Genomic DNA, 221,338 nt, shown 5'->3' with positions numbered 1-221,338 from the left:
CGCTGTCTCCTGCTGACTGATTGTCTGTCTTAGGTGCTGGAACTTCCTTAACCTCTAGCTTTGCAATATTGGCATAACGGCGAATACCGCTGTAAGACTTGTAGCTCAGCCATTGATAGCCATCTTGAGTGAGCACTTGGTCATAGTAAACACGGTCACCAGCATTGGCGTAAAAGGCGAGGGGTGCACTGGCAGACGGACTATTCTTGACTTCTGTACGCTCTGGATAGGTATAATAGCCTGAACTTGGGATATCTTTGCCACCGGTTCCGGACTGAGTTTTAGGGACTGAGGGTGCTGGAACTTCCTTAACCTCTAGCTTTGCAATATTGGCATAACGGCGAATGCCGCTGTAAGATTTGTAGCTCAGCCATTGATAGCCATCTTGAGTGAGCACTTGGTCATAGTAAACACGGTCACCAGCATTGGCGTAAAAGGCGAGGGGCGCACTGGCAGAGGGACTATTCTTGACTTCTGTACGCTCTGGATAGGTATAATAGCCTGAACTTGGGATATCTTTGCCAACCGCTTGAACCGTTGTCGCCACAGACGCTCTCGTCACAGCTGGCTTTGCTTGAGTCGGTGCTGAACTTTCGTTCTGCTGTGAGGTGACACTAACCGTTTGAACTGCTGATTGTGCCTCAACCTGAGCGGGCATAACATCCGTCTGGGTGGCAGTGTCCACCCTAGCTGGCGTTGCTGCTGCAGTACTTGTCACAGCGTCTGTGGGAGCAGACGTTTCTGCCGTGGCCTGAGCTGAATCCTGACTAGCTTGTTGAGACACAGATGCCTTGTCTGAAAGGACTGCAGTGTTACTGTCTTCTGTCTGAGAAGCTAAGCTATTCCCATCTTGAACGGGCTGGTCGGCAACGGTGGTTTGAACCGTTTGGTCTTGAGGCTGACTCGCTGGCACTGCTTGTTCATCAGCCAGTACTTGACCGCCGAAGAATAAACTAGCACCGATTAGGACTGAGGCCGCACCAAAGGAATATTTACGAATGGAAAAACGTTGTCTTTCATTCCAAATAGGAGCTCTTTTCATGAATTAATCTCCTTTCTTACTAAAATATTTGTTTTGTTATAAGTTAATCTCTAGGATTATTATAACAATAAAAGAAAGCGTTTTCAACATATAATTGTAATTTTTGTCATATTTTTGAAAAATTATCCCATAAAAAAAGAAGGCCGTTAAGCCTTCGATTACCAATTTTTACTTATTCCCCCAAAAATTCAGCCATATTCATATCATCTGGTACCAATTCTAGGTAGTGCTGGACGATTTGACGGGCCTGATCGCGGTAGCCAAATTCCCTCAAAATGTAGGCATAGTCCTGCAGAAACTCCGGATTGTCCTTGAGGTCATCAGCAATAGCTTGAAAATGCTCCAGCGCTTCTTCTTCCTGATCGAGGGCCTGATATGCCTTGGCTAAGTTCCACTTGGTCAGAACGCTGTCAATATCTTCCTGCTCAAGGGCAAGGACTCCCTGATAGCGCTCCTCTTCCAGATAAAGGTTAGACAGTCGCATCAGAACATCCTCTAGATCTTCTGCCAAATCCTTAGCAGATAAGAGATAAGTTTCTGCTGCCTTGCTGTCATGATTTTCATAGGACAGTTGGGAGGCTAGAAGCAAGAGCTGACTGTCAAACTCATTTTTGGACAGGCCTTGCTGGACTAATTTAAGAGCTTCTTCTATCTTATGCTCTTCATGCAGAGAGAGGGCGTAGACGTATTCATAACCTTCAAAATCAGGGTTCATAGTGTCCAGCTGTTTGAAGTAAAGGTTGGCTTTCTGATATTCCTCTTGATCATAGAGAATAGTTGCCAATTCAAAAACAGTTGCATCCTCATATTCGATTTGAACTGCTTTTTCCAAAAATTCCACAGCTGCTTCAAATTTTCCTAAGCTGGCATAGGCACGGCCGATACGCTGGTAGGTCGATACACCTGTTGTTCCCAGAATCTCACGATTATCTAGTTGGGCGTATTCTTTAATCGCTTGGTCAAAATTCCCCAGCTGATAATCCAGCTCAGCCAAGCCAAAGATAATCAAAGGTTCCTCGCTGATTTGTGAAGCCTCCAGCATCTTTTCACGCGCCACATCGGTCAATCCTTCTATATCATAGAGATCTGCCATGACCATGAGAGCAGACAGGTAATTAGGATCCTCTGGATCTATAGTATCCAGATAGCCGAAGGCCTCTTCAATTTCGCCATCTTCTGCTGCAATTTGGGCTAAATTGATGGCTACTTCGGGATAGGCAGCCAACTCTTGCAGATAGATTTCCTTAGCCTGCGGTAAAAAACCGATACTTTCGAGATATTGAGCCAAGGATAAAAGCGTCTCGGCATCGTCTTGGACCAAGGCTCTCTGGAAATATTTGTTAGCGTGCTCCAAATCTCCCTGATCCAGAGAAGCAATCATTTTTTCACTATTTAACACGGTCGTCTTGCTCACTTTCTTCATTGTAAAGGCCGCTGAAGTCGCGATACCAGTCAAAGATTTCCTTGACAACAACTTTCAGGGCCGAGTAGACTGGGATTCCTAAAAGTACCCCCCAGATACCAAAGACAGAACCAGAGGCCAAAAGGATGAAAAGAATCATAATCGGGTGAATGCTGAGTTTTGTTCCCAAGACCAGAGGTGAAACGAAACGTCCCTCAATGGTTTGCTCAATGGCAAAGGCAATCAGGACCTTAATCAGCATCCAAGGCCCTTCAACAAGCCCTAAAATCATAGCAGGAATCAAGGCTAAGAAGGAACCTAAGTAGGGAATCATATTGAGAAAGCCTGCTGAAATGCCCAGCGCTACAGCGTAACGCAGACCGATGATTGAAAAGAGAATGGAGAACATAATCCCGACAATAATAGCTACGGTTACTTGGCCTTGCACATAGCCCTGCCATTGAGAGTTGACATCACTGAGAATCCGGGAAATGGGTTTGCGCCAGTTGACTGGGATGGTTTTAAGAATATTTTCCTTGAGCTTGTCACTATCGCGCAGCAGGTAGAAAACAATAAAGGGCATCATTACGATAGCAATAGCTACCCTAGTTACAGCCGAGGCAAAGTCGCCAGCCCAGCTGACAATATTTTTAGAGAAGTTTTCAGCATAGTCAACGGCCTTGCTGCTATAATTGTTCACCCAATCTTCCAGTTGAGGGCGGATCATTTCAAAACGGCGATCGGCTAGGATTTGGTTGATCTGATGTTCAACAGACTTGATGTAATGAGGCAAATTATTGATGAAAGACAGGATTTGATCCTGCAACATAGGAAAGAGACTGGAACCGCCCCAAACCAAGAGACCGACAATCAGCACATAAACCAGACTAATGGCCCATGTTCGCCTGACATGCAGATGGCGTTCGACAAATCGAACCGGAGGTTTAAGCAGATAATAAATCAAAACCGAAATAACAATCGGTAACATCACTACGGTAACAAAGCTAGCCAGAGCTGTAAAAATAAAACTGACTTGGGTCAAGAGATAAAGAGCCAGAAAAGTCAGGATGATTACAACCAGACTGCTGACGAAGCGATTATCAAGGACCCATTTATAAAACCAACTCTCGTAAAATTTTTCGTTTTTCTTATCCATGTTATTCCTTAGTTATCATAAAATTGAACGGTTTTTTCAACCAAGTTTCCCAATTGGTCGTAGGTAAACTTAGCTGAGAAAAAAGGGGTATCCTGCAAAATCCACTTAAAAATTTCATAGTCCCCTTCCCAAGTTGGCTTGGACAGAACTTGGTCATAGGGAACCCATTCCAGTGTGCCTTCGCGTGACTCTTCATCAGAAATCAAATCGCCTTCAAAATCCGTTACCTTAAAAACATAGGTGTACCAGTCATGTCCCGGTGTGAATTCAGGAAAGGTAATCAGGCCTTTAAAATCCATTTTCTTAACGGTCAGATGGGTTTCTTCGAAAATTTCCCTTTGGGCACATTCCTCAGGTGTCTCACCTGCTTCAAGCTTACCTCCGACAGAAATCCACTTGCCTTCATGAACATCATTAGGCTTTTTATTGCGGAGCATAAGAAGCAGCTCTTTCCCATTATCAATATAGCAGATGGTGGCTAGTTTGGTCATAGGGTCTTCTTTCATTACTTATAATCAGTATATTTATTTTAACAAAAAAATGCTATAATTTCTTCATAGAAAAGGCTTTACGGCTTACGATTCGGCTGGTAACGGATAAAATGTCCAGCCTTTAGACAGAGAGGTTAATATGGAAGAAATCTATTTTGGCACCTATACTAAGCGTCAGTCTCAGGGAATTTATAAGGCTGACTTTGACAATGAGACTGGGCAACTGTCCAATCTCCAGTTAGTAGCCAGCCAGCAAAATCCAACCTATCTGGCTTTCAGTGCTGATGACTGTCTCTATAGTATCGCTAGTGATAAGAATCAAGGAGGGGTCGCAAGTTACTCTCCTGATTTCCAGCCTCTTAATCAGGTGGTTGAAGACGGAGCAGCTCCTTGTTATCTAGGTTTAGATGGCAAGCGAGATTTGGTTTTCTCAGCTAATTACCACACAGGGCAGGCTCTGATTTACAAGCGTCAGGATGATGGCCATTTAAAATTGGTCAATCGGATTGTCCATCAGGGTACTGGTCCTCATGCCCATCAAGATCATGCTAGAATTCATTTTGCTGATATCAGCCCCGATCGCTACTTATTGACCTGTGATTTGGGAACTGATGATTTAACCAGCTACGCCTTGAGTGAGTCTGGCAGGGTACAGCCTATTGATAATTACCACTTCCCCGCTGGCAGTGGCCCCCGTCACCTAGCCTTCCACCCTATTTTTAAACACGCCTTTGTGGTCTGTGAACTCGATTCAACGGTTCATAATTTGATTTATCAGGGGTGTGGAAATTTCGAGACTTATCAATCCATCACCACCCTGCCAGATGACTACTCTGGTTTCAATGCTCCTGCTGCTGTTGAAGTAACCAGCGATGGTTGGTTCCTCTACGTATCCAACCGCGGCCACAATTCCATCGCCTGCTACCAATTTATTCTGGACGGTTATATTCACTTGATTGATATTGTACCCAGTCATGGGAAAACACCACGAGATATCTGTCTGACTGCTGACGAAAAGTATCTTTTAGTTGCCCATCAAGATTCGGACAATATCACTGTCTTCCAACGCCATCCAGAAACTGGGAAACTGACAGAGGTCAACCATGATTTCTATGTTCCTGAAGCCGTTTGTCTGGTTAATCGGCCTAGGTCCTAAAACGATTGTGGGCTGATAAGGTACATCAATGTGATTATAAAGCTAGATCATTTACAGGAGATATTCTCATGTTCAAACCTGTCTTAGGGCTCAAGGCATCTGCTGACCCTCAGCAATTAGCCAGCCGTCTCCGTTATAAGCCGGAGGTTTTTGAATTTTACACCAGCCAGGAGGATTTTTCTAAGGAAGGACTCAAGCGGTTAGAAGAGGCTATTTTGCAGGTTCAGAATCAGACGACTAGGCGGATTGTGCTGCATCAGCCCATGAAGTATCAGGGGGAATTTCTAGAAATGATTATCCCGCAGATTCTCTTGCCTGAGACCTACTACTTTCTAGAAAAGTCAACTAATGATTTACTGGAGCTGGCCTTCGACCATGATTGTCAAGTTTTGATCCATGGTTCTTATGAGCTTAAAAATCCTCAAGTACTAGATTATTATGGCAGTCTTGAAAATGCCAAACAAACATCATTTGAGCGCTTGGACCAGTTTAGTCAGCTGGGTGGGCAACACATTCTCTTTGAAAATGGTATTTCACCGATTTTTTTCTTTGGAGACCCTAGCTATGACCAAGAGATTTTAGCAAGAGGGTATCGCTTAGCTTTCGATACTTCTCATGCCTTGATTAAGGCCAGAGGAGATAACCAAGCTTTATTAGACTCTCTGGAAAGGTTAAAAGCCAATAGTCATCACTACCACTTAGTAGACACCATGGGGAAGAGCCATGATAGTCTTCCTTTAGGACAAGGCATTACCGATTGGTCAGGCGTTTTAGAGCGACTTAATCCACAAGCCAGTGCTATCTATGAAATTGTCGTCAAGAATATCAATGATCCGCAAGAACAATTAGCCAGCCATGCGTTTTTAAGCAATCTAGTTTGATATTTAAAAGGGTTATGCTTTAATAAAAGAATAATCTCGGTCTTACCATAAAATAAAGGAGAGAAACAATGAATCCAAGCGAACTATTTAACCAAGTTAAGGAACTGATTGAGAAGAAGGATTTCTCAGCTGCTCAAGCTTTTATAGAACAGCACAAAGATGATTTGGGTGACTATTTTAATCAAGCCAAGGATCTCTTGGCAGGCGTCAAGGATGCTGATGGCGTCCTAGACAAGGTTAAGGGCCTTTTTGGTAAATAATAATTGAGAAAATGTTAGCTCTCAGCAAAAAACACAACTAACTCTTCCATCACTAAGGTGTCAAAAGATTTCGGTTGTGTTTTTTATTTATGAGACTTTAGTAAAAATTAACATCTTTAACCAGCAGGCTTTATGGTCTTATAACTTTAGTTCAAACCAGTTGTCAAACGGGGGTTTTGAAACTCAGCTCTCATATCTTTTCCCAAACGTAACCGCTTATTACTCTGTCTGGTGAGATATTTTACTGAGATTAAAGGGCAATACTTTTGGAAAACAAAAAAGTTGACGTTCACACTCAACTTTTCTTATTTATATAGCGTTCGATGGGATAGTCTTTCTTATCCAGCTGACCAGACTTCCCTACCAAGAGATTGACTAACTCTTTGGCAATCAGAGGGCCTGTGGTTAAGCCTGATGATCCTAAGCCTGAGGCTGCAAAGACCCCCGTCAGTTCAGGAACTTGCCCATAAAAAGGAGCAAAGTCACTGGTATAGGCTCGGGTTCCCACCCGTTCTTGATGCCGTGTAGCACGAGAAAGAATAGGCAGATAGGTCTCAGCCTGACTTTCTAACTCCTGTAAAATCTGAGCATCTGGTGTCAAATCATAGCCCTGCTCATTTTCGTGACTAGCGCCTACCGACACTTGTCCTGCCTTAAAAGGAATAATATCCAGTTCTCCTTCTGGCATGACAACAGGCCAGTTATCAGTTAGTAAATCATCAAAGAAATAGTCTCGCAACTGACCTTTCTGAGGACGGACAGCCACTTCATAACCGAGCGGTTCAAGAATTTCTGGCAACCAGGCCCCTGTTGCTAACAGAACCTGATCAAAGGACTGGCCAGCGAGCTGATAGGTTCCGTCTGCCAAGACTTTCAAACTGACCTTTCCCTGAATGACCTGACAGCTACTGGCTGCCAAAAGAGTCTCAGTTAGACTGGCTCCTTCAACTCGAGCGCCGCCAGAGGCGTAGAGCAGCTGGTCAAAGCCTTGCAAATTTGGAAACCTCTTATTCACTTCTTTCTGATTTATAATTTCAAGTTGACCAATCAGAGGGGATTCCTCTCGCCGACTGCTGGCCAACGCTTTTAGCTCTGCCAACTTAGTCTCATCATGCTTGAGCAAGTAGACACCTGTCTGCTTATAGAAGCTAGTATCCCAACCATCATTCTGCAAGTCAGTTATCAGGTCCTTATAGCAATCAGCTCCCAGACGAGCCATTTTATACCAAGCTTTATTGCGCCGCTTGGAAAACCAGGGACTGATAATACCAGCTGCTGCTTTGGTTGCCTGACCTTGTCCATGATCAAAGACCGTCAGCTGACAGTCTCTTTCTTTTGAGAGATAATAGGCAGCCGTTGCTCCAACGATACCTGCCCCGACTACTGCAACTTTCATAGTTCTCCTATCCTAAGGCCACATCCATGACCATCATTATCACAAAACCAAGCATCAAACCTAAAGTCGCAATATCAGTATTACCATTAGTCTGAGATTCTGGGATCAATTCTTCAACCACAACGAAGATCATGGCACCAGCTGCAAAGGAAAGAGCATAAGGGAGGATGGGCATCATCAGCATGACTAGACCCGCTCCTAAAACTGCTCCGATGGGCTCAACGATTGCTGACATAGACCCTAGATAGAAAGCTCGCAGGCGTGACTTACCATCGGCCCGAATTGGAATAGATAGAGCTGCTCCTTCAGGAACATTCTGAAGGCCAATCCCAATAGCCAATCCAATAGCACCTAAGAGAGCCGCTTGGCTAGGATGACCACCAGCTAATGCCCCAAAAGTGACACCGACAGCCAACCCTTCTGGAAAGTTATGGATGGTAATAGCCAAGAAAAGCAGGGCTGTCTTGGACAATTTCTTTGGAGGCTGAAGGCCTTCGGCTTGACTGACATCGGCCTTATCCAAGTGCAGGTGGGGAACTAGGGCATCAATCAAGCGAAGGGCCAGTCCCCCCACCAAAAAGCCAACTGCTGCTGGGACCCAAGACCAACCACCATAGTCAGCTTTGGAATAGCTAATGGAAGGCTCTAAGAGGGACCAGAACGAAGCGGCAATCATAACGCCCGCCGCAAAGCCCATCATGGTGTCTAAAAGCCGTCGACTGATGGCTTTAAAAAAGAAAACGATAGCTGCTCCAACAATAGTACAGCCCCAAGTAAAGAGGCCTGCTAGGAGGGCTAATAAAACGACATTTTGTGATAAAATCCAGTCCATACCTACCTCCTAAAGATGACTAAAAGGATTGGTGGAAGACTGACTTGGTAGAATATCTAGATCCCAGCCTGCCGCTTCTTTCCAAGCTGTCAGCTTCACCAGTAATTTTTCAATAAAGAGTACTTCAATGTGGTGACCAGGATCTATAGCCAGAAGGCCATCCGTCAGCATATCTTGGGCGGTGTGGTAATAAATGTCGCCCGTTATAAATACCTGAGCCCCTTTAGCTAGGGCATCCTGGTAAAAATTCTGACCGCTGCCACCGCAGATGGCGATCCGACTGACGGTTGGATTAGCACCATTATAACAAACCAATCGGACACTGTCCAAATCAAAGGCAGCTTTAACTTTTAGGGCTAAGTCTTCTAAGCTTTGTGGGTGAATATTTCCTACACGGCCAATACCATAACCATCAGCTGTAGGGGTCAAGTACTCTCTTTCTTGGATATCCAAGAGGTCACAAAACCAGTCATTGAGACCATCAGGAACGATATCAATATTGGTATGGCTGACGTAGACAGCGATATCGTGCTTGACTAGATCTAAAAGGATGTCATTACGTGGACTGCTAGTCAGATCCTTGAGAGGACGAAAGACGGGGGCGTGCTTGGTAATAATCAAGTCAATCTCTTTTTCGATAGCTTCTGCAACTGTATTTTCTCGAACATCCAAAGTCACCATAACCCGCTTGATGTCCCTATTTAGATCCCCTACTTGGAGTCCGGAAATATCCCCTTCCATTGAAAGCTCTTGCGGGCAATAGCCTTCATATTTTTCAATAAATTCTTTAGCCTTCATTTAATCGCCTCCTTAATAGCTTCTATTCTTTGTTTGATAGCCAGCCGGTCTCCTTGATTCACTTCTGGAATCTTGGTCAGGGCCAATTCCAGTTTTTCTAACTCTCTGCGCCATTTGGCTAGAAATCCTGCTGATTTTTCTTCTAGGTGTCTTGGACCAAAGCGCTGCTCGAATGGGCTTAGCCCTTCCCGTCCAGGCTGGGCCACAATGATTTCATAGAATTTTCTCTTTTCTGTCATGATCTTCTCGGCAATAATTTGAAAATCATGGTCTGACAGCCAAGCTCGGACATCATCCTCGCGATTATTAGGCTGGAGAACCAGACGATCTAAATCTGTTAACTTTTCCTGACCAGCTGTCAAAATATCCGCAATCAGTCGTCCCCCCATGCCACAGATAGCAATAGTCGTCACGCCATCAGCAGAATCAAAGGCATCTAGGCCGTCAGCTAGACGGACCTCTATTTGCTGGTTTAAGCCAGCTGCCGCTACATTAGCCAGAGCCGACCTGCAAGGCCCCTGTGCAACCTCGCCGGCAATGGCCGAGTTGATCAGCCCTTCCTGTAAAAGATAGATAGGGAGATAGGCGTGATCGCTACCCACATCCAACAATTTAGCCCCTCCGGGAATAAAATCTGCCACATCCAGCAGACGCTGTGAAATATTTGTTTCCATAATCATTATTATAGCAGAAAAACGCCTTCTTGCCTCCTTATCTTCGGTCAGAACGGCAAAAGGCCAAGACCATTTGTGTCTCAGCCTCTTTAACGATCATTATCGCCTTATTCCGTCAATCCTGCTCATTCCAAAGATTCATGGCATTGAGGAAATCATCCGATACCTGAACCTTAGTAGGATTTGCTTGATCCCGCTCTTGACGGCGCTCCTCAATTTGCCGAACCGTCGTAATTCCATCACGGGTCCAGCGTCGCAGAATAGCTGTCAGGTATTTCCAATTGCGTTTGCTATTGAAAATGCTCTCTTTGAGGGCCTCACGGATTAAGTCCGGACTGAGACCGTCTTCTCGGATATATTTTTGCAGGTCCTCCAATTCAAAGGGCGTCAGCATCCAGCCTGACTTTTCAAAATCATTGATAAGGGCCTGCAAGTCATTGGCATTATCAAGAGGATCTAGTTGGGCTGGACTGCCTTGAGCTGAACTGCCAAGCAAGTCATCCAAGCGCTTGAGAACTGGACTGGCATCAAAGATAATATCAGTCTCACCATCCAATTCAATAGTCTTCATGACCAAGAGTTCTTGATTGGTCAGATTGGAGATGGCTTGATTAATTTCTGCCACCGTTTTGCCCAAGGCATCTGCGACTCGGCTGGAAGGCATTTCGTCCACCTTGGTCGTATTTTGCAGATAGAAGAACTGCCAGACCAAATAATCATCGGCGCTTGAAAAAATGTCTTTAAAATGAAAGAGTAGGCTGCTGGGCAGAACCAGATTGCCGTTTTGATAATTCTCTAAAAATGTCATAGTTCCTCTTTATAAATAACCGTAGAGGCTGCCTGTTTTTTCCAAATCCTCCAATCGGTAAGGCGTTTCTTGGTAGACAGCATAATTGAGCCAGTTGGTGAAGAAGGTTGAAGCTGCTAAACTCCAGCGGAGGGGCGGTTGCTGGCTTGGTTGGCCTTGGGGAAAATAATTGACCGGCAGACTAGACCCTTTATGGGCCCTCATATCTCTCTGATACTCTCGCTTAAGAGTATCGCGGTCATACTCCAGATGCCCAAAGCTATAAACCTCCCGCAAATCGCGGCTGGCTAAAATGGACAGGCCAACTTCCTCCCCTTTGGCTAGAATTTGCAGATTGGTCTTGGCACGTACATCTGCTTCCGTCACTTGGGTATGCCTAGAATGGGGAGATAGGAAACTATCATCAAAACCCCGCATAAGGGGAGAAAAATGCTCAACCACATCCTGAGAGTAGATACCAGATAGCTTATGATCCATCAAAGCCTTATCAACCCCATACCTATAATAAAGGCCGGCTTGAGCTCCCCAACAGAGGTGCAAGGTCGAGTAGACATGGCGCCTAGCCCAGTCAAAAATTTGGCAGAGCTCCTGCCAATAGTCTACTGCCTCAAAAGGCAGGGTTTCAACCGGTGCCCCTGTGATAATCAGGCCATCAAAATAGTCAGCCTTAATATCCGCAAAGGTTTTGTAGAAGGTCTCCAGATGTTCAGGCTTGGTATTTTTAGGTTGGTGACTGGTCATATAAAGGAAGTCCAGCTTGACTTGCAGGGGCGTATTGGACAGATAGCGTAAGAGCTGAGTTTCCGTCGCTTCCTTGGTTGGCATGAGATTGAGAATCAAAACCTTGATAGGCCGGATATCCTGTCCTCTCGCCCGGGCATCATCCATAACGAAGATATTCTCATTTTTTAAAATATCAACGGCTGGCAATTTCTTATTGAGCGTAATTGGCATGAAAATATCCCCATTCTATAATAGACTACTTCTATTATAAAACATGGGGATAGGCTTTTCAAATAGAACCTTGTTAGGTTAGGCTATAAGTCCTGTCTATAACTCTCAGCCGGGGAAGTTCATCAAAATTTTAGTATCGTAACCCTCGATAGCCTGACGGCCATTAAGGCCATCCAGCTCAATCAGGAAGGCACAGCCAGCAACAATCCCCCCAAGACGTTCTACCATCTCAATGGTGGCCTTAACTGTTCCGCCTGTCGCCAGCAAGTCATCCACGATTAGGACCCGTTGACCTGGTTTAATAGAATCAGCATGCATGGTCAAGGTATCCATCCCATATTCTTTTTGATAGTCAGCAGAGATAACCTCGCGGGGCAATTTACCAGGCTTACGCACTGGTGCAAAGCCGATTCCCAATTCATAGGCAACTGGACAACCAACGATGAAACCGCGCGCTTCAGGTCCAACAATCATATCAATCTTTTTGTCTGTAGCGTACTGGACAATCTCACGAACAGCATAGCTGTAGGCATTGCCATCAGCCATTAAAGGAGAAATATCACGGAAGGTAATGCCTTTTTGAGGGTAATCTTTAATTGATGCAATATACTTTGTTAAATCCATAACGCTCTTTCTATCGGCTCTCAGCCAAAAATGTTTTACATTTCATTATAGCATAAATTGGCATAAAAGATTTAAAAATTATTTTGAAGCATAGGGTTCAACCCTCATCAAGAAGACCTCAGCCTGAAATAAGGACGAAAAATTTGGTAGCCAAATTGACTACCAAATTTCTCATTGTTCAACATAGGCAAAGGCTCTAACAGGGGAACCGGTGGCTTTTTCCCAATGGGGATAACTAATAGCAATAAAGCTGCCAGTTGCTGGAACTTGATCCAAATTAGCCATGACTTCCAGCTGGTAAATGCCTTGTTCCAGAAGATAATATTCATTAAGGAGAGCTCCATTTTTAGCAGCCGTCTGACCACTATCGGTATCTAAGGTTTCATGTCCGAGAGCCTTAACCTTTCTCTCTTTGATGAGGAACTCCAGAGCTTCCCGACTCCAGCCCGGCGTTTCTTGCACACCTTGAGTGTTGAGATTCCTGATAGCGTCTTGGTTGGGCCATCTTTTAGACCAGTCACTCCGAAAAGCGACAAAGGCAGCTGCTTCTATCCTGCCATGTTTCTTTTCAAAATCTAAAATATCCTCTACCCGCACTTCATAATTGGGATTTTCAGCAACCTCTTTGGATAAGTCCAAAACATAAAGAGGCAAGAAAAGGTCTTCTAGGGGGAGTTCATCTAGCCATTTACCGCCTTCCACAAAATGAACAGGGGCATCAATATGTGTGCCGTATTGACCGACCACTTTGAATTGTTGGACATGAAAACCATCTTCAAGGGTAAAAATGTCCTTTTTTTCAAGAGCTGGTAAGGCAGGAAAATGGGGACTGGTCTCTGAAATTTGATGGGTTAAATCAACTAATTTTGCCTGTTTAAAGATGGCAAAGGCTTCTTTCAGACTTACCATAAAAAACCTCCCAAATTATATCTGTTTTAAAGCTTGATCCAAATCACTAATCAAATCATTGACATTTTCCAAACCGATAGAAATACGGATTTGGTTAGGTTCAATACCGCAGGCAAGGAGATCCTCCGGACTCATCTGACCGTGAGTTGTGGTGGCCGGATGCACCACAAGAGACTTAGCATCAGCGACATTGGCAAGATCTGAAAAAATGGCTAAGCTGTCAATCACCTTACGAGCAGCTTCTGCTCCTCCTGCGACATTGAAGGTAAAGATAGAGCTGGCACCCTTAGGCAGATATTTTTGTGCCAATTCGTAGTAAGGACTTGATGGCAGACTGGCATAGTTGACCTTAGTCACTTTAGGATGATTTTCCAGATATTCTGCGATTTTCTTGGCATTTTCAACATGGCGTTCAACCCGCAGAGACAAAGTCTCCAGTCCTTGTGTCAGAAGAAAGGCATTGAAGGGCGAGAGGCAGGCACCGGTATCGCGCAGCAATTGTGTGCGAACCGCTGTAATAAAGGCTGCTGCCCCGATATCACGGGTATAGCTGAGATTATGGTAAGACGGGTCTTCATCGACAAACTGCGGGAATTTCCCGGATTTTTCCCAGTCAAATTGGCCCGAGTCCACAATTACACCACCGATAGAGGTACCGTGACCGCCGATAAATTTAGTGGCCGAATGCACGGCAATATCAACACCGTATGAGAAAACATTGATGAGATAAGGGGTGGCAAAGGTATTGTCAACAACCAAAGGAATACTATGACGATGGGCAATCTCTGCGAGTTTTTCAAGATCAGCAACATTCCCCAAGGGATTTCCCAGCGTCTCAGCTAAAATAAACTTGGTGTTGTCCTTAACAGCGGCTTCGATAGCGGCAAAATCAGCCACGTCCACAAAACTGGTTGTAATCCCATAGCGCGGCAGGGTTTCTTTGAGTAAGTTAAAGGTACCGCCGTATACTGTCGTTGCTGATACAATGTGGTCCCCAGCATGCGCTAAAGCAAGAGCCGTATAAGTAATGGCTGCCATGCCAGAAGCCGTCGCCAAAGCACCGACACCGCCTTCTAACGCTGCCATCCGCTCTTCAAAAACGGCAGTCGTTGGATTGGTAATCCGCGTATAGATATTTCCTTCTGTCCGCAGAGCAAAAGAATCCTCAGCATCCTGCGAATCATTAAAAACATAGGATGTGGTTTGGTAAATCGGCAGGGCACGTGATTTAGTCGTTGGATCGACTGTTTGACCGGCGTGCAGCTGTAGGGTTTCAAATGAATAGTCTGTTGTCATAATCATTCCTCCATAGATATCATTAGGCTTATTTTACACCTAAAACTTTTTCTTGACTAATAGTTATCTAAATAAAAAAGATATAGCCGAAAGCTATATCTCATGCGTTTATGGTAAAAATATCAGACTGATTCGTCTAAAATCTATCCACATTTAGACTTGGCTCACTGAGGTTATAAATGCTTGCTGCTTTCCTTGATAAACAAGGAGGACATGAGGTGCCCATATTCTTTGAGAAAATATCGTACCCAGTCAGGATCTATTTTTGAGCAATCTCACAGAACCCAACTGATTCCTTATTGATGAAAAACTCATCGTTTCCAAGGTTGGCTGCTAAAATTTGCTCAAGCAGTACTGTATCGGTAGCTGTCTTTCTTCCCAGCTGATGATCAATAAGCCAGCCGTTTCATCCAAAAATCATTATCATCATTTGCCCAAGCCGGCATCACATCATTAACACATTTATCAGTGAGGCCAATTTCACCGCTAATCCTGTCCAGAAAACCAATCATATTCGACCGCTGCTTGCTCCTTGCAAAACGCTCTATTCTAGGAATATCCTCAAGGATCAGCACTTTTTGAAAGGCTCTCAGGTAATCTCCGACAAAATATTGGTAGTCAGACTGGTTCGCCTGCCAGCAAGCCTCTAAAAGTTTCTGGTCAATCTGTTTTGGCTTTTTTCATTGTTTAGAAAATCCTGATACAAGGCCTGTCTTTGAGAAGTCTGAATCTCATAGAAGGGAAATGAGGGCGCAGGTAGACCTCCATGCTGCCTGCCTTATCTCGATAGGCTGCTCTTTCAAATAAGGCGGTTAGCGAAGGGTTATTTTTAGCTTCCTTTTTCAATCGGCGCCACACTGGCCAAAACTTTTTTGAGACCGACTTCTGGGAAATTGATTTTGAGTTCCTGTGTCTTGCCGGATCCGGAGACTTCTAGTACTGTACCATCCCCCCACTTACGGTGGTGAGCGATGTCACCGATTTGCCAATCGACAGCCGGCTTATCAGAACCTGCTGACTGAGCTTGAGCCCCTGCGGGGCGGGCGGGTGCAAAGGATTTAGGAGCTGCTTGGGATTTTCTGGCTTGCAGAGCCTGAGCTAAACTCATACCTTGACCAAACTTCGTTTCGCTGCTGTCACTATAACTAGCCACAAAGGACGTATTGACAGGCCGAGCCAGACCCTGGTAATTCAGCAGATCATCGGAAATTTCCTTGATAAAACGTGTTGGCCGATTGTAGCTGGATTTCCCAAAGAGGGTGCGACTATTGGCATTGGTTAGGTAGAGGACTTCTTCCGCTCGGGTAATCCCAACATAGGCCAGACGGCGTTCCTCTTCTAACTCATCTTGATCTTCGGCTGCCCGACTCAAAGGAAAAACATTTTCTTCCATACCGATGAGAAAGACGACAGGAAACTCTAATCCCTTGGCCGCATGCAGGGTCATGAGGGTCACCTCAGCTGATTCGGCATCACCATCATCAGTATCTGCAATCAGAGCCAAGTCGTTAAGGAAACGGCTGAGCCTATCCAGACCAGTTTCATCTTCAGGAGCATCTTCCTTATTGTCATCAAAGTTTTTAGTAACGGTCAAGAATTCTTCAATATTTTCAATCCGAGCCTGACTTTCTAAGGTGTTTTGCAGCTGCAAGGCTTCCAAATAACCAGTATTGTCTAGTACTTCTTCTACTAACTCGGTAAGGCTGTATTTATCTAAGTCTGATCGCAGCGTCAATAGCGTGTTAGCTAAATCCCAAACGGCCTGTGCTGCCTTCCCCTTTATAGGCGAGAGCATGATTTGCTCAGAGGCTTCCAGTAGACTGAGATTCTGCCCAAGAGCAAAGGTCCGTATTTTCTCCAATGTGCCAGGTCCCACACCTCGCTTGGGCTCGTTAACAATTCGCTCATAGCTGATATTGTCATGGGTATTGGCAATAACATTGAGATAAGAAATGACATCACGGATTTCCTTGCGGCTGTAGAACTTGGTACCGCCAACCATAGTGTAGGGAATGTTGGATTTGAGCAGGGCTTCTTCAATAGTCCGTGACTGAGCATTGGTACGGTAGAGGACAGCGAAGTCCTTGAAATCACGTCCATTGTCGCGCACTTCTCGGTCAATCGTTGAAGCGACAAAAACGGCCTCATCCCTTTCATCATTGGCACGGTAATACGTGATTTCTTCACCGTCCGCATTCTGTGTCCAAAGTTTTTTAGGACGCCGATTACGATTATGATTGATCACATCATTGGCGGCTTGAAGGATTTTCTTGGTGGAGCGATAATTTTCTTCCAAGAGAACAACTGCGGCCTCAGGATAATCCTTTTCAAAATCTAGGATATTCTGCATATCAGCACCGCGCCAGCCGTAGATGGATTGGTCAGCATCCCCGACTACGCAGATATTTTTAAAGCGAGATGCCAAGAGCTTAACCAGCTGATACTGGGCATGATTGGTATCTTGATACTCATCGACATGGATATACTGATAGCGCTGCTGATAATAAGCCAAAACATTGGGGTGACTGTCGAAGAGGCGAAGCGTCAGCATGATCAAATCATCAAAGTCCATGGCTTCGCTGCGGCGCAATTCTTCCTGATAAGCTTTGTAGCACTTGGCAACAATCTGCGTGTACATATCACCAGCTTGACTCTCATAAGCAATTTCATCAATCAAGTCATTCTTAGCATTAGAAATCGTTCCCAAAATAGCTCGCTCATTCCATTTTTTCGAATCTAGATTGAGACTTTTGATGATTCGCTTCATAAGGGTACGCTGTTCGCCAGGGTCAACGATGGTGAAATTACGGTCATAGCCAATATGATCAGCGTCCCGCCGTAAAATCCGTACGCACATGGAGTGGAAGGTCGCAATCAAGGTCTCTTCGGTAGCTGGATTGAGCAGCATGGCCCGCTCCCGCATTTCTCTAGCTGCCTTATTGGTAAAAGTGATAGCCAGAATATTCCACGGATTAACCATCTTTTCGTCAATTAAATAAGCAATTCGGTGAGTCAAAACTCTGGTCTTACCAGAGCCTGCTCCAGCCATAATCAAAAGCGGTCCTTGCGTTGTTTTGACCGCTTCTGCTTGTTTGTCATTCATTCCATTCAGTAAAGGATTCATGCTTTTCTCCCTTTCAATTTCGCCCTAAAATTATAACACAAATATGAAAAAGATACTAAGCCGTTAAGTACTTCGCAGAAAATGCTTAAGTTCTATGCAGCTGTAAAATCTGAAAATTAGCCTGAGAATTTAGTCTTCGCAAAAAATTAGAAATCTGAACGCAGGTGATGTAGTCCCTAGGAAAGGCACCCTATTTTTAAAGAAATACAAATAGAAAGAACCTAACCAAACGGCTAGGCACTTCCTCGGAGATTATGAAAAAGAAAAGTTTATTTAGGATGGTTATAGTATAGCTGGTTTTGCTTAAATCAGACTAAAGAAATCAGATATTTCCTGCTTTTTTCAAAAAATTTCGGTAGCGATAGCGCCAACGGCAATAATCTAAAGTGATAATCAGCTTGTTTCGCCATCTGAAATCATGTCGCAGAAAGCGAACGCTCTCCCTAAAATGTTTCAAACCGGCTGTCTGCCAATTCTCTCTGGTTAAAAATTGGCCTCTAGTTCGCCAGTACTGCTCCTCGTAACGATAGTAAAGCTTACGAACCCGAGCCAAGTGTATGAGGGGTTGGTAATTATTGGACTCTTTGTAAACGTCCGTCGGGACATTTATCAAAGCCCCGAAAAGCAGGTTTTTCCAATCATCAGGATGCTCATGGAAATGCATCCGCATAGGCTTTTGCAGGTCGCGGGGCAGCTGATAGTGCCAGCGCTTACCATTTAAAAATTCCACTTGGACATAGAAAATTTTCTTACGCTTGGCCATAACCTCTCCCCCTTACAGTTAGAGTTATTATAGCATAAGCTCCCAAATAAGCGTTCCTAGTTAGCTCAAGAATTTTCATCTCTTGATTCTCTGACATCACGCACACTTTCCCGCTTCTTCAAGCTAAAGGGAACCAAAACCTTAGCCTGATTTTTTGCCTTTTTTTGAACCAGAGCCAAAATTCGTTCAAAGGTAACCCTTCCCAAACTTGAAATATCAATATCAAAAGACGTCAAATAAGGATGGATAATGTGGGCATAAGGAGAATTGTTAAAAGAAACTAGAGACAAATCATCCGGTACCTGTAAACCATGACAATTGAAGAATTCCATAACCTTGAGAGCGGTCATATCATCAATAACCACTAGAGCCGTGATATGCTTAGCCTGAACATAGTCATAAAACTTTTGAAGATTCGGCAGATCCGATTGATCAAATAGCACAGAAGAGTGGCTAATCAAATCTTTTCGACTCATGCCGATCTCATAGCCAATATAACGCTCAAGAAAAACTTCACTGGTCTGATCATCGGTCACAAAGAGAATATTACGGTGACCAAGCTCAGCCAGATAATCGACAGCTGTACGAGCCATGAGCTTATTGTCATTATCAACATAGGTTGTTTCATTCTCATAGTCAACTGGTGTTCCCAGAATGACAAAGGGAATTTGATTATTCCTAAGAAATTTTTGTACTGGGTCATCAGCCATAGAATAGAGGACGACAAAACCATCCACTCGCTTTTCAGCATACATCCGCTTGATTTGCTCTTCCAACTCAGTTATTGATGAACCTACAACAACAGAAATGGTATAGTGGTGCTTTTTAGCTTCATGATTGATAACAGTCAAAATCTCCATATTGAAGGGTTGGCTATGCCGATCCTGCTTGATCATTGGTGGGAAAACAACACCAATAGCATGGCTATCAGTACTGGCCAACATTTTAGCAGCAATGTTTGGGACATACCCCAGTTCCTTCATAGTCTTTCTGACCTTATCTTTTGTTTTCTGCGAAATGGCAGAGCTATTCTTTAGGGTTCGACTGACAGTCGAGGGACTGACACCTGCTCGTTCTGCCACATCCTTTATAGTCACCAAAATAATCCTCTCCCTTCTAAAAAGTAGCTAAATTCTTTTCGCGTAAAAGTAAACCATTTAATTCCAAGCAACGAGAACTCCTTAGTCTCACAGTTAATTGGGCTAGCACTATTTCTGATATTTTTCAATTTATGACTTTAAAACTCAATTCAATAGATAAAGGGTATCTTTCCCAAAGATAAACAGTCGCAAAAGTCTCGATACATACTAGGCTGTCAGAGATTTTCACCACACTAGGAGATTTTCGGTTTTCTTGAGTCATTAATATGAGAATATTATCAAAGTTATGATTGAGTAACGGATTCATAATCAGTCGAATGATTAAAATATGAGTTTATTCCCATCATTTTGCCTGCATAAGGAGTCTAGGACAAAAGTCCAGACTCCTAGCATTATTCTAGATTTACCAGATTGACGCAGTGGTTGGTTTTCCTGTTGTCATAAGACCGAAACAGACAGACCTAAACGAATGTGATGACCATCGTTCATCTTATTTCCGACCTCAAAAGGTCAGAGGAACCTTTTGAGCTGTGTGGGGGGATTAAAAAGTCTGGGGAGAGACTCTTCTCTTTCAAGCCATCACCTTAAAATTAAGGAGTGGTGAGAACCAAAATTTTCAATTTTTAGGTTGATCTCACTCCCTACTGATTTTTGTCTCACTCTCTGTTTGTAAGTCTTTCACTCCTCAATTTTACAACAATATGGCTAAAATGCAATAATTTATGCAAGCGTTTGCGTGCTATTTAGTCATTTTGCTATTTTAACTAAAACTGTTGTTATTTCAGTACTTCTAAGACTAAGAAAGTTCTTCAAATATATTTTTATAGGATATGTTTATAAAAATACTTGACTTTTTTTGCAAACGATTTCATAATAACATTGTAAATTTAATTTTTATGTTTTAGGAGGAATAAACATGAAAAAATGGAAAAAGGTGATTGCAGGCGGTGTCGCCTTGTTATCCGTCGTAACCCTAGCAGCTTGCTCTGGCAACAAGTCTTCTGGTACGACCCTCAAGCTCTGGGTTCCAACTGGTGCTAAGAAGTCTTATTCTGACACCATCAAAGCTTTTGAAAAAGAAAACAAGGGTATCAAGATTGAAGTCAAAGAATCTAACGATTCGAAGGCTCAAGAAGTGGTTTCTAAAGACTCTGCCGCTGCTGCTGATGTCTTCTCAATGCCTCATGACCAATTAGGGCAGCTGGTTGAAGCAAAAATCATCCAACCAATTCCTGACAAATATGTGAAAGAAGTTAAAGCAAACAATGTTGAAAATGCTGTAGCTGGTGCTCAATATAAGGGCAAGACCTATGCCTTCCCATTCGGTGTTGAATCACAAGTTCTTCTTTACAATAAAGATAAATTGTCTGCCGAAGATGTTAAATCTTACGAAACCATGACTTCTAAAGCAAAATTTGGTGCTAGTCTCAATGAGGTTAATGCGTATGCTATTGCACCATTGATGTTGTCTGTTGGTAATAACCTCTTCGGAGCAAATGGTGAAGATGTTAAAGGAACAAACTGGGCTAACGAAAAAGGGGTCGCTGTTATGCAATGGCTAGCTAATCAAAAGGATAATTCTGGCTTTGTCAACGTCCCTGATAACGAAGCTGTTTCTAAATTCGGTAACGCTTCTGTAGATGCTATCGAAACTGGACCTTGGAACTACCCAGATGCTCTGAAAGCCCTTGGTAAAGGTAAGATGGGAGTAGCTGTTTACCCAACTGTTCAAATTGGTGAACAAGAAGTCCAACAAAAGGCCTTTATGGGTGTTAAACTCTATGCTGTTAACCAAGCTCCTGCTAAGGGCAATAGCAAACGTATCGCTGCTGCTTACAAATTGGCTGCTTTCTTGACTGAAAAAGATAGTCAAGCCAACCAATTCAAGACTCGCAGCATTGTTCCTTCTAACAAGGATGTTCAAGCTTCAGATGCCGTAACTTCTGACCCATTAGCTAAGGTTGTTGCGACTATGACAAGCTCAAGTGACTACACTGTTGTAATGCCTAAGATTAGCCAAATGTCAACCTTCTGGAATTTATCAGCTCCATTGCTTAGTGGACCTTATTCTGGTAAAATTTCTCAAGCTGACTACATGACTAAACTTCAACAATTCGATAAAGACTTGGCTTCAACGAAATAAGACTCATACCTTCCTGAATAGAATAGACCGAGAGGTTGAGAGCTTTATCTCAGCCTCCTTGTCTTATCTCGAGAAAATAATTTTTGCTCCTTACAGTTTAACTCATGAGTTAAATAAAGTATATTTTGATTTACTTTTTGGAGGCTACACATGAACAACTCTAACTACTACGAAAAGGTAGCTGTGCGAGAGGCGCTCAAAAATGGAGGCCTAGACATTAAGTTGTCTCCCCTGATTATGGGGGCAGCCAATCTCGCAAACAAGCAAATTATTAAGGGACTGTTTTTCCTTCTATCAGAAATCATCTTTCTGATCAGCTTTGTTCTGCAGGTTATCCCCGCTTTCAAAGGCCTGATTACCTTAGGAACCCATACTCAAGGAACCGTAACAGAAACTGTTGATGGTATTGAAATTACCAAGACTGTCGACGGTGATAACTCTATGCTGCTCCTCATCTTTGGGATTGCAGCCCTAGTCTTCTGCTGTGTTTTTGCTTACATTTATTGGTGTAATCTAAAAAGTGCTCGCAATCTTTATGTGATTAAATCTGAAGGGCTCAACGTGCCAAGCTTTAGAGAAGATTTTGCCAGTCTGGCAGATGGCCGTTTCCACATGTCCATGATGTCCATTCCTCTTCTGGGAGTCCTGCTCTTTACCATTGTCCCTCTGGTTTACATGGTTTGCTTAGCCTTCACCAATTTTGACCATAATCACTTGCCACCAGGCAGTCTCTTCCATTGGGTTGGGTTCTCCAACTTCGGTAATGTCCTAACTGGTCGAATGGCTGGTTCCTTCTTTCCAATCCTGACTTGGACTTTAATTTGGGCTGTCTTTGCTACCATCACCAATTTTTTCTTTGGGATTATCTTGGCACTGATTATCAATACTAAAGGTCTGAAATTTAAGAAGCTCTGGCGGACGATTTTCGTTATCACCATTGCCGTTCCAATTTTTATTTCCCTTTTGATTATGAAAAACCTTCTGGCACCTGGCGGACCTTTGAATGAGCTCCTGATGAATTTCGGTTTTACTAGCCATCCTCTGCCATTCTTGACTAATCCAACTTGGGCTAAGGTCTCGATTATTATTGTCAATATGTGGGTCGGTATCCCTTATACCATGTTGGTATCAACGTCCATTATTATGAACCTGCCTCAAGAACAATTGGAAGCTGCTGAAATTGATGGAGCAAGCAAGTTCCAAATTTTCAAACGGATTACCTTTCCACAAATTTTGATTATCATGACCCCTACTCTAATCCAACAGTTCATCGGTAATATCAATAACTTCAACGTTATTTATCTTTTAACCGGTGGTGGTCCAAATAATCCTAACTTCTATCAGGCGGGTTCAACAGATCTCTTGGTAACCTGGCTTTACAAGCTGACTGTTTCAGCTAAGGACTACAATCTTGCTTCTGTTATTGGTATTTTGATTTTCATCCTGTCTGCTGCTTTTAGCTTGCTGGCCTACACAAGAACAAGTTCTTATAAGGAAGGGGCTGTCAAATAATGAAAACAAAAAAGCGCATTAATTTAAGTCTAACCTATCTTCTGCTGGTTATCTTGTCCATCATCTGGCTCTTCCCTATTTTCTGGGTCGTTTTGACTTCTTTTCGTGGTGAGGGAACAGCTTTTGTCAGCTATATCATTCCCAAAACCTTTACACTGGACAACTATATCAAGCTCTTTAACAACGATTCCTTTCCTTTTGCGAGATGGTTTATGAACACTCTGATCGTTGCCATCTGCTCTTGTGTTATCTCAACGTTCATTACGGTGGCTATCGCCTACTCGCTCAGTCGGATTAAATTCAAATTCCGCAATAGTTTTTTGAAACTGGCTCTGGTCCTCAATATGTTTCCTGGCTTCATGTCCATGATTGCCATCTACTACATCTTGAAGGCCCTTGACTTGACCCAGACCCTAACAGCTCTTGTATTAGTTTATTCTGCTGGAGCTGCCCTTGGTTTCTACATTGCCAAAGGATTCTTTGATACCATTCCTTATTCCTTGGATGAATCAGCTATGATTGATGGCGCAACCCGCAAGGATATCTTCTTCAAGATTACCCTGCCTTTATCTAAACCTATCATTGTCTATACAGCCTTGACTACTTTCATCGCCCCTTGGATGGACTTTATCTTCGCTAAGGTTATCTTGGGAGATGCGACAGAAAAATATACAGTAGCCATCGGACTTTTTGCCATGTTGGAACAAGATACTATCAATGAATGGTTCAAAGCCTTTGCTGCTGGTTCTGTAATTATCGCTATCCCCATTACCCTCCTCTTTCTGTACATGCAAAAATACTATGTTGAAGGTATTACCAGCGGTTCTGTGAAATAAAAGTAAGATGTAAGAGCGTCAACTAAATCTTAGACAGTTAAAAAAATGACACCCAATCTTTAATCTAAAGGTGTTCGTATCTGAGTTAGCTCAAGCTAAAGCAGCTGCCAATCTTTTTGTCAGAAACTTGTCACTCGAACTCAATGGCGCTCTTTACACAACCGTCTTTGCTGTATTGATGTTTGAGTGATTCACCTTTCACTCAATCACTTAACATTTTACTGGTCATCACTATAATCAATGAACTGGGTTCATCTTAGATAAAAGGAAAATATTATGACAACATTAAAACTTGATAAAATTTATAAAAAATATCCCAACAGCGACTACTACTCTGTTGAAGATTTCAACCTTGATATCAAAGATCAGGAATTTATCGTTTTTGTAGGCCCTTCTGGTTGCGGTAAATCAACTACCCTGCGAATGATTGCTGGCTTAGAAGAAATCAGCAAGGGAGAACTCTATATTGATAATGTTTTAGTTAATGATAAATCTCCCAAAGACCGTGATATTGCTATGGTATTCCAAAACTACGCTCTCTATCCCCACATGACTGTCTATGAAAATATGGCCTTTGGACTGGAGCTGCGGAAGTATAAGAAGGATGAGATTCGTAAACGAGTTGAGGAAACAGCCGATATTCTCGGTCTGAAAGAATTACTCAATCGTAAACCAGCTGACCTGTCTGGTGGTCAACGGCAACGGGTGGCCATGGGACGAGCAATTGTGCGTGATGCTAAGGTTTTCTTGATGGATGAACCTCTGTCAAATTTGGATGCTAAATTGCGGGTATCTATGCGTGCCGAAATTGCAAAACTTCACCGTCGGATTGGAGCAACGACCATCTATGTGACCCACGACCAAACCGAAGCTATGACTTTGGCTGACCGGATTGTCATCATGTCAGCTAGTAAGAACGAAGCTGGTACAGGTACGGTTGGTAAGGTGGAGCAAATCGGAACACCGCAGGAACTCTACAACAAACCAGCCAATAAATTTGTTGCAGGTTTCATTGGCAGTCCAGCTATGAATTTCTTCGATGTCACTGTCAATCATGACACTATCTCCGATGGCAAAGGTTTTGAGATCTCCCTGAGCGAAGGCCAAAAGAAACTTTTAGAAAGCAAGGGCTATATGGGCAAGGAAGTTACCTTTGGTATTCGTCCGGAGGATATCTCTGCAGCTGAGATTGCTCAAACAACCTTCCCATCTGCTGTTGTTAATGCTAGCGTCGAAATCTCCGAATTATTGGGTAGCGACTCCGTGCTCTACTGTAAGGTCGGTAATCAAGAATTTGCCTCTCGGGTCAATGCCCGCGATTACTTAGCCCCAGGTGAACACATCAATGTGGCCTTCAATGTCGCTAAAGGACATTTCTTTGATAAGGCAACGACTAAACGCATTGACGCTTAACGGCTTATCATTACAAACTCCAAGGGTTCCTAGCTCTTGGAGTTTTTCTATATCTTATAACAATACGAATAAACTTAGGGCCCTTTGTGGCAATTCTCTCTAAGATTATTCGTCTTTAATGGGTAATTTCTTAAATTCGTCTTGACAGCATTCGGATATTTAGCTAAACTAGTAGCATATTTATCAAATAACCGATTGAAATCATCAGGAGAGAAAAGGTTAGACCTTTCGCCGAAGGAGTAATGCTCTCAGGTTTCTAGTCATAGAATGGGACTGATGATGGACGGACTTCTGGAGAGATTTTCTACTGAAGGGACAGGTAGCCCAATAGCTAGAAAACGCCGAAGGGGCAAGGTAAATTCGCTTTACTCAAACTCTCAGGCAAAAGGACAGAAATTCAGCCCAAAAGATCAAGGCTTTTTTGGGTGTGCTGTTAGTACCTCCAAGTCCAGAATCAGATTAGTCTGGGCTTTTTTGCTTGGACTAATCCTGTGTAGGTGCTTGATAATCTTAGAACTTTGGAGGAATAGTCATGCTGGACTTTTTTACGAAAATTGATGATATTGTTTGGGGGCCGCCCCTGCTGGTACTCTTAGTTGGAACGGGGATTTATTTAACCATTCGCTTGGGATTCTTGCAAGTGCTACGCTTACCTAAGGCTTTCAAACTCATCTTTGCAGAAGACCAAGGTGAAGGAGATATCTCCAGTTTCGCAGCTTTAGCAACTGCCTTAGCCGCTACCATTGGAACCGGAAATATTGTCGGGGTTGCTACGGCTATTGGAACTGGCGGACCGGGAGCCCTCTTCTGGATGTGGATGGCAGCCTTCTTTGGGATGGCTACGAAGTATGCCGAAGGGCTGCTGGCTATCAAGTATCGGACCCAGGATGATAACGGCCAAGTGTCCGGCGGACCTATGTATTATATTACCAATGGGATTACCGGCCGCTTAAAAGTCATTGCTAAACCGCTTGCTTACTTCTTTGCTTTAGCAGGAATTTTGGTTGCTTTACTTGGTATCGGGACTTTTTCTCAGGTTAATTCTATCACGGGCTCCCTGCAAAATACTTTTGCTTGGTCACCCAAAGTGGTTAGCATTGTCATTGCAATCTTGGTTGCGATCATCGTCTTTGGCGGTATTCAATCCATCTCCAAGGTCTCAGAAAAAGTGGTCCCTTTTATGGCTGCTCTCTATATTCTGGCAACTGTAACCATCATCGCCATCAACTTCCACAACCTAATCCCAACTCTTGTCGCTGTCTTTAAATCAGCTTTCACACCGACAGCAGCTGTTGGCGGATTCACTGGGGCAACAGTTATGCAGGCCATTCGTCTAGGGGTTGCTCGTGGGGTCTTCTCTAATGAATCTGGTCTGGGATCTGCTCCCATCGCTGCAGCTGCTGCCAAAACTGAAGAACCTGTTGAGCAGGGGCTGATTTCCATGACAGGAACTTTTATCGACACGATCATCATCTGTACCCTAACCGGACTTTCCATCTTGATTACTGGTCAATGGTCTGTCAAGGGCTTAGAAGGGGCTGCTGTTACTCAATCGGCCTTTGCTTCTGTCTTTGGCCATATCGGTAGTTTGGTCCTGACCTTGTCTTTGGCCCTTTTCGCTTTTACAACTATCTTGGGATGGTCTTACTATGGGGAACGCTGTGTCGAATTTGTCTTTGGGACTAAGGGCATCACCATTTACCGCTGTATCTTTGTCCTCATGGTAGCACTTGGCGGCTATCTGCAGTTGCAGGTCATTTGGAAAATTGCAGATATTGTTAATGGCCTCATGGCTCTGCCAAATTTGATTGCCCTCTTAGTCCTGTCACCCATTATCATCAAGGAAACTCAGTCATACTTCAAGCGCAAGGCTGGCAAATCATTTGATAATTAAAAGTAGAATTTGAAATTCCAGTCACATTTTTATATAATACGAAGGTATATATTTTAGAATGTGTCAGGCGGGGCTAGACAACTAGCCCCTTTTTCCTGCCATATAAAAGAAAAAGATAGGAAATACTATGCTAGATTTTTTCAATAAGATTGACACCTTCATCTGGGGCCCGCCCCTTCTTATCCTTTTAGTTGGGACTGGGATCTATCTCAGTATTCGTTTGGGATTGCTGCAGATTGTTAAACTTCCCAAGGCTCTTCGCTTGATTTTCGCTGATAGCGAAGGTCATGGAGACGTCTCCAGCTTCGCTGCCCTCTGTACGGCTCTGGCCGCTACGGTCGGAACAGGAAACATTGTTGGAGTGGCCACGGCTATCAAGGCAGGTGGCCCCGGAGCTCTCTTTTGGATGTGGATGGCAGCCTTCTTCGGGATGGCAACCAAGTATTCCGAAGGACTCTTGGCTATTAGATTCCGCGAAAAAGATGAAAATGGTGAAATCGCTGGCGGGCCTATGTACTACATCGTCAATGGTCTGGGTAGAAATTGGAAATGGCTGGCAATTCTCTTTGCTATCTTTGGAACCATGACGGCCCTCTTAGGATCGGGTACCTTCACCCAAGTTAACTCTATCACCGATTCCATCAAAAACAGTATCGGCTGGGACCCCCGTTATGTCAGTGTCGTCCTAGCTATTCTCGTTGCTATTATTATCTTCGGTGGTATTCAATCCATCTCACGTGTCTCCACCTTGGTAGTCCCATTTATGGCTGTTATCTATGTTCTAGCCGGCCTCACTATTCTGGCAGTTAACTATGACAAACTTCTGCCCAGTATCGGACTAGTCTTCTCTTCTGCCTTTACTGGCCACGCTGCTGCTGGCGGTTTTATAGGAGCAACGGTCATGGTCGCCCTGCAAAAAGGGGTTGCTCGTGGGGTCTTCTCCAATGAGTCTGGGCTTGGTTCTGCTCCTATCGCCGCTGCTGCTGCCAAAACTGAAGAACCCGTTGAGCAGGGGCTGATTTCTATGACAGGAACCTTTATTGATACTATCATCATCTGTACTCTGACGGGGATGGCTATCATTGTTACAGGCGGCTGGTCCTCAAACTTAGACGGAGCCATCCTGACCCAATCAGCCTTTGCGTCTGTCTTTGGCAATTGGGGAATTTTAGCTTTGACTGTCAGTCTTGTCCTCTTCGCCTTTACAACTATCTTAGGTTGGTCTTACTATGGAGAACGCTGTTTTGAATTTCTCTTTGGAGCTAAGTCCATTCCAGTTTATCGGGCATTTTTCGTGGCTATGGTAGCTATCGGGGGCTTTATCAAGCTGGAAACCATCTGGGCCATCGCTGATATTGTCAATGGCCTGATGGCCTTCCCCAATCTGGTAGCCCTGCTGGGACTTTCTCCAATCATCCTTGCGGAAACCAAAAAATATTTTGCTAAATCTGAGCTAGATTTGAGCAAATAATAAAAAGATATCCCTTAGGCAAATCTAGGGGATTTTTTGACAGTAACTTGATTGGCTTGATGCCAGCAATTCTGCTATAATAAAGCCATTATAATTATTTAGGAGGACCTATGGTGACTGCGGAAGAATCGATTAAATTTGCTAGACGGGGGCCCATTGTCTCTATTTTTGCCTACTTGGTCCTCGCTCTAGGCAAACTCCTCTCTGGCTACATACTCCATTCCTCATCGCTGACAGCCGATGGGTTTAATAATCTATCGGATATCATGAGTAATCTTATCCTTTTAGTTGGCCTCTATTTGGCTAGTCGACCGGCCGATGAGGACCACCGCTTTGGCCACTGGAAGATTGAGGATCTTGCCAGTCTCTTGACCTCTTTTATCATGTTTCTGGTTGGTTTTCAGGTCCTCATGGAAACCATTAAAAAGCTCCTCAGTAATAGTCAAACGGCCATTGACCCTCTGGGTGCCTCGGTCGGTCTGATTTCAGCTCTGGTCATGTACGGTGTCTACTTCTACAACCGCCATCTCTCTAAGAAGGTTAAGTCATCAGCGCTTCTGGCGGCCTCCAAGGATAACCTGTCAGATGCGGTGACTTCGCTGGGAACTTCGGTTGCCATCGTTGCTAGTTCTATGAACCTAGCCATCATTGACCGGATTGCTGCCATCATTATCTGTTACTTCATTCTCAAGACGGCTTACGACATTTTTATTCAGGCCACCTTTAGCTTATCAGACGGATTTGACGATAAACAACTGGCTGAATATGAAAAGGCTATCCTACAAATTCCCAAGATTACAGCCGTCAAATCCCAACGGGGCCGAACCTATGGTTCTAATATCTTCCTCGATCTCGTCCTAGAAATGAATCCTGACCTCTCTGTCTATGAAAGCCATGCCATTACCGAACAAGTAGAGCAGCTGCTCCACGATGACTTTCAAGTCTACGATGTGGACATCCACGTCGAGCCGGCTCCCATTCCTGAGGATGAAATTTCCGATAATGTTTACAATAAGCTCTACAAATTTGAAAAGCTAGTTTTAGCCAAGATCCCTGACTATGAGACTTATATTGCCGAGGATTTTATGCTGGTCAATGAGCATGGTCAGGTCTTGACTCAGCATCGTTTTCTTGAGCTGGCCCCCTACTACTCCAGCAATTTTCAGTACTTCAAAATGACCTCTATCAGTCAGAAGACCAAGCTGATTACCTATCGTCTGGAAAATCAGCAGCATGTCAGCATCTGGCGACGCCATGAAACTTGGAAACTAGTATTTCACCAAATCACCCCAGAACAGAGAGCATAAGAGGATAGGACAAAAGTTCTTCCTCCTATCAGCTTTGGATAGAGCAGTTTGGCACAGTGGTGAGAGGCTGAGACAAAAGTTCTCAGCCTTGTTTTATTTAGTCAATTATATTTGCTAGGTGCAGTGGTTGGGATAAAGGCTTGTTGGCTCTGCCAAGAAGTCTTTCCCCTGCACAGTTCATTAGGTACTTTAGCACCAATGAACCACTGCTGGTTGGTTATCATCTTGTAGTGCAATCCCATTTTCAGGCACCTTCTTAAGCAGTCTGGAGATAAACTGCCAAGGCCTGCCGCCTAAGAATAGGAAAGCGGCAAAGGCCTGAACCTTAAAATGTGAGAGAGTGGCTAGAAATCGTCATAAAATGGTGATTTCTAGCCACTCTCTTTCTGTTAGGCTCTGTCTATTGGTACGAAAGAAACATGAAATAAAAGTCAGCTGTCCTGTCATAAAACGAACAACGATAGAATTTTAATCATCTGAAATTCATCATTGTTCGTTTTATATTTTATGTTTTGTGAAATCGGAGTTGATGATAAAGAATTTCTAAAATGAAAATCTTTTTTATACGTAATCTCCGGAGATTACAATATTTTGTGGGCGAAGGCTAAGCCATCATGGCTGTCTGTCCCACTCTCTAATTTGTATTCTTAACTTGCTTGGTTGCCACATCTTCACCAAACCAGTTCTTGGAAATCTTCTGGAATTGGCCGTCTTGGTAAAGTTCTTTGAAGGCTCGGTTGATTTTTTTCACCAAGGTCTTATCAGACTTGCGGGCGCCGACAGCAAAGCTCTCAGCTTCATAGCCAGCTGGTATAATATTGTAGCTGTCCAGCTCTCCTTCTTGTTCGAGGTAATAATTGGCATAAACACGGTCGATCAAGAGGCCGTCAATTCGGCCCGCCTTCAGGTCAATCAGAGCCTGAGTAAAGGTCGAATATTGGATTGCCTTCTTATCCTTGACCTTATTCTTGAGCAGGTTAGGCTGACTTTCAAAGGCATCATAGCCTGAGGAGCCAGCTTGGGCTCCTAATCTCTTTCCAGACATCATATCGATGCTGGAAATATTGGAGGACTTCTTGGTCACGACCACCTGCTGGTTAACCATGTAAGGATCGGTGAAGGTAAGTTCTTTCTTGCGCTCATCGGTCACAGAATAACCGTTCCAAATCAGATCGATGGTCCCATTCTTGAGCTCGGTTTCTTTCATGTCCCAGTCGATAGCCTGCCACTCTACCTTGATACCATACTTTTTAAACACAGCATTGGCTAAGTCCACATCGAAACCGGTGTACTTACCATTTTTTTCTTCAAAGCCCATGGGTACAAAGGTAGCATCAAAACCAATTTTAATCGTTTTTTCCTTACTGTAGGTTGACCACTGATCCGTCTCGGTCGCGAAGTTAGACCGAGAGCTGCAGGCTACTAAGACCAAGGCTGCCAGAAGGAGCATCAATCCCATGGAGAGACTTCTTATTAGTTTTTTCATCGTCTATCCTTTATCTATTTAGGGTTAATCGTCAAAATATCGTCCGCAACATTTTTGGCAAAATCCATATCATGCGTAATAACAATCTGGGTAATGCCCATTTCACGGTTTTGCAAAATCAACTTTTCAACCTCCTGGCGCAAAGCGGGATCTAAGGCCGAAGTTGGCTCATCATAGCCAATGATTTTGGGATCAATCATCATAGCACGCGCAAAAGCGACCCGCTGTTTCTGACCGCCGGAAAGAGAAAAAGGATAGGCCTGTCCGTGCTCTTCGAGGCCTAATTTGGCTAGTAGTTCCTTGGCTTTTCTCAGAGCCTCTTCCTTAGTGATCCCCATCGTTTTGGTCGGAGAGAGCATCAGATTTTCCAGCACTGTCAAATGAGGGAAAAGCTGAAAATCTTGGAACACAAAACCCAAAATATTTTCGGATTCTAAGTGATTCAAAGGGACTTCTGCCCCCTGATAAATGACTTGACCAGAATCGATTGTTTCTAGCCCAGCCAGCATCCTCAAGAGGGTCGTTTTCCCGCCACCGGAAGGGCCTACAATGGCTAAAATCTTTCCTTCTTCTACATTAAGATTAAACGCTTTAAAAATCTGTTTGTGGCCGAACTGTTTGGAGATATTTTTTAATTCTAATAACATAGACCCCTCCTACTTATAAAAATTAAATTTCTTTTCAATACGTTTAGAGGCTAGGGTCACTACACCAACTAAGAGCAGGTAGATGGCACCCGCAACAAACATAGGAGCCAAGCTGGCGTCACGGTTGGAAGCTGTTCGGCTCTCCAAGAGAAGATCGCCGACTCCCAGTACATAGACTAGTGAGGAATCCTTAACCAAATTGATGACCTCATTAAAGACACTCGGCAGAACAATTTTAACCACCTGCGGCAAGATAATATAGCGGATGGTTTGTAACTGGGTGAATTTCAAGACCTTAGCTGCCTCATACTGTCCCTTAGGGATAGCAGCAATACCGCCGCGGAAAATTTCCGCAAAGTAGGCTGCATAGTTGAGAGTAAAAGCCAAAACAGCAGCTGGCAACCGATCAAAGACAATCCCAACGCTTGGCAGAACATAGTAAAAGAAGATGAGCTGCAAGAGGAGCGGAGTCCCGCGCATCACCCAAACATAGAGCGTTAAAAGCCAGTTTAAGGGCTTGAACTTAATCTGCATCAAAAAGGCAAGGACTATCCCTAAAGGAATGGATAAGACGATAACGATACAGAAAACCTGTAAGGTTACGAGAGCTCCATTCAAGAGTGCAGGAAGAATTTCTAATACATACGACATAGCTGGCTCCTAACGTGAAGATATGCCTTATTATACCAAATTCTCAGACAGTTTGAAAGCTCAATTTATTTTTATTCATATAAAAATGAAAAAAATACATTTGTATTCTTCTCTTTGAAATTTTCAAAATTACTTATCGGTAAAAACAGATCCACAACTATTTTCAGCCTTTCCTAGCAAGGGTTAGTATGCTATAATGCTGGTAATTTTCAAAAAGGAGGCGCCCTTTATGATTAAAAAGATTGGGATTGTCAGTCTGTCCAGCGGTATCCTTGGGGAGGAATTTATTAAGTTTGAAGCGGACTTAGGGGTCAAACGCTTGGAGCAGCTGGGGCTGGAAGTTGTTTTTTTAGACCATGCTCTCAAAGGTATTGACTATCTGCGGGAGAATCCTCAAGCCAGAGCACAAGATCTACTCACTGCTTTTAAAGACCCTACCATTGATATGATATTATGCGCTATTGGCGGCGATGATACCCACCGCCTCCTGCCTTACTTATTTGACCATAACGAACTGCAACAAGCGCTCCAGCAAAAAATCTTTTTAGGGTTTTCCGATACTACTATGAATCACTTGATGTTGCATAAGTTAGGACTTAAAACCTTCTACGGTCAAGCCTTTTTGCCAGATATCTGTGAATTAGACCAAGGGATGCTGCCCTACTCCTTTCATTACTTTAAAGAACTGCTAGAAACAGGTCGCATCTCAGAAATCAGGCCCAGTGCTATCTGGTATGAGGAGCGGACAGATTTTAGTCCCAAGGTCTTAGGAACCAGTCGGATTATGCATAAAAATGAAGACTTTGAGTTATTGAAGGGAAGTCCTCAATTTGAAGGAGCCATCCTAGGCGGGTGTTTGGAATCTCTCTATCAAATTTTTGATTCATCACGCTATGAAGACAGCAGTGCCCTCTGTCAGCGTTATCAGCTCTTTCCCAGTTTGAGTGATTGGCAGGGAAAAATTCTCCTGTTGGAAACCAGTGAAGAGAAACCAGAACCTGCCCTTTATCGTACCATGCTGGAAACATTAAAAACTACTGGTATTTTTGAGGTCCTGAATGGTGTCATTGTTGGTAAGCCTATGGATGAAACCTATTATGATGACTATAAACGAATCTTGCTGGAAGTGATTGATACAGATATCTCCATTCTTTATAATGTCAACGTTGGGCACGCTACCCCTAGAGCTATCATTCCTTTGGGTGTCCCAGCCAAAGTAGATGCGGCCGCATCTGTCATTAGATTTCAATCATAGTAGAAGACGAGGCGACATAAATTCGCCCTCGTCTTTTCAGTTAAAAAGCCCAAGGTCTTTGCCTTGAACTTTATAGGGATTTATATTTTTTTAACAAACTCTGACTTGAGTTTCATGGCACCAAAGCCATCAATCTTACAGTCGATATTGTGATTCCCTTCGACCAGTCGGATATTTTTTATACGAGTCCCTTGCTTGAGATCCTTTGAAGCTCCCTTGACCTTGAGATTTTTAACGATCGTAACGCTGTCACCATCAGACAGACGCGTACCGTTACTGTCAAGAACGACTAAGCCTTCTTCTTCGGCAGCTTCGTTTGGATCCCACTCATAAGCACATTCTGGACAGACCAAAAGGATACCATCCTCGTAAACATACTCCGAGTTACATTTGGGGCAATTTGGTAAAGACATAGATTTTTCCTTTTCTAAAAATACTTACTAAGCTATTTTACCCTAATTCTGATAGCTGGGCAAGCTAGTTTTGAGGTAAGGGAAACTGCCAGAAATCCTCAGGTAAGGAGCTTCTACTATTCTTTAGAAGAGTTCTTTTTATTTAACGTATACTGTCTGTTTTGTGCAGAGTTCATAGTTACTTGATAATAGTCTTTACTGCATAGCTATTTATATAGGTTATCGTAAACTCTAGTCCAAGACCATCAGGCCGGAGAAAGTTATTTTCGTGTGGGTATTCCAATTTCGTAATGACAGAGTGATAACTCTCTTCTCCTTAACCGTTTTTACTATCCCAACTTCAAGGTTATCAGACTTAGTTTTCTCAAAAAATCCCTAGCTTCCTCTTGGGGCAAAAATCCTTATTTCCCAGTTACTTAATGATTTGCAAGTGTGGTAGCAGTTTTTATCTTTCTTATCAACGCTCAGATCCAAATTGTCTGGATTAGGGCAATAACTCAAACTTAGACTATTGTGGGAAAGTGATCCTCTCTTTTTCCGTATTGACTGGCAATCTTATCATATCCGTTCCTTTTATTGAAGTCCTCTGTCCATAAGAACTACTCATTTTCAAACTCTGAAATTCCTGATAAGTCTAAGTACAGGTCCTTGCTCCTTTAGCAAGGCCATGCTTAAATTTTGCAGTCAGACCAAAATTATCTATTCACTATAAAAACAACTAACACGATTAAAAATGTGACCCCGATAACTCCACCAAAGGCTAGTATGAGCCCTTTTTTAAAGCTTTTGGCGTCTTTCTTTTCAGGCACTGGCTTTGGATCTCGGCCTGAAAAGATAGGAGAATTATTTTCCTTGCCTGTCGAAAAAGCTGATTCAAATTCATTATCTTCTTCCATACTCGCTTCCCCTCTCTTTAGTGGATATCTATTGCTGACCTTTGTTATCAGACTGCGACAAGATTTTTCTATCTTTACTTAAGGACTTTCTCTTTACTCCTGAGATAATGTTGCCCATTTTCGTACTTGCTAAAATCACAGATCCTGCTCGTAATAGCCATCGCTATCATTCCAGAGGTAGTCAACCATTAAGCTGGTGCTCTAGTTTAAAGTTGCCCAATTTTTAATAAGTGCCGTGTGAGGATCTTTCCCATTTCCAGCTGTAAATTTTTTGCAAAGTAGAGAACCCCTTCAATAGAAGAACCCCTATATACAAAATCACCAAGAAATCAGAAGGCAAATCCAGCAGCAACTCATATCTAGCTCAGGGTCACGCCTAGTTTGTCACGGATTTTTCAGACGAACTTAAATAATTTGTTTCACTAGTGTTGAAAATCCTATCAGCATCCTGAGCTTTGGCCACTACCCTATGTCCTTTTCAATCAGTCAGAAATCACATTTGATTATAGCATTTTTTAAACTGAGCTAAATTACAATTCTATTAAGTCCTAAACTAATCCAGCTTCCCCATCAAATAGGTGGTTTGTACCGTTCTCTCGGTCAATAGATAGCCAGCAAATACTGCTTGGCAACCAACGCAAACTGCGGAATGACTACTAGTAGCCAACTCTCATTGTCAGAAATGATGGAGCTTCTTCGAGTATAACAGTCCCACAAAATTAAAACTAAAGGTAACAAAAAAGAGAACAGATGTTACTCTATCCTCTAATCTCATCAAGGTTTAATTATTACTATTCTACAAATTCTTACCGCTTACAAGATAAATGACTACAAAGAGAATTTTTCAAAGTGACCTAAGATTTTGTTTTGGGAGTAAAGCAGTCTACTAAACTATTTATTTTACTCTAACATCTAAACTTCGCTATTATTACAATCTTTATTCACTCCTATTCTTCCATTTGCATTAATAGTACTATTCTACTGTAGGATCGGGGAGCAAATAGTCTATAAGAATTATTATCTATATTTGTAAAAATTGTTTCCTATTATTATCTGAGTCTTCCTTATTGAACATCTTCAAAAATTGATTATAGTCTTTTATTCTATCAGCAGGAATTTCATATTTTGATTCATTATTGTTATTATTTTCCGAATCAATCTTGTTTAACCCCCACGATTTAAGCAAATCCAGCAAGTTATCCGAAATCCTTATATCTCTTTCTCTAATATCATCTAGTCCCCATTTAGATTTTTCTTGAGATAACTCTTGAACAATTGCAATTTTTGATTTATTATAACTATCTTGCTTTTTTTGGAAATAACCATTACCCGCAATAATATTCAGTCTCTTCTCAAAAGGAAGTTTATTGCCAATATGTTCGGTAAGAAGTTTTACTTCTTGTTCTGTACTATCTGGAAAGTAACTACTTTGCCATTTTTGAGGCAAGATATGCTCAATTTCCCACTTAGGAGGAAGTAAACCTTCTTGTTTTTGATAGGCAAGAACTTTCAAAATCATTCGAACTGTGTTTCTATGAGAATATTTTATCTTTTCTTTTAATTCCTCTTCATCAACAGGTTTAAAATCAAATTTGGGATTTTCAGAGCGGTAAACTTCTGCATTTAAATTCAATATGCTGCGCTTTACAGCATTAATAGTTGGAGTTACTATATACCGAGCAGATAGAACTGCGAACAAACGTCTGAGGAAAGTTAGAAAGTTACTTTCAAATTCCACAGAATCCTTATATCTTAAATAGTAAATAACAACAGGATATTTCCAGAATTCATTCGGGTATGAGGACAAGGCGTCTAAGACTTTTAGAATCTCGTTATTTTCTGACCAAGCTTCATCATCAATTATTGTATTATTGTTAACAACAATCCATAAATTTAACAATGCACTTAACTCAGTTAACAAGTTCTTAGCATAGAGTCTTTTATACTGATTTTGAGAATAATATTTCCTTATACCAGGCGTTGTTGTATTTTTATCATTCTCTTTTGCTCTTAAATAGAACATATAATAATAGAATAGCTTTTGTATACTTTCATTTGCGTTTATTGCATTTTCATCAAGCTGTTTCCAATGTTCAATGAAAGATTGTTTGTCCGTTTCATCTAGGTGATTATATATCTTAGCTTTAAAAATATCAGCGTCAGATAATGCTAATCCCCGGTCATTCAGAGTTGAAAATATGGTTAGGGCAGTATCTTGTGTATCAGCAGTAATAGGAAGTAAAATTGCCCTATTTAATATATTCCGAATTAACCAATAAAACAACTCTGGCTCTTTGCTAGCATACTCTTCAATTAATTTTGTCAATAAACTGTAGTTAAGAGAATAATTATCTTTTGCTCCTTTTTTCACTGTACCAGTAACTAAAATATTAGAAAAGATTTCATTACCTTCTTCTCCCATCACCCTAGAAATAATTAATATCTTCTCAAAATCAACTTCTGCGGTTAGCTCATCTTGCTGCCACAAGGCTGATTCAATTTGTGTGATGAAATTTTTTGACTGTGGTGTTTCACTCATTGAAACCAACTTAGAGTATATAGCTCTTAATAGTAAGAATAGTGAAGTAATGCGTTGCTGACCATCAATAATTTCCTGCTCATTATCATCATTTTCATACGAAACAATCGTCCCCAAAAAGTAAGTACTTTCTTCACTACTATTATTGCCTGCAGTAGTCTCTGTATATTCCACAAGGTCATCAAATAAAGTCTGAATTTGATCAGCTGTCCAAGCATATGGCCTCTGATACTCAGGAATAACAAATATTTTATTTTTTCCTGTTTCTAAAAGTTGTTTAACTGTCTGCTTATTGACTTCAATTGTTGTTGACATTACATTACTCCTACTGCTAAGTTTGTGCTACACTTGACTAATTGTAATAAATAAATATTGATATTAATAGTTACTATATACCTCCTCTTTAATTATACACTAATTTCAGAAAATTTAATAATACGTTTAAAAATTACTTTTCAGAGCTATAAAAAAAGCAAGCTATCAATTTAGCTTGCTTTTAACATGACTGCTGTCTATTTCTAGATTGAAGTGACTGCATTTTCAATCTCTTTAATGAGATCCTGGTCTTTAAGGTCTGTGACTTGGGCGATAACCTCTGGTAGCGACTTGCTAGCCAAGAGGTCTTGCAATTCAACAGATTGCGGGTCTTCAGGATCATTGTATTTGAAGACAAAGGCGACGGTTTTTAAAAGATTGTCATAGGAAAGTCCGCGCTCTTTTAATTCACGAATCGGGCGGATAAAGCGCTCATCAAAGCCCAATTTGCGGATTGGCGTGCGGGCAACACGGGTCACATCGTCGACAATATAAGGATTTTCAAAGCGAGAGATGATGACCTTATGATAATCAACCAAGGCTGCTTCATCAAAGCCCCATTTAGCTATCAAGAGACTGCGGATCTCTGCTAGAACTGCTTCGACATTAGCTTTAACCGTTTCGTTTTTAAGTGCTTCAAGGATCGTTTGGGCGCCATAGAAGGCACCTGTATAGGCAGATGTCGCATGACCAGAGTTGACTGAGAAGAGCTTGCGCTCAATGAAAGGCGTCAATTCTTCTTCATAATGAACACCGTCCAGTTTCAATGCCTTATTTTTCATGCGGCCAGTTTCAACAACCCACTCTTTGAAGGGTTCAACCACCACAAAAAGAGGATCTTCATGGCTTTGCGCCGGAACAATGCGATCGACAGCCGCATTAGGGAAGCCGACATATTCCTTAGCATAGGCCAGACCAGCTTCAGATAAGTGCTTCTGCACTTCGGACCAGAGGAATTCTGACCCGCCAATCATATTTTCGCAGGCTAAAACATCAATGGCCTGCTGACTGCCAGCGGCTTGGCGGGCTTCGATCCCCTTTGCTACCAATTCAGCGATAAGCGGTAGGATATTAGGACCAATGGCCGTAGTGATAATATCTGCTTGTGTGATAGCTGCCACGACAGCCTCTGGATCTTGAGCATTATTGATACCGCTAACACCTGACACAGCGATATGACGCTGACCGTCCTCAGCAATTTCAATCTCATAACTGTGGCGCTCATTAAGCGCATTGATAATGGCTTCGTTAACATCAACAAAGGTAATATCAAAATGATTTTCAAATAAAATCTCACCAATAAAGCCTCGGCCGATATTTCCGGCACCAAAGTGTACTGCTTTTTTCATCATAAACCTCTTTTCCTTCTATCTAGGCAACACTGTTTAATAAGCGAATAACTTCATCCTCAGACTGAGCATCGGCTAATTTAACGACATTGTCAACATCCGCACAGAAGATGGAAATCTTTTGAATCATCTCCAAGTGTTCATCACCGATACCAGCGATTCCAAAGAGGACTGTTGCGATTTGTGGTTCCTCCTCTGTTCCAAAATTAACCCCCTTGGGTACTTGAACGACTGTGATGCCAGACTTGAGCACTTCCTTTTTGGCCTCGTCTGTTCCGTGCGGAATGGCAATGAAATTCCCCATATAGACCGATAGCTCTTGGTCACGCTGCACCATAGCCTCGATATATTCAGGATTAACATAGCCGCTGTCTGCCAAAAGTTGACCGCAGTAACGGATAGCTTCTTCCTTAGTGGCAAATTGCTGATTAAGTTTAATCAGTGTTTTTTCAAATTCCATAGTTAAGTCTCCAAATCTTTGATTGTTTCTGTAAAAATCTTATTTAATAATTGGTAGATAATCTCCTGATTACCAGTTTTATAAATTTCAGTATAGAGATGGTTTTCAATAATGGACTGGCCGATAGCCGACATCAGTTTTTTGACTTCATCTTGACTATTGTCCTTCGTCAGCATAACCAAAATCCGACTGACTTCTTCCTTCTCATGGTTCATTGACAAAGCTTCAACGCCCTGCTTTAATTGATAAACCATGAACTGACTTTTTTCTACTGCGTGAGACTGCGTATGCAACAAGGCCAAGCCGGTTTCAGGAATGGCAAAGGGACTTAGGGAAAAACGCTTAAGCAGTTTTTCTGTCAAATAGTCCCGATCTGAAATGAAAGGCAAATCTTGGACAATTTCAGCTACTGTCTCTTCGAAAGAAGACGCATTGTCTAATGTTCTTAACTGAAAACGATCCAAGAGCTCCCGATTTGCCTCTAAATAAAGCTGTAAATCGGTTTTGCCAACCAGCTCAATATTGCGTTCTCTTTGCTGATTGCGGTCTAATTGAACCGCCTGCAAACGATCTTGCAGGCGCAAAATCTCTGCCGTATTCGGATAGGTCGAAATAACATCAACCCCTTCGTACTCATTGGGACTAGTCGCTAGAACATAATCATAAGTTTCCAAATAGGAGGCATCAAATTCCTCAAGGCGCTTGACTTGAACCGACTGAACAAAAGGCGCAATCGACTTTATCCTAGTAATCAGAAGTTCGATAGCCAAGGGACGCTGGTTGGTCAGCAGCAAAATCTGAATCGGATAGATATCCGGACTCCGCCTAATGCTGGAAGCAAAGTGGAGTGTTATCAATTCATACTCAGCTTCATTTTGCAGATAGGCAGGAAAGAGATCTTTGACCACCAGCCGAATGATCCGATGGAGAAACTCATTTTGATAAGCCACCAGATGTGCTGTTGATGAGACCGACTGATCAGGAAAGAGCTGAGGGATAGCCAAACTCAAGCGTAAGTGATGAAAGAGAAAATGAAAGAGGGTCTTATCCTTAACAAAGTTAATCTTGGTAAAAGAGGAGACCTTATCAATCAAATTAGTCACATTATAAAAATACTGACTATCAAACGTTTCTACATAGAGAGGATTTTCTTGACGTTTGATATAAAGTTCATCGAATCGATCTGCCCAATAAACGATATCATTAATAGCATAAGCTTGGGCTGTCAATTTCGAATATGTGGCAAAAAGTTTCTGGGCTAGTTCCAAAGACTGCTTGCTGACATGCGTTACAGCCTTAGGTTGTCCAAAATACTTGGAAAGGGCCAGAAGGATAGTGAAAAATTGCAATAACTTAGGATCCATTTCTGGCATAAAGGCTTGGGCTTCACGGAAAGCCTGTTTAGCCTTTTTGAGCGGTTCCTCTAGATTATTAGCCCACTGACCAAATTGACCTGCTTTGAAATCGGCTGATCTGATCAGATGAGTCAGGAGCACAGCCAATAAATAGCGGTGCTGCTCTGCCGTCAGCCTCAAAAAGTAGCCCTGCTTTCGTTCCATCTGAACATCGAATTCAGCGAGACGATTTTCAACATCAGTGATATCTTGAATAACAGTGACATTGCTAACCATAAGTTCTTCTTGAAAATAGGCGTTGGTCAAAGGTTTATCGGCCCTCAATAGAGCTAAACAAATCAGATTAAGGCGTTCGCTGCGGCTATAATCTTCTTGACTGTAGAGAGAGCTTAATTTGGAAAGGTCTCCTGATAGGGCAAACTTTTTTTGCTCTTTTTTCAACTGAATTCCTACTGCTTTCAGGCTATCAGTCAAGTCTGAAATAGTCCGATAGGCTGTCCTTTGAGACACATTCAAAACCTTTTGAATATCACCTATGGAAAGCTTTCCTGCATCGAGGAAAGCCTTAACTAGTTTTTCTTCACGTTTTGTCAATATCATAAGCCCATTGTACTACTTTTAATCAGCCTTTAAAAATCTTGACTTATTTATGCATCCGAGCAACCATCTTATCATATTCCGGTGTCGTTACTAGACTGTCTACAACCAAGTATTGCGCATGCGGAGCATGAGTCTGAGCAGCCGATTGATTAGCAATTGTCGTCACTACCAAAATATTCTTGGCGTTAAAGTTGCTAAGATTTTCATTGCTTGCCTTAGAAACCGGGATACCAATACCATGATTTTTAAAGATGAGTTCCAGAGTAGCTTGTCCCATAGTGGCTGAGCCTTCTGCCTTACCATGGGCAAAAACAACCTCATCAATGTAGTTCAAATCTAAATCATCGGCAATCTGTCCTTCTGCTTCTGTTTGAGGAGCTGCTGCCGTTTGATTAGCTGTAGCTTCGCCAGCTAGAAGGCCAACAATCTCATCATATTTAGGTGTTGCTAAGAAATTATCAACGGTAACATGAACACTGCTAGGAGTTCGTTCAGCCGCCCGATCTGCTAACTCTTCCTGAGTAACGATCAAGGTATGATCTTTATCGGTCAGGTTAGAGATGGCCATGTTAGTTACCGGAATATCCAAACCGGATTTCTTAACCTTATCACGCAGGATTGAGGCCCCCATAGCTGAGCTTCCCATACCAGCATCACAGGCAAAGATAATTTGTTGGATATTGTCTGCTGTAATATCGCCTGAGTTAGCCATTGGCTGAGCAGTTGCCCCTTTAGATTCTGCCTTAGCCGCTTGGGTAGCCGCTTGAGCCGCTTCTAGGGAATCATCATCAGACTTATCGGATTTCAAGATAACGGAAGCTACCAAGAAAGATACTATAGCTGCCGCAAAGACACCGGCTAAAACGACCAAGTGAGGTCCCCAGCCTTTAGGCGCCATCCCCATAATAGCGATAATAGAACCCGGCGAAGCAGGCGCTGTCAATCCAGCTCCCAGTGTTTGGAAGGTGAAAGTTCCGGCCAAACCACCGGCAATAACAGCTAAGAACATAGCTGGTTTCATCATAACGTAAGGGAAGTAAATTTCATGGATACCACCAAAGAAGTGGATAATCATAGCTCCCCAAGAAGAGGATTTCGCTGAACCTTTACCAAAGACAGCATAGGCAATCAGCACACCGAGACCTGGTCCAGGATTTGCCTCCAGCAAGAAGAGAACCGACTTACCAACCTTAGCTACCTGTTCTGTACCAAGTGGAGTGAAGATACCGTGGTTAAGAGCATTGTTGAGGAAAAGAATCTTAGCTGGTTCAATAATCAAGTTCGCAATTGGCAGGAGATGAACCTTGACAATAGCTTCTACACCGATACCAACCCATTCGGTCAATTGCGCTACGATTGGGCCAATGATGAAGAAAGATAAAACCATGAAGGCAAAACCAATTAAACCGAGTGAGAAGTTATTCACCAGCATTTCAAAACCAGTTTTGATTTTTGGCTGAACCTTTTCGTCAAATTTCTTCAATACCCAGGCGGACAAAGGCCCCATAATCATAGCACCGATGAACATCGTAACGGTTGAACCGGCAATGGCACCGAAAGAAGCAATAGCCCCGATAACGCCACCGCGTTGTTTATGAACATTATAACCACCCGTATAACCAATCAGAAGTGGCAGGACGTATTTTAGCATAGGACCGACAACATTGGCATCTAGGTCCTTATTAGGGAGGTAACCCGTTGCAATGAAGAGCGAAGCTGCTACCCCCCAGGCAATGAAGGCACCAATATTTGGCATAACCATATTTGAAAGTGCAGTCCCCAGTTTCTGGATTCTGACTTTCAATGAATTCCCGTTAGACATGAAGATATCCTCCTTTAAAATGGAATTATTGAAAACTAGAAACTAAATTAAAATCTCCAGTGAGATGAGTGTTTTCTCTCCTGCAGCTTATTCGTTTCCTTTCAATCTTCTACGATTTTATTATAAGACTTTTCTTTTTGCCAAAACACTCAAACTTTGGCAAAAAATCTTTGCCACAAAGACAAATCTTTGACAAAGCTGCTCGGCTTATTGGAGACATCAACTCAAGCCATTCAAAAAGCCTAAGAAAAACTTCTTAAGCTTGATTTTTAAAATAAGTATAGACGAGTCAACCGTTGAAGCTGTCACATGAGCTTTTTCCTTTAAGCATCAGTAACAAAAGCTTTATGCTCTCTTCTCTGTTCAATATAATCAGAAAGCCTAGGCAGTCGCTGGAAATCATCACTTAGGCCTGTTTCTAGCCACCCAGTCCTTTTCTTATCGCCTTCTCTTGCTATTCTACGGTAACAGCTTTGGCCAAGTTACGCGGTTTATCAACATCCAATCCGCGCTGCAAGGAAGCAAAGTAAGCAATCAGTTGAGTTGGGATAACCATAGAGATTGGAGCTAAATAAGGGTGGACCTTATTGACAATAATATCATCAGCATCTGTTGCCAGATCTTCTTCGACAACAGTCAATACACTGGCACCACGGGCTGCCACTTCTTGGATATTACCACGAGTGTGGGCAGCTACTTTAGGACTGGAAGAGATAAGAGCTAGAACTGGTACTCCTTCTTCAATCAAAGAAATTGTCCCGTGTTTAAGCTCACCAGCCGCAAAACCTTCACATTGGATATAAGAGATTTCTTTGAGCTTGAGGGAAGCTTCCATAGCCACGAAATAATCAGTACCGCGACCGATGTAAAAAGCGTTGCGGCTGGTTGGCAAGAGCTTTTCAACCTTCTTAGCGATGACATCTTTTTCAGATAAGGTTGATTCGATGGATTGAGCTACGATGGATAATTCATGAACTAAATCAAAGTCAAGAGCTTCTTGCTTACCATTGGCTTCACCGACAGCCTTAGCCAAGAAGGCAAGAGCTGCAATTTGAGCCGTATAGGCCTTAGTAGAAGCAACAGCAATTTCTGGACCAGCATGAAGGAGCATCGTATAAGTTGCTTCACGCGATAAGGTAGAACCTGGAACATTCGTTACAGTCAAACTTGGAATTCCCATGGCATTGGCCTTAACCAAGACCTGACGGCTGTCAGCCGTTTCACCAGATTGGCTGAGAAGAACGAACATAGGTTTCTTGCTCAAAAGGGGCATATTATAGCCCCATTCAGAAGCAACGCCAAGCTCAACTGGCGTATCCGTCAACTGTTCAAACATTGATTTGGCAGCAAAACCAGCGTTATAAGAGGTTCCGGCTGCCAAGATATAAATACGATCAGCCTCTTGAACAGATTTAACAATGGCAGGATCAACCGTCATTTTACCTTGACTATCTGCATAAGTATTGATAAGCTTGCGCATAACGGTTGGCTGTTCATCAATTTCTTTCAGCATATAGAAAGGATAGGTTCCCTTACCAATATCAGATAAGTCTAACTCTGCTGTGTAGCTAGAACGTTCTTGCACATTGCCATCATAGTCCTGCACTTGAACACTGTCAGCTTTAACAACAACCAGCTCTTTATCATGAATTTCCATGAACTGGTTAGTTTCGCGAATCATAGCCATGGCATCGGAACAAACCATATTGTAGCCATCACCCAAGCCGATCAAAAGCGGTGATTTATTCTTGGCAACATAGATCGTTTCGCTATCATTAGCATCCATGAAGGCGAAGGCATAAGATCCTTCAATAATAGAAAGAGCTTTCTTGAAGGCAGATAAAACATCGAGGCCATCTTCTTCGACAAATTTACCAATCAGATGCACCGCAATTTCTGTATCTGTCTGCCCCTTGAAATCATGGTCAGCAAGATAGGTATTTTTAATATCAAGATAGTTTTCAATCACACCGTTATGCACCAAGGTGAAACGTCCTGTTTGTGATTGATGAGGGTGAGCATTGACCTCGCTTGCCGGTCCATGGGTTGCCCAGCGCGTATGACCAACGCCAGCAGTTCCTTTTATATTGCCAACTTTAGCTGCCAATTCAGCAATCCGCCCGACAGCCTTAATCAGATGACTTGATTGACCATCCGTCACATAAATACCGGCTGAATCATAGCCACGGTATTCCAATTTTTCCAAACCTTGAATTAAAATATCAGTTGCCTCTGGATTTCCGACAACACCGACAATTCCACACATACTTTTTAATCGGTAGCTAAGCTACCTCTCCTTTTTCTATTTCGCTTTAAATTGGTCTAGTCTATTCTTGAAACCAATCACGATAAATACAGTATATTTAAATGTTTTCACTTTGTCAAGAGAAAAATTGGTATAGTTCAATTAGCCCTAAACATCTCAACTTACTGCCTAAGAAGCCACAGTCCCTAGCTCAGTTTTTTGCTAATCGGGATTCAGTTTCTCTTCCCAAGCAAGATAATATTTGAGAATGGCATTTCCTTGCTAGCTAGAGGAGATTGCACGAAACGATCTATCTGCGACAAAAAAGAGTAGCAAAGCTACTCCACAGTTACAAAACCGAATTTACTCAGAGGCCAAAGCCTGAAGGAAACGACTCCCTTGATTTGCTTTTTGGAAATGAATCCGAACTTACGGCTATCATTTTTATTTTGACGCTCGTCATTTAGAATCAAGTAGGAATTTTTTGGAACCTTAGTGACCTTATCACTCTTACCAATCGTCTGAGCTGTAAAATCTTCCGTAAAGTATTGACCTGGTTGAGCCTTCTTGAGAAAGGCGTCCTTTTCTTTTTTTAGGTAGGTTTCATTTTTTACCTTATTATCAACATAGAGAACATCATCCATGGAAGTCACTGTTTGATTAGATTTGGCAACAATCCGGCCAATATATTCCTTACTGTCAACCTTATAGACGACAAAATCCTTATATGTAGGGATGCGCTTGTGAACGACTGTCACTAAATCGCCCTTTTTAAGATAATGATTTTCTGTATCGGATGTTATCCTAACTGTTGAAAACAAAAAGATACGCAGTAAGATAAATGCTAATATGAGGACTAAAAAAATAATAATGTTTCTTATAAGATCACGTCTAACCATAGAAACTCCTTCCAGTGACCTACATTATAACATTTCTTTATTGATTAGAAAAGGCCAGCGACTTAACAAATCCCTATCAGAAAACAACAGAAACATGACAGGATCACCTTGACTTAGAGGACTAAATTAGGTATTTGTAACGGTATTTTTTCCTAGCTGCTAGCATCACCGTGGAGAAATTGCATAGTATTCTCGATCTCGAATTTATCAACAGGGGTAACATGCCAAGGCTGATGAGATATACACTCATACAAGATATCTTAGACTCACTGCCATCTCACAAAAGTAATGTAGCCCCATAGATCTAGGATCTGACTGACGTTGCTGTTATTTATGAAGAAATTTCAATGTTAGGAATTACCTTTTTTCATGTGGCTCATAATATATTCTAAATTTGAAATCTCGTTTATTTTCCGCAGAAACTCTTCCTTACTGTCCAAACTTCCAGAGACAAGCAGTCAAAAAAGCCACCACATTTCTGTGATAGCTTTCATAGAGCTTTTCAATAGCTTATTTCACAGTGCGAACACGCATAGTGTTGGTACCACCTGAACCAACAGGAACACCAGCAACGATAACGATGTCATCACCTGATTCAACCAAGCCAGATTTCACTGCTTCACGTTCAGCAACTTCAAACATGTCATCAGTAGATGCAGGTTTATCAGTTACGACTGGGATGACACCCCAGTTAAGCATAAGTGATTTTTGAGTAATCTCATCAAAAGTAACAGCCAAAATATCAGCTTCCGGACGATACTTAGAAATCAGACGAGCAGTATTTCCAGACTCTGTAATGGTTACGACCAATTTGATGTTCATAGAGTTAGTAGCATCTTTAACAGCTGATGCCACCACTTCTGTCTTGGTTGAACGTTCAAATTTAGAAGAATCCAACCGGCCGTATTCACTGAGAAGCGTTTGAGCGTTCTTATCAACGGTAGCCATAGTACGAACTGATTCGCGTGGGTACTTACCATTTGCAGACTCACCAGACAACATTGTACCATCAGTACCGTCGATAACGGCATTGAAGACGTCAGATACTTCTGAACGTGTTGCACGTGGCTTATCAGTCATTGTTTCAAGCATGTTGGTGGCTGTGATAGCAATTTTACCAGCAGCGTTAACTTTAGTAATGATCATCTTTTGGTAAACTGGAACCATTTCAAATGGGACTTCAATACCCATATCACCACGCGCAATCATGATACCGTCCGCAGCATCAATGATTTCATCGATATTATCAATTCCTTGTTGATTTTCGATTTTAGCTAACAATTTCACATGTCCATTACCTGTTTCTTCACAGATAGCTCGAACTTCGTTAACGTCTTTAGCCGTACGGACAAATGAAATAGCGATGAAGTTAAGACCTTGTTCCAAACCAAAGCGAATATCAGCATTATCACGTTCTGCTAAAGCTGGGAAAGGAATCTTGGTATAAGGGATATTCACACCCTTTTGTTTAGCAATGATACCATCATTTTCAACTTCAACTTCAAACTCACGAGTCGCAGCATCTTTACCAACAACACGAAGACCAAGTTTACCGTCGTCAACAAGGATTTGCTTACCAATTTCAACATCATCAAAGATATCAAGTGCGCCGGCAACATTCAAGGCAATCACATCTTTTGTAGATTGAATCCCTTGTTTCGTTGCGACACGAAGCTTGTCACCAGTTTTATAAGAGTATTCTTTAGCGTCATCTGCAAACAATTCTGTACGGATTTCAGGCCCTTTTGTATCCAACAAGAAACCAACTTTTTGACCAGCGATTTCTTCTGCCTTACGGACAACTTCCATACGTTCCCCTTGTTCTGCGTGGTCACCATGTGAGAAGTTGAAGCGGAAAACATTAGCACCTTCTTCGATTAAACCAGCGATGTTTTTTGCTGATGCTTCATGATCAAGGCTTTCACTCCAATAACCATCATCACCAAATTTTTTACCACCACGGATCTCTACCGCAGGACCAAGTGTTGCAACGATTTTTACGCGTTTATTCATGATAAATATGAACTCCCTCTATTTTACATCCCTTTTGGGATAGGATTAACTAGATTTAATAATTGTTGGGCTGATTAGTAGGTCGTCAAGTCACGGGCTAAATCAGCGAAATCAAGACGAGCTTTGTGTGGGTTGTTGACGATAATTTTACCATCTTCAGTCAAGCTAAATAAAGCCCCTTCTTCTGCTGTTCCAAGGATTGGACTTTCTACCAATTCCTCATTGTGGATACCAACGGCAAGTCCGCCGCGACCCTCTTTAAGCAATTCAACAGCGTGAGCGCCCATCCAAGAAGCAAGGATACGGTCACGGGCTGTTGGAGCACCACCGCGAACGACATGCCCAAGACTCGTTGCACGAAGATCACTAGTATCCCCTGCTTCTTTCATCTTAGCAGCAAATTCTTGAGCACTCATAACGCCTTCGGCCAGAACAATAATGTGGCGTTGTTTACCATTTTCGTAGCCAGATTTAACCTTGGCAACAACATCCTTGATATCGTAGTCTTCTTCTGGAACAATAATTTGATCAGCACCTGCTGCAATACCAGACCAAAGGGCAATATCACCAGCATTACGCCCCATTACTTCTACGACAAATGTTCGCCCATGACTATAGGCAGTATCGCGAAGCTTATCTAAAGCTTCTGTCGCTGTTGTGACCGCTGTGTCAAAACCAATTGTGTAATCAGTACCGACAATATCATTATCGATAGTACCTGGAAGACCGACTGCTGGGAAGCCGTGTTCTGTTAAACGCATGGCACCATGATAAGAACCATCACCACCAACAACAACAACACCTTCAATGCCGTGTTTCTTAAGTTGTTCAATACCTTTCAGTTGCCCTTCAAGAGTGGCAAATTCTGGATAGCGGGCTGACTGAAGGAAGGTACCACCACGGTTGATGATATTTGAGACAGCTTGACTATCAAATTGGAAGATGTCTCCTTCAACCATACCAGCATAACCACGGTTAATTCCGAAAACTTCCATATCTTCGGCAATTGCTTTACGAACGACAGCACGAATGGCAGCGTTCATTCCAGGGGCGTCACCACCACTGGTTAAAACAGCAATACGTTTCATTATACCTGTTACTCCTTTATTATTTTTAACCCTTTAATTATAGCACATTCGTTTTTAAAATGCTCTTTTTTCGGAATTTTTTTAATGATAAATCGTTTTCATGACAAAGTTTGTCAGCTCTTTTTGAAGTTTTTCTGACTTGGCTACAAAGAGCTGCTGACTCTGCATGGTTTGGTTCGTATCCTGATAGTGGAGGACGACTGGAATAGAACCTGGGTAGGCTTGTAAAATCTGGGCTATCTCTTGATCATGGGCATGGTCAGCCAGCTGAATCCAAAACTTCTCTTGGCTCACCGGTTCCAAAGACTGGAGAACCAACTGTAAATGGCCGTCCCTCTCTTGGACTCGTCCAGTTATATAATAGATTTCTCCTTCTTTAAGATAAGCCTTCCATTGTCTATAAGCCTCGGGGAAAACAGTCACGTCCAATTTTTGCTTGGTGTCTGTTAGACTGACAAAGGCCATCTGCTCTCCTTTGGATTTCGTGCGAATCACGCGCACCGATTCAATTTGTCCTAAAACCTTGGTTTGACTATTCGCAATCAATTCTTCAAATGGACTGTAACTTCCCTTCAAATCTTTTGCTAAGGAGACTAGCGGATGGGGACTAATACCAACGCCTAAAAGAGCGACTTCTAAATTGTACTTTTGACTGGCTGTATAATCTTCGGCCTGAACCCAATTGTAAGAAGATTCCGCAAAGAGACTGCCCAGCTCATGAACAAAGGTGAAGAGAGACTCTAAATTTTCTTCGATTTTACGGCGATTAGGTTCGAATTGGTCAAAGAGACCAATCTGAATTAAAGGGAGGATGTAGTCTACCTTCTGATAGTTTTCTGACAGACGAGTCAAAAAATCTTCGATTGACTTAAAAGGACGCTGCTCAATAATCCAATAGGCTAGTTCTCTAGGAAATCCCTTGAGATTCTTTAAACCCATGTAAATGATGCCATCCGAAATCTTATCTCTATAGGGAACCGTATTAATGGATAGGGTACCAACTGTAAAATCAGTTTGCAGAGCATCCGTGATGTAGTCAGCGCTGGAATAGTTGAGCATGACATCATAAAAAATAGAAGGATAATGAGCCTTAAAATAAGCTAATTGGAAGGCTAGAGCCGAATAGGCGAAAGCATGGCTGCGATTAAAACCATAGCCTGCGAACTTGGCCATCCGCTCAAAAAGCTCCTTAGCAGTGGACGGATTGCGCCCCAAATCCTTAGCTCCTTGCAGAAAGTCTGCTTCCATCTTCTGCATTTCTGCTTGGTTTTTCTTGGACATAGCTCGCCGTAAAAGATCAGCCTTTCCCAATGTGAAACCAGCGAACACTTGAGCAATCTGCATGACCTGCTCCTGATAAAGCATAATGCCGTAAGTCCCTTCTAAAATAGGAGCGACCAAGGGATCGATCAGGTCAACTGCTTCTTTACCATATTTACGATTGATAAAGTTCTCAGTATAATCACTAGCTCCAGGTCGATTAAGACTTGTCGTAGCAACGATTTCTTCAAACTTGGCTGGCTTGATTCGTTTCAAGAGATTGATGGCCCCAGCTTGTTCAAACTGAAAGATTCCCTTGGTCTTGCCAGCAGCAAAGAGGGCTAGGGTATCAGGATCTTCCAAATCAATGCTCTTGATATCCAGCTGAACACCTTGTTCTTCTGCTAATTTTTCGGCCATTCGTTGAACGAAGGTTAGATTACGCAGGCCTAGGAAGTCCATTTTCAAAAGGCCGTTAGCTTCAACTGCTCCTGCATCATACTGGGTAATCATCATATCTTCGCCAGCCTTGAGCGGAATATGGTCAGTCAAGTCATCATCACTCATGACAATACCAGCTGCATGAATGGAGGTCTGACGGGGCAGCCCCTCAATCCTCTTTGCAATGGTGAAAGCTTTTTGATATTCCAGCTTGCTGTTAATAATCTGCCGAAAAGACATATTCTTTTCGTAAGCAGAACTCAGATCATCGCGAAAACTAATTTTGCGGGTGATGTTAGTCAGTTCATATTCAGCTGCTCCAAAGCGCTTGAAAACATCTCGAATAGCCTGCTTAGCACCAAAGGTTGAAAAGGTTACAATCTGAGCTGAATGACGACTACCGTAGCGATCTCTGACATAGCGGAGAAACTCAGTCCGATAAACATCAGGAAGGTCGATATCAATATCTGGCATGGAATAACGTTCTTCATTCAAAAAGCGTTCAAAGAGCAGATTGTTTTTAATAGGATCAATGCCTGTAATGTCAAGAGCAAAGGCTACCAAGCTTCCTGCAGCTGAGCCCCGGCCCATACCCATATAATAGTGACGAGAACGACCAAACCGCAAAAGGTCCCAAACAATCAGAAAGTAGTCATCAAAACCCATCTTATGGATAATCCCTAATTCCTTATCCAGACGCTCTTGGTAAGCGGTATTAAAGAGCCCTTTTTCTTTGAGTCCTGCTTCTGCTCGCTCTCGCAACTCGACTACAGCCTCTTTATCGCGATTAAAGCGAGGTAATTTTAGTTCATGGTCAAACTGATAAGAAACCGAATTTAAAACTCGCTCCAAATTTTCCAAAGACTCTGGAAAACGTTCTTGAAAAAGCTGCTCCATCTCAATCCGGGGATAAAGCTGCTGATGAGCCTTGGGCGGATGAACATCTTTCAAAGGGAGATTGTCCGAAATGGCATGAAGGACCTGCAAACTTTCTCGCTCTTCTTCAGAAAAATAACGAACCGTCTGTAAGGGTAAAATAGGTTTGGAGTAAACCTGCTGAGGACTATCCAAAGAAACTCCAATATAGTAATCAAACGGCAGTTGCAGGTTCTCAAGACCAGCAAAATAAGGGACTAGGATAGCCAACCCCTGCTGATAATTTGATAAATCTTCTAAGATTAGCCCATCACTCATTTTTAGCGTAGAAAGTTTGAGAAGATTTTTATAACCTTGGGTATTGAGAGCGAGCAGGAGCACACTGAAGATTTCATCATCCTGATGGAAGGTTAGCTCGATGCCCAGAACAGGCTGCAAACCCTCTTTTTTTGCCTCTACAGCAAAGTGATAGGCTGCATAGAGATTGTCCTTATCCGCAATACCAACATGACTATAACCCAAGTCTTTAGCCTTTTGCACATAAGACTTAAGATCGATCAGACTATCCATAAAACTATATACTGTCTTAGTATCTAAGGGGGCAAACATTGGTAGTCCTTTCTTTCGTTTTAACTTGCTACTATTATACTATGAAACGCATCATTTATCCTACTTAAAGCCTTAAAAACAGCCAATTATAGGCTATTAAAGGATCTTTCAGCTTGAATTTTTAATAAAAATACTGTATCATTTATCTATGACAATTATTAAATTTAGAAGGGAGATACTATGGCTTGGACCTTTGATGAAAAATCACCAATCTATTTGCAAATTGCAAAAAATATTAAAATCAAAATCGTTAGCCAGGAAATGAAGCAGGGTGAACAATTGCCGACCGTTCGCGATTACGCCCAAGAAGCTGGAGTCAATCCCAATACCATGCAACGAGCTTTTACCGAGTTAGAACGGGAAGGAATGGTCTTCTCACGGCGAACTGCGGGACGCTTTGTAACTGAAGATGCTAGTTTAATTGAAGAAAAGCGCGCAGAATTAGCTCAAGATGAAATTGCTAATTTCATGTTAAATATGGAAAATATCGGTTTTTCTGACCGAGAAATTTTAGCAGAAATTGACAATTATCTTAAACAGAATTCAGTAAATTAGAAAGAGAGCGTAAGCATGGAGAAATTATTACAAATCCATCATGTTTCAAAATCTTATGGCAAGCAAGCAGCCCTAGATGATGTGAGTTTAACAGTTTCTAGCGGAAAAATTGTTGGTCTGCTCGGTCCTAATGGATCCGGTAAAACAACCTTAATTAAACTTATCAATGGTCTTTTAAAGCAGTCCAGTGGTGAAATAGTTGTCGATGGTTTCCATCCATCTGTCAACAGTAAAAAAATCGTTTCCTATCTTCCAGACACCAGCTATCTCAATGAAACTATGACCGTAAATCAAGCTGTGAACCTTTTTCAAGACTTCTACCAAGACTTTGATGTTAATAAAGCTCAAGCTCTGCTCAAAGATTTAAGCATTGATACTAAAGAAAGGATCAAAAACTTATCTAAAGGAACTAAAGAAAAGGTTCAACTCATCTTAGTCATGAGTCGTCAAGCTAAACTTTATGTGTTAGATGAACCAATCGGCGGAGTTGATCCCGCAGCGCGCGACTATATTCTGCGTACTATTATCAACAATTATTCAGAGGAGGCATCAGTAATCATTTCCACCCACTTGATTACCGATGTTGAACAAATACTGGATGATGTGATCTTCCTAAAAGAGGGTAAGGTTATTCTTGAAGGTAATAGTGATGATATTCGCTTTGAACACGGAAAATCTATCGATGCTCTCTTTAGAGAAATGTTTCAGAATTAGGAGGTCCCCATGTTTGGTAAATTAGTTAAATATGAATTTAAGGCTATCGGTCACTGGTATCTAGCCCTAAATGGCTTAATTTTGCTTGCCAGTTTGGTTTTGAGCTTCTATGCTTCCTATATTAGCCATCACTATGATCTTTTTGAAAGCGGCGGTTTTCTGGCTCTAATCTTTATCTTGGTCATCTTAGCCTTTGCCTGCTTGATTGTCGGTCAATTAATTGCAACCTTGATTTTAATCATTAGACGCTTCTACAGTAATCTCTTTGGCCGAGAAGGTTATCTCACTTTGACCTTACCCGTTAAGGAAAGTCAACTGATTTCTTCAAAACTCTTGGTTGCCATAACTCTAACCATTGGGAATTGTATAGTGATTGTTCTTTCCCTAGGACTAATCTACAGTTTTGTTAATCATCAGGATACTTCAGCTTTTTATAGATTTTTTAAATCGGCCTCTCCAAATGCCACCGTTGCAACTATCAGAAGTGGCGTTCTACTCTCCTTAGTCAGCGCTATCATCAGCTGGATCTCTAATATCCTCTTGATATATGCGTCTATCACTGTTGGCCAGCTCTTCCGCAACCATCGAGTTTTGATGGCCTTTGTCTGCTACTTTGTCATTGAGGGTATCTTGACGTTTATCAGTAGTTTTCTTCAACTCGCAACTGGTAGTAAAGATATTCTTACAGATTACAATACGCGGCTGATTGTTGGTAGTATCATTGATGCTGCTCTCGCTCTTGTTTGGTATCTAACCAGCCATTATATTATTAAAAATAAAGTTGATATCCAATAACTCCCATATAACTCCCATAAAAAAGACCTCGCAGAGGTCTTTTTTATAACTTATTTAGCCGTACCTAGGCCGGTTTGTTCCTTATCAGTCAATTTACCATTAGTGAAGTTCAGAATCATCTGACCATCTTTTTGCCCTTTGGCGAGCTTGAGGTTACTAGACCAGACTGCCTGTAATTCAGTCTTATCTGAGGATGCTGCCTCTGATAGACTGTCGGGAGCCCCATATTTCGCTACCATATCCGAGTAGGCATAACCAGTCTTCAGATTTTGATAATCCTTAACTGAAAAATTAGCAGAGCGATGATAAGAATAGCCTTTAATCGAACGAACCAGCGTACTATCGTTAAAGAGCTTGACTTCAACAGTAATACTACCAATATTCCAAGTATAAACTTCTAAAGTGATATTCCCCGATGAAGGCTTTTCTTGCTTATGAGCTTTAGGCTCACCGAAATATTGTTTCAACTGAGCTAAATTCGTACCCCCAGAAAAATCATTATCAGCCTTACCCAAACTTACCTTATCAAAGTTTTTTCGAACATTATCATGGTTATCAGAGCTCTGTAGCGTGGAAGATGATAGAGATAAAGAAGATGATGACGTTGAGTTATCATCATTGCTTGACTTATGGCAAGCCACTAAAACTGTAATCGCCAGGAGACTCATGAGACCTGTAATGACTTTTTTCATCATAAAAAACCCTTCCTTTTATCCGAAAATTAGAAATTTTCTATGGAGCCGGTGGGAGTCGAACCCACGTCCAAACACCTGCTAACTTATTCGTCTACAACCATAGGTTATGTATTAATTTAACAAGACCTCGACACATAACTCAAGCCCAAGTCTTGCGAGTCAGTAAATCTCTTTTAGGCTGACCTGACTGCAACCTAATGTAGCTTGCTGATTTTAAGACTAATAAACAAACACAAGCAATCTGTTATTAGTCACACAGGCTGGTGTTTAGGCAGCTACTGCGTAAGAATTTGTATTTTTTGCAGTTATATTTAACTGGCATTTTAACATCTGCCGATGGGTTGCAAAACAAGCCTCATAATGCCTGTCGAATCCGTAACGACCCCTAAACATTACTTGAGCCATTATAACAAATCCAGTTAGAAATAGCAAAAATAAGTGAATTAGGGTATAATCAAACCATGTATGAATTTTTCAAGAAAGCCATTCAATGGTTAGGCTGGCTAGTCTTAATTGTCAGTGCTATTCTAGTTATTTGGCTCTTTAAAGATGGAACACTGAGTGATTTTGAGCGCTTTAAAACCTGGGTTGCTCAATACAAGATACTCTCCCCTCTGATTTTTACGCTTATTCAAATTATTCAAGTGGTTTTACCCATCATTCCCGGTGGAGTCACGACTATTGTTGGTTTTGCTGTCTTTGGTTTCTGGCAAGGTCTGCTTTATAATTCTATCGGTATTATCATTGGCAGTATCATTCTTTTTATTTTGGTTCAAAATTTTGGCCGTAAATTTATTCTTCTTTTCGTTAAAGAGGAGACCTTTAAGAAGTATGAGGCCAAGCTGGAAAGCCCCGGTTATGAACGTTTCTTTATCTTCTGTATGGTCTCTCCTGTCTCTCCAGCTGATCTCATGGTCATGGTCACTGGTCTGACCAATATGTCCTTGAAAAAATTCACCATGATTATGATTTGGACCAAACCCATTTCTGTTGTCGGTTATAATCTGATTTGGGAACTTGGTGGTAAATGGGCCTATTACCTTTTCGGCTTTACTAAGAAATAGTCATAGAAACTGAGCAAAAATAAAATTGACCAAATAAATAAGGCTGAGAACTTTTGTCTCAGCCTCTTTCTTTCCACTCTGAGGGAATCGAACCCCCATCTCAAGAACCGGAATCTTACGTGATATCCATTACACTAAGAGTGGCAACAGATAGTATTATACCATGTTCAAAAAGATTTTGCTATAGGAAATAATAAGATTTTAGATAGGTGTTATTCTCAAAGTAAGTGGCAAAATTTAAGTCGAAGTTAGCCAGCCACAAAAATCATCTGAAGAGATCTGTAACCGAGTAGTTTCTTGGGATAGTGGTTGATCTAATTTTTAATGAACGCGACCAGCTCGTTGGTCGCATTTTGCGTCCCCTTATGATTCTCAGTAATTTTCTCATACTAATATTTTTCACTACTTGTGGAACAAGAATGACTCTAGGAACTTGATAAGTTTACCAGACTCAAACTCTTTGAAATACCAAAAAGAGCCTACTGTTTCTGCTGTACAAATCGCTGTCTGCTCAAAACAAGATTTTTCTAATATATTGCTTGTGACCACAAAAAAACAGCCTGTAGGCTGCTTTATCTTACAATTCAATATCTCCAAAGAGATCTGCCATTGAGAAACCTGTTTGGGTTTCTGGCAATTCGTAATCGCGTCTTTCACGTTTTTGACGACGTGGACGTGATTGACGTTTTTCTCCTTGGCCTTCTGCATCAGCAGGACGTTCTTGAAGAGCTTTGATTGACAATGATACACGCTCTGCATCAGCATCAACTGACAAAACTTTTACTTGAACTTCTTGACCTACTGAAAGGACATCTTTTGGATTTTCAACACGTTTGTGAGAAATTTGTGAAATGTGAACAAGTCCATCAATACCAGGGAGAACTTCAACAAAAGCACCAAAATCAGTCAAACGCTTAACCTTGCCATCGATAACATCGCCAGCAGCTAATTTTTGTTCAACACCATCCCATGGTCCAGGGGTTGTAGCCTTCAATGAGAGTGAGATACGCCCTGCCTCTTCATCAATAGCAAGAACTTTAACATCAATTTCGTCGCCAACAGAAACAACTGACTTAGGTGATACATTACGTTCATGAGACAGCTCAGTCACGTGAACAAGTCCATCAACACCGCCAAGGTCAACAAAAGCTCCGAAGCTAGTTAAACGAGCCACTTTACCTTGAACAACTGAACCAACTTCAAGTTTAGAGAAGATTTCTTGACGAGCTGCTGCATTCTTTTCTTCCACAACTTCACGCCGCGAAAGAATAAAACGATTTTCAGCTGGATCAACTTCTTTGATTTTAGCTTCGATATCTTGACCAACAAATTGTTCTGTATTACGAACAAAACGCGTATCAAGCATAGAAGCAGGGATAAATCCACGAAGTCCTTCAAATTCTACTGACAGTCCACCTTTAACGGCACGAGTTCCTTTAACCGTTACAACTTCACCTTCACGACCGACAAGTTTATCCCAAGCTTTACGTGCTTCTAAGCGTTTTTTAGAGACAAGATAAGTAACAGTATCTGTGTCTTTACCAACAACTTGACGAAGAACAAGAACTTCAATCTTATCACCAGATTTAACAAAGTCATTAATGTCAGCTTCACGATCGTTAGTCAATTCACGAAGAGTCAAGACACCTTCAATACCAGTACCTTCTATAATTACGTTTGCTTGATCATTATCAACTGTCAAAACTTCAGCAGTGACAACGTCACCAGGGTTAACTTCGCTAACACTGTTTAGCAAATCTTCAAATTCATTCATTCTAAAAAAACCTCCAGCAAGAACTGAACTGGCCAGCTCTCGACAACACTATATTTTCTTAAGGCAACCCGCAAGGATAACTTAACGGTTTAAGGACTAGCCTCATAACCTCAGACTGGGGTAGCTGGATTCGAACCAACGCATGAGGGAGTCAAAGTCCCTTGCCTTACCGCTTGGCTATACCCCAAAAGCAAATAACTTAATACTCAGGACAAATTAGAGAACCAAGTTGAACACGACCTAAAACCCTAGTGAAAAAGATAAACTTCCTAGCGTTATATCTAACGCTTCGTCAGCTTCCTATTTCGTACGGATTTTTAAACGGTCTTTGTATCCTGAGTATGGAAGGGGAGGGATTCGAACCCCCGAACCCGAAGGAGCGGATTTACAGTCCGCCGCGTTTAGCCTCTTCGCTACCCTTCCATGCAACTAGGGTTCATTCTAACATAAAGGAACCCTTAATGTCAACAGTTTTTAGTGATTTAGGTTGTAACTTTCAATGATTGATTCTATTGCCTGATCTAAGGTTTTGTAGGAATCTTTGAGTCCTTCTTTTTCAACAGTCGTAAACTGACCATCTACTTCTACGATTTGACCGACGGTACGTTTCCCAATGGTCAGTTCGTAGCCGGCCAACCGCTTGCCTGAAACAAGGACTTGAGCATCCGCTAACTGGATTTCAATTTTTTTATCTTTTTTTGCCATGGTTTAACTTCCTTATTTTGATTAAATTTCCTTTTAATTTTACAAAAAATCATGATGGCATGCAAGGTGAAATGCTATTTATTTTTAACTAGTAGTTTTTCATTTCGATTTAACCAAAAAAACTCCCTGAAACTAAACTTTCAGGAAGTTGATTAGGTATATAAACGTTTAATCGACCTTATAAATCCAGCCTTCTGGACCTTCGACATCACCAAATTGAATACCAGTCAAGAGATCGTAAAGCTTACGGGTGATAGGTCCTACTTCTGTTTCACTGTAAAAGACATGGAAATTATCACCGTGTTGAACACCACCAATTGGGGAGATAACTGCTGCAGTACCGCAAGCACCGGCTTCTTTGAAGCGATCCAAATCATCAATAAAGACATCACCTTGAACAGGCTTGAGACCAAGATTATGTTCTGCCAAATAAAGCAAGGAGTATTTAGTGATAGACGGCAGGATCGATGGGCTGAGCGGCGTTATAAACTCATCATCCTTACTGATACCGAAGAAGTTTGCTGAACCCACTTCTTCAATCTTCGTGTGGGTAGCAGGGTCCAGATAGATGACATCCGAGAAGCCTGTATTGTGGGCAATGTCACCCGGCATAAGACTGGCCGCATAGTTACCACCAACCTTAGCAGCACCTGTACCATGAGGAGCAGCTCGGTCATAGTCGTCTTGAATCAAGAAGTTAGTTGGCTGTAAGCCACCCTTGAAGTAGTTACCAACTGGCATAGCGAATACTGTGAAAATATATTCATCAGCTGGATGCACTCCGATAACATCACCGACTCCAATCAAGAGAGGACGCAGATAAAGGGTTGCTCCTGTACCATAAGGCGGCACATAGTCTTCATTAGCCTTAACGACCTGCTTACAAGCATCAATGAACTTATCAGTCGGTACTTGTGGCATCAAGAGGCGGTCAGCTGTTCGTTGCAGGCGAGCCGCATTTTGGTCAGGACGAAAAAGTTGAACTGAACCATCTTTGGTGCGATAGGCTTTCAATCCTTCAAAAGCTTGTTGGCCATAGTGCAGAGCTGGAGAGCTTTCAGAAATATGCAAAGTCGCGTCTTCTGTCAATTTGCCTTCGTCCCATTTACCATCCTTATAATAAGAAAGGTAGCGATAAGGGAGTTTGTGATACTCAAACCCCAAGTTTTCCCAATCTAAATCAACTGTCATAAATCAATCCCTCTTTCTAACAGGTAATATGATTTTATTGTAGTCCTTTTTAGTTGCTTTTTCAAGGTTTTTGTGGAAAAATTCAGAAAATTTGGTTAATAGGAAGAGTTGCTCATTTTCAAACAGTTCATTTTTTTATTATTGGCTACTGACAAACTTTTCCAAGGATAATCAAAGTTTGACACATTACAATGCTTATCTTTTCTCAATCAATTCCTGATGATTTTTTAAACCATCAATCAGTAATATAAGGCTCTTTTACCGTTACATCTGTGTGATTAAATTTCAAAATTAAGGGCCCATAAATTTTTACCATCATAATAGCAAAAATAGCAAAAGTATCGATAAGCAGATAAGTGTAAAAACTATAGAATTTTCATGTTACTTTTCTTATTTAACGTGAACTGTTCTTGATAATATTCTTTTAATTATCCTCTAAAACAAAAGAAATCAGACGATGGAATCGTCTAATTTCTTAAAATGGAGCTATTTCACTTCTGCTTTATAGACTTCTTCATCTGAGATGGTATCTGAAATGAAACTACCGTTGCTGGTACGCTCAGATAGACCTAGGTCAACCAAGTTGACTTGTTCAATCTTACCAGTCTTAGACATGACTTCCAAAATCTGTTGGTCATTAGATTCTTGGACTTCTGTACTGAAGAGGTCAAGGTCTTGGGTATTGGCATCTGACAGGACCGGTCCTGCTAGGAAGATGCGATGCGGTTTTGACTTGAGTTCTCTGAGAACTTGCAGGCCACGCCCTGCCCGCTTGGCTAATGGAATATCATCCATTGCCATCCGCTTGAGACTGCCGCGTTGAGTCAGAATAAAGAAGGATTTAGTGTTGGCAATAAAAGCTGACTTAACGGTATCACCATCTTTAAGGTTGATAGCTTTGACTCCTGCTGCTTTAGCACCAACAACAGGCACCTCTTCAATAGAAAAGTGTAGGGCATAGCCTTTTTCAGTAATTATCATGACCTGATCCAACTTGATTGGAGCAATAGTAACAATCTGATCTTCTTCACCTTTAAGTTTGGCATACTTAACCGATTTAGTTTTATAACTCCGCCATGGCTGAAATTCAGTCCGATCCACTCGCTTAATTTGCCCTTGCTTAGTCACTGCAAAGTAAGTTTCAGGGATAAAGTCATCAATGATTTCGGCATAGAGTACCTCTTCATCGGTCGCAAAATTTGTTACCGTTTGTGAAAGATGCTCACCAATATCTTTCCAACGAATATCAGTCAGTTCATGAATCGGTCGGTAGATGACATTGCCGAGATTGGTAAAAATCAGCAGGTGCTGGGTTGTCTTAGCCGGTGCAATGATGACAACTTGATCGTCATCCCGCTTGCCTAGTTCTTCAGGTGTAGACGCATTGTAGGAACGCGGGCTGGTTCGTTTGACATAGCCGCTGCGAGTTAAGCTGACATAGGTGTCTTCTTCGACAATCAGGCTGGCTGTATCAATTTCAATCGCTTGTGCTTGAGCCTGCAGTTCTGAACGACGAGGGTTACCAAATTTCTTTTTAACCTCACGGAGTTCACGTTTCATGAGATTATACATGGTGCGTTCATCGCCGATGATGGCTTTGAGGGTAGCAATTTGCTCCCGCAGAGCTGCATCCTCCTCTTCCAAAGTGACGATGTCAGTATTGGTCAGACGGTAGAGCTGCAAGGTCACAATAGCTTCGGCTTGCTCCTCGGTAAAGTCATAAGAGACCTTAAGGTTTTCCTTAGCATCCGCCTTGTTTTCCGAAGCCCGAATTAAGGCAATCACTTCATCCAAAATAGAGAGTACCCTAATCAGTCCTTCTACAATATGGAGACGCTTTTCGGCCTTCTTCTTATCGAATTTAGAGCGGGCCACGATAATATCCCGCCGGTGGGCAATATAACTAGTCAGGATTGGAATAATCCCAACTTGCCTTGGCGTGAAATTATCGATGGCCACCATGTTAAAGTTATAATTGATTTGTAAGTCGGTGTATTTAAGCAGGTAGTTAAGAATCGCTTGACTGTCCGCATCCTTCTTAAGTTCAATGGCAATGCGCAAACCATCACGATCAGATTCGTCCCGTACCTCAGCGATGCCAGGTACTTTATTGTTGATACGAACCTCATCAATTTTCTTGACCAGCAGGGCCTTGTTGACATCATAAGGAATCTCGGTAACAATAATTTGTTCCTTACCACCTTTGAGAGGCTCAATCTCTGTACGCGAACGCACAACCACACGCCCTTTACCAGTTTCATAAGCTTTACGGATTTCGTCAGCTCCTTGGATAATGGCGCCTGTCGGTAGGTCTGGTCCAGGCATGAATTCCATGAGCTTATCAACCGTAGCCTTAGGATGGTCAATCATATAGATAACTGCATCAATGACCTCAGCTAGATTGTGGGGTGGAATATCGGTCGCATAACCAGCCGAAATACCAGTTGCTCCATTAACCAAAAGGTTGGGAAAGGCAGCAGGCAGGACTGTCGGTTCTTTTTCCGTATCATCAAAGTTCCAGGCCCAAGGCACTGTATCTTTGTCAATATCGTGAAGGAGATATCCTGCAATTTCCGACAGGCGAGCCTCTGTATACCGCATAGCAGCCGGTGGATCACCGTCCATAGAACCGTTATTCCCGTGCATTTCTACGAGGATCTCACGATTCTTCCAGTCCTGCGACATCCGCACCATGGCATCATAAATCGATGAATCCCCATGCGGGTGAAAATTCCCCATGATATTACCGACTGACTTGGCAGACTTACGATAACCCTTATCATGAGTATTCCCGTCCTTATTCATGGAATAAAGGATACGACGCTGTACTGGCTTCAAACCATCACGGATATCAGGTAAAGCCCGCTCTTGAATGATATATTTGGAGTAGCGGCCAAAGCGCTCTCCCATAATGTCCTCAAGGGACATGTTTTGAATGTTAGACATAATTAAGATACAAAGCCCGTAAAAAAGACAAAGTCAAAACAGGAAATCGGCAGAAAATCAAGATTTTCTAGACGATTTATCTTTTTGACACAGTCTTTAGGGCGTGTTCAGTTGATGCTAGCTGAACATTCCTTTCTTATTTATTGTACGTAGAAAATTTCTTTTTGACACTTTTCTTAAGTGGCGATGCTAGCGACCGCTGATGCTTTCATAGCTAAATTTGAAACTTCGACTCGAAATTTCCGATTTCTGATAACTATCATCTCTTCTTACAGCTCCTCGGTTCTATAAAGGCGATAACCTTCATAATCGTAACTGTGATCGACACCTTTCATATAGAGCTCACGGTTATCGATGTCATCCGTGAGTGCTTTTCTGAGGATATACTTGATTTCAATATCACGCACTGGACTACGTTCCATAGCCAGAAGATAATCTTCTTTATCGACCTGTGACCAGTCGATGACTTGACTAATCTCATTTTTTAGTAAATGGTCTAACCAGAGACGCATGCTGCGCCCATTGCCTTCGCGAAAAGGATGGGCAATGTTCAGTTCAACATATTTTTCAATAATGTGATCAAAAGTATCTTGAGGCATACTGTTAATGGTTTTAAGCGAAGCTTTCAAGTAGACTAAGGGAGCAAAGCGAAATCCACCCTTTGCTAAATCAACTAAGCGCAACTTTCCAGCAAAATCATAAATATCTTCGAACAAAAATCCATGAATAAATGCTAAAGTTTCGTAAGTACCTGCAGGTTTATCAGACAATAAATTTTCTTCAAATAGACGTTTAGCTTTTTCTTTACTGATTTTTTCTTCAGCTTTTGAGAGCTCAAGCGAATCTGTCAAACCTAACTTATTTTCTAAAACCATATTTCCTCACCTACTAACCTAATCACTCCACACATTTTCGTTTATATTTAATATGGCTAGCGACATTTCCTTCAACATCCTTCTCATCCCATAGTTGCAATTCCCATGGATAGTAGAAATTTCTCTTATTTTTGAAATAGATGTCAATACCAACATAACCGTCCTTATCCCGCAGGTACCAGTTTTTCAGCCCACATTTTTTCTGCCATATATCCAAACGTTCCATAACCTGAGAGGTCTCTTCGGACGTTAAAATCATCCGAGCACTAAAGATATTATTTAAAATAGCATTAACTAGACAGACCTCTTTGCGCTCTCTAAATCGTTCGATTTTATCTAAAAGTGACTTAGAAGTTTTTACGCGGCAAACGTAGCAAATGCATCGATATCAGCTCGCATAAGATAATCATTAATGGCGTCACGGAGATTGGTAGGCATCACAGCATTAAGACGCTCTTCTTTAGCAACACTGTCCAGTCTACGACTTTTCCCAAAGACCTACAGCAAAGGCGAGCATAATCATTCCTAAGATAAATTTGTCTGTAAACATAAAGTAAAGAGCTGCAAGAACAGACATAGCACAAGCCACTATCTTAATCCAACCTTTGTTAAACCCGTTTTTCCTCGTGCTTTCATTCGTCTTTAGCGGATCAATTATAACGCTTATCCGTCAAAAACGATATTATATTGACAGATGATAAGCTAGTGAGGAGATGACAGGCCACAGCCTGTTACGTTGTGAAAGTAGATGCTTTATTATCTTTTCAAATAAGCAATCAAAACACCGTACTTTCTTCCAAGGTAAACTTGACGTTATCCTCAATCCATTGGCGGCGTGGGGCAGGCTTGTCGCCCATGAGGACGGAGACGCGGCGCTCGGCACGGGCTAGATCTTCGATAGTTACACGAATCAAGGTGCGATTGTCAGGATCCATGGTTGTTTCCCAGAGTTGGTCAGCATTCATCTCACCCAGCCCCTTATAGCGCTGAAGAACTGAACCTTTACCAAATTTCTGGCGGAGCTCTTCTAGCTCACCATCAGTCCAAGCGTATGCTACCTGCTCCTTCTTACCCTTGCCCTTAGACATTTTATAGAGAGGCGGCAGAGCAATATAGACATGACCTGCTTCAACTAGTGGGCGCATGTACCTATAGAAGAAGGTTAGCAAAAGCGTTTGAATATGGGCACCATCGGTATCTGCATCGGTCATGATAATAATCTTGTCATAATTGATGTCATTAAGATTGAAATCCGGTCCAACACCAGCACCAATCGTGTAAATCATGGTATTGATTTCTTCGTTCTTAAGGATATCGGGCATTTTGGCTTTTTCTGTATTAAGCACCTTCCCCCTCAGCGGTAGAATGGCTTGGAACTTGCGGTCGCGCCCTTGCTTAGCAGATCCGCCGGCTGAGTCCCCCTCCACCAGATACAATTCATTTTTCTTAGAATTTCTAGATTGAGCAGGGGTCAGTTTTCCTGAGAGAAGCCCCTTATCTTTTTTATTTTTCTTGCCATTGCGGCTTTCATCACGAGCTTTGCGGGCTGCTTCTCGGGCATCACGCGCTTTGATAGCCTTACGAACCAAACTGGAGGCCAGCTCACCATTTTCCATTAGGAAAAAGGTCAATTGATCTGAAACCAAGCTATCAACAACGGGACGGGCCAGAGGGCTGCCCAGCTTATCCTTGGTTTGCCCTTCAAACTGCAAATGTTCCTCAGGAACAAGGATAGATAAGACGGCAGAGAGGCCTTCACGGTAATCTGAACCTTCCAGATTTTTATCCTTATCCTTGAGCAGACCAGTCTTTCTGGCATAATCATTCATGGCCTTTGTGATGGCCGTTTTTAATCCTGTCTCATGAGTTCCTCCGTCTTTAGTACGGACATTATTAACAAAAGATAAGATATTATCTGAAAAGCCATCGTTATACTGCATGGCGACCTGAACTTGGAAGCCTTGGTCTTCTCCTTCAAAATAGATAACAGGGGTCAGGGTTTCCTTATCTTCATTAAGATAGGAAACAAAATCCTGTACGCCATTTTCGTAATGAAATTCAGCTGCTTCATCTGTGCGTTCGTCCTTGAGGACCAAGGTCACTTCCTTGAGCAGGAAGGCGGATTCCTTGAGCCGCTCAGAAATGGTATTAAATTTGAAATCAGTTGTTGAGAAGATTGTATCATCAGGTTTAAAGGTAACCTTGGTACCCGACTTGGACTTGGGTGCCGTTCCGATTTTTTCTAAGGTAGTGACGGGTTTGCCACCATTTTCAAATCGTTGCTTATAAATGGCTCCGTCACGGGTAATCTCAACTTCCAGCCAGCTAGACAGGGCATTAACGACAGAAGATCCGACCCCATGCAGGCCACCAGAAGTCTTGTAGCCGCCTTGGCCGAACTTACCTCCGGCATGAAGCACGGTAAAAATGACTTCAACTGTGGGCTTGCCTGTAGCGTGCATGCCAGTCGGCATTCCCCGACCACTGTCGGTTATGCTGACCGAACCGTCTTGATGAAGGACCACTTCAATGCGATCCCCAAAGCCAGACAGAGCCTCATCGACAGCATTGTCGACAATCTCCCAAACTAGGTGGTGGAGGCCCGTTCCATCGGTCGATCCGATATACATCCCGGGACGTTTGCGGACCGCATCCAACCCTTCTAGCACCTGAATAGCATCATCATTATAATTAGTAATTGAAATTTCTTTTTTAGCCAACATTGACCTCCCAATTATTCATCCCTCTTATATTACAAGTTTTTGAAGGAATTTGCAAAAAAATTTAGCCTCAAGGCTTTAATTTATGCTTTTCAGCAGGCTTTCTTCCAAGAAAGCTGTAATCAGGTCTTGATTTTTGATATAATGACAGCATGGAAACTATTTTTTTTATCGTCATTGCTTATCTAATGGGCTCCATTCCGGCTGGACTCTGGATTGGTAAAATTTTCTACCACAAGAATATTCGCGAATATGGCAGTGGAAATACTGGGACGACCAATACCTTCCGCGTGCTAGGAAAAACAGCTGGCACAGTTACCTTTCTGATTGATATGCTCAAGGGTACCCTGGCTGTCCTTCTGCCTATCTGGTGTGGGGCAACTACTATTTCTCCCCTTATCATCGGTTTCTTCGCCGTTCTAGGACATACTTTCCCTATCTTTGCCGGCTTCAAGGGAGGTAAAGCTGTCGCTACCAGCGCTGGGGTCCTCTTGGGCTTCACCCCCCTTTATTGCCTCTTTTTGCTGGCCATTTTCTTCACAATCCTCTTCTTAACCAGTATGATTTCTTTTTCAAGTATCGCTGTTTCTTTACTCGGACTGGTGACTCTCTTCACTTTTCCTGCTATCCATTTTATCCTACCGAGCTACGACTGGCTCTTTACTCTGGTCGTCTCTTGTCTAGCCTTGATTATTATTACGCGGCACAAGGATAATATGGTGCGCATTAGAAATAAGGAAGAAAGTTTAGTTCCCTTCGGGTTGAATTTGACCCACCAACACCCTAAAAAATAAGCCTAGTATTAGCCAGCCAATTTATTGCAAAAAGGGCATCCAGCAAGGATGTCCTTTTTATTTATTCTACTTATTTACGTCTACGAACTCGCAAGTGATCTGCAACGGCACCAGCTGCAATGATAGTCACACCAACCACGCTGACCAAAATTTCGTTAAAGCGATTATTCGTAGCAACATCAGTTCTTGTTCCACTAGGACGCGAACTGGCCTCTAGGTTGGAATCGGCTGGACCAGTTCCTGATTGCCCGCCAGAACTTGAACCTGAACCAGCAGCATTGCCAGTAGCTGGAGAGCTAACATCTGGCAGATCAACCTTACCAGAAGCTGGTTTATTATCCTCTATAGCAGCATCATCTGATTGAGACTTTGAATCATCCTTAGCCTTTTTTAAGTCATCAAGAGTCTTACTGATCTCCAGCTGTTTATCCATTTCTTTGATAGTATCGGAAATAGAATCAGCTTTGGACTGAGCAAGGTCTTTATCGGTCTTATTTTTATCAGGCAACCCTGTTGAACCTGCTATTCCGTCCTTTTTTGGAATGGAAAGTTGATTGCTTGGATCAGGTTTCCTGTGTGAGCCACGACTTGGTGCAGGCTGAGGCTTTTTTCGAACACGATCGGAGCGTCTAATATGCCGCTTAATCCAATCCTTGTCATAGTAATGAGTTGCAGAAATGGAAATTACTCGATCATTGGGAGTAACTTCCTTATACTGTGACAAATCTACATCTGATTTGAGATAATCTGCAAAGACTTGATCCATAGATGGTCCTTCTTCGCGAGGGCCGCCCAGCATGCTATAATTATCTCCACCAGCAGCTAAGAAATCATTGGTAGCTAAATAGTAGTTTTTTGTCAAGTCCAACGCCAGATAGTTATCGCTCTCTGGATCCCAGATTTGGATGCCTAGGATACGTTGATCAGCTGCTAAATTGGTATCATAATAAACACGAACACCCGCTACTTGTAAGAATCCGCCACTGGGTTCTAATAGAGGATTATCAGCTTCATCTAAGATTGGCTGCCCTGAAGGATTCAGCTGAGTGATTGAGCCGAGTGAAGTCTTGAACATATCAAGGATATCCTGACCAGTTACCTCAATTTGAGCCACACTGTTACCAAAAGGCAGAACCGCTGTGATATCTCCTTTGGTAATTGGCTGGCCTTGCTTAATGGTCTCCCGCAGTCCCCCGCCGTTGGTGACTGCTAAATTAGACTTGTGCTTAAAACCTGTTTGACCGTAAGCCAAAAGCGAGTCAGCAACCGCATCGCCAAGATTAGTTTGTCGCACTCGAACATTCATACGATCGCCATTTAATTCAACAGGGCTGTTTTCTCTAACAACCTTTGAACTTTCTGCCTGATATTTAGCCTGAATTTTTTCAAGCAAACCAGCAACAGTTGGATCAGGTGTAACAGTCATCGCTTGCTCAGATGTGATAACACCTGCAGATAGAACACGCTCAGAATTTAACGTGATATGTCCAATATTATTGAGATAGCTGCCAGTTTGATTATAGGTAACATTCCCATCATTTAGTTGCAAAACTGTGTGAGAATGCCCATCAATCAAGATGACATTTTTACCCTTTAACAATTTATTGCTGGCTAAGGTGTGAGCTAAGCTATCGCCCCGCCATTCTTTTTTGGTTGTTGCATCAACACCAAGGTGACTTAAAATGACATAATTGTGATACTGCTTTCCTTCTGCCCGAGCCTGAGCCTCAGTTTGAGCAATAACATTATTAACTTCCGTTATTGGATCAGCAAAAGTTACCCCTTTAATGTTATTAGGATGAGTTTTGGTAGCTGTCTCAGGCGTTGTAACTCCAATAACAACAAATTCATCGCCATCTTGATTCGGAGTTTTATCAATAATCGTTGACGGCGCAAAGAGTCGGGCACCATTAACATAGATATTGGAACTGATGATAGGAAACTGCAACTTCTCCTTGAGACGTTTCAGCTGGTAAAGGCCGAAATCAAATTCATGATTCCCTACCGTCATGGCATCATAGCCGATAGCATTCATAACATCAGCCATCGCCTCTCCCTGACTGCTGTTGGAAATTGGTAAGCCTTGAAAGGCGTCTCCTGCATCAAAAACAAGCGTTTCACCCTGCTGGCGAGATTTTTTTACAATACTAGCTAGCTTGGCATCGCCAATGACACCATTCTTATTATCTTCGACCAGTCGTCCGTGGACATCATTAGTATGAATAATTGTGATGTCCGAGCCAGACTTTGACGCAGTTTCAACAGCTGTTTCTGTAGCGCTAGCTTTGGGGGTGATTGGAGTTTCTTGTTCTTGCTTATTTTGATTGTTCGCCTCAGAAGCTAGGAGGTCAGTTGTTAGATTTTTTTCATTCGAATTGGCCGCAATCGTCTTTTCAGAGGTTGCCTCCGGTCCGGTCGCAGGTTCTTCAACGCCTGTTGCTTGTCCCGAATTTGTCAACTGGATAGAGTCCGCCTGAGTATCTGCCTGTTTAGCAGCATTTGCCTCGTCAGCATACACTTTATTGGATAAAATTGCCGTCGAGAATAAGAGGGCAGATAAGGTTGGGATTAAGATTGTTTGCTTGCGCATGAAGAACTCCAAAATAAATTTATTACTACTCATTATACAATAAATAGTAATAAATTTAAATGAGACTGTTCAGAAAAAATAACTTTTTAAGTTAGAAAAAGACTAGATGATGCTTACAACTCCTAGTCTTTTCACGATTATGCTTGATAAATAATTTGACCAGCGCAGATAGTATACTTAACCGCGCCCTTTAGAGTCTCTCCAATAAAGGGCGAATTTGAGGCCTTGGAAGCGAACTGATCCGAAATCAGACGATCTTCCTTATCCGCAAATATAAGGATGTCGGCTGGGCCATTTTCAGCCAGATAGCCAGCATCAAAATCATACATAGCTGCTGGATTGCTAGTCATCTTGGCCAAAAAGTCCATGAGACTCAAATCACCAGTCTCTACTAAATTCGTTAATCCCAACGAAAGCGAGGTTTCCAGCCCAGTCATACCTGAGGGTGCCTTGGTCATATCTTCAACGTTTTTTTCCTCCTTATGATGAGGAGCGTGATCAGTAGCAATGACAGAAATAACACCTGATTTAAGTCCTTCAATCACAGCTAGGCGGTCGCTTTCCGTCCTCAGAGGTGGATTCATTTTAGCTAGAGCCCCTTTGACCAAAAGTAGATCCTCGGTCTTAGAGAAGTGCTGGGGTGCCGCTTCTGCTGTTACAGGAGCCCCCAGTTCTTGGGCAAATTTAACAACTTGGACAGATTCAGCTTTTGATAAGTGCTGGATGTGCAAATGAGCCTGAACAGCATGAGCAATCATGGCATCACGCGCAATCATGCTATATTCAGCCACACCCGTTGCTCCGCAAAAACCAAATTCCTTACGGGCAATAGTTTCGTTGAACCCAAGAATACCATTAAGTTCCGGATCTTCTTCATGCAGAGCAATGAAAGTATTATTCTCCTTAGCCAATTCTAGGGCTTCTTTGACTAGCTTGCTGCTTTGCAGAGGAATCCCATCATCCGAGAAAGAAACAGCTCCTGCCTCTAGGAGAGCTTTAAAATCTGTCAAATTCTGCCCGTCAAAATTTTTGGTAACCGTAGCGTTGGTGTAGATATGAATGTTCTCCTTAGCCGCACTAGCCAAAACTTCCTTAAGGGTAGGGATATCTGAAATAGTTGGATTGGTATTGGCCATCATAACCACTGTCGTTACCCCTCCTGCTGCTGCAGCTAGAGCTCCTGTATGAATATCTTCTTTATGAGTTTGTCCGGGTTCGCGGAAGTGAACGTGAATATCAACTAATCCTGGAGCCACCACTAGACCACTCGCATCAATAACCTGTGCATCTGCTACGTCAATAGTTTCAGCTATTTTGACAATTTTATCGCCATCCACCAAGATATCACAAATCTTATCGAATTGCGTTTTGGGATCCATCACTCGGCCATTTTTAATTAATAACATGCTTTATGTCCTCCTTTTCATCGGAGCCAGTCTACCGGCTCAATTCCATCTGCCCTCAAAAACTCGTTAGCTCTCGAAAACGGCTGCGAGCCAAAGAAACCACGATTAGCTGACAGCGGACTAGGATGAGGAGATTCAATAATATGGTGGATGGGATTGCTAATCAAGGCCTTCTTCCTGCGAGCAAAGCCTCCCCAGAGGATAAAGACAACGGGATTGTCCTGTTCGTTGACGACCTTGATAATCGCATCTGTAAAGGGCTCCCAAATCTGTCCTTGGTGACCGTTAGCTTGGCCAGCTGGTACTGTCAAGCAAGCATTGAGCAAGAGTACACCTTGCTTAGCCCAAGGCGTCAAGTCATGATGGTCACGCTGACCAATATCCTGTGCTAACTCTTTGAGAATATTCTGCAGAGACGGCGGGGCTGGGATAGCCTCAGGTACCGAAAACGACAGGCCCTGAGCCTGCTTGGGACCATGGTAAGGATCCTGACCAATAATAACCACTTTAACCTTTTCCAGAGGCGTCGTTTGAATGGCATTAAAAACTTTTTCCCGCGGCGGATAGACGACGCCTTGGGCGTAAACCTGATCCATAAAGGCATTGATTTTCCCAAAATAATGTTCGGGTAACTGAGCTTTAATCAGCTCATGCCAACTTGAATGTTCCATAGGGCAGCATCCTTTCTTAGCTCAGAATCAGACTTTACCGATCAAATCAATCTCAGCTTCGGCCAAGATATGACCTTCAACTGCATGCATCAGCTCATTAAGGTAAAACCCATGATCAAGTGCAAGCTCAGTATCCAAAGCATAAACTTTTAGAGTATAAAGGTGATCTTTATCTGGCGGGTAAGGTCCGATGTAATTATCTTCAATAGCCGAAAAATCTGTTGATAAAAATTTGCTGACAAGGCTGTTTTTACCATGGAGATGCTGGCTGTCCGTTCGGGAAAAATCTGCCTCAATCACAGTTTTAGCAGCAGGGACATTAGCGACTATCCAATGAATGTAAGCAAAACCGCAGACTGGAATCGAATCGTAGTCAACAAAAGACCAAGCAAAGGTCTTAGTGCCCGCAGGTACATCTTCTATGGAAAAAGGGAAGGATACAATGGCATTCCCCAATTCAAGTTCACCAGTATGTTTACTGTAACGATCTGGAATAATTTTATTTTCAAAAGGAACTGTAATTTTCATCATTAACCTCCTAACGTGTTAAACGGCTGCTTTCCAGTACCATAGCCTCAAGTTCAGGTTCGCTCAGCTCAGTTTCATTGACTAAAACGCTGAGCCAGTGTTTTTTATTCATGTGATAAGCTGGGATAACGCCCTTGGTATCCATCATCATCTCTACCTGTTCGGGTTGGAGTTTGAGGTTGAGCAGGAGTTTTCCGTCTTTTCTGTGTCACCAGCGCCAGCATTTTTTGATTGCGGCGATGCCGAATGACTGGTGTATCCTTACTTTTCTCACGTGTAAAGGGATAAGCCTCTTCAGCTCCAGTCAGATCGACCAGCCAATCCAGCAGTTCCCGCTTGGTGAAATTGCCAAAAGCCATTGGAACCTCCTATTAATTTTCTCTTTCTTACAGCGACAGAATCAATCCCGCCAAGTTTCTTGATTCTCTTTGAATTTTTTCAGCAGTTGCAGACCGTCAGCGTTGATATAACCTTGAACCTTGGCTACTTTGATGAGTTCAGAATAGTTGGATAGGGTTACCAATTTCACCCCTGCATCAGCAAAGTTCTTATCAGCCTTGGGTAGTTCATAGGTGAAAATAGCTGCGACACCAAGGACATCAGCTCCTTCGCGCTCCGCAGCTGCGACAGCTTCCAATACAGAGCCGCCCGTTGAAATCAGATCTTCGATAATGACCATCTTTTCCCCCTTAGCAACCCGGCCTTCGATTTGGTTTCCCGCACCATGGTCTTTGGGTTTGCTGCGGATATAAGCAAATGGCAGATTCATCTTATCTGCAATGATGGCCCCGTGAGGAATCCCAGCTGTCGCTGTCCCAGCAATCACTTCAACTTCTGGAAATTCTTCCTTGATTTTTTCAACAAAGCCATTTTCAATCAAGCTGCGGGTTTCAGGATAGGAAAGGGTGATGCGGTTGTCTGTATAGATTGGGGATTTGATGCCTGAAGCCCAAGTGAATGGCTCCTCAGGTTTCAGGTAAACCGCCTTGATATCTAGTAAATCTGATGCAATTTGTGATGCTAATGTCATAAAGTTTCTCCGTTCTAAATTGGGGATTAGGTTAGTTTGTAAGTTTTAGGCTTGAGCATTCCACTCAGCTTTAATAGCTTGATAGGCTGCGACAGGCTCCTCAGCTTGAGTAACAGGCCGTCCAACCACGATGTAGTCAGAACCAATTCTGTAAGCATCAGCTGGAGTCATCACCCGTTTTTGGTCACCGACAGCCGAGCCCGCTGGACGAATACCTGGGGTCAAGCATATAAAGTCCTCAGAAGTTACTGTCTTAATTTTAGCTACTTCATGAGCTGAGCAGACCACGCCGTCTAAACCAGCCTCTTGCGTCTTTTGGGCATAATGCAAGACCGACTCTTCCAGACTGGTCTGAATATTTTGAAAGTCTCTCATCTGCTCCTCAGATGTAGACGTCAGCTGAGTCACAGCAATCAATTTAGGACCCCTTCCTAAACCTTCTCTGGCAGCTTTCATCATTTCGACGCCACCAGCCGCATGGACATTAGTCATATCCACACCAAGCTTGGCTAAAACTGCCATGGCAGACTTGACCGTATTGGGAATATCATGCAATTTTAAATCCAAAAAGACGGAATGTCCCAGTGATTTGACATAGGAAACAACCTCAGGACCTGCCCCGTAGTAAAGTTCCATACCAATCTTGACATAGAGTTTTTCTTCCCGAGGGAAACAGTCTAAAAATTCTTTGACCGCTTCGAAGGAAGGAAAGTCGAGGGCGACGATAGGGCGTGATTCTCTCATAACTGTTTTGAATGTCCTTTCTATTGATAGATAAATGGGAGACTTATTTGACAGCAAATTTCTACCTTGCAATAATCACCAATAATCTTGCAGAATCTCGTTTTTACTTTCGTGCAAACTGAGTCCAGAGTGTGGCTTTTACGGTCAACTATCTCAACTAACGTCATAGAAAAAACCTTGCCAAAGAGGCAAGGTATGACAAAATCAGGGCAATCCTCACCCCTAATATCGTGATTCCCTTGCTAGCCTCTCTGGACTGAACTTAAAGGTTTATTATTGGTTCTATTGTAACTTACAGGTGCTGAACTGTCAATCAAATGCTGTAAGAGGTACAGCAGTATAGAGTACTTCTCTACAGACTTGATAATCAGCCGTTAGAAAATTTATAAGATTTTCCGAACTTCTTTTCTTAGCTCTTCCAAACTCTCAATACTGTACTTATCCATAACCTTGGGTAGGTCAGCGATAATATTGGGGCAGGCAAAGGGGGCGGTGAAATTAGCTGTACCGACACCAATTGCTGAGGCTCCGGCTATCATCATTTCAATAGCTGCTTCAGCACTGTCAACCCCGCCCATGCCAATAATAGGAAGACTGGAGCTCTGGGCAACCTGACGAATCAATTTTAAGGCGACTGGGAAGACTGCTGGACCACTCATGCCGCCTGTTCCGTTGGCAATGATAGGTTTTCGGCTTTGCAAGTCAAAGCGCATGCCCACTAGAGTGTTAATCATAGTAAAGCCGGTGGCACCAGCATCTTCAACCGCTTTGGCTACCTGCGTAATATCAGCGACGCTAGGTGTTAATTTAACATAGACTGGGACTTGGGAGGTTTCGACGGCAGCTTTAGTTGCCGCATAAGCCAATTCAGGAACCTGACCAATCAGAAGGCCAGCATTACCGTGGTCGACATTGGGACAAGAGATATTAAGCTCAATCGCTTTAACATTTGGCGCCTGTGAAATCCTTCCAGCAACATAGGCATACTCCTCATTAGAAAAGCCAGCAACATTAGCGATAATGGGCAAATCAGGATAATGCTCCTGCAGCCAAGGAAGTTTCTCAGCTAAAACAGCATCAACACCGGGATTTTGGAGCCCGATAGCATTGAGCATGCCAGACGGTGTTTCAGCAACACGCGGGGTGGGATTGCCAAAGCGTGCTTCCTTCGTCGTTGCCTTAATCATAATAGAGCCCAACTTATCAAGATCGTAATACTTGGCGTATTCCTGACCAAAGCCAAAGCAGCCAGAGGCTGGGATAATAGGATTTTTCAATTCTAAGCCCGGCAAGGAAACCGCTAAACGATTTTCAGTCATAGTAACCTCCTAGAGTACAACACTACCTGTTTCAAAGACAGGTCCATCCTCACAAACTCGCTTATTGGCAGCTTCGGACTTGTCTTTAAGATGAACGACACAGGCATAGCAAGCTCCCATCCCGCAAGCCATCCTTTCTTCTAAGGACATGTAAGCATGAGGGTGATCGGCAAATTTCTTATCAACATATTTGAGCATCCCCGGTGCTCCACAGGAATAGATAGCTGCAAAATCGTCGGCCAGTTCATCAACAACCGTTGAGACATAGCCTTTGATCCCATAAGAGCCATCATCCGTAGTAATCACTACCTTGGCGACTCGCTGCATTTCTTCTTCTAAAATGACCGCAGCTTTATGGGCAAAGCCTAAAACAGCTGTCACTTCTACTCCCTTTTGTGCCAGAGCCTTGGCGGTTGCATAAAGCGGCGGAACACCGATACCTCCGCCGATAAGGAGGACTTTGTCACCTTGATTGACCACCGATAGGTCAAAACCATTTCCCTGAGGCCCCATAGTGTCTACAAAATCACCAGATTTTAAATGGGACAAGAGTTCTGTCCCCATACCCTGAATCCGATAAATTATGCTAACCTGCTGAGTTTCTTGGTCAATTTCACAGATAGAAATCGGCCGCCGTAAAAGCTTACTAGGATCGGGCACCCGCAGATGAAGAAATTGTCCTTCTTTCATTTCATGAACCATTTGTCCAGTCAGCACCATCTTAAAAATATGAGGAGCAATCTCAACCTGACTGACTACTTTGAGGTTTTCTTTGAGAATAGCTGGCTTTTCTTGTACTTGCATAAGCTGTCCTTTCTAACAAAAAGACCTCACCCAGAGGGCAAGGTCGCACAAATAGGGGCAGAAAACTACAATCTTCAGCCTTTATCGGTTCCTTTTTAGCCTCTCTGGACTGTTTTAAAGGTCATAAATTTTACTTTGTAGATTGATCTGTCAAGACCTCATAAGGGCGTTCATATTCTTCCTTGAGAGCTGCACTAGCAACCTGCAAACTGCCAAAGAGATCAACTAAGATGCCAAAAGACTTAGCTCGGTCCTGATCTAAGAGATTATAGAAAAATGGTTGAGCAACAGCTACTTCTTCCAAGAAGGCCAGCTGTGACAGCCAGTCTCCCACAACATCCAATGAACTATTCATCAGGCGAAAAGATGGCTCATCATACCAAGACAGGGCCTGAACCTTTTCCTCTTGACGTTTAAGTGGCCGGCAGGCTTCCAAAATCTTGTCAATTTCTGGCTTAATCAAAACCGTTTCAACCGAGAATTCCAAGAGTGATGGCTCGTGCTGAATCATACTTAATTCGGTTTCAAACAAATGCAGGTAATGCCGAGTAACGGCTAGTTTGTGCAACAGTTGTTGATAATCTTGCAGGATTTGCTCCATAGTTACTTCCCTTACTTCTTATTTTTCTCTATTCTACCATAAAATGGTAGCAAAATTAAGCCTCAGGTCCTCAGTTGGACTATTAAAAAACAGGCTTGCGAGCCCGTTTTCCTTATTTCAAAACTTTTTGTGTCTTAGCATAATTAGCTTCGACTGCTTCTTTTTCAGCTTGCCACCAATCTTTATGCTCAGTATACCATTTGATGGTATCTTCTAACCCTTCTTCAAAGTTGGTGAATTGCGGTTCCCAGCCAAGCTCTTGGCGGAGTTTGGTAGAGTCAATGGCATAGCGTAAATCATGTCCCGCACGATCTGTTACGTGGTCATAGGCATCTTTTGGCTGCCCCATCTTTTCAAGGATGAGTTCCAGAACCTCCTTGTTGTTCTTTTCACCATCAGCACCGATGAGATAAGTTTCACCGATACGGCCTTTAGTGAGAATAGCCCAAACACCAGTTGAATGGTCATTGGTGTGAATCCAGTCACGCACGTTTTTACCTTCACCATAAAGTTTGGGTCTAATACCAGACAGGATATTGGTAATTTGACGTGGAATGAACTTCTCAATATGTTGGTAAGGACCATAGTTGTTTGAACAGTTTGAAATAGTTGCCTTAACACCAAATGAGCGCACCCATGCCTTGACAATCAAGTCAGACGCTGCCTTGGTTGATGAATAAGGCGATGATGGGTTGTACTTAGTTTCAGCTGTGAATTTCTCACCTTCGCCTTCACCATGACCTGGCAAATCTTCACGAAGCGGAAGATCGCCATAAACTTCGTCAGTAGAGACATGGTGGAAACGAATGTCGTATTTACGAGCAGCTTCCAAAAGCGTGTAGGTCCCGACAAAGTTTGTATAAATAAATGGTGATGGGTCTTTAAGTGAATTGTCATTGTGGCTTTCAGCTGCATAGTGGACAATGGCATCTGCTTTAGCGGCCAATTTATCTACCAATTCAGCGTCAGCAATATCTCCAACAACCAACTCCACACGGTCGCCAAGAATTTCTTCAAGGTTAGCGCGGTTACCAGCGTAAGTGAGTTTGTCAAGGACAGTCACATGGACATCTGGGTGGTTGTTATAAACATAGTGTACGAAATTAGAACCGATGAAACCAGCACCGCCGGTTACGATAATATTTTTGTATTCAGACATGATTATTCCTTTTTGCTTTTTCTTTTTTGACAGTTTCCTTAGGGAAGAGGACGTTATGAACTAAATCTAAAAGTGCCTATGAAATTTACCTTGTCAACTTCGTTGCTAAAGGCTTTCAAGTCACTCTATAAACTGGATTTCATTGACTCGATTCTGAAATTTCAGTTTCAGAATCGCCCATATTTTCACCACGGCGGAAACTGTCGATTAGCGGCTCACTTTGTTCGCCTTATACCCACCTTAGCAAACAGTATATGGCTCGCTTACTCGGTACGACCTTTCTTTGATTTCAAGAGAGTCTATTCCCTATAAGAGAAAATGGTCAGGCTTCCCCCTTACAAATCTTCAGCTTTCAATGGCTTCACATCTTTGAGCATTGGGTGGTTTTTATCTGCCTCTGAGACTTCTGCCTCTTCAAGGTTTTCCCATTTAATACCTAGGCTTGGATCTGCATAGTTAACAAAGGCATATTTGGGTTTAAGTTCTAAAGCCCAGTAATCATTAACCAAGTAGCTGTAAGAAACCTTGTCAGATAGGACTTGAAAGCCATTAGCAACGCCGCGGGGAACAAAGATGCCTTTGGAAGCGTCAATAATGGTTTGATAGACATGGCCGAAGCTATCGCCTTCCCGTAAATCAACCCAAGAGCCTAGAACTTTACCTTCATCAGCTACTGAGATATATTTATCCCAAGGTTCAGCATGAAGTCCTCGCAGAACATTTTTACGAGAGAAAGAAACATTGTTTTGGAGTTTTCCTTCTGCAAAAAAACTTTCTGGAAAACCAAGCGGCAGCATCTTTTCTTTTTGAAAATTTTCCTTAAACCAACCACGGTTATCTCCATGAACGGGGATATCAAATTCAATCATGCCAGGAATGGCATCAATGTTACGAGCAGCGAGTTCTTTTTCAAAAAATCTTTCTGTCATTATGCTTCTCCAATCAAACGAAGCAAGTATTGTCCGTATTCATTTTTCTTGAGAGGTTGTGCGAGTTCACGCACCTGCTCTCTGGTGATATACCCCATACGATAAGCAATCTCTTCAAGGTTAGCCACTTGTAAGTTTTGCATCCGTTGAACGGTTTCGATGTACTGGGCAGCCTCTAGCAAACTTTCGTGAGTCCCAGTATCCAACCAAGCAAAACCGCGTTCCATAACTTCAACCGATAAATCACCACGATCGAGATAGGCCTTGTTGACATCGGTAATTTCCAATTCACCCCGAGGACTGGGCTTAATATTTTTGGCAATCTCGATGACATCATTATCATAGAAATAAAGACCTGTTACAGCATAATGAGACTTAGGATACTCAGGCTTTTCTTCGATGGAAATGGCATTCATATCGTCATCAAACTCAACAACCCCAAAGCGTTCTGGATCTTTGACTTGATAACCGAAGACGGTTGCCCCCTTTTCCTTGCTGGCAGCCTTTTGTAACATTCGGCTGAGACCTGGACCATAGTAAATATTGTCCCCTAAAATCAGAGCCACATTGTCATCGCCGATAAATTCTTCACCGATGATAAAAGCCTGAGCCAGACCATCTGGACTGGGCTGTTCGGCATAAGACAGGTTAATGCCAAATTCAGAACCATCTTGAAGCAATTCCTTGAAACGAGGCAAATCTTGCGGTGTCGAAATGATTAAGATGTCCTTAATTCCCGCCAACATCAAAGTAGAGAGAGGGTAATAAATCATGGGTTTATCGTAAACAGGCATAAGCTGCTTTGAAGCCGCACGGGTCAATGGATAGAGGCGAGTCCCAGACCCACCTGCAAGAATAATACCTTTCATAGGAAAAGCTTCCTTTCACAATTTGTCTGTTAAAATTATACCATAAGCCCTTTCAAATGTCAGTAAAAATAAGGGATCGGACAAAGCAAGTTCTGGTCAATTCCCAGACTTATACTTGAGTGAATTTAGTGTCTATCGGCTACAAATCCTGTATCATAGCTATAGCCTGAAACTATAGCTGCTTTATGTTAGAATAGGTGTATGCGAATTCAACAATTACATTATATTATCAAAATCGTCGAAACCGGCAGTATGAATGAAGCTGCCAAACAGCTCTACATCACCCAACCCAGTCTCTCAAATGCCGTGAGAGACTTGGAGAGAGAGATGAACATTAAGATTTTTAACCGAAATCCTAAAGGGATTACCCTGACTCAGGATGGTATGGAGTTTCTCTCCTATGCTCGTCAGGTTGTGGAGCAGACTAATCTCATGGAAGAACGCTATAAGAGCAAAGACCATAATCGCGAGCTTTTTAGTGTCTCAGCCCAGCACTATGCTTTTGTTGTCAATGCTTTCGTCTCCTTGCTCAAAGGAGCAGATATGAGCCAGTATGAGCTTTTTCTGCGAGAAACTCGGACTTATGAAATCATTGACGATGTTAAGAACTTCCGCTCAGAAATCGGAGTCCTCTTTCTTAACAGCTACAACCGCGATGTCCTAACCAAGATGTTTGATGACAATCACCTAACCTATACCAACCTCTTTGTCGCTCAACCTCATATCTTTGTCAGCAAGTCCAATCCTTTAGCCAACAAAAAATCAGTCAGCCTCAGTGACCTTGAAGATTTTCCTTATCTCAGCTACGAACAAGGACTGCACAACTCCTTCTACTTCTCAGAAGAGATTATGTCGCAGATTCCTCATAAAAAATCCATTGTCGTTTCCGATCGGGCAACGCTCTTTAATCTCCTGATTGGTCTGGATGGCTATACTATTGCGACTGGTATTCTTAACAGTAATCTCAACGGGGACGATATTGTCTCTATTCCACTAGAAGTTGATGATCAAATTGATATCGTTTACCTCAAACACGAAAAGGCCAACCTATCCAAAATGGGTGAACGTTTTATTGACTATCTGCTCGAGGAAGTGAAATTTGATTAAACTAGGGAGCCGATAGGCCTCACCAAGGAAAATAGAAAATCGGGTTTGGAGTTTAAGTGCTCCAAACCCGATTTGTCTTTTTCCACAAGGATGTAGGTGTGCTCGATAAAAAAAATTCTCATGGGCTTAATGCATATTTGCTCATAATGAGGCTTGACTGAGACAAAAGTTCTGCCCTGTGTTAACTTTATCCCTTGCCTTGCAGATGATAGGTCAAACAGTCTGGAAAACTGTTTGAGAAAATCAATATCAATTGTACGGATGACCACTTCTTCACCCTAAAAGTGCTGTAATCTCTGCTGAAGATCATATATAAAAAAGAAAGTGGCAGAGACCTGAGCCTTAAAATGGGAGAGCGAGGAAAATCAAAATCGTGATTTTATCACGATTTACTGATTTTTATACGTAATCTTCAGAGATTACAATGCTTTGTGAGGGCTAAGCTATCATGGCTGTTTGTCCCACTCTCTTTCTATCTCTAGAAAAAGCTCTTGACAAATACCGAGCCGAAGCCCATGATGAAACCAGCCAAAACAACACCTGCCATAGTAGCAATGATACTGTTCTTGAATTTGAGGTCAAGAATGGAGGCTGCTAGGGTGCCAGTCCAAGCTCCTGTCCCCGGCAGAGGAATGCCAACAAAGAGGAAGAGGGCGAAGTAAAGCCCCTTGTCACCAGCGCTCTTGGCTAACTTCTGGCCACCATTATGGCCCTTTTTCAAACACCAACTAAAGAAGCCACCAATGACAGGCTTGTCAGTTCCCCATTCCAGTACACGGCGAGCGAAGAAAAAGATTATAGGGACGGGCAACATATTGCCGATAACAGCGATGACAAGAGCCTGCCACATAGGCAGCCCCGTACCTATACCATAGGGGACGGCTCCCCGTAATTCGACAAGGGGGATCATGGAAATGAGAAAGGTAATCAAATAATTCATAAAAATTTTTATCCTTTTGGTTTATAAGAGTGAGCTAATCAGCCGATTAATTTGGTCAAAGTAAAAGGGGCTTTCTTGATAGTTGATGCCAGTATGACGAGCTAACTTGATAATCATCTCCAAGAAGGAGCGGGAGGAAAAACCTGTTGTGTCATGCAAGATCTTTTCATCAAATGGCTTAATCAGATGAGCCAGAGGATTGCGGACCGACTTTTCCATATTCCTAAGGAAGACCACATCTTTCTTGAGCGAATCGGAAATCGGCAAAAGAGCAATCAGGGCCACTAGACTTCTGGAGGTCACTCTGGGGTCATGCCACGTTTTGGAAAAATCAATCAAAACCTGCTGAGGTGACTCTTCCATCTTGGAAAATCTCCACATGTCATATTGAGCATCTTTAGAATTGGCCACATAATCCTGAATGTCGGGAATTTTACCAGCAATCAATCGCATGAATAAACGGTAGATGATAGGACTGACTGCCCGAACAAAATCGATAATGTCTTCAGTCATCACCTTAGCCTGCAAGTCCATAATGTAGTTGGCCAACTGCTCCTCGTCTTTAGGATTGACTGCCAACTGCAACCGATAAGTCTCTTGAAAATATTTAAGCGTCGCTGGTTCACAAATTTCCTCAATATCCAGCTGACGACGTTTTTTCATGAGATAAATCAACTTTTTGGCATCCGGGGCAATCTGCTGCTGCTCCAGCAAACCATAAGCAGAAGCATAATCATAGTGATTAATCAGAATTTCTAGTGTATCTTCCAAAGTCTGCTGTTTCATCTTAACGAATCAATGTTTCTAAGCCAACGGTCATCATATCGGTAAAGGTTGTTTGGCGCTCTTGGGCTGTCGTGTCTTCTTCTGGGTTGACTACACTGTCAGATATAGTCATGATTCCCAAGGCCTGAACATGGTATTGAGCTGCCAAATAATAAAGAGCTGCTGCTTCCATTTCGATGGCCTTAACCCCCAGTGTCCCCAGTTTCATATTACGCTCGGGCATATTAGAGTAAAAGACATCTGATGACAGGACACTGCCAACATGGGGCGTCAGCCCAAGGTCTTTGGCAATGTGATAGGCCTTGTCCAGTAAGTCAAAATCAGCGATTTGTGGAAAATCATACTCTGGGAAGTCATTGCGAATGATATTGGAATTGGTCGCTGCAGCTTGGGCCAGAACCAGCTCACGCACATGAACATCTGGGTCAATCGAACCCGCTGTTCCAACGCGAATCAGCTTCTTCACACCGTAATCAACAATCAATTCGTGGGCATAGATGGAGATAGATGGCATTCCCATACCAGTTCCCATGACAGAGACCTTTTCACCCTTGTAGGTTCCGGTGTAGCCTAGCATGCCTCTAATCTTGTTAAAACATTGGGTATTTTCTAAAAAGTTTTCAGCAATAAATTTTGCCCGCAGGGGATCTCCTGGCAGTAGGATTTTATCAGCAATTTGACCTTGGGTCGCTTCAATATGGATAGACATAATTAAGATATAAAGGGTGTAAAAGGACACAGACCAAAGAGAGAATCGCTCGAAAATCATGACTTTTACCGGCGATTATCTTTTTATTCAAGTCCTCAGCTATCGTATTCAGTTACACTGACTACAGGCTACACCCGCCTTTCTGTTATTTTTATTGTGAAAAATCTTGAGAGTGACCAGAAAGCGACTGGAAATTAGAAAATCGAGGAGGTACTAAGACACCTAATGAACTAGGAGTAAGACTTCTTGGCACAGCCAGCAAGCCTCACTCCAACCGCTGCGTCAAACGGTTCATCTCACAAAAATAGTTCATACGCAGCAGAGCTTTTGATATATAGCCTTCAGAGGTTAAATATATTATGGGCTAGAGCACAGTCCTCATGGGCGTCTGTCACTCTTATAAGTCTTACCTATTTCCAAATTTTCCGCTCGTGTTCAAATGACTTGGACACATTCTCATCTCTTCTAAATCGTTTATGGAATTAAGTACTAAGCAGTTTATCTAAAAACTCGTAGAGAACCTGATTCATCTGGTCATAGTTGTAGGTGAGAATAGTCTTAGTTTCCTGTACATAAGTATATCTCTGGCTTTCGCCTTCAATATCCGTTTCCTGCGCCAAGAGCTGAGCCACCAAATCTTTAGTCAATTCCAAATGACATTGGAAGCCGTAATGTTTAGGCGTATAGCGGACAATCTGCCTAGGGCAGCCTTGACTAGTTGCCAGAACCTGAGCACCCTTGATCATGCCTGGCATATCGCCGTGCCAATGGCCAACGACAAGGCCTGATGGGATATGGGATAATCTGGAGTCCGCTTGTCCGGCCTCGGTGAGTTCAATCGGAAAATTACCGATTTCTCGCTCTGGACTGGCTGTACAGGTTACCCCATAAGCTTCACCTAGAAGTTGCGCCCCTAGACAGACTCCAATGATATATTTGTCAGCGTCAATAGCCCTTTTAATCAGATCGATTTCTGCTTGAGCATTATAATAAGGAAATTCTTCCTGAGTAGAGGTCGGGCTCTGGGGCCCTCCCATGACGATCAAGAGGTCGACATCATCAACTGTATTAAGTAGTTTTTCAAATTGGTAGACCTTGGTGAAAGACACCTCATGCCCCCGCAGAGCTGCCCAAGCTAAGTAAGCTCCTGGTGCTTCGTATGGCTCATGAATAACAAAATGGACCCGCATGGTTGCCTCCTACAGTTCTGCTAGAACTGCCTTGACCAGCTGCTTAAAATCGGCTTTAATTCTCTGAGTGACTGCTACCACTTCTTCGTGATTAAGTTCAGCTTGAAAACCAGCGGCATGGTTGGTGATAGCTGAAATTCCTAAGACTTTAAGGCCTGAATGAGCTGCTACGATCACCTCTGGTACGGTTGACATGCCAACAGCATCAGCTCCCATGGTCTTAAAGGCTCGGATTTCGGCCGGTGTCTCATAGGAAGGTCCTGATACACCGATATAAACGCCTTCATCCAGCCTAATACCGAGCTTATCAGCTGCTTGATGGGCTGCCCTACGATAGTCTTTGCTGTAGGCATTGGACATATCAGGAAAACGTGGACCAAAGTCATCTAAGTTAGCTCCAATCAGCGGGTTTTGTCCTGTTAGATTGATATGATCGCTAATAGCCATAAGTGTTCCTGGGCCAAAACCAATACCGCCTGCAGCATTGGTAACGAGGACACCTTGACAACCAAGAGCCTTCATAACTCGAACTGGGAAGGTAACTACTTCTAGGGGATTGCCCTCATAGAAATGGAAACGGCCTTGCAAAGCCAGAATCTTTCGGCCAGCCAAGTCACCGTAGACTAGCTTACCAGCATGGCCGACAACCGTGGAACGGCCCCAATTAGGAATATCGGCATAATTCAAAACGATGGCATTTTCGACTTCTTCTGCCAGCTCTCCAAGGCCCGATCCTAAAATCAGACCAAATTCGGGTGCTGTCATGCCTTTATCTTGTAAGAAATCGCGGGTTTGCTGGATTTTTTCAATTAGTGTCATAGCTTCCTCTTTCTTATTTTACAAATGATCGCTTAAAGTCTTGATGGCTTTTGATATTGGCTTCAGCATCCTTTTCATCCCAGATCTGCAATTCCCAGGGATAGTAGAAATTGCTGCTATTTTTGAAATAGATATGAATACCGATGTAACCATCCATATCACGTAAGTACCAGTTTTTCAGACCAAATTCATCTTTCCAAGTATCTAGTGAATTAAGGACTTGACTAACTTGCTCAGAGGTCAAAATCATACGAGCTCCAAAGATATCATTCAGAATATTATTGACAGGGTATTGAGTATCTCGAGCTTTGTACCTTTCAATTTTATCTAAAATTGACTCAGCTGTCTTTACACGATAGTAAAAATTGATATCTTTGACATCAGCCCGATACAGATAGTCGTTGATAGACTCATGGAGGTTAAGGCGATAAGACAAAATATGCTCAGTCGGTACTTTTGAAAAAGTATGAGAGAGGTTGACCTTCTCAACTTTACCGGTCTCAAAATAATCCCGGGAATAAGCTAAGTGAAGCTTATTGATTTGATCAATCAGGCGTTCAACCTTTTCAATAGATGTTGGCATGGACGACCTTCTTTCTAGTATCTAAAAAGTTATTGATTAATAATTGTTTTGCTAATGACGTCACCATTCCCCAAATCAATGCCATCATCGGTAAAAGTTTTCTTAGCCATTCGAGCAATGGCCTTTGTGGTAGCGGCATCAAAAATAGCACCTACTCCTGCACCAGCCACTGGCACCAGTTTCCCCAGATTAACAACTCCTTTTGTTCCAAATTTAGTTGCCAGCCTAAACCCAACAGCTTGATTTATTTTGGTTAGAACAGTTCCAGAGATTTTTCGGACAGCACTAATAGCCAACTTATTACTGATTGTTATGCCAGACTTTTTAATAATATCAACTATGGAAGAACCGGCTAAATAGCATATACGAAGGTTTGAACCTGATCGCTATGTAAATCATAGCCTCGTATACTGGCAATAGCTGCTACCACCCTCATCTGGAATAAAATAACTGAAGTTACATTCGCAGGAATCGTCACAGGTAATGTCAAAACACCTCCGAAGTCTGTGACAAATCCAGAAACAGCAGCTTTTGTAGTTTGAAACTTAATGATCTTGTCAATAGCTTCATCAGCACTCTTACTTTTTGCTGGGTAGTCATCCACAAATTAAGTTATAGATGGTTGGCCCAGTATTCCTTTAACAGTCTTTGAGTAGGCCCAGTCCAAAGTGTTTGAAAGAGCTTCCTGACTTATTTCCTGAGTTTGAGCAGATTTTTCTGAAGTGAATTTTTTAGTACGGTCAGCCAAGGCATCGCCTTTTCCCTTAATACTGGTTCAAATAGTTTGTTTTCCCTACACCAACTGATCTAAGAAGCTTTGGCCAATCATAGCTGTGTCAACACCGAAGTTTTCAGCGATGGTGGCTGAGATATCTGAATAGTGACCGACTGGAATGGTGCCATTACCCTTAAAGGCTGGACTGTAGGCCAAGAGTGGGATGTATTCACGAGTATGGTCGGTACCAGCGTAAGTTGGGTCATTACCGTGGTCAGCTGTAATCATGAGAAGATCATTGTCACCCATAGCTGCAATGATTTCTGGCAAACGACCATCAAATTCTTGCAGGCAATCGCGGTAACCGTGAGCATTGCGCCGATGACCGTAGAGGGCGTCGAAGTCTACCAGATTGGTGAATGAGAAGCCGTACTCAAAGTCAGGCGACTTCATAGCTTTGATAAGATTGTCAACACCATGGCTGTTAGACTTGTTGTGCCCCATGTCGTGATTGATGCCTGAACCATTGAAAATATCATTGATTTTACCGACGGCATAAGTGTCAATACCAGCTTCGTCCAATTTGTTGAGGACAGTTGGAGCAAATGGAGAAACGGCTAGATCGCGGCGATTAGCTGTTCGAGTAAAGTTTCCTGGTTCCCCAACGTAAGGACGGGCAATAATACGCCCAAGAAGAGCAGGACGTTCTAAGGTAATCGAGCGTGCATATTCACAGATACGATAGAGTTCGTCAAGTGGAATGATGTCTTCGTGCGCCGCAATCTGTAAAACTGGGTCAGCTGAAGTATAGATAATCAGTTCACCGGTTTCCATTTGGCGGGGACCAAAGTCCGCAATAACTTGAGTTCCTGAATAAGGTTTGTTGGCTTCACGGATAACCTTGCGTCCTGAGAACTCTTCAATCTTAGTGATGATTTCTTCCGGAAAACCGTCCCAGAAAGTATCAAAAGGTTCAGTAATATTGAGTCCCATAATTTCCCAGTGACCAGTCATGGTATCCTTACCAAGTGACACTTCTTCCAGCTTAGTAGCATAACCACTTGGATTGCTTTCTGCTGAAACCGTCTTGAGGGCCTGAGGGCGAGGGATATTACCCAAGCCTATTTTAGCCATATTCGGCACATCAAGTCCAACAGTCTTAGAAATGTGGCCTAGGGTATCAGAGGCACCATCTGGCACACCAGCATTGGAAAAATTATTAGCATCGGGCGCTGCACCGATTCCAACTGAATCTAAAACAACTAAGTGAATACGATCAAATTTTGACATTTCCGTCTCTTTTCTAAGATAGCTGAGCTATCAATATATTGCATGGTTGAATCCAAGTTTGATCTTTGAATCTGCGCACCAGTCATTCTCAGATCACACTTGTACACCACAATTAGTGACTTTCTAAAATTTTTACGCCCTCTTGGCCAGCAACAATAACCTTGTTGACCATGCCATTAAACAGGCCGTGTTCCACCACACCTGTCATAGCTTTAAGTTCTTGCCCCAGAGCAAAAGGATTTTCAATCACTCCTAAATCTAAGTCGATAATAAAGTTTTTCATATCGGTCACAAAACGCTGGCCATCCTTTTGGCGAAAGGCCGGCTTGTAACCCTTAGCTTGGAACTCCCGAAAAAGCCGCTCTGCCCCATATTGAACTACTTCAACTGGTAACTTAAAAGCCCCCAGAGTTTCAACTAGCTTGCTCTCATCAACCACCCAGATATAATCCTTGGTGGGGGTCGCCACAATTTTTTCCATCAGGAGAGCGCCACCGCCACCTTTGATGCCGTTAAAGTTGCGATCAATCTCATCAGCCCCGTCAACGGTGACATCAATGCGATCAATCTCATCGACAGACTTGAGTGGAATTCCTAAGGATTGAGCTTGGGCGGTCGTCCTACTTGACGTTGTAACGCCAATTACTTGTAGGCCTTCCTCTTGAACTCGGCGGCCAATCTCGGCGACAAAATAATAAGCGGTTGAACCCGTTCCCAGACCGACGACCATACCGTCCCTGACATACTGAGCAGCTCTGACACCCGCTTGCTTTTTCAAGTCATCCATATTTTGCATGCTATTTCCCTCTCTTTTTAATCAATTTATTATATCATGAAAAGGCTTTAAGTACCAACTGAGGCTGAGGATTTTATCACTTGCTATCCCTTAAGGCTTGCGATACAATGACAGTATCTTAATCATGAAGGAAGACTTATGGCCATTACGAAAGAATTTGATACCATTGCAGCGATTTCAACACCTCTAGGCGAAGGAGCTATCGGAATTGTCCGACTCTCCGGCAGTCAGGCTGTTGCTATTGCTAAAAGCGTTTTTAAAGGCAAAGATTTAGAAAAGGTCTCTTCTCACACTATCAACTACGGCCATATTATTGAAAATGACAAGATTATTGATGAAGTCATGGTTTCCGTCATGCGGGCACCAAAGACCTTTACGCGGGAGGATGTCGTTGAAATCAATACCCATGGAGGTGTTGCTGTCACCAATGAAATTCTTCAGCTGCTGCTTCGGTCAGGTGCTAGGATGGCTGAGCCCGGTGAGTTTACCAAGCGGGCCTTTCTCAATGGCCGAGTAGATTTAACCCAGGCCGAGGCTGTCATGGATTTAATCCGAGCTAAGACTGATAAGGCCATGAATATTGCGGTCAGTCAGTTGGATGGATCCCTCAAAAATCTCATCAATAATACCCGTCAGGAAATTCTCAATACTCTGGCTCAGGTAGAAGTTAATATTGACTACCCTGAATACGACGATGTGGAAGAAATGACCACAGCCCTGATGCGGGAAAAGACCAAAGAGTTTGAGGAGCTGCTAAGTCGGCTGCTAGCTACCGCTAAGCGAGGTAAAATCCTGCGTGAAGGGATTTCAACAGCCATCATCGGACGGCCCAATGTCGGCAAATCCAGCCTGCTTAACAATCTTTTGCGGGAAGACAAGGCTATTGTCACCGATGTTGAAGGAACCACCCGCGATGTTATTGAAGAGTATGTCAACATCAAGGGCGTTCCACTCAAATTGATTGATACTGCTGGAATTCGCAAAACCGATGACATCGTTGAAAAAATCGGGGTTGAGCGTTCCAAAAAAGCTCTGGCTGAGGCGGATTTAGTCCTTCTTGTTCTCAACGGTTCAGAAAGTTTGACCGATCAAGATCGCGCCTTGCTGGATATCAGCAAGGATAGCAAGCGTATTATTCTTATCAATAAAACTGACTTATCCCAAGAGATTGAATTGGATCAGCTGCCCGATGATGTCATCCAAATTTCGGTTTTAAAAAATCAAAATATTGACCTCATTGAAGAAAGGATTAATGACCTCTTCTTTGATAATGCTGGTCTAGTGGAAAAGGATGCCACCTACCTATCCAATTCCCGCCATATTTCTCTGATAGAAAGGGCTTTGGCCAGCCTGAAAGACGTCAACAAGGGACTGGAAGCAGGTATGCCAGTTGACCTACTCCAGATTGATATGACACGCTGCTGGGAAATTCTGGGAGAAATCACCGGTGATGCAGCTCCTGATGAACTAATCACCCAACTCTTTAGTCAGTTCTGCTTAGGGAAATGAACCAGTCTGGAAGCAGCTGGTTCAGACCAAGCTTGAAAATAATAGATGGCGGACAATTAAGAAACAAACTGTTGCCGTCGGGGCCTGCAATTATTATCATACTCAAAAAAATCTGAGTCTTGTCTCAGATTTTTTTGACTGATTATTAACCTACTTACCACCAAGATCTCGGATTTTAGATTCAAAAAATTAGAAAACCTTTATTGACTTGAATTCTCTGATGAGAAAATTAACAAACCAAATGAAGAGATCCCTAACAGGTCTTCAAAATTTAAGGGACCAATTCCTAGGATTTTCAGGTTATGCTCTTACTGATACTTCTGCCAGATATCCTGTTCAACGTCTAACGGTGCTTGGCCAAATTCGTAAGGGACTTTTTGATTGGAGGCTAACAGATTTATGAGTCCTAAATAAGTTTCTTCAGCATCGGCTGAATATCGTCTAGGAAATTGTGTTAAATATGCTCTAGCCTCCTTATCCAAGCCCAGATTATGAGCGATTGAAATTAGAACCTTAAGGTAGCTTTCCTGCATCATCTGAGTTTTTGGTTTTACATCTATACCCTGTAAGGCTTGATAGTACTGACTTTCTGTCATACTAGTAACAAGCTGCTTTGTTTGCTCAAAAGCTTGCACAAATGCTCTGTCTCTTTGCTTATTGATAAAGGTTTCTGCTTGAGTCCAAATCAAACCACCTAAGAAAATAGCTAGAATTAACAAAAGATAAGTCAGAGCTCTAGACTTGGTTAAAAATATAAAGAGGATAGCTAGGATCACTAAGACTGCGGTTGTCGCTGCACTCAGGACCTTAGCACCGATTGATGTGGAATGGTCCTTCATATCAATCCGGTCACTGTAGAAAAGATGGAAAACCTCCATCAAGCTATCCAAGTTAGACAATTGACGAGGCAGAGTCTTGTAATTTCTGCGAGCTAATCTCAAGTTATAGTAAGCTCCATTGGTCATCCGAATTTTAACGACAGCATTTAGGCCACCGTATTTAATCTTCACTCCTTGAATTTCATCTTTATCAATAACCTTAACTTTTTGAATTTTACTGACATTTAAAGTCGCTAAATAGATTAAAACAAAATAATAATCATTTTCAAACCATAAGAGAGGTGCTTGCTGAGAAGATCGGCCAGAGCCTTCTTTGGCAGTCCCATAAATATAGGTTTTCCAGTCAATTTGAAAGGCAGGATTAATCTGATTGTACTCCGCAACTAAGTTCGAAACAATTTCTTCTGTTAATTTTAATGCCACAATTTTTTCCTTTTTTAATATTTAATAATCCGTCTTCTTATGTCCTTAGCTCCTAATCCCCTCTATAACCAAAATTAGGAAAAAGAACCATAGTAGACCATTGATGATTAAAAAAACGACGTTACTTACCAGACTCGCTGAATAGCTTTCGATACCGCAACGATTATATTGACTGGCCTTGACTATTCCTAAAATACTAAGAATAATAGTCGCAGGCATATAGGTAAAGACCAAGACTATTGTCGTTAAGCCCAGAACGACATTATTAATGGCCGAGCTAAATATTATACCTAATAGAATCAACAGCAATAAAATTGCTGTCATAATAGCAACAATAGTCGTAAATAGGCCTGGCACCTTCGAGCGGTTCTGCCTAAAAGACAATGTCCTTAATGAATCCTGCTTAGAAAGGGTAGGCGGGTTTAAGTCAGAATAACGTTCTTGGAAATGATCCCTGCCCGATGTCCAAATAGGGTTAGAAAAGTCTTGTTCCTCTCGCTCTTGGTTAAATTGATTCGGAGTCATAATATTTTCCTTAAAAAAACTTTTAGAAAAAGTTTACCATTTTATAAGAAGGCCGGCAAGCCTTTTTCCAATAATTTAATATAGGGTAAGTGTACTGGCTGGCTAGAAAAAATCTGATCCAAGCAACTTGGATCAGACTCCATCTACTTTTCTAAAAAAACCTGTAACTCTGCCACCTCTTCTGCCACCCTGACAGCTGAATTGACTTGAACCAGATGATAGCCAATCATATAGGGAGAGGCTACAAAACGGGGGACCACTTTACAAATGAGACCTTCTTCCTGATGGTAAAAGAAGAGATTGTAGGAGCTGCAGGCTCCGTCTAAATAGCCCTCTAAAACATAGCGGAGGACCTTTTGAACAGTGTCAGCCAGCTTATGGCTGTCCTTACTATCTGCTATAGCTACATTAATTTCGGTGAAACTGCTCATGGGCTGACCGGAAATAGTGACCTGAGCCAGCCGATTTGTCTCTTGACAGACCAAAGCTCCCTCAAAGGTTTTCGGGTCAATAGCTTCATAGGCATCAAGGTCTTCAAAACCGATGACCTGCATATGAGGATGGCGCAGAGATCCGCCGGAAAGGGGGCCGAAATTTTTAAAGAAGCCAACCGTCTTGAACCGGCCGCTCTCCTCTAACTGATGCCAAGCCTTGATGGCGAAAGCAAAGAGTTTGCGATTATGTTCTTGACTGTAGGTCGTGATATCACCTAGATGCTGGTCAGACTCAATGATCAAAGTTTGATAGGTCTTATCGAGAACAGGATACTTATTGTCTAGCCAAATCATATCGCCTTCTTGAGCGATGATTTTTTCCAGACTATCTATCTGGCAAAAAGGACAGCTATCCTGATTATTAGGTTTCTTTTGAGCGGTAGCGACATTAAAGGTCAGTTTTTGCGTCATTTTCAAGAATATCTTTCACAAGTTTTTTGAGGTCTGGCAATACTTCTTCTTTGAACCAAGGATTTTTCTTTTGCCAAATATTATTGCGAGGCGACGGATGGACCAGAGGGAAGAAATCAGGGAGGAAGTCCTTGTAGGCCTTGACATTGTCGGTCAGCTTGACTGAAGGCTTTTGCTGGAGGTAATAGTGTTGCGCATAATTACCAATCAGCAGGGTCAAAGAAATATCAGGTAATTCCCGCAAAATCAAGGGGTGCCATTTCTGAGCAAAGCCCTTGCGAGGAGGGAGATCTCCTGACTTACCTTTACCAGGATAATAGAAATCCATAGGGATAACGGCTATTTTATCGGAATTGTAGAAAGTATCCCGATCAATCCCCAACCAATCCCGTAAATTATCACCTGATGGATCATTCCAGTAAAGGCGGGATTCCTGGGCCTTAATTCCCGGAGCCTGACCGACGATATTGATACGGGCGCTCTTTGGCGCCGTAAATAGCGGTTCAATACCAGCCTTGGTATAATCCTCATTTTGTGGATCGGCCATGATAGCTTTAACAATGTCTTGCATGGTTGACATGGACAACATCTCCTTTTCAAAATCAGGTTGATGTCGGAGCATTTTTTCTGCCCTTGGGCATTCAGCCTTGAGTATTTCCAAACTAAAATCAGTGGAACAGCCTCGCGAGAGCTTAGCTGGTTTAGATATATGGTTATTGCGCTATTTGATCAATTCGTAGATGGCTTCAGCGTAGATAGCGCAAGCCCGATAGAGATCTTCCACTTCGACAAATTCATTGGCCTGATGCATGGTATTGACATAATCGGGGAACATAGCGCCAAAGGCAACACCTCTTTCCAAGAGGCGGCCAAAAGTCCCACCGCCAATGACCTGCTCATAACCTTCTAGACCAGTTTGCTTTTCATAAACAGACAAGAGCGTCTTAACTAGGGGATCATCCATTGGGACATAGTGAGGCAGGTGTTCATGGTCAGCCAGACTAACAGATTCGACCCCAGCTAACTTTTCGAGTCCAGTCTTGATGGTTGCAGTATCTATTCCTTGGGGATAGCGGAAATTGAGGGTAATGGTATTATCATCAGAAGTCGCTTCAAAGTCGAAAATACCAGCATTCATAGACAAGGCTCCCATCTTAGAATCCTTATAAGCTAAGCCTAATTTATGCCCATCAAAGTCCCCGTGCAGAACATCAGCAGTCAAATCAATGAAGGCTTTGGCAGGACCAGCAAAAGATAAATCCTTAAGAAAAAGCGCTAAATAAGTTGCCCCATTGAGACCTTCTTCAGGGGTTGAACCATGGGCTGCCTTCCCGATAATTTGGACTTTTAACTTGTCGCCTTCTGCTGTTAGAGAGCCTGACAGATCAGGATTTTGAACTAAGAAGACTGATAATTTCTCTTCCAAATCTGCTTGACTGACTTGACCAGAAAGGACTGCCGTTGCCGATTCCGGAACCATATTGTCCCGCAGACCGCCCTTGAAAGACTGGAGAACGACTGAACCAGTATTTTGGCCAGAAAAATGCAGGTACTGGGTAATATTGCCCTTTTCCCCATTGATAATTGGAAACTCAGCATCCGGAGCAAAGCCAAAGTCTGGTTTTTCTACATCTACGTGGGCAAAGTAATAATCCATATCAGCCCATCCAGATTCTTCATCTGTTCCTAGAACAAAGCGAACCTTTTTAGAGGTTGGCAGGCCTAGCTCTTTAATAATCTTTAGAGCATAGTAGGCTGCTATAGTTGGACCTTTATCGTCAGAGGAACCACGCGCATAGAGTTTGCCATCTTTGATAACCGGTTTATAGGGGTCAGTCTCCCAACCAGAACCAGCAGGCACCACATCCAGATGGGCAAAGATTCCCAAAGTCTCATCGCCTTCACCAAATTCGAAATCACCAGCATAATTATCGATATTGCGTGTCTTATAACCATCCTTTTCAGCCATGGCTAAAAAGTGCTTGAGCGCCTTGACAGGACCTGGGCCAAAGGGATGCTCCTTATCGGCCTTACTATCATCGCGTTCTGAATTGATTTCCAAAAGGCTGAACAGATCAGCCAGCAAATCTTCACGGCGTTTTTCTACTTCTGCTTTAAAATCAACTGTCATTTTGCTACCTCATCTAATGGGTTTAATCCTCACCATTATAGCACAAATGCAGACCAGACTAAAGAAGCTGCTATAACTATCAATATGTTAGAGATACAAAAAACCAAGGCCAAAGCCTTGGAGCTGATTTAGTCATTCTCTTTAAAAGGATTACCAGACTGCTTCTCTGGCTGATCTTCTCTGTCATTTTCTCCACGATGATCTCCCATGGATTGGAGAAAGGCAAAGACATCTCCTCTGCGACCTTCCATCTTACCAGTCAATAATTCCTGAGCAGTCGCATTGAGGACAGCTCCAGTAATAAGAATCCGTGCCAAGAGGACAAACCAAAACATAATGATAAAGATGATGATAGAGCCAAAAAATTTGATATCAACAAGGTTGTTGAAGGTTCGGGTCACATAGTCCCCGACCAAACCAGTCATAAAGATGATAACAACAGCACTGAGAATCGTTCCCGGAAGTGTATAACGAATCTTCCTAATTCGCACATTAGGCAAGATAAAATAAAGGACCGTCAAGCCAATCCAAACCACCAGAACCATTATCGGTCGGTTGAGGTGAAGCAAAAGCTTAATTAAGCCAGAAGGAACATCATATTTTTTCTGCAGAACCGCTTGATAAACCCCATCGGACAAGGTCGACAGCAAAAGAGCAAAGGTCAACAGGAAGAGGATGAAAAAACTGGCCACAATTCCTACGATATGACCAATAACAAAATCACGGTGCTGACTGACATCATAAGCTTTATTAAAGGCTTTCTGCAAGGAAGTCAGACTGCGAGACATGGTCCAAAAACCTGCCAAGGTCGCAATTCCCAGAATTCCATTAGATGGGGTAGCAAAGAGGTTACGAATGATACCTGCAACATTGCTATAAATTTCAGCTGGCAAATTAGCCCGCAAAAAGGTTAACACATCTGGTAAATCAATATCCAGATAAGGAAAAATATTGGCTGAGATAACAATCAAGGGAAAGAATGTCAGTAACAAATAATAAGCCACAGCAATACTGGATAAGTCTATCTCAGCACTGCGATAATGCTTGAGATAGACTTGCAAGGGCGGATAGTTAAGCTTATCCACTAACCTATCCAAGAATTTTTTCTTCATCTTCTTAGTACGTTCCTTCTTCTCCCTGACTGGTCAAGATGACTGGGCCGTCTTTGGTGATGACAAACTGGTGCTCATACTGACAAGACAGACCGCCGTCAAGGGTCTTGTGGGCCCATCCAGTCTTCATGTCCGTATCAATTTCCCACGTACCTGTATTGATCATTGGTTCAATGGTGAGTACCATACCTTCTTTAAGCCGCAAACCGCGACCAGCTTTCCCATAGTGGGGAACCATCGGTTCTTCGTGCATGGTTGGACCGACACCATGGCCAACAAGATCACGAACAACACCATAACCACGGCTTTCTGCATACTCTTGAATAGCAGCGCCAATATCGCCGATACGATTGCCGACAACAGCCTTTTCAATCCCTAAATACATGGCCTCCTTGGTCACAGCCATCAAATCTTTAACTTCCTGTGATACCTCACCTACAGCGTAAGCCCAGCAGGAATCCGCTACACCGCCAGTATAAGGCGCTGTATATTTTTTCATTTCAGCAGTATTGTCGAAGTCCAACTTAGCCACATTGACGACAGATTTATCTAGAGGTTCACTCAGTACCATATCTACTTTGAGTAAATCACCTGTTTTCAAGATATAGTGGCGCGGGAAAGCGTGAGCGACTTCATCATTGAGTCCGCAGCAGGTAGCGTAAGGGTAATCCATGAGCTGGCCATCTACACCAATTTGCAGAGGCAGAACATTAGCTTCTTTGCAGCGACGACGGACATATTCTTCAATTTCCCACATATCCAGTCCCGGTTTAATCATATCACGCAAACCAATATGAATGCTGACAAGGACATCCCCTGCTTTCTTCATAGCTTCAATTTCACGTGGTGATTTTAATGTAATCATTTTAAAAAACTCCTCTAAATACTGTATAAAGTGGAAGAGTTTGAGACTTTTGGCTCAGGCTCTCTCATCCACATCAACCTTATTTTTTTCTGTTTATTTAATTAATTTTACTGGTAATCAGGGCCTTACAGACCACCCGGTCCTGACAGGTCACTTCAATATCCACTAAGGCAGAGCGGCGATTTTCTCTGACAATCCTCGGATCTAGGCGTAGATCATCGTCAATTTGTACAGCCTGTAAAAAGTATATCATCATTTGTTCAATAATGATATTTTTTTTACTAGTTTGAGATAAAGTTCGTCGGCTAGTTTCCTTAAGAATCTCAGCCAAAACGCCAGTCGTCAAATTACCGGCGTTATCAATCATGGCAGGTTCTACCTTGAAGCCATAGCCTCGATTTTCTGTCTTAAGGCTGGCAATAATTTGATCGCTGATGGTATGAAGGCCGTCATGATTAAGCTCCTGAAGATTTTCCATGACTAATTTGCGGGTAATAACCCCCAGCAGTTGGTTATCATCATCCACTACTGGTAACATGGCAAAATCTTCGACAATCATCCGCTGGGCGACCGTTGCCAGACTGGTTTCTGGTTTAGTTGTCACTGGCTTGGTCATCACCTCAGTTAACTGGGTAGTCAACTCTTGGTTGGAAACATCCCGCATGGTAATAACTCCCAGCACCTGTCCTAACTGATCAATGACAGGGTAGCGAACATGGTTGTTCTTCCTGACTAAGCGATGGTAATCACTAACAGTATCACTTGTGGTTAGATAACCGTACTGAGACCTAAGACTATAGACCTGAGCTACTGTCTTGATATCAGTCTTAATTCTTACATTAGAAAGGGCACGGTTAATCATGGTTGCAACAGTGAAAGTATCGTAGGCAGTCACCATGACTGGAATCCCCTGCTTTTTAGACAACTCTAAAACCTTGTCCGAAACGGTAAAGCCACCGGTCACGAGAATGGCATTCTTATTTTCCAAGGCTAGAATCTGAATTTCTTCTCGATCACCAACGATTAGCAGGCCACCTTTAACGAGATAGCGGCCAACATTTTTCTTGGTCATAGCTCCGATAGAAAAACGGCTGAATTCATGTTTAAGACCAGCATGACCAGCTACAACTTCCGACTCTGAAATAGTTGCAATTTCAGCATAAGTCAACTTCTCCAGCCGCACCTGTACCTTCTGCTCTACCCGAACGGTTCCACTGCGAGGTCTGGTTTCAACTAAGCCTCGGTTCTCAGCCTCCTTGATAGCACGATAGGCTGTTCCCTCACTGACCGAAAGGTGGTTTGAAATAGAGCGGACACTCACCTGCTTGCCAATAGGCAGGCCTTCCAGATATTCTAAAATTTCCTGATGTTTGGTCATGACATCTCACCTGCCTTTAGACGAAATTCTAAGTAGTCTCGCATTTTATGGCTGTAGCGATCACTTCCTTTAAAGGCCTTTACTAATTTAAATCCAACTTTCTGAGCTACCTTTTGACTAGCTACATTTTCTCTGTGAGTAATAATTGTCAGGCTTCTCAGATTAAATTCTTGAAAGGCTAAGAAAGACAGAAGTCTAAGGCTCTCTGTTGCTAGGCCTTGTCCCCAAAAATCCTGATGAAGAAAGTAGCCAATCTCTGCTCTTTGCTTGGCTATGTCGAGTTTTTCAAAGCGAATGGCTCCAATCATCTGGTGACTGACCTTATCCTCCAGGGCCCAAGTTCCTAGCGGCTCCTTCATAAAATAATGAACTAAGAGGTAATCACTCTCCTCCTGATTGGCTTGAACAGGAAAGATAAAAGCCAGATTAGTGGGATTTCGTGTAATTTTATAAAAGTCTTGACTATCAGCAAAGCGAAAGGGACGAAGCCAAAGCCGCTCCGTTTCCAACTGGGAATACTTTCCCAAGGCTGTCCAAATATCCATGCTATTATAGTACAGTTTTTTAGGAACATAGTCAAACCCATCGGTGATTAACACTGAAAATGGACAGACACTGCAGCAGACTGGGAATATCTTTTAACGGCCTTCATGACTAACTACTGCTAAACATTTTCGTCAAAAAAAGAGAAGACCTGATTCGTCTTCTCTCTGGATATTCGTTATAAGTCACCCACTACAGTTGACAAAGAGCCATTAAAAAGCACCTCTCTCTGTTCATGAGAAAGAAGTGCTTTAAGTTATTTAAATAAATTACTCATCAACCTTAATGATATTAGCAGCTTGAGGTCCACGATTTCCTTCTTCTATATCGAATGAAACCTTTTGCCCCTCCTCAAGTGACTTAAACCCATTTGACTGGATTGCCGAAAAGTGTGCAAACACATCTGGACCATCTTCTTGAGTGATGAAACCAAATCCCTTTTCGCTATTAAACCATTTTACTGTACCTTGTGCCATTTTGAGTTACCTCTTTTTATTTATTTGTAAAAATTAAGAGGTAAAACAAAAGATGCCTAATACTTTATCTCAAAAAATCATTACTTGACTACTTTAACAGTATCTCCGACTTAAGTCAAGGAAATAACTTTTCTTTGATTAAAAACTTATCTGATTATCTTCGTTTGAATTAACTATCTCGATAATCAGATTAATGTGATTTCTGCCCTTTTAACTAATGCTCTTCAGCTTTTAACCAGTCATAAATTTCTTGAGGTGTTCCCAGAGCCATCAACTCTTGGTATTTGACTAGGGCTACCAAATTTTGATAAATCTGACTATCTGAAATCTCTTTTTTGCTGGCAGTCTTATTGACCGTCATGATGCCATTATCAATGGATACAAAATCCAGCTCTTCAAAAATCTGAATCATTTTAATTAGAAGCAAATTAGGAATATTGAGATAAGCAGCTAAGTCCTTCAACTTATGGCGCACATCGAATTCTGGGAACTGGTAGATTGTCTTGTAGAGTTTAGCAAACTGTTCTCTCGTTCCGTAGCCTGTTAGATAATAGGCTTGTTTAATTTGATTTTTAAAGTAGATTGTCTGAAACTCTTGTCCCTTAAAAGCTTCCTTGAGCTGACTCGGGCTATCAGGAATTTCTAATAGAACCACAGCTGGAGTCTGAGCTTTATCGGTCCCTTCTCCTACTTGCTGGAGGCTGGGGACGCCTTCAGGCAGCTGAGCAGATTTAGATCTGATATCAATCAACTGAACACCATGAACTTGAGCATCTACCAGCATAAGCTGGAGACTGGTATTGCCGTTCCACTTATTGACCGAGAGAGTCACAGCCAGTTCAAGGTTTTGGGCCTGAGCAAATTCCTGAGCCAGATGGCCTTGCGAGAAGGCTATCAAATCGAACTCTGTTCCTGCTTGACCTACTCTAAGCTTGAGATGAGTTCCATTTTGTCCCATAATTCGACTTTGGAGAACTTTAAAATCCCGAAGGAGAAAGACTGGCTTTTTATTATCCATTCCAAAGGGAGCGAGCTTTTCCAAATTTCTAATTGTATCTAGAGATAATTCGGACAGCTGGAGTTCCTCATCAATGATTAAGCTATTCTTACCAGCCTTATCCAACTCTTTTTCAAGGATGTAGTTGCAGAGAACATCCGAAAGCTGAGCTAAATTTTCAACAGGCAAGGTCATTCCAGCTGCTCCAGCATGACCGCCAAAGGCCTCGAAAATCTCTCGATGAGGGTTAAGGGCATCAAAAATATTAACTGCTTCAACCGAACGGGCGGATCCTTTAGCTTGTCCATCCTCGATAGATAAAAGGATGACCGGCTGACTAATGGCTTCCAGAATTCGACCGGCAACAATGCCTAAAACACCCGGATGCCAACCTTCCTTGGCTAGAACTTGAGCTGGCTTAGCAGGGTCAACCATAGCAAGCGCTTGGTCATAAATGTCTTGGACAATTTGCTTACGTTCCTCATTCTTCTCCTGAATCATGAGGGCAATTTCGTGAGCTCCTTGGTCATCAAAGCCCGTTAATAGTTCAACAGCTGGATTGGGATCATCCAAACGTCCCAAAGCATTGAGCATGGGAGCAATTTTGAAACCTACCGTTTCCTCATTAAGGTCACTGGAGTCAATATCTGCCACCTGCATGAGCTCTTGCAGACCAATTCTCTCTGTCTGAGCCAGCATCTGCAGGCCGAATTTTACTAAAATCCGATTTTCCCCTGTCAGACTGACCATATCCGCAATAGTCCCAATAGCTACCAAATCCAAGAGCTCGTTTGGAATACCCTCCAAGAGGGCTGTAGCTAATTTGAAAGCCACGCCACAGCCCGCTAGGTACTTAAAGGGGTAATCGCCCGCTGGATGTTCAGGGTGAACAATAGCATAGGCATCTGGCAGACTATCCGGCATAGAATGGTGATCAGTGACGATAACATCAATCCCTTGCTTTTGCGCGTAGGCAATGGCTTCATGACCAGCCACGCCATTATCAACTGTCACGATGAGAGAAATCCCCTGCTGCTCAATAAAGTACTTATAGACGCTCAAGTTGGGACCATAGCCATCGGTAAACCGATTAGGCAGATAAACTTGATTTTCAGCTCCCAGCATTTCCAGAGCCTCCTTCATAATGGAGCTGGAAGTCATGCCATCAGCATCATAGTCCCCATAGATAAGAATTCGCTCACCGGACTCGATTGCTCTACGAATCCGATCTACAGCCTTATCCATATCATGGAGCAGATAAGGATCATGGAGCTGAGATAAGTCAGCCGACAGGAAATCATGGAGTTTATCCTCATCATCAACTCCTCGTTCATAGAGAATCTGAGCTGCCAATTCATCTAAATCTTCTTTTTTAGCCAGCTCTAAAAAGGGCTCACTAGGAGCCTGGTTAATTTGTTTCCAATCAAACTTTGAAGAAATCATTTATAGTTAAAAGCCTTTCTTGACAGAAAATCTGCCGTCTTGGGGAAGAGAGCATAGAATTTGGCTGCTAGAACCATAGCGAAGGGCATATTGAGTTCTCGTTTCTTCTTTTCCATACTGGCAACAATTTTCTTGGCTACCTGCTCAGGGGTCAGACTGAACTTGCTTACCGCCTTGAGGTAATTTCCCGATGGATCGGCTCGGTCAAAGAATTTGGTCGAGATAGGGCCAGGATTGACCGTGGTCACGTAGACATGGCTGTCAGCCAATTCCAGACGCAGAGCATTGGAATAGCCAATAAGGGCAAACTTCGTTGCTGCATAAACAGAGGATTTTGCGGTTGCCATTTTACCAGCCATACTAGCAATATTGATGATATGCCCTGAGCCAGTCTGTGCCATCTTTTCCCCAACTAGGCGAGAAAAATTGATGGCAGCCAGCGTATTAACATCGAAGGTCTCTCGGATAGTTCCAGCATCAAATTGATCAAAATTCTTGAATTCACCAAAACCAGCATTATTAATAAAAACATCAATCTTGGTAAAGTCAGCATAGAGCCTGTCAACCAGCTTAGCCACTGCCTGATCATCTCGGCTATTGAGGCTGTATGCTTGAAAATTAACTCTATCAGCATAAAGCCTGTCCATTTTTTCCTTGTTGCGTCCAATAGCCACTACCATATCTTCTTGCGGCAAGAGTTTAATGATAGCTTCTGCTAAACCACCGGAAGCCCCTGTAATGGCAATCACTCGCTGTCGTTTTTGTGTCAAATCTCTACCTCTTCTAAATCCCAGACCACCTTACTATTTTCAAAAATAGTTCTGGCATCAGCCTCCAACTTACGGACATCACGGGCCAAGAAACGGGCGCTGATATGATTCATTAAGAGTCGTTTAGCACTAGCCTCCTTAGCCACCTGCGCTGCCTGCATATTGGTGGAATGGCCATGGTTGCGTGCCAGACGCTCATCTCCCTTTCCATAGGTTGATTCGTGGACTAGGATATCAGCTCCTAAAGCCAGTCTGACACTGGCATGGCATTTTCTAGTATCTCCAAGGATAGTCAGAACTTTGCCCTTGCGAGGAGCAGAAATATAGTCCTTGGCGATAATTTTTGTCCCATCTTCTAGCATCACATCCTGACCATTCTTAACCTGACCAAAAAGAGGGCCAAAAGGAACGCCGGCAGCCTTCAATTTCTCTGCATCCAAAGTACCTTCCAAATCCTTCTGCACCACCCGATAACCCACACAAAAAATGGTATGGTCCAGCTTTTCAGCATAGACGGTGAATTTATCAGTTTCTAAAATTTTTCCCAAAGACTGAGCATCAAACTCATGAAAATGAAGGTGATAAGGCAAACGTGTTCCCGATAACTTAAGCGTATTGAGAACCATACTACGAATACCAACTGGACCATAGATTTCTAAATCAGTCTGCTCTTCACTGGCTTGGAAAGATCGACTCGCTAAAAAGCCGGGCAAGCCTAAGACATGATCACCATGCAGGTGGGTGATAAAAATCTTTCTCACCTTGCGGGGTTTTATGGTTGTATCCAAAATCTGCCGCTGGGTTCCTTCTCCGCAATCAAACATCCAAACCTGATCAATCTCATTGAGAAGTTTTAAAACTAAGCTGGAGACATTCCTCGCCTTGGCAGGCTGGCCCGCTCCCGTTCCTAAAAATTGTAATTCCATACTTAACTCTCTTGCTAGTCCTAAGGTCTTAGGAACTAGCCTCTCTCTTTCTTACTATTCTTTAATATAAATGGCAAATTCTCTCTGACTAAAGCCATAATATACAGAGCCATGAGCGCTCTCTTTCAACCGGCTTGCTAGATGAATAACTTCATCTATATTATAGCCAGAAATCTTGAGGATTCCCCCTTTCAAGCGGGAGACATCCGTTAATAACGACATCTGGTCTAAGGTAACAGCCTCTTTTTCTTCCTCGTCAAATTCCAGCGGCCGCATTTTAATCTTGCCAGCCTCTTGATAAACCTTATAGTGGGGGAAGATCTGAGCCAGCTCCATCAAGAGTCGGTCGCTGACAACTTCTGCCTTTTCCGAAAAAACTTGAGCTATCTGGTCGGCGGACTCATAAACAAAGCCAAAAGACTTTCCTGACAAATTGAGCCGAATAAAAGGATGACTTTCTTCTACAAAGGAAGGCTCTTTAGTCATCCATCCTAAGGCTTTAGAGAGCTCCCAGTAATAGTCAGTGGCTCTCTGAGGACTCTCTTTCTGGTAGAGCTCAGCAAAGTAAGCATTGATAACACTCGGGGGCGGACTAACTAGAAGCAAAGCCTCCTCAGTATTTAGATCCGCTAAAATAGTCTGTAGATAAACTTTATCTAAACTAGTATAACCGCCATATTTGAGGGCTAATTCCATCATATCAGTCATAAAATTCTTCCAATCGCCATTTATTTGTTTCAGCAATAAATCCTGAAATTTCTTGACTTCCTTCAGTAAATTGATAGGGGTCAAGCAAGGCATACTTGCTTAATTGATAGAGCTTGTAAAGCTTATTGGGGCTGACCTTAATTGAAAAAGGCAGAAAAATCTGCTCAATCTCATCTAAAATCTGCTGACGGAGGATCTGTCGGCTTCCTTGATTTCTTAATGAAATGCGGATATTAGGAAAGACGGTTGCCACCAAGTTTTTAGCCTGATCCATCTTATTATAGATGGCTAATCGAGGAATATCCAACATGTTCAAGTCCTTGAGAATAGCTAAAACCACTTGTTCCTGCTCAGTATGATTAGGGTCGCTAGCATCAATAACATGGAGAAGTAAGTCCACATGACGGCTTTCTTCCAGAGTTGACTTGAAAGCTGCTACCAATTCTGTCGGCAAATCCTGAATAAAACCAACCGTATCCGTCAGCGTCACTTGAAACTGATCTTTGAGATAAATTTGCTTGGTCGTGGCATCCAAAGTAGCAAAGAGCTCATCAGCTTCATATTGACCATTATCCGTCAAACAGTTCATGAGAGTGGATTTTCCGGCATTGGTATAACCAATCAAACCGATTTTAAAAACGGTTGGCTCCAAACGTTTTTCCCGTATGACTGACCGTGTCTTTTCAACAGCCTTAAGTTGTCTCTCAATATCAGCAATTTGATGACGAATAGAACGACGATTGAGTTCCAGCTGACTTTCACCCGGGCCTCGGCTGCCAATTCCACCCGCCTGACGGCTGAGCATAACACCTTGTCCAGCTAAGCGAGGCAGCATATATTTAAGTTGGGCGAGATGAACTTGGAGCTTTCCTTCATGACTGCGGGCTCTCATGGCAAAAATATCCAAAATTAGTTGCATACGGTCGATAACCTTAATACCAAAGGCTTGCTCCAGATTGGAATTTTGTCTCGGAGTCAAGCGATTATTGACAATGACCGTATCAATCTCATCCGCCTCAATCATGGCCGCAATTTCTTGTAGCTTCCCAGAACCAATTAGGAATTGGCTATCATATTTTTTTCGCTTCTGCCGATAGCTTGTGACGACCTGGGCACCTGCTGTCTTAGCCAAACTAGCCAATTCTGACATAGACATTGCAAAGTTCTGGCTGCTTGGCAGTTCAAGGCCCAGCAAAATCACCCGTTCGGCGCTTTTAGCCGTCTCAAACATTAGCATCCCCCTTTTTAAATACCAAGTCAAACAAAATCATACCTGTTTTATCATAGTAAAACTGGCAAATATTTACCAGCTTCCCTTGTTCATTAGGACTTTCATTATATCACAAATGGGTATAAAATTTATGACCTTTAGTCCGAAATTTTACATTAAAAAATGACCGGAATTTCCAGTCATTTTTCCCTTATTAGAAGCGGATAATTTCCCGTGTCCTTTCATAAGATGATACGAAACGATCAGTTACACCAGGTTCAACAATTTCCAAGGCGTAAGAGATTTCTTCAAAGGAGGACTTATAATCATACTCTTTTTCAAAGAGTTTAAGAGCAATTTCAAAGCTATCCTGAACAGCTGGCTCAAAGCTACGGTAGCGGTTTGAGTACTGCAGGAGCTGTTCGGTTAAAGTAGCATTTTGAACCACTCGGTAGGTTGTTTCAATCAGAAGATCCATAGAAGAACCCGCCGATTCCGTTAATCGTGCTACCAAATTAATATTGATACGTCCCTTACTTAATTCATCCAACAACGTTTCCAGATGCTCACTGGTTGTGAAGAAAATGCTGAGGAAATCTTGTGGAATACCAGGTAGATTGCGTTTTTCCATAAAGCGTTTGATGACATGCAATTGGTTGACATAGTCATCAGCCTTAATCCGTGACTCATTTTCAATACGTTCAATGCCCTTGAGCTCACCGCTAAGTTCAATCTGACCTTCTTCAACAGTGGACAAGGTTTTAAGAGCGTCATCGAAAATCCCTTTGAGTTCAGAGAAAGGTTTCTCTTGAGTATCAAAGTTTTCAATTGCTGGGATCGTATCTTCTTCAATTTTTTCCAGTTCCTTAGCAAACTTGCTAACACTGAGAGTCTCATTATCTTCAATAATGTAAAGTGTATTGAGATGATCCATCTCTTTTTCCAGAGCTTGGTTATTATGCTTAGCATGTTCCAAGTATTTTGGAAGGATCTTAGAGTCTTTCATGACCTGTTTATTGGCATCAATTTCACGCTCAAAGATTGCATAAAGACCATCAATTTTCTCTTGAATTTCTTCATTTTCTTCATTGGCCCGATCCAAATCCAAGGTCACCAAACCATCTGCATTGCTGGAGATTGATTCACGAATGTCTTGGAAGCGACGCTCAATATTGCGCTCTGGGAAGTGATAATGAGCATCCAAAAGCTTGCTGTAACCTGACTCTAAATCATCCAATTGATCTGGGAAGTCATCTTCTAACTTAGCCACAATTGCAGGGATTCTTTCAGAAATTTGTCCAAGGGCAATTGTATGCTCCTCAGCTTTATCTAGAATTTCAGCTGCCTCAACTGGATCACCTGTCGAATTAAGAGTTACAAATTGAGAAAACTCAGTTTCAATATTCTTGAGTTGTTTCTCAATCTCAGTTTTAGTTGCTCCAAAGTTATCAGAATTATCTTCAATGCTGGTTTTCAAATCTTCATAAAGATCAAGGGCATGCTTAACACGTGCACTATTTTTATCTTCTTGATCCTTCAAAATTTCAAGAGCTTCACGAACTGAAGTAATATCTTCTTCTGCCAATTCTAACTGGCTTTCAATTGTACCAATAGAATTTCTGACCTTGAGGAAGCGGAAAGAATCGTTTTGGTTTTCAGCTTCAACCAGGTTGGCCTCAATATCCTTAATCGTATTATTCGAAAGATCTGTCCACTTTTGGTTCCATTCACGGAAAGTGGTTTGACTTTGACCAATCAGATTCAGCTTTTTAACGGATTCTAATTCCTTTGCGACAGGCTGGTCAAACAACTTTTCCTTGCGTTCTTCCAACTTTGCCAGTCGTAAATCGTTTCGTTTTCTAAGAATAACACCGATGAGGTAGCCGATGATGACCACTAGGACAACGACTACAATCAGTACGACAATTCCGCTCGACATGTTCTCTCCTTTAAGTTATAAGATGGGCATTCGTAGAAGACCACCTTACTTTCTATCATTTTGATACCTTAATGCAAGATCCACTGTCTTTATCAGGGCCGGCCTGCAAAGTTAGTCGGGCTTGCTAGAGCAAAATCATGATTCTCATTCTAATGAAACCAACACTTTTGCTCCTTTTCTTTCACATAGTACGCCCCATTATATCATAGTTCCAGGGACTTATCAAAAAAAGTTCCAACTAAATATCTAGGGTCGAGTAGACCGCATTTTCTTCGATAAACTCACGGCGAGGACCGACTTGATCTCCCATTAGCATATCAAAAATTTTATCTGCTTCAGCCGCATCATCCACAGAAACCCTTGCCATGAGGCGATGTTCAGGGTCCATGGTTGTTTCCCACAACTGATGGTCATCCATCTCACCAAGTCCCTTATAGCGTTGTACACTTGGTTTAGACCGACCTTGAGTATAGCGGTCCAGAGCTTCCTGTAACTTAGTTTCTTGATCAGCACCTGGTTGGATGTACTCCTTAACCTCACTGCCGACTTTAACCCCATAGATTGGTGGTTGGGCGATGTAGACATAACCTGCTTCAACAACTGGTCGCATGTAACGGTAAAAGAGAGTTAAGAGTAAGGTTCTAATGTGGGCACCGTCGACATCAGCATCGGTCATAATGACTAATTTTTGGTAACGTGCCTTGCTGACATCAAACTCTGCCCCAAAGCCTGTTCCCATAGCTGTAAAGAGACTGCGGATCTCATCATTAGCCAAGATCTTATCCATGCTGGCCTTTTCAACATTAAGAATTTTACCACGGATAGGAAGGATGGCTTGAAATTCGCGATTTCGACCCGACTTAGCCGAACCGCCGGCCGAGTCCCCTTCGACAATGAAGAGTTCGTTTTGACTAGCATCATTAGAAGAACAATCGGCCAACTTACCGGGCAGATTGGAGATTTCCAGACCTGACTTCTTACGAGTAACTTCTCGGGCACGTTTAGCTGCAATCCGGGCTTTGGAAGCTAGAACCCCCTTTTCAACAATTTTTTTAGCAATCTGAGGATTTTCTAAAAGGAAGCGTGAGAAGGCTTCGCTGAAGAGGCGATTAGTAATTTTAACTACTTCCGAGTTGCCAAGTTTCGTCTTGGTTTGACCTTCAAATTGAGGATTGGGGTGTTTAACAGAAATGATTGCTGTCAAACCTTCACGGACATCTTCGCCGGAGAGATTGTCGTCCTTTTCTTTGAGTAACTTATTTTGACGGGCATAGTCATTGATAACCCGAGTTAGAGCCGTTCGAAAACCTTGCTCATGAGTTCCACCTTCATGAGTATGAATATTGTTGGCAAAACTAAGGACATTTTCGTGATAAGTCCCAGTATACTGCATAGCTACTTCTACTGAAATACCATCCATTTCGCCATCAGTATAAATAGGCTGATCAAAGAGAACCTCTTTGTTCTCATTGAGGTAGTCAACGTAACTGACAATTCCTCCTTCATAGTGGTAAACTTGACTTTGTTCCTTGCCTTCCCGCTTATCGGTAATAGAAATTTTGAGTCCCTTGTTAAGAAAGGCTAATTCTTGAATCCGCTTAGCCAGTTTATCAAAATCAAATTCAGTTGTTTCTGTGAAGATTTCTGGATCTGGTGTAAAGTGAACACTTGTCCCTGTTTTATCAGTATCTCCGATAATCTTGAGATCAGCGACAACCAAGCCGCGCTTATACTCTTGGAAATGAATTTTACCATTTTTGTAAACCTTAACTTCCAACGAGGTTGAGAGCGCATTAACAACAGAAGACCCAACACCATGAAGACCGCCAGAAACCTTGTAACCGCCTCCGCCAAATTTACCCCCAGCGTGCAAAACTGTGAAGACTGTTTCAACTGCCGGACGGCCTGTTTTTTCTTGAATATCAACCGGAATTCCCCGACCATCATCAATAACGGTAATGGAATCATCAGATTCGATAAAGACCTCAATATGACTAGCAAAACCAGCCAGCGCCTCATCGATGGAGTTATCAACAATCTCCCAAACCAAGTGGTGCAACCCTTCTTTAGAGGTTGAACCAATATACATACCAGGACGCATTCGAACAGCTTCTAGACCTTCTAGAACCTGAATTTGGCTGGCATCGTACTTTTGGGCCAATTCCTGACGCGTTTTATTTTCTTCTGTCATCTTATACTACCGTTTCTAATAATGATTTTTTTCCATCAAAGAGCAAGGCTTCAATTCCTGCTGATTGGGCTGCTTGCCGATCAATTTCTCGATCGCCAATGGCCAGAACGCTTGTCATAGCGTATTTATGTTTCAGATAAAGCATAGACTCAGGGTTGGGCTTTCTGGCAAATCCCGACTCACTGGTTACAACTTCTGTAAAATACTGGTCAATTCCTGCTTTTTTAAGGATATCTAAGACTAAATGATTTCGGTGGGAAATCATAAAATTTCGCCCACCTTGTTCAACAATCTTTGCCAACAACTCTTTAGCACCTGTAAAGAGAACCGGTTCTGCTAAAGCTTGTGCCTCACGGCTCTTATAGTGGGCCCGAAAAGCTGGTTGGTTAGGAATGAAATAAGCAATGGCTGCATCTGTCGAGATTTTCAACTTAGCATAGACCTGATCGTGATCAGCCTCTAGGCCAAACTCTCTTAAGGTTTGGCAAAATGCCTGTGCTGAGGTCTCATAATTATCGAGTAGGGTACCGCCTAAATCCCAGATATAATCGTGAAATTTCATAATCTTTATTGTAGCATATTTTGGTGTTTTTTGCACTAGATATGCCAGCTTTTCATTACTGTTCGCCTGTGGTTGGAAAGGCAAACAAAGAGCCTTGGAACTAATTCCAAGGCATCTTCTTAAATCCAATATTTATTCCAATTTTGTCGGCTCAATCCTTCATCGATCCGTCTCTCCTTAACCAAAGAGTTTTGATAGGACATAGAGAGGATCAAACCAACCCCAATTAGATTTGACATGAGTGACGATCCTCCTTTTGAAATGAAGGGCAGAGGAATCCCTGTCAGAGGAAGAACGCCGATAGCTGCTCCGATGTTTTCAAAAACGTGGAAGAGAATCATCATGATGAAACCAGTCGCAATATAGGTATTAAAGACATTATTTGATTCGATAGTAATCCGAATCATTCGGAAAATCAAAATCAAGTAGAGCAAAATCACGATCACAGCTCCAATAAAACCATAATCTTCTGCAATCACCGTGAAAATCATATCAGATTCACGCACTGGCACCGAGAGCTCTGCAACATTAAAGCCCTTTCCGAATAGGCCACCGCTGCCGATAGAAACCAATCCCTGAACCTGTTGGTAGGCAATACCAGACTCATAGCCAAAGGGATCTAACCAAGCTGCTACCCGATTAATCTTATAAGTCTCCATCCCCATGTGATAGAGCCACTCCTTACCCCAATCACTGGTAAAGATGAGGAGGAAGAGACCAAAGCCTAGGCCCGCCACCAAGATGGTGGGCAAGATCAATCGCCAAGAAACACCCGAGAGAACAATTAAACCTGCTAAAATAGCCAAAAAGACCATAGCAGTCCCCAAATCCTTTTGCAACAGTAGAAGCAAGAAAACAGGGACAGTAATACCAAAATAAATCAGAATCAGACGACCATCTTTTTGCAAAGACGGTTCTTCATCCTTATACTCGTCCTTAAACCAGACTCCCGTTCGGGCCAACATCAGAATATAGGAAATTTTCATAAATTCTGACGGCTGAAAGAGGCTGATTGAACCAATGCTGACCCAGTTTTTCGCCCCAGTAGAGGCCACCAAGGCCGGACTATAAATAAATAGAGGCAAAACCATCAGAACTAGACCTATCCCATAGAGATAGGGGGTCAATTTCCAGAGCCGTTCAACGTTGAAAAACATGACCACAAAGGCAATTACACAACCGATGACAACTCCAACGACTTGTTGAATCATAACTGATAAAATGGTCTTAGGATAATCGTGATTAGTTGCTGTATATATTGCTACCATTCCAATTAGAATTAGCAAAAAGACTGGTAAGATTACCGTATAATCAATCCGACTATCTAAAGGTCGTTTTCTTTTTCTTGGCATAGCCACACTCCTTAATACAATTACAGATAATTATAGCATGATTTCATAATAATCTCATGACCTTAAAAGACAAAATATTGTAAGATTAAGCTAGAACCTGCGACAGCAGCCCAGGTAATAAGCCCTGTAACCAAGGGCTTGTGCCCTGCTTGCTTGAATTGCTGAAAAGAAACCTTACAACCAATTCCAGATAAAGCCATAGCCATCAAGAATTGGGACAATGATTTAGCATAAGGAATCGCAAACTTAGGAAAAATCCCTACCGAAGACAGGACTGATGTTAGGACAAACCAGAGAATAAACCAAGGAAAAATCTTTTTAAAAGAAAAATTTTGCTGGCTTTTCTTAGATTGATAAAATTTAATTCCCGCCAAAATCAAACAGGCCGGCACAATCATCAAGGCACGGGCTAATTTCACGATAGTCGCAAAATCTCCTGCTTTTTGACTGTAGCTGTAACCAGCTGCTACCACTGAAGACGTATCGTTGACGGCAGTTCCTGCCCAGAGACCAAAATTGTCATCCGACATTTGCATCAAGTGACCTAGAGCTGGGAAGAGAAAGACCGCTAAAATATTGAATAAGAAAATGGTTGATATAGAGAGAGCAATTTCATCATCCTCAGCCTCTAAAATTGGTGAAGCCGCTGCAATGGCCGATCCCCCACAAATAGCCGTTCCAAACCCAATTAAAGTCTCTAAATTCTTAGGCATCTTAAGCCAATGGCCAACTAGATAAGAAACTAAAAAAGAAATCAAAATTGTCGTAATTGAAATTTTTAAGGAGGAAATTCCAGTTTTAGACACCTGCTGAATGGACATCGTAAATCCTAAGACAATAATGGAATACTGAAGAATTTTCTTCCCACTATAGGCGACTCCTGGTTCCAGAGTGTCTTTCACCCCCAGAGTATTATTAATCAAAATCCCCAAAGTAATAGCGAAGATACTTGAGCCAATTAAAGGGAAAAAGTCCCCCAAAATCATCGCAATGACCGCTAAAACTGCTGTCAGAGCAAAACCAGGTAAATAGGCCTGCAAAGTCTTCATGGCGACCTCCAAAAATATTATCGTTATTATGTTACCATTTTTAGAGTAGCAAAAAAAGTCCAAATTAGGATTGAATGTTCTTTAATCAGTCACTTCTCTTTATTTGGAACTCTCTTGCTGTTATGTTTTTTCTTTAGCCAAACATCTGATCAAAACTTGTTTTAATTAGACGAGACTTCTAGCAAGCTACGTTAAACAGCTAGTTGATATTACATAAAATGAAAGAGTTTGAGACTCCTGTCCCAAACTCATCATTTATTCAGCAACTGTATTTAGTTTCTGCCCTCTAAAGTAGAGGGTCCCAGCGATCATTATTTATCGTCTCGATTCCAGAAGTCCGTTACAGCACCCTTTGAAGCTGAGGAAACGATGTGAGCATACTTACCGAGCACACCGCGGGAATAAAGCGGTGGAATAATTGTCTCAGCCTTGCGACGTTCTAATTCTTCCTCAGAAACTTTCATAGTGATTTCCTTGGTATCTTGGTCAACGATGACAGTGTCACCAGTTCTTAAGTAAGCAATCGGACCACCATCTTGAGCCTCGGGAGCAATGTGACCGACAACCAAGCCATAGGTACCACCAGAAAAGCGTCCGTCAGTAATTAAGGCTACTTTGTCGCCTTGTCCCTTACCTACAATCATAGATGACAAAGACAACATTTCAGGCATACCGGGGCCTCCTTTAGGGCCAACATAGCGAACAACGACAACATCACCGTCAACAATATCATCATTCAGAACCGCTTCAATAGCATCTTCCTCAGAATCAAAGACCTTAGCCGGGCCTTCATGTCGGCGGACCTTAACCCCAGAAACCTTGGCAACAGCTCCTTCTGGTGCCAGATTACCATTGAGAATAATCAGAGGACCATCGGCGCGCTTAGGATTGTCAAGCGGCATGATAACCTTTTGACCAGGCGTTAAATCTGAGAAGGCTGCCAAGTTTTCAGCAACAGTCTTACCAGTACATGTCATACGATCACCATGTAAGAAACCGTTTGCTAATAGATATTTCATAACAGCAGGCACACCACCGACATTATAGAGATCTTGGAAAACGTATTGACCAGATGGTTTCAAATCAGCTAGGTGCGGAACTTTTTCCTGAATGGTATTAAAGTCTTCTAAAGTTAAGTCAACATTAGCTGCATGTGCGATAGCGAGCAAGTGAAGAGTTGAGTTAGTCGATCCACCAAGTGCCATGGTAACTGTAATAGCATCCTCAAAAGCTTCACGTGTCAAGATATCAGATGGTTTGAGGCCCAATTTAAGCATATTCACGACAGCACGACCAGCTTCTTCAATGTCCGCCTTCTTTTCAGCCGATTCAGCTGGATGTGATGAAGATCCGGGCAGACTCATTCCCAGAACTTCGATAGCTGTCGCCATCGTATTAGCCGTATACATACCACCACAGCCACCAGGGCCGGGACAGGCATTACATTCAATTTGGCGCACCTCTTCTTCAGTCATATCACCGTGATTCCAGTGACCAACTCCTTCAAAGACAGAAACTAGATCAATGTCCTTACCATCCAGATTACCCGGAGCAATAGTACCGCCATAGGCGAAGATAGCAGGGATATCCATATTTGCAATGGCAATCATGGAACCTGGCATATTTTTATCACAACCACCAATAGCCACAAAGGCATCGACATTGTGCCCCCCCATAGCAGCTTCGATAGAATCAGCAATGATATCTCGGGAAGTCAGAGAGAAGCGCATTCCTTGAGTCCCCATAGCAATACCGTCAGCAACTGTAATAGTTCCAAATTGAACCGGCCAAGCACCAGCATCTTTGACACCAACCTTGGCCAACTTACCGAAGTCGTGCAAGTGGATATTACAAGGAGTATTTTCAGCCCATGTTGAGATAACCCCAACAATCGGAGTATCAAAATCTTTATCAGTCATCCCTGTTGCCCTCAGCATAGCACGATTAGGTGACTTAACCATACTGTCATAAACAGCTGAACGATGACGGAGTTGTTTCATATCATCTGTCATAAAACTTCCTCTTCTCTATTAGATAGATAAATGAAAATAAGTCGAGACAAAACAGAGCCTCAGTTACTTCTTTTTCAGAAATCTAAAGTTACCTAGGACTAATTCCCAGAGCGATCCGCCCGAATCGACTGATGCGGGTGATTTTCCAAGCTGGCTGCCAAACGACTTCAACCGTGGCAGAATCAATCCCATCAATGGTTTTGAGGGTATCAGCCAAATCAAGCGGGAGAGTCTCTGTACAGCCACAACCAACATCGGTAAAAGTCATGACCACCCGACAGTGACCATTGTCATCTAAATTAATTTCATAAATTAGACCAAGATTATAAATATCCAGCTCAATCTCTGAATCATAAACAGTTTCTAACTTTTCAACCAACTCTTGGCTGATAGCCTTAGCACGCTCATTTAACTTGATATCATCTCGCATTAGGAATCCTCCCTTTTATTATTCTGAATTGTAGCACAATTCAGACGATTTGTCCAGATGAAAATCATTATAAATAAGCTAAAATCCCCGCTTAACCAATCCTTTTAAATACCAAAAGAGTCTGAGACAAAAGTCCAGACTCGTTAGCATTATTCTAGATTTATCAGATTAACGCAGTGGTTGGGGGTAAGACTTGTTGGCTAGCTCAAGAAGTCTTACTCCTGCACAGTTCATGAGGTTCTTTAGCACCAATGACACTGCTGATTGGCTTTTTTGTAACTGGTCACTTTTTAGTTTTACGTACCCACCTTAAACAGTCCACTGGATTGCTTAAGTACTACACATGTGATAAGTCAAACCGTTTGGGAGACTGTTTGAGAAAACCAAGGTCAACTACGTAAGTGAGATTGAAAGGCTCCATTGGGCTTTGGCAGTCTGGGAATAGACTGCCAAAGCCTGCCACCTAAAAATAGGAAAGTGGCAGAGATCTGAGTTCTAAAAAGAGAGCAGGAAAAATCAAAATCGCAATGTTATCACGACTGACTTATTAAGACCCGCTCTCTGTCTCTCTATTTTTCTAAATTGTAAGCCATCATAATTTTCCCAGCAATTCGTTCCACATCAGCAGACAGGCCTCTCATCTCATAAGTATCAAGAACGGGAAAGCCAAATTGGTCAGAATATTGATAAGCTGTTAGACAAAATTGGTTATTAAAGTTTCGATTGCCGCTTCCAATAATACCTAAACAATTTCTGGCATTGTTTCCCTTGGCAATCAGTTTGCGTAAATCTGCCGTCAGAATTTCTTGGTCGCCGTTATCAACACCATTTCCACCTTCCAGATAAGTCGGCAAAAAAGCTATATAGGGTTGATCCAAATCAGGATAAGCCTGACCTTCTTTGACTAACTCTTTGACATCTAAAGTTTCAACTGGGATATCAGCATGGTGAAAGGCAAAATAATCAACCAGCTTCTGGACAAAGGCCTTAGTATTACCACTCAGGCTAATATAGACAAACTTCAAGAAAAAAACTCCTTCTATTACAATATCTTGTGTTCGATTGTTTACTTATATACAAGATATTGTAGCACTAGGAATAAAGGAGGTCAAGCTAGAGAAAAAATAAGGCCTCGGTGCAACCGAGACCTTCTGCCAATATCCCCTGCCGGAATCGAACCAGCAACTACTCCTTAGGAGGGAGTTGTTATATCCATTTAACTAAGGAGACATATAAACTTCCTCTATTGTACCTTAGACTAAAAACGAATGCAACCCTAAGAAGCTGATTCAAGCAATTAAAACGTAAGGCAAGGCTATTCCTTTCCTGAAATCAAGTAAACGCCCTGCCACTCTTCCATTACAGCATCTGCTATCGCCAAGGCAAAATCTGCATAAGAAATAGATTTATTGAGAAAAAAATCTTCTCTTTGTGCCGAAGGATAGAGATCATAACGACCGCTTCTTACTCCTTGAGCCATGTAAACTGGCGGAGGAATCAAATAGGTCCAAGTATGATCAAAAGAGGACTCTTCCAAATAGTCTCTCAGTTTAGCATGAGCAATGCCTCTAGGCAGAGTTTGTCTTGGAAAATGTTCATCTTCCCAAAAGCGCCGACTATTGGCTAATTTTAGGGATCCAGCACCTCCAACCGTAACCAGATGAGTTTTCTTTGAGGGATTAAGAGCTTGCTGAATCCGCTGATCCAGCTGAATTAAAGCATCTTCTGATATATCTTCTCGTAGGCGAATAGCTTGAATAACAATGTCGCTGTCAATCAAAGCTTTGCGCAGACTGCAGACATCATCAATATCAATCACTGCTGTCTCTAACGCTGCCTTTAACCTAGGTAGCCGCTCCTTGTCTTCTACTTTTCTTAGGCCAGCAATGAGCTGGATAGACTTATATTTAGACAATTCTTCTATGGCCAAACTTCCCGTTCTGCCGGTTGCGCCTAATACTAATACCTTCTGCATATTATTGTTCTCCTTTAATTCCCAAAGTAAATGCTATCAGCATACTGAATAACAATATCAGTGCTAAGGTCAAAAGGGTTATTTTTTCCCCTAACAAGGTCAATAACTGAACTCCTGCAAGCGGTCCCAAACTGGCACCTAAAAACAAAGTGAAGGTATAAAAAGAAACAGCGATTCCAGCTTGTTCCTGCCCAAATTTTCCCACTAAAATAATTAAGACGGGAACAATGATTGAAATTCCGGCTACAAATAAAAGGCTCATTACAATCAACACATTGAGATAGGGATAAAAAGCAACAATAGAAAGAGATAGAAGCGAAGACAGCAAAGACAAGATGAGTACTCGTTTTATATCAAACATTTTGGCCAATTTATCCGCCAAAGGAGCAAGCATCATACCGACAATCCCTAAAGCCCTTATCCTGAAAACAACAGTCTTACTCAAATGAAGTATATGAACTGAATAGCTTTCTAAAACGGTGTAAAAAGCTACAAAGACAAACAATAAAGTGAGCGCAATCAGATAAAGTTTAGCTAAGTCCTTTTTTCTTAATACCTTCCAATACTGATGCAAAAGTTGAGAAAAATGAATTCCTTGATTTTGTTTAGAAACGGGCGAAGCGTAGGTAAATAAGATAAGAGCTGTTAATAAATAAATCATTCCAAATATATAGAAGACTGCTTGCCAATTCAGTAACTGGCTAATATAAGCACTGACAATTTGGCCTACAATCGCTGAAATCAAAAAGCTGGCACTAACAAGGCCTACAACTGTCCCCCTAAAGCCTTTTGAAAATTTCTCAGAAATATAGATAACAGCAACGGGAGCAAAACTCGATGCCGCTATCCCTTGAATCATCCGTCCCAAAATTAACCAAGACAACTGGTTCCCGAAGGGAATGATAAAAGTAACGACTGACAATAAAATCAAGCCTCCAATCATCATTCTTTTTCTACCAAATTTATTAGATAAAACTCCAACTAAAAGACAACCAAAAGCATAAGCAAAGGAAAAGCTTGTTCCTAACAAGGCTGTTTGTTCTGAACTGGCATGAAACTGCTGATTAAAAACAGACATTAAAGGAATCGTTATATAATTACTGGCGACAACTACAAGACCACACCAAAATAGTAACGTTGCTAAAATTACTTCGTTTCTGTTGACTCGATTTTCTTTCATGTCAAGCTCCTTTTTGCAACAAATAAATACTTTTGTATATAATCTACAATGATTGTAGAATAAATCTGCTTGATAGTCAAGAAAAATTGTCCTTTAACTCTCAATATTGTAAAATAGAGCTATCATCAAAACTTATATAGACTAAAAAGGGCTTGTTTTATGGAGAAAAGAAACGAAGATTACTCAGCATTATTGGATGTGGAACTCTTAAAAAAATTAGTTGTTGGTATCGGCGAAGTTTCTCGAATCACTGGTATTCCTATTCGAAAAATCCGTTATTGGGAGGAAAAAGGGATTATCCAATCTCAGAATGGTAAGGAAGGGACAACTAGACGATATGATTATATGAACATCAAAAAAATACTCTTAATTCAAGAAATGTTAGAAGAGGGATTTACTTTAGAAGCCTCTGTAAAAAAAGTTGAAAAACGTCTGTTAACTCTGAATGATATGTTCCAAAGCTTATCTAATCATTTAGAAGATAAGCCATCAAATTCTGAAGAAAAATAAAAAAACAGTCTAACAGACTGTTCAAAACATAGACAAATCTTATCTTAAATACTCTGAAATGATAAATAATATCTACTACTCTTAGAATTGTTGATAGTTCAGCATTCTAAGAGTTTTTTATCTCGCAAATAAAAAAGTTGAAGAAAATAACCATTTTCTTCAACCTAAACAGCTCAGTAAACTGTTTCTTATTTACGAACTTCTTTGATACGCGCTGCCTTACCTTGAAGAGCACGCAAGTAGTACAATTTGGCGCGACGCACTTTACCGTGACGAGTAACCTCGATCTTTTCAACACGTGGCGTGTGAACTGGGAATGTACGTTCGACACCGATACCGCTTGAAATCTTACGGACAGTATACATTTCTGAGATACCTTGACCTTTGCGTGAGATAACCACACCTTCAAAGATCTGGATACGTTCGCGGCTACCTTCGACAACCTTAGCGTGAACACGGACAGTGTCACCTGGGCGGAAGTTAGGGATGTCAGTACGCAGTTGACTTTCAGTCAAACTTTGGATTAATGGATTCATTTATTGTTCTCCTATCTTACTAATCTTAGGTGCTTGTCCCAGCGGATTAGCCGTATTTTCGTGTGTCCATTACACACATAGAATATTTTACACTATGATTAGCGTTTTTGCAAGGTGTAAATTGTATGTTTATGGCTAAAGAGAAAAGCAGCTATTGCCACAATGACAAAGTAGGGCGTATTGTCAAAACCAAATACCTCACCACCCAGTAAAATTGGAGCTAAGAGGGTATTAGTTGCTGAACCAAAGACACTGATATAACCTAGGCCCGCTGCAAGAGCTACCGGGAGATCAAAAAGGCCTGCTAGAACTGCTCCGAGACTGGCTCCTACTGCAAAAAGCGGTGTCACTTCTCCTCCTTGGAAACCAGCCGCCAGGGTAAGGACTGTCAAAACCAGTTTCAGAGCCCAATCCCAAGGATAAATCTCACCACCCAGAAGACTGTCTGAAATCAAGTTAGTTCCCAATCCTGCATAACGTCCTTGTCCAAGCATAAAAAGCAGGACTGTCAGACAGAGACTAATAATAGCAATCCGCCAATAGGGATTTTTGAAAGCGGCAGAGGCTTGTTTCTTGGTCCAGGTCAAGCTGGCTGCAAAGAGATTACCCACAAGGCCGAAGCAAAGTCCCAAGAGAAGCAATTTTACAATGATAACTGGACTCAAACCCAGATGGACAGATACTGGTACTGCAAATTTTTCCAAGCCCAGAACATGAGAAGTTTGACTGGCTACTAAAGAAGCAAGCAAGGCAGGCAAGAGGGCTGAAAAGGCCAATTCTCCAACGACTAACACTTCAAGAGCAAAGAAGGTTGCAGCCAGGGGAATTTGAAAGAGACCAGCAAAACCAGCTGCCATTCCTGTCACCAAGAAAATGCGGGAACTATTTTCCAGTGGAATAAGTTGACCAAACCAATGCGAAACCGTCGCCCCAATCTGCACAGCTACACCTTCTCGCCCAGCACTCCCACCGAAAAGATGTGTCAGCCAAGTTGCTACCATAATTAAGGGAATCAGAATTCTAGGAATACTGTCCCTTTCCTCCTGACCAACTTCAAAGATCAAGCCCATTCCTTTATCGGCTTCACCACCGAATCGCTGGTAGAGCCAGATACTAAGTAAACCGGCAAGAGCTAAAAAAGGCAGGGTCCAGACTAGGTGGTTATCCCGAAAATCACTGACAAAGACTAGGATACGCCCAAAAATCATATCAATGATTCCAATTATCAAACCGATAATGATAGCTGTCACAGCGAGCAGAGTGTTATTTTTTAGTGACTTAAGCATAAATTTCCTCCAAACTAAGAAGCCCAGAAATCGCTGTAATCTTTACTTTAGCTTTTGTGCTTGATAAGCACGAGACTCTTTCATCATATCAGCAAAGGTCGATCGGATAAAAGGTTCAAAGTCTTTGTTTTCGACTAGGCTGGATACCTTGTTTAGAACAGCTTCTTCACGTATCTGATCATAGATGGCCTTACCAGTTGCCTTTTTGTAGGCTGCAACTTGGCTGACTAAGTCCATTCGTTTTTCCATTAAGATTACTAAATTTTTATCAAGCGCGTCAATATTTTGTCGAATAGCTTCTAAATCCATACAGTCCCCCTTACAATACCATTTCAAAATACCTAAATTATAGCAAAAAGAGCCTAGTAAAACTAGACCCTCTTTTTGCTAACGACAGCTTTTACTAAGAAGTAAACTATTAAAGCCATAAGAAGCAAAATAATCAGTCTCTTGATATTTCCTTTGAGAATGGCGTCTCCACCAAAGGCATATAAACAGGAAGTGGGAAAGATTCCGACTAACACACATGGCAACCATTTTTTCAGAGGAAAGTTCAACTCAATGACTAAATAATTAACCAAAAGAGTAGGAAAGATAGGCACCATATAGCCAAGGCTAATAGCCAGATAAGGATTGGCCATTTTCTTCAAGAAGTCTAACTTTTCAGAAAAGCTTTTCTCTCGTTCTATGATAGTAATTTTAGATAAAATTTTTAAGGCTAGAAAATTTCCTAAGCTGTTAGCTATCAAATTCATCAGTAGCCCCAGCCACGGTCCAAAAACAACCCCATTGAAAACTGCAAGCACAGCATTGGACAGGAAGGGAACAGCCGACCCCAGTGCTGTCAGCAGAATCAAAACACAAAAATTAACCGCATTAGCTGACGAGAATTGACGCCCAAGAGAGAGCACCTGCTGCTCAAGATTAAAGAAACTGTTGAGATTATCTCGATAACGGAAAAGGACGAAAGACAGATAAAACAGTCCGACAACTAGACCCGAAAGGGCAATGATGCGCCGTAAACTTTGCCCTTTTAGATTTATTTTCTTAAATGACATAGGCTTATTATAGGGGATTGGTAGCCGAAATTCAAGCTAATAATCCCCGACGCTGTTAAGCTATTACAAAGAAGAGAGTGGGACAAACAGCCATGATAGCTTGGCCCTCACCCACAAAGCATTGCAATCTCTGAAGATTACGTATAAGAAATCAATCATTCGAAGAATTTGATTGTCCTCGCTCTCCTATTTAAAGCTCAGGTCTTTGCCACTTTTTTGTTTTTAGGTGGCAGGCTTTCTATCCCACCTCCGCACAGTTGGTTAGGGTAGCCGCTATCACTTGTATAGCAAGGAATAAGGATATCCAACCAATCACTGCGCCTAGAGCAAATAAAATTGACCAAATAAACAAGTCTGAGAACTTTTGTCTCAGACTCGTTAGCATTATTCTAGATTTACCAGATTGACGCAGTGGTTGGGAGTAAGACGTGTGGGCTAGGCCAAGAAATCTTATTTTTACACCGTTCATTAGGAGCTTTATTACAAATGAACCACTGCTTATTGTAGTCCGTCTTGGGACGTATTCCCATTTTCAGACGCTTCCTTAAACAGTCTGGGAGACTGTTTGAGAAAACCAAGATCAATTGTATAGAGGTGGGATTAAAATGCTTTGGTTCTACCCCGGCTCCTTGATCTTTTAACCAACCGATCCTTCCATACTCATATTGATAAGGGTATTGAGTTCAACAGCGTATTCCATCGGCAGTTCCTTGGTGATTGGATCCATAAAGCCATTGATGATCATGGCTGTGGCATCTTCCTCACTAATACCTCGGCTCATCAGATAATAGAGCTGTTCCTCAGAAACTTTGGAGACCTTAGCTTCGTGTTCCAAAGCCACATCTGAGTTATGAATTTCATTGAAAGGAATGGTGTCCGAGCTTGATTCCTCATCCATGAGAATGGTGTCACACTCGATATGGGACTTAGAACCCTTACTATTTGTTGCAAAACGAACCGTTCCGCGATAGTCAGTCCGACCGCCATCCTTGGCAACTGATTTAGAAATCAGGGTACTGGAAGTGTTCGGAGCGTTGTGGTAAACCTTGCAACCAGCATCTAGGTGCTGCCCATAGTTGGCAAAGGCCATGGACAGAACCGAACAACGGGCATGAGGGCCATTGAGAAGGGAACAAGGATATTTCATATTAACCTTACTACCAAGGTTTCCATCAATCCACTCCAGCGTACCGTTTTCTTCAACGATTCCCCGCTCGGTTACTAGATTATAAACATTATCCGACCAGTTCTGCATAGTCGTATAGCGGAAGGAAGCATCGCGCTTAACCACAATTTCCACACTGGCAGCATGCAAGCTGTTAGTCGTATATGATGGTGCTGTACAGCCTTCGATATATTGGATAGAAGCTCCTTCATCAACAATCATGAGGGAACGTTCAAACTGACCAGCATTTTCGCTGTTAATTCGGAAATAGGTCTGCACCGGCATCGGACACTGAACTCCCTTTGGAACATAGATAAAGGTGCCACCTGACCAAACTGCCCCATTGAGAGCAGCAAATTTATGTTCAGCATTGGAAATGACTGTACCGAAATATTCTTTGAAGAGCTCTGGATACTGCTGCAAAGCCGTATCGGTATCGGTAAAGACAATACCCAGCTTTTCAAACTCTTCCTTCATATTGTGGTAAACCACTTCAGATTCATATTGGGCAGCAGCACCTGACAGATACTGCTTTTCGGCCTCAGGAATTCCCAAACGGTCAAAGGTTTCCTTAATTTTATCAGGCACCTCTTCCCAAGAACGGGAACGATCCTTGGATAGCTTTTGATAGTAGATAATATCATCAAAATTGATACCTGATAGGTCAGGACCCCACTCAGGCATAGGAAGCTTATGAAAGAGCTCCAAGGACTTGAGCCGATAGTCTAACATCCAATCTGGTTCATTTTTAACTCGAGAAATTTCTCGAACGACTTCCTCAGTCAAGCCCTTACCTGTTGAAACTAGGGCGCTGACATCATCGTGGAAACCAAAAGCGTAATCTCTATTCTTAGCCATATTTCCTCCATCTATCTGGAAAGGCTGGCGCAAAAGTCACCAGCTGTAATAATTTTTAACTTTGGTAGTTTAACTTTGTAGTTGACTAGTGACGATAAGCTCAATGATTTAGTATTTAGCCTATCTCAGGCCAACGAAAGTAATTGTTGAATGCTTTACTAAATAAACAGTTTGAGGAGCTGTTTGAAAATTTCACAATCAACTGCGCAGAGGTAAGGTTTTTCAGCAGTTTTGCTATACTGATAACCCCCACTCGCTTAAAAATCTACACTGAGTCTGGGACAAAAGTCCAGACTCGTTAGCATTGTTCTAGATTTACTAGATTGACGCAGTGGTTGGGAGTAAGACTGGTTGGCTATGTCAAGAAGTCTTACCCCTGCACAGTTCATTAGGTGCTTTAGCACCAATGAACCACTGCTGATTGGCTTTTCTGTAACTGGACACTTCTTAATTTTAAGCATCTACCTGAAACAGTCCACTGGACTGTTTGAAAAACCAATATCAACTGTGCGGAGGCGGGATTGAAATGCTCCAGTGAACTTTGGCAGTCTGGGCATAGACTGCCAAAGTCTGCCACCTAAAAACAAAAAAGTGCCAAAGATCTGAGCCTTAAATGGGAGAGCGAGGAAAATCAAAGTCGTGATTTTATCACGATTTACTGATTGAGTCCCGCTCTCTTTTCATTATAACCTCTTTGCAAGGAATTTTCACGAAAAAGGAACCGACAATTTCTAACCGATTCCTCTACTACTATTTGCACTCTTTGAAAATCAAAATGATACGCCATTGACTTCAACTCGCTCTATTTGCGGGAAGAGCTCTGCCGTCCATTTTCAAAACCTCAAAAAGTTTCCTTAAGCCTTTTCGCTATCCACATCTATACTGATTTTCTTTGAGTATTAACCTAATTTGGCTGACATTGCTTGGGCAAAGGCTTCGAGATTTTCAATATCTTCGTCTTCTGCTGCTAGGTCAACCTTGACAGAATTAGCTCCCTTGGTAGCACCTGTCAAAGCAAATTGGTCTTCAAACTCATCAACAGATTTACAAAAATAATCATAGAAGGTATCCCCTGAACCGACTACACCAAAGATCTTGCCAGTTAAATCAACATCAGCTAAATCTTCGTAGAAATCAACGATCTCATCGGGCAGGTCGCCGTCTCCATAGGTGTAGGTAGCAACAATAGCCATATCAGCATCTTCAAAATCAGCGGCATCGACAGTGGTACACTCGTCCACATCAACCGTGTGTCCCAATTCCTCTAATTTCTCTGCCACGATATCCGCAATTTCTTCGGTATTGCCTGTCATACTTGCATAAACAATTTTAGCTAAAGCCATAGTTTCCTCCAAATAATCATTGAGATGATTATAGCACATTAGAGAACTTTTTAATAGACGCAAATCTTATAAATACGGCTGATAAGCTCCTTTTAGCTTTTTAAATAAATGTTCTTTCTCTTCTTGACTAGTAAAGGCGGCTGAGATTGCATTTTGATTGAAGGTCAGAAAATCAGCAGGGCTGGCTGCAAAGTAACGGTTAAAAAGCTCATATTCCTTGGTTAAATTAGTGTCAGAAACCGTCCGATTATCGGTATTAATAGTAATCTTAGCACCTGCTTTGAGGAGCTCCTGATAAGGATAATCAGCCAAACTAGGAACAGCCTTGGTTTGGAGATTGCTGGTCAGGCAAAGCTCAGCCGTCGCTCCCTCCCTAACAAATTCAGTAATAATCTCTGGATGATGGGTGATAGCTGCCGCATGGCCCATTCGCGTGATACCCAGTTCTAAGGTTTGAACAATATGGTGGGGACAGCCACACTCACCAGCATGTAGGGTCAAGGGGTAGCCCAGTTCTTGAACCTTTTTGATGAGCTTTTCGATTTTGGCAGGTGGAAAAGCATGCTCATCTCCTGCAAAATCAAAACCAGCTAAGCCTTGGGGAGCTAAGTCTGCAACTTCTGATAGAATTTCCCAAGTCAACTCAGGATCCGATTGCCGCATGCCACAAACTATAGCCTTACTGACAATGCCAAACTCTTCATGAGCCTGCTTCAGACCTGCTAAGACAGCCTTGACTGTCTGACTGGCTGTTAAGCCTTGATCCATAGATAATTCAGGAGCAAAACGAATTTCACTATAAATGACATTTTCTTTAGCCTGCTGACGAGCCACGTCATAAGCTGCCAATTCCAGAGCCTCTTGAGTCTGTAGGAGCGGGCGGATAACATCAAAAGTCTTCAGATAATCCATTAGATTTTGGCAATGTTCTGGAGCCGTCACTAAGCTCCTTAGCTCCTGATCAGATTCTGGAATGTCAATTTCGGCCATTTGGGCCAACTGTCGAATAGCATCTAAAGATAAGGAACCATCCAAATGGCAGTGCAGTTCTGTCTTAGCTAGTGATTGAAACATGTCTAATCTCCTTTAAAATATTTTTCCTATCTTATCACAACTAAGCAAAAATTCAAGACCTAGATCGATCAATTTTTTGAAATCATGCTCGTATTTTGGTAGCATAAGGCCATAACTAAAATAATTGGAGGTAAGACCATGTCTGACTACAAACTGCCTGAAGTTTGGGAAAATCCATCTAGTATTGGTGGCGCTTGGGGATCGATCAATCAACCGACTGCTGGAGCTCGCTTCGAGCAAACACTGCCTAAAGGAGAACAGCCTTTTCAGCTCTATTCTCTGGGAACACCTAATGGCATTAAAGCCACTATCATGTTTGAGGAATTAAAAGAGTTAGGTGTCAGGGAAGCCGGCTATGACCTCTTTAAAATTTCCATCAGTGATGGTGACCAATTTGGCTCTGATTTTGTTGCTATCAATCCTAACTCAAAAATTCCTGCCCTTTTAGATTTATCTGGAGAAAGTCCTGTTCGTGTCTTTGAATCAGCTAATATCCTGCTCTACTTGGCTGAAAAATTTGATCAGCTCATTCCAAAAGATCCAGCTGAGCGCAATGAAGTTCTTAACTGGCTCTTCTGGCAAACAGGGGCTGCTCCTTTCTTGGGTGGCGGTTTTGGGCACTTCTTCCACTACGCGCCTGAAAAAATCGAATATGCCATTAATCGCTTTGCTATGGAAGCCAAGCGTCAGCTAGACCTTCTTGATAAGGAATTAGCCAAGAAACCTTATATTGCGGGCGACACCTATACTATTGCTGATATCGCCATCTGGTCTTGGTATGGCCGCTTGGCTCAAGATAAAATCTGGGATCGTGCAGGAATCTTTCTCAATGTCACAGAATACAAAAATCTACAGGCATGGACAAAGAAAATTGCGGAACGTCCAGCTGTTAAACGCGGCTTAACAGCTGAGTATAAAGAAATAAAATAAGACGATTTTAAAAGGTACTGGGCTTATTTAGCATGGTACCTAATTTTTTGCTTAACCACCAATCAGATACGGAATTACCTCTTTAAGCGGATTAACCAAATCCAAGTTAGAAAATGGGTGTCTATCTATTCCAAAAGCTCACAACTTTCTATACCTTCCTTTTCCCAAAAATTCAATAATACCTTGGTCACGTAATACTTGCAATTGTTGTCGAATTTTTTCTCTAATATGGTGATTGTCCGGATACTTTTGTTTAAAGTCTGCTTCGAAAGTATATATGTCTTTTAGCGTAAATTCATCATCAGAAATTTTATCCAAACATTTTAGCATTTCTAATAGCCATCCCCTCTTATCAGCGGATTGCTGGCGTAAAAACAAAGTTTTCTGAAATTTCTCCTGAACTAAATCAGGATTTATCACTCTTCCATTATTGACTAGAAAAATTTTCCCGCTTTCTGATATTTTACTCATATCAATGGTACAACCAACCCATCCAGCTCGTTTAGCATTTGGAGATAAGGGCTTACGCTTTATAATTATTTCAGGAGTGAAAAAGTGCTTAGGTATGACGATGAAATTACTAACGGTCATTTCCTTGGTATGATTTAAAAAGAAAAAATTTGGATTATTGTTTGACCTAATTTTGGCTATCATCGTCTGATAAGCTCCATCTACGATAGTTGATGAAAACTTTCCATTTTTGCTTTTGAGTTCGAATTCTTCTGCACAGGAAGCACACCAAAAGTCTGCGACTGGACGGTTATTTTCAAATTTCTGTACTGGGCTACAGCCACAATTGGGACAATAAATATTACGGGCTACCCAAGTTTCAGTCAGCACTCTGGCTTTTTGAGATTTGCTTTTATAAGCATTTGCTATACTTAAATCAAATGATAAATCCATTCATCAACCTCTTTATATTTTATATCGTACATCAAACTTAAGCTAAACGTAACGGAGAAGAAAGCACAGCTGTAGGAACTTCGCTTTTCCTACATTGTCCTTACATTTGAATGTCGACATTTCGTGTAAAGGCTTCAATATCTCATCTTGGCGATGTTAATCAGCAACTCTTACCAGTTCGTAACAGCATCAAACCAACTGATGTGAGTACTATAACAATCACTATTTGTAAGGAATCGATGGCTATACTGCTCTTATTTCTCACCTCTTTGATATTTTACCAATTATACCAAATTCATTTTGACCGTATATAGATTCTTTTTTACTATTTTTCAAGTAATGGAAGTATTCCGTGCTATAATAGCATAAAAAACATTACATTAAAGGAAGAAGATTATGACTTTCAACCAGATTTTGGAAAAAATTCAAACTCATGATACGATTATTATTCACCGTCACCAAAGGCCTGATCCTGATGCCTTAGGCAGTCAGCTGGGGCTGCGGGAGATTTTGCGCCATAACTTTCCTGATAAAGCTGTGCTGGCAACGGGCAGTGATGAACCAAGTTTAAGCTGGCTGGGCAAGATGGATACTGTTGGGGACAGCGCCTATCAAGGAGCTCTAGTCATCGTGACAGATACTGCCAACACGCCTCGTATTGATGATGGACGTTTTGAGCGTGGCGATTGTTTGATTAAAATTGACCATCATCCTAACGAAGATCCTTATGGTGACTTACTCTATGTTGATACCAAAGCCTCTTCAGCCAGCGAAATTATCACTGATTTTGCCCGTGAAACTGGCCTTGAGCTAACCAATGAGGCTGCTCGTCTCCTTTATGCTGGTATTGTTGGCGATACTGGTCGCTTTCTCTATGACGCCACTAGTTCTAAAACTTTGAAAATTGCGGCTGACTTACGAGAATTTGATTTTGACTTTGCAGCCATTTCTCGTCAAATGGACAGTTTCTCCTTCAAAATTGCTAAACTACAGGGGTATGTCTTCGAGCATTTGGAAGTTGATGAAAACGGAGCAGCCCGCCTGCTCTTAACTCGTCAGGTGCTGGAGGAGTTTGATATCAGTGATGCTGAAAGCTCAGCCATTGTCAGTACGCCAGGCAAGATTGACCTTGTACAATCTTGGGCCATCTTCGTTGAGCAACCTGAAGGCTACTATCGCGTTCGTCTTCGCAGTAAAAAAGTCATTATCAATGAAATTGCCAAACGCCACGATGGCGGTGGGCACCCGCTTGCCAGCGGAGCTAATTCTTACAGTTTAGAAGAAAACGAGCAAATTTACCAAGAAATTAAAGAGGCCGTTGCCCATGCCAACACTAACTAATCGGCAAGTTTATCTAATGGGGACAACTATTGATATCTCCATTTATCACGCCAATCCAGAACCTATTTTGGATGAAGCCGAAGAACTCCTTCGTCTCTATAACCATCGCTTTTCTGCTAATGATAATTCTTCTGAGTTAATGGCTATCAATCGGTCAGCAGGTAATAAGGCTGTCGTTGTCCATCCTCAGCTTTTTGAACTGATTGCTCTAGGAAAAAAGCACAGTCTGGCCTCTGGCAGTCATCTTAATATTGCCATTGGGCCACTGATTCAGACCTGGCGAATTGGTTTTGACGATGCTAAGGTTCCCAGTCAAGAGGAAATAAAAGCCAAGTTAGCTCTGATTGATCCTAGACAAATTATTCTGGATGAGAAAAATTCTTCTGTCTATCTGGCCAAGACTGGTATGAAAATTGACCTAGGAGCCTTGGCCAAGGGCTATATTGCCGACCGACTTATGGAATTTTTGAAAAAACAGGGTATCTCTGCTGGACTCATCAACCTAGGGGGCAATGTCCTAACATTCGGACCTGCCTACCATAATCCAGATCAAAACTGGCGCATCGGTATCCAAAATCCCAAACTTCCTCGGGGAAACCACTTAGCCATTCTTTCCATCCGCGACCAATCGGTGGTCACTTCAGGTATCTACGAGCGAACTTTTACCTACCAAGGAAAAACTTACCACCATATTTTCGACAGTCAGACTGGTTATCCCGTCAATTGCCAGACAGTCAGTTTAACCATTGTTTCTAAGCTATCGGTTGACGGGGAAATCTGGACTACTCGTCTCTTTGGTAAATCCCCATCAGAAATTTTGACGGAAGTCAGTCAAGTACCCGATTTAGCTACTCTAGTTGTAACTAAAAATAACCAAGTTTTATCTAGCTCTAACCTGCCAATCTGGAAAAACTGATTCAAATATTTTGTAAGCACTTTCAAAAGAGGTGCTTTTTTGCTACAATAATACTGCATTCAGAATTGCACACGGGACGATTTCTTTCAGAAAAAAGCAATTATAGTCGATGCAAGTAATAACTAGTTAGTAGGTGATTGAAGGTACTTATCATCTGCATAATAGTGTTTCATCCTGACTATCCTTGCGAAGGTAAGACGATGACATCAATTGTATTATAATACCGATTTCTGTCTCACTCTCTATGTTCCTATCAGGAATTTTTGCTAAAGCGAATTGTCCCTTTGTGATACTCCGTTTGGAATCTTGCTAACCAAATGGAGTTAATGGGAGAGGTAGCCAAGTCACCTTAGTAATTGGCGCTTGCTATCAAGTGCAAAGCACTTAGATAACAAACCTCTGCCGTATTTTGTTAATGGAACTCGCCTACGACGCTCCTGTAAAAAAGCTCACCTTCCTTGAACCTGTATGATTCATCGTCAGGTTCCTATTTTTCTTTAGCGTGGTTAACGGCTTAATATCTTAAACAGAGGAGGCTATATTATGAAAATTATCGGAATCGTTGGAACAAATTCTAAGAAGTCCACTAACCGACAGCTACTACAGTATATGCAAAAACATTTTGCTGACAAGGCAGACATAGAGTTGGTTGAAATTAAGGATTTACCTCTCTTTAATAAACCTGCGGATCGTATACTACCTGAGGCCGTTAGACAACTGGCTGCTAAAATTGAAGCCGCTGACGGGGTGATTATTGGAACACCTGAATATGACCACTCTGTTCCTGCAGTTCTAATGAATGCTCTGGCATGGCTATCCTATGGTATCTATCCCATGCTTAACAAACCCGTCATGATTACAGGAGCTTCCTATGGAACCTTAGGCTCTTCTCGTGCTCAGCTCCAATTGCGACAAATTCTCAATGCCCCAGAGCTCAAAGCTAATGTTCTCCCTGATGAATTTCTTTTATCTCACTCTTTACAAGCCTTTGATCTTAAAGGAGAACTCAATGACATTGAAACCAGTCAAAAATTGGATGCTATTTTTGATGACTTCAGGCTTTTTGTAAAAATGACAGAAAAAATGTCTCATGCCAAGGAACTCTTGAAAAAAGAGGCTGAAAACTTCGACTGGGAAACTTTGAACTAAAAGGGAGGATAAAAAATGACAATGAAATTTGTTGGACTTGTAGGCTCAAACGCAGAAACCTCTTATAACCGCATGCTGCTGGAATATATTCGTCGGCACTTTAAATTTCAATTTGAACTAGAAGTTTTAGAAATCAAAGATGTCCCAATGTTCAATCAAGACGAAGACCAGTCGGATTCCTTTGCAGTCCGATATCTTTATAATAAAATTACCCGCGCTGACGGTGTCATCATTGCAACACCGGAACATAACCACACCATCACACCGGCACTCAAGAGTACATTAGAATGGCTATCCTTCAACCTCCATCCTTTTGAAAACAAACCCGTTATGATTGTCGGAGCCTCCTACTATGATCAAGGAACTTCACGAGCTCAGGTTCATCTGAGAAAAATTTTGGATGCACCTGGTGTTAATGCTTACACCTTACCTGGTAATGAATTTCTCTTGGGCAAGGCAAAAGAAGCCTTTGACGATAATGGTGATATCATCAACCAAGGAACTGTTGATTTCCTTAGTACCTGCTTAGATAACTTCGTTAAATATGTGGAGGTCGTTTCAAAATTGAAAAAACCAAAACCTATCGAACCAGAAGATTTGGATTGTAACCATCCAATCGCAACCACTGTAACCGAAGTTGATCCTGATGATCCAGACTGGGTTGAAAAAGTGGCCGAAATTACTGGTGCTGTCTCGGGTAATACCTATGTCAAGCTTGATCACGGCATCCTAACTGTCGATCAAATCAATATGTTCCTCAAGTCTATGCCCTTTGAATTGACCTATGCGGATGATAACAATCAATTTCTCTACTACAATAATGCTCACCAAGATCCAGAAACCATGTTTGCAAAACGTGTTCCATCACAGTCAGGCAGCCGTTTATCAACAGTCCACAGCAGCCTACCAGCTAATCGAATGAAAAATGTTGAATGGGTTATTGGTACCCTGCGTAATGGTGATCAAGAAGTCGTTCGGACCTTAATTCCTAATCCCAATCCAGCTGTCCTCAATACCCATAATTATCAAGCTATGTATTATGACGATGGTTCTTATGCAGGTATCAATGAAATTGTCTTTAACTTCAAGCCTTGGTTGGACTGGTATTTGGAAACTACTGGTCAGCATTTGGCTGGTGGAGCAGCCCCAGCTGCCGGTTCCGCCAATGCCGATGCTACTTCCGGTGCATCTTCTTCTAACGGCGGGGCTCCAACTGCTGCTGATGCTACTTCTGGTGCATCTTCTCACTAAAAACCTTAAAGAATTTGACTAAAAGTCTTGCCAAAGCTAGGGAACTTTGTTAAACTAGAATAGTTATTAAACTATGGCTTAGAAAAGCTATGGCAGAAAGGAAATTTTAGAGAATGAAAAAAGATATCCATCCAGAATACCGCCCAGTCGTATTCCTTGATACAACTACTGGTTACAAGTTCCTTAGTGGTTCAACAAAACCTTCTAAAGAAACTGTTGAATTTGAAGGCGAAACTTATCCTTTGGTACGTGTTGAAATTTCTTCAGATTCACATCCATTTTATACTGGCCGTCAAAAATTCACACAAGCAGATGGACGTGTCGATCGCTTCAACAAAAAGTACGGCCTCAAATAAGATTGAAAACAGCTCATCGGAGCTGTTTTTTCTATCGGAAAAAAAAGAGGCTGAGACAAAAGTTCTCAGCCTTATTTATTTGGTCAATTTTATTGGCTAGGCACAGTGGTTGGGGAAAGACTTGTTGGCTGTGCCGGCTTAGTCTTACCCCTGCACAGTTCATCAGGTGCTTTAGCATCAATGGCTCACTGCTGGTTGGATAATTCTTATCTTTGGGGGCAGTCCCATTTTCAGGCGCCCCCTTAAACAGTCCACTGGACTGTTTAACGACCACGCAAGTGATAGCTCCCACAGTTTAGAGAACTGTTGGAGGATATCCAATTCTATGAACGTTAGTTCATGTCAATCCCTAATCAACTGTGCGGAGGTGGGGTAAAAAGCTCTGGTAGAGCTTTTTAATCGGGAAATAAAACTTGCAAAGCAAGTATCAAAATGCTCCAGTGGACTTTGGCAGTCTGGGGATAGATTGCCAAAGCCTGCTACCTAAAAACAGGAGAGTGGCAGAGACCTGAGTCTTAAAATAAGAGAGCGAAGAAAAATCAAAACCACCCGTCAAACGGGTGGTTTGAACTAGGGCTATAAGCCCAGATAACCAGCCAGCGCCTAAAGACGCTGGCTTTCACGTTGTTCAAGCCTCACTGCTCTTGACTCGTCACAAACCTCTCAAAGAGGTGTTGGTATTACTTGCCATTATCCCTAAAGGGAGCTTCATATTCTTTCACACTCAGTTTATCAAGTGCGATATCATGCTTTTCCTGTTCTTGAATATATTTCTTTATTGTGGCTTCATTAAGTCCGACTGTACTCACGTAATAACCCTCTGCCCAAAAATGGCGATTCCCAAACTTATATTTGAGATTGGCGTGTTTGTCAAACATCATGAGAGCACTTTTGCCTTTCAAATAGCCCATGAAACTAGATTCGCTAATTCGCGGAGGAATACTGACCAACATATGAACATGGTCTGGCATGAGATGTCCTTCAATGATTTCTACACCTTTGTAGCGACATAAACGGTGGAATATCTCGCCGAGACTGCTTCGATATTGATTATAGATGATTTTTCGTCTATACTTAGGGGTGAACACAATGTGATATTTACAATTCCACTTTGTGTGTGATAAATCAAAATCGTGATTTTATCACGATTTACTGATTGAGTCCCACTCTCGAGCTTTAAGCGAGGACAATCAAATTCTTCGAATTATTGATTTCTGTCTGTATAGCTTAGGTGTGAACAACAAGATCTTGTGCAATCTCATGTCCTGTCATGTCCTTAGGATAGTAGGTCGGCCAGTTGTCCATTTCCTTTAAAATGGTATCTTGACTGGAATCGCCCCAAAAGAGATGGAAATGGGCTGACTTAGTCTCTGAAATATTATGATCGCTAAACTGGATGTATTTGAATTCTCCAGCCTTACTGTCTTTAGTTTCAAAGAGATAGCGAACACCACGGTTTCCCTTCTTATAGGTTAAAATCTTATAACCAACATATTTGTAAGTGTAGGTATGTTTTTTACCACGTTGGGTGAAGGTTACTTGATTTTTCTTACCATTAATAGAAATAGCCTCAACAGTCGTTTTATAACCCTTGGTGTAGTAATCTTTGTATTCTTTGGCTGTCATGTCCTTGTTGAGCTTAGCTTTATAATCCCAAACTTGGTCCAGAGTACCTTTTTGAAGATAAGGATAAACTGATTGCCAACTACCAGTCCAATCAGACAACTTACGATCCGTAACATCAGTATCTTTAAAGTAACCTTTTTGAACTGTCTTTTCAGCTTCTTTAGCTGGGATTTCTTGCCCTTGACTATCTGTTGTCTTTCGTAAATTCTTCAGATTTTGTCGCATGATAGACAAGTAGTCTTGACCGTTTTTCATTTCTCCTTCGGTCAAACTTTCGATGGGGTTCAAAACCAAGGTTTCAACACCAGCTTCTTTTGCCAAAGTTTCTGAAACAGCTGATGAAGCATTTTCTTCAAAATAAATGTATTTAATACCGGAGTCTTTAACTTGTTGGGTTAATTCGCCTAAATGTTGGGCTGATGGTTCGCTTTCTGCAGAAATACCATTAATATGGATTTGGTTGAGACCATAGTCCAAAGCTAGGTAAGCAAAAGCTGCATGCTGGGTGATAAAGCTCTTTTGTTTAGCAGTAGAAAGAGCTGAACTATAATCCTTATCTAAGGTTTTCAGTTTTTTAATATAAGTTGCGGCATTTTTCCTAAAAATTTTAGCTTTTTTAGGATACTTCTTAGATAGGCTATCACGAATATTTTCTACTAATTTAATGGACCGCTGTGGTGATAACCATACATGGGGATCGAATTCATGATGATGACCTTCATGACCTTCCTCTTCCCCTTCTTCGCTTCCAGCCAAAAGAATCATATTACCGGTAGCTCGGATAAAATCAGTCTTATCTTTACCGATAGATTTCTTCACTTTAGGTATCCAAGTTTCCATACTCTCGTTATCATAAACGAGTGCGTCAGCTTTTTGGATTGTTGCCACATCCTTGGTCGAAGGGTCAAAGTCATGAGGCTCTTTACCTGCCTTTATGAGCAAGCTAACGTGTCCTTGATCTCCTAAGACATTTTTAGTGAATTCATACATCGGATAGAAAGTTGCAACCACCTCGATATCACCAGATTTTTGCTTCTCTTGTTCATTGAACCAGATGCCGCCAACAATGGCACAAGCTACAATCAGCAAGATTCCAACTATTGTCATTCTCTTTTTTGTCATATCACTTACCTTCCTTAACTGGTTAATCAAATTGTTTACTGGTTAAGTATATCATAAATAAATAGAAGTGCAAGTCCTTTGTAAAAAATAACTTACTATTTGCAAGTTTTTATCAAATAGCTGGATTATTTTTTACTACAACAACAAAAAAATCAAAGTAAAACTAAAAGGGTTTAGCCCTGTGTCATACAGAACTAAATCCTTTTAATAATTTCTTGTCCAACTTTTTGGGGTCAGTACAGTATTAGACGCTTCCTTCGTTTATACTGTTAAACACAGGCTAAAGAATCGGGGAGCTGCCTTGAAAAATAGGATTTTCAGACAGCTCTATCAACGTCATAGAAATTTTTTTACAGCTCTTATCTGTTAGAGTTCATCGGCGATTTTATTGATTTTGCGGAGGCGATGATTAACACCACTTTTGGTTAAGGGAATTTCTAGACTATCGGCAATCTGCTGAATCGTATAATCAGGATGATCCACCCGAACCTGAGCCACTTGCCGCAATTCTATCGGCAGAATATCCAAGCCAACTGTATCCATAATCTTAATAATATTATTGATGGCTTTCATACTGGCTGTTACCGTGCGAGCAATATTAGCCGTTTCTGCATTAGTGGCCCGATTGAGATCATTTCTGGTCTCCCGCATAATTTTAATCTCTTCGAAAGCATCCTTAGCTTGCATAGCACCAATAACGATGAGAAAATCCATGATATCCTCAGCCTTCTGCAGATAGGTCACAGCACCATTTTTATGTTCAATGACCTTAGCATCCAGCATGAATTTTTGCATCAGCTGGGCCAAATCCTCAGCATGATCCTGATAGACTGAGAAAATTTCCAATTGATACTTACCCGATTCAGGATCACGGATAGAGCCATTAGCTAAAAAGGCTCCTCGCAAGTAAGTCCGACCTGCCTCATCATCGTGGAGAATAGCATCAGCAATCCCTGTTTCAATACCAAAGAAAGAATCTGCCAGCTGCAAATCAGAAAGGATCGTTTCAACTTCTTGATCGACAAAAACCATATAGACACGGTTTTTTTTCAAATTAGGCTTTTGATGGTAGCGAGTATCCGGTTGAATACCATAGAGGTCTTCTAAAAGTGAATAGATATGACGGGCAATTTTAGCGTTCTCAGTGAGAATGGACAAGGTCAGACCATTGCTAGTCAATCCCAGATTTCCTGACATTTTAATGAAGGCCGATAGCTGGCTGCGGTCAGCATCCGTTAAATTCAGCACTTCTTCTTTGACTTGGGTGGTAAAACTCATCGTTTTCTCCTCTTAGTTAATCGCATCAATTCTTCAACGACCAACTCACCATGGTGGAAAGCTCCACCATTTTCTAAACGCAAGAAATTAGAAGAAATTACTCGCTTAACCAGCTTCTGCAACCCTTCAAAATCATGGTCAACTTGAACCAAATATTCATCAAACTTATTGGTGTCCATGTAGTCTTTAGGAACAGGCTCAATATTGACCAAAACGGTGTCGATAACATCAGCACCTAAATGACGATTGAGAACTGCCACATGGTCAGCATCTGAAAATTGCTCTGTTTCACCATACTGGGTCATGATATTGCAGACATAGGCTACTTCTGCCTGTGTTTCTAATAAAGCCTTCTTGATTTCAGGAATGACTAAGTTGGGCAGAATAGAGGTAAAGAGGGAGCCAGGACCGAGAACAATCATGTCACTGTCCATAATTGCTTTCACAACTTTACGGCTGGCTGAGGGTTGTTTGGCATTGTAGGTATTGGTAACAAAAACATGGTCAATCATGCCATCATAGTCTGCTATACTAGACTCTCCGACTACTTCATGACCATCTTTAAAGACAGCGTGGAGGGTCAAGGCATCTTCACTCGCGGGATAGATCTTGCCCGTTGTATGGAAGAATTTGCTAAGAATCTGCATGGCATTGTAGGTTGATCCCTGCATCTCAGAAATTCCAGCAATAATCAAATTTCCCAGAGGGTGACCCGACAGAGCTCCGTCTCCATCATTAAAACGATATTGAAAAATTTTCTCATAGAATTTGGGCATATCGCTCATGGCAACTAAGACATTACGCAGATCACCAGGCGGAGTCAGCTGCATAGCTGAACGGAGCTCCCCCGAGGAGCCGCCATCATCAGCTACGGTCACAATGGCTGTGATATCGACATTTTCATGGCGAAGGCTCTTGAGCAAGACTGGAATTCCAGTTCCACCACCAATTACTGTAATTTTAGGTTTTCTCATGAACGATTCACCGTTTCCTTCCGTCGGTCTTTATCGCGGTGGCTTTCATTGACAGTCCAATCCTGCTTGAGATCTTGAGCCAGTCGATGGGCAAAGGCAACGCTACGGTGTTGACCACCTGTACAACCAATGGCAATAGTCAAAATAGCCTTGCCTTCCTTTTGATAGCCCGGCAGGATTGGTTGTATCAGTGCCAAGAGATGCCTGTAAAAATCTTCGGATGCCGCATGGTTCATGACGTAGTCAGCCACGTTTTGATCCAGTCCCGTTTGATTGCGCAATTCGGGAATATAGTAAGGATTGGGTAGAAAACGTACATCAAAAACGAGGTCAGCATCCAGAGGCAAGCCGTACTTAAAACCAAAACTCATGACTTCTATCCGGAAAGGTGCCGCATCATTATCTGAAGAAAATTGCTCAGAGATGGTTTTACGCAGTTGACGTGGAGTTAGCTCTGTCGTATCCACTACATTCTGGCTCAGACTCTTGAGAGGAGCCAAAAGCTCACGTTCCAGCTTGATGCCGTCCATAACGCGACCATCGGCAGCCAATGGGTGACTGCGGCGCGTTTCCTTATAGCGGGCTACCAATTCCCCATCTGTCGCATCTAAGAAGAGAATCTTAAAATTAATAGCTGAATTTTTTTCCAATTCATCCAAAATGGAATTGATTTCCTTGAAAAAGAGACGACTCCGCATATCGACGACAAGGGCCACCTTGTCATTATCCTCACCATGGCTGACCAATTCCATAAATTTAGGCACTAGGGTTGGTGGCATATTATCAATGGTAAAGTACCCCATATCTTCAAAGGATTGAATGGCGACCGTCTTTCCGGCACCGCTCATTCCTGTTACAATCACTAGATTAATCGGATTTATCATGAATCTTCTCCCTTCATCGGGTTGGGACAAAAGCTTATTAAGTCCCGTTTTTACTATAATTAAATCTTAGGGCAGCAGTTGACAGGAGAAAAGCTTTAGTATTAGCCTTTCACATATTGACTAAGAAGACGCGCTGTTCTTATCCTTATTGCACCAAATGCCAGATCAGACAGTCAGCGGACTAAATAGCCAAATCCTGAAAATGCAGGAGTAAATAAAAGTTGGAAGTTTTTATTTTTTTAACTTTTCTTCTGCTTTTACCCAAAAGTTTGCCAATTATTTTAATTAGGAAGGATTTTTTGTGATTAGCTGTTCCTTAAGCTCATAATTGGTCCGTTGCAAATTATCCAACTGTTGGGTAATAGAAGCTAACATTTCAGTTTGCAATTTCTGCACTTCCAAAAGATCTGATTGGTCTTGCTGAACTAAGTGGTCCATCTTGGTGTGGAGTAGGCGAATACCTTCCTCAGATTTTTTATTGACATTAAAATCATTTTTGGCCTGGAAGCGATCATAATCAGAAGCTCGGTTCTGGCTCATCATAATCAGGGGAGCCTGAATAGCTGCCAGAGTTGATAGAGCCAGATTGAGCAAAATAAAAGGATAGGCATCAAAATGAATTCCAAAGGGCTGATAAACATTGATAGCCATCCAGGCTGCCATAAAGAGAGTAAAGCTGATAATAAAGGTCCACGAACCACCAAAACGAGCAACATCATCAGCTATCCGCTGGCCAAAGGTTACCTTGCGGTCCCAAGCTTCGGGCACATCAACAGTCTGGTAGTCTTTATTCTTAGAAACCTGATAGACGGTCTCACGCACACGGTCATTTTTATCCTGAGCCCGTTCAATCGTTCGATTGAGAAAGAGTAAGCGGTAATGGAGGAGGTCTTTGTTGGAGATAAAATCACCGTCCTCCAAATGAGGATGATCGTGCGTAATCAGATGTTTGAGTCGGCCATCAATTTCCGATAGAAAGACCCCTTCTGTTAAGTGGTAGGGGTGATGGTTTAAAGCATCGTAAACGAGCTTGTCTTCTGGCATAGCTTGACCTTCTTTCTTTACCAGTTTATTATAGCAAAAATAACCTTTAGAGGATAGACAACAAGCTTCCGTGTGGTTGATAATAGCTCCATAATTAGCAGGTAAGCATGGCTAATTTGGGAATGATCAAGTAGGTTCACCCTTTACTGGTATGGCAAAACCAGCATTAATCCACCAATAAGAGTCCCATTAAAAATACTGATAAGATAGGCTGAGATAAAATCTATCGGGACCGACCTAAGTCTCAAAGTCTGAGCTTAGCTAGAAGGTGAGCCTATACTGCAAAAGTTGACTAATTTTTTCTTTCGCAACTACCATCAGAAACTGATTTTTCTCAACATGATAAAACCACAAATTAATCTAGCTCATAACTCAAGCTGTTTCTTTCGGTTATAATAAACTTGAGCCATGATGGAAAAGTCTTTAGCATTGAAATAGTTCACCACACTGTGAATGGCAGCCATCTTTCTATTAGCTACTTTTCTGTTTTTGTTTAAGCGTCATATTACCTATTCTTTCCCCGTACTGTGCCTTGTAACTTGAAGTGGTCAAACATAGGTGTGACGGCTTCTTTTTTATCACCCATTAAGAGTCTATTAAAGACCGCTGAAGAACCAGCGGTCTTTAATCATGGTTTTAATAATCTAGTCTAAATAAGCAATTACTTCAACTTCTACTTTGACATCCTTAGGTAGACGAGCCACTTCGACGCAAGAGCGAGCTGGAAATTCTTCTTTGAAAGCTGTCGCATAAACATCGTTGAAAGCAGCAAAATCATTGATATCACTCAAGAAACAGGTTGTTTTGACCACATGGTCAAAATCAGTCCCAGCCGCTGCCAAGATAGCCTTGATATTTTTAAGAACCTGTTGCGTCTGTGCTTCAATACTAGTTCCGACTACTTGTCCTGTCTCAGGGGAAAGAGGAACCTGACCAGAAGCAAAGAGAAGGTTGCCCGCTTGTTTAGCTTGAACATAGGGGCCTAAGGCCTTGGGAGCATTATCGGTATGGAAGGTTTTCATCTAAATCACACTTTCTTTTAGTCTAGACTTTGTCCCAGTTTATCAACGTCTCGGATAGCCTGAGCAAATTTATCGGCATCAAAAGGTGTATTTTTATATTCATTGGTCGTTAGGGCCACTTCGACAATTTTTGGAATATCGGCTTCTGTCAAGCCCAACTCCTTAAGACTAGTTGGCAGTCCCAGCTCTCTATTGAATTTCGCTACTCTTATCAATTCGTCTTGTTCTTTGAAATAGGCATGAAGGACCAAAACACCATAGGAAACCACAACACCATGAAGATATTCTCCCTGACGTTGAACAGCCGTTGTTCCATTGTAAAAGGCATGAGCATGACAAGAATTGTAATAAAAGTCAGGCTGATTAACTAGGTTTGAAGCGTAGCCCGTTGAGACAACAATATCCAGAGCTATCTCTTCAACTGCCTTAGAAGCTTTATTATTTTTAACATCTTCCAGTCCTTGCTTACCATAGCCATAGAAAGCATCTTTGGAAGACAGAGCAACAGCATGCCCTAAAGTTGCCGTATGAGGTAATTCAGTTAAACCCTTTTTCTTAGCTTCTGCTACCGCATGCTCCACTTCTGGAGCTTTAGAAATTCCGTCACCAATACCAGCCCAAAAGTACTTACTTGGTGCTTCCGCAATAACACGAGTATTGATAAAAATATGCAAGGGTGAATCTGGGTAACCATAGCGGAGTACAGAGTGATCATCCTTGTAGACAACAGCAATAGCCGTACCGGCTGAACAGTTAGAACAAATAGTCGGGAAGGTAAAGGTTGGCTTATCTAACGCCTTAGAAACCATTTTAGTCGTATCGATAGCTCGTCCGCCACCGAAACCAAAGAGGGCATCTGCCTTTTGCACATCCGGATTAGCCACCAGCTTATCAATATTAGTTTGGGTCGAATCAACCCCATAGACAAAACTTCCTGTCACTTTAATGCCAGCCTTGCTTAAAATAGCTCGGACTTCACTCTCCGTCGCAGCCAGGGCCCGCTTTCCCCCAATCAGAGCAACACTTTTAATACCATACGGTTTGAGAACCGTGGGAATTTCTTGGTAGCAGTCTTCTCCATAGCTGTAATTAGCCATTACGTTAGTTGTCATTTATTATCCTCCAAATCAATCATTGGTCATCGTCTGATTGGCGGTGACAAGTATCATTTTTTGGGAGTTCCATGCTCCCGCGATATTCCTATTATAGCAAAATATTCAGAAGATTAAAACAATAGCGCGACAAGAAAATCGTACAAAAGGAACAAAACACCGTTTTCTTACCTTGACGTACCAATGAATACGCTCCGAAAAGCAAAATAATCGGTCGTTAATATCAGCTTGCTGCGCTTTTGATTTGTTCATCACCAATTGAAGACATTGAATCTCTTTGACAAAAAATATAAGCCACCTAAAAAATATTGATTTTTCAGGTGGCTTTCTATTTTTTCTTCAAGTTGCTTAGCACTCTAGTATTTTACGGTGTAAAGAAAATTCGGTCATGATACTGAATTTTCGGTGTTAGTGAGGAACCTAGCTAAACCACAAGTGGTTAGCTCTGCTCTTTCGTTACGGTTTAATCCGATGGAGCATTCGTGGGAAGGGGATAGCTTCACGGATGTGTTTGGTGCCTGCTACGAAGGTCACCATCCGTTCGATACCGATGCCGAAACCGCCATGGGGGACAGAACCGTATTTACGTAAGTCAAGATAGAAGTCATACTCTGACTTGTCCATTTCCAGCTCATCCATTTTAGCAACGAGAGCATCGTAATCATCTTCACGCATCGAGCCGCCGATGATCTCCCCGTAACCTTCCGGAGCCAAAAGATCAGCACAGAGGACGCGGTCCAGCTTACCGGGAACAGGCTTCATGTAGAAGGCCTTGAAACTGGCCGGATAGTTAACCACAAAGGTTGGTACACCAAAGTAATTTGAAATCCAAGTTTCATGCGGTGAGCCAAAATCATCACCATGCTCTAGGTGTTCATAGTCCGTATCTGCATCATTTTCATGTTCTTGCAAAAGATCAATCGCATCGTCATAAGTGACACGTTTGAAAGGCTTATCAATATAGCTCTTAAGCAGGTCAACATCACGTTCTAAAATTTCCAAGGCTTGCGGAGCATGGTCAATTACTCCTTGAATCAGAGCCTTGACATAAGCCTCTTGCAGATCCAAAGACTGGTCGTGGTTGAGGAAGGAATATTCTGCATCCATCATCCAGAACTCAGTCAAGTGGCGGCGAGTCTTAGATTTTTCAGCTCGGAAAACAGGTCCGAAGTCAAAGACACGTCCAAGAGCCATGGCACCAGCTTCAAGGTAAAGCTGACCAGATTGGCTTAAGTAGGCTGGAGTACCAAAGTAGTCCGTTTCAAATAATTCAGTTGAATCTTCAGCAGCATTGCCGGATAGGATTGGACTGTCAAACTTGATGAAGCCATTTTTATCAAAGAAATCATAGGTCGCATAAATAATGGCGTTACGGATTTGCATAATGGCCATTTGTTTACGCGAACGTAACCAAAGATGACGGTTGTCCATGAGGAAATCTGTCCCGTGTTCTTTTGGTGTGATAGGATAGTCTTTTGATTCACCAATCACTTCGATATCCGTGATATCCAGCTCATAACCAAACTTTGAACGGTCGTCTTCTTTGACGATTCCCGTCACATAAACTGAAGTTTCTTGATTCAAATGCTTGATGGTATCGAATTTTTCAAGACCTACTTCTTCACCGTATTTTTCGACAAAGTTTGGCTTGAAAGCGACACCTTGGAAAAAAGCAGTTCCGTCACGGAGTTGGAGGAAGGCAATCTTTCCTTTACCAGACTTGTTGGCAACCCAGCTACCGATGGTAACCTCTTCCCCAACATGCTTTGGTACATCAATAATGCTTACTAAATCTTTAGTCATTAATTTCTTTTCCCTTTTCTTTATTATCTTTACTTTACTATATTTTATTTTCGAGCCAAAAATTTACTCTTCCTTATGGCAGACAGCTTCAATATTATTTCCATCTGGATCTATCAAAAAAGTTGCATAGTAATTAGGATGGTAATGCGAGCGCAATCCTGGTGCACCATTGTCCTGACCACCAGCAACCAAACCAGCTTGATAAAAGGCATCTACTTCCGTATGTGTCTTGGCATTAAAAGCAAAGTGCATGGTCTTTTTGCTACCCAACTCCTAACAAGAAGTCGCCACCTGGATCAGTGCTACAAGCTTCTCCAAAGCTAACCACGTACTCATTATCAAATTGCAATTCGTAACCAGGGGGCGCTAACGTTTTTTGATAAAATTGTTTTGAAACTTGCAAATCCTTTACTTGAATCCCAAAATGATCAATCATTTTATTTCTCCATAAATGCTTTAATTCGACGGACAGCTTCCTTGAGCGTATCCAAATCGGCTGCATAGCTGAGTCGGACATTGTAAGGTGCCCCAAATCCGGCACCTGTTACTAGGGCAACACCTGTTTCTTCCAAGATAGCTGTGGTAAAGTCGGTCACATCATCGTAACCCTTTATTTTCATTGCTTCCTTAATATTTGGAAAGAGGTAGAAAGCACCCTGTGGCTTGACTGTTTTGAAACCAGGAATTTCATTGAGCAGAGGGTAGATGGTATTGAGCCTTTCCTCAAAGGCCTGCCGCATGTTTTCAACCGTAGACTGGTCCCCTGTAAAAGCTTTGATAGCTGCATATTGGGAAACTGTCGTAAGATTAGAGGTCGTCTGACTGATAATTTTACCCATAGCTCCGATAATCTCTGGGTTGCCAACGGCAAAGCCAACCCGCCAACCTGTCATGGCATAAGATTTGGCAGCTCCATTGATTACAATAGTCTGCTGCCTGATAGCCTGAGACAAGGTTGAAATCGGTGTAAATTCAGCCCCATTGTAGACCAGACGTCCGTAGATATCATCAGCTAAAATCAGGATATCGTGTTGGACAGCCCAATCGCCAATAGCCTGCAATTCATCAGCTTCATAAATCATCCCCGTTGGATTGGATGGACTGTTGAGAAGAAAGACCTTGGTTTTATCTGTTCTAGCAGCCTCTAGCTGGTCAACAGTCACCTTAAAATTATTTTCCTCCTTGGCTGGAACAAAGACAGATCGACCCTGAGCGACCTTAACCTGATCAGCATAAGATACCCAATAAGGTGTCGGAATAATCACTTCATCACCTGGATTAAGGACAGCCATAAAGAAGGCATAGAGAATAAATTTTGCCCCTGTTCCTGCCACAATCTGGTCGGTCTCCACTGAATAACCATAGAATTTTTCCATATAGGTATTGATAGCAGCCTTAAGCTCAGGCAAACCAGAAGCGACTGTATAAAAGGAAGCCTGACCATTCTCGATAGCTTTAATGGCAGCTTTTTGGATATTCTTGGGTGTTACAAAATCAGGCTGTCCTAAAGTTAGACTGAGAATATCACGTCCTTGTGACTTGAGTTCTTTAGCACGAGCCCCCGCAGCAAGGGTAATACTTTCTTCCATCTCTAAAACACGATTTGATAAATAGGTCATAGTCCCTCCCTTTTTATAAGATCACCTGTTTCAAAATTAACAAGATAATAGGCACCATCAGAACGGACTTCCCAAACTGGGACACCTTCTGCCATGCCAAAGGTTGTCTTTTGGATGGTTTCAGCACCATTGGACTTAGCTACTCTTTGGGCATCCTTAGAACTGATACCCTGATCAGCATGATAAACATAAACTTGACCAGAATGCTTTTTATTGATAGTTACCATAATCCTTTGGCCAGATTCATCCTGACCAAAGACTGTATAAAAAACTTCCTTGCCATTGTACTGTTGAACAGTGCTAATAGAACTGAAATCTGCGTACTGTCTAGCTGTCTTAATCGCCTCGGTCTTCATTTCTTTTTGAGGCTTGGTAGCCCCTATTAAGAAACTAATAGCTCCGGCAAGAGCTAAGACTAGGATTAGCAAAACGCTGATAAAATACCGCCAAAAATGCCTTTTTTTAGGCTCTTCCATACGATCAACCTTCTCATACATTAATAGAATCTATTATATCAAATATTTTTGAAAAAATGAGTCAATTCTGGCAATATTCTTACAAATTTTCCTTCTGATACAGGAAATCTCTGGGCAAGAGTATCATAAATTAAACGACCGTAACCCTTAGTCAAGATTCGCTTATCTAAAATAACTACTGCTGACTTTTGAGACTGATGTCGCTTGCTGCGGCCAATAGCCTGCATAAGCCGCAAAATAGTTACCGGCAGGCTGTAATCATAGAATGGATGTTTTCCAGTTTGGATCAACTGACGATTGAGCTTTTTTGTGAAGGGGTCTTCAGGATTATCAAAGGGAAGTCGGGTGATAACTTCAATCAGATTCTCTTGATTGTTAAAATCTACCCCTTCCCAGAAGGAGCCTGTTCCTAGGAGAATACTTGCTTCCCCCTTATCAAAACGTCGCTTGACATTAGCTGCCAGACCGTTCTTGTGTTGACAGAGGTGGGATAAGTCTGCTTCATCCAGTTTTTCAGAGACATCGAACATAGGTTTTTTAGCATTGAAGAGTACCAGAATGGGTTTATTCAGTCGGCTTAACTCTATCAAGCGGCTAGCAATTTCTTGGGCGTAGTCTTGAGCAGACAAGTCAGGAATAGCTGGCATAGAGCTATCCAGCCAGATTTCTTGTCCCATCTGGCGTTCTTGAGCTAATCGCTGATAATCGTAAACCTTAAAGCCTAGCAGATCAGGCAGGGAAACCTGCTCGCTAATATCCAGACTGGCTGAAACAAAATAAGTTTTGGCCGTCTCTGGCAGAAAATCCTTGAGATTCATAAAATCCAGGCGAGCACTATTCAGCTTAGTGATACGATGTTCTTGAGACCAATCCTGACTGAGCCAAAAATCAGAAAAAACAGGGGCAAACAGCTCCTTGAGTTCAAACAAGTCAGGCTCATCTAGCTCCAACAAATCTTGTCGAATTTTTTCAACCTGACAGTCTGGAATAGTTAGCTGCCTATTCTGATAAAATTGCTGGTTTAAATTGGACAATTCATACTGGAGGCTCTCCAGAATTCGACCTTGAAGATGATTGTTTGGATGCTCCAAGGCCTCATGCAAGTGTTTCATAACCTGATTGAGATTAACCTGCCGTCTGGAGAATTGCTCCATATTGAGAAAGAGTTTTTGGGCTTCATCAACTACCAGCACCTGCCCCTTGACAAATTCCTTGTCATCTTCAACCCTAGTCAGAAAATAAGCATGGTTGGTAATGACAACCCGTGCTTGCTTAGCACGTTCGTAAGAAATTTTCCAGAAATCACAATCCCAAAAAGGAGATTTTTTGCTGAGATTGCCATCGTGACGAATTTGGTCAAAGTAGGCCTCAAAACGCTGTTTCTGCTTGATTTCATCAAGATCCCCTGTCTGGGTTTGTGTCAGCCAGACTAGGAGTTGCATCTTATAACGATTGACCAATCGATTACTATCATCCTTGGCCAAACTTTTAGCGAAAGCATCTAATTTGATGTAATTTCGTGGACTTTTGAGACTGTGCAAATTGACATGAAAAACCTGAGCCAACTGCTGCCCTTCTTGCTCCATGATTTGATCCTGCAAAACCTTGGTTGGTACTGTCACAATAATTTTTTCATTCCTAACCTTGGTCAAAAGAGGCAATAAATAGCCGTAAGTTTTCCCCAACCCAGCCTGAGCTTGAATAAAAAGAGGTTTGGGACGGTCATAATTATCGCTGATTGCCTGAGCAAAAGTCGCCTGAGCTGGCCTATCTTCCAAATCCAAGAGAGCCAAATTGGTCGCAAAATCCGCGGATAAATGACGCTCTTGCAGCAAGGAAGCTACTTTTCTCACAAGTAGATTATTGACATCAAGAAACTCCTTAGGTACTTCGGCTGCCATACCAGCATAAATTTCGTCGATTACCAGACGAGACTCATAAAGCAAATGGTCTGCAAAATCCAAAATCCGTTCAACCGTTAAGCGAGGTAAGCTAGCAATTTTTTCCTGAAGCTTGAGCAAAAGTTGAGCGGTAGCATAGGCATCGGTTATAGCCGTGTGGGCCTGTTCTAAATTTAACTCTAAATGCCAGGCCAAATCCGACAGACGATAACGCTCCAGAGTAGGAAAGAAAACCTGTGATAATTCCACTGTATCCACTCTGGGGGTCCGCAATTCATAACCTTCTAAAAAGAGTTGTTCTGCCAAGAGATTAGCATCAAATTTCACATTGTGGGCAACGAAGATACAATCTTTAATCAGATCAAAAATTTCTTCAGCCACCTGAGAAAAGTCTGGAGCCTTAGACAGCTGTTGGTCTGTAATTCCCGTCAGCTCAATAATATGATTGGTCAGGTACTCATGAGGATTGACATCGGTCTCATAGGTCTGGACGATTTGACCTTGCTCAACAATGACAATCCCAACCTGAATAATCTGAGCCGTCGTCGAAGCACTGGTAGCTTCCAAGTCAACCACGGCATATTTTCGTCCAAGTTTCTTGTCAGTCATAGTGTTTCTATTATAGCATGAATAGGAGTTGGAAAGAAGTCGTAAATCTAAGATACACAAATAAAGCCACTCTATACGACACCTTAGAGTGGCTTCAGAAATTAAAAGTTCTTGATAAGACTACCTCATATTACCCGCAGAAAAATGAAAAAAATTTAAAGCACTTGTAGAAGCTTGAGCAAAAACCCTTGACCCTACCAACCTAACTCAGGCGCTGCTGTATTTCCGTTAGACACTAGATAGACTGAAGGCAAAAGTCAAAAGCAGCTGTGCCAGTGCAACTGTTCCATGAACTGCACAACGCTAGAGCTTGTCCCACTCTTTGAATATTCTTAACCAGCCGGATGTATTTGTTTACAAATTACAAAAATCTTTCAAATCAACTTGATTTCTTCTGCATTTTCCGTTAAGGTAATAGGTAATTGAGATTTGACGACAAATCAGACCAAATCCTGAATTCAAACAGATTGGAGGGGTCTCATGAAAACCCTACTCGACAAACTTAAATGGATTGGCCTAGCCTTTGCTTTTCTATTCCTTGACTTTCTGGCTCAAACCTTGTTTTTGGCTCACAAACAACTGTCACATACAGGACCTGCCTTGATAGCTAGTCTGGGATTAACCGCCGTTGCCGTTCTGGCTTGGTTGAGCTTACGACTTTTAAAAGAACCCATAACCTTTAAAAAGATTAAATGGGATATGTACGCCCTCTATGTTGGTATCGGCACGGTTATCCTATTTGTCATCAAAATAATTGGAGGCATTATTCACCAGCTGATGACCCACACAACCACCTCAGCTAATCAGGCAGCTATTGATAGTCTTGGAATGCCAATCTACCTCTACTTCATCTTTGCAGTAGTCTTCGCTCCCATTTTTGAGGAGATTATTTTCCGCAAGTGTCTTTTTGAAAAACTCTTTGGTTTTGGCCGCTGGAAGTGGCTGGGATTAATCGTAACCAGCTTTCTCTTTGGCCTACTGCATCTGTGGTCTTCTCTTGACAATCTGATGTCCCTAGGACTTTGGATTACCTATGCAGGCATGGGGCTAGTCATTGGCTTTACTACCATGATGAACAAGCGTATTGAATTTGGTTATAGCATTCATGTCATTAACAATGCTATCGCTGTCTTCTTTATTCTGCTCATGCAAATCGCTCAATAATTATATTGAAAAACGACCTCCTAAACTAGAGAGGTCGCTTTTACTGTTTTAAAATTAGTGGAATTGCATTCCACCATCTACAATGATGGTCTGACCTGTAACATAGTCAGAATCTGGACCTGCAAGGAAGGCTACAGCATTAGCCACATCTTCTGGTTCAGATAAACGCTTAAGAGTAATATCCTTAGCAAAGGTCTGCATCCCCCACTCGTCATCCTTACCAGCATTTTTACCAACTTCATGGGCAATATCATACATCATCGGTGTCTTTACAATACCCGGTGCATAAGCATTGACTGTAATACCATCATCAGCTAAATCACGCGCCAAGGTTTGGGTAATCCCACGTACTGCGAATTTTGTTCCACCATAGATTGTTAAGTTAGGATTGCCAACAACACCTGCTTGTGAGGTTGCATTGATAATTTTACCACCGTGACCAAGTTTCTTAAAGACCTTATGGGCAGCTTGACTACCCCAGATAACACCTCCAACATTGATCGCGAATGTCCGTTCAAATTGCTCTGGTGTGATAGTGTCCAGAGGTGTTGTCGGAGCAACGCCAGCATTGTTAACTACAACATTCAAATCACCAAAATGTTCGACAACTTTATCAAAACCTGCCGCCACTTGATCTTGCTTAGACACATCTGCTACAACAGCAAGTGCCGTGTCAGGTGACAATTGCTCAACGGCTGCTTGAGCAGTCTCTTCGTTATAATCAAGGATTCCAATCTTAAATCCGTCTTGGTGCAAGCGCTTAGCAATGGCAAATCCAATACCTTGACCAGCTCCGGTAACAATAGCAACTTTAGACATAACATAACCTCCAAAATTTTATGAGCTTATTGTATCTTTTTCTGTTCTCATTGACAAGAAAAGGCTTACAATTTTAAGAATTTGTAATCATTCCCTTATGGTTTAAAAAATTTTAATCTTTTTTAGATAGTGCTGTTTTATGCTATAATAAGCACAAATAAACAGAGAAAGGCAGATTATGCGACCTACCAAACTCAACAATTACTATCTGGAAATGGAAGAACATTACCTGCATGTTCCCTACTATGATGAAGAACGCCGTATCCGAGTGCTTCTGCCTAAAGATTATGCTAAGGAAGACTGGGCCAGCTACCCTGTACTCTATATGCATGATGGCCAAAATATTTTTTACAGCAAGGAATCCTTCTCCGGCTACTCTTGGAAAATTATCCCAACCCTCAAGAATCATAAGGAGTTGCCTAAGGTCATTGTTGTAGGAATTGACAATGCCGAGGGCAACCGTCTCAATGAATATGCCCCTTGGATGACAGATGTCGGTACCACGCCTGAAACCGCCAGTGTCGGGGGGGACGGCATGGCTTACGGAGACTGGCTAGTCAACATTGTTAAACCTTTTATCGATAAAACCTATCGCACTAAATCAGACCCTGAGCATACCCTGCTAGCCGGCTCATCCATGGGCGGTATTATTACTGCTTATATGGGAGCTGCCTATCCAGATGTTTTTGGTGGTTTGGGAGTCTTCTCACTAGCTTCTTGGTTCAGCGAACGTGATTTTTTACGTTACTGTAATAATCACCCACTGGAAAAAGATACTAAGGTTTATATTCAAGTGGGCACCAAGGAAGGTGACGAAGTAGATGAAGCTTTCGCGCCTAACATGAATCAAGCCTACATTGACTGCAGTCTACATTACTACCAATCTCTGCTCAAATCAGGAACACCTATGGAGCATATTCAATTGCGAGTTATGGCTAATGAAATCCACCACGAAAAATACTGGGCGAACCATTTCCTTGAATTTTTACAGTTTACGTTAAAAGAATAAAAGATAAGGTTGGAAAAGTATTCCATCCTTATCTTTTTTGCAGTAATAACAGCTTGACGCAATGATTGGAAGTAAGACTTGTTGGCTATGCCAAGAAGTTTTACCCTGCACAGTTCATGAGGTGCTTTAGCACCAATAAACCACTGCTGGCTGATTTTCCTTTTGCCACAAGGCCAAAGCGGAAAACCTAAACGAATGTGATGGTCATCGTTCATCTTATTTCCAACCTCAAAAGACCTCCCAGATCTTTTGAGGTGTGCGGAGGTGGGTTAAAAAGGTCTAGTAGACCCTTTTAATTGGGAAATAAAGCTTGCTTGCAAAGCAAGTGTCAAAATCCTCCAGTGGACTTTGGCAGTCTGGGGATAGACTGCCAAAGCCTGCCACCTAAAAACAAGAAAGTGGCAGAGGCCTGAGCCTTAAAATGGGAGAGCGAAGAAAATCAAAATCGTAATTTTATCACAATTTACTAATTGAGTCCCACTCTCTCTTTGTCACTCCCATTTTTATTTATAATTAAATCCTTCCGTCTTCTTCTAATTTTCCTAAGAAGTATGGCATCTGCACACGCCACCACGGCCAATCATGGGCAACGTCATTACCCCAGTAGTCGAACCAGCCGGGGATGGACTTGGATGAAAAAGCTTCTTCTAAGCGCATGGTATCAACGATATGGGGAGCTTCCCAGTCACCTTGACCAACTGAAACGATATAGGCATTCTGCCGATAGCGATCCAAGAACCAAGAGTCTTCCTGATTCCAGAGATAATCTAAAGGTGAATTATAATAAACAGCTGGATCGCCATAGTATTCTCCCGTAAAGAAACGGGCATCATAGACGCCGGACTGAGCTACAGCTACATCAAAAAGATCCGGATGCCGCAGGGCAAAGTTGATAGCATGGAAAGCCCCCATGGAGCAACCCGTCGCCATCATGCCCCCTGTCCAGTTAGATTCATAACGAATCAGAGGTACCAATTCATTAACGATATAACGATCATAAGCTTCGTGAGCCAAAGCCATATCATGAGCTGTTTTTCCTTCACAGAGCCAAGATTCATTATCAAAAGAATCTGGCGTATAGAATTTAACCAAGCCACGGTCAATAAAGTCCTGACAGGCCTCGATCATGCCGAAGTCGCCGTATTCATCCTGACTGCCACCCGATGAGGGAAAAACAACAACCGGCTTACCAGCATGACCATAGACATTAAAATACATCTCACGGCCAAGTTCCCCCGACCACTGACTTCTTCTTTCAAAATGCATAACTTACTCTAACAGGAGATAATGAAAATCTCTTGCCGTTTCCTTTCTAAAAATCTCAAACCTTAGCTTGGGCATAACTGACTAATTCTCTGAGCTCATCCATAGTTTGGGTTCTAGCTAGGATACCAACTTCTCCCATGATTTGAGCGAAAACACCCGGAACAGACTGAATCAAAATAATCTGATCACCAAAGTGAGCTTGAATATCTTCTAAGCTATGAGCATAATTACGATTGGCCTTACGAGAGATATAAACCACATTATAACGATGCTGAACATCGGCGGTAAATTGATTGTCCCGTACAATCTTGGCATACTGGTCAAAGATATCAAAATCATCTGCATAGTTCCACATATCAATAGTCAAGCCACCTGGTGGACGGCAGTTGATTTCAAGAGCCATAAGGTCTTTGGTTTTCTTAACGCGGAAGAATTCAAAGTGGAAGAAACGTTCTTTTACGTTGAAAGCCTTGACACATTGCTTTCCTAGCTCAATCAACTCTGGTGAAAATTCCCTCGGAATATAATAGAACATGTCATTATCATGGTCTAAGGTATCTAGGACAGCTTCAGAGTATTCTAAACCAGAGTAAAAGACGATGTTTCCATCATGGTCAGTCAAGCCGTCAAAGGTGATAATATCACCGTCAATAAACTCTTCCATGATGTACTCAACACCGGGCGTCTGGTGACTCAAAAAATCCTCCAGTTCAGCTTGTGACTTAATCTTATAAGTGTCAGAAGCTCCTACTCCTGAATTGGGCTTAATAATAACTGGAAAGCCAAGCTCCTGAGCCAGATTGCGTGCCTCATCATCACTGTGAAAAACTTCTCCTCGGGCAACCTTGATACCAGTTTGGCGGAAAATTTCTTTCATCTGCCGTTTGGTCTTAATGGACAGCATATCATCATTTTTATATCCAAAAACATTAAAGTCTGTCCGCAAACGGGCATCTAACTCCAGCCAATATTCATTGTGAGATTCGATGCGGTCAATACGACCATACTTATGAGCAAAGTAGGCTACTGCTCGGTAGACTTGATCGTAATCCTCCATATTATCTACACGGTAATATTCGGTTAAAGCAGTTTTCAAGCTATCACTCAGTTCCTCATAAGGGGTATCCGCAATTCCCAAAGTGTTAAAACCATTGGCCCTTAGACGATGGGCAAAGGGTTCAAAGTTCGTTGGGAAATGAGGGGAAATCATTACAAAATTTAAGGGTCTTGTCATTTGAGCCTCCTCTATTATCATTACCTTTATTCTACCATCTTTCAAGCTATTTTGACAGATTTTTCTGAAAATTCTCCCGGTAAAGATCTCTAGCTAAAGACTTTTATCAGCGGCTGCGTTATAATAAAGGCAAATCCATTCAATGGAGGTCCCTATGAAAATTTATACTATTAAAAATCACGTTGCTCTTGAAAACACCTATATTCTGGAAAATGAACAAGCCCTTCTCGTTATTGATCCCGGCAGCAATAATCAAGACATTTTGACTAAGCTAAATGACTTGGCTAAGCCTGTCGCAGCAGTGCTTTTAACCCATGCCCACTATGACCATATCATGAGTCTGGATGCTGTTCGTGATGAGTTTGGACAGGCTCCAGCTTACATCTCAGAAAAAGAGGCAGATTGGTTAACCAGCCCTGTTGATAACCTGTCAGGCCTCTCCCGCCACGATGATATGGCGAATGTCACAGCAAGGCCTGCTGACCACTTCTACCGTTATCGCCAGACCTACGAGTTGGCTGGCTTTAATTTCACAGTTGTTCCAACGCCCGGTCACTCTTGGGGCAGCGTCTCCCTCATTTTTAAAGCTGATGAGATTGTCTTCTCTGGCGATGCCCTCTTCTGCGAAACTATCGGCCGAACGGATCTTCCAACCGGAAATCAGCAGCAGCTTCTGGACTCCATTCGCCAAGAACTCTTTACGCTTCCTAACCACTACCAAGTTTATCCTGGCCATGGCTTTGATACCACTATCGGCCATGAAAAAACTTTCAATCCTTTTTTTAGGGACTAATCGTTAGGTTAAACGAAAATAGTTTAAGACACTCTTACAAAATTTACGTTTAACCGTGATAAAAACGAATGATTCTGATTGCCTATCATTGGACTTTCAGGCTCATTCGTTTTTTTGATGTCTCCTATTTTCTTTGCTCTTGGTGTTGTATTCGGGTTTTCTTTTTTTGAATATAGTCAATTAAACCCAAGGTCAAATCATAGCGTAAAAAGGGCGTAATCAGATAGATTCCATTAAAATGCTCCAATGCGCAGTCGATTAATTTCTTACTTTCTGCCAAAGCAATGGCCTGACAAGCCTTTTTGTCATCCTTAACGGCTTTTAACTTTTCCAAAAACACTTCTGATAAATAAATGCCCGGAACCTCATTGTGCAGAAAAATGGCATTGTTATAGGAAGTTATAGGCATAATGCCGATGAAAAAAGGCTGGTCATAAGCTTTTGTTAAATGTCCCATTTGATGGATAATTTCCTCGCTAAAAATAGGTTGTGTAATAAAATAATCTGCGCCTGCTTTAATTTTACGTTCAATAAGGCGACTGCTTTTGTCGAGCTGACGGATATTAGGATTAAAAGCTGCTGCCGTTGTAAAATGAGTTGCCCTTTTTAAACTGGCTCCACTATAACCTTTTCCGTGGTTTAATTGCTTAATTAGGGAAAGTAATTTAAAACTGGTAGCATCATAAACACTAGTAGCTCCGGGGAAATCACCAATTTTTGTGGGGTCGCCTGTAATAGCCAGAAGTTGATTAAAACCCAGTACATCCATTCCCAGCAAGCGTGACTGCAAACCTATCATATTATGATCGCGACAAGCAACATGGAGTAAAAAAGGCGTTGTTATTTCATTTTTTAAGAGAGAAGCAAGACTGAGATTGCAAATACGCGTTTTGGCTAAGGAATTGTCTGCTAAAGTAATCGCAGCAATATTCTTTTTATCTAAGGCTTTAATACCTTCAATAAATTTTTCAATGGCTAAGGTTTTTGGGGGATCAATCTCAGCAATGATGGTAACTTCTTTTTTAACCTTATCTGCTAACGTTTCTTTTTTACTAATTTCATCGATGAGTTCTTCTTCAGTGATCAACGGGGTAATAGTCTTACGTTCAACTGGCTTTAAATTTTTGATACCCCGCTTAATAGCTCTTATATGATCTGGAGTCGTTCCACAGCAACCACCAATTAAACGGACTCCTTCTTCCACAAATAGTCGGGCGCAGTATTCAAAATAGTCCGCATTCTGACTGAAATGATACTGTCCTTTTTCATTGTCACTAGCAAATGATAAAAGGCTGGCATTAGGATAAGCAGACAGATAACTTTGTGCAAAAAGCGGCACCTGTTTGAGGGACTGAATCATGTGATAAGGTCCCAGATGGCAGTTCAGTCCGACAATATCGGCACCTAACATCACCAATTGACTAAGGGCTTCCACCAAAGGACGGCCATCTTCTGTGATGCCTGCTTCATGAAGTGCCATATTGGTTATCAAGGGTAAATCAGTCAGTGGTCTTATCGCTTTTATAACAGCCTCTAACTCTTCCCTGTCATAATAAGTTTCAAACAGCAAGCCGTCCAGCTGCCCAGTTTCTAAAAGTACCTGCGCCTGCTCAACAGTCTCTTTGACAATATCTTCTAGGCTAAGCTCGCACTGTCTTAGCCCCCGTGAAGCTCCTATTGTTCCCAGAACAAAAACACTTTCCCCAGCAGCCTGACGAGCGATCTCAACTGCTTTTTGATTGATTGACTTAACATCATTGTCATAGCTGAAACTTTTAAGGCGGTGACGCTTAGCGCCGTAAGTATTGGTCTGAATGATATCAGCACCGGCATCAATATAGGCCTTATGAATGGCTGATATACGTTCTGGATGGCTGATATTATAATAGTCATGGCAGGACTCCAAGCCATCAGCATAAAGAAGGGTTCCCATAGCGCCGTCAGCTACTAAAATATCGGTTTTTAGTCTATCTAGCAATTTGGACATGGATACTCTCCTTAATTAACTTCTTAATTTCCGACGAACTTCCTTGGTTGCTGCAACTAAAACCTTAAGAGCAGCAAGCGTTTCAGGTTCCTGACGGGTTTTCAATCCACAGTCAGGATTGACCCAAAATTGCTTAGGAGACAGTCTACGCAAAGGCCTTTCAATATTAGCAATAACTTCTTCTTTAGTCGGCACGCGCGGAGAGTGGATATCGTAAACGCCTAAACCTATACCCAGCGGATAAACTGCTGTCTCAAAGGATTCGATAATATCTCCGTGACTGCGGCTGGTTTCAATGGAAATGACATCCGCATCAAGTGCCCGAATAGAATCAATGATTTCATCGAATTTAGAATAACACATGTGCGTATGGATTTGCGTTTCATCTTTGACAGACGATGTTGCGATATGAAAAGCGCGAACGGCATCATCAAGGTAAGCTTTTTGTTTAGCTTTGCGCAGCGGCAATCCCTCACGAAGAGCAGCTTCATCAACTTGGATGATAGCAATACCGGCATCTTCTAGAAGCTTAATTTCGTCTTTGATAGCTAGACCGATTTGATCAAAGAGCTGTCTTCGCGGAATGTCTGTGCGTTCAAAAGACCAGTTAGTAATCGTGATTGGGCCTGTTAGCATACCTTTGACCGGACGGTCAGTCAGACTCTGCGCATAAACCGTTTCACGGACAGTCAAGGGTTTAATATGCTGGACATCTCCGTAAATAATAGGTGGTTTCACAGCCCGAGAACCATAAGACTGGACCCAGCCAAGCTTCGTCGTAGCAAAGCCAGCCAGCTGCTGACCAAAGAATTCGACCATATCAACCCGCTCAAATTCGCCATGAACTAAAACATCAAGATCTAAATCCTCCTGAATTTTAATCCAGCGTTTAATCTCAGCATTTATATAGTCTTGATAGTCCTCATCGCTGATGTTGCCGCGTTTCCAAGCTAAGCGTGTCCGTCTGATTTCCTGCGATTGCGGAAAAGAGCCAATGGTTGTCGTAGGCAAAAGCGGTAACTGTAGTTTTTTCTGCTGTAGATCTCTTCTCTTTTTAAAACTGCTGATGCGCTTAGTCGCTGCTTGCTCTGCATTTTCCAATTCAATATTTCTGAAATCAGCAGCCTGGAGTGCTTCAAAATGAGCGATATGCTCTTGATAGGCGGGAGTTTCTCGGCCATCCAGCTTTTCAGTCAGAAGTTTGACTTCCTGCAATTTTTCATCAGCAAAGGCCAGACCGTTTAACAAAACAGCTTCAAGATCCGTTTCATTTCTAGCCGTTACGGGGACATGCAAGAGCGAACAAGAAGGCTGGACGGTCACCTCGGAAGCATTGTCTTTGATAATCTTCAAAAGTTCGGCAGTCTTCACAAAATCGGAACTCCAGATATTACGGCCATCAATCACTCCTGCAAAGATTTCCTTATCTTTGAAAAGTCCCGAAGTCAAAGCAGCAAGATTTTCTTTCAGACCATGAACAAAATCAAGTCCAAAAGCTGCAACAGGGAGTTGCGACAGGATTTCGACATTGATCAAAGCTTCAAAGTAAGTTTGAAAGATAAATTTAGCCTGAGGAATTTCCTTAGCAAAATAGCCATAGACACCTTTTGCTGCTTCAAGATAATCAGTGCCCTCATCAGTAACAAAGATAGGCTCATCAATCTGAATATAGACGGCACCTGCATCAACTAACTCTTTAAAAACTTGTTTGTAGAGCGGTAGGAGACTTTTTACGGCTACAGTGAAGTCTTCAACGCCCGATGATAGAGCGACATAGGTAATAGGGCCTGTGATAACGGGCTTTGCTTTGTCCCCTACAATCTCTCTTGCTTCTAAATAAAGTTCCAAAAGCCGATTATTATTCAGTTTGGGACGTTTTTTTGTCCACTCAGGAACAATGTAGTGATAGTTGGTATTAAACCATTTTTTCATAGAGGAAGCGACATTTTCCTTGTCGCCCCGAGCAATAGAAAAGTATAAATCAATATCTGCCGCTTCTTTAGAAAAGCGCTTAGGGATAATATTGAACTGCACAGACAAGTCCAAAATGTGATCATAAAAGGAAAAATCACCAACCGGAATTAAATCTAACCCCGCATTTAACTGTTTTTTCAAGAAATCTGTGCGCAGCGCTTTTGCTCCTGCAAACAGTTCCTGCTGGCTAATTTTTTGGGACCAGTAAGATTCAATCAGCTTTTTCCATTCACGATTTTCTCCTAAACGCGGATAACCTAAATTAGAAATTTTTGTCATTGCACCCTCCCTTATAGTTTTAAGTTAATATAAAGAAATTACTTAACTTAAAACTATAATCTATTTTTTATTTGATGATAAAAATCATACTAGATATTCCTTGTTAAATCAATAAATTATGGTTTTTGATTTTCTATCTTCTTCTATAGCTAGAAACTATAGAAATAGGTTCAGTTATAAGTTTTAACTATATCTAATACTTAGGATTTCCTGTTAATCCAAAAAATAAAAATGATGATAAAACGGAGGTAATTAAAGAGAACAGGATGGCTTCATATTCTTTAAAATATGCGGTGACTATTACTTAGACAGTGATTGATTAGGTTCCTCATCTCTTTGCCAATAGTTTGGAAAACTGGTGGAGTCTGGTGAACTACGCAGAATCGGGTCCGAAATATTCCACAACGGAGGATTTCAACCTGAGCTGGAACTTAAAGAGAGAGTAAAGTCAAGACTTGGTCTACTGTTTTCTTATAGGAACGCATCAGAGATTGTGAAGGTTTATAGAAGGGGATGCAATCCTATGGCAATCTATCCCCAGTTTCAGTCTATCTTTCTTATCCAAGTTGTAAGTGCGTTTAATTCGACATATTGATATATTTTTGAAGAAAGTGGTTTGAACATCTCAGTTAATTAAGTGTATAAAAAAACACACCTAGACCATTGCTCTAAGAAGCGTTTCAGTCACTAGTGTGTTTTAAACATTATATAGCTTTTTTATCTTGTCCTAAGGCTCTTTGGACAGCCTTGACTATTTCAACTAGAACGACAATAAGGAGACTGGCAATAATAACAGCTAACCATTGAGCCGTATCGAGGTAGGAAACGTGGAAGAGTTTATTAAAGCCAGGCACTACGATAGTCATCATGAGAATTAGAAAGGCTACTGGAATCGCCCAATTAAAGGTTGGATTACTAAATGGTCTAACCTTGAAAATTGATTGATAAACTGACTTAACGTTAAAAGCGTGAAGGAGTTGGATCAATCCTAGGGTTGCGAAGGTCATGGTCAAAGCATCCGCATGCATCATCTGACTATCAGTATGTTCTGGGAACATTAGAGCCCAGCCGTAAATACCGATAACCAGAGCTGTCTGCAGAAGACCTTGGTAGATGACAGCTCCAAAGACCCCACCGTCGAAGAAGTTAGACTTACGGCCACGTGGCTTATGGGTCATAACACCAGGTTCTGCTGGTTCGACCCCAAGGGCAATGGCTGGTAGGGTGTCGGTTACCAAGTTAATCCATAGGAGATGGACAGGCTGGAGAACATCCCAACCAAAGAGAGTGGCCAAGAAAATGGTGAAAACTTCGGCCATATTGGCTGAAAGCAGGTACTGGATAGACTTTTGGATATTGGAGAAGACCTTGCGCCCTTCTTCAACCGCAACAATAATCGTTGCGAAGTTGTCATCCGCCAGAACCATGTCAGAAGCGCCTTTAGATACTTCCGTTCCGGTGATTCCCATACCAATACCGATATCAGCTGTCTTAAGAGATGGAGCATCATTGACACCATCACCTGTCATGGCAACAACCTTGCCTTCATTTTGCCAAGCTTTAACGATACGCACCTTATGCTCTGGTGATACTCGAGCATAGACTGAGTATTTCTTAAAGACCTTTTGGAAATCATCGTCTGACAGTTCATTGAGCTCAGCTCCGGTCAGGACGTGATCTTGGCCATCTTCCTCAATAATTCCTAAGCGTTTAGCGATAGCTTCTGCAGTATCTTGGTGGTCTCCGGTAATCATAATCGGACGAATACCGGCTTCCTTGGCCACCTCAACCGCATGAGCGGCTTCTGGCCGCTCAGGATCGATCATGCCGACCAAGCCAGAGAAAATTAAATCAGCTTCGACAATCTCAGATTCCATAGTAGGAATTTCATCTACTCGCTTGTAGGCCATCATCAGAACCCGCAGGGCTTGCTTAGCCAAATCCTTATTCATAGCCAAAATATTTTTTTTATCAGTGTCCGTGATGGGACGGATTTGGCCATTTTCTTCAATTTGGGTCACCCGTTTAAGTAACTGATCAGGGGCTCCTTTGACGGCAACAAAGTAAGAATTATCCGTCTCTCTATGAATGGTTGACATAAGCTTGCGGTCTGAATCAAACGGCAGCTCAGCTACACGGGGTTCAGTCTGCAAGACTTCTCGCACATCAAAATTATGGTCAAAACCAAATTGAACTAGAGCAGTTTCTGTTGGGTCACCAATCAACCTACCTTGAGGGTCAATCTTAGTATCATTGGCAAAGTTCATAATCCGCAGAGTGTTATTTTCTGCAGAAATATCGGCAGCCGAAGATTGGAGATGACCGTTGGTATATACCTTTTCGACAGTCATCTGATTCATAGTCAGAGTACCGGTTTTATCTGAGGCGATGATTTCAGTTGAGCCTAGTGTTTCAACAGCTGGTAATTTACGCACAATAGAGTTACGTTTAGCCAAAGTCTTAGTCCCCATCGATAAGACGATGGTAACGATAGCAGGCAAACCTTCGGGAATTGCTGCAACAGCCAAAGCCACGGCTACCATAAGCCCGTTTAAAGGTTCTTCACCGCGGACGAAGATCCCAACTAAGAAGGTAATCAAGGCGATAACGACAATTAAGTAAGTTAAAGCCTTGGAAAGCTGAGTCAGACTCTGTTTGAGCGGCGTCTCAGTCTCATCCGCATTGGCCAGCATATTAGCAATCTTACCGACTTCGGTGTACATACCTGTGTTGGCCACAACACCAGAACCACGCCCGTAAGTGACATTAGAATTTTGGTAGGCCATATTGAGGCGGTCACCAATTCCAGCATCTTCCGCAACATCAACATTCAGGTCCTTTTCAACTGGAACGGATTCCCCTGTCAAAGCGGCTTCTTCAATCTTCAATGAAGCAGCTTCCAACAGTCGCATATCAGCTGGAACTACATCACCAGCTTCCAAAAGAACAATATCCCCTGGGACCAATTCCTTGGAGTCAATTTCAGTCACATGGCCATCACGGCGAACTCGAGCTAGAGGGCTGGACATATCCTTAAGGGCTTCGATGGCTGCTTCTGCCTGGCCTTCCTGATAAACACCAAATGCGGCATTCAGCACCACAACAGCTAAGATAATCAAGGCATCTGTTAAACCGTCCATTCCTTCCGTAACAACAGACAGAGCAGCCGCTACCAAAAGAATAATAATCATCAAATCCTTGAATTGGTCAATAAACTTAGCAATCAATCCTCTTTTTTCGCCTTCATCCAGCTCATTTTTACCATAAGCTTCTAAACGGCTTTGAGCCTGACCAGATGTCAAACCTTCTTTTGAACTGTCAACTTCTTTTAGGACTTCCTCAACACTTTGCACGTGATAAGAGAGCCTACTTTGTTCTTTGGACATAGTTTCCTCCATTAAATTAATAGATATAAGGGCAGTTTGATTAGACTGCCGCAGTTTAAATTTTTATCTCTTTTTTTCATAAAAAAGAGACCTGCTTAAAAAACAAGTCTCGCTGTTTAAGTCAGTGCCGGAAATTGCTTTCGTAATGACGACAGTGACACGTTTTCAAGGTTCTCATGTCCCTTCAAACGTCTGCTACTCCCTTGATATGCTTCTTATTATATAAAAAATCAGGTTGAAGCTCAAGGAAAAGTTCTTTATTTTATGGCTGGATAACTAGTTCCAGTCACTCAAAAGATTCATTGGGGTTGGAACTTTTCAATCTCTCCAAGCGATTTGCATATCGTAAGAGGCTAAGGGGATGTCTGCTTCCGGATCAGTTAAAAGATCATAGACCAGATGGAGCTGATGGCTGTCTCGATCTAGCTGAAAAGTCTTTGTCCTCGTTACAAGATGCTGAGTCCCCATTGAAGTTGGAATGGCCGCAAAATCAAGGTTTCCCTTAAGGAAACGCATGATGGACTTAGGATTAGAAAAGCGAGTCATGACTAGTTCCTTATGATTGAATTTGATGACTACCTTTTCTTCCTGACTGTTTTGATGAATGAGGTAGTCATAATCCCCCTTATTGGTCCACTGACAGTCATGAATTTCTTCAATAAACTCTGTCTGGTCCTCTATTTGGATGGTATTGTAAATCTTAATCTGCACGGTTTTCCTCCAAAAATAATGATGTACCTTCTAATTTTCAAATCTTCTCTAAAACTCGTTATTTTGCTCTAGTATTCTATCAATTTCAGCCTAATTTCGCAATTTTTGCTATACTAAAATCATGAATGAAAAAATTTTTCGTGATCCTGTTCACAATTATATATCTGTCACTGATTCCCTGATTTATGACCTGATCAACACCAGTGAATTTCAGCGCCTGCGGCGGATCAAGCAGTTGGCCACGACCAGTTATACCTTTCATGGGGCCGAGCATAGCCGTTTTTCTCATTGCTTAGGTGTTTATCATATTGCCAGCCGAGTAGTTGACTATTTCGAAAAGCATTATCCTAACGATTGGAATCCAGAAGACAGTCTACTGACTATGGCTTCCGCTCTCCTTCATGATTTAGGGCATGGAGCTTATTCCCATACATTTGAACGACTTTTTGGCACTAATCATGAAGTTATTACGCAAGAGATTATTACCAATGATCAGACTGAGGTCAATGCCGTTTTGCGCCGAATAGCTCCAGATTTCCCCGATAAGGTTGCTAGCGTTATTAACCATACTTACCCCAATAAACAAGTGGAACAGTTGATTTCCAGCCAAATTGACTGCGACCGTATGGACTATCTTCTGCGAGACGCCTACTACACAGGGGCCAGTTATGGCCAATTTGATTTAACACGAATTCTTAGTGTCATTCGTCCACATGGCAATGGTATTGCCTTTACCATTAATGGAACTCATGCTATTGAAGACTATCTTGTCAGCCGCTACCAGATGTACATGCAGGTTTATTTCCACCCGGCCAGTCGAGCCATGGAAGTCCTCTTACAAAATCTTCTTAAGCGGGCCAAAGCACTCTATCCTCAGCAAAAGGCTTATTTTGAGAAAACATCGCCTTGTTTAATTCCCTTCTTTGAGAAGAGCTACAGCCTACAGGATTATCTTTATTTGGACGATGGGGTGATGAACACCTATTTCCAGAGCTGGATGACCTCTGATGATGCTATTTTGGCCGACTTAGCCAATCGCTTCATTAATCGCAAGCTCTTCAAATCTGTCATTTTAACACAGACCAGCCAGACATCTCTTACAGAACTACGAAAACTGGTTGCAGCTATTGGCTATGACCCTGACTATTATACAGCCGAACATAAGAATTTTGATCTGCCTTACGATATTTACCGACCTGAAAAAGAAAATCCTCGTACTCAGATTGAACTTCTGCAAAAGGACGGCAGCCTCAAGGAGCTTAGTCAAGAATCTGACTTGGTCATGGCTCTAACAGGCACCGTTCACGGCGACAGTCGTTTCTATTTTCCAGCTGAAATGTTGGCTACCGATGACCTTTTTAGCAGTGAAAAAAAAGCGTTTCTCGGATACATTAACAATGATCGCCTGCTGTAATCTCAGCATCAAAAAAGACCTATGAGGCTGAGCAAAATCTCACTCAGTATTCCTTTTTTGGAATAAACTCTCAACCACTGCGTCAATCGAGTAAATCAAGAACTATGCTAACGAGTCTGAACTTTTGCCCCAAATCTTTTGAGCTGTGCGGGGAGTGGAAAAAAGTAAAAATTTCAATTTTAGTTTTTCTCCACTCCTATAGTGCCAGCTGACAAATAGCCTGATTTTTAGTAAAATAGTAGGGATGTATCAGCCCTCAAGCCTAGGCCACTGAGTGCTTGGGCTTTTATTTTATTCTATAAATTAAAACTGGAGAAAACAAAACCATGTCAATTAAACTTGTAGCCATCGATATTGATGGCACACTGGTTAACAGTAAACACGAAATCACACCTGAGGTCTATCAGGCTATTCAAGAGGCTAAGGCTGCTGGGGTTAAGATCGTTATCACAACGGGTCGACCAATCGCCGGCGTCCAAGAGCTTCTAAACAAGCTCAATTTAAACGAACCCGGGAATTATGTCATCACTTTTAATGGTGCCTTGGTGCAAGAAACCTCTACTGGCCAAGAAGTCATCAAAGATGCGCTTAGCTATGAAGATTACTTAGACATTGAATACCTAGCAACGAAATTAGGTATTCACTCCCACGCCATTACCAAAGATGGTATCTACACTAGCAATCGCAATATCGGTAATTATACAGTCCATGAAGCTACCCTAGTCAGCATGCCAATTTTTTATCGGACTCCTGAAGAAAATCGCAATAAGGAATTTGTCAAGACTATGTATATTGACGAACCTGAAATTCTGGATCAAGCCATTGCTAAAATTCCGCAAGAATTTTACGACCGTTTTACCATCGTTAAATCTCGCCCCTTTTACCTAGAAGTGCTGAATAAGACTTCTAATAAGGGGACCGCAATCCTCCATTTAACTGAAAAATTAGGTATTTCAGTTGAAGAAACTATGGCTATCGGCGATGAAGAGAACGACAGAGCTATGTTAGAAGTGGTTGGCCATCCAATTGTCATGGAAAATGGTAATCCTGAACTGAAAAAAATTGCTCAGCACATTACCAAATCAAACGACGAATCCGGTGTTGCATACGCCATTAGAAAGTGGGTTTTAGATTAATGTTTACTTATAAAGTGGGAATTTCTGCTCAAGAACATGACCAATTTGCCAAGGCCAGTAACCAAACCAATTTACTGCAAAGCTCCAATTGGGCTCAGGTCAAGGACAACTGGGATAACGAACGCCTTGGCTTTTATCAGGACGATAAAATGGTAGCCTCTGCTTCTATCCTGATTAAACGATTGCCTCTGGGGATGACTATGCTCTACATTCCACGTGGACCAATCATGGATTACCAAAATCAGGACGTCGTAGATTTCGTTATCAAGTCCCTCAAGAAATACGGTAAATCAAAACACGCCCTCTTTATCAAATTTGATCCGGCTCTGTTGCTTAAGGCCTATAAGATTGGCGAGGAAACCGAGGAAAATTCAAAAACTCTGGCAGTTATTGATAACCTCAAAAAAGCAGGAGCTGAGTGGACTGGCCGAACCATGGAAATTGCTGAAAGTATTCAGCCACGTTTCCAAGCCAATGTCTATACGCAGGAAGATATGCTGACGACCTTCCCTAAACATACTAAACGGCTGATGAAGGATGCCCAAAAGAGAGGGGTTATTACCAGCCGAGGAACTATCGATGATGTGCAAGCTTTCGCTGATGTTGTTGCCCTGACCGAAAATCGTAAGGGCGTGGCACTGCGCAACTACGACTATTTTAAGAAGATGATGACCATCTATGGTGATGATGCCTATCTTCATCTGGCCAAGGTCAACTTGCCTAAACGTCTGGCCGAATACAAGGAACAACTAGCCCAAATTGAAAAGGATTTGTCAGAGACTGCTGAAAATCAAAAGAAACGTCTGACTAAGTTGACCCAGCAAAAAAATTCCGTCCAAAAATACATCACCGAATTTGAAGAATTTGTTGATAAATATGATGACGAGCTCATTATTGCAGGGATTTTATCCGTCCGTTTTGGTAATGTCATGGAAATGCTCTATGCCGGTATGAATGATGAATTTAAGAAATTCTATCCACAATATTCGCTCTACCCTAAAGTTTTTGAAGATGCCTATGCTGATGGTATCATCTGGGCCAATATGGGGGGTGTCGAAGGGACTTTGGACGATGGTCTGACAAAGTTTAAATCTAACTTCAATCCAACCATTGAGGAATTTATTGGTGAATTTAACATTCCCGTCAGTCTTCTCTACAAACCAGCTATGTACGCTTACAATAAACGTAAACAAGCAAGGAGTAACCACTAATGACTTTTGAGATTTTAAGCAAAGATGTCTTTGAGACCTTTAGCCAAAAAGTTGCTTACAAGTCCTTTATGCAGTCACCCCAGATGGCTGATCTTTTTAAAAAGCGGGGCTATAAAATCGCTTATGTCGGCCTCAGAGCTGATGGTAATCTCCAAGTAGCTGCCTTGGTCTATTCTATACCCATGACCGGTGGCCTCCACATGGAAATCAACTCAGGCCCTTTCTCAACAGATACAAAATATCTAAGCGATTTCTACCGCGGTCTACAGGATTACGCTAAAAGCGAAGGCGCTTTAGAGCTAATTGTCAAGCCCTATGATACCTATCAAACCTTCGATAGCGATGGCCAGCCAAATGATGATGCCAAACCAGACCTGATTAAGACCTTTACCGATTTGGGCTTTGTCCATGATGGCCTGCAGACAGGTTATCCTGATGGGGAACCCGACTGGCATTATGTCAAAGATATGCGGGAGATTACTGCCGATAATCTCATGAAATCCTTGAGCAAAAAGGGACGGCCTCTGGTTAAGAAATCCAAGACCTTCGGAACCAAGCTGAAAAAATTGACTCGTGAAGAACTTCCAATTTTTAAAGAAATTACCTCATCAACCTCTGATCGGCGAGATTATACTGACAAAGACCTGGAATACTACCAAGACTTCTATGATAGTTGGGGGAATCAGGCCGAATTCATGATTGCCAGCCTTAATTTTCAGGATTACGCTAACCACCTCAAAGAAGGCAAGACCAATCTTCAAACTAAATTAGACAAACTCGCTCAGACCCATGCTAAAAATCCTGAATCTAACAAATACCTGCGGCAAAAGAGGGAATTGGAACAACAGTTAGCGACCTTTGATAAACGTCTGGAAGAAGCTCAGGATTTAATTACTAAGCATGGAGATCAAGACGTAGTTTTAGCTGGCAGTCTCTTTGTCTATACCAAGCAGGAAGCCATCTATTTATTTTCAGGCTCTTATACCGAATTTAACAAATTCTATGCCCCAGCCCTCCTGCAAGAGTATGTCATGCTGGAAGCTATCAAACGTGGTATCCCAAGTTATAATTTCCTTGGCATTCAGGGAATTTTCGATGGTTCCGACGGTGTTCTCCGCTTCAAGCAGAACTTCAATGGTTACATCACTCGGAAGATGGGAACTTTCCGCTATTATCCAAATCCCTTCAAATTTAAAGTCTTGAAGGGCATCAAGAGACTTCTAGGACGCTAATGACAAACAAAGAGGCTGAGAAAATCTCATCCCGTATTCCTGTTTTAGGATAAACTCTTGGCGCAGTACTGGCTAGGTTTTCCTTCTGCCATAAGGCCAAAGCACAAAACCTAAACGAATGTGGTGATAACCATTGTTTATCTTATTTCTTTCTACTCCCTTTTTAGATTCAAAAGGAAAACGGATTATATCTTACCACAGTCAAAAACGGCTAGATGTGTGTACATCTAGCCGTTTTATTATGAATCAAATCAACCGATTAATTTACAAAGTCAAGCAAAGCTAAGAAGCTATCTGCTTGCAGTGAAGCACCACCAACGAGAGCGCCATCAACATTTTCTTTAGCCATGTATTCCGCAACATTTTCAGGTTTAACGGAACCGCCGTATTGGATACGCACCTTATCAGCAACGTCTTTACCGTAAAGTTTTTCAACAGTTGAGCGAACAACACCGCAGATGTCATCAGCAATGTTAGCATCAGCAGATTTACCAGTACCAATAGCCCAGATTGGTTCATAAGCGATAACCATGCTGGCAACTTGGTCTGCACTCAAGCCTTTAAGGTCAGCAGTGATTTGACCTTCAATCCATTCAGCTGTTTTACCAGCTTCATAAGTTTCAAGAGACTCACCGCAACAAAGGATTGGAGTCATATTGTGGTTAAAAATAGCATGAGCCTTTTTGTTGATTTCTTCGTCTGTTTCATGGAAGTAATCACGGCGTTCAGAGTGACCAATGATAACATATTCAACACCGAGAGCTGCAAGCGCCGCTGGGCTTGTTTCACCAGTGAAAGCGCCAAAATCTTCCCAGTAACAGTTTTGAGCAGCCACTTGTAGTTCAGTGTCTTTAACACCTTTTTTCATGCCTTCAAGGAACAGGGCAGGGGAACCAACAACAGTATCAACAAGTTCGTTTGATGGAATGTTGTTTTTCACTGCATCAATGAATTCACGTGCTTCTGCAGCCGTCTTATTCATTTTCCAGTTTCCAGCGATAATTGGTTTACGTGACATTTCACATACCTCTTCTATTAAAATTATTTACCATTTCATTCTATCATAAATCCCAAGTCATTGAAAGATTTTGCCAGAATTTTCTCTAAAATCCAAACAGCGCTTCCAAGTTTAAATAAGTTGACTTTCATCAATATCAAACTCTTTCAAGAGAGCTTGCAATTTATCAAAATTCAAGCGAAAATGCTCCAACTTATGACCATCTGACCCTAGAGAGTATTTTTGGCAACCAAGATCTTTGACTAAACCGAGTGCGTAACGATAAAGATCTTCATGGTGATAAAGATAGATGGATTTACTATTTAGCTCAAAAGCCAAGTTATTCTCAATCATCTTTTGGAAAATGGTTATCAGTTGTGGTTCGTAAACCTGCAGGTCAGCAGGGCTAAGTTCAAAGAGTCGAAAGCCATAATCAAAATGAGCCAAGACATGGGCATCCACTCGCCCAATAGCAGCCTCTAGTAGATCCAGATACTCAGAGATGACTTCATCCTTATCTCGCTCAGCTATTTCGTCATCCAGATAATCATTTTGTCCATTGTGGTGAACCGATAATAACTTGAGGTCAAATGCCTTATCTGCCAAATAAGTCAAAATATCCGCTTCTCTGGGTTGGTAATAACCGATTTCAATACCTCGTTTGATGCGGTTCCCATAGTCTTTATTGAGTTGGTCAATTTCTCGACTATATGCGCTATAATCAGGAATATCATCCTTTTTTGTATAGGGATTGGACAAATCAAAGTGTTCGGTTGTGACAATGTCGCCAGAATAAGCTTCCAAATAATCTTTAAATTTAGCTTGGGAATCGTAAGAAAAATGAGTGTGTAGGTGATTATCCCGCATAACTGACCTCCTTGTTCTTATTTTATCATACCATACTTTGCGGCACGAAGTTTAACTAGCCTTCAATTAGCTAAACGAAATAAGCAAGAACATGAGGAAGATAACAGAAATGAGAGCCAACGTTGTTCCTTGTTTTGACCACCGAAATTCTCTTAACTATGCTATACTAGTTTTTAAGAGCTTAAAGACAATTAATGAAAGGAGGACGACATGGCCAACAAAAAGAAATCTCGCCAAAGTAAGTGGAAAAAGCTTTTTAAAATTAAACAGAAAAATCGCAAATCGTTTGCTCTTACCTTAATTCTTATTCTCGCTATCCTGCTTTTTACAGGCTATGGCCTGTTCAGTCGGCTGACTGTTATCAACACTAAGCCTCCCCAAGTCAGACAAGATGACCGTGATATTGCTGTCCTCTACTTCATCAATAATATTGGCGAGGAGGCTAGGTCCATTGCTCAGGATCATGATCTCTATGCTTCTGTCATGATTGCTCAAGCTATTTTAGAAAGTAATCATGGTACATCTAAGCTTGGTTCTGATCCTAATTACAATCTCTTTGGGATTAAAGGGGATTATAAAGGGAGCTCAGCTACCTTCCAAACCTGGGAGGATGATGGCAAGGGCAATGCCTATAAAATTGATGCTGCCTTTCGGAAATACCCTTCTTACAAGGAATCATTAGAGGATTATGCTGATATTCTCAGTAAGAATCTCTATGCAGACGCTAGGAAATCTAATACTACTAACTATCAGGATGCGACCCAGGCTTTAACCGGCCGCTATGCAACTGACACTAGCTATAATACTAAACTTAACTACTTAATTAAACTTTATCACTTAACTGATTATGACCAACCGGTCAGTCCTTATAAGCCAGGCTTACTTTATAATGTCTACAGACAAGCCTATACTGATGTTAATACACTTGAAAAAGATAATAATTGGGCTAAAAATCAGCTGACCAACTAGACCTGCTAGGAGGTAAAATTCTTTTTCGCTTTACCCAGAAAAGTACTGGAGCCAAACCATTTTTAACGAGAACGAAAAAAGAGCTATTCTAGAGAACAGCTCTTTCATAATGCCTTATTTAGCAATGTCAAATACAACAGATTTAACATTCGTCATGGCTTGAATAGAATATTTAACCCCTTGAACACCAGCACCAGACTTCTTAGCTCCTAAGAATGGGAAGTTATCGGTACCACGTTGGGTCTTATTATTAATATGGACTGTCCCAACTTCTAATTGTTCGGCAATCTTAAGAGCCAATGGGAAGTCTCGAGTGAATACTGAGGATTGCAGGCCATATTCAGATTCATTAGCAATTTCCAAAGCTTCATCAACTGATTTGACACGGATAATTGGCAAGACAGGACCGAATGGTTCTTCCCAAGCTAAACGCATATCAGTTGTCACTTTATCAAAGACGGTTGGATAAATCGTATTACCTTCTCGCTTGATTGGGGTCGTAGCTACAGCACCCTTATCAGCAGCATCTTTAATCAAACCTTCCACGAAGTCAGCTGCCTTAGTGTCAATCAATGGTGTGATGTCAGCATCTTCTTCTGGCATACCAACGGAGAGCTGCTCAACCTTCCCAGTGACTAATTTAACCAATTCATCTGCTACACTATCCATGACAAGCACACGCTTAACGGCTGTACAACGTTGTCCAGAGTAACCAAAAGCACCAGAAACAATATTGTTAGCCGTCAACTCAAGATCAGCATCTTCGAGCACAATGGCTGCATCCTTACCACCGAGTTCCAACATGATTGGGCGCATACCAGCCAGCTTACCAATGTTTTCGCCGACCGGTGTTGATCCTGTAAAGTTGATAAAATCAACAGCTTCATGTTCAACGATGTAATCACCGATAACCGAACCACGACCCGTGATAGTGTTGAAGACACCAGCAGGCAGACCGGCTTCAGCGAAGGCTTCAGCCAAGAGCAAACCTGAGATTGAGCCTTGCGTTGGTGGTTTGAAGGCAACAACGTTACCGGAAATCAAGGCAGGGGCAATCTTGGAACCAGCCAAGTTAACAGGGTAGTTAAATGGTGAGATAGCCAAGACCAAGCCAACTGGTTCGCGACGAACTACTGCAATTTTACGCTTGCTGGCTGCATCAAAGCTACCGCCTTCGAGGACTTCACCTTCAGCACGCACACCTTCTTCAGCAGCGAAATTAACAATTTCTGCTGTCCGAGTGACCTCACCAATGGCTGATTTTAGACCCTTGGCAATTTCCTTAGACAAAACAGAACCGATTTTTTCAGCATCTCGTTCTAAAATATCAGCAGCCTTATGGATATAAGCGGCACGTTCAATATAAGAGAGTGCCCGCCATTCCGGAAGAGCTGCTTTAGCTGACGCGTAAACATAGTCAACCTCTTCATGGCTCATAGCTGGAACTGTACCCAGCTCTTTACCAGTCGCAGGTTCATAGATTGTGATTTCCTCATCTGATAACTTCCATTCACCATTGACATAGTTTTTGTATTGTTTAGTCATCTAGTTCTCCTTTTACTTGTGATAGACCTATTCTATCACTTTTTATGTAATTTTCCAATATCTACTATGTTAATAATCTGAATATTTCGAAAGCTACTTTCTTGATAAGGAAGAGAAACAGTCTTACTCTTTTAGGCTCCTAGATTAGAAATTGATTATCTGATTAAGGTCAATCAGTCAAGTTTTTTAACTTCTGACTTAGCAAAAAAGGCCAGAGCTGAGCTCTAACCTTTTATGATGACTTAATCAACATCAACGTATTCTTTTTCAAGTTCCAGAACTTCTTCCATGGTAGAACATTCTGTCAACGCACGTTGTGCCAATTCTTCCATCTTCTTAGTATCAAGTTTCTTCATCAAACTGCGAGTCCGAAGGACAGATGTTGCAGACATTGAGAATTCATCAAGTCCAATACCTACAAGGAGTGGAACAGCCTTTTGGTCACCAGCCATTTCACCACACATACCAGCCCATTTACCTTCTGCGTGAGCTGCCTTAACGACATTGTTAATCAAACGCAAGATTGATGGGTTGTATGGTTGATAGAGGTAGGATACCTGTTCATTCATCCGGTCAGCAGCCATAGTGTATTGAATCAAATCGTTAGTACCAATTGAGAAGAAATCAACTTCCTTGGCAAATTGATCAGCCAACATTGCTGCAGCAGGGATTTCAATCATAATACCCACTTCAATGTTGTCAGCAACAGGAATACCTTCTGCTTGCAATTTTGCTTTTTCTTCATCGAAGACAGCTTTAGCAGCACGGAATTCCTTAAGTAGGGCAACCATTGGGAACATAATCCGTAAGTGACCATGGACTGATGCACGAAGGAGGGCACGGATTTGCGTACGGAACATAGCATCGCCAGTTTCTGAAATAGAAATACGCAAAGCACGGAAACCAAGGAAGGGGTTCATTTCTTTAGGTAGGTCGAAGTAAGGCAATTCCTTATCACCACCGATGTCCATAGTACGAACCACAACTGGCTTACCATTCATGCCTTCCAAAACTTCCTTGTAAGCTTGATATTGCTCATCTTCAGTTGGGAAGTCTTGAGAATCCATGTAGAGGAATTCAGTCCGGTAAAGACCAACAGCCTCTGCACCATTGTCATTAACCCCTTGAACGTCCTTAGGTGTACCAATATTAGCAGCCAATTCAAAATGCTTGCCATCAGCTGTTACTGTTTCAGCATCCTTAAGAAGAGCCCATTCAGCTTTTTGCTTAGCGTAAGCTTCTCCAGCAGCCTTGAATTCAGCTACTTGATCATCACTTGGGTTGACGATAACCTGACCAGTAATACCATTAACAGCTACTACATCGCCGTTTTTAACCACTTCGGTAACATTATTGGTACCAAGTACGGCAGCGATTTCCAGCGTACGCGCCATAATGGCAGAGTGACTGGTACGTCCACCAATGTTAGTCACAAAGGCTTTAACAAACTTCTTGTCCAACTGAGCGGTGTCAGAAGGAGTCAGGTCATTAGCGATGACGATAGATTCTTCATCAATAGAAGCGGGGTTTGGCAACTTCTTACCGAGCAAGTTTGCCAAAACGCGTTTGGTTACATCGCGAATATCAGCAGCCCGTTCTTGCATGTATGGATTATCTTCCATACCCTCAAAAATAGTGATGAACATATCAGTCACTTCTGTCAAGGCAGCTTCCGCATTTACTTCTTTGGCACGGATGGTTTCTTTAATTTGACCAATCATTTCTGGGTCAGCGAGAACCATCAAGTGAGCATCAAATACGGCTGCGGCTTCTTCACCAAGGCTTCCTACTGCTTTTTCACGGATAAGAGAAAGCTCGTCTTGAGACGCTGCTAGAGCTGCGTCTAGACGAGCTTCCTCTGCATTTGTATCTGTAACGGATACAGTTTCAAATGATAAGTCCGGTTGAACCAGCAGATATGCCTTAGCAACAGCAACACCATCGGATGCTGCGATTCCTTTAAGCATTTCTGTCATAATTTTAAGCCAATCCTTCTTTTGTCATTGTTTCGTCGATAGCTGCAAGAGCATCGTCAGCATCTGTACCTTCAGCTGAGATTGTCACATCAGCACCTTGACCAACACCAAGGCTCATAACCCCCATAATTGACTTAAGGTTTACTGATTTACCTTTGTAATCCAAAGTGATATCTGAAGCAAATTTGCTAGCTGTTTGAACGAGCAAAGTAGCTGGGCGAGCGTGGATACCTGTTTCTGCAACAATGTGGAAATCTTTAGAAGCCATAATGGTTCTCCTTTTTTCTAATGTAAATATTTTAGATCATCTTATGATAACCCTTACAAAATAGAATTATATCATATCACCCTTCCATTTTCAAGACTTAACCCTATTTTCCATAAAAAATGAAACCCTTTTCCTAAATATTTCAACCTGAGTTTTCAAGAAACTTTTTTAATTGAAAAGGCATAAAAAGAGCCCAAGTTCTGTAACTACTTTATAGTGCTTATTGAGCTTAGGTATCGGATTCACCGCTATAATCAAAGTATTCGGATCTTGTATAACCATCGTTGTATTCGAACATGTGAATTTTTTTACCACTATCGCTAACACTGACAAAAATTGGGAAGCTTTGTGATTTGATCTTCTGAGTTAAATCACTTTTGCTATTGGCTAGGACCATAATAAAATATTTATCCCCTTCAAGTTTAGACTTAACTTTATTCAATTTTCCTTTTGTATCCCTTGTCATATTCTTCTTGGATAAAACTTTAAAGTAAACAGTTTTTGTTTCATCATCTGTCTTTACTTTTATAGTATGGGATTTCATATTAAATGTTAGTGTTGAACCCCCAGAAGGGATATTGGCATCATAGTCTTCAATATCTGTTGAACCAGTGTAAGACTTCTTCAGCTCTGTTGGAATACCATTTTTATCATAACCATGGCCACAAGCTGTTAAAACTATGAGAGTAAAGGCTATTCCTAAGCCTAGAAATAATTTGGATGCTTTTTTCATAAGAAACTCCTTAAAAATTTTTTCAGCCTTAGTTTACAAAAAAAAGACATTATTGCAAGACTGCCGCAGTTTCTTAATTTATTTGCAACATTTCGCAACTAAAAAGCCTAAGTGAAGGAAATTACGTGCAAACAGTAACCTCATATCGGTAGGATATTATTTATTAGTCTGATTTTCCAAATATTGCAGAAATTATATTTACGTGATTGGGCTTCCGATTTTGAGTTAACCCTTGCTGTTTCTAGCTTTCTAGCAGATTGTTTAATGGCTCAAAGCGACCACAAGATGTTGGGGGTTGATTTTTCCTTAAACACAAAATATTGTGTTTTCCGAGCAAAATCGCTTGATTTTTTAAGTTGATTTGGTTATCCTAATTAGGTATTAATTTTGAGGAGAGTACAATGTCACAAATCACATTATTTTCAAAAAACAACTGTATGCAATGCAAGATGACCAAGAAATTCTTGGAACAAAACGGTGCTGACTATCAAGAAATCAATATTGATGAGCAGCCAGAAAAAATTGATTATGTTAAGAGCTTAGGTTTTACCGCTGCTCCGGTTATCGAAGCTGGTGATATCACCTTTTCAGGTTTTCAGCCTGCCAAATTAAAAGAGATTGTTTAATTTCTGGAATAAGAACACGCTGACCAAGCAGGCCAAAGCTGCTTGGCCGTTTAAGTTTAGCATTCTACATTATAATTGTTATAGATAAACAAAGAAGGAAACACTTATGAGTCTTAAAGATTTGGGCGAAGTCTCCTACTTCCGCCTCAACAATGAAATTAACCGCCCTGTTAATGGCCAAATTCCTCTCAATAAAGATAAGGAAGCCTTGCAGGCTTTCTTCAGGGAAAATGTTATTCCTAATTCTATGGCCTTTGATTCCATTACAGATAAAGTGCGTTACCTAATTGATAACGACTACATTGAGTCTGGTTTTATTGGAAAATATTCGGTCGAATTTATTGAGGAGCTGGCACAGGAATTGCAGGCAGCAGATTTTCATTTTCAATCCTTCATGGCAGCCTATAAGTTCTACCAGCAGTATGCTTTAAAAACGAATGACGGAGAATTCTACCTCGAAAGTATTGAAGATCGCGTCCTCTTTAATGCCCTTTACTTTGCGGATGGTGATGAACAACTGGCTAAAGACTTAGCAACAGAAATGATCCACCAACGCTACCAACCGGCAACGCCATCATTCCTAAATGCTGGACGTAGCCGCCGCGGTGAATTAGTCTCCTGTTTTTTAATTCAAGTAACTGACGATATGAATGCTATCGGACGTTCCATCAACTCAGCCTTGCAGCTATCGCGTATCGGAGGTGGTGTTGGGATTTCGCTCAGTAATCTGCGTGAAGCTGGAGCGCCAATCAAGGGTTATGCGGGCGCAGCATCTGGTGTCGTACCTGTGATGAAACTCTTTGAAGACAGCTTCTCCTACTCTAACCAACTAGGGCAACGTCAGGGAGCCGGGGCGGTTTATCTGGATGTCTTCCACCCTGATATTCTTTCTTTCTTATCAACTAAGAAAGAAAATGCAGATGAAAAGGTTCGGGTTAAAACTTTATCATTAGGGATTACCGTTCCTGATAAGTTCTATGAATTGGCCCGCAAAAATGAGGATATGTATCTCTTTAGCCCATACTCTATAGAAAAAGAGTATGGTGTCCCATTCAACTATATTAATATTACCGAAAAGTATGATGAGCTGGTGGCTAATCCTAAGATTGTTAAGACAAAAATCTCTGCCCGCGATTTAGAAACTGAGATTTCTAAATTACAGCAAGAATCTGGCTATCCCTATATTATCAATGTCGATGCTGCTAACCGTTCAAATCCTATTGATGGTCGCATCATCATGTCAAACTTGTGTTCTGAAGTTCTACAAGTTCAAAAGCCTAGCTTGATTAATGATGCACAAGAATTTGTACAGATGGGAACTGATATTTCATGTAACCTTGGATCTACCAATGTGGTGAACATGATGGCATCTCCGGATTTTGGTCGGTCTATCAAGGCTATGACTCGCGCACTTACTTTTGTGACAGATTCATCAAGTATCGATGCTGTCCCAACGATTAAGGCCGGTAACGAGCAAGCTCACACGTTTGGCTTGGGGGCTATGGGGCTCCACTCCTTCCTTGCTCGCAACCACATTGAGTACGGCAGTCCTGAATCGATCGAGTTCACTGACATCTATTTCATGTTAATGAACTATTGGACCTTGGTCGAATCTAACAATATTGCTCGTGAGCGCGGTGAATCTTTCGTCGGTTTTGAAAAATCAAAATACGCTGACGGTACTTACTTTGACAAGTACATCACCGGCAAATATGTTCCAAAGTCGGCCAAGGTTAAGGAACTCTTCGAAGATCACTTTATTCCTCAGGCTGAGGACTGGGAAGCCCTTCGTCAAGCCGTAATGAAAGATGGACTTTATCACCAGAATCGTCTGGCTGTTGCACCAAATGGTTCTATCTCTTACATTAACGATGTCTCCGCTTCCATTCACCCTATTACCCAACGGATTGAAGAGCGTCAAGAAAAGAAAATTGGTAAAATCTACTATCCAGCCAGTGGCTTGTCGACTGATACCATTCCTTACTACACATCTGCTTATGATATGGATATGCGCAAAGTCATTGACATTTACGCAGCTGCTACTGAGCATGTTGATCAAGGTTTGTCACTAACACTCTTTCTGCGCAGTGATATCCCTGAAGGACTGTATGAATGGAAACAAGAAAGCAAGCAGACCACTCGCGACCTATCGATCCTTCGTAATTATGCCTTCAATAAAGGCGTTAAGTCAATCTACTATGTCCGCACCTTCACAGATGATGGAGATGAAGTCGGCGCTAATCAGTGTGAAAGCTGTGTGATTTAACTGAACAGTCAAACTTGGAGCTAAAGCTCCTATGTTTGACACGCCAACCGCTAGGACTACTTGCCTAGTTCGCTGACTAAACTCTTGACTCATATTATCCCCCTCTTAATTTGGAGAAACTCATGACAACATACTACAAAGCCATTAACTGGAACGAAATTGAAGATCTAATTGACAAGTCAACTTGGGAAAAGCTCACTGAGCAATTTTGGCTGGATACCCGTATCCCACTATCAAATGACTTGGATGACTGGCGTAAGCTATCTGATGAAGAAAAAGACTTGGTCGGCAAGGTTTTTGGAGGCTTGACGCTGCTTGATACCATGCAATCAGAGACTGGTGTTGAGGCTATTCGTAAAGATGTTCGTACTCCCCACGAGGAGGCCGTTCTCAACAATATCCAGTTCATGGAATCTGTCCATGCCAAATCCTACTCATCCATCTTTTCAACTCTCAATACCAAGTCTGAGATTGAAGAGATCTTCGAGTGGACCAACAACAATGAATACCTTCAAAAAAAAGCTGAGATTATCAATGAAATTTATCTCAATGGTAATCCCCTCCAAAAGAAGGTTGCTTCAACTTTCCTAGAGACCTTCCTCTTCTACTCTGGTTTTTTCACCCCACTTTACTACCTGGGAAACAATAAGCTCTCTAACGTTGCAGAAATTATTAAACTCATTATCCGTGATGAATCTGTTCACGGAACCTATATCGGCTATAAGTTTCAATTAGGATTTAACGAACTTTCAGAAGAAGAACAAAGCGAGTTTCGTGACTGGATGTACGATCTCCTTTATCAACTCTATGAAAACGAAGAGCTTTACACCAAAACCCTCTACGATGGAGTAGGCTGGACCGAAGAGGTCATGACCTTCCTGCGTTACAATGCCAATAAGGCTCTGATGAATCTGGGGCAAGATCCTCTCTTCCCGGATACGGCTGATGATGTTAATCCTATCGTCATGAATGGAATTTCGACTGGTACTAGCAACCATGACTTTTTCTCACAAGTTGGGAATGGCTATCTTCTTGGTAGTGTTGAAGCCATGCAGGACGATGATTATAATTACGGACGTGAGATGCAATAAATAGCTATCTTAACCCTTCTTAGGAACCTAGGGAGGGTTTTAATGTGCCCAAGGTATTTCTTGAAATGTTTTCATTTTTTATTGAAAACGTTTCATTATATTGCAATATATTTTCATAGTAGTAAACTGGTTATAAGTATTCAGAAACTGTATTCGTAAGTTTAAATTCTTAGCGTCAGTTGGAAAAAAGACGATTGACCCTATTTAAGTCAATCGTCGAGGGGATTTTCAAGACCCTAGGCTTGAAAATGAGCAATGGCACTCCGTTAGGAGGTCGCTTGCGTCCCTACCACATAAGGCTAACTGTCAAAAAAATGTGAATACAAGTTCTCAGAATTAATGAAGGGGAAACTTCTGCATGAAACTCTATGTTCAGTTTATGATTATTCTCATTTTTTCTTTGGTCGGTGAGATTATCTCTACTGTCTTTAATTTACCTATTCCCGGCAGCATTATTGGCTTGATTTTGCTTTTTGTGGCTTTGGAGGTCAAACTCGTTCGTTTGCGGCATATTTATACTGTCGGGAAATTCATGCTGGATAATATGACGATTCTCTTTTTACCGGCTGGTGTTGGGATTATGCAATATTTTAAGGTTATTATCCCCAATCTTTTGCCAATTCTTATCATTACTTTAGGAGCTCTAGTCATTAATCTATTAACGATTGGCTTGATTGTCACTTGGATTAAGAATCGTTTTGAAGGCGACTATAAAGATTAAATTGAACTCACCTAGAACTCTGTGAAATTATGTACACTGAAGCTGGACAAAAATTCGTCCAGCAGTGGTTGGGAGCACGACTTGTTGGCTAAGTCAGCATAGTCTTGACCCTGCACAGTTTATTGATGCTAAAGCACCTAATGAACCACTGCTAGCTGGTTTCCCTTTTAAGCGAAAAAACCAGCCAACTTGTTAGGGGGAAATAGGAACCAAAATTTTCAATTTTAGGGTTCGTTCCTACTCCCGACCCCTAAATTCTTTGAGTCGCTTAACAGCTTTGTATCTTATAGGAGGTTATCATGGCTGATATTTACAGCAATCCCATTTTCGGTCTATCATTGTCAATTTTTGCCTACCTTATTGGGCTTTTAATTTTTAGGCGTTTTCCTCATCCAGCGACTACGCCTCTTTTAGTTGCTACCATTGCCTTGATCGTTCTTTTGAAAATTACAGGAATTTCTTATGCTGACTATTATAAAGGTGGCATTTATCTTAACACCTTGATTGTTCCCTCGACGGTTGCTTTGGCCATTCCCCTTTATCGTAATTTTCCCTTGATGAAACATCACTATCGCAGTATTCTCTTGGGGACTTCTATATCAACTATTATCAATACTTGCTATACAGCGGTGATAGCTAAGTGTTTTGGCTTAGACTTTTTCTTTGCTATCTCACTTTTTCCAAAATCCGTCACTACTGCCATGGCCATTGGTATCAGCCAAAAGATGGGGGGAATTACTACTTTGACTCTTGCGGTTGTGGTTATGACTGGTATTTTAACAAGTGTTATCGGCCCATCTGTTCTAAAATTCTTCAAAATTCAAGACCCCATTGCCTTTGGGCTGGCTCTTGGCGGTACCGGTCACGCTATCGGGACAGGGGCTGCCCTTAAATATGGACAGATCCAAGGAGCCATGGCAGGTTTGGCTATCGGAGTTACCGGTGTCATGTATGTCATTATCAGTCCGATTGTGGCTCAGCTGATTTTGAGATGAGAATGTAAGTTCCAACTGATAGACTTCTGCTCTTAGCTAGATAAGCTAGATTTCTCCTAATTAATCGACCTTATAATTTTTATCATTTAGTTTCATTTGAAAGAATTTTTGCGCTGAAGTTGACAAGGGATATCTTCTTTAACGGAACTATTGTTTTCCCCTAACATCAGGATTTTTAGGGTTCACAAGCTTCTAAAAAAATTCTATACTAATTTTGTTAGGTCAAGTCTAGCAGAAAGAAGAAATCTCTTATGACAACACAAGCTTTTGAACAATTTGTTGTGATGGACACTCAGGCACTGGCGACTGTTGATGGTGAGGACGGAGACGACCTACATCGCCCCTAACACGAGTCTATAGTTAATTATTATCTGGACCCACCTCCTATCAGTCCTTGGGTACTTGATATCTTTATGTAACTGCTGTATCCCCTAGCGATCTTATTAAAAAAGCGTTTGGAACCTCTTGTTCCAAGCGCTTTTATACTAGGCAGTAGCAAATTAAAACTTGCTGTCCTCTGGTAAGTTTCCTTAGTCTTACTCAGTAAAAATATCTGCAAGAATGGCCACGCCTTTGTCAATCTCATCCTTGGTCAAGGTCAGCGGCGGCAGGAGACGAATGACATCGGTACCGGCTGTCAGAACAATCAATCCTTTATCACGCGCAGCCTGAACTAAATCTGCTAAATTCTCGGTCGTCTGAATTCCTATCATATAGCCTAATCCGCGAATTTGAATGATTTTAGGATTATTCGCTAAGACTTTTTTCAATTGGTCTTGGAGATAATTACCATTTTCCCAAGTTTGGTCGAGAAAACCTGGTGAAGTCAGGATATCCAAGACAGCCGAACTGGCCGCCATAGCTAATTTATTGCCGCCAAAGGTTGATCCATGACTGCCGTAAGAGAAGGCTGAACCGAGATTTGTCTTAGCCAGCATGGCACCGACAGGGACACCATTGGCTAGGCCCTTAGCTAAGGTGACGATATCAGGTATAATACCGTAGTGCTCAAAGGAAAAGAGCTTACCCGTGCGTCCCATGCCGGTTTGAACTTCATCGACAATCAGATAGATTCCTTTTTCTTGGCAGAAGGCGGCTAGGTCTTGAACAAAGGTCTTATCCGCAGGGAGAATACCTGATTCTCCCTGAACCATTTCCAACATCACTGCTGCTGTTTGCTCATCAACCAAGCTTTTGACAGACATCAAATCATTGAATTTGGCATAACTAAAGTGGGGAACTCCATCACCAAAGCCTGTTTTAATCTTATCTTGGCCTGTCGCAGACATGGACCCAAAAGTCCGACCATGAAAGGAATTTTGGAAAGTAATAATACCTTGTTTACCGCTGGCCTTGCGGGCGATCTTAATAGCTGCTTCATTTGCCTCGGCCCCGCTATTACAGAAGAAGGCCAGATAATCATAGTCACCGATCAACTTTTGGGCGACTTCTTCTTGCAGACTGTTTTGATAAAGGTTGGGCGTGTGCCAAATTTCTTGTACCTGATTTTCCAAAGCTGCCTTAACCTGCGGATGGAAGCCAAGGTTGGTTACTCCGATGCCCGTTGAAAAATCTAGATAGTGCTTGCCTTGACTATCAATCAATTCATTGCCCTGTGCTTTGACAAATTCGATCGTCGACCGTTTATAATTTGAAAATAATTTAGTCATGTTAACCTCCAGATGGATACTGACTTTCTTTTTTATGTTTGATTTTTTAGTACTATTTAAACTTCAATCAGGGTGCCGTTGGTCAAATTGTCACCAATTAACACCTGAGCCACACCTGATTTGACCGTCTGAGCAGCACTCTGTAGTTTAGGAACCATACCGCCAGTGATGATTCCCTGTTCAATCTTATCAGGAATATCCCCAATTTTCAGGCTGGATAAGACCTGCCCTGACTCCTTTACGCCAGAAACATCAGTCATCAGAATCAGCTTTTCTGCCTGCAGGGCGACCGCAAGACTAGTTGCCAGATAATCAGCATTAATGTTGAGCAGGATCCGACCTCCTTGATAACCCAGAGACGGAATAAGAGGAATAACCCCTTGTTCTAGAAGGGACTGTAGGACATGACTGTGAATTTGACTGACCTGTCCGACATAGCCATATTTAGCTTGGTTCAGAAAATCAGCCTCAACCAGGGCTGGGAGTTCCTCTATCAGCTGTTGAGCGTCAAGACCAGCCTGACTCAGACTGGTAAGAATGTTTTTTCCGACAATCTCAACGAGGGCTTGTTTGACGAGGTTAAGCGACTGGCTGTCTGTTACCCGCAATCCATCAATTTTTTTAACGGCAATATCGGCTTCTTCCATAAGCTGATTGATGGCATAGCCTCCACCATGAACAATGATGAGAGACTTCCCTTGGGACTTCCAAGAGGCCAGCTGTTCGAGAAAATCACCAGTTAAATTCTGGCTGGCTCGGCCACCAATTTTTATCACAATTGTATCTGACATTTAATGTCCTTTCTTAAATTGCTATCACGTTCGATAGAGGGCATTGATTTTCACATAATCATAGGAGAGATCACATCCCCAAGCCCGGCCGGACTGATTGCCGGCGTGGATATCAACCCTAATCTGAATGGTATCTGCTTGCATAACCTCATCCATTTCCTCACTGTCAAAAGAGACCGGACTGGAAGCTAACATAACGGGAAGCTGGCCTAGATAGATATCAATATTGTCAACCGGAATATCAACACCCGCATAACCGAGGGCTGCCAGAATCCGGCCCCAATTAGGGTCTTCGCCAAAGATGGCTGTCTTAACGAGACTAGACCCAACAACTGACTTGGCCAGCATTCGTGCATCGAGGGCTGTTGCTACACCCTCAACATCAACCTGAATAAGTTTGGTAGCACCTTCTCCATCCTGAGCAATTTTCTTAGCCAAATCTGCCATAACATATTCCAACATCTCTACAAATTGCTCAAACTCAGGTGTATCTGGTAAGATTTCAACATTTTTGGCACAACCATTAGCCATGACCAAAACCATATCATTAGTTGAGGTATCACCATCAACCGTAATTTGATTAAAAGTGGTTTCAACCTTAGTTGACAGGGCTTTTTGCAAGGCAGTACTTGAAATATTAGCATCACAGGTAATAAACCCCAGCATGGTGGCCATATTAGGATGAATCATACCTGACCCCTTAGCAACGCCAGCCATGGTAACCGTATCACGGCCAAAGTCTTGACTAACTGCCACTGTCTTGGTTTGAGTGTCAGTTGTCAAAATGGCCTTGGCAAAATCATCAGCATTCCCATTTACTACAATCTTAGACAGGCCTGATTTCAAGGTAGCCATAGGCAGAAGGTCACCAATCACACCGGTCGAAGCAACGCCAACGAGTTCAGGAGCTAGACTGAGTTTTTCGGCAGTCAGCTTTTGCATTTCCCAAGCATCATTCATCCCTTGGACACCAGTGCAGGAATTGGCTACCCCTGAATTAACAACAATGGCCTGCAGCTGTCCAGCCTTTTCCACCGACTGCTTAGTAACAATCAAAGGTGCTGCAATGACCTTATTGGTGGTATAGACGCCTGCGACACTTGCAGGACATTCTGAAACAATCCAACCAAAATCTAATTTCCGCTTTTTAAAGCCAGCATGCAAACCATCGGCTGAAAAGCCTAGCGGACTAGCAATATTTCCATTAAGTATTTCCAAGATTTCCTCCTCCTTAAATGACGGCAGTTGTTATTATTGGGTGATCAAATAACGACTTGATAAGTAAACTAGAAACTTTCCTTAGAAAATTTCGCAGTTGAACAAGTATTTTAAAGGTTTAATGAAACTCTTCAATTGCCATGCCTACACTTCTAAAATAGAGAAAACTTCCTAAGATTTCTTCATTAGTTTTTCTAATTTTCTTCGGAGTGTTTATCGGCTGACTACCTTATTTATAAGTAGCTGGGACCTGATAGCAAGCCATCTGTCTCAGCAAAGCCAAAGGCTATGTTCATATTTTGAATGGCCTGACCGGCAGCCCCTTTGACCAGATTATCAAGGACAGAGACTACGGTTAAGACCTTAGTTATCGGATTGTAAGCAAAACCGATATCGGTATAGTTAGAGCCTAGAACATCGTGCAAGTTAGGTAAATTGCCTTGCAGACGAACAAAAGGTTTATCGTCATAAAAATCCTGATAACGTCGATAAACCTCCTCCTGACTGACATCTTCTGTCATCTTGATATAGGCTGTCGCCATGATACCTCGATTGATTGGTAAAAGAGAAGTTGAAAATTGTAGGTGCTGAAAATTAGGATTGAATTTCTTTAGCTCCTGCGCAATTTCAGGAATATGCTGATGCTTATTGATCTTGTACGTCATGTAATTATCATGGACGTTGACAAAGTGGCTAGATTCAGCCAGCTTTTTCCCTGCCCCAGTCAAGCCACTCTTAGCATCTACAATGATGGAATCTAAATCGACCTTCCCCCAATTCATCAGAGGAATCAGGGCCAATTCTGTTGCGGTGGCATAACAGCCAGGATTAGCAATGAACTTTCCTGAGTGCCCGTCCGCAAATTCAGCCAAGGAATAGGTGAATTTATCTAAAACAGCTGGTTTAGCTGCCTGCTTCCCATACCATTTTTCATAGCTTGGAGCAGACAAGCGGTGATCACCTGAAAGATCAATCATAGGAAAATCATGCTCAACAAAGATTTCTGAGTCTTCTTTAGCGACACCACTTGGTGTGGCAAAGAAGACTAGATCAGTATTTTGAATAATATTCAAAGCTTGAAAGGCTTGTAATTCCAAATCACAGATACCAGCTAGGTGGGGGTAGAGAGCGGATAACTTTTGCCCAACATCTTTAGTCGCATGAACGGATGCTACCTGGGCTTGGCTGTGGCCAGCCAGCAACCGGACTAATTCAAGTCCGCTATACCCTGTAACACCGACAATGGCTACTTTCATATTAATCACCTCTAACTGAATAAATATGTGATCATTCTAAATGATAAATGTATAATTGTCAAGTTTTTCTTGTAAAAAATGAAATTCTATACAGAATTTATCCTTTCCTATCATTTCAATTTCTACCAATTGATGTTAGAAGAATACAAAAAAAGAGCCAACGAGCTCAAGCTCATTAACTCATAAATGGGAAAGCTAAATTTATCTATAGAAGGGATGATTATCATCTGATGTCTTAGAGTTCACCAGAACAGCATCAGATTGATAGCTTTGGTTTTCATATTTACTAGTGGTTCCAGTTGGAATCAAGAAAATGCTGACAACCTCTCCGCCCTTAGTTTGAAATTGGGCTTCCAGTCGTCCATCTAGGAGGCGGGCATTGTAAATCAATCCTTTGCTGATTTTTCCTTTTTTGGATTTATAACTGACTTGGCCAGCTGTATCAAAAGTAATGCTAGCTCCATTATCACATTTCCAAGTTCCGACTACACTGGAATAATCGCCATTGAGGACACCATTGGTATCCAATGGTAAGATTTCCCCAGTTGTTTGGGCAACTGGCTGATCAGATGATGAGGTATCTGAACTTACCTTTTGTTCAATAGCTCCTAGTGAGAAAGCCAAAATAATTCCACCTATAATTAACATGGCTAATTGTAGGTCAAAACGTAATTTCTTTTCTTTATCCTTACTTCCTTTTACGATATTCACCATCTGCATCAACATACTGTGTCACCCCCAAACATGAAATACTATATCTTGTGGTTCAAGCAAAATACTTAATTCAAAATTAGTATTTCAATACTATTTTCGCTATTTATTCTTTCTCCCTTAAATGCAAATGATATTCTATCATCTCTTCCTTGATTTGACAAGTAGTATTAAAATATTTTTTACTTTTAAAAATAAAAAAGAGGTGGGACAACGAAGTCAATTTATATAAAACATCGACTTCTGTCCCACTCTCTTAAAAACTGAGAAGCGTCCAGCTACAGAAAAAGCCAATCAGCAGTGGTTCATTGGTGCTAAGCGCCAATGAGCCGTGCAGGGGTAAGACTTCTTAGTATAGCTAGCAAGTCTTACTCCCAACCACTGCGCCAAGAGCTTATTCTGAAACAAGGATACTGGACAAATTTTTGCCCAGTCTCTTTCTAATATTTATTTCAGTAGTTAATTTTTATTTCAAGAGTTCTTTCGCCTGGCTCAAGGCTGCTTGAGTAACCTGATCACCAGCTAACATCTTAGCAATTTCTTCAATTCTTTCTTCTGCTGTCAAAAGACGGACAGTGGAAACGGTTGAGTCATCCTTGCTTTCCTTTTCAATAAAGAATTGATAATCAGCTGCCGCAATAACCTGAGGCAGATGTGAAATGGCCAAGACTTGACCGTGACTGCCAATCTTATAAATCTTTTGGGCAATGGCTTGAGCGACCCGACCTGACACCCCTGTGTCAACCTCATCAAAGACGATAGAAGTCTTATCTTCCTTACGGGCAAAAGCAGACTTAATGGCCAGCATGAGACGGGATAATTCACCACCAGAGGCTACCTTAACCAGTGGCTTAAAGCCTTCTCCGGGATTGGTAGAAATGTAAAATTCTACGTGCTCATTTCCCTCATGACTAAACTTAGCCTTGCTAAACTGCACTTGGAAGTCTGCCTTTTCCATGTAAAGGTCTGTCAACTCATGTTTAATATCACTTTCCAGAGTCTGGGCTAGGAAATGCCGTTTATCACTCAGCGCTTGACTGGACATCAGCAATTTCTTCTCTAAATTCTTGAGCTGCCCCTCCAAATCATCATTATCTAAATCATTCCCCGTCAGATGATTATACTCCTTGCTGATCGTAGCAAAATAATCTAGGACATCGTCAACATTTCCGCCATATTTTCGGGTAATAGTATTGATAACATTAAGGCGGTCATCAATGGCATTGAGACGATTCCCATCAAAATCAAGATTGTCAATGATATCGGATAGACGCTTGTTAACGTCCTCTAAGATATAGTAGCTCTCTGATAGGCTAGTAAAAAGTTCCTTATAATCTGGATCGTATTCCTCAATGGTCTGGAGATCATTCATGGCAGAGCGAACATTAGCTAGGCTTGAGAAATCCTCATTATCCAGCATCGCATAAGCATTGTTAAGTGTGTCTGCTATATTCTTGTAATTGAGTAATCTGTCTCGCTCTCGATTCAGCTTATCATCTTCACCAGCTTTGAGGTCGGCTGCTTCAATTTCAGCCAACTGAAACTCCAGCATTTCTATCCTCGCCTTATGTTCCTGCTCATTCTTTTGCTTTTCAATGACACGTTTGCGCAGACTTCGATAGGCATCAAAAGTCGACTGATAAGTTTTCTTTATGGCTTGAAAATCCTCATCGCCAAACTCATCAAGGAGCTTGATATGCTGAGTCGCTTTCATCAATTCTTCTTGATCATGCTGTCCATGAATGTCTACAAGGTATTGACCAACCGAACGGAGGGTTGATAGATTGACCATCTGACCGTTGATACGGCTGACGCTGCGGCCGTTTTGGAGGATTTCACGTCGGATAATCAGCTCATCACTGAATTCAATCCCATGTTCTTGCATAACCTGACTGAGGGCAGGACTCTCCTCCACCGCGAAAAAGCCCTGAATTTCAGCTTTGGGAGCATTATGACGAATAACTTCCGTACTAGCCCTAGCTCCTAGCATCATATTCATGGCATCAATAATGATGGACTTTCCTGCACCCGTTTCACCAGTCAGAACAGTCATCCCCTTTTCAAAATTGAGGGAAATTTCCTCAATAATAGCAAAATTTTTAATGGAAATTTCTAATAACATAGGCTTGCCCCAATCAGTGGTGCTGCTGCATCCAGCTTCGCAAATTTTGAACCAGTTGATCAGCCTGCTTTGCTGATTTCATAACCACTAGGATAGCATCATCGTCAGCAATAATGCTAAAAATTTCCTCTTGATAATCCTTGATTAAGAGGCGCTTCAGATATCTGGTATTCCCTGGTACGACAGAAATAGCAATCATCTGCTCCAAGCCTGTAACCTGTTCAGAAAGACTCGTGATATATTCACAAGCTTGCTGCAAGGGCGTCATCAGCTTGCGAGCTGATTCTTTGGAAAGGCCGTAAACATACTTGCCGGATTTACCTGGTACCTTGATAATCCCCAGATTATTAATATCGCGGGAAATAGTTGCCTGAGTTGACTTAAGACCGTGTGCTTCCAACTTAGCGACTAAGTCATGCTGGGTCTCGATTTCATTTTCCAAAACAATTTTGCGCAGAAGTTCTAAACGTTCATGCTTCTTCATTCTTTTTAAATTCCTCGTGTGCTTTTTCTACAGTTGATACAATCGCAGTTTTAACCAAATTTTGGGCCTGAGCTGACTTTTCTAGGCAAATCAAAAATTCAATATTGCCATGACCTCCCTGAATAGGGGAAAAATCTATCCCTTTAACAGTAAATCCGTAATCTGGGGCTGCATCTGTTACCGCCTCTAGGACAGAACGGTGAATGGCTTTATCTTTGACAATCCCATGCTTACCAATTTGAGAACGACCAGCTTCAAATTGGGGTTTTACAAGGGCAACGACTTTATCACCCTCACTCAAGAGACCAGCCAGAGCTGGTAGGATAAGATTAAGGGAAATAAAACTGACATCAATACTGGCAAAATGAGGCAGCCCCTGCTTAAAATCTTCAGCCTGAGCGTAGCGGAAATTATACTGCTCCATGCTGACAACCCGAGAATCCTGACGCAGTTTCCAGACCAGTTGGTTAGTACCAACATCAACAGCATAGACCAAATCAGCTCCGTTTTGTAGCATGACATCAGTAAAGCCACCTGTCGATGCCCCTATATCTATGGTCGTTAGGCCAGTAACAGAAAGGTCAAAAACCTGAAGCGCTTTTTCTAATTTGAGACCGCCACGACTGACATACTTAAGCTTTTGTCCTTTGAGCCGAAGTTCTGTATGATCTGGAATCTTTTCACCCGGCTTATCAAAACGTTGACCGTCCAGCAAGCTCACGACCAGACCGGCCATGACCCCTCGCTTAGCCTGTTCCCTAGTATCAAAGAGACCTTGCTTATAAGCCAGAACGTCCACTCTTTCCTTAGGCATGGAGACGCAACCTTTCTAGTAATTCTAAAATTTTATCAGGCATAAACCCTTTATCCAGTTCTAATTTTTGGAAGATTGCCTCTGCATGATCTAAAGAATCATTCAAGATGCGATAGGATTCATCCAAGCCCAGCAAGCTAGGGTAGGTCGCTTTCTGAGCCGTCAGATCTTTCTGTGGGGTCTTGCCCAAGTCAGCAAAAGAAGCCGTCAGATCCAGAATGTCATCTCGAACTTGGAAGCTTGTCCCTACTAAAAGGCCAACTTTCTCCAATTTTGCTAGAGTATCAGAATCCTGCTCGGCTATTATGCCAGCCGCCTTAAAAGGAAAGGCTAATAGTTTACCGGTCTTATGGCTATGAATAGCATAGACCTGTTCAAGAGTCAGAGCCTGCTCCTCGCCTTCAATATCCAGCATTTGACCGCCGACCATACCGAAAGTACCTGCAGCTTGAGACAATTCGGCAATCAAGGCCACAATAATCTCAGACTTCAAATCTGCCTGAGTTATCAGGCCATAAGGGTCAAGAAAAAGGCTGTCCCCTGCTAAAATAGCTGTCGCCTCGTCGAACTGCTTATGATTAGTCAAACGCCCCCGCCGATAATCATCATTGTCCATAGCAGGTAAATCATCGTGAATGAGACTACCAGTATGAACCATTTCCAAAGCAGCAGCAACCTGATAATGAGGCTCTTTTAGGTTTATTCCAAAACCTTCCAGAGTCTCCAATAAAATCAAGGGACGAATCCGCTTACCACCCGCATTAACAGAGTATAAAATGGCCTCTTGCAATCTTTGTGAAACCTGACCCTGCTCATAAAATTTGATCAGAGCAGCGTCAATTTTTTCGACTTTAACCATTATTTTCTAACTCTGTTTCACTTCCATTAGCTTGCATGACCTTAACCAAGGTCTTTTCAGCATCTTCTAACGTTTTTTGCAAATCCTTAGATAGCACCATGCCCTTCTGAAATTCTGCAATGGCTTCTTCCAAAGGCACATCACCATTTTCCAGCTTAGTGACAATCGCTTCTAGGTTCTGCAAATTTTCTTCAAATGTTTTTTTCTTACTTGGCATTTTTTACCTCTACTTCTACGTGGCCATCCTTCAATTGCAAGGTCAGCTGATCACCTTGCTGGATATCCTTAACACTGGTAATCAGTTTATTATCTTTTTGAACAATGGCATAACCCCGAGCCACAATTCGACTGGTATCCAAAGAGATGAGAGCATCCTGTGCTTTCTCAAAACGAGCCAAAAGACTATCGTACTGATTGGCCATATTGGCCTTGAGTAAGCGTTCTTGCTGAAATAATCGCTCTTGCAAACGCTCCAAGCGTCCCTGCAGATCAATACTGGTCAGCCGCTGACTGAGCAATCCTTGTTCCTGTTTAGCTTGATCTAAACGATAGCGCATCTGATTAGTCAAATCAACCATCAAGCGGTCTAATTTCTGACTGTGGGCATCATAGAGCCGCTCAGGTTGCCGAAAGATAACCGATTGATTGAGTTTAGTCAGTCTATCATTTTCTTGCCGAATGCGCCGACTGGTGGCTTGATAGGCCCGTTGTCCGGCCTCGCTTAGCCAGGCTAGAATATCTGCCTTAGTGACAGGAGTGGCTAATTCAGCTGCTGCTGTTGGGGTAGCTGCCCGTCTGTCAGCAACATAGTCTGCCAAGGTTGTGTCTGTCTCATGACCGACACTAGAAATGACTGGCAGTCGAGATTCAAAGATAGCCTGAACCACGACTTCTTCATTGAAAGCCCAAAGATCTTCAATAGAGCCACCTCCTCGGCCGATAATCAAAAGATCGAGGTCGGCTCGCTGATTGGCTGCTGCAATATTTTCAGCGACAGACTGAGCACTGCCTTCTCCCTGAACTTTGGTTGGAAAAAGGAGAATCTCCACACCTGGGAAGCGTCGGCTGACAGTTGTGATAATGTCACGAATAACGGCTCCACTAGCACTGGTAACTACGCCAATTTTTCTGACAAATTGAGGTAGAGGCTGCTTATGCTCAGCCGCAAAATAGCCAGCCTGAGTTAACTTCTTCTTTAGCTGTTCAAACTGAACCGCTAAGGCTCCGATACCATCTGGCTCAGCCCGTTCAATAATGATTGAATAGGAACCATTGGGTTCATAGAGCTGGACACGACCAACAACATTGATCTTCATGCCTTCCTCTAATTCAAATCCCAGTTTGCGAAAAACTCCTGCCCAAATGGTTGCTTGAATAACAGCCTTATCATCCTTAAGTGAAAAGTATTGATGGTTGGGCCGCTTGCGAAAATTGGAAACCTGCCCTGTCAAATAAACCCGTTCCAAATAGGGATCGCGGTCAAATTTTAATTTTAGATATTTAGTCAGAGAACTGACTGATAAATAATCCGACAAAAGGCTACCTCCAACCTGCTTGAAAGGATAAATGTTAGTTTATATTATAGCAAATTTTAGTTAGGAGAGCCATAAAAATGTATATTATCAAACTTAAGCAGGAAAATATAGTAGAAAATATACAAAAGGAGCATTAAAAAAGTTGAGCAAATGATTTTACTCAACCACATCTTTTATTAGGGATTCTCGAAGGTAGCATTAAATCTGCAGTATTTTCTCTTATTAGCCATACTCTTTAGTGTCTTTGCTGCCTTATTTTCTTAGAAAATAGAAACTCAAAGGGATAACTGTCTATCTTTCTGGATACCATAACATAGATCTTGAGAGCTGGATAAATCTTACCCCTTCCACCATCTTTATCAACTCCTTATTCCGATTTCGTAAGGGCATTGTCTTTATCGTATTTATATTGGCTGTAATCTGGCTTTTGACCATTCTGGACATCCCATTGGATGGGATAGAGGGTCTTACCATCATTGCTGAGCTTATAGCCTAATTCATAACCTAACTCTTGGGTTGATTGTCCTGGGAAAACATTGCCAGACGAATAAACGATTCTAAAGGTAGTATCGTCGACTGGTAAGGTTGAAGTGATAGCACCAGAATTCTCGGTATAGCTACCGTCACTTAGCTCAGTATTAACCGTCACTGTCCCATCTTCTTCAAAAGTCAAGGTGATGGTAGCTCCACCTTGGGTTCCTGTCCAAGTCCCAATTAAATTTTTAGGGAGCAATTCATCATCACCCAGCCTATTATCAGGATCTGGTTTTGATTCTGCCGGATTAGATTTCTGTTGGAAAGCAGCTTTAGCCGCTGCCTCATTTTTAGCCGCACGGTGGGAGGCATTGAAATGGAGGACAAGAAAAAGTATTAGCAGAATTGTCCCGACAACCGAAGCTGTCAAGATAATGGTCTGCTTCTTTTTCTTTTGCGCATAGACCCTTTGAAATTGTCTATCGTAATGAATTTTTTGTGCCATTTGCTTCTCAGCTGTCACATATTTTTGATAATCACCTCTTGCCCGGTCCAAGAGGAACTGAACCTCTTGACGGGATTGATCATCCTCAGCTGTGGTCAAGGCTTCTTGCAGACGGCTTATGCGATCTTCCAGTTCCTTTTTGACACGGGGATTGCCCAGCCCTTGAATACCACTTCTACCGATACCCCGTCTATAATCATCCTCAAAATTTTTCATTTGGTACCTGTTCCTTTTTCCATGGCTTATTTTCTCATATTGTAACCTCTTTCAGAAACCTTTGTCAAGATAATACTGTCAAAGGGCAGCGTTAATGATCAAAAAATTTTAGCCTAAGACGATCCCTAAAAACATTTTACTAAAAGCCAAATATGATAGAAGTTGCAGTCTTTAAGCTTCCCTAACAAAAAAAGATTAAGGCTGCTGTTTTGCTCTAAAAGCAAAACAGCAGCCCTAATCCTATTTAATTTTTAAAAGCGTCAACAAGGACTTGAAATTCCTCGTTGGTCAGAGTAATCCCTTTCCCCATTTTGGTATGGTCAGGACTCCATGCACGGATGTCATACTTTGCAGGGGCACCGTTAAAACTAACACGATTAAGTTCTTTGGTCCAGCCCCTATCATTTTCAGAGAGGACCAAAAGCTTTTCTTCAATTTCAAATGTAAAATCTGCCATAATATTCCCTTTCTACTTTAAAGAATAAAATCGCCCAGCAACTTCTAATCTAGAACATGCAGACGACTTCATTTATTTATTCGTAAATGACCAGTCCAGTTAATCTCAAGCTCGGACAGTCTTGCTGGAACCATCTTTTTGGTAGAGGTTAACCAAACCTTCCTTGCAGGCACGAACCATGTCACCCGGCTGAACTGCTTGAGGAACCGTGATAGTCAAAAGTTCCATTGGATTTGGTGCTCGATCAATCTTATTGCCTTCGGCATCGTGAAGATCTTCAATATTGGTTTCAAAATGGCGGAAACCCGGACCGTAAAATTCAACACGATCCCCTTCCTTGATAACATTACGCTGACGAATGGTAGCTGTCATCGTTTTTTCATTAAAGGAAACAACTTCAGCGATAAATTTATATTGAGGAATCTTACGGCGAGCCCCGAAGAGCTGCTCGTTTTCTGTAGGGGTACCGTAATAAAAACCTGTTGCCAATTCACGTTGGGCAACCTTCCAGAGTTCATCAATCAAATCATCCTTGATGGCTTCAAATTTTGCTGGGCTCTCCATATAAGCATCGACTGCGGCCTTATAGCAGTTCGTTACAGTTGAAACGTAATGGATCGATTTCATCCGGCCTTCAATCTTTAAACTATCAACACCGTTTTCAATCATGTCAGGAATGTGTTCAATCATGCACATATCAACCGCTGACATAGAATATTCTTCAGGAATTTCCCCCCTGAGGCTGCGACGCTCCTGACCGAATGGCATATCGTAGAGGTCGTATTTCCAGCGACAGGACTGTGAACAGCCGCCACGATTGGCATCGCGGTGACTCATGTGGTTAGATAGGGTACAGCGACCTGAATAAGAAATACACATAGCACCGTGGACGAAGGCTTCGATCTCAACATCAGTCCGACGGCGAATTTCTGCCAGCTCTTCCATATTGACCTCACGCGCCAAGACGACACGAGTCAGGCCGTAATTGCTCCAGAATTTAAAAGTTTCGACATTGGTCGCTGATGCTTGGGTCGACAGATGAATATCCAATCCCGGTGCTTCTGTCGCACAGATTTCAATCAAGGCTGGGTCAGAAACAATAACCGCATCGAGGCCCATATCACGCAGCTGGCGGAACCATTCGCCGGCTCCTTGTTCATTGCCCTCATGCGTTACCATATTAGCGGCCACATAGACCTTGGCCCCGTGTTCATGAGCAAAGTTAATACCTTCTTGCATATCCTCCATGCTAAAATTGCCAGCGCGGCTGCGCAGTCCATACTGCTGGCCGCCGACAAAGACTGCATCAGCCCCGTAGAGAACGGCCACTTTTAATTTTTCTAAAGTTCCTGCAGGTGACAAAACCTCAGGACGTTTTTTGATACTTGTTGACATAATCTATCTCCTAGACAAGCTGTTAACCATCGCCTGTCATTATTCATTTTTTAGCTCTTTTATTCTAAAGCAAATCCCCCTAAAAATCAAGGAAATAAAAAGAACCAGACTAACTGGAAAAACAGAGCGTTCTAGTAAAAAAGGAACCTAGTTTTGACTAGATTCCAAGCACTTTATCATTAATTTTCATGCAGATAGCTAGCTACCTTGAGGTAACCAAAGTTAATCTACACAACAAGTTATTTTGAGTTTTTCCGATTCACCAACTGTATAATTATTATCACAACTAACGCTGTAATAGCTCCCGTAATGCAATAGTTCATATTAACCTCAACAATTCAGTAACCTTAATAATTCCAGCCTTTTCTTCATAAGTTATCTAGATTGAAATTTTTTAATGAGCTTAGACTAAGACGTTTATTGATTGCTATTCCTCAATCTCTTGACGATAAAGTAAATGATAGATTGTCTCAACTAAAAACCTTAGATACAGTCCTATTTGTCCCATAAACTTTATACTAGGATTCGATATTTCCTGATATTTGATATTATATAGAACAGTTCTGATGTCGTATCAGCTGTTGAAGGCCGTATATAGTGTGAAAGCGATCATGACTACACAAAGCACTATAAAAAGTCCCCATATCACTAATCAAACCTTTGGATTTTTACTATAGGATGACATCATTACAAGTGCGAAGAAAGCTATAATACCAAAAATGTATAGTTTATCCCACATCAGCATCACTATCCATATTTCCAGCCATGGTAAGCACCGGCCGCTAATTTTTCTAAGACTCCTGCAGGCGACAAAACCTCAGGACGTTTTTTGATATTTGTTGGCATGGTAACTCCTATAATCAAGCGTTCCTTGGAAAAGAAAAACTTGATTCAATTTTTGAGCTCCCTTATTTTAAAGCAAATCTCTCTAAAAATCAAGAAAGCGCAGGTACTAGAACAGCAATAAAACAAGGGACATTCATCAAAAAAGAAACCTCGTTTTGACTAGATTCCCTAAGTCATTGTCACTCCTCCAAATATAGTTTCAGACTATCAACTATAACATTAGCCTAAGACCAAAACAGTTCATAAAGAGCCAACAAAACTGTTATCAACAAGACCGATGTAGAAGATAAGGCTTTGAGTTTCTGGTTTTTAGAAAAACTTATAAAAATCGTATCTAAAATAACCAAGGTTATCCAAAGGCTAAAAATAATCACATATTTCATAACTAATTAGTCAAACAATCTCCTGCTTTGTATCCTAAAACTGCACCACTTACTCCCTCAGTAACACCACCTGCAATAGCTCCGAAAGTCTTCATTCCTATTCCTTCGCTATTTTAATAACTCTAAAATAAGACAAAATTCTTCTTGCTTTGAATAGTAAAACAACCTGGCAGCTGTTCATTTTAACTTGTCGCCTAAAAACTTAAGAAAGACAACACGAGAGAGCTATGATCCTCTCTCGTATCTAACTTATTCGACACCTATTACAGTTGACAAAGAGTCAAAAGGATGGACTTCATAACTATTTTATAAAGTACAAAATTATTGACGTTAGTTATCTGAACCCTTTACTGCAAAAAAGGTAAGAAGATTGACAGCCATAATTACGATAAAAGATAAAACTGCAAACAGTTTACTATAGGACCAAAAAGTCACCGCCCATATTATAGCTACTACTAGAAATAGGAATAGCGTATACCATCTTCTAAACTTAGTATTAAATAACATATCAGTTCCCCTAGTTATTCTTCGAATGCATAATATGCAGCGGCACCAGCCATACAAAGAGCCACTCCCCATAAAGAGCTGCTCCGACAGGAATAGCAGCAGTCATTGCTCCAAGTGCACCCCCATTCACCAAGAAGATATGAAGCTGCAAATCCAAGTCCATTTATCCCTCCTTCAACGATGGAAAGGTTGTCCTCATTTACTGTTTTAAAATCATCAAATGCCACTGAATCTAATGTTAGTGTATTCACTATAAATCTTGTCAATTGTACTACTTAAGCTTTATTAAAATTATTTTTTTGTGAATAAGTATTGTAGTATCTTACGAGCATCTTTACCATATCTTAACAACATATACAAGGTGAAAACTAGCCCAATAAGGGAAATTAAAATTTTTACTTTCTCATTTGTTATTATTTTACGTAGAAAAAATATAATGACTATAGTACTCGCATACAAGCCACACATCACGATAGCATTACTGGGATTTTTCATAATAACTCCATTAAATCAATCTGTATATCATTTGCGTACCATTAGAAAATTTAAAATGCTTTTGAGTACATTGTCTTAGTATCCCTATTTTAAGATAGTGGAATCAATAATGGACTATGTTTGGGTAAATATTTAAAACTTAGCCAACAGCACCAACTGCTCCGACAAGACTCGCAACAAAGCTCATGCTATAAGCCTAGCTATAGTACCAATCACTTCTTGAAATGTGGATAAAGCCGATGTGACTAAGGCAACTACTATAAAAATAATAATCATTATCAAAAGCCCCCGACACCATGATAGATGTGGGGAAAGATTAGTACAGACTACTTTTTCTTAAACAATTGAAAATGTATAGAATAATGATTGTTCTTTATTTTTTATCATTGTGCTCTTCAGCGCGTTTTTCTGAATAAAATTCATAGATACTTAATGCCACGATAATAGGACAAAGAAACAACGACCAAACATTGAGGTATTTCCATAGTATCATGGGAAAAAGTACGGACAACCCTAATCCTGAAAATAATCTGAGTATTCTTCCAGACCTATTCATATTTTATTACCAATAATCCAATCTGCATTATTATAGCAATATCCTGCCGTAAGCTCCATATTGATAGCGATAACTCCTTATTGCTAAGGCTGCTGCAAAAGTACAGGCTGTCACATTCCGCAGTCAAACGATCCAGCTCCTAACATCCTTGAATCATTATCAAAAGAACCCCAACACCATGATGGAGGCGGGGAAATCCAAGTGTGGACTACTTTTTTCTAAAAAGTTGAAAAAACCTTATTGAGTAAATGATTATTATACTTAAAACCGCTAATGCCAGTAAGATAAACACAAATTTTCCAAAATGCTTATTTGGCGAACAAACAGCAACAAGGGCTAATAAAACGATTAAATAGATCAGGAAATTTTCTTTTAAAAAATTTTTCATAACAATAATTAAAGCTGTGAACCAGCAATACCACAGGTAGTTCCTACTACCATTCCCTCACCAACACCGCCAAGAACAGCACCTACAACACTTCCAGCTCCTGGTTCTACAGCTGTACCGGCTATTAAACCTTTACCCGCACTGTCAATTACTCCACCTGCAAAGCCTATCGCAGCTCTCAAGCATTAAATTCACCGCCAATTTCTACAAGATTTTCTTCAAAATCACTAAATGCGATAGAATTCATGTCTACCTCCAATTTTGCTTACGGAAGATTATATATAGAACTGTACCATATCCTATAAATATAATAAACTCTATGATAGACCTCAGTTTAGAATACTCCCAATTTAGGTATAAAAATATCCCACAGAGTATCAAATAACTTACATAACAAAGCAGGAGAACTAAATTACGCATAAGCTAATTACCCGATAAATATTGATATCCATCATAAATAAAATTAGCAGTTGGAACTGTAAATAAAACTGATGGAAGAGCTGGGAGCTTTAGTTGCGGATTGAGAAACAGGACTGGATCTAAAGTAGCGTCTGACAGCCTTTAAAATAATATTAATAGATATGACAAGCGCTATAATTAAAATAATATAAGTGACTTGTTCTTGTTTCATCAAATTCCTTCCAAAGATACGGCGTGCAAAGTAGGAGTGGCTAGGCACCTTATTAACTGTGAAACTTCTTTTCGTCCGAAGTTTCTTCGTGTCGCCAAGCCGTTTACGACTCAAAGAATTTTAGGACTTGAGCTTGGGGTAAAAGTTCCAAGTTTGATTCTGTTGTGCAGTACTAAACGATTGACGCAGTGGTTGGGAATAAGACTTGTTGGCTAGGGCTAGAAGTCTTACCCCCTGCATAGTTTATTAGGTTCTTTAGCACCAAAACTTCTGGGACGGTTCATCTAATTCACAAAGTCGTAGGTGAGTTCATTTTTTTCTTACATTAGGGGGTTAGAAAAAGCCCCCGACACCATGATGGAGGTGGGGAAACTTTTGTTAGAGCATAGTTAATGAACTTTTATATCTGTAGTAAGTTCTTCAGCTTTTTAACTGAAAAGAACTGTAACTAAAGACCAAAAGATATCAATCAATGTTTTTATTTATCTTTATCCACCTGATGATTCCAGCAATCAGAAGCACTGTTATTAAACCAATAGCTGTTAATCCTACTATAATAGCCAACATGTCCGAGACGACACCAAGTCTATATAATAACCGCATAATTGAAACTGCTGTAAGTATGATTAACAATGAAATTTCAAGCCTAATCTGAGAGGCAGTTTTATGGTCAACAATTCTTAAAAAGCTAGGAAGCAACACTAAAGTAATAATAATCAAAAATAGATTAGAAAATATTTTTTCTTCACTATTGAACGGCCAAATCATTAATAAATTAGCGATAACGTTCAGAGATGAAAATAAAATCAATGACCATCTTTTTGTCATTATCTATACCTCTTCCAAATGGAAATAGCCAAATAATTTATTCTCCATATGTTGCTGCACCGTAACCTATCATTGCTCCTGCAACGGCAGATGTAGCTAAATAAGCACAAGCAACTCCCCAACCAACTGGACCAGTAAGCGAAAGAAATGCCATCGTTGCACCACCTGCAATAGCTCCGAAAGTATCCATTCCTATTCCTTCGCCATTTTAATAACTCTAAATTAAGACAAAATTCTTCTTGTTTTGAATAGTAAAACGACCCGGCAGCTGTTCATTTTAACTTACCACCTAAAAACTTAAGAAAGACAATACGAGAGAGCTACGATCCTCTCTCGTGTTTAACTTATTCGACACCTATTACAGTTGACAAAGAGTCAAAAGGATGGACTTCATAACTAATTTATAAAGTACAAAATTATTGACGTTAGTTATTTGAACCTTTTACTCCAAAAAAGGCAAGAAGATTAACAGCCGTAATTACGATAAAAGATAAAGCTGCAAACAGTTTACTATAGGACCAAAAGGTCATCGTCCATATTATAGCTACTACTAGAAATAGGAATAGCGTATACCATCTTCTAAACTTAGTATTAAACAACATATCAGTTCCCCTAGTTATTCTTCGAATGCATAATATGCAGCGGCACCAACCATACAAACAGCTGCCCCCGTATAAAGAGCTGCTCCAACAGGAGTAGCAGTTATTGCTCCAAGTGCAAAACCCCAGTTCACCAAGATATGAAGTTGCAGCTCCAAGTCCATTAAATTCACCTTCTAAATTTGCTAGCATATCTTCTTTTTCAAAATTTCTGTAACCAAGAGATGAGCTATCTTATCTAAAATTCTACTACTTACTGAAAAAAAGAAAATAGACTATTACGAAGATAGAAGCTAAGATATTAACAAAAAAAGCAATTATTTTAGCGAGTTTTAAAAGAATCTCAGTTTTTATTACCAATAATCCAATCTGCATTATTATAGCAGTATCCTGTCGTAAGCCCCATATTAATAGCGATAACTCCTATTGCTAAGGCTGCTAGTACATGCTGTCACATTCCGCATTCAAATGATCCAGCTCCTAACGACTCTGAATCATTATCAAAAGAGCCCAGACGCCATGATGGAGACGGGGGAGTAGCATAAAAATTTACTGAATTTTGATATCATGATTTTAGCTTTTTTATCATGATAGATTGTAAAATAAAGTGCAACAAAAAAACTGAAGACATTGCAACTATGATTAATGCAAATATCACTGTTGCCACTATTCTTTGACTTGATCAGATAAATACAAAATCAACGATAGCAATTATGAACCAAGATAGTAATTTTATAACTCTTCTCATTTTATATTTTTAATCATTTTTTGACAAAAGTAGGAAGACATTGGTAACCATCAATGCTAGAAATAAAATGATCGAAAAAAACTTTGAAATAGGCCATAAAAGGAAAGTTAGAGCAAATGTACTCACTGTTAAAGCCAGTAACCTTGCAATCTTTTCTTGAGTACTCTTCTTTTCCAACAAAATTGCTCACCTCTTATTATTCTTGAGAGTAGGCATACTCAGCAGCCATCGCCAGCCCTTGTGCTCCTAGGTATAGCCAACCAACAGGAGTCCCAGCTGCTAAACAGGCTGCAGCACCAAATCCTAATGAAGTAGCCGCTGCAGTTAGTACTCCTACTGTATTGCCACCTCCTGAAAAAGAGGCCATAAAGTCTGCGTCTGCGATTTCGAAGTCATCAAAAGCTACTGTGTCTAATGTTGTTATATTCATAATAAAATTTTCTCCTTATAATTAATCACTTTCTATAATTAGGCATATTTATATCTCACTACTAGTATTTAGAATTTCATAATCCCAGCTAAATTTTTAATCTTTGTTCAAATAATATATTTCTAAACCAGTTGATACTCCTTGAGCAGTTAATAACATTAAAGTTGCTGGAACACTGACTGGTGCTGCAGTGAGAGCCATAGCACCGAAGCCAATTGAAGTGGCAGCACTCAACAACGCATTACCCCACTCAGCACCACCATCTACATTTGAGAGAAAGTTTCCATCCACCACCTCAAAATTATCAAAAGCCATTGAATCTAAACTCATTGTATTCATAAAAAAATTCTCCTTTTTTAAAAATTACGTGGCTATTTTAACGCTTAAAATTTACTTATGCAAGGAAAATCAGAGTGATTTTGTAATTTTTAACACAAATAGTAATCGTTTGAAAATAAATAACAATCTTTCTGATAATTATAACTTTACTTCTTCTGAAAGGTTAAGTTAATTTTGCTATTTTCACAAGACGATCACTGACCTACGACAAGACCTACTATTTTTCATTCCTAAATCATGCTATAATGATTTCCATGACGAAGAAAAATCTGCTTAAGGGAGAGCGCATCGATCAGCTCTTTTCTACTGATGTTAAAATTATCCAAAACAAGGAAGTTTTCAGCTACTCTGTCGACAGTGTCTTGCTGTCACGCTTTCCAAAGTTTCCTTCTAAAGGATTGATTGTTGATCTCTGCAGTGGCAACGGCGCCGTCGGTCTCTTTGCCTCAACCCAGACTAAGGCCAAAATCCTAGAAATTGAACTCCAAGAGCGACTAGCTGATATGGGACAGCGCTCGATTGAGCTCAATGGCTTAACTGAGCAGGTCACCATGATTAATGATGACCTGAAAAATCTCATGGATCATGCTCCTCGCTCCAAAGTCGATCTTATCCTCTGTAATCCTCCTTATTTCAAGGCAACCGAAACCTCCAAGAAAAATGCCAGTCAGCACTATCTTCTAGCCCGTCACGAGATTACAACTGACCTTGAAGAAGTTTGCCAAATTAGCCAGCAGGCACTTAAAACCAAGGGGCGGTTGGCAATGGTGCATCGGCCGGAACGTTTTTTAGAAATTATCGATACAATGAGACGCTACAAACTGGCTCCCAAACGGATCCAATTTGTCTACCCCAAGGCTAATAAGGAAGCTAATATGCTTTTGATTGAAGCTATTAAAGACGGCTCTATCGATGGTATGAAGTTCCTACCGCCACTCATTGTCCATAAAGGTAATGGCGACTACACTGACGAGATTCATGATATCTATTTTGGTAAGAATCACAAAGCTTATATGTATGTCCTTGAATGCGCGGATGGCAGCCTCTACACCGGCTATACAACCGACTTAGACAAACGCTTAGCCAAACATAATGCTGGTAAAGGTGCCAAGTATACTAAGGCACGTCTCCCTGTTAAACTTATCTACTCGGAAACTTTCAATCACAAAAATGCCGCTATGAGTGCTGAGGCTAAATTTAAAAATAAAACCCGTCAGCAAAAGCTAGCTTACATCAAAGAACATGAAAGATAAGGGAAGTAACTCATTGCCACCTAAAAATAATAATACCGAGGCTAAAGGTTAGGACAACAATTCTGCCTTTTTTCTATCATTTGTCAAGCCTATCAAGAGTTTAGACAAGAACTATTTTTAAGACAGTAGTCACTTTAAGGCTATTGTCTTTTTTTATGATTTAATGGCTCGAAACAGTATACAAAAGCAACACTTTATTTTGTCATTTTTGTCTTGTTCTAGATTTACCATGTTGACGCGGTGGTTGGGAGTAAGACTTGTCGGCTAGGCCACCCACAGTCCAATGGACCGTTGCTGATTGTTTTTCTGTAACTGACGCTTCTTAGTTTTTAAGCGTCCTCTTTCAGCAATCCACTGGACTGTTGAAGTACTACACAAGTAGTAACGCCTAACCTAAATGAATGTGATGAACGGATGAATACCGTTCATCTTATTTCTAACCTCAAAAAGTCTTCAGATCTTTTGAACTGGACGGAAATGAACGATGAAATTAAGTTCTTCGAATTACGGCTGTCTGTCCTGCTCTCTTGTTATCCGTCAAAATCAACTATTCTATACTAAACAATAACTTAAACCATTGTAAAAAGAGTCGGGAAATGTTAATATTGTTTGAAGTTAAGGGTTATTTTTTAAATAATTTTTAACCAGTCAAATTATCACTTTTTAAGGAGAGTCAAATGGAAAGAAAATTGCATTACAAACTCCACAAGGTCAAAAAACAGTGGGTAACTATTGCTGTATCCAGTGCTAGTTTGTTAACTGGTATTGGTCTATTAGCAGTAACTGAAGGGCGAGTCTCTGCCGATGAAGTAGCTGCTGCAGCCGAGCAAGTCACCACCCCAAACCCTGTACAGGGTACAACACCCCCTGCTACTGAAACCGTCTCAATAGCTAATGCAACTAAGGCGCCAGCTGCTGCAGAGCATCAAAATACTGCGGTTGTATCATCACCATTAGCAACATCTGAGCCTGTCCAAGCTGACACTACTGTTGCTCCTGTAGAGGAAACTGTTGAGCAACAGCCTGCTCTATCAGAAAATTTTGAATCAACCGCCCCTCAAGCTCAGACTTCATCGGATCTGCAAGTAGCAGCTGAGGCTGACAAAGCAGCTGCAATTGGATTCCACTCTGATGACCAAGGCAATTGGTATTATGCTGATCAAAACGGTCAAAATGTTACAGGACTTAAAGATATCGACGGTGCTCCTCATTACTTCTACGAGGACGGGAAGCAAGCCAAAGGCGTTGATGTTCAAATTAATGATAAAACCTATTATTTCGACCAAGATACCGGTCACATGTGGACAAATCGTTTCCGACTGGCTGAGGTGATTAGTTTCCCTCGACGAAGTCCAGAAGACAAGTGGGTTTATTATGGTGCTGATGGTGCTCGTGTCACTGGTAAACAAATCATCGATGGCAATGAGTATTACTTCTCAAGCACTGGTCAGGAGTATAAGGGTAAGATTCTCCGTAATGAGGATGATACGATTAGCTATTATGATAAAGACACCGGTATCAAGGTCAAAAATGGCTGGGGATATGCCAACTTTAATTATGCCCCAGTAGGACCCAGCCTTACCTACACCATGTACTTTGATGCTGATGGTAAGGCTGTGAAAGGCTTCCAAGAAATTGACGGTAAACTCTATCATTTCACGGAAAATGGCTACCTTACCGTTAGAAATGTTTATAGACCTACTTCAGCTACCACTAGTTCTTACGACTCTCTACCGCTAGTCTCTGTTTATAACGGTAAGGCTTACACCCCTGATAAACATGGCATTTTGACTGAAAACACAGAAGTCAAAAACCAATGGGTAGAGCAAGATGGTCAGACTTACTATGTGGATGCTGATGGTAAATTAGCTTCTGGTCTTCAAGAAATCGATGGAAAGACCTACTATTTTGGTACTGTTAAAGAATGGCAGTATAATGCCCCAGCGAAAGTAACAGGCAGCGACAATGCTATGTACCATGGTGAGGTCTGGTTTGAAGCAAATGGTCAACCTCATTACCATATCCCAACAAATAAGTATGATAACCATGATAATAGCTACCGTCTTTATTTCGGTAAAGATGGTAGTGCCGTTAGCAATCAATTTATCCAAGTAGGCGACGTTTACAAATACTTTGGTAAAGACGGAAAGGCTCTTACTGGCTTGCAAACCATCGGTGGAAAAACTTACTATTTCACCGAAGATGGTAGTCAAGTCAAAGGTAAAATGATTTCTACGCTCAAGGGAGAGCGTTATTACCTTGATGCTGACAGTGGCGAAACTAAGACAAACTCCGATATTACTATTGATGGGGTAACCTATCACTTTGATCAAAATGGCCTTGGTACCGTAACAAACTATCCTGCAAAATCAAATCAACTGGTCTTCTACCGCCTTTATGCTCCATCTGGTAGGGTCTATAGCCATACACCTGAAAAAGCTTACTACAAAAATCCATCAGCAACTACCTTTACCAGTGATTTTTATTACTTCGATGACAGTGGTAAGGCCGTAACGAATCGCTTCGTAGAAGTGGACGGAAACACTTATTACTTTGGTGCTGATGGTAGAGGGGTAACTGGCAATCAAACGATCAATGGTCAGGAGTATGTCTTTAATCCTGATGGTACTCTGGCTAATTAACCGATTGTCATAACCGATAAGTTCACACAGATTACATCTATAAATAAAAGATACTGGGCAAATTTGTCCAGTATTTTTGTTTTGGAATAAACTCTTGATGCAGAGGCAAGACTTCTTGGCGTAGCCAACAAGCCATACTCCTGCACCGTTCATTAGGTACTTTAGAACCAATAACCCACTGCTGACAGATTTTCCTTTTACCGTAAGGCCAAAGCAGAAAAACTAAGAGAGTGGGACAAACAACCATGATAGCTTAGCCCTCACCCACAAAGTATTGTAATCTCTGAAGTTTTCGTATAAGAAATCAGTATTTCGAAGAAATTGATTTTCCTTGCTTTCTTAGTTTAAGGTTCAAGTAGAAATCCTCAACTGAAGGTTTCTATCCCACCTCTGCACAGTTGATCTTAGTTCTCTCAAACAGTCTCCCAGACTGCTTGATCTATCACATGCAAGGCAAGGGGTAAGGAACTCTTAATCCACCACTGCGTCAATTGTTTATTACTGCCAAAAGAATCAAGTTTAGGACTCTATTTCCAACCTCAAAAGATCCCCTGACCCTTTGAACTGTACGGGAAGTGGAGTGAAACGGTCTAGGGAGAAACTGTTTCAAATCACTACCTTGAAACTAGGGCATGGTGAGAACCAAAATTTTCAATTTTCAGGTTGTTCATCCCCCTTTTACACTCTACTTAATTTTTCCTAGGAGCTCAATCAGATGCTCAATCAATGGAGGTAAAACTGTACTTTTTGAGTAGGCATAGCTGACATGAAAACTGACATTATCATCATCGGTAAGAGGAATTTTGACCAAGCCTTCCAATTCTGAAAAGAGGAGAAAATCGGTCAGTAGAGTAATGCCAAGATTTTCTCCAACCATCTGTCCGATAATAGAAATCTCACTCAATTTCAAGAAGATATTAGCGCGCTGCCGGTATTTGTCATTCAGATAATTAAAGGCTTCTAAGTGCGTATGGCCTTCATCCAAGATAAGAAAGGGTTCATTTAATACTTCACCAAAGGAGACCGACCGCTTTTTAGCTAGGGGATGTTTTTCAGATACGACAATATAAAAGGGACGTTGATAAAGTTCCTTCGTTATTAATTTAGGATGATCTAAAGGGTGCAGACTGCCGATAAAGCTGAAATCCAAGTCACCAGCCACCAACTGCTGGAGCAGGTCGACAGAGCCGCCGCCCACCATTTGCAGGCTAGACATAAAACTGAGATCTGCTCCTTTGTGGATAAGCTGTGATAAGATTCGTGCCCTGATAATCGGCGGAAATCCGACCTTGACTTCTTGACGATTGGCGCGGTCTATCTCTTTTTGTGAAATAGTCAGTTCCGCTAAAATGGCCTCAATATGCCTAGCTAGAATCTCCCCTTGATGGGTTAAAACGACTGAGCGATGAGAAGTATCTTTAATAAAAAGCTCACAGGCAAACTGATGTTCTAAACGCTTGATAGCATAGGTAATAGTGGGTTGACTGACCTTAAAAGACTGGGCAACCGCTGTAAATGAATTTAGTCTCGATAACTCTTGAAAATATTCTAAATCCCTGATATTCATACAGAACCTCCCTTGTATCGTCATCATTGTATCACAAAAACCGGTCTTATAAATAAAATTTATGATAAGGCAGACAGTTGACTATAAGAAGACGGCAAACCTATAATAAGGTCGCTCTTTGCGAGTAATACAACTTATTATAGAGGAGAATAAGATGAAAGCACATGATATTTTAAACAACCCCTTTTTAAATAAAGGAACAGCCTTCACTATGGAAGAACGTAAGGAACACGGTCTGATTGGTCTCTTGCCACCTTATGTGCAAACCATTGAAGAACAGGCAGATCAAGCTTATCAGCACTATCTGCAAAAGCCATCAGATTTGGAAAAACGCCTCTTCTTGATGGAAATTTTCAACACCAATCGCACCCTCTTTTACTACTTGTTTAATCAGCATATCGTAGAGTTTAATCCTATCGTTTACGATCCCACAATTGCAGATACAATTGAACATTACAGTCAACTATTTGTAGATCCTCAGTACGCGGCCTACCTTGATATTAACCATCCAGAAAATATCGAAGAAACCTTGAAAAATGCGGCTGGTGACCGTGATATTCGCTTGATTGTGGCAACAGATGCTGAAGGAATCCTTGGTATCGGTGACTGGGGCGTCCAAGGGGTAGATATCTCTGTCGGTAAATTGATGGTCTATACAGCCGCTGCTGGTATTGACCCATCATCTGTAATGCCCTTGGTTATCGACGCTGGTACCAACCGCCAAGAACTTTTGGACGACCCAATGTACCTCGGTAACCGTCATGAACGGGTCCATGGCCAACAATATGATAAATTTATCGACCAATTTGTTCAAACCGCAGAAAAACTTTTCCCTAAACTCTACCTTCACTGGGAAGATTTCGGGCGCTCAACTGCGGCTGACATCTTGAACCGCTACAAGAATGATATTCCAACTTTCAATGATGATATTCAAGGTACTGGTATTGTTGTTCTCGGCGGTATCTTCGGTGCCCTTGATATCACTGGCGAAAAACTCACTGACCAAATCTACCTTTGCTACGGTGGTGGTTCTGCTGGTGCTGGTATCGCTTCTCGAGTTCATGCTGAAATGGTCAGCGAAGGATTGTCAGAAGAGGAAGCCTACAAGCATTTCTTCATGATCGACCAACAAGGGCTTCTCTTCGATGATATGGAAGACTTGACACCTGCCCAAAAACCATTTGCTAAGAAACGTGCGGACTTTGAAAATGCTGGGGATATGACTAACCTCCTTAATGTGATTAAGGTTGTTAAGCCAACTATTTTGGTTGGTACTTCTACAGATGCTGGTGCCTTCACTGAAGATGTCGTCAAGGCTATGTGTGACAATACTGAACGCCCAGTCATCTTCCCAATCTCTAACCCTACTAAGAAATTAGAAGCTACTGCTGAGCAAGTCATTCAATGGTCAGATGGTAAAGCCTTCGTAGCAACAGGTGTTCCTTCTGGTACGGTTACTTATAAAGGGGTTGATTATCAAATCGGTCAAGCCAATAATGCCCTTATCTATCCAGGTCTCGGACTTGGTATGCTAGCCTCAGAAGCCAAGCTTTTGACAGATGAAATGATCGGAGCTGCTGCTCACTCACTCAGTGGTTTGGTCGATCCTGGTCAGCCAGGAGCACCTGTCCTTCCACCATTTAAGTATGTAGCTGACGTTTCTATTAAGGTAGCTGAAGCCGTTGCCCAAAAAGCTCAAGAACAGGGCTTGGCCCAAGCAAAGGAAACTGATATGGCTAAGGCTGTCCGTGACCTCAAATGGTATCCAGAATACTAATGTCGGAGGCTTTCAGCAATCATGAATAAACTGAATACGATCAAAATTTCTGGTGTTGGTCTCCCCTTGTATGTAGTCTTGGTGCTCATCTTAGCTGTCACTATCTGGATGGGGAAACTCCCACTCAACATGTTGGGGATTACCTTTATGTTGGTTCTTCTAGGCCATCTCTTCTATTGGATTGGTCAAAAAACACCTTTCTTTAATACTTATCTAGGTGGAGGTTCGGTCATGACCCTCTTGCTGGCGGCCCTGCTTAACAGTTTAAGAATTATGCCCAAAACTGTTGTACAAGCGACTGCGGCATTTATGCAAGATTGGGGATTTCTGGATTTCTATATCGCCGCTTTAATTTGTGGTGCTATCCTTGGGATGAACCGCAACCTCTTGGTTAGGGCTTCGGCTCGTTTCATTCCCATCTCACTTGCTACTATGGTCATTGGTTTCTTTGCTACTGGTGGTATGGGAGTTTTGCTTGGACAAGGCTTTAGCCATTCTGTCCTCTATATTTCTATGGCACAGATGGCAGGAGGGATGGGGGCTGGTATCGTCCCATTATCTAAAATCTATGCCAGCCAACTTCATGTCCCAGCAGGTGATATTCTCAATCATCTAGCACCTGCGACAACCCTTGGTAACCTCTTTGCTATTATCGGTGCTATCTTTATCGCCAAGGCCTTTGCCAAGACAAAATACAATGGTCATGGTGTCCTTATCGAAGTTAATAAGGAAGAACTGGAAAGACCACACTTAACCCTCGATGCTACCAAGATCGGTGTCGGACTGATGTTTGCATTTGGCCTCTTTCTCATCGGGGTTATCCTCAATGCTTTTGTACCAAAAATTCACAGTTATGCCTTTATGATTATTATTGTATTTATCCTGAAAGCAACTGATACTGTACCCAAAGCACTTCAAGACTGTGTTGTTATGTTCAACCAAGTCGTCATGACCAACTTGACTCACGCTGTTTTAGCTGGTATCGGTTTGGCTATGATGGATCTATCTAAACTAGCACAAGCTATGACCTGGCAATTCCTTATCCTCAGCTTGACATCAGTTGTTGCTATGGGGCTTGCCAGCTGGTTCCTTGGTAAGATTTTCGGACTATTTCCAGTTGAAACAGCCATCGGAGCTGGTATGATTAACAACTCAATGGGAGGCACAGGCAATATCGCCGTCCTCTCGGCTGCTGACCGTATGGAAATGATTGCTTTTGCCCAAATGGCCAACCGGCTCGGCGGGGCTATCATCCTTATCCTAGGTGGTATTCTAATTCAACTGTTTAGTTAAAAATACAATCTTGACTACCTGCTTTACGGGTGTTTATTTTCCTCCACTTATCGAAGCGAGGCGGGTTGAAGTCACATAAAAAACAAGTTTGGGATCAAAAGTGTCTCAAACTTGTTTTTTTATAATAGGTAAGGTGATCGTGACCTGGCCGCCGCCTTGCCTAGCATTTGACACTTCCAGACTTCCGCCGTGCAGGCGGACAATATTATCCGCAACAGCCAAGCCCAATCCTTGGTGATACTGGCTTTTATTCCTGCTGGTATTAGAAGTATAAAAAGGCATTTTAGCCGATTCCAAGGCATTTTGACTAAACCCTGAACCACTGTCAGTGATGCACAATAAAAGCTGACTATCCTGCAATTCATAGGTCAAGCTGACCACACTTCCTGTTGGTGAATATTCCATAGCATTGCTTATAACATTTATGAGAGCTCGCTTAAGAAGAGTCTGATCCCAGTTGACTTGGATATCGGGCAGACTAGATAGAACCTGCGGTTCCCAAGTGACCTTTTTAGCCAGAGATAACCCCTTAGCATCCTTGTCCAAGTCATCCAAAAAGGCTTTAAGAGATATCAGATTCGGTGTGTAGTCTTGTCGTTTCTGACTTTTAGTCAATTGGTTGAGCGCTTGCACATAGTCATCCAGCAACTGAGCATTGCGCTTAGTATAGGCCAAAAATTCAGACTGCTGATCCGTCAGATTTGTCATTTCTAATAAATCCGTATTGCCCTTGATGACAGTCAAGGGCGTCTTGATATCGTGCGTTAAGGCAGCTATCTGGTTCTGCTTTTCCTGCTCCAATTGCCAGCTGCGCATTAGGGAATCTCGCAAACTAGTGCGCAATCTGTCCAAACTCTGGATAATTTGGTCGAACTCCCTGATTCTAGTCTTCGGTAAAGAAAATTCTAACTCCTCCTCTTGAATCTTATCTGTCATCCTTATAATAGGCTCCAACTGACGCTTGACATAACGGCCAAAGAAAAGGCTGATCAAGACAAAATAGAGCAAGAGCCCTAAGCTAAACAAACCAATAATAACCGTGCTCAGACGGGGCAAATGCTGCTCTAACCAAGGATCACGATAACGCTGCCTGAGTTGATAACTGACAATAAGATGGCTGCCGTCAGGCCTCCTAAAGGTTTTGAAATACCCATAGTGACCATGGTCAAGACGGTAAGAATCTTGAGATGACGTCGCCGCCTTCTTCAATGAAGAGCTCATATTAGTTTGTAGTTCCTGTCCACCTTTATCTACGAGCAGATAGCTAGTCCCTTGTGGAAGATTGGATAGCTTAAAATGCGAATCTGTCTCAATTGATCTTGTTAAGCTTATCAACTCGTTTTCTGTCTGATTAGCTGGCAAGATAAATCCGGTTCTAAAAGCCACTACCAAACCAATGTAAGCTATAATCCCTATTCCTACTATTCCCAGCACAACACTCATGAAATAAGTCATGAAAATACTGGTCAAGGACTGGTTTAATTTTTTGTTTGCCATTTGTAACCAATTCCCCAAACTGTTTCAATGGGCTCTGCTCCAGCCATCCGAAATTTTGCTCGAATATTTTTAATATGCTCGGCAATGGCCGCAGGTGCCCCGCGTTCTTCAAATCCATAGAGATAGTCATAAAGCTGCTCTTTAGAGAAAACCTGACCGCGGTGTTTGGCCAAATGCTCACAAATTTCGTACTCTGATTTCGTCAAAGCAAGTACTTGATTACTAATAGAAATTTCTTTGGCAGACAGATCAAACCGAATATTTCCTAAAACTAGACTGGTATGATGTTCACGCCTTTCCCGGCGTAAGTGGGCATTAACACGCGCTAAAAGCTCTTGGATACCAAAGGGTTTAACTAGATAATCATCCGCTCCGTAACTAAGGCCCGTGACAATATCTGCTTCTTGTGCTTTCGCCGTCAGAAAAATAATGGGACAGTCTACCAAAGGACGAATCTCCTGACAAAAACTAAGCCCATCTACATCAGGCATCATAATGTCTAGTAAAATTAAATCATAATCTGTTAACTTTGAACGGTCAACCTGTTCAGCACTGGTAAAAGTCTCTACCAGATATCTCTGCAACTCTAAGGTATTTTTTATCAAAGTCAGAATATCTGCCTCGTCATCAATTACCAAAATGCGTGTCATCTTTTTTCCTTTTTCTATTATTTGTAACTCCTATCATATCATCCGTAAAGCAAGACTGACAAGCCGTAGAGCAAGTAAATATGCAGCGGATAGAAAATATAAAAGAGATGTTTACTACCCTTGCCTCGTTGCCCATTGTACATAAGCATGAGCGGAGCTGCAAAGATTTCCATCCACTCAAAATAAAGAAATAAAAATGTGTGAAGCGTCAACGGAGCACCTACAAGGAAACCACGACCTAAATTAACTATTAGAGACACAATGACAAAGGCAAGAACTTCCCTTTTGAGTGTTTTTCTGCAGAGATACATGGCAATGCCTACAATCAAAGTCTCTGTTCCACCATCCATAATGGAAAAATGCAGCGGCAAGATTGTGAAATTGAATAAGTTAATAACGAACATGCCCAGTTGATTACCAGAACCCATAAAAATACGGTAGAAAGGCATGAAAAGAAAGGGCAGAAGAATCGGAAAAAGAAGGGTCGGAATGCCTCGAAGGTACTTCTTCTCCTCAATCCAAGCAATACCCTGCAAAGCAACCAACAAAATGGCAAAGGAGGACAGCATCATATTCTGCGGAAAGAAGCCATCTCCCCGTACCAAAGGGTGCAGCACATTAGAAAAGCCAAACTGGATAGCTCCCATAGCAATAGCCAAACCGTAAATCTTCAGGAAGTATTTCTTGCGGTCATGCGTATGGATAAACCCTTCAATAATCGCAAATAAGAATAAAGGCGCTGATAATCTCCCTAGCTGACTGAACCACAGGGGGATCTTTCCTGTATAGTCAAAAAAGTAGTGAATATGGTCTAGCAGCATGAGCACCAAGGCGATGTATTTGAGCTGAAAGCCTGTCAGCTTTTTAAGTTTTTCCATAAATAAGTCAATTTCCTTTCGTTAGTAAATCAATAGGCAATCCTACTCCCCATCATTTCTTCCTTGCCATCTGTCAAACCAAAGAAGACTGAGAAATAAACCAAGCAAGGTCATTGGAAAGGCCACTTCCAGCCAGAGAAGAAGCTGCTGGGCAAAAATAGGATTTTGATCTGGGTATTGCAGCATATTAAACCAAGTCACCATCAACCGTGCTGGCCAAGCACAAGGCACAAATTGCCAAATGCCATCACCTAAGCCTGTTAGAAGCAAGGCTGAAACTAGGACTTCAAAAATCCCTAAGCCAATCGTTGCACCACTGCCAAATAAAAAAGCGATTAACAAATGAAGCAAATACAAGATAACTGTTGATGTCAATAAAAACAGTCCCACATAGCTATAAAAGCAAGATAAGGAGAGATTGAAGCAACCCTTTTTCAATACAGTTTTTAACGACGCTTTTACCTCGGATTCCATCGCCTATATTAGTTATAAAGTAAAAATTTAAGGACTTTATCAGGAAAAATATTTTTATTTCCAAATCTTATAAAAACCTCCTATGCTCCAGCACAATTTTTATTAATTATGCAAATAAAACTGCTTTGAGCATCTTTATACGCTACAAAGGCTACAATATCACCAATGCCATGGAAATGCCTTATTCTAACGCTAAGTTAGAAACAACCAACAAACTTATCAAAGACATTAAGCGCAATGCTTTTGGGTATCAGAACTTTGACAACTTTAAAAAATGCATTTTCCTCTCTTTGAACAACAGTAAAACGATCTGGGAAAGGATCGTTTTAGCTGGTCTCCTAAAAATTCAAAAGAAACAAAAAGAGAAGACAAAATTTGTCTCCTCTCGCACTTAGCTATAAGTCACCCGCTACAGTTGACAATAAGCCTTTATACATGAATATCGTTTACTGGCTACGACTAAGGGTGAATTCTCCATGGTAGCCGGCTTCCTTGGACATGTTATCGGCTGTGAAATCTTGATCTGGTTGGACCTGCCAGAAGACAGGCTTAATGGTATCACCATTGACAGATACTCCATAGCCAAACTTGACTTGGCCACCAGTGCCACCGAGTTCAGCGCCCGGTAACAAGTAGTGAGCCTGATCCGCAGGACTGATATCTTGGTAGAGATATAGGCCAGGTGAAATTTCTTTCAAACTGCCAACTGTAAAACTGAGAGCAGTTTGGTCAATCGTCACATCAATCTGGCCATTTTCCTGAAAGGTCATAGTAACGGCATAATTGCTGACAGGAGTCTGACCCTGCCAGGTGCCGACTAGGTCACCGGAAATAATCTGGTCCGAAGATTGAGTATCTGTCTTTCCATTGCTAGCAGAACCTGTAGAACTTGAAACTGACTGATTCTTACTATCGGATTTCTTGGAAAGATGACTAGATGATTGGGCAGTTTTGACTTCCTTAGCTGTCTGATCACTTCTTCCCTTTTGGCCAGTAAAGATAGAAACGGCCAAAGCTATTAGAACAAGACCCACTAGGCCAGCAATCCACTTCCAGAGACTTTTCCTTTCTCTAGGATGGTGTCTATCTTGACGACTTGGCATGAAAACCACCTCCTTCTTTTTGACTAAGGCATCTATCCTTGAGAGTTTATAACTTCCTTACGCTTATATTATATTCATTTGCAGATAATTATGAAAGCCTTTTCTTTATTCTTTGTTAAATTTAATTTTTCTTAAAATTAGTTATCTTTTGAAAGAAAAAAGGAGTCTGGGACAAAAGTCCAGACTCGTTAGCATTGTTCTAGATTTACTATATTGACGCAGTGGTTGGGAGTAAGACTTGTTGGCTATGCCAAGAAGTCTTACCCCTGCACAGTTCATTAGGTGCTTTAGTACCAATGAACCACTGCTGATTGGCAGTCCTTATCCCTTTCGTAGCAAGGAGTAGCGGTCAACCTAATCAATTGTGCGGAGGTGGGTTAAAAAGCTCTGGTAGAGCTTTTTAATCGGGAAATAAAGCTTGCAAAGCAAGTGTCAAAATGCTCCAGCGGACTTTGGCAGTCTGGGGATAGACTGCCAAAGCCTGCCACCTAAAAACACGAGAGTGGCAGAGCTCTGAGCATTAAAATGGGAGAGCGAAGAAAATCAAAATCGTGATTTTATCACGATTTACTGATTTCTTATACGTAATCTTCAGAGATTACAATGCTTTGTGGGTGAGGGCTAAGCTATCATGGCAATTTGTCCCACTCTCTTCTTTACTTATTAGCGGTCACCCTTATTGCGGATAACGAAACCATTCTTCTTCTCGCTGGATGTCCGATGCGGCCGTTTGTTATCTTTTTTATCAAAGTCTTTAAAGTTTTTATTAGACTTGCGTTTAAATTCACGACGGCCATTGCCAGCGTTGTCACGGCGATAACGATCGCGACTGCCGCGGCGGTTGTTATTACCACGACTGCCTTTTCCATGATTAGATCCCGAAGGTTTAAATGGCAGCGGTCTTTCACGGCTGATTTCTACCTCTGGCATGGTTTCTGGATCTTGTACTGTTAAGGACAAGATATAAAGAGCCAGTTCTTCTGGTGAAAATTCAGCAGCCAGCTTTACTGCATCTCCTTTGAATTTATCAAAGTTAGAGCGAATGCTTTCATCGGCAAAATCACGCTCAATTTTTTTGAGGGCAACCTGTTTCTTAGCCTGAAAGGCTTCGTCAGCAGTCGCTGGTTTAAGACCTTTCATACGCTTTTTAGTCAGATTTTCAATGATAGAAAGGTAACCCATTTCATTAGGTGAGACAAAAGTGATGGATTGACCTGATTTACCTGCACGGCCAGTTCGCCCGATGCGGTGGACATAGCTCTCGGGATCTTGCGGAATATCGTAGTTGTAGACATGAGTCACTCCTGAAATATCGAGTCCACGTGCAGCTACATCGGTCGCTACTAGGATATCTAGATTATCATTTTTAAAGTCGCGGATGACTCGCAAACGCTTGTTTTGATCCAAATCTCCATGGATACCTTCTGCCCGGTAGCCTCGCAGTTTGAGACCGCGAGTCAATTCATCTACCCGCCGTTTAGTCCGACCAAAGACAATAGATAGTTCAGGCTGTTCGACATCAATCAGACGGGTCATAGTATCAAATTTTTCCCGCTCTTTAACACGAACATAGAACTGCTCAACCATATCGCTGGTTAGTTCCTTAGCTGCGATTCTGACATGCTCGGGATCTTTCATAAACTTCACACCAATACGTTTAATCGCATCCGGCATGGTAGCCGAGAAGAGTAGAGTTTGGCGTTCGTTCGGCACATGGCTGATGATAGCTTCAATGTCTTCCAAAAAGCCCATATTGAGCATTTCATCAGCTTCGTCAAGAATTAGGGTCTCAACTGTATTGAGCTTAAGGGCGCGACGTTTGATCAAGTCCAGCAAACGCCCTGGCGTACCAACTACGATATGAGCACCTGAACGCAGGGCTTTAATTTGCTTTTCAATGCTGGAACCACCGTAAACCGAGCGAACCTTGACGCCCTTTTCACGGCCAAAACGGAAGAGCTCTTCCTGACTTTGAACAGCCAATTCCCGTGTTGGCGCAATGACTAAAGCTTGAATGACATTATTGGCAGTATCAATCTTATTTAAGGTTGGCAGGCCGAAAGCGGCTGTTTTACCAGTCCCTGTCTGCGCTTGGCCGATAACATCTTTGCCTTCAAGAGCTAGGGGAATAGTCATCTCCTGAATGGGAGAGGGTTCAACAAAACCTGCTTTTTCAACAGCCTGCAGAATATTTTCTGCTAAGTTTAATTCTGTAAATTTCAATGGTATTCTTCTTTCTAAAAGGCAGTGCGAGGCTGCCTTATAAAGCCTATAATCGTGTGCAATTGTGCAACTTATTTAGTATAACACGTTATGAGTGAAAATGGTAGCTTAATCTTTTAATTTAGCATTATTTTTAACATGGTTAATTCCCAGAATAAGTCCTAGCTTGTTGTAAAAACAGACATTAGTCTACGAACATAAAAATAAACACAAGCAAGTCCAAAATGGCAGACGCCAAAAGTAAGACTTACTTGTGTTTTTACTTAAGATATAGAAGATTTCTAACAGAGTTTATTACTAAAAGCTCTTCCAATTCTTTTAGTCTTCTTGTTTTTTACTGCGTTGACTGCCTAGTAAACCAAGACCAGCCAGAATCGCACTCACGCCTAAGAGCGGCAGATAAGCACTGTCCTTGCTGCCAGTCTGCGGCAGAAGGCTGGCTTTTGCTGGCTGCGCTGTCGCGTCCTCAAAGTGATAGGTCACGGTTAGCGGCATCCGGTCATGATTAGGCGCTGGCGGCGTAGAATCGGCTGGATCCTCCGGCGTCGTTGTCTTAACCGTATTGGAACTGTAAGTTACACCGTTAATCGTATTGATATAGGTGTTCTCAAAGGTGCCAACAGCTATCCGTTTCATCTGAATATAGCTTTCAGCTTGGAAACTAGAGTTCAGCGAAACCGAACGCAAGAAGGCTTCCTGGAATCTGATGACAATGAGACCATCGGCTTCATTGACGTCTGCCGTCGTATGACCGGTCACATCCGTTCCCGCTGCGATTACAGTCCCATCATTAAGGGTGATGTCAGACTTGGCATAGACCTTATACTGTCCGGTATACTGATCCCCTGTTTGGTCATAGTCATCATAGAAGTTATACTCAAACAGCTCATCGGAGCGATTGCCCGGAATAATGCCGCCGATCAGACGGTAATTAAAGACTTGGTTGAGCGCTACGGTCTGACCGTCGATGTTGCTGGTGTCGGCTGGATCTAGGGTCAAGGTGACATCCTTCTTAGGATCCACCTTAGGCACGTTATTGACCACAATATTGGATTCATAGCCATTGCCAAAATCAATTTGGTAGGCCTTGTTCTCATAAGAACCGCCGGTCTTACCCATCTCGGCTTTAACGGTCATTGGAGTGACAATAGTCAGATTAATTCCTTTAACCACATAGGCTTCATAGAAGGCTTGCGGATCATCCGCTGTGAAGAGCTGGAAGGCGCCTTTTGGTGTGATAGCAGCCGCTTGGAGCATGGTCCGAACGTCCTCTGGGGCAGCGTCAAGACTGGTATAATCAGTGACACTGATCCCTTCAACAGCCTTTCCGCTAGCGTCGACGATTCTAACGAGAGTTGGATTCAAGTTCAGCGCTTCTTCTGGGTAATCATCCAAGTAGAAGAAGCCTTTTTGGATGGTATCTGGGGAAGACTTATCCCCCTTGTATTGATCCAGATCCCATGTCAATTCGTAGTAATTGACCGTTCCGGCTAGGACGGTTTTGTCATCAATGACAACCCCTTTGTCATTTTTATTGACCTTATGCGGTTTGATGTAGTTGTTTCCTGGATTATCAGGGTCTTCTGGTTTACCTGGGGTGGTTACCCGAACGATATTGGATTTAACCCCATAAGCGTCATTCACTGTTAGGGTGAAGTTATTCTTGTAGACAGCCCCGTCGTTCATGACCTGACCGACAATGGTTGGGACTGGGGCGGTGATGCCCTTGGTGAAGTCCCGATTGAGCAGATCCAGTGTTTCAGCTGTGGCCGTAAAGGTCACCGTATGCGTCGCTTGATCATAGGTAACATCAAAGTCTGGGCTGGCCACCTTGGTCGCTTCCAGATTGAACTGATAGCCACTTGGAAGAGGGTCGACCAAGACGAAGGAGGTGGTTTCCTCACGGTTGGCCGGCAACTCAGCCGTTCTCAGTTGGAACTTGACCACTGACTGCTTAGCGACCAAGGTCTGGTTGATATCGACTCCTATGTTATTGGTGATTGCCTTGTTAACCTGAGGCTGGATAGCGTATCTTGCATAGTGGTAACGAACCGTTGGAACAGCGGGTGCTCCAGGGAAACGCTGTAGGATTGGCGGCGTCGGTGGCGTTGGCTCCGGTTCATAGTTAGGTTCCTGCGGTTTATTTGGCTCCGGCTGATCCGGTGTACGGGTCGGCGGTGTTGGCTCTGGATCGTACTTGGGTTCTACCGGGGCTGGTTCAGATGGCTTTTCTACTTCGTAGTTAGGCTCTTGTGGTTTATTTGGCTCCGGCTGATCCGGTGTACGAGTCGGCGGTGTTGGCTCTGGATCGTACTTGGGTTCCACCGGTGCTGGCTCTGATGGCTTTTCTACTTCGTAGTTAGGCTCTTGTGGTTTATTAGGTTCTGGCTGATCCGGCGTACGAGTCGGCGGCGTTGGCTCTGGATCGTACTTGGGTTCTACCGGTGCTGGCTCTAAGTCCTTTTCGACTTCATACTTAGGTTCTTCTGGCTTGGTAGGTTCTACTGGTGGTTCTGGATTTTCCTTGGTCACTTTAGGCACATTTACCGCACGAATTCTACCATTGAGAGAATACCAAATATTTG

186 protein-coding genes, 4 tRNA genes, 1 other RNA gene, 9 pseudogenes and 1 riboswitch (1 of these 201 only partly in view) are annotated in these 221,338 nt (G+C 41.9%); of the genes and pseudogenes, 44 read left to right on the top strand and 156 right to left on the bottom strand.

Annotated features, from left to right (window positions below; genetic code table 11):
* From G7Y32_RS03250 to G7Y32_RS03235, 4 genes are all read right to left on the bottom strand, one after another.
* Positions 1 to 1,042 (bottom strand): SH3 domain-containing protein (locus G7Y32_RS03250; RefSeq protein ID WP_165210534.1); only part of this gene is annotated, 1,042 nt, incomplete at its 3' end.
* Between the two features lie 172 nt (positions 1,043 to 1,214).
* Positions 1,215 to 2,441 carry a tetratricopeptide repeat protein gene (locus G7Y32_RS03245; RefSeq protein WP_165210531.1) on the bottom strand — a complete coding sequence of 409 codons (1,227 nt, stop codon included), beginning with the start codon at positions 2,439 to 2,441 and terminating at the stop codon, positions 1,215 to 1,217.
* Positions 2,431 to 3,600: an AI-2E family transporter gene (locus tag G7Y32_RS03240; RefSeq protein ID WP_165210528.1), complete on the bottom strand. Its 1,170-nt coding sequence runs from the start codon at positions 3,598 to 3,600 to the stop codon at positions 2,431 to 2,433. The genes G7Y32_RS03245 and G7Y32_RS03240 overlap by 11 nt, the downstream gene beginning before the upstream one ends.
* A gap of 8 nt (positions 3,601 to 3,608) precedes the next feature.
* Positions 3,609 to 4,091 carry an NUDIX hydrolase gene (locus G7Y32_RS03235; RefSeq protein WP_165210525.1) on the bottom strand — a complete coding sequence of 161 codons (483 nt, stop codon included), beginning with the start codon at positions 4,089 to 4,091 and terminating at the stop codon, positions 3,609 to 3,611.
* Positions 4,092 to 4,230: 139 nt separating this feature from the next.
* Between G7Y32_RS03235 and G7Y32_RS03230 the strand changes: the two genes are divergently transcribed.
* The 3 genes from G7Y32_RS03230 (at position 4,231) to G7Y32_RS03220 (ending at position 6,388) form a co-directional block, all read left to right on the top strand.
* Positions 4,231 to 5,247, top strand: a complete 1,017-nt coding sequence (locus tag G7Y32_RS03230) for a lactonase family protein (RefSeq protein WP_165210522.1) — start codon at positions 4,231 to 4,233, stop codon at positions 5,245 to 5,247.
* Between the two features lie 68 nt (positions 5,248 to 5,315).
* Positions 5,316 to 6,128: a sugar phosphate isomerase/epimerase gene (locus G7Y32_RS03225; RefSeq protein WP_165210519.1), complete on the top strand. Its 813-nt coding sequence runs from the start codon at positions 5,316 to 5,318 to the stop codon at positions 6,126 to 6,128.
* Between the two features lie 68 nt (positions 6,129 to 6,196).
* Positions 6,197 to 6,388, top strand: coding sequence for a hypothetical protein (locus G7Y32_RS03220; RefSeq protein WP_165210516.1), 192 nt, complete (start codon positions 6,197 to 6,199; stop codon positions 6,386 to 6,388).
* Between the two features lie 295 nt (positions 6,389 to 6,683).
* On the opposite strand, the gene G7Y32_RS03215 is transcribed toward G7Y32_RS03220, so the two are convergent.
* From G7Y32_RS03215 to G7Y32_RS03155, 13 genes and pseudogenes are all read right to left on the bottom strand, one after another.
* Positions 6,684 to 7,784, bottom strand: a complete 1,101-nt coding sequence (locus tag G7Y32_RS03215; protein WP_165210513.1) for an NAD(P)/FAD-dependent oxidoreductase — start codon at positions 7,782 to 7,784, stop codon at positions 6,684 to 6,686.
* 7 nt (positions 7,785 to 7,791) lie between these two features.
* On the bottom strand, positions 7,792 to 8,616 hold the full coding sequence (locus G7Y32_RS03210) for a ZIP family metal transporter (RefSeq protein WP_165210510.1): 825 nt from the start codon (positions 8,614 to 8,616) through the stop codon (positions 7,792 to 7,794).
* Between the two features lie 9 nt (positions 8,617 to 8,625).
* Positions 8,626 to 9,414, bottom strand: coding sequence for a Nif3-like dinuclear metal center hexameric protein (locus G7Y32_RS03205; protein ID WP_165210507.1), 789 nt, complete (start codon positions 9,412 to 9,414; stop codon positions 8,626 to 8,628).
* Entirely contained in the window at positions 9,411 to 10,088 is a 678-nt protein-coding gene (locus tag G7Y32_RS03200) for a tRNA (adenine(22)-N(1))-methyltransferase (protein WP_165210504.1), read from the bottom strand. The genes G7Y32_RS03205 and G7Y32_RS03200 overlap by 4 nt, the downstream gene beginning before the upstream one ends.
* Positions 10,089 to 10,203: 115 nt before the next feature.
* Positions 10,204 to 10,896 carry a DnaD domain-containing protein gene (locus tag G7Y32_RS03195; RefSeq protein ID WP_165210501.1) on the bottom strand — a complete coding sequence of 231 codons (693 nt, stop codon included), beginning with the start codon at positions 10,894 to 10,896 and terminating at the stop codon, positions 10,204 to 10,206.
* 9 nt (positions 10,897 to 10,905) lie between these two features.
* Positions 10,906 to 11,850: a homoserine O-acetyltransferase MetA gene (metA, locus tag G7Y32_RS03190; protein ID WP_165210498.1), complete on the bottom strand. Its 945-nt coding sequence runs from the start codon at positions 11,848 to 11,850 to the stop codon at positions 10,906 to 10,908.
* 105 nt (positions 11,851 to 11,955) lie between these two features.
* Positions 11,956 to 12,474, bottom strand: a complete 519-nt coding sequence (locus G7Y32_RS03185; protein WP_004227881.1) for an adenine phosphoribosyltransferase — start codon at positions 12,472 to 12,474, stop codon at positions 11,956 to 11,958.
* A gap of 171 nt (positions 12,475 to 12,645) precedes the next feature.
* Positions 12,646 to 13,383: a cyclase family protein gene (locus tag G7Y32_RS03180; protein WP_004229079.1), complete on the bottom strand. Its 738-nt coding sequence runs from the start codon at positions 13,381 to 13,383 to the stop codon at positions 12,646 to 12,648.
* 15 nt (positions 13,384 to 13,398) lie between these two features.
* Positions 13,399 to 14,679, bottom strand: coding sequence for an O-acetylhomoserine aminocarboxypropyltransferase/cysteine synthase family protein (locus tag G7Y32_RS03175; RefSeq protein ID WP_004225586.1), 1,281 nt, complete (start codon positions 14,677 to 14,679; stop codon positions 13,399 to 13,401).
* A 173-nt stretch (positions 14,680 to 14,852) separates the two neighbouring features.
* A pseudogene (locus G7Y32_RS10490) lies at positions 14,853 to 15,344 on the bottom strand (DNA alkylation repair protein).
* 164 nt (positions 15,345 to 15,508) lie between these two features.
* The gene (gene pcrA / locus G7Y32_RS03165) at positions 15,509 to 17,803 is read right to left on the bottom strand and encodes a DNA helicase PcrA (protein WP_165210495.1); all 2,295 of its coding nucleotides are present in this window, start codon (positions 17,801 to 17,803) and stop codon (positions 15,509 to 15,511) included.
* A 322-nt stretch (positions 17,804 to 18,125) separates the two neighbouring features.
* Positions 18,126 to 18,566: a DUF7679 family protein gene (locus tag G7Y32_RS03160; protein ID WP_004229725.1), complete on the bottom strand. Its 441-nt coding sequence runs from the start codon at positions 18,564 to 18,566 to the stop codon at positions 18,126 to 18,128.
* A 65-nt stretch (positions 18,567 to 18,631) separates the two neighbouring features.
* Positions 18,632 to 19,666, bottom strand: coding sequence for a LacI family DNA-binding transcriptional regulator (locus tag G7Y32_RS03155; RefSeq protein ID WP_165210492.1), 1,035 nt, complete (start codon positions 19,664 to 19,666; stop codon positions 18,632 to 18,634).
* Between the two features lie 916 nt (positions 19,667 to 20,582).
* Here G7Y32_RS03155 and G7Y32_RS03150 point away from each other — a divergent pair.
* The 7 genes from G7Y32_RS03150 (at position 20,583) to G7Y32_RS03120 (ending at position 30,242) form a co-directional block, all read left to right on the top strand.
* The gene (locus G7Y32_RS03150; RefSeq protein ID WP_165210489.1) at positions 20,583 to 21,809 is read left to right on the top strand and encodes an extracellular solute-binding protein; all 1,227 of its coding nucleotides are present in this window, start codon (positions 20,583 to 20,585) and stop codon (positions 21,807 to 21,809) included.
* A 150-nt stretch (positions 21,810 to 21,959) separates the two neighbouring features.
* Complete coding sequence (locus G7Y32_RS03145; protein WP_165210486.1) at positions 21,960 to 23,321, top strand: carbohydrate ABC transporter permease; 1,362 nt, start codon at positions 21,960 to 21,962, stop codon at positions 23,319 to 23,321.
* Complete coding sequence (locus G7Y32_RS03140; protein ID WP_165210483.1) at positions 23,321 to 24,157, top strand: sugar ABC transporter permease; 837 nt, start codon at positions 23,321 to 23,323, stop codon at positions 24,155 to 24,157. Before G7Y32_RS03145 ends, G7Y32_RS03140 begins: the two co-directional genes overlap by 1 nt.
* Positions 24,158 to 24,433: 276 nt before the next feature.
* The gene (locus tag G7Y32_RS03135) at positions 24,434 to 25,570 is read left to right on the top strand and encodes an ABC transporter ATP-binding protein (protein WP_165210480.1); all 1,137 of its coding nucleotides are present in this window, start codon (positions 24,434 to 24,436) and stop codon (positions 25,568 to 25,570) included.
* Positions 25,571 to 25,851: 281 nt separating this feature from the next.
* Positions 25,852 to 25,973, top strand: a riboswitch (glycine riboswitch).
* Between the two features lie 129 nt (positions 25,974 to 26,102).
* Entirely contained in the window at positions 26,103 to 27,464 is a 1,362-nt protein-coding gene (locus tag G7Y32_RS03130) for an alanine/glycine:cation symporter family protein (protein WP_165210477.1), read from the top strand.
* Between the two features lie 127 nt (positions 27,465 to 27,591).
* Positions 27,592 to 28,935 carry an alanine/glycine:cation symporter family protein gene (locus tag G7Y32_RS03125; protein WP_165210474.1) on the top strand — a complete coding sequence of 448 codons (1,344 nt, stop codon included), beginning with the start codon at positions 27,592 to 27,594 and terminating at the stop codon, positions 28,933 to 28,935.
* 110 nt (positions 28,936 to 29,045) lie between these two features.
* Positions 29,046 to 30,242: a cation diffusion facilitator family transporter gene (locus G7Y32_RS03120; protein ID WP_165210471.1), complete on the top strand. Its 1,197-nt coding sequence runs from the start codon at positions 29,046 to 29,048 to the stop codon at positions 30,240 to 30,242.
* A 634-nt stretch (positions 30,243 to 30,876) separates the two neighbouring features.
* On the opposite strand, the gene G7Y32_RS03115 is transcribed toward G7Y32_RS03120, so the two are convergent.
* The 3 genes from G7Y32_RS03115 to G7Y32_RS03105 are packed head-to-tail and all read right to left on the bottom strand — an operon-like array spanning position 30,877 to position 33,026.
* Complete coding sequence (locus G7Y32_RS03115; protein ID WP_165210468.1) at positions 30,877 to 31,728, bottom strand: amino acid ABC transporter substrate-binding protein; 852 nt, start codon at positions 31,726 to 31,728, stop codon at positions 30,877 to 30,879.
* Between the two features lie 14 nt (positions 31,729 to 31,742).
* Positions 31,743 to 32,375: an amino acid ABC transporter ATP-binding protein gene (locus tag G7Y32_RS03110; protein ID WP_165210465.1), complete on the bottom strand. Its 633-nt coding sequence runs from the start codon at positions 32,373 to 32,375 to the stop codon at positions 31,743 to 31,745.
* 9 nt (positions 32,376 to 32,384) lie between these two features.
* Entirely contained in the window at positions 32,385 to 33,026 is a 642-nt protein-coding gene (locus G7Y32_RS03105; protein ID WP_165210462.1) for an amino acid ABC transporter permease, read from the bottom strand.
* Between the two features lie 229 nt (positions 33,027 to 33,255).
* Between G7Y32_RS03105 and G7Y32_RS03100 the strand changes: the two genes are divergently transcribed.
* Positions 33,256 to 34,281, top strand: a complete 1,026-nt coding sequence (locus G7Y32_RS03100; RefSeq protein ID WP_165210459.1) for a S66 family peptidase — start codon at positions 33,256 to 33,258, stop codon at positions 34,279 to 34,281.
* A gap of 80 nt (positions 34,282 to 34,361) precedes the next feature.
* Here G7Y32_RS03100 and G7Y32_RS03095 read toward each other — a convergent pair whose 3' ends face one another.
* The 12 genes from G7Y32_RS03095 to G7Y32_RS03040 all read right to left on the bottom strand — a co-directional run bounded on the left by G7Y32_RS03095 (position 34,362) and on the right by G7Y32_RS03040 (position 53,461).
* Complete coding sequence (locus G7Y32_RS03095) at positions 34,362 to 34,694, bottom strand: zinc ribbon domain-containing protein YjdM (RefSeq protein WP_165210456.1); 333 nt, start codon at positions 34,692 to 34,694, stop codon at positions 34,362 to 34,364.
* 695 nt (positions 34,695 to 35,389) lie between these two features.
* The gene (locus tag G7Y32_RS03090; protein WP_165210453.1) at positions 35,390 to 35,590 is read right to left on the bottom strand and encodes a hypothetical protein; all 201 of its coding nucleotides are present in this window, start codon (positions 35,588 to 35,590) and stop codon (positions 35,390 to 35,392) included.
* A gap of 1,021 nt (positions 35,591 to 36,611) precedes the next feature.
* Positions 36,612 to 38,444: a DUF262 domain-containing protein gene (locus tag G7Y32_RS03085; RefSeq protein WP_165210450.1), complete on the bottom strand. Its 1,833-nt coding sequence runs from the start codon at positions 38,442 to 38,444 to the stop codon at positions 36,612 to 36,614.
* 203 nt (positions 38,445 to 38,647) lie between these two features.
* Positions 38,648 to 39,793, bottom strand: a complete 1,146-nt coding sequence (locus G7Y32_RS03080; RefSeq protein ID WP_165210564.1) for a mannitol-1-phosphate 5-dehydrogenase — start codon at positions 39,791 to 39,793, stop codon at positions 38,648 to 38,650.
* Positions 39,794 to 39,815: 22 nt separating this feature from the next.
* Positions 39,816 to 40,253 (bottom strand): PTS mannitol transporter subunit IIA, encoded by a 438-nt coding sequence (locus G7Y32_RS03075; protein WP_165210447.1) that lies wholly within the window; start codon positions 40,251 to 40,253, stop codon positions 39,816 to 39,818.
* A 2-nt stretch (positions 40,254 to 40,255) separates the two neighbouring features.
* Complete coding sequence (locus G7Y32_RS03070; RefSeq protein WP_165210444.1) at positions 40,256 to 42,208, bottom strand: BglG family transcription antiterminator; 1,953 nt, start codon at positions 42,206 to 42,208, stop codon at positions 40,256 to 40,258.
* A gap of 43 nt (positions 42,209 to 42,251) precedes the next feature.
* The gene (locus G7Y32_RS03065) at positions 42,252 to 44,030 is read right to left on the bottom strand and encodes a PTS mannitol transporter subunit IIBC (RefSeq protein WP_165210441.1); all 1,779 of its coding nucleotides are present in this window, start codon (positions 44,028 to 44,030) and stop codon (positions 42,252 to 42,254) included.
* Between the two features lie 454 nt (positions 44,031 to 44,484).
* Entirely contained in the window at positions 44,485 to 46,296 is a 1,812-nt protein-coding gene (glmS, locus tag G7Y32_RS03060; RefSeq protein WP_165210438.1) for a glutamine--fructose-6-phosphate transaminase (isomerizing), read from the bottom strand.
* A 317-nt stretch (positions 46,297 to 46,613) separates the two neighbouring features.
* Positions 46,614 to 47,174, bottom strand: coding sequence for a signal peptidase I (lepB, locus tag G7Y32_RS03055; protein ID WP_165210435.1), 561 nt, complete (start codon positions 47,172 to 47,174; stop codon positions 46,614 to 46,616).
* Positions 47,175 to 47,684: 510 nt separating this feature from the next.
* Positions 47,685 to 49,187 (bottom strand): pyruvate kinase, encoded by a 1,503-nt coding sequence (pyk, locus tag G7Y32_RS03050; protein WP_165210432.1) that lies wholly within the window; start codon positions 49,185 to 49,187, stop codon positions 47,685 to 47,687.
* Between the two features lie 74 nt (positions 49,188 to 49,261).
* A complete protein-coding gene (pfkA, locus tag G7Y32_RS03045) occupies positions 49,262 to 50,275 on the bottom strand; it encodes a 6-phosphofructokinase (RefSeq protein WP_165210429.1) in 1,014 nt (337 codons plus the stop codon).
* 81 nt (positions 50,276 to 50,356) lie between these two features.
* A complete protein-coding gene (locus G7Y32_RS03040; RefSeq protein ID WP_165210426.1) occupies positions 50,357 to 53,461 on the bottom strand; it encodes a DNA polymerase III subunit alpha in 3,105 nt (1,034 codons plus the stop codon).
* Positions 53,462 to 53,641: 180 nt separating this feature from the next.
* On the opposite strand from G7Y32_RS03040, the gene G7Y32_RS03035 reads away from it, so the two are divergent.
* The 3 genes from G7Y32_RS03035 to G7Y32_RS03025 are packed head-to-tail and all read left to right on the top strand — an operon-like array spanning position 53,642 to position 55,525.
* Positions 53,642 to 54,016, top strand: coding sequence for a GntR family transcriptional regulator (locus G7Y32_RS03035; RefSeq protein ID WP_165210423.1), 375 nt, complete (start codon positions 53,642 to 53,644; stop codon positions 54,014 to 54,016).
* Between the two features lie 15 nt (positions 54,017 to 54,031).
* Entirely contained in the window at positions 54,032 to 54,730 is a 699-nt protein-coding gene (locus G7Y32_RS03030; protein ID WP_165210420.1) for an ABC transporter ATP-binding protein, read from the top strand.
* Between the two features lie 9 nt (positions 54,731 to 54,739).
* A complete protein-coding gene (locus tag G7Y32_RS03025; protein WP_165210417.1) occupies positions 54,740 to 55,525 on the top strand; it encodes a hypothetical protein in 786 nt (261 codons plus the stop codon).
* Between the two features lie 50 nt (positions 55,526 to 55,575).
* Here G7Y32_RS03025 and G7Y32_RS03020 read toward each other — a convergent pair whose 3' ends face one another.
* Positions 55,576 to 56,217 carry a DUF3862 domain-containing protein gene (locus G7Y32_RS03020; protein ID WP_165210561.1) on the bottom strand — a complete coding sequence of 214 codons (642 nt, stop codon included), beginning with the start codon at positions 56,215 to 56,217 and terminating at the stop codon, positions 55,576 to 55,578.
* Positions 56,218 to 56,257: 40 nt separating this feature from the next.
* Positions 56,258 to 56,606, bottom strand: a transfer-messenger RNA (tmRNA) gene (gene ssrA, locus G7Y32_RS03015).
* Between the two features lie 75 nt (positions 56,607 to 56,681).
* Here ssrA and G7Y32_RS03010 point away from each other — a divergent pair.
* Complete coding sequence (locus G7Y32_RS03010) at positions 56,682 to 57,284, top strand: TVP38/TMEM64 family protein (RefSeq protein WP_165210414.1); 603 nt, start codon at positions 56,682 to 56,684, stop codon at positions 57,282 to 57,284.
* Between the two features lie 72 nt (positions 57,285 to 57,356).
* Here the strand turns inward: G7Y32_RS03010 and G7Y32_RS03005 are convergent.
* From G7Y32_RS03005 to parE, 10 genes and pseudogenes are all read right to left on the bottom strand, one after another.
* Positions 57,357 to 57,428 (bottom strand) — tRNA-Arg (locus G7Y32_RS03005).
* 433 nt (positions 57,429 to 57,861) lie between these two features.
* On the bottom strand, positions 57,862 to 59,058 hold the full coding sequence (gene rpsA, locus G7Y32_RS03000; RefSeq protein WP_165210411.1) for a 30S ribosomal protein S1: 1,197 nt from the start codon (positions 59,056 to 59,058) through the stop codon (positions 57,862 to 57,864).
* Between the two features lie 115 nt (positions 59,059 to 59,173).
* Positions 59,174 to 59,245, bottom strand: a tRNA-Gln gene (locus G7Y32_RS02995).
* A gap of 155 nt (positions 59,246 to 59,400) precedes the next feature.
* Positions 59,401 to 59,481 (bottom strand) — tRNA-Tyr (locus G7Y32_RS02990).
* A 51-nt stretch (positions 59,482 to 59,532) separates the two neighbouring features.
* Positions 59,533 to 59,763 (bottom strand): DUF2969 domain-containing protein, encoded by a 231-nt coding sequence (locus tag G7Y32_RS02985; RefSeq protein ID WP_165210408.1) that lies wholly within the window; start codon positions 59,761 to 59,763, stop codon positions 59,533 to 59,535.
* Between the two features lie 168 nt (positions 59,764 to 59,931).
* Positions 59,932 to 60,954, bottom strand: coding sequence for a branched-chain amino acid aminotransferase (locus G7Y32_RS02980; protein WP_165210405.1), 1,023 nt, complete (start codon positions 60,952 to 60,954; stop codon positions 59,932 to 59,934).
* 486 nt (positions 60,955 to 61,440) lie between these two features.
* Entirely contained in the window at positions 61,441 to 63,900 is a 2,460-nt protein-coding gene (gene parC / locus G7Y32_RS02975) for a DNA topoisomerase IV subunit A (protein ID WP_165210402.1), read from the bottom strand.
* Positions 63,901 to 64,169: 269 nt separating this feature from the next.
* A complete protein-coding gene (fic, locus tag G7Y32_RS02970) occupies positions 64,170 to 64,775 on the bottom strand; it encodes a protein adenylyltransferase Fic (RefSeq protein ID WP_165210399.1) in 606 nt (201 codons plus the stop codon).
* Positions 64,776 to 64,797: 22 nt separating this feature from the next.
* Positions 64,798 to 65,204, bottom strand: a pseudogene (locus tag G7Y32_RS02965) (GTP pyrophosphokinase); the annotation flags it as partial.
* A 347-nt stretch (positions 65,205 to 65,551) separates the two neighbouring features.
* Entirely contained in the window at positions 65,552 to 67,495 is a 1,944-nt protein-coding gene (parE, locus tag G7Y32_RS02960; RefSeq protein WP_165210558.1) for a DNA topoisomerase IV subunit B, read from the bottom strand.
* A 152-nt stretch (positions 67,496 to 67,647) separates the two neighbouring features.
* Here parE and plsY point away from each other — a divergent pair, with 152 nt between their 5' ends.
* A complete protein-coding gene (plsY, locus tag G7Y32_RS02955) occupies positions 67,648 to 68,289 on the top strand; it encodes a glycerol-3-phosphate 1-O-acyltransferase PlsY (protein ID WP_165210396.1) in 642 nt (213 codons plus the stop codon).
* A gap of 70 nt (positions 68,290 to 68,359) precedes the next feature.
* Here plsY and G7Y32_RS02950 read toward each other — a convergent pair whose 3' ends face one another.
* The 13 genes and pseudogenes from G7Y32_RS02950 to rfbA all read right to left on the bottom strand — a co-directional run bounded on the left by G7Y32_RS02950 (position 68,360) and on the right by rfbA (position 80,939).
* Positions 68,360 to 70,879, bottom strand: a complete 2,520-nt coding sequence (locus tag G7Y32_RS02950; RefSeq protein ID WP_165210393.1) for a 5'-nucleotidase C-terminal domain-containing protein — start codon at positions 70,877 to 70,879, stop codon at positions 68,360 to 68,362.
* A 137-nt stretch (positions 70,880 to 71,016) separates the two neighbouring features.
* Positions 71,017 to 72,285, bottom strand: a complete 1,269-nt coding sequence (locus G7Y32_RS02945; protein WP_165210390.1) for a dihydroorotase — start codon at positions 72,283 to 72,285, stop codon at positions 71,017 to 71,019.
* Positions 72,286 to 72,302: 17 nt separating this feature from the next.
* A complete protein-coding gene (locus G7Y32_RS02940) occupies positions 72,303 to 72,956 on the bottom strand; it encodes a uracil-DNA glycosylase (RefSeq protein WP_165210387.1) in 654 nt (217 codons plus the stop codon).
* A 27-nt stretch (positions 72,957 to 72,983) separates the two neighbouring features.
* Positions 72,984 to 73,484 (bottom strand): YbhB/YbcL family Raf kinase inhibitor-like protein, encoded by a 501-nt coding sequence (locus G7Y32_RS02935; RefSeq protein ID WP_165210555.1) that lies wholly within the window; start codon positions 73,482 to 73,484, stop codon positions 72,984 to 72,986.
* Positions 73,485 to 73,494: 10 nt separating this feature from the next.
* A pseudogene (locus tag G7Y32_RS02930) lies at positions 73,495 to 73,843 on the bottom strand (MmcQ/YjbR family DNA-binding protein).
* Positions 73,844 to 73,884: 41 nt separating this feature from the next.
* Positions 73,885 to 74,514 carry an orotate phosphoribosyltransferase gene (pyrE, locus tag G7Y32_RS02925; protein ID WP_165210384.1) on the bottom strand — a complete coding sequence of 210 codons (630 nt, stop codon included), beginning with the start codon at positions 74,512 to 74,514 and terminating at the stop codon, positions 73,885 to 73,887.
* A gap of 45 nt (positions 74,515 to 74,559) precedes the next feature.
* Positions 74,560 to 75,258, bottom strand: a complete 699-nt coding sequence (pyrF, locus tag G7Y32_RS02920) for an orotidine-5'-phosphate decarboxylase (protein ID WP_165210381.1) — start codon at positions 75,256 to 75,258, stop codon at positions 74,560 to 74,562.
* Positions 75,259 to 75,641: 383 nt separating this feature from the next.
* On the bottom strand, positions 75,642 to 76,577 hold the full coding sequence (locus G7Y32_RS02915) for a dihydroorotate dehydrogenase (protein ID WP_165210378.1): 936 nt from the start codon (positions 76,575 to 76,577) through the stop codon (positions 75,642 to 75,644).
* Between the two features lie 9 nt (positions 76,578 to 76,586).
* Positions 76,587 to 77,381 (bottom strand): dihydroorotate dehydrogenase electron transfer subunit, encoded by a 795-nt coding sequence (locus G7Y32_RS02910; protein ID WP_165210375.1) that lies wholly within the window; start codon positions 77,379 to 77,381, stop codon positions 76,587 to 76,589.
* Between the two features lie 130 nt (positions 77,382 to 77,511).
* Entirely contained in the window at positions 77,512 to 77,982 is a 471-nt protein-coding gene (locus G7Y32_RS02905; RefSeq protein WP_165210372.1) for a hypothetical protein, read from the bottom strand.
* 112 nt (positions 77,983 to 78,094) lie between these two features.
* Complete coding sequence (gene rfbB / locus G7Y32_RS02900) at positions 78,095 to 79,141, bottom strand: dTDP-glucose 4,6-dehydratase (RefSeq protein WP_165210369.1); 1,047 nt, start codon at positions 79,139 to 79,141, stop codon at positions 78,095 to 78,097.
* A gap of 335 nt (positions 79,142 to 79,476) precedes the next feature.
* Positions 79,477 to 80,070 (bottom strand): dTDP-4-dehydrorhamnose 3,5-epimerase family protein, encoded by a 594-nt coding sequence (locus G7Y32_RS02895; RefSeq protein ID WP_165210366.1) that lies wholly within the window; start codon positions 80,068 to 80,070, stop codon positions 79,477 to 79,479.
* On the bottom strand, positions 80,070 to 80,939 hold the full coding sequence (rfbA, locus tag G7Y32_RS02890) for a glucose-1-phosphate thymidylyltransferase RfbA (RefSeq protein WP_165210363.1): 870 nt from the start codon (positions 80,937 to 80,939) through the stop codon (positions 80,070 to 80,072). The genes G7Y32_RS02895 and rfbA overlap by 1 nt, the downstream gene beginning before the upstream one ends.
* 201 nt (positions 80,940 to 81,140) lie before the next feature.
* Here rfbA and G7Y32_RS02885 point away from each other — a divergent pair, with 201 nt between their 5' ends.
* Positions 81,141 to 82,046, top strand: a complete 906-nt coding sequence (locus tag G7Y32_RS02885) for a LysR family transcriptional regulator (protein WP_165210360.1) — start codon at positions 81,141 to 81,143, stop codon at positions 82,044 to 82,046.
* Positions 82,047 to 82,524: 478 nt separating this feature from the next.
* Here G7Y32_RS02885 and G7Y32_RS02880 read toward each other — a convergent pair whose 3' ends face one another.
* The 9 genes and pseudogenes from G7Y32_RS02880 to rpiA form a co-directional block, all read right to left on the bottom strand.
* Positions 82,525 to 82,986: a COG2426 family protein gene (locus G7Y32_RS02880; protein ID WP_004225422.1), complete on the bottom strand. Its 462-nt coding sequence runs from the start codon at positions 82,984 to 82,986 to the stop codon at positions 82,525 to 82,527.
* A gap of 21 nt (positions 82,987 to 83,007) precedes the next feature.
* A complete protein-coding gene (locus G7Y32_RS02875; protein WP_165210357.1) occupies positions 83,008 to 83,772 on the bottom strand; it encodes a LytR family transcriptional regulator in 765 nt (254 codons plus the stop codon).
* A gap of 1 nt (position 83,773) precedes the next feature.
* Positions 83,774 to 84,481: a purine-nucleoside phosphorylase gene (gene deoD, locus G7Y32_RS02870; protein WP_165210354.1), complete on the bottom strand. Its 708-nt coding sequence runs from the start codon at positions 84,479 to 84,481 to the stop codon at positions 83,774 to 83,776.
* 482 nt (positions 84,482 to 84,963) lie between these two features.
* Complete coding sequence (locus G7Y32_RS02865; protein WP_165210351.1) at positions 84,964 to 85,671, bottom strand: glutamine amidotransferase-related protein; 708 nt, start codon at positions 85,669 to 85,671, stop codon at positions 84,964 to 84,966.
* Between the two features lie 9 nt (positions 85,672 to 85,680).
* Positions 85,681 to 86,490, bottom strand: a complete 810-nt coding sequence (locus G7Y32_RS02860) for a purine-nucleoside phosphorylase (RefSeq protein ID WP_165210348.1) — start codon at positions 86,488 to 86,490, stop codon at positions 85,681 to 85,683.
* Positions 86,491 to 86,503: 13 nt separating this feature from the next.
* Complete coding sequence (locus G7Y32_RS02855) at positions 86,504 to 87,073, bottom strand: nucleotidyltransferase family protein (protein ID WP_165210345.1); 570 nt, start codon at positions 87,071 to 87,073, stop codon at positions 86,504 to 86,506.
* 29 nt (positions 87,074 to 87,102) lie between these two features.
* Positions 87,103 to 87,842, bottom strand: a pseudogene (locus G7Y32_RS02850) (EcsC family protein).
* A 24-nt stretch (positions 87,843 to 87,866) separates the two neighbouring features.
* Positions 87,867 to 89,078, bottom strand: coding sequence for a phosphopentomutase (locus G7Y32_RS02845; protein ID WP_165210342.1), 1,212 nt, complete (start codon positions 89,076 to 89,078; stop codon positions 87,867 to 87,869).
* 112 nt (positions 89,079 to 89,190) lie between these two features.
* Entirely contained in the window at positions 89,191 to 89,865 is a 675-nt protein-coding gene (rpiA, locus tag G7Y32_RS02840) for a ribose-5-phosphate isomerase RpiA (protein WP_165210552.1), read from the bottom strand.
* 147 nt (positions 89,866 to 90,012) lie between these two features.
* On the opposite strand from rpiA, the gene mnmE reads away from it, so the two are divergent.
* Complete coding sequence (mnmE, locus tag G7Y32_RS02835; protein ID WP_165210339.1) at positions 90,013 to 91,383, top strand: tRNA uridine-5-carboxymethylaminomethyl(34) synthesis GTPase MnmE; 1,371 nt, start codon at positions 90,013 to 90,015, stop codon at positions 91,381 to 91,383.
* Positions 91,384 to 91,691: 308 nt separating this feature from the next.
* On the opposite strand, the gene G7Y32_RS02830 is transcribed toward mnmE, so the two are convergent.
* The 26 genes from G7Y32_RS02830 to G7Y32_RS02705 form a co-directional block, all read right to left on the bottom strand.
* Positions 91,692 to 92,645, bottom strand: a complete 954-nt coding sequence (locus G7Y32_RS02830; protein WP_165210337.1) for a hypothetical protein — start codon at positions 92,643 to 92,645, stop codon at positions 91,692 to 91,694.
* A 45-nt stretch (positions 92,646 to 92,690) separates the two neighbouring features.
* On the bottom strand, positions 92,691 to 93,170 hold the full coding sequence (locus G7Y32_RS02825) for a hypothetical protein (protein WP_165210334.1): 480 nt from the start codon (positions 93,168 to 93,170) through the stop codon (positions 92,691 to 92,693).
* Positions 93,171 to 93,313: 143 nt separating this feature from the next.
* Entirely contained in the window at positions 93,314 to 94,075 is a 762-nt protein-coding gene (locus G7Y32_RS02820; protein WP_165210331.1) for a DUF4931 domain-containing protein, read from the bottom strand.
* A complete protein-coding gene (locus G7Y32_RS02815) occupies positions 94,053 to 94,655 on the bottom strand; it encodes a uracil-DNA glycosylase family protein (RefSeq protein ID WP_165210328.1) in 603 nt (200 codons plus the stop codon). The genes G7Y32_RS02820 and G7Y32_RS02815 overlap by 23 nt, the downstream gene beginning before the upstream one ends.
* Positions 94,656 to 94,796: 141 nt before the next feature.
* A complete protein-coding gene (gene pepV, locus G7Y32_RS02810; protein WP_165210325.1) occupies positions 94,797 to 96,206 on the bottom strand; it encodes a dipeptidase PepV in 1,410 nt (469 codons plus the stop codon).
* A gap of 128 nt (positions 96,207 to 96,334) precedes the next feature.
* The gene (locus tag G7Y32_RS02805; protein ID WP_165210322.1) at positions 96,335 to 97,318 is read right to left on the bottom strand and encodes a YihY/virulence factor BrkB family protein; all 984 of its coding nucleotides are present in this window, start codon (positions 97,316 to 97,318) and stop codon (positions 96,335 to 96,337) included.
* Between the two features lie 4 nt (positions 97,319 to 97,322).
* Positions 97,323 to 98,183 carry a methionyl aminopeptidase gene (locus G7Y32_RS02800; protein WP_165210319.1) on the bottom strand — a complete coding sequence of 287 codons (861 nt, stop codon included), beginning with the start codon at positions 98,181 to 98,183 and terminating at the stop codon, positions 97,323 to 97,325.
* Between the two features lie 97 nt (positions 98,184 to 98,280).
* Positions 98,281 to 99,561 carry a CBS-HotDog domain-containing transcription factor SpxR gene (gene spxR / locus G7Y32_RS02795; protein ID WP_165210316.1) on the bottom strand — a complete coding sequence of 427 codons (1,281 nt, stop codon included), beginning with the start codon at positions 99,559 to 99,561 and terminating at the stop codon, positions 98,281 to 98,283.
* Positions 99,558 to 100,106, bottom strand: coding sequence for a GNAT family N-acetyltransferase (locus G7Y32_RS02790; RefSeq protein WP_165210313.1), 549 nt, complete (start codon positions 100,104 to 100,106; stop codon positions 99,558 to 99,560). Before G7Y32_RS02790 ends, spxR begins: the two co-directional genes overlap by 4 nt.
* A gap of 267 nt (positions 100,107 to 100,373) precedes the next feature.
* A complete protein-coding gene (locus tag G7Y32_RS02785) occupies positions 100,374 to 100,580 on the bottom strand; it encodes a cold-shock protein (protein WP_165210310.1) in 207 nt (68 codons plus the stop codon).
* A 214-nt stretch (positions 100,581 to 100,794) separates the two neighbouring features.
* A complete protein-coding gene (recJ, locus tag G7Y32_RS02780) occupies positions 100,795 to 103,020 on the bottom strand; it encodes a single-stranded-DNA-specific exonuclease RecJ (RefSeq protein WP_165210307.1) in 2,226 nt (741 codons plus the stop codon).
* Entirely contained in the window at positions 103,017 to 103,790 is a 774-nt protein-coding gene (locus tag G7Y32_RS02775) for an SDR family NAD(P)-dependent oxidoreductase (RefSeq protein WP_165210304.1), read from the bottom strand. Before G7Y32_RS02775 ends, recJ begins: the two co-directional genes overlap by 4 nt.
* Positions 103,787 to 104,716, bottom strand: coding sequence for a ribonuclease Z (gene rnz, locus G7Y32_RS02770; RefSeq protein WP_165210301.1), 930 nt, complete (start codon positions 104,714 to 104,716; stop codon positions 103,787 to 103,789). The genes G7Y32_RS02775 and rnz overlap by 4 nt, the downstream gene beginning before the upstream one ends.
* Positions 104,717 to 104,770: 54 nt before the next feature.
* On the bottom strand, positions 104,771 to 105,424 hold the full coding sequence (locus G7Y32_RS02765; RefSeq protein ID WP_165210298.1) for a cystathionine beta-lyase: 654 nt from the start codon (positions 105,422 to 105,424) through the stop codon (positions 104,771 to 104,773).
* On the bottom strand, positions 105,417 to 106,655 hold the full coding sequence (gene hflX / locus G7Y32_RS02760; RefSeq protein ID WP_165210295.1) for a GTPase HflX: 1,239 nt from the start codon (positions 106,653 to 106,655) through the stop codon (positions 105,417 to 105,419). Before hflX ends, G7Y32_RS02765 begins: the two co-directional genes overlap by 8 nt.
* A 193-nt stretch (positions 106,656 to 106,848) precedes the next feature.
* Positions 106,849 to 108,573 (bottom strand): septation ring formation regulator EzrA, encoded by a 1,725-nt coding sequence (ezrA, locus tag G7Y32_RS02755; protein ID WP_165210292.1) that lies wholly within the window; start codon positions 108,571 to 108,573, stop codon positions 106,849 to 106,851.
* Positions 108,574 to 108,811: 238 nt separating this feature from the next.
* Positions 108,812 to 110,764, bottom strand: coding sequence for a DNA topoisomerase (ATP-hydrolyzing) subunit B (gene gyrB / locus G7Y32_RS02750; RefSeq protein WP_165210289.1), 1,953 nt, complete (start codon positions 110,762 to 110,764; stop codon positions 108,812 to 108,814).
* A 1-nt stretch (position 110,765) separates the two neighbouring features.
* Positions 110,766 to 111,326 carry an HAD-IA family hydrolase gene (locus tag G7Y32_RS02745; RefSeq protein ID WP_165210286.1) on the bottom strand — a complete coding sequence of 187 codons (561 nt, stop codon included), beginning with the start codon at positions 111,324 to 111,326 and terminating at the stop codon, positions 110,766 to 110,768.
* A gap of 119 nt (positions 111,327 to 111,445) precedes the next feature.
* Positions 111,446 to 112,678 carry an FtsW/RodA/SpoVE family cell cycle protein gene (locus G7Y32_RS02740; protein ID WP_165210283.1) on the bottom strand — a complete coding sequence of 411 codons (1,233 nt, stop codon included), beginning with the start codon at positions 112,676 to 112,678 and terminating at the stop codon, positions 111,446 to 111,448.
* Positions 112,679 to 112,740: 62 nt separating this feature from the next.
* On the bottom strand, positions 112,741 to 113,727 hold the full coding sequence (locus tag G7Y32_RS02735; protein WP_165210280.1) for a YeiH family protein: 987 nt from the start codon (positions 113,725 to 113,727) through the stop codon (positions 112,741 to 112,743).
* A gap of 311 nt (positions 113,728 to 114,038) precedes the next feature.
* Positions 114,039 to 115,739 (bottom strand): dihydroxy-acid dehydratase, encoded by a 1,701-nt coding sequence (ilvD, locus tag G7Y32_RS02730; protein ID WP_165210277.1) that lies wholly within the window; start codon positions 115,737 to 115,739, stop codon positions 114,039 to 114,041.
* Positions 115,740 to 115,827: 88 nt separating this feature from the next.
* Positions 115,828 to 116,169 (bottom strand): metal-sulfur cluster assembly factor, encoded by a 342-nt coding sequence (locus tag G7Y32_RS02725; RefSeq protein WP_165210274.1) that lies wholly within the window; start codon positions 116,167 to 116,169, stop codon positions 115,828 to 115,830.
* A gap of 569 nt (positions 116,170 to 116,738) precedes the next feature.
* Positions 116,739 to 117,194, bottom strand: coding sequence for a class Ib ribonucleoside-diphosphate reductase assembly flavoprotein NrdI (gene nrdI / locus G7Y32_RS02720; protein ID WP_165210271.1), 456 nt, complete (start codon positions 117,192 to 117,194; stop codon positions 116,739 to 116,741).
* Between the two features lie 133 nt (positions 117,195 to 117,327).
* Positions 117,328 to 117,399 (bottom strand) — tRNA-Arg (locus G7Y32_RS02715).
* An 85-nt stretch (positions 117,400 to 117,484) separates the two neighbouring features.
* Positions 117,485 to 118,144 (bottom strand): NAD(P)-dependent oxidoreductase, encoded by a 660-nt coding sequence (locus G7Y32_RS02710; RefSeq protein ID WP_165210268.1) that lies wholly within the window; start codon positions 118,142 to 118,144, stop codon positions 117,485 to 117,487.
* 1 nt (position 118,145) lies between these two features.
* On the bottom strand, positions 118,146 to 119,324 hold the full coding sequence (locus G7Y32_RS02705) for an MFS transporter (RefSeq protein ID WP_165210265.1): 1,179 nt from the start codon (positions 119,322 to 119,324) through the stop codon (positions 118,146 to 118,148).
* Between the two features lie 159 nt (positions 119,325 to 119,483).
* Between G7Y32_RS02705 and G7Y32_RS02700 the strand changes: the two genes are divergently transcribed.
* Positions 119,484 to 119,834, top strand: coding sequence for a MerR family transcriptional regulator (locus G7Y32_RS02700; RefSeq protein ID WP_165210263.1), 351 nt, complete (start codon positions 119,484 to 119,486; stop codon positions 119,832 to 119,834).
* 188 nt (positions 119,835 to 120,022) lie between these two features.
* Here G7Y32_RS02700 and rplS read toward each other — a convergent pair whose 3' ends face one another.
* The 7 genes from rplS to add form a co-directional block, all read right to left on the bottom strand.
* Positions 120,023 to 120,370 carry a 50S ribosomal protein L19 gene (rplS, locus tag G7Y32_RS02695; RefSeq protein ID WP_165210260.1) on the bottom strand — a complete coding sequence of 116 codons (348 nt, stop codon included), beginning with the start codon at positions 120,368 to 120,370 and terminating at the stop codon, positions 120,023 to 120,025.
* Between the two features lie 98 nt (positions 120,371 to 120,468).
* Positions 120,469 to 121,656, bottom strand: a complete 1,188-nt coding sequence (locus G7Y32_RS02690) for a chloride channel protein (RefSeq protein WP_165210257.1) — start codon at positions 121,654 to 121,656, stop codon at positions 120,469 to 120,471.
* Positions 121,657 to 121,698: 42 nt separating this feature from the next.
* Positions 121,699 to 121,965, bottom strand: coding sequence for a chorismate mutase (locus G7Y32_RS02685; protein WP_165210254.1), 267 nt, complete (start codon positions 121,963 to 121,965; stop codon positions 121,699 to 121,701).
* Positions 121,966 to 122,027: 62 nt separating this feature from the next.
* Positions 122,028 to 122,714, bottom strand: coding sequence for a VTT domain-containing protein (locus G7Y32_RS02680; RefSeq protein WP_165210251.1), 687 nt, complete (start codon positions 122,712 to 122,714; stop codon positions 122,028 to 122,030).
* Between the two features lie 637 nt (positions 122,715 to 123,351).
* A complete protein-coding gene (sufB, locus tag G7Y32_RS02675; RefSeq protein WP_165210248.1) occupies positions 123,352 to 124,737 on the bottom strand; it encodes a Fe-S cluster assembly protein SufB in 1,386 nt (461 codons plus the stop codon).
* A gap of 899 nt (positions 124,738 to 125,636) precedes the next feature.
* Positions 125,637 to 126,080, bottom strand: coding sequence for a flavodoxin (locus G7Y32_RS02670; RefSeq protein ID WP_165210245.1), 444 nt, complete (start codon positions 126,078 to 126,080; stop codon positions 125,637 to 125,639).
* A 66-nt stretch (positions 126,081 to 126,146) separates the two neighbouring features.
* A complete protein-coding gene (add, locus tag G7Y32_RS02665; RefSeq protein ID WP_165210242.1) occupies positions 126,147 to 127,154 on the bottom strand; it encodes an adenosine deaminase in 1,008 nt (335 codons plus the stop codon).
* A 138-nt stretch (positions 127,155 to 127,292) separates the two neighbouring features.
* On the opposite strand from add, the gene yghU reads away from it, so the two are divergent.
* Positions 127,293 to 128,084, top strand: a complete 792-nt coding sequence (gene yghU / locus G7Y32_RS02660) for a glutathione-dependent disulfide-bond oxidoreductase (RefSeq protein WP_165210239.1) — start codon at positions 127,293 to 127,295, stop codon at positions 128,082 to 128,084.
* Between the two features lie 138 nt (positions 128,085 to 128,222).
* Here yghU and G7Y32_RS02655 read toward each other — a convergent pair whose 3' ends face one another.
* Positions 128,223 to 128,987 (bottom strand): DpnI domain-containing protein, encoded by a 765-nt coding sequence (locus G7Y32_RS02655; RefSeq protein ID WP_165210236.1) that lies wholly within the window; start codon positions 128,985 to 128,987, stop codon positions 128,223 to 128,225.
* Between the two features lie 396 nt (positions 128,988 to 129,383).
* On the opposite strand from G7Y32_RS02655, the gene G7Y32_RS02650 reads away from it, so the two are divergent.
* From G7Y32_RS02650 to G7Y32_RS02630, 5 genes are all read left to right on the top strand, one after another.
* Complete coding sequence (locus tag G7Y32_RS02650) at positions 129,384 to 130,328, top strand: DHH family phosphoesterase (protein ID WP_165210233.1); 945 nt, start codon at positions 129,384 to 129,386, stop codon at positions 130,326 to 130,328.
* Positions 130,312 to 131,244: an FAD:protein FMN transferase gene (locus G7Y32_RS02645; protein ID WP_165210230.1), complete on the top strand. Its 933-nt coding sequence runs from the start codon at positions 130,312 to 130,314 to the stop codon at positions 131,242 to 131,244. Before G7Y32_RS02650 ends, G7Y32_RS02645 begins: the two co-directional genes overlap by 17 nt.
* A 543-nt stretch (positions 131,245 to 131,787) precedes the next feature.
* Positions 131,788 to 132,393: an NADPH-dependent FMN reductase gene (locus G7Y32_RS02640; RefSeq protein WP_165210227.1), complete on the top strand. Its 606-nt coding sequence runs from the start codon at positions 131,788 to 131,790 to the stop codon at positions 132,391 to 132,393.
* A 21-nt stretch (positions 132,394 to 132,414) separates the two neighbouring features.
* The gene (locus G7Y32_RS02635) at positions 132,415 to 133,644 is read left to right on the top strand and encodes an NAD(P)H-dependent oxidoreductase (protein ID WP_165210549.1); all 1,230 of its coding nucleotides are present in this window, start codon (positions 132,415 to 132,417) and stop codon (positions 133,642 to 133,644) included.
* A 113-nt stretch (positions 133,645 to 133,757) separates the two neighbouring features.
* Positions 133,758 to 134,000 carry a type B 50S ribosomal protein L31 gene (locus G7Y32_RS02630; protein WP_004229899.1) on the top strand — a complete coding sequence of 81 codons (243 nt, stop codon included), beginning with the start codon at positions 133,758 to 133,760 and terminating at the stop codon, positions 133,998 to 134,000.
* Between the two features lie 680 nt (positions 134,001 to 134,680).
* Here the strand turns inward: G7Y32_RS02630 and tnpA are convergent.
* Together tnpA and G7Y32_RS02620 are read right to left on the bottom strand one after the other, a co-directional pair.
* The gene (tnpA, locus tag G7Y32_RS02625; protein ID WP_165210546.1) at positions 134,681 to 135,091 is read right to left on the bottom strand and encodes an IS200/IS605 family transposase; all 411 of its coding nucleotides are present in this window, start codon (positions 135,089 to 135,091) and stop codon (positions 134,681 to 134,683) included.
* A gap of 136 nt (positions 135,092 to 135,227) precedes the next feature.
* Entirely contained in the window at positions 135,228 to 136,748 is a 1,521-nt protein-coding gene (locus G7Y32_RS02620) for a zinc ABC transporter substrate-binding protein AdcA (RefSeq protein WP_165210224.1), read from the bottom strand.
* Between the two features lie 127 nt (positions 136,749 to 136,875).
* Between G7Y32_RS02620 and G7Y32_RS02615 the strand changes: the two are divergent.
* Positions 136,876 to 136,956: pseudogene (locus G7Y32_RS02615) on the top strand (IS3 family transposase); the annotation flags it as partial.
* Positions 136,957 to 137,114: 158 nt separating this feature from the next.
* Here G7Y32_RS02615 and whiA read toward each other — a convergent pair.
* The 11 genes and pseudogenes from whiA to G7Y32_RS02560 all read right to left on the bottom strand — a co-directional run bounded on the left by whiA (position 137,115) and on the right by G7Y32_RS02560 (position 149,470).
* Complete coding sequence (gene whiA / locus G7Y32_RS02610; RefSeq protein WP_165210221.1) at positions 137,115 to 138,026, bottom strand: DNA-binding protein WhiA; 912 nt, start codon at positions 138,024 to 138,026, stop codon at positions 137,115 to 137,117.
* Positions 138,023 to 139,000, bottom strand: a complete 978-nt coding sequence (locus G7Y32_RS02605; protein WP_165210218.1) for a YvcK family protein — start codon at positions 138,998 to 139,000, stop codon at positions 138,023 to 138,025. The genes whiA and G7Y32_RS02605 overlap by 4 nt, the downstream gene beginning before the upstream one ends.
* Entirely contained in the window at positions 138,997 to 139,884 is an 888-nt protein-coding gene (gene rapZ, locus G7Y32_RS02600) for an RNase adapter RapZ (protein ID WP_165210215.1), read from the bottom strand. Before rapZ ends, G7Y32_RS02605 begins: the two co-directional genes overlap by 4 nt.
* 285 nt (positions 139,885 to 140,169) lie before the next feature.
* Positions 140,170 to 140,928, bottom strand: coding sequence for a DUF1003 domain-containing protein (locus G7Y32_RS02595; protein ID WP_165210212.1), 759 nt, complete (start codon positions 140,926 to 140,928; stop codon positions 140,170 to 140,172).
* Positions 140,929 to 141,572: 644 nt separating this feature from the next.
* Entirely contained in the window at positions 141,573 to 141,950 is a 378-nt protein-coding gene (locus G7Y32_RS02590) for a RidA family protein (RefSeq protein WP_165210209.1), read from the bottom strand.
* A gap of 17 nt (positions 141,951 to 141,967) precedes the next feature.
* Positions 141,968 to 143,062: an iron-containing alcohol dehydrogenase family protein gene (locus tag G7Y32_RS02585; protein WP_165210206.1), complete on the bottom strand. Its 1,095-nt coding sequence runs from the start codon at positions 143,060 to 143,062 to the stop codon at positions 141,968 to 141,970.
* A gap of 456 nt (positions 143,063 to 143,518) precedes the next feature.
* Positions 143,519 to 144,865, bottom strand: coding sequence for an asparagine--tRNA ligase (gene asnS, locus G7Y32_RS02580; RefSeq protein WP_165210203.1), 1,347 nt, complete (start codon positions 144,863 to 144,865; stop codon positions 143,519 to 143,521).
* Between the two features lie 63 nt (positions 144,866 to 144,928).
* A pseudogene (locus tag G7Y32_RS02575) lies at positions 144,929 to 145,301 on the bottom strand (VOC family protein).
* Position 145,302: 1 nt separating this feature from the next.
* On the bottom strand, positions 145,303 to 146,484 hold the full coding sequence (locus tag G7Y32_RS02570) for a pyridoxal phosphate-dependent aminotransferase (protein ID WP_165210200.1): 1,182 nt from the start codon (positions 146,482 to 146,484) through the stop codon (positions 145,303 to 145,305).
* Complete coding sequence (locus tag G7Y32_RS02565) at positions 146,481 to 146,960, bottom strand: cell wall elongation regulator TseB-like domain-containing protein (protein WP_165210197.1); 480 nt, start codon at positions 146,958 to 146,960, stop codon at positions 146,481 to 146,483. Before G7Y32_RS02565 ends, G7Y32_RS02570 begins: the two co-directional genes overlap by 4 nt.
* A 38-nt stretch (positions 146,961 to 146,998) precedes the next feature.
* Positions 146,999 to 149,470, bottom strand: a complete 2,472-nt coding sequence (locus G7Y32_RS02560) for a bifunctional DnaQ family exonuclease/ATP-dependent helicase (RefSeq protein WP_165210194.1) — start codon at positions 149,468 to 149,470, stop codon at positions 146,999 to 147,001.
* A gap of 480 nt (positions 149,471 to 149,950) precedes the next feature.
* Between G7Y32_RS02560 and G7Y32_RS02555 the strand changes: the two genes are divergently transcribed.
* On the top strand, positions 149,951 to 150,634 hold the full coding sequence (locus tag G7Y32_RS02555) for a CPBP family intramembrane glutamic endopeptidase (protein ID WP_165210191.1): 684 nt from the start codon (positions 149,951 to 149,953) through the stop codon (positions 150,632 to 150,634).
* A 54-nt stretch (positions 150,635 to 150,688) separates the two neighbouring features.
* Here G7Y32_RS02555 and G7Y32_RS02550 read toward each other — a convergent pair whose 3' ends face one another.
* The gene (locus G7Y32_RS02550; RefSeq protein WP_165210188.1) at positions 150,689 to 151,453 is read right to left on the bottom strand and encodes a (S)-acetoin forming diacetyl reductase; all 765 of its coding nucleotides are present in this window, start codon (positions 151,451 to 151,453) and stop codon (positions 150,689 to 150,691) included.
* A gap of 178 nt (positions 151,454 to 151,631) precedes the next feature.
* Here G7Y32_RS02550 and G7Y32_RS02545 point away from each other — a divergent pair, with 178 nt between their 5' ends.
* A complete protein-coding gene (locus tag G7Y32_RS02545; protein WP_165210185.1) occupies positions 151,632 to 152,462 on the top strand; it encodes an alpha/beta hydrolase in 831 nt (276 codons plus the stop codon).
* 513 nt (positions 152,463 to 152,975) lie between these two features.
* Here the strand turns inward: G7Y32_RS02545 and G7Y32_RS02540 are convergent.
* The gene (locus G7Y32_RS02540) at positions 152,976 to 153,728 is read right to left on the bottom strand and encodes an esterase family protein (RefSeq protein ID WP_165210182.1); all 753 of its coding nucleotides are present in this window, start codon (positions 153,726 to 153,728) and stop codon (positions 152,976 to 152,978) included.
* 55 nt (positions 153,729 to 153,783) lie between these two features.
* On the bottom strand, positions 153,784 to 154,962 hold the full coding sequence (locus G7Y32_RS02535) for an ATP-grasp domain-containing protein (RefSeq protein ID WP_165210179.1): 1,179 nt from the start codon (positions 154,960 to 154,962) through the stop codon (positions 153,784 to 153,786).
* A gap of 154 nt (positions 154,963 to 155,116) precedes the next feature.
* Here G7Y32_RS02535 and G7Y32_RS02530 point away from each other — a divergent pair, with 154 nt between their 5' ends.
* Positions 155,117 to 155,755, top strand: a complete 639-nt coding sequence (locus G7Y32_RS02530; RefSeq protein ID WP_165210176.1) for an MBL fold metallo-hydrolase — start codon at positions 155,117 to 155,119, stop codon at positions 155,753 to 155,755.
* Between the two features lie 124 nt (positions 155,756 to 155,879).
* Here G7Y32_RS02530 and G7Y32_RS02525 read toward each other — a convergent pair whose 3' ends face one another.
* The 4 genes from G7Y32_RS02525 to G7Y32_RS02510 all read right to left on the bottom strand — a co-directional run bounded on the left by G7Y32_RS02525 (position 155,880) and on the right by G7Y32_RS02510 (position 164,092).
* On the bottom strand, positions 155,880 to 157,742 hold the full coding sequence (locus G7Y32_RS02525; RefSeq protein WP_165210173.1) for a bifunctional homocysteine S-methyltransferase/methylenetetrahydrofolate reductase: 1,863 nt from the start codon (positions 157,740 to 157,742) through the stop codon (positions 155,880 to 155,882).
* 15 nt (positions 157,743 to 157,757) lie between these two features.
* Complete coding sequence (metE, locus tag G7Y32_RS02520; protein WP_165210170.1) at positions 157,758 to 159,995, bottom strand: 5-methyltetrahydropteroyltriglutamate--homocysteine S-methyltransferase; 2,238 nt, start codon at positions 159,993 to 159,995, stop codon at positions 157,758 to 157,760.
* A 704-nt stretch (positions 159,996 to 160,699) separates the two neighbouring features.
* Positions 160,700 to 163,381, bottom strand: a complete 2,682-nt coding sequence (locus G7Y32_RS02515) for a cation-translocating P-type ATPase (protein WP_165210167.1) — start codon at positions 163,379 to 163,381, stop codon at positions 160,700 to 160,702.
* A 318-nt stretch (positions 163,382 to 163,699) separates the two neighbouring features.
* On the bottom strand, positions 163,700 to 164,092 hold the full coding sequence (locus G7Y32_RS02510; protein WP_165210164.1) for a YwiB family protein: 393 nt from the start codon (positions 164,090 to 164,092) through the stop codon (positions 163,700 to 163,702).
* A gap of 121 nt (positions 164,093 to 164,213) precedes the next feature.
* Here G7Y32_RS02510 and G7Y32_RS02505 point away from each other — a divergent pair, with 121 nt between their 5' ends.
* The 4 genes from G7Y32_RS02505 to G7Y32_RS02490 all read left to right on the top strand — a co-directional run bounded on the left by G7Y32_RS02505 (position 164,214) and on the right by G7Y32_RS02490 (position 169,085).
* On the top strand, positions 164,214 to 165,506 hold the full coding sequence (locus tag G7Y32_RS02505) for an HD domain-containing protein (protein ID WP_165210161.1): 1,293 nt from the start codon (positions 164,214 to 164,216) through the stop codon (positions 165,504 to 165,506).
* A 326-nt stretch (positions 165,507 to 165,832) separates the two neighbouring features.
* Positions 165,833 to 166,642, top strand: a complete 810-nt coding sequence (gene yidA, locus G7Y32_RS02500; protein ID WP_165210158.1) for a sugar-phosphatase — start codon at positions 165,833 to 165,835, stop codon at positions 166,640 to 166,642.
* Positions 166,642 to 167,853 carry an aminoacyltransferase gene (locus G7Y32_RS02495; RefSeq protein ID WP_165210155.1) on the top strand — a complete coding sequence of 404 codons (1,212 nt, stop codon included), beginning with the start codon at positions 166,642 to 166,644 and terminating at the stop codon, positions 167,851 to 167,853. Before yidA ends, G7Y32_RS02495 begins: the two co-directional genes overlap by 1 nt.
* The gene (locus G7Y32_RS02490; RefSeq protein WP_165210152.1) at positions 167,853 to 169,085 is read left to right on the top strand and encodes an aminoacyltransferase; all 1,233 of its coding nucleotides are present in this window, start codon (positions 167,853 to 167,855) and stop codon (positions 169,083 to 169,085) included. The genes G7Y32_RS02495 and G7Y32_RS02490 overlap by 1 nt, the downstream gene beginning before the upstream one ends.
* Before the next feature lie 259 nt (positions 169,086 to 169,344).
* On the opposite strand, the gene tpiA is transcribed toward G7Y32_RS02490, so the two are convergent.
* Together tpiA and G7Y32_RS02480 are read right to left on the bottom strand one after the other, a co-directional pair.
* Entirely contained in the window at positions 169,345 to 170,103 is a 759-nt protein-coding gene (gene tpiA / locus G7Y32_RS02485; RefSeq protein ID WP_165210150.1) for a triose-phosphate isomerase, read from the bottom strand.
* A gap of 111 nt (positions 170,104 to 170,214) precedes the next feature.
* On the bottom strand, positions 170,215 to 170,949 hold the full coding sequence (locus tag G7Y32_RS02480) for a PHP domain-containing protein (protein WP_165210147.1): 735 nt from the start codon (positions 170,947 to 170,949) through the stop codon (positions 170,215 to 170,217).
* 210 nt (positions 170,950 to 171,159) lie between these two features.
* On the opposite strand from G7Y32_RS02480, the gene G7Y32_RS02475 reads away from it, so the two are divergent.
* Positions 171,160 to 171,918 carry a glucosaminidase domain-containing protein gene (locus G7Y32_RS02475; RefSeq protein WP_165210144.1) on the top strand — a complete coding sequence of 253 codons (759 nt, stop codon included), beginning with the start codon at positions 171,160 to 171,162 and terminating at the stop codon, positions 171,916 to 171,918.
* A 114-nt stretch (positions 171,919 to 172,032) separates the two neighbouring features.
* Here the strand turns inward: G7Y32_RS02475 and G7Y32_RS02470 are convergent, their stop codons facing one another.
* The 4 genes from G7Y32_RS02470 to G7Y32_RS02455 form a co-directional block, all read right to left on the bottom strand.
* Positions 172,033 to 173,463, bottom strand: a complete 1,431-nt coding sequence (locus G7Y32_RS02470) for an NADP-dependent glyceraldehyde-3-phosphate dehydrogenase (protein WP_165210141.1) — start codon at positions 173,461 to 173,463, stop codon at positions 172,033 to 172,035.
* Between the two features lie 242 nt (positions 173,464 to 173,705).
* The gene (gene ptsP / locus G7Y32_RS02465) at positions 173,706 to 175,439 is read right to left on the bottom strand and encodes a phosphoenolpyruvate--protein phosphotransferase (protein WP_165210138.1); all 1,734 of its coding nucleotides are present in this window, start codon (positions 175,437 to 175,439) and stop codon (positions 173,706 to 173,708) included.
* A 4-nt stretch (positions 175,440 to 175,443) separates the two neighbouring features.
* Positions 175,444 to 175,707, bottom strand: coding sequence for a phosphocarrier protein HPr (locus tag G7Y32_RS02460; protein ID WP_004225852.1), 264 nt, complete (start codon positions 175,705 to 175,707; stop codon positions 175,444 to 175,446).
* 229 nt (positions 175,708 to 175,936) lie between these two features.
* Positions 175,937 to 176,440 (bottom strand): hypothetical protein, encoded by a 504-nt coding sequence (locus G7Y32_RS02455; protein WP_165210135.1) that lies wholly within the window; start codon positions 176,438 to 176,440, stop codon positions 175,937 to 175,939.
* A gap of 401 nt (positions 176,441 to 176,841) precedes the next feature.
* Here G7Y32_RS02455 and G7Y32_RS02450 point away from each other — a divergent pair, with 401 nt between their 5' ends.
* The 5 genes from G7Y32_RS02450 (at position 176,842) to G7Y32_RS02430 (ending at position 182,139) form a co-directional block, all read left to right on the top strand.
* Positions 176,842 to 177,066, top strand: a complete 225-nt coding sequence (locus G7Y32_RS02450) for a redoxin NrdH (RefSeq protein ID WP_165210132.1) — start codon at positions 176,842 to 176,844, stop codon at positions 177,064 to 177,066.
* Between the two features lie 106 nt (positions 177,067 to 177,172).
* Positions 177,173 to 179,332 (top strand): class 1b ribonucleoside-diphosphate reductase subunit alpha, encoded by a 2,160-nt coding sequence (gene nrdE / locus G7Y32_RS02445; protein ID WP_165210129.1) that lies wholly within the window; start codon positions 177,173 to 177,175, stop codon positions 179,330 to 179,332.
* Positions 179,333 to 179,454: 122 nt separating this feature from the next.
* Positions 179,455 to 180,423, top strand: a complete 969-nt coding sequence (gene nrdF, locus G7Y32_RS02440; RefSeq protein WP_004225500.1) for a class 1b ribonucleoside-diphosphate reductase subunit beta — start codon at positions 179,455 to 179,457, stop codon at positions 180,421 to 180,423.
* 358 nt (positions 180,424 to 180,781) lie between these two features.
* Positions 180,782 to 181,144 (top strand): CidA/LrgA family protein, encoded by a 363-nt coding sequence (locus tag G7Y32_RS02435; protein WP_004226975.1) that lies wholly within the window; start codon positions 180,782 to 180,784, stop codon positions 181,142 to 181,144.
* 299 nt (positions 181,145 to 181,443) lie between these two features.
* Entirely contained in the window at positions 181,444 to 182,139 is a 696-nt protein-coding gene (locus G7Y32_RS02430) for an LrgB family protein (RefSeq protein ID WP_004228315.1), read from the top strand.
* Positions 182,140 to 182,675: 536 nt separating this feature from the next.
* Here G7Y32_RS02430 and G7Y32_RS02420 read toward each other — a convergent pair.
* The 22 genes and pseudogenes from G7Y32_RS02420 to G7Y32_RS02310 all read right to left on the bottom strand — a co-directional run bounded on the left by G7Y32_RS02420 (position 182,676) and on the right by G7Y32_RS02310 (position 203,396).
* The gene (locus tag G7Y32_RS02420; RefSeq protein WP_165210126.1) at positions 182,676 to 183,809 is read right to left on the bottom strand and encodes an acetylornithine transaminase; all 1,134 of its coding nucleotides are present in this window, start codon (positions 183,807 to 183,809) and stop codon (positions 182,676 to 182,678) included.
* Between the two features lie 56 nt (positions 183,810 to 183,865).
* Positions 183,866 to 184,600, bottom strand: a complete 735-nt coding sequence (gene argB, locus G7Y32_RS02415) for an acetylglutamate kinase (RefSeq protein ID WP_004226142.1) — start codon at positions 184,598 to 184,600, stop codon at positions 183,866 to 183,868.
* 24 nt (positions 184,601 to 184,624) lie between these two features.
* Entirely contained in the window at positions 184,625 to 185,818 is a 1,194-nt protein-coding gene (argJ, locus tag G7Y32_RS02410) for a bifunctional glutamate N-acetyltransferase/amino-acid acetyltransferase ArgJ (RefSeq protein WP_165210123.1), read from the bottom strand.
* Between the two features lie 233 nt (positions 185,819 to 186,051).
* On the bottom strand, positions 186,052 to 187,074 hold the full coding sequence (gene argC, locus G7Y32_RS02405) for an N-acetyl-gamma-glutamyl-phosphate reductase (protein ID WP_165210120.1): 1,023 nt from the start codon (positions 187,072 to 187,074) through the stop codon (positions 186,052 to 186,054).
* A gap of 201 nt (positions 187,075 to 187,275) precedes the next feature.
* A complete protein-coding gene (locus G7Y32_RS02400) occupies positions 187,276 to 187,800 on the bottom strand; it encodes a DUF6287 domain-containing protein (protein ID WP_004228956.1) in 525 nt (174 codons plus the stop codon).
* A gap of 451 nt (positions 187,801 to 188,251) precedes the next feature.
* The gene (gene recN, locus G7Y32_RS02395; RefSeq protein WP_165210117.1) at positions 188,252 to 189,907 is read right to left on the bottom strand and encodes a DNA repair protein RecN; all 1,656 of its coding nucleotides are present in this window, start codon (positions 189,905 to 189,907) and stop codon (positions 188,252 to 188,254) included.
* A gap of 13 nt (positions 189,908 to 189,920) precedes the next feature.
* Complete coding sequence (locus tag G7Y32_RS02390; protein ID WP_004228949.1) at positions 189,921 to 190,391, bottom strand: arginine repressor; 471 nt, start codon at positions 190,389 to 190,391, stop codon at positions 189,921 to 189,923.
* Positions 190,378 to 191,205 (bottom strand): TlyA family RNA methyltransferase, encoded by an 828-nt coding sequence (locus G7Y32_RS02385; RefSeq protein WP_165210114.1) that lies wholly within the window; start codon positions 191,203 to 191,205, stop codon positions 190,378 to 190,380. The genes G7Y32_RS02390 and G7Y32_RS02385 overlap by 14 nt, the downstream gene beginning before the upstream one ends.
* Complete coding sequence (locus tag G7Y32_RS02380; protein ID WP_165210111.1) at positions 191,198 to 192,064, bottom strand: polyprenyl synthetase family protein; 867 nt, start codon at positions 192,062 to 192,064, stop codon at positions 191,198 to 191,200. The genes G7Y32_RS02385 and G7Y32_RS02380 overlap by 8 nt, the downstream gene beginning before the upstream one ends.
* Positions 192,057 to 192,281, bottom strand: a complete 225-nt coding sequence (locus G7Y32_RS02375) for an exodeoxyribonuclease VII small subunit (RefSeq protein ID WP_165210108.1) — start codon at positions 192,279 to 192,281, stop codon at positions 192,057 to 192,059. Before G7Y32_RS02375 ends, G7Y32_RS02380 begins: the two co-directional genes overlap by 8 nt.
* The gene (gene xseA / locus G7Y32_RS02370; RefSeq protein ID WP_165210105.1) at positions 192,271 to 193,599 is read right to left on the bottom strand and encodes an exodeoxyribonuclease VII large subunit; all 1,329 of its coding nucleotides are present in this window, start codon (positions 193,597 to 193,599) and stop codon (positions 192,271 to 192,273) included. Before xseA ends, G7Y32_RS02375 begins: the two co-directional genes overlap by 11 nt.
* Before the next feature lie 367 nt (positions 193,600 to 193,966).
* Positions 193,967 to 194,794, bottom strand: a complete 828-nt coding sequence (locus G7Y32_RS02365; RefSeq protein WP_165210102.1) for a hypothetical protein — start codon at positions 194,792 to 194,794, stop codon at positions 193,967 to 193,969.
* A gap of 244 nt (positions 194,795 to 195,038) precedes the next feature.
* Entirely contained in the window at positions 195,039 to 195,251 is a 213-nt protein-coding gene (locus G7Y32_RS02360) for a YdbC family protein (protein ID WP_165210099.1), read from the bottom strand.
* Positions 195,252 to 195,356: 105 nt separating this feature from the next.
* Positions 195,357 to 196,646: a peptidase U32 family protein gene (locus G7Y32_RS02355; protein WP_165210096.1), complete on the bottom strand. Its 1,290-nt coding sequence runs from the start codon at positions 196,644 to 196,646 to the stop codon at positions 195,357 to 195,359.
* Between the two features lie 1,746 nt (positions 196,647 to 198,392).
* The gene (locus G7Y32_RS10355; protein ID WP_241154193.1) at positions 198,393 to 198,545 is read right to left on the bottom strand and encodes a hypothetical protein; all 153 of its coding nucleotides are present in this window, start codon (positions 198,543 to 198,545) and stop codon (positions 198,393 to 198,395) included.
* A gap of 128 nt (positions 198,546 to 198,673) precedes the next feature.
* Entirely contained in the window at positions 198,674 to 198,877 is a 204-nt protein-coding gene (locus G7Y32_RS02340) for a hypothetical protein (RefSeq protein WP_165210093.1), read from the bottom strand.
* A gap of 952 nt (positions 198,878 to 199,829) precedes the next feature.
* A pseudogene (locus tag G7Y32_RS02335) lies at positions 199,830 to 200,068 on the bottom strand (hypothetical protein).
* A gap of 849 nt (positions 200,069 to 200,917) precedes the next feature.
* The gene (locus G7Y32_RS02330) at positions 200,918 to 201,280 is read right to left on the bottom strand and encodes a hypothetical protein (protein ID WP_165210090.1); all 363 of its coding nucleotides are present in this window, start codon (positions 201,278 to 201,280) and stop codon (positions 200,918 to 200,920) included.
* Positions 201,281 to 201,317: 37 nt separating this feature from the next.
* A complete protein-coding gene (locus G7Y32_RS02325; protein WP_165210087.1) occupies positions 201,318 to 201,470 on the bottom strand; it encodes a hypothetical protein in 153 nt (50 codons plus the stop codon).
* A 426-nt stretch (positions 201,471 to 201,896) separates the two neighbouring features.
* Positions 201,897 to 202,052, bottom strand: coding sequence for a hypothetical protein (locus tag G7Y32_RS02320; RefSeq protein WP_165209825.1), 156 nt, complete (start codon positions 202,050 to 202,052; stop codon positions 201,897 to 201,899).
* Positions 202,053 to 202,823: 771 nt separating this feature from the next.
* Positions 202,824 to 203,057: a hypothetical protein gene (locus G7Y32_RS02315; RefSeq protein WP_165209822.1), complete on the bottom strand. Its 234-nt coding sequence runs from the start codon at positions 203,055 to 203,057 to the stop codon at positions 202,824 to 202,826.
* A 96-nt stretch (positions 203,058 to 203,153) separates the two neighbouring features.
* Positions 203,154 to 203,396 (bottom strand): hypothetical protein, encoded by a 243-nt coding sequence (locus G7Y32_RS02310; RefSeq protein ID WP_165209819.1) that lies wholly within the window; start codon positions 203,394 to 203,396, stop codon positions 203,154 to 203,156.
* A 254-nt stretch (positions 203,397 to 203,650) separates the two neighbouring features.
* On the opposite strand from G7Y32_RS02310, the gene G7Y32_RS02305 reads away from it, so the two are divergent.
* Both G7Y32_RS02305 and G7Y32_RS02300 read left to right on the top strand, forming a co-directional pair.
* Complete coding sequence (locus G7Y32_RS02305) at positions 203,651 to 204,649, top strand: GIY-YIG nuclease family protein (protein WP_165210084.1); 999 nt, start codon at positions 203,651 to 203,653, stop codon at positions 204,647 to 204,649.
* Positions 204,650 to 205,326: 677 nt separating this feature from the next.
* Positions 205,327 to 207,291: a KxYKxGKxW signal peptide domain-containing protein gene (locus G7Y32_RS02300; protein ID WP_165210081.1), complete on the top strand. Its 1,965-nt coding sequence runs from the start codon at positions 205,327 to 205,329 to the stop codon at positions 207,289 to 207,291.
* Between the two features lie 685 nt (positions 207,292 to 207,976).
* Here G7Y32_RS02300 and G7Y32_RS02295 read toward each other — a convergent pair.
* On the bottom strand, positions 207,977 to 208,858 hold the full coding sequence (locus G7Y32_RS02295; RefSeq protein WP_165210078.1) for a LysR family transcriptional regulator: 882 nt from the start codon (positions 208,856 to 208,858) through the stop codon (positions 207,977 to 207,979).
* Positions 208,859 to 209,012: 154 nt separating this feature from the next.
* Here G7Y32_RS02295 and G7Y32_RS02290 point away from each other — a divergent pair, with 154 nt between their 5' ends.
* Both G7Y32_RS02290 and G7Y32_RS02285 read left to right on the top strand, forming a co-directional pair.
* Positions 209,013 to 210,635, top strand: coding sequence for a malolactic enzyme (locus tag G7Y32_RS02290; protein WP_165210075.1), 1,623 nt, complete (start codon positions 209,013 to 209,015; stop codon positions 210,633 to 210,635).
* A 21-nt stretch (positions 210,636 to 210,656) separates the two neighbouring features.
* Entirely contained in the window at positions 210,657 to 211,928 is a 1,272-nt protein-coding gene (locus tag G7Y32_RS02285; RefSeq protein WP_165210072.1) for a 2-hydroxycarboxylate transporter family protein, read from the top strand.
* Between the two features lie 105 nt (positions 211,929 to 212,033).
* Here G7Y32_RS02285 and G7Y32_RS02280 read toward each other — a convergent pair whose 3' ends face one another.
* The 4 genes and pseudogenes from G7Y32_RS02280 to G7Y32_RS02265 all read right to left on the bottom strand — a co-directional run.
* Positions 212,034 to 213,425, bottom strand: coding sequence for a sensor histidine kinase (locus G7Y32_RS02280; protein WP_165210069.1), 1,392 nt, complete (start codon positions 213,423 to 213,425; stop codon positions 212,034 to 212,036).
* The gene (locus G7Y32_RS02275; RefSeq protein ID WP_165210066.1) at positions 213,407 to 214,075 is read right to left on the bottom strand and encodes a response regulator transcription factor; all 669 of its coding nucleotides are present in this window, start codon (positions 214,073 to 214,075) and stop codon (positions 213,407 to 213,409) included. The genes G7Y32_RS02280 and G7Y32_RS02275 overlap by 19 nt, the downstream gene beginning before the upstream one ends.
* 38 nt (positions 214,076 to 214,113) lie before the next feature.
* Positions 214,114 to 214,953, bottom strand: coding sequence for a TraX family protein (locus tag G7Y32_RS02270; protein WP_165210063.1), 840 nt, complete (start codon positions 214,951 to 214,953; stop codon positions 214,114 to 214,116).
* A 42-nt stretch (positions 214,954 to 214,995) separates the two neighbouring features.
* A pseudogene (locus tag G7Y32_RS02265) lies at positions 214,996 to 215,355 on the bottom strand (ABC-2 family transporter permease); the annotation flags it as partial.
* Between the two features lie 173 nt (positions 215,356 to 215,528).
* Here G7Y32_RS02265 and G7Y32_RS10350 point away from each other — a divergent pair.
* A pseudogene (locus G7Y32_RS10350) lies at positions 215,529 to 215,822 on the top strand (transposase); the annotation flags it as partial.
* Between the two features lie 51 nt (positions 215,823 to 215,873).
* Here G7Y32_RS10350 and G7Y32_RS02255 read toward each other — a convergent pair.
* The 3 genes from G7Y32_RS02255 to G7Y32_RS02240 all read right to left on the bottom strand — a co-directional run.
* Complete coding sequence (locus G7Y32_RS02255; protein ID WP_165210543.1) at positions 215,874 to 216,125, bottom strand: hypothetical protein; 252 nt, start codon at positions 216,123 to 216,125, stop codon at positions 215,874 to 215,876.
* Positions 216,126 to 217,193: 1,068 nt separating this feature from the next.
* Entirely contained in the window at positions 217,194 to 218,753 is a 1,560-nt protein-coding gene (gene cshA / locus G7Y32_RS02245) for a degradosome RNA helicase CshA (RefSeq protein WP_165210057.1), read from the bottom strand.
* 318 nt (positions 218,754 to 219,071) lie between these two features.
* Positions 219,072 to 221,338 carry the end of an antigen I/II family LPXTG-anchored adhesin gene (locus G7Y32_RS02240; RefSeq protein ID WP_165210054.1) on the bottom strand. It continues 2,455 nt past the right edge of the window, so 2,267 of the gene's 4,722 nt are visible here — the last part of the coding sequence; its start codon lies beyond the right edge, outside the window; it ends in the stop codon at positions 219,072 to 219,074.

This window comes from Streptococcus tangpeifui, assembly GCF_011038795.1.
GTDB classification, from domain to species: domain Bacteria; phylum Bacillota; class Bacilli; order Lactobacillales; family Streptococcaceae; genus Streptococcus; species Streptococcus tangpeifui.
The sequence above is the reverse complement of the archived record's forward strand: the minus strand, read 5'-3'. Positions and strand labels throughout refer to the sequence as shown.

Excerpts from the sequence above, each read along its gene's own strand:
- G7Y32_RS03240 (WP_165210528.1), bottom strand. The coding sequence starts at position 3,600 with ATGGATAAGAAAAACGAAAAATTTTACGAGAGTTGGTTTTATAAATGG.
- G7Y32_RS03235 (WP_165210525.1), bottom strand. The coding sequence starts at position 4,091 with ATGACCAAACTAGCCACCATCTGCTATATTGATAATGGGAAAGAGCTG.
- G7Y32_RS03230 (WP_165210522.1), top strand. The coding sequence starts at position 4,231 with ATGGAAGAAATCTATTTTGGCACCTATACTAAGCGTCAGTCTCAGGGA.
- G7Y32_RS03225 (WP_165210519.1), top strand. The coding sequence starts at position 5,316 with ATGTTCAAACCTGTCTTAGGGCTCAAGGCATCTGCTGACCCTCAGCAA.
- G7Y32_RS03220 (WP_165210516.1), top strand. The coding sequence starts at position 6,197 with ATGAATCCAAGCGAACTATTTAACCAAGTTAAGGAACTGATTGAGAAG.
- G7Y32_RS03215 (WP_165210513.1), bottom strand. The coding sequence starts at position 7,784 with ATGAAAGTTGCAGTAGTCGGGGCAGGTATCGTTGGAGCAACGGCTGCC.
- G7Y32_RS03210 (WP_165210510.1), bottom strand. The coding sequence starts at position 8,616 with ATGGACTGGATTTTATCACAAAATGTCGTTTTATTAGCCCTCCTAGCA.
- G7Y32_RS03205 (WP_165210507.1), bottom strand. The coding sequence starts at position 9,414 with ATGAAGGCTAAAGAATTTATTGAAAAATATGAAGGCTATTGCCCGCAA.
- G7Y32_RS03200 (WP_165210504.1), bottom strand. The coding sequence starts at position 10,088 with ATGGAAACAAATATTTCACAGCGTCTGCTGGATGTGGCAGATTTTATT.
- G7Y32_RS03195 (WP_165210501.1), bottom strand. The coding sequence starts at position 10,896 with ATGACATTTTTAGAGAATTATCAAAACGGCAATCTGGTTCTGCCCAGC.
- metA (WP_165210498.1), bottom strand. The coding sequence starts at position 11,850 with ATGCCAATTACGCTCAATAAGAAATTGCCAGCCGTTGATATTTTAAAA.
- G7Y32_RS03185 (WP_004227881.1), bottom strand. The coding sequence starts at position 12,474 with ATGGATTTAACAAAGTATATTGCATCAATTAAAGATTACCCTCAAAAA.
- G7Y32_RS03180 (WP_004229079.1), bottom strand. The coding sequence starts at position 13,383 with ATGGTAAGTCTGAAAGAAGCCTTTGCCATCTTTAAACAGGCAAAATTA.
- G7Y32_RS03175 (WP_004225586.1), bottom strand. The coding sequence starts at position 14,679 with ATGACAACAGACTATTCATTTGAAACCCTACAGCTGCACGCCGGTCAA.
- pcrA (WP_165210495.1), bottom strand. The coding sequence starts at position 17,803 with ATGAATCCTTTACTGAATGGAATGAATGACAAACAAGCAGAAGCGGTC.
- G7Y32_RS03160 (WP_004229725.1), bottom strand. The coding sequence starts at position 18,566 with ATGGCCAAGCGTAAGAAAATTTTCTATGTCCAAGTGGAATTTTTAAAT.
- G7Y32_RS03150 (WP_165210489.1), top strand. The coding sequence starts at position 20,583 with ATGAAAAAATGGAAAAAGGTGATTGCAGGCGGTGTCGCCTTGTTATCC.
- G7Y32_RS03145 (WP_165210486.1), top strand. The coding sequence starts at position 21,960 with ATGAACAACTCTAACTACTACGAAAAGGTAGCTGTGCGAGAGGCGCTC.
- G7Y32_RS03140 (WP_165210483.1), top strand. The coding sequence starts at position 23,321 with ATGAAAACAAAAAAGCGCATTAATTTAAGTCTAACCTATCTTCTGCTG.
- G7Y32_RS03135 (WP_165210480.1), top strand. The coding sequence starts at position 24,434 with ATGACAACATTAAAACTTGATAAAATTTATAAAAAATATCCCAACAGC.
- G7Y32_RS03130 (WP_165210477.1), top strand. The coding sequence starts at position 26,103 with ATGCTGGACTTTTTTACGAAAATTGATGATATTGTTTGGGGGCCGCCC.
- G7Y32_RS03125 (WP_165210474.1), top strand. The coding sequence starts at position 27,592 with ATGCTAGATTTTTTCAATAAGATTGACACCTTCATCTGGGGCCCGCCC.
- G7Y32_RS03120 (WP_165210471.1), top strand. The coding sequence starts at position 29,046 with ATGGTGACTGCGGAAGAATCGATTAAATTTGCTAGACGGGGGCCCATT.
- G7Y32_RS03115 (WP_165210468.1), bottom strand. The coding sequence starts at position 31,728 with ATGAAAAAACTAATAAGAAGTCTCTCCATGGGATTGATGCTCCTTCTG.
- G7Y32_RS03110 (WP_165210465.1), bottom strand. The coding sequence starts at position 32,375 with ATGTTATTAGAATTAAAAAATATCTCCAAACAGTTCGGCCACAAACAG.
- G7Y32_RS03105 (WP_165210462.1), bottom strand. The coding sequence starts at position 33,026 with ATGTCGTATGTATTAGAAATTCTTCCTGCACTCTTGAATGGAGCTCTC.
- G7Y32_RS03100 (WP_165210459.1), top strand. The coding sequence starts at position 33,256 with ATGATTAAAAAGATTGGGATTGTCAGTCTGTCCAGCGGTATCCTTGGG.
- G7Y32_RS03095 (WP_165210456.1), bottom strand. The coding sequence starts at position 34,694 with ATGTCTTTACCAAATTGCCCCAAATGTAACTCGGAGTATGTTTACGAG.
- G7Y32_RS03090 (WP_165210453.1), bottom strand. The coding sequence starts at position 35,590 with ATGGAAGAAGATAATGAATTTGAATCAGCTTTTTCGACAGGCAAGGAA.
- G7Y32_RS03085 (WP_165210450.1), bottom strand. The coding sequence starts at position 38,444 with ATGTCAACAACAATTGAAGTCAATAAGCAGACAGTTAAACAACTTTTA.
- G7Y32_RS03080 (WP_165210564.1), bottom strand. The coding sequence starts at position 39,793 with ATGAAAAAAGCAGTACACTTTGGTGCCGGAAATATCGGCCGAGGCTTT.
- G7Y32_RS03075 (WP_165210447.1), bottom strand. The coding sequence starts at position 40,253 with ATGGAATTTGAAAAAACACTGATTAAACTTAATCAGCAATTTGCCACT.
- G7Y32_RS03070 (WP_165210444.1), bottom strand. The coding sequence starts at position 42,208 with ATGATATTGACAAAACGTGAAGAAAAACTAGTTAAGGCTTTCCTCGAT.
- G7Y32_RS03065 (WP_165210441.1), bottom strand. The coding sequence starts at position 44,030 with ATGTCTAACGGGAATTCATTGAAAGTCAGAATCCAGAAACTGGGGACT.
- glmS (WP_165210438.1), bottom strand. The coding sequence starts at position 46,296 with ATGTGTGGAATTGTCGGTGTTGTCGGAAATCCAGAGGCAACTGATATT.
- lepB (WP_165210435.1), bottom strand. The coding sequence starts at position 47,174 with ATGGTTAGACGTGATCTTATAAGAAACATTATTATTTTTTTAGTCCTC.
- pyk (WP_165210432.1), bottom strand. The coding sequence starts at position 49,187 with ATGAATAAACGCGTAAAAATCGTTGCAACACTTGGTCCTGCGGTAGAG.
- pfkA (WP_165210429.1), bottom strand. The coding sequence starts at position 50,275 with ATGAAACGTATTGCTGTTTTAACCAGTGGTGGTGACGCCCCTGGAATG.
- G7Y32_RS03040 (WP_165210426.1), bottom strand. The coding sequence starts at position 53,461 with ATGTTTGCCCCCTTAGATACTAAGACAGTATATAGTTTTATGGATAGT.
- G7Y32_RS03035 (WP_165210423.1), top strand. The coding sequence starts at position 53,642 with ATGGCTTGGACCTTTGATGAAAAATCACCAATCTATTTGCAAATTGCA.
- G7Y32_RS03030 (WP_165210420.1), top strand. The coding sequence starts at position 54,032 with ATGGAGAAATTATTACAAATCCATCATGTTTCAAAATCTTATGGCAAG.
- G7Y32_RS03025 (WP_165210417.1), top strand. The coding sequence starts at position 54,740 with ATGTTTGGTAAATTAGTTAAATATGAATTTAAGGCTATCGGTCACTGG.
- G7Y32_RS03020 (WP_165210561.1), bottom strand. The coding sequence starts at position 56,217 with ATGAAAAAAGTCATTACAGGTCTCATGAGTCTCCTGGCGATTACAGTT.
- G7Y32_RS03010 (WP_165210414.1), top strand. The coding sequence starts at position 56,682 with ATGTATGAATTTTTCAAGAAAGCCATTCAATGGTTAGGCTGGCTAGTC.
- rpsA (WP_165210411.1), bottom strand. The coding sequence starts at position 59,058 with ATGAATGAATTTGAAGATTTGCTAAACAGTGTTAGCGAAGTTAACCCT.
- G7Y32_RS02985 (WP_165210408.1), bottom strand. The coding sequence starts at position 59,763 with ATGGCAAAAAAAGATAAAAAAATTGAAATCCAGTTAGCGGATGCTCAA.
- G7Y32_RS02980 (WP_165210405.1), bottom strand. The coding sequence starts at position 60,954 with ATGACAGTTGATTTAGATTGGGAAAACTTGGGGTTTGAGTATCACAAA.
- parC (WP_165210402.1), bottom strand. The coding sequence starts at position 63,900 with ATGTCTAACATTCAAAACATGTCCCTTGAGGACATTATGGGAGAGCGC.
- fic (WP_165210399.1), bottom strand. The coding sequence starts at position 64,775 with ATGGTTTTAGAAAATAAGTTAGGTTTGACAGATTCGCTTGAGCTCTCA.
- plsY (WP_165210396.1), top strand. The coding sequence starts at position 67,648 with ATGGAAACTATTTTTTTTATCGTCATTGCTTATCTAATGGGCTCCATT.
- G7Y32_RS02950 (WP_165210393.1), bottom strand. The coding sequence starts at position 70,879 with ATGCGCAAGCAAACAATCTTAATCCCAACCTTATCTGCCCTCTTATTC.
- G7Y32_RS02945 (WP_165210390.1), bottom strand. The coding sequence starts at position 72,285 with ATGTTATTAATTAAAAATGGCCGAGTGATGGATCCCAAAACGCAATTC.
- G7Y32_RS02940 (WP_165210387.1), bottom strand. The coding sequence starts at position 72,956 with ATGGAACATTCAAGTTGGCATGAGCTGATTAAAGCTCAGTTACCCGAA.
- G7Y32_RS02935 (WP_165210555.1), bottom strand. The coding sequence starts at position 73,484 with ATGAAAATTACAGTTCCTTTTGAAAATAAAATTATTCCAGATCGTTAC.
- pyrE (WP_165210384.1), bottom strand. The coding sequence starts at position 74,514 with ATGACATTAGCATCACAAATTGCATCAGATTTACTAGATATCAAGGCG.
- pyrF (WP_165210381.1), bottom strand. The coding sequence starts at position 75,258 with ATGAGAGAATCACGCCCTATCGTCGCCCTCGACTTTCCTTCCTTCGAA.
- G7Y32_RS02915 (WP_165210378.1), bottom strand. The coding sequence starts at position 76,577 with ATGACTGAAAATCGTTTAGCGGTTTCCTTGCCGGGCTTAGAATTGAAA.
- G7Y32_RS02910 (WP_165210375.1), bottom strand. The coding sequence starts at position 77,381 with ATGCAAGTACAAGAAAAGCCAGCTATTCTCAAAGAAAACCTCAAAGTA.
- G7Y32_RS02905 (WP_165210372.1), bottom strand. The coding sequence starts at position 77,982 with ATGGAGCAAATCCTGCAAGATTATCAACAACTGTTGCACAAACTAGCC.
- rfbB (WP_165210369.1), bottom strand. The coding sequence starts at position 79,141 with ATGTCTGAATACAAAAATATTATCGTAACCGGCGGTGCTGGTTTCATC.
- G7Y32_RS02895 (WP_165210366.1), bottom strand. The coding sequence starts at position 80,070 with ATGACAGAAAGATTTTTTGAAAAAGAACTCGCTGCTCGTAACATTGAT.
- rfbA (WP_165210363.1), bottom strand. The coding sequence starts at position 80,939 with ATGAAAGGTATTATTCTTGCAGGTGGGTCTGGGACTCGCCTCTATCCA.
- G7Y32_RS02885 (WP_165210360.1), top strand. The coding sequence starts at position 81,141 with ATGCGAATTCAACAATTACATTATATTATCAAAATCGTCGAAACCGGC.
- G7Y32_RS02880 (WP_004225422.1), bottom strand. The coding sequence starts at position 82,986 with ATGAATTATTTGATTACCTTTCTCATTTCCATGATCCCCCTTGTCGAA.
- G7Y32_RS02875 (WP_165210357.1), bottom strand. The coding sequence starts at position 83,772 with ATGAAACAGCAGACTTTGGAAGATACACTAGAAATTCTGATTAATCAC.
- deoD (WP_165210354.1), bottom strand. The coding sequence starts at position 84,481 with ATGTCTATCCATATTGAAGCGACCCAAGGTCAAATTGCTGATAAAATC.
- G7Y32_RS02865 (WP_165210351.1), bottom strand. The coding sequence starts at position 85,671 with ATGCGGGTCCATTTTGTTATTCATGAGCCATACGAAGCACCAGGAGCT.
- G7Y32_RS02860 (WP_165210348.1), bottom strand. The coding sequence starts at position 86,490 with ATGACACTAATTGAAAAAATCCAGCAAACCCGCGATTTCTTACAAGAT.
- G7Y32_RS02855 (WP_165210345.1), bottom strand. The coding sequence starts at position 87,073 with ATGCCAACATCTATTGAAAAGGTTGAACGCCTGATTGATCAAATCAAT.
- G7Y32_RS02845 (WP_165210342.1), bottom strand. The coding sequence starts at position 89,078 with ATGTCAAAATTTGATCGTATTCACTTAGTTGTTTTAGATTCAGTTGGA.
- rpiA (WP_165210552.1), bottom strand. The coding sequence starts at position 89,865 with ATGGATGACTTGAAAAAGCAAGCGGGTGTCAGAGCTGCTCAGTATGTC.
- mnmE (WP_165210339.1), top strand. The coding sequence starts at position 90,013 with ATGGCCATTACGAAAGAATTTGATACCATTGCAGCGATTTCAACACCT.
- G7Y32_RS02825 (WP_165210334.1), bottom strand. The coding sequence starts at position 93,170 with ATGACTCCGAATCAATTTAACCAAGAGCGAGAGGAACAAGACTTTTCT.
- G7Y32_RS02820 (WP_165210331.1), bottom strand. The coding sequence starts at position 94,075 with ATGACGCAAAAACTGACCTTTAATGTCGCTACCGCTCAAAAGAAACCT.
- G7Y32_RS02815 (WP_165210328.1), bottom strand. The coding sequence starts at position 94,655 with ATGTCAACCATGCAAGACATTGTTAAAGCTATCATGGCCGATCCACAA.
- pepV (WP_165210325.1), bottom strand. The coding sequence starts at position 96,206 with ATGACAGTTGATTTTAAAGCAGAAGTAGAAAAACGCCGTGAAGATTTG.
- G7Y32_RS02805 (WP_165210322.1), bottom strand. The coding sequence starts at position 97,318 with ATGAAGAAAAAATTCTTGGATAGGTTAGTGGATAAGCTTAACTATCCG.
- G7Y32_RS02800 (WP_165210319.1), bottom strand. The coding sequence starts at position 98,183 with ATGATTACATTAAAATCACCACGTGAAATTGAAGCTATGAAGAAAGCA.
- spxR (WP_165210316.1), bottom strand. The coding sequence starts at position 99,561 with ATGACCAAACATCAGGAAATTTTAGAATATCTGGAAGGCCTGCCTATT.
- G7Y32_RS02790 (WP_165210313.1), bottom strand. The coding sequence starts at position 100,106 with ATGGATATTTGGACAGCCTTGGGAAAGTATTCCCAGTTGGAAACGGAG.
- G7Y32_RS02785 (WP_165210310.1), bottom strand. The coding sequence starts at position 100,580 with ATGGCACAAGGTACAGTAAAATGGTTTAATAGCGAAAAGGGATTTGGT.
- recJ (WP_165210307.1), bottom strand. The coding sequence starts at position 103,020 with ATGATTTCTTCAAAGTTTGATTGGAAACAAATTAACCAGGCTCCTAGT.
- rnz (WP_165210301.1), bottom strand. The coding sequence starts at position 104,716 with ATGGAATTACAATTTTTAGGAACGGGAGCGGGCCAGCCTGCCAAGGCG.
- G7Y32_RS02765 (WP_165210298.1), bottom strand. The coding sequence starts at position 105,424 with ATGACTGATATGATGGAATTAGCCCTCAAATATGGCGGTTATACTAGT.
- hflX (WP_165210295.1), bottom strand. The coding sequence starts at position 106,655 with ATGTTTGAGACGGCTAAAAGCGCCGAACGGGTGATTTTGCTGGGCCTT.
- ezrA (WP_165210292.1), bottom strand. The coding sequence starts at position 108,573 with ATGTCGAGCGGAATTGTCGTACTGATTGTAGTCGTTGTCCTAGTGGTC.
- gyrB (WP_165210289.1), bottom strand. The coding sequence starts at position 110,764 with ATGACAGAAGAAAATAAAACGCGTCAGGAATTGGCCCAAAAGTACGAT.
- G7Y32_RS02745 (WP_165210286.1), bottom strand. The coding sequence starts at position 111,326 with ATGAAATTTCACGATTATATCTGGGATTTAGGCGGTACCCTACTCGAT.
- G7Y32_RS02740 (WP_165210283.1), bottom strand. The coding sequence starts at position 112,678 with ATGCCAAGAAAAAGAAAACGACCTTTAGATAGTCGGATTGATTATACG.
- G7Y32_RS02735 (WP_165210280.1), bottom strand. The coding sequence starts at position 113,727 with ATGAAGACTTTGCAGGCCTATTTACCTGGTTTTGCTCTGACAGCAGTT.
- ilvD (WP_165210277.1), bottom strand. The coding sequence starts at position 115,739 with ATGACAGATGATATGAAACAACTCCGTCATCGTTCAGCTGTTTATGAC.
- G7Y32_RS02725 (WP_165210274.1), bottom strand. The coding sequence starts at position 116,169 with ATGCGAGATGATATCAAGTTAAATGAGCGTGCTAAGGCTATCAGCCAA.
- G7Y32_RS02710 (WP_165210268.1), bottom strand. The coding sequence starts at position 118,144 with ATGCAGAAGGTATTAGTATTAGGCGCAACCGGCAGAACGGGAAGTTTG.
- G7Y32_RS02705 (WP_165210265.1), bottom strand. The coding sequence starts at position 119,324 with ATGAAAGAAAATCGAGTCAACAGAAACGAAGTAATTTTAGCAACGTTA.
- G7Y32_RS02700 (WP_165210263.1), top strand. The coding sequence starts at position 119,484 with ATGGAGAAAAGAAACGAAGATTACTCAGCATTATTGGATGTGGAACTC.
- rplS (WP_165210260.1), bottom strand. The coding sequence starts at position 120,370 with ATGAATCCATTAATCCAAAGTTTGACTGAAAGTCAACTGCGTACTGAC.
- G7Y32_RS02690 (WP_165210257.1), bottom strand. The coding sequence starts at position 121,656 with ATGCTTAAGTCACTAAAAAATAACACTCTGCTCGCTGTGACAGCTATC.
- G7Y32_RS02685 (WP_165210254.1), bottom strand. The coding sequence starts at position 121,965 with ATGGATTTAGAAGCTATTCGACAAAATATTGACGCGCTTGATAAAAAT.
- G7Y32_RS02680 (WP_165210251.1), bottom strand. The coding sequence starts at position 122,714 with ATGTCATTTAAGAAAATAAATCTAAAAGGGCAAAGTTTACGGCGCATC.
- sufB (WP_165210248.1), bottom strand. The coding sequence starts at position 124,737 with ATGGCTAAGAATAGAGATTACGCTTTTGGTTTCCACGATGATGTCAGC.
- G7Y32_RS02670 (WP_165210245.1), bottom strand. The coding sequence starts at position 126,080 with ATGGCTTTAGCTAAAATTGTTTATGCAAGTATGACAGGCAATACCGAA.
- add (WP_165210242.1), bottom strand. The coding sequence starts at position 127,154 with ATGTTTCAATCACTAGCTAAGACAGAACTGCACTGCCATTTGGATGGT.
- yghU (WP_165210239.1), top strand. The coding sequence starts at position 127,293 with ATGTCTGACTACAAACTGCCTGAAGTTTGGGAAAATCCATCTAGTATT.
- G7Y32_RS02655 (WP_165210236.1), bottom strand. The coding sequence starts at position 128,987 with ATGGATTTATCATTTGATTTAAGTATAGCAAATGCTTATAAAAGCAAA.
- G7Y32_RS02650 (WP_165210233.1), top strand. The coding sequence starts at position 129,384 with ATGACTTTCAACCAGATTTTGGAAAAAATTCAAACTCATGATACGATT.
- G7Y32_RS02645 (WP_165210230.1), top strand. The coding sequence starts at position 130,312 with ATGCCAACACTAACTAATCGGCAAGTTTATCTAATGGGGACAACTATT.
- G7Y32_RS02640 (WP_165210227.1), top strand. The coding sequence starts at position 131,788 with ATGAAAATTATCGGAATCGTTGGAACAAATTCTAAGAAGTCCACTAAC.
- G7Y32_RS02635 (WP_165210549.1), top strand. The coding sequence starts at position 132,415 with ATGAAATTTGTTGGACTTGTAGGCTCAAACGCAGAAACCTCTTATAAC.
- G7Y32_RS02630 (WP_004229899.1), top strand. The coding sequence starts at position 133,758 with ATGAAAAAAGATATCCATCCAGAATACCGCCCAGTCGTATTCCTTGAT.
- G7Y32_RS02620 (WP_165210224.1), bottom strand. The coding sequence starts at position 136,748 with ATGACAAAAAAGAGAATGACAATAGTTGGAATCTTGCTGATTGTAGCT.
- whiA (WP_165210221.1), bottom strand. The coding sequence starts at position 138,026 with ATGAGTTTTACCACCCAAGTCAAAGAAGAAGTGCTGAATTTAACGGAT.
- G7Y32_RS02605 (WP_165210218.1), bottom strand. The coding sequence starts at position 139,000 with ATGAGAAAACCTAAAATTACAGTAATTGGTGGTGGAACTGGAATTCCA.
- rapZ (WP_165210215.1), bottom strand. The coding sequence starts at position 139,884 with ATGATAAATCCGATTAATCTAGTGATTGTAACAGGAATGAGCGGTGCC.
- G7Y32_RS02595 (WP_165210212.1), bottom strand. The coding sequence starts at position 140,928 with ATGCCAGAAGACAAGCTCGTTTACGATGCTTTAAACCATCACCCCTAC.
- G7Y32_RS02590 (WP_165210209.1), bottom strand. The coding sequence starts at position 141,950 with ATGAAAACCTTCCATACCGATAATGCTCCCAAGGCCTTAGGCCCCTAT.
- G7Y32_RS02585 (WP_165210206.1), bottom strand. The coding sequence starts at position 143,062 with ATGACAACTAACGTAATGGCTAATTACAGCTATGGAGAAGACTGCTAC.
- asnS (WP_165210203.1), bottom strand. The coding sequence starts at position 144,865 with ATGACTAAAGATTTAGTAAGCATTATTGATGTACCAAAGCATGTTGGG.
- G7Y32_RS02570 (WP_165210200.1), bottom strand. The coding sequence starts at position 146,484 with ATGACCTATTTATCAAATCGTGTTTTAGAGATGGAAGAAAGTATTACC.
- G7Y32_RS02565 (WP_165210197.1), bottom strand. The coding sequence starts at position 146,960 with ATGGAAGAGCCTAAAAAAAGGCATTTTTGGCGGTATTTTATCAGCGTT.
- G7Y32_RS02560 (WP_165210194.1), bottom strand. The coding sequence starts at position 149,470 with ATGACTGACAAGAAACTTGGACGAAAATATGCCGTGGTTGACTTGGAA.
- G7Y32_RS02555 (WP_165210191.1), top strand. The coding sequence starts at position 149,951 with ATGAAAACCCTACTCGACAAACTTAAATGGATTGGCCTAGCCTTTGCT.
- G7Y32_RS02550 (WP_165210188.1), bottom strand. The coding sequence starts at position 151,453 with ATGTCTAAAGTTGCTATTGTTACCGGAGCTGGTCAAGGTATTGGATTT.
- G7Y32_RS02545 (WP_165210185.1), top strand. The coding sequence starts at position 151,632 with ATGCGACCTACCAAACTCAACAATTACTATCTGGAAATGGAAGAACAT.
- G7Y32_RS02540 (WP_165210182.1), bottom strand. The coding sequence starts at position 153,728 with ATGCATTTTGAAAGAAGAAGTCAGTGGTCGGGGGAACTTGGCCGTGAG.
- G7Y32_RS02535 (WP_165210179.1), bottom strand. The coding sequence starts at position 154,962 with ATGACAAGACCCTTAAATTTTGTAATGATTTCCCCTCATTTCCCAACG.
- G7Y32_RS02530 (WP_165210176.1), top strand. The coding sequence starts at position 155,117 with ATGAAAATTTATACTATTAAAAATCACGTTGCTCTTGAAAACACCTAT.
- G7Y32_RS02525 (WP_165210173.1), bottom strand. The coding sequence starts at position 157,742 with ATGTCCAAATTGCTAGATAGACTAAAAACCGATATTTTAGTAGCTGAC.
- metE (WP_165210170.1), bottom strand. The coding sequence starts at position 159,995 with ATGACAAAAATTTCTAATTTAGGTTATCCGCGTTTAGGAGAAAATCGT.
- G7Y32_RS02515 (WP_165210167.1), bottom strand. The coding sequence starts at position 163,381 with ATGTCCAAAGAACAAAGTAGGCTCTCTTATCACGTGCAAAGTGTTGAG.
- G7Y32_RS02505 (WP_165210161.1), top strand. The coding sequence starts at position 164,214 with ATGAATGAAAAAATTTTTCGTGATCCTGTTCACAATTATATATCTGTC.
- yidA (WP_165210158.1), top strand. The coding sequence starts at position 165,833 with ATGTCAATTAAACTTGTAGCCATCGATATTGATGGCACACTGGTTAAC.
- G7Y32_RS02495 (WP_165210155.1), top strand. The coding sequence starts at position 166,642 with ATGTTTACTTATAAAGTGGGAATTTCTGCTCAAGAACATGACCAATTT.
- G7Y32_RS02490 (WP_165210152.1), top strand. The coding sequence starts at position 167,853 with ATGACTTTTGAGATTTTAAGCAAAGATGTCTTTGAGACCTTTAGCCAA.
- tpiA (WP_165210150.1), bottom strand. The coding sequence starts at position 170,103 with ATGTCACGTAAACCAATTATCGCTGGAAACTGGAAAATGAATAAGACG.
- G7Y32_RS02480 (WP_165210147.1), bottom strand. The coding sequence starts at position 170,949 with ATGCGGGATAATCACCTACACACTCATTTTTCTTACGATTCCCAAGCT.
- G7Y32_RS02475 (WP_165210144.1), top strand. The coding sequence starts at position 171,160 with ATGGCCAACAAAAAGAAATCTCGCCAAAGTAAGTGGAAAAAGCTTTTT.
- G7Y32_RS02470 (WP_165210141.1), bottom strand. The coding sequence starts at position 173,463 with ATGACTAAACAATACAAAAACTATGTCAATGGTGAATGGAAGTTATCA.
- ptsP (WP_165210138.1), bottom strand. The coding sequence starts at position 175,439 with ATGACAGAAATGCTTAAAGGAATCGCAGCATCCGATGGTGTTGCTGTT.
- G7Y32_RS02460 (WP_004225852.1), bottom strand. The coding sequence starts at position 175,707 with ATGGCTTCTAAAGATTTCCACATTGTTGCAGAAACAGGTATCCACGCT.
- G7Y32_RS02455 (WP_165210135.1), bottom strand. The coding sequence starts at position 176,440 with ATGAAAAAAGCATCCAAATTATTTCTAGGCTTAGGAATAGCCTTTACT.
- G7Y32_RS02450 (WP_165210132.1), top strand. The coding sequence starts at position 176,842 with ATGTCACAAATCACATTATTTTCAAAAAACAACTGTATGCAATGCAAG.
- nrdE (WP_165210129.1), top strand. The coding sequence starts at position 177,173 with ATGAGTCTTAAAGATTTGGGCGAAGTCTCCTACTTCCGCCTCAACAAT.
- nrdF (WP_004225500.1), top strand. The coding sequence starts at position 179,455 with ATGACAACATACTACAAAGCCATTAACTGGAACGAAATTGAAGATCTA.
- G7Y32_RS02435 (WP_004226975.1), top strand. The coding sequence starts at position 180,782 with ATGAAACTCTATGTTCAGTTTATGATTATTCTCATTTTTTCTTTGGTC.
- G7Y32_RS02430 (WP_004228315.1), top strand. The coding sequence starts at position 181,444 with ATGGCTGATATTTACAGCAATCCCATTTTCGGTCTATCATTGTCAATT.
- G7Y32_RS02420 (WP_165210126.1), bottom strand. The coding sequence starts at position 183,809 with ATGACTAAATTATTTTCAAATTATAAACGGTCGACGATCGAATTTGTC.
- argB (WP_004226142.1), bottom strand. The coding sequence starts at position 184,600 with ATGTCAGATACAATTGTGATAAAAATTGGTGGCCGAGCCAGCCAGAAT.
- argC (WP_165210120.1), bottom strand. The coding sequence starts at position 187,074 with ATGAAAGTAGCCATTGTCGGTGTTACAGGGTATAGCGGACTTGAATTA.
- G7Y32_RS02400 (WP_004228956.1), bottom strand. The coding sequence starts at position 187,800 with ATGTTGATGCAGATGGTGAATATCGTAAAAGGAAGTAAGGATAAAGAA.
- recN (WP_165210117.1), bottom strand. The coding sequence starts at position 189,907 with ATGTTATTAGAAATTTCCATTAAAAATTTTGCTATTATTGAGGAAATT.
- G7Y32_RS02390 (WP_004228949.1), bottom strand. The coding sequence starts at position 190,391 with ATGAAGAAGCATGAACGTTTAGAACTTCTGCGCAAAATTGTTTTGGAA.
- G7Y32_RS02385 (WP_165210114.1), bottom strand. The coding sequence starts at position 191,205 with ATGCCTAAGGAAAGAGTGGACGTTCTGGCTTATAAGCAAGGTCTCTTT.
- G7Y32_RS02380 (WP_165210111.1), bottom strand. The coding sequence starts at position 192,064 with ATGGTTAAAGTCGAAAAAATTGACGCTGCTCTGATCAAATTTTATGAG.
- G7Y32_RS02375 (WP_165210108.1), bottom strand. The coding sequence starts at position 192,281 with ATGCCAAGTAAGAAAAAAACATTTGAAGAAAATTTGCAGAACCTAGAA.
- G7Y32_RS02365 (WP_165210102.1), bottom strand. The coding sequence starts at position 194,794 with ATGAAAAATTTTGAGGATGATTATAGACGGGGTATCGGTAGAAGTGGT.
- G7Y32_RS02360 (WP_165210099.1), bottom strand. The coding sequence starts at position 195,251 with ATGGCAGATTTTACATTTGAAATTGAAGAAAAGCTTTTGGTCCTCTCT.
- G7Y32_RS02355 (WP_165210096.1), bottom strand. The coding sequence starts at position 196,646 with ATGTCAACAAGTATCAAAAAACGTCCTGAGGTTTTGTCACCTGCAGGA.
- G7Y32_RS10355 (WP_241154193.1), bottom strand. The coding sequence starts at position 198,545 with ATGGACTTGGATTTGCAGCTTCATATCTTCTTGGTGAATGGGGGTGCA.
- G7Y32_RS02340 (WP_165210093.1), bottom strand. The coding sequence starts at position 198,877 with ATGAAAAATCCCAGTAATGCTATCGTGATGTGTGGCTTGTATGCGAGT.
- G7Y32_RS02330 (WP_165210090.1), bottom strand. The coding sequence starts at position 201,280 with ATGACAAAAAGATGGTCATTGATTTTATTTTCATCTCTGAACGTTATC.
- G7Y32_RS02325 (WP_165210087.1), bottom strand. The coding sequence starts at position 201,470 with ATGGATACTTTCGGAGCTATTGCAGGTGGTGCAACGATGGCATTTCTT.
- G7Y32_RS02315 (WP_165209822.1), bottom strand. The coding sequence starts at position 203,057 with ATGAATATAACAACATTAGACACAGTAGCTTTTGATGACTTCGAAATC.
- G7Y32_RS02310 (WP_165209819.1), bottom strand. The coding sequence starts at position 203,396 with ATGAATACAATGAGTTTAGATTCAATGGCTTTTGATAATTTTGAGGTG.
- G7Y32_RS02305 (WP_165210084.1), top strand. The coding sequence starts at position 203,651 with ATGACGAAGAAAAATCTGCTTAAGGGAGAGCGCATCGATCAGCTCTTT.
- G7Y32_RS02300 (WP_165210081.1), top strand. The coding sequence starts at position 205,327 with ATGGAAAGAAAATTGCATTACAAACTCCACAAGGTCAAAAAACAGTGG.
- G7Y32_RS02295 (WP_165210078.1), bottom strand. The coding sequence starts at position 208,858 with ATGAATATCAGGGATTTAGAATATTTTCAAGAGTTATCGAGACTAAAT.
- G7Y32_RS02290 (WP_165210075.1), top strand. The coding sequence starts at position 209,013 with ATGAAAGCACATGATATTTTAAACAACCCCTTTTTAAATAAAGGAACA.
- G7Y32_RS02285 (WP_165210072.1), top strand. The coding sequence starts at position 210,657 with ATGAATAAACTGAATACGATCAAAATTTCTGGTGTTGGTCTCCCCTTG.
- G7Y32_RS02280 (WP_165210069.1), bottom strand. The coding sequence starts at position 213,425 with ATGGCAAACAAAAAATTAAACCAGTCCTTGACCAGTATTTTCATGACT.
- G7Y32_RS02275 (WP_165210066.1), bottom strand. The coding sequence starts at position 214,075 with ATGACACGCATTTTGGTAATTGATGACGAGGCAGATATTCTGACTTTG.
- G7Y32_RS02270 (WP_165210063.1), bottom strand. The coding sequence starts at position 214,953 with ATGGAAAAACTTAAAAAGCTGACAGGCTTTCAGCTCAAATACATCGCC.